Raw genomic sequence first — 193,233 nt, 5'->3', positions numbered from 1 at the left:
CACCACTTCGGGTCGTTAGCTCAGTTGGTAGAGCAGTTGACTTTTAATCAATTGGTCGCAGGTTCGAATCCTGCACGACCCACCAATGTAAAAAGGCGCCCTAAAGGCGCCTTTTTGCTATCTGCGATTTATAAGATTCGAACCTGCATCGCCTGATGCGCTACGCTTATCAGGCCTACAGACAATACCCCACACGTAAGCCGGATAAGACGTTAGTCGCCACCCGGCACAGACAACACTACACGCGTAGGCCGGATAAGACGTCAGTCGCCATCCGGCACAGACAACACAACACGCGTAGGCCGGATAAGACGTCAGTCGCCATCCGGCACAGACATCACATCGTCAATGCCGCTACCAGTTTCTCCAGCGCGGGTGTCGCCTGCAGTTGGTCATACACAATATACAAATCCGCCGGAATACGTTCCTCTAACGGTCGAAATACCACGCCAGGCCAATTCATCTGCGCATAGCTGTCAGCAATTAACGTAATACCAATCCCCATGCTGATCATCGCCAGCACCGTTTGCGGCTCCCTCACCTCACGAATAATCATCGGGGAAAATCCAGCACTCAGGCAAACTCGCTGCAAAAATGCCCAGTCAGTATGAATGGAAGGCATTGTGACAAAATATTCATTTCTCAACGCCTCCAGCGGTATGGACTCACAGGCAGTAAGAGGATGTTCTTCCGGCATGGCAACCAGAAAAGAGGACTCATGCAAACGCAAACTGGTAAACCCGGGAGAAAGCTCCGTAGCCATCCGCCAAATTCCCGCATCCAGTTCACGCCGTTCCAGCATCGTCATCTGCATCGCGGGCATGTTCTCGCGAAACAGCACCTCAACATTGGGATTATCCTTCATAAAACGCCGCATCACCGGACGCATTTTTCCCCACATCGCTGTACCGATAACGCCAAGCTCAATTCGCCCTGCCTCACCACGACCAATTTGCTCCACTCTCGCCAGCGCCTGATTAGCACTGGATAACAGTCGGCGCGACTCTTCCATCAATATCTTTCCCGCGTGAGTTAACGCCACGCTGCGGGAATGACGGATAAATAGCAAAGTGCCGAGCTGTTGCTCCAGCTCTTTAATATGGGTACTGAGCGGCGGTTGCGACATATTCAGGCGAGCAGCAGCACGTCCAAAATGCAGTTCTTCTGCGACAGCAAGAAAATAACGCAGTAACTTCAGATCGATGCGGTGCGTGCGTTCCATGGATAATGCGCTCCTGAAAAAAGGATAATGCGCAAAGTTACCACATTGCCTCGCAGAAAATGAAACGGCGGGTATCAGAACCCGCCGCCAATGGAGTGTTAATGTGCCGGTGATTTCTGTGCCAGTCGTTCAGGCTCATGCTTGTACTTAAAGAACAATGCAAAGATAACCGCCAGAGCCAGCGCATACGCGGCAAACACCAGCCAGATAGTTTGCCAATCCTTGACGCCATCGACAGAAAAATAGTCCACCGCCATACCACTCAGAATTGATCCCACCCACGCGCCAACGCCGTTTACCATCGTCATAAACAGCCCCTGCGCGCTGGCGCGAATGTTAGAGCTAACCTCCTGCTCGACAAATACCGATCCCGAGATATTGAAGAAATCAAACGCACAGCCGTAGACGATCATCGACATCAGCAGCAGCACAAAACCAAACGGCGACGGATCGCCAAAGGCAAAGAAGCCAAAGCGCAGCGTCCATGCCAGCATGCTCATCAGCATCACCGTTTTAATGCCAAAGCGTTTAAGGAAGTACGGGATAGTGAGAATAAAGCCCACCTCCGCCATCTGTGAAACGGAAAGCAATATGGAGGGGTACTTCACCACAAAGCTGTCGGCAAATTCCGGGTTACGGGCAAAATCATGCAGGAACGGATTGCCAAAGACGTTGGTGATTTGCAACACCGCCCCCAGCATCATCGCAAACAAAAAGAAGATTGCCATCTGCGGTTTTTTAAACAGGACAAAGGCGTCCAGACCGAACTTGCTGGCAAGCGTGGTGTTTGCTTTCTTCTCAGCAACCGGAATTTTCGGCAACGTAAGCGCATACAGAGCCAGCAGCAGCGATGCGCCTGAAGCGATATACAACTGCGCGCTGCTCAGTTCCAATCCCATCAAGCTGACAGTCCACATCGCCACAATAAACCCAATGGTGCCAAATACACGAATTGGCGGGAACGCGGTGACCGGATCCTGACCTGATTGCGCCAGGCACGAGTATGAGACGCTATTCGATAACGCAATCGTCGGCATATACGCCATTGCGTTAACCAGCATCACCCAAAACATGGTCTGCGGATCGGTAACGGTTGTGGCATATAGCAACACGCCCGCACACACCAGATGACAAAGCATATAGGCGCGCTCGGCGCGTAGCCATTTATCGGCAATGATGCCCATAATGCCCGGCATGATAATCGCCGCCAGCCCTTTCGAACTGTAAATCATACCGACGTTCGCACCGGTAAAATCCAGGGTATTAATCATGTAGGAACCCAGGGTTACCAACCAGCTTCCCCAGATGAAATATTGCAAAAACGACATGAGCTTTAAGCGAGATGCGATACCCATTTTTCCGTTCCTTGCCATAAAGTAAGACCCCGCAAGCGGGGTCATTTTTTAGTTATTCAGGCCAGTTTGCGCAAGAATCCGCAGATCAAATTGATGAAATTCTGCCGGGAGAGTTCCGCTGCAGCCAGCGTCTGCGCGTGAGATAATTTAACATCACCCAGACCTTCCGCCAGGTTGGTGATGGCCGCCACCGCAACCACTTTCAAACCGCAGTGGCGCGCAGAGATAACTTCAGGCACCACCGACATCCCCACCACGTCACCACCGATAATTTGCATCATGCGGATTTCTGCCGCGGTTTCAAAGTTCGGCCCCGGATAAGAGACAAAAACCCCTTCACTCAGCGGGAATCCTTCCTCAGCGGCAACAGTTTGCAGGATCGCGCGGTAGTCAGCATCATAGGCATTCGCCAGTGAAAAGAATCGCTCGCCAAAACGCTCATCGTTTGGCCCTACCATCGGCGTACCCGGCATCGTATTGATGTGATCGCTAAGCGCAACGAGGCTACCCGGTCCGACTTCGGGACGCAAAGAGCCTGCAGCATTGGTGCAAAACAGCAGCTCACAGCCCAGCAGCTTCAGCGTACGAATGGCATCCGTCATCACCGTCATACCGCGACCTTCATAGAAATGTCCACGTCCTTTCATACAGGCCACCGGAATTCCCGCCAGATTTCCCAACACCAGTTCACCAGCATGACCGTGTACGGTACTCACCGGGAACCCTGGTAGTTTCTCGTAAGAGATGGCAACCGCATCCTCAATTTGATCCGCCAACGCCCCCAGGCCTGAGCCGAGGATAAAGGCTACGCGCGGCGTAAAATCCGGTTTGTAACCACGAATGATATCAGCGCTATACCAGGGATTTTGCGAGAAAAGAGAGTGGCTCATGAGATGTCCTTAATACTGAGTAATCGAAATAACGTAGCGTACCGCATTGTTATAGCGAGACTACGCAATCGATTACCAATACCGTTTATCCCGATAACCGATAGTAAATCGGTATAGATGGCATGTGCTAAATCGGCCTGAACTCACATTTTTTTTCTGCCAGAAATGGCAAGGAGTACCAACACATCAGGAATTCGTCAGACGAGTGGGCAGACAAAGCCCGCCTTGCAAATGACTGACAAACATTTGTTGATTATTAATAAGCGAAAGCAGGTACAACAACACACTTTCGCTAATCAATAATTAAAACGGGGGTAACAGCTGTTTACTTCTTATAGAGTTCGCTGGTCACTACAGCCTGAGAACCATTGCCTATAGAAGAGAAGTTCTTAATAACAAAGAAATCAGCACCTTCTTTATCTGCCATTTTCGAAATTTTGTGCATACATTGATTCACCGTATTTTCCGTTACGGTGATTGACTTGACATGCTTTAAACTATTGGCTTCTTGTTGCGAGATTTCTGTAGCAGCAAAGGCAGACAGACTGAGAAAACACAAAGAAGCGGCCAATGATGTGACTAATGTCTTTTTCATAACTATCCTCATAACTTACATATTAATATTTGAGCATCAAGATATACTCTTCACATAATATTGCAAACAAAAACCCTCCTATTTATAAAATAGACGAATCGACAAACATTGAAGAGTAATGAACATCATATGTATTATTCAATAGGTTTATTATAGCGGGTTAAACACTTGCATAATAAACGCAGAAAAATAACACTAAATATCCACGAGGCATTTAGTGTTATTTGCAATTAATTACCGGCCACTTCGTTAAGAAGGGTTGTCAGGATGCTAACTGGAGCAACAATATTATGTGCAACATCATAGTCAAACTCCAGAACAGTACTTGCATCCTGATAATCTATATGGGTATCACCATTGTCATCCTGCCAAATAACCACCCGTAGGGGTAACTCTATTGCCGCATGAGGATTTGCTTGCATGGCAGGAGTACCACCCTTTGGGTTACCAAACAGAAATAACATCGTCGGTCGCAGAGCAAGACCTACTTCCGTTGCCGCTTGCTGTTGATCAACCTGCACAAAAATACGAATATTTTTAGCATTCAATACGCTGACGAGTCTGTTTACAGTATCATCAAAATTGAACTTACTAGGCAGCGTTTTTGTCCGCTCCGGCTTTCTCATCTGTCGTTCCTTTATTTATAGAATATTCATGAAAATACCCGCCAGCGAATGACGGGTATTGATAAATGCTAGCACAGTTATTTAGGCGTCACTTCGACAGAGCCCCAGCTGATACCATTTGGGTTGTTGTCTACCGGGAGCGTGTTCACTACCTTACGCTCATTAATGTCAATCATCGAAACAGAGTTTGCAAATGAGTTAGTTACGTAAGCATACTTGCCATTTTTATCGACAACCACGCCATGGGCCCCATCGCCAGTGGTGATGGTTTTCGCTACCGTAAGGCTTGCGATATCAATCATGTTTATTGTGTTACCCGGCTTGCTCTTCGAGCCCTGATTGGTTACCAGCATGCTTTTACCATCCGGAGTGCCAAACAGCTGGATTGGTACGGTACCGACATTAATTTTCTTCACAACTTTACGCGTTGCTGTATCAATCACCGCTACAGCATCTTCACCAGACAGGGAAACAAACACCCGTTTTCCGTCCGGTGAGAAACCTACCTGGGCTGGCATTTTACCTAATGGGATCTGCGCGACTTCTTTATTACTGGCTGTATCGACAACGGATACCGAGCCCCCTTTCATATTCGCGATATAAACTTCTTTACCGTCAGGACTCACTCTGAGGCCATGAGGGAATTTACCTACATTAATTGTCGTTAAATTTTTCAAATGTTCTGCATCAATCACGCTGATAGTGTTATCTGCACTATTTGAGATATACGCCATTTTCCCATCAGGGGTGACGACAACATGCGCAGGGTGTGCGCCAACCGGAAGTTTTGCAATAACCGTATCATTTTCGGCATTAATAACCAAAACTTCGCCATGTTCCTTTTTGCCTGCATGAGAATCTTTGCCCATATCCATTTTCTCAGAATGGGCATCTTTACTCATATCCATATGTTCAGAGCCTGATGAATGTGTCCCGTTAGCACCAAGGTTGGTTACCCAAACTGTTTTATTGTCTGGTGACACCTGAACGTTATGCGGCATTTTACCAACATGTACTTTATCTACAGTCTTTAAAGACGCAGCATCAAGTACATTAACTGAATCTGCACCTTCATTTGCTACATACACTCTGTCTGCTGCAAACGTATAACCAGACCATGCCAGCATACTAATTTGCATTGCAATTAAAATTTTATTTTTTCTTATCATCGCCGCCAATACCCCATTAGTTAAATATATTTACCGGATTAGTTTCAGCAACCAGCTATTGTAGGATTATTTAACATGTCACTAATATTACTCCATCGGGATCGTGTTAATTCTACCTATAACGAGTTACTGTATAAATTGCTTAGTCATTTCATTAATCAATCGCTATACATCATTGTATTAGATACTGCTATCCGTACTTGCGTATAAAGAGTATCAACCTTCCAGCAAGTGGAAGGTCAAGAAAAAAAGTAATAATTTAAAATAGCCTTACAAATCCGCAAGCTAAGCAATTGCCTAAGAATATCGCAGGAGAATTTATAAATATAAAGAGGTAGTCCGGTGCCGGGTAAAAATATAAAAGTTAACGATCAGTTCATCGATACTGAAAGCCAAACTTAACGACATGACAAACACCAGCCATATCGTTAAAGCTGGTACAAAGGATCCCGTGCCCGACCGGCGGTTAATTCACTGGCCTGCATCCGTACTACGTCCCACAGCGCCTGGGCCGCAGTCGATAAAGAACGATTTTTACGTCGTGCCAGCATCAATTGTCGTTCCACAACCGGCGTCAGGCGTTTAACCTGCAAATGGCTGCCCTGTGGCAGAGGAAGCGCCAGCGCAGGCAGCACGCTGATACCAATCCCCGCCTCAACCATCGGGAAAAGCGTGGCAGGGTGACCTATCTCCTGAACGATATTGGCCTCAATGGAAAAGTGAGCCAGCGCCGCATCGATCAACGGTCGACTGCCGGAAGCGTAATCCTGTAATACCAGGCGCTCATGATATAAATCCTGCCAATTTACCCATTCGCGTTGGGCTAGCGGATGATCCCCTCGACACAACAGCAGGAACGGTTCGGATAACACCGCTTCACACTGCAGATCGGTCACAGCACCTGGATCTATCACAATGCCAAAATCTACCTCGCCCTGACGAATACTCTCCAGCACCCACTGTTGCGGCCTGTCGTGCAGCACAAAATCGATTGCTGGATAAAGCTGATTACTCTGGGCAATACACTGTGGAATAAGGTGAGCAGATATTGTCTGGCTGGCGGCAACGCGCACCGTTCCGGTTAACTGCGTTCCCACCTGGCCTGCTTCACGCAGCGTGCTGTGCAGTTCATCCAGAATACGTTCCAGCCGCGCCGCCAACTGGTGCCCTGCTTCTGTCAGCACCACTTCCCGCGTTGTTCTATCTAACAACCGCACACCCGTCTGCCCTTCCAGCTCTTTAACGCTGTGGCTGACCGCAGACTGGCTTAAGCCAATGATATCCCCCGCCCGGCTAAAGCTTTTGGCCTGAGCGACGGTAACAAAGATACGGAGCTGACGCAGAGAGTAATTCATCTATTCGATTCATATATGGATGCAATAAATCAATTTTATTTCTCAAACAGAAAAACGCAAAATGTTCCTACCGAATTTCAGGAGCTTTTATGAAACTTTTTCGTATCCTTGATCCGTTCACGATAACGTTGATTACGGTCGTTTTACTGGCGTCCTTTTTCCCGGCCGAAGGTGGCTTTGTACCTTTCTTTGAAGGCTTAACCACCGCTGCCATTGCCCTACTGTTTTTTATGCACGGGGCGAAGCTTTCGCGTGAAGCCATTATTGCCGGCGGTAGTCACTGGCGTTTACATCTGTGGGTGATGTGCAGCACGTTTGTTGTTTTCCCGGTGCTGGGCGTACTGTTCGCCTGGTGGGCACCGGTAAATGTTGACCCGATGCTGTACACCGGTTTCCTGTACCTGTGTATTTTGCCAGCCACGGTGCAGTCGGCAATCGCTTTTACGTCGCTGGCGGGGGGTAACGTTGCTGCCGCCGTGTGTTCCGCTTCGGCCTCCAGCCTGCTGGGTATTTTTCTCTCGCCATTGCTGGTTGGCCTGGTAATGAATATGCACGGCGCAGAAGGCAGTCTGGAGCAGGTGGGGAAAATCATGCTGCAACTGTTGCTGCCGTTCGTACTGGGACATCTTTCACGTCCGTGGATTGGTAACTGGGTATCCCGACATAAAAAATGGATCGCCAAAACGGACCAATCCTCCATCTTGCTGGTGGTGTACTCCGCCTTCAGTGAAGCCGTGGTTAACGGGATCTGGCACAAAGTGGGGATTGGCTCACTGCTGTTTATCGTGGTGGTCAGCATCGTATTGCTGGCAATCGTGATTGGCATCAACGTCTTTGTTGCGCGGAAATGCGGCTTCAACAAAGCCGATGAGATCACCATTGTCTTTTGTGGATCGAAAAAGAGCCTGGCGAATGGGATCCCAATGGCAAATATTCTGTTCCCGACGTCAGTGATAGGAATGATGGTGCTGCCGTTGATGATCTTCCATCAAATTCAGCTGATGGTGTGTGCCGTGCTGGCACGTCGCTACAAGCAACAAACAGACGCATTGCAGGCGCAGCAGAAAAGCCGCGCCGCAAAGGCTTAGAGCGGGCGTTTCAGGGGCTGCACCAGTTGCGTCAGCCCTTCAGTTTTAATCAGCAGCGTGATTTGCATCAGCTCGCCCAGCTTTCCCGGCGGGAATTCATCTTTACGGGCAAACCACAGCAGATACTCTTCCGGTACATCAATCAGCCGACGCCCTTTATATTTGCCAAAGGGCATCACGGTATTGGCGATTTCAACCAGCTGCTCTTTTTCCATCTCAGGCACCCAGTAAGCGGATCATTTCAGCTTCATCGATCACGGCAATACCCAGTTCCTGCGCTTTTGCCAGCTTCGAACCCGCCGCTTCACCGGCAATCACCAGGTCGGTTTTCTTCGATACGCTGCCGGCTACTTTTGCACCCAACTCGGTCAGTCGCGCTTTGGCGTCGTCGCGTGACATCAGGCTCAGGCTCCCGGTCAGCACTACCGTTTTACCCGCGAAGGGGCTGTCGATTTCTTCAGCGTTGATGACCACCGGCGCCGGCCAGTGAATCCCCTGCGCCAGCAGTTGGACGATCACCTCGCGGTTGCTCTCTTCAGCAAAGAAATTAAACACGTGGGTCGCTACCACAATGCCGACATCCGGCACTTTTTGCAGCTCTTCAATGGAAGCCGCTTCCAGCGCTTCAAGCGTGCCGAAATACGCCGCCAGACCTGCGGCTGTGGCCTCGCCGACTTCACGAATGCCCAGCGCGTAGAGGAAACGGGCAAACGTCGTTTCTTTCGCTTTTTCCAGCGCATTCACCACGTTTTGCGCCGATTTCGGCCCCATACGATCGAGTCCGGTCAGCTTACCTGCCGTCAGGGTGAAGAGATCTGCTGGCGTATGGACATACTCTTTCTCGACCAGTTGATCGATAATTTTGTCGCCCATACCGTCAACATCGAGCGCGCGGCGAGAAACAAAGTGTTTCAACGACTCCTTACGCTGTGCCCCGCAGATCAGGCCGCCAGTACAGCGAGCGACCGCTTCGCCTTCCACACGTTCAACATCAGACCCGCACACCGGACAATGCTGTGGAAACACAATTTCACGCGTCTCTTCCGGGCGCTCGGAAAGCACCACGTTGACGACCTGCGGGATCACATCGCCCGCCCGGCGAATAACGACTTTATCGCCAATACGCAACCCCAGACGATCGATTTCATCGGCATTATGCAGAGTGGCGTTACTGACCAGAACCCCGGCAACCTGAACCGGCTCAAGACGAGCGACGGGCGTAATCGCCCCGGTACGTCCGACCTGAAACTCAACATCGCGAACAAAGGTCATCTGCTCTTGCGCCGGGAACTTAAAGGCCACCGCCCAGCGCGGCGCGCGGGCAACAAAACCCAGTTGCTCTTGCAATACCATGGAGTTGACTTTGATCACCACACCGTCGATATCGAATCCCAGCGTCGGTCGGTCTTCTTCAACCTTGTGATAGTAAGCAAGTACTTCCTCCGGAGAGTCGCAAAGCTTAACTCTGTCGCTCACCGGCAATCCCCACTCTTTAAATTGCAGCAGACGGCCCAGGTGGGTATCAGGCAACACACCACCTTCCAGCACACCAACGCCATAGCAGAAGAAAGTAAGCGGTCGCTTCGCTGTAATACGTGGATCGAGCTGGCGCAATGACCCGGCCGCTGCGTTACGTGGGTTAGCAAACACTTTGTTGCCAGTACGGCGGGCCTCTTCGTTAATTTTTTCAAATCCGGCCTGCGGCAGGAACACTTCACCACGCACTTCCAGACGCGTCGGAATGTTATCGCCTCGCAGTTTTAATGGGATCGCACGGATGGTGCGCACGTTCGAGGTAATGTCCTCCCCCGTGGTACCATCACCACGCGTTGCGGCACTGACCAGCACACCGTTTTCATACAGGATACTGACCGCCAGCCCGTCCAGCTTCAGTTCGCAGCACCAGGTTAGTTTGTCCGTACTCTTCAGTCTGTCCTGCACGCGCTTGTTGAAGGCGAGAAAACTCTCTTCATCAAACACGTTATCCAGCGACAGCATTGGCACTTCATGGCGAATCTGGCTGAACGCTGCTAACGGGGCGGCGCCAACACGCTGGGTTGGCGAGTCGGGAGTGATAAGGTCTGGATGCTGCGCTTCCAGCTCGCGCAGTTCACGCATCAGGCGATCATATTCCGCATCGGGAATTTCCGGCGCATCCATCACATGGTAGAGATACTCATGATGGCGAAGCGTGGTTCGCAGTTCTGTCAGTTGTTGTTCGATTGATTCCATATCGCACCATCAATGATAAAAAACCCCCGACAGGCGGGGGTTTAGCAAGGAGATGTCACGCCAGAGGAAAATCAGGCGCGAGATTCTTTAACTTCGCGGATGCGGTCCTGATACTCGCGCAGTTTCTGCGGCGTCATCATGCGACGTTGATCGTCGAGCACCACACCACCCACTTCATCGGCAATGTGCTGTGCGGACTGCAGCATCAGCTTAAAGTTTTGCAGCTCGTCACCGTAGGACGGAACCTGCATAAAAATAGTCACGCCAGGGGTGCTGAAATCACCCGTCATTTCGGGGTCAAACGTTCCTGGGTTAACCATATTGGCAAGGCTGAACAGCGAAGGACCGCTGCCATCCGGGCTCAAATGACGATGGAAAATATTCATATCGCCAAATTTAAAACCGGCTTGCTGAATGCTGTTGAGCAGCACTTCACCGTTGAGCTCACTACCGTGATGCGCCGCAACGTTCATAATAATGACCGCTTCTTTACGCTGCGGTTTTTCAGCAACAGGCGCTTCTTCAACTACCGGCTCAGGCTGAGGTTGATGTTCAACGGCAGGCTCTGCGGGCTGGAAAGCCTGCGGCGCAGGTTGCGGTACTTGCTGCACGGGCTGCTGAACCTGCGGAGCAACGGGCTGATGCTGCATCGGCTGCTGCACAGGTTGTTGCTGAACAGGCTGATGCTGCACCGGCTGCTGCGGTTGTACAGGCTGCGGCTGCTGCTGAGCATGCGGCGGCGGTACCGGCGCTTGTGCAGGCTGCGGCGCGGGTTGACGCGGCTGAGCAGACGCATAAGGCGGCTGGTACTGGTGTTGCGGCGACTGAGGAGGAACACCATGTTCCTGCGCGTTACCGGGAGCATGATTCACACGATGAACGCGAACTTCGCCCACGCCTTCGTCTTCCTCGACGTTGTCGTCGAACGAATCCTCGTCTTCACGTTTAGACTTCATGCGTTTCAGTGGGCGATCGCGGAATATAGAAGACCGCTCTTTACGGCTAGTCCAAAAACCATGTACCAGTAAAGCGATTATGGCGATCGCGCCAACAATGATTAATATCAGACGCAAATCCTGCATCATTATATTCTCTGTTGTTCTAACACCTTGCCACCACGGCAAACATTTACTCACTAAGAGTATTTGTCGATTACGCCAAGTGCAAGTGCACTCTTGGCTTTCACGGCATAAAGATGAACAAAATTGTGCTTTTTGCTGTTTTTTCGAACATTTCTGAACAGCTTAACGCTCAACAACCCGGTAAGATACGCAAAGTTTACCAGAGCTTATATAACAAGGAGTATGTCCTGACCATGGTTTCATCATCTGCAGTCGTACCTCGCAGCGGCCTTTATTACTTTTCACAGGGATGGAAGCTCATCACCCAACCGGGCATTCGTCGCTTTGTCATCCTGCCTTTGCTGGTGAATATCCTGCTGATGGGCGGCGCATTCTGGTGGCTATTCACACAACTCGATAGCTGGATCCCCGCGCTGATGAGTCACGTCCCTGACTGGCTTCAGTGGCTCAGCTACTTGCTGTGGCCGATTGTCACTATCTCCGTACTACTGGTGTTCGGCTACCTGTTTTCCACCATAGCCAACTGGATTGCCGCGCCGTTTAACGGTCTGCTGGCAGAACAGCTGGAAGCACGCTTAACGGGCGCAACACCGCCTGACACCGGCGTTCTCGGCATCATGAAAGATGTTCCCCGTATTATGAAACGTGAATGGCAAAAGCTGGCGTGGTATCTCCCGCGCGCCGTCGTGTTGCTGATCCTCTATTTCATTCCGGGTATTGGTCAGACCGTAGCCCCGGTGCTGTGGTTCCTGTTCAGCGCGTGGATGCTGGCCATTCAGTACTGCGATTATCCGTTTGATAACCATAAGGTGCCTTTTAAGGAGATGCGCGTCGCGCTGCGCACACGCAAGGTCACCAATATGCAATTTGGCGCATTGACCAGCCTGTTCACCATGATTCCGGTGCTCAATCTGTTCATCATGCCAGTCGCGGTTTGTGGTGCCACGGCGATGTGGGTAGACTGCTATCGTGCTAAGCACGCGTTATGGAAGTAATGCAAAATGTGTAAAAGCGGGCTGGCTTATGCCCGCTCTTATTCCATACTGCAACGCATTATTTCCTGGTGGCATATAGATATACGAATTCCTTACTTCCCCATACTTTCTCAACAGGTATGCTGAAGCGGTATCCCAATTTCATACAGTTAAGGACAGGCCATGAGTAAGATTTTTGAAGACAACTCGCTGACTATCGGTCATACGCCGCTGGTTCGACTGAACCGTATCGGTAACGGACGCATTCTGGCGAAGGTGGAATCACGCAACCCGAGCTTTAGCGTCAAATGCCGTATCGGTGCCAACATGATTTGGGATGCCGAAAAACGTGGTGTACTGAAACCGGGTGTAGAGCTGGTCGAACCAACCAGCGGCAACACAGGGATTGCGCTGGCCTACGTTGCCGCAGCTCGCGGCTACAAACTGACTCTGACCATGCCTGAAACCATGAGCATTGAGCGCCGCAAGCTCTTAAAAGCGCTGGGCGCAAACCTGGTGCTGACCGAAGGCGCAAAAGGTATGAAGGGCGCGATTCAGAAAGCGGAAGAAATTGTGGCCAGCGATCCGGAAAAATTCCTGCTGCTGCAGCAGTTCAGCAACCCGGCAAACCCGGAAATCCACGAAAAAACCACCGGCCCGGAAATCTGGGAAGATACCGATGGCCAGGTTGATGTCTTTATTTCCGGCGTCGGTACTGGCGGTACGTTGACTGGTGTGACCCGTTACATTAAAGGCACTAAAGGCAAAACCGATCTGATCACCGTCGCGGTTGAACCTACCGACTCCCCGGTTATCGCCCAGGCGCTGGCAGGTGAAGAACTCAAACCAGGCCCGCATAAAATTCAGGGCATTGGAGCAGGCTTCATTCCGGGTAACCTTGATCTGAAGCTTATCGATAAAGTCGTTGCCATCACTAATGATGAAGCTATTTCTACTGCGCGTCGTCTGATGGAAGAAGAAGGTATTCTGGCTGGGATCTCTTCCGGTGCTGCGGTTGCTGCCGCGCTTAAGCTCCAGGAAGATGAAACCTTTACCAATAAGAATATAGTGGTTATTCTACCGTCATCGGGTGAGCGTTATCTGAGCACTGCACTGTTTGCCGATCTCTTTACAGAGAAAGAACTGCAACAGTAGTGCCAGCATGTTAAAAACGCGTAAAAAAGCACCCTTTTGGGTGCTTTTTTGTGGCCTGCTTCAAAGTTTCAACTCGCCTGGCATTGATTCAGCCCGCCGGAACTGGTATTTAACCAAACTAATTATTTTGATGCGCGAAATTAATCGTTACAGGAAAAGCGCTAGCTGAATCGATTTTATGATTTGGTTCAACTCTTCCTTTCGCGGCATAATGTTTAATGACGAACGAAACGTCAGCGGCAAGAAGTTGCCAGCAACGGATTGCACCGAACTCCTTTTGTGTCGCGTCCAGTTTACGCCGATGCTAACAATACAGGCTAAAGTTGAGCCGCCAGGCTAGACTTTAGTTCCACAACACTAAACCTATAAGTTGGGGAAATATAATGTTCCAGCAAGAAGTTACCATTACCGCTCCGAACGGTCTGCATACTCGCCCTGCTGCTCAGTTTGTTAAAGAAGCAAAAGGCTTTACTTCTGAAATTACTGTGACTTCCAACGGCAAAAGCGCTAGCGCCAAAAGCCTGTTTAAACTGCAGACTCTGGGCCTGACTCAGGGTACCGTTGTCACCCTGTCCGCAGAAGGTGAAGACGAGCAGAAAGCAGTTGAGCATCTGGTTAAACTGATGGCTGAACTCGAGTAAGTTCAACGAGTTCTTTTAAATATCAGTCACAAGTAAGGTAGGGTTATGATTTCAGGCATTTTAGCATCCCCGGGTATCGCTTTCGGTAAAGCATTGCTGCTGAAAGAAGACGAGATCGTCATTGACCGGAAAAAAATTTCTGCCGACAAGGTTGATCAGGAAGTTGAACGTTTTCTGAGCGGTCGTGCCAAGGCATCTGCGCAACTGGAAGCGATCAAAACCAAAGCTGGTGAAACGTTCGGTGAAGAAAAAGAAGCCATCTTTGAAGGGCATATCATGCTGCTCGAAGATGAGGAGCTGGAGCAGGAAATCATAGCCCTGATTAAAGATAAGCACATGACGGCTGATGCAGCTGCGCATGAAGTTATCGAAGGTCAGGCCACAGCCCTGGAAGAGCTGGATGATGAATACCTGAAAGAACGTGCGGCTGACGTACGTGATATCGGTAAACGCCTGCTGCGTAACATTCTGGGTCTGGCAATTATTGATCTGAGCGCTATCCAGGACGAAGTTATCCTGGTTGCCGCAGACCTGACCCCGTCAGAAACCGCACAGCTGAACCTGAACAAGGTGCTGGGTTTCATCACTGACGCGGGCGGACGTACCTCTCATACCTCTATCATGGCGCGTTCTCTGGAACTGCCTGCCATCGTAGGTACGGGTAGCGTCACCTCTCAGGTGAAAAACGACGACTATCTGATTCTGGATGCCGTAAACAATCAGGTTTACGTCAATCCGACCAACGACGTTATTGAGCAACTGCGTGCCGTTCAGGAGCAGGTTGCAACCGAGAAAGCGGAACTCGCTAAGCTGAAAGATCTGCCGGCTATCACGCTGGACGGACATCAGGTTGAAGTTTGCGCCAACATCGGTACCGTTCGTGACGTTGAAGGCGCCGAGCGTAACGGCGCTGAAGGTGTGGGTCTGTACCGCACCGAATTCCTGTTCATGGACCGTGAATCGCTGCCAACTGAAGAAGAACAGTTTGCTGCGTATAAAGCCGTTGCTGAAGCCTGTGGCTCTCAGGCGGTCATCGTCCGTACCATGGACATCGGCGGCGATAAAGAACTGCCGTACATGAACTTCCCGAAAGAAGAGAACCCGTTCCTGGGCTGGCGTGCCGTGCGTATCGCCATGGATCGTAAAGAGATCCTGCGTGACCAGGTTCGCGCTATCCTGCGCGCCTCTGCTTTCGGCAAACTGCGTATCATGTTCCCAATGATCATCTCTGTTGAAGAAGTGCGTGCACTGCGCAAAGAGATCGAAATCTACAAACAGGAACTACGCGACGAAGGTAAAGCATTTGACGAGAGCATTGAGATTGGCGTGATGGTGGAAACACCAGCTGCGGCAACAATTGCGCGTCATTTAGCCAAAGAAGTTGATTTCTTTAGTATCGGCACCAATGATTTAACGCAGTACACCCTGGCAGTTGACCGTGGTAATGATATGATTTCACACCTTTACCAACCGATGTCGCCATCTGTGCTGACGCTGATCAAGCAAGTTATTGATGCTTCTCATGCTGAAGGCAAATGGACTGGCATGTGTGGTGAGCTTGCAGGCGACGAACGTGCTACACTTCTGTTGCTGGGGATGGGTCTGGACGAATTCTCTATGAGCGCCATTTCTATCCCGCGCATTAAGAAGATTATCCGTAACACGAACTTCGAAGATGCGAAGGTGTTAGCAGAGCAGGCTCTTGCTCAACCGACAACGGACGAGTTAATGACGCTGGTTAACAAGTTCATTGAAGAAAAAACAATCTGCTAATCCACGAGATGCGGCCCAATTTACTGCTTAGGAGAAGATCATGGGTTTGTTCGATAAACTGAAATCTCTGGTTTCTGATGATAAGAAAGACACCGGAACTATTGAGATCGTTGCTCCGCTCTCTGGCGAGATCGTCAACATCGAAGACGTGCCGGATGTAGTTTTTGCTGAAAAAATCGTTGGTGATGGCATTGCTATCAAACCAACCGGTAACAAAATGGTTGCCCCTGTTGATGGCACCATCGGCAAAATCTTTGAAACCAACCACGCTTTCTCTATCGAATCCGACAGCGGCATTGAGCTGTTTGTTCACTTCGGTATTGATACCGTTGAACTGAAAGGCGAAGGCTTCAAACGCATCGCTGAAGAAGGTCAGCGCGTGAAAGTGGGCGACCCGGTTATTGAATTCGATCTGCCGCTGCTGGAAGAAAAAGCCAAGTCTACCCTGACTCCGGTTGTTATCTCCAACATGGACGAAATCAAAGAGCTGATCAAACTGTCCGGTAGCGTGACAGTGGGTGAGACTCCGGTTATCCGCATCAAGAAGTAATTCTTTTTGCAGAGAAAGATGGCGCCAGCAGGCGCCATTTTTTTTATCTGATGGATATCAAAACCCTGCCGGATGGCGCTACGCTTATCCGGCCTACAGCAAACTCCGTAACGTAGGCCGGATAAGACGTTCTCGTCGCCATCCGGCATTAAATCTGTGAGGTGAACGGTCGGTAACACGCCTCGCGCATCAGAATCTTCATCCCTTCCGGCCCGCTTTCCAGCATCCGTCGCTCCGAGTCTGCCACTAACAATTCACAGTCGTAGCCACCCGCAATACCAAACATGGCCCGCGCTACACAGATATCTTCCAGCGCTGCTGCCCCGTTGGTGTCAAAATGTCCAACCATACGCCCATTCTGGCGAACTACCAGCCGGTAACTCTTCATCGCGCCTCCCCTGCCGGTGGCAGAATTAATTCATCGCAACCGCACTGGTGCGTCCACGTCATCACGTCCAGCACCCGCTGCGCGGCGTCGTGCGTCGCGGCCGTCAGCGTTTTCCCCAGTACAAGGCCGCTCACCAGCTCTGCACAAAACAGATCGCCAGTCCCCTTCAGATCCGTTTTCACTCGCGGATGGGCTAACACCTCAACCGTTTCAGCCGTCACCACCGCAACGTTAATAATCTCTTCGGTATCCCCCGGCGCGCTGGTTATTACCACCCATTTCAGGGTGTCAGTGAGCAGTGATTGTGCCGCCGTAATGGCTTCATCAAGCGTACGACACGGCTTTCCGCTTAGCATTTGCAGCTCGAACACGTTCGGCGTCAGCCCCTGTGCCAACGGCAGCAGGTGCTGACGATAAGCTTCCGGGATTTCGGCTTTCACATACATGCCGCTATCCGTATCGCCAATCACGGGGTCGACCAAAATGCATAGGTCCGGATGCGTCGCCCGAACGGTTTCCAGCCACTGTGCCAGCAAGGCGATTTGCTCCGCGCTGCCCATGTAACCTGTAGTCACCGCCTTTAGCTCACGCAAGGCATCACGCTCGCTTAAGGCGCGGAGATAGCCGCTAAACCAGTCAGACGGAATAACGCCGCCGTAAAAGGTTTCATAATGCGGGGTATTACTGAACAGCACCGTGGGTACTGCCGTCACGCGTAACCCCTGCGCTTTAATGGCCGGGACGGCGATGCTGTTACCTACGCTGCCATACACCACCTGTGACTGGACCGCGACGATATCGGTCTGTAACGCCCGATTCGTGTCGTCAAAGAGCACTGACTGGATATCACTCTCCTGCTCCATAAATTTCTCCTCTCGCTGGACAGCGGGCCTACGCCTCATTATTATCGTCATATGCTAAAATTCATTTTGTCATAGGTCAATAATGATCGACGGAAAAACCGCTAACGAAATTTTTGACAGTATCCGTCAACATGTCACTACAGGCACGCTGGCAGCAGGCGAAACGTTGCCACCAGTGCGGGAACTGGCAACGGAATTAAACGTGAACCGCAATACTGTCGCGGCGGCTTACAAACGCCTGATCACCTCCGGGTTGGCGCAGAGCCAGGGACGCAACGGCACGGTGATTAAGGGGATTACTGCCCCCGTTGCGCTGGAAGGTGGTAATCCGGATACCCCGCTTATCGATCTTTCCGGCGGTAATCCAGCGCCCTCGCGTCTTCCTGACCTGAGTAGTTATTTCGCGAAGATAAATAAGAATCCGCGGTTGTACGGCGATGCCGCTGTGTCACCAGGGCTTAAGGTATGGGCATCACAATGGATGCAAAATGCAATGCCCGGCAAAGGGGAAATTGATATCACCAGCGGCGCCATTGATGCTATCGAACGGCTACTGTGCGCCCATTTACTGCCTGGAGATAACGTTGTCGTAGAAGATCCATGCTTTTTGAGCAGCATCAACATGCTGCGTTATGCTGGTTTCTCCGCCAGTCCGGCCAATGTGGACCACGAAGGCATGCTGCCGGACCAACTGGAACTCGCGCTACAGAAAGGCGCGCGGGCAGTGATTCTGACACCGCGCGCGCATAACCCCACAGGATGCAGCCTGAGCGCCTCACGGGCGACGCAATTGCAGGAAATCCTGGCCCGCTATCCGCAGACTCTGGTGATCGTCGACGACCACTTTGCGCTGCTATCTGCTTGCCACTGGTATCCGGTGATTGCGAAGGAAACCACGCATTGGGCGATTGTCCGTTCGATGTCGAAAACCTTAGGCCCGGATTTACGCCTGGCCATCGTAGCCAGCGATCCCGTCACATCCGGGAAACTGCGTTTACGGCTCAACTCCGGTAGTCAGTGGGTCAGCCATCTGCTGCAGGATTTAGCCTGCGCGTGCCTGAGTGACGAGACATATCAACACACACTGGCACAAACGCAGCAGTTTTACGCCGTCCAGCAGCAAAAGCTGAATACGGCTCTGCGCCAACATGGCATTGAACTGCCCGTCGGTGACGGTCTGAATCTGTGGTTACCGCTGTCAGATCACAGTCAGGAGATCGCTTTTGCGCTGGCAAAGTCCGGCTGGCTGGTTCGGGAAGGCGAAGTGTTCGGCGTCAATACGCCTGCACACGGTTTACGCATTACGCTGTCAACATTAGAAGACAGCGACATTGATAAGCTGGCGGTTGATATTCATCAGGCGCTAAAGCGCTAACAGGAGAGAAAAAGTGCGAGTTCATTTTGTTATTCATGAGTCTTTCGAATCTGCTGGCGCGTATCTGCCGTGGGCCGAATCACGCGGCTATAGCGTCAGTTGGTCGCGCGTTTATGCCGGAGAAGCGGTCCCTGCGAACGCCGATGATTTCGATATGTTGGTGGTGTTTGGCGGTCCGCAGTCACCACGAACCACGCTGGCAGAGTGCCCGTACTTTGATTCTCAGGCCGAGCAGCATCTGATCAACCAGGCGATTGCGGCACGTAAAATTGTGGTGGGGATCTGCCTGGGTTCACAGTTAATCGGCGAAGCGCTGGGTGCGAAGGTGTGCCAGAGTCCGGAAAAAGAGATTGGTCACTACCCCATCGTTCTGACCGAAGCCGGTCAACAGCACCCGCTGTTCAGCCATTTCGGCTCACCGCTTACCGTCGGTCACTGGCACAACGACATGCCAGGATTAACCGACCAGGCGACCATTCTTGCTGCCAGCGAGGGCTGCCCACGACAAATCGTGCAATACGGTAATTTTGTTTATGGTTTTCAGTGCCATATGGAGTTTACGGCTGATGCTATAGAAGGGCTTATTCAACACTCCGAACAAGAACTGGCGGAAGCTAAAGGCAAGCGTTTCATCCGTTCCATTGAAGAGATGCGAGCATGGGATTATCAGCAGATGAATGAGAAACTGTGGCAATTCCTTGATAAGCTTGTGGAAAAACGTAACGATTGATTATGGCAGGCCGGATAAGACGCTTTACGTCGTCATCCGGCGCTCGTGCCGTACGTTTGCCTGATAGTGCTATGGTTATCAGGCTGAAAACTAAATCCCTAATCCCTGGTTAAAGTGCTCTTCGCCAAACACGCCGGTTGAAAGGTAGCGATCGCCGCGATCGCAGATGATCGCCACCACCACCGCTCCCGGGGTCGCGCGCGCCACACGTAACGCCCCCGCTACCGCGCCACCAGAACTGACACCACAGAAAATCCCTTCGCGCACGGCCAGTTCACGCATGGTGTTTTCCGCATCGTTCTGATGAATATCCAGCACTTCATCCACCAGCGAGGCGTTAAAAATGCCTGGCATATACTCCGCAGGCCAGCGGCGAATCCCCGGAATACTGCTGCCCTCTTCCGGCTGCAGGCCAACGATAGTGACCGCTTTTTCTTGCTCACGCAGAAAACGCGACACACCGGTAATGGTGCCTGTCGTTCCCATACTGGAGACAAAATGGGTAATACGACCTGACGTCTGCTGCCAGATTTCCGGTCCGGTGGTGGTGTAATGCGCGTACGGGTTATCCGGATTATTAAACTGATCCAGCAGCTTGCCTTCTCCACGCTGCGCCATTTCAAGGGCTAAATCGCGCGCGCCTTCCATCCCCTGCTCTTTGGTGACCAGAATCAGCTCGGCACCATAGGCGCGCATCGCCGCACGGCGCTCCTGACTCATGTTATCTGGCATCAGCAGCTTCATGCGGTAGCCCTTCAGCGCGGCGATCATTGCCAGCGCAATTCCGGTATTACCGCTGGTCGCCTCAATCAGCACGTCGCCTGGCTTAATTTCTCCGCGTTTTTCCGCTTCGACGATCATCGACAACGCGGCGCGGTCTTTCACCGAACCTGCGGGATTATTGCCTTCCAGCTTGACCCAAATTTCACTACCGTTATCCGGCGCCAGACGTTGTAATTTCACCAGAGGCGTATTGCCAATTGTTTGTTCTAATGTGTTCACGTTTTCAGCTCAATAAAAATGCCGGGTGGCGCTGTACTTACCCGGCCTACAGGTCATGCTGCACCTGGTAAGCCCGGTAAGCGCAGCGCCACCGGATGATAACTATACGAATTAACCTATCAGGCGCTTTGCGCCAGGGCAAGTTCCTCTTCCCGCGTTTCAATACGCTGGTCGCCGTTATACAGGCGCGCATTTTGCAGCCCGACAAACAGACGCTCGCCGCGGCCAGGGGAATCATCGCCCTGCATGACTACCGTCAACGGTTCGTTATACCACCCCAGGGGTTGCACAACTAATTGGGTGTAGTGTCCTTTCGGGCTGGCTTCCAGCACTTGTACCGGCAACGGCGAATCCAGACTGGTACGACGGCTCACGTCCACTTCCCACGGGCGCAGGAACAGATCCACCGGTCCCTGATAGCCAGGCGTATAACCCAGCGGCCAGCGGTGTGCGCCCACATGGAATTGGCCGCCACGAATCGTCCCCTGCAGGCGGTTAACCTCACCCATAAATTCCAGGACGAAACGAGTAGCCGGTTCGCGCCATACCTGATCCGGCGCATCAGCCTGTTCGATATGACCCTGACTCATCACCACTACGCGGTCTGCGACTTCCGTTGCTTCTTCCTGGTCGTGGGTAACAAACACGCTGGTAAATTTCAGCTCTTCATGCAACTGACGCAGCCAGCGACGTAGCTCTTTGCGCACCTGCGCATCAAGCGCGCCAAACGGTTCGTCGAGCAGCAGGATCTGCGGCTCTACCGCCAGCGCACGCGCCAACGCCACGCGCTGTTTTTGCCCGCCGGAGAGCTGTGCCGGGAAACGGTCCGCCAGATGAGCCAGTTGAACCATTTCCAGCAGTTTGGTCACTTTTGCTTTGATGGCCGCCGCATTCGGGCGCTCACGCCGTGGCAGGACCGTCAGACCAAACGCGATATTGTCGAAAACGGTCATATGACGAAACAGCGCATAGTGCTGGAACACGAACCCCACCTTACGGTCGCGGGCGTGCAATCGGCTGACGTCGGTACCGTGAAAACGGATATGCCCGCTGGACTGATGCTCCAGCCCGGCAATAATGCGCAGCAGCGTGGTTTTACCCGAGCCGGATGGCCCCAGCAGCGCGACCATCTGACCTGAAGGAATATCCAGCGAGATATCGTTCAGCACCTGGGTGCGACCAAAAGACTTCTTAATATTGGCAATCTCAATGCTCATGATTTTCCTCCTGCTGCGCGCGTTTTTCCTGGTTCTCCAGACGCCATTGCAACATGCTCTTCAAAAACAGGGTAATAATCGCCATCAGCGTTAATAGCGCCGCGGCGGTAAAGGAGCCGACCGTGTTGTAGTCCTGCTCCAGTAATTCAATCTGTAGCGGCAGCGATAAGGTTTCGCCGCGAATCGAGCCGGAAACCACTGACACCGCGCCAAACTCACCAATCGCACGGGCGTTGGTCAACACCACACCGTACAGCAATGCCCAACGGATATTCGGCAGCGTAACGCGGCGGAACATCTGCCAGCCGGACGCGCCCAACAGAACCGCGGCTTCATCTTCATTGCTGCCCTGGCTTAACATCACCGGCACCAGCTCACGCACCACAAACGGACAGGTCACGAACACTGTCACCAGCACCATCCCCGGCCAGGCAAACATAATTTGCAGGTTATGCTCATCCAGCCACCCACCAAGCGGGCCGTTAGAGCCGTAAAACAGCAGATAGACCAGACCGGCGACCACCGGCGAGACAGCAAATGGAATATCCAGTAACGTTAGTAGTAGTTGGCGTCCTGGGAAGTTAAAACGGGTCACCAGCCAGGCCAGCAACACACCAAACACCAGGTTCACCGGCACCGCAATCAGCGCAATCAGCACCGTCAGCCAGATGGCATGCAGCATGTCCGGATCCGCCAGGTTCTGTAATACCGGCATTAATCCCTTGCTGAACGCCTGCACGAAGATGTAAATCATCGGCACCAGCAAAATAAACGCGGAGACCAGCATGCCCGTGCCGATCAGAAACCATTTCCCCCAGTTGATGCGGGGTGCGCCATAGCGTTTCAATTGGGTAATGTCTGCCATCAGTGACCTACCACACGTCGACCAAAGCGACTTTGCAGAGTGTTAATTGAAAACAGCAGCAACAACGAAGCCCCGAGGATCACAGAAGCAATCGCGCTGGCGGCCGGGTAGTCAAACTCCTGCAAGCGAACAAAAATCATCAGCGAGGTCACTTCCGTTTTCCATGCGATGTTTCCAGCGATAAAAATAACCGCGCCAAACTCACCGAGGCTGCGGGTAAACGACAGCGCAACGCCCGCCACCAGCGCAGGAGACAGCTCCGGCAGCACTACTTTACGGAAACTTTGCCAGCGCGTAGCACCGAGCGTTTCAGCTGCTTCTTCATATTCCGGGCCTAACTCTTCCAGTACCGGTTGCACGGTACGCACCACAAACGGAATGCTGGTAAAGGCCATCGCTACCGCGATACCGAGCCAGGTGTAGGTCACCTTGATATCCAGCTTCGCCAGCCACTCGCCGTAGAAGCCATTAACCGAAAACAGTGACGCCAGCGTCAGACCTGCCACCGCCGTAGGCAGTGCGAACGGCAGGTCCATCAGCGCATCCAGCAGCGTACGGCCCGGAAAGCGATAGCGTGTTAAGATCCACGCCATCAGCAAACCGAACACGCCGTTAAAAATCGACGCCACAAACGCCGACAGCAGCGTCACTTTATAAGCCGCCACCACCTGCGGATTGGTAATCACATCCCAGTATTGCGCCCAGCTCATTTGCGCCAGTTGCATCACCAGCGCGCTCAGCGGCAGCAGCAATATCAGGCAGACAAACAGTAAGCTGGTGCCCAGGCTCAAAGTGAAGCCGGGCAGCACACGTCGGGAAGAAACAGCAAACATTTACTTACGCCCCGCCGCCAGCAGTTTGTCCAGCTCACCGCCGCTGACAAAGTGCGTTTTCATCACTTCAGGCCACGAGCCAAACTTATCTTCCACACGAAACAATTCGGTCTGCGGGAATTTATCTTTCAGCTTGTCCATTACCTGCGGGTTATTCACGCGGTAGTAGAAATCGGTAATGATGGTTTGCGCCTGCGGGCTGTACAGCCAGTTCAGGTAAGCTTTCGCCGCTTTTTCAGTACCGTTGGCCTGCACATTTTTATCTACCCAGGCCACCGGGAACTCCGCCAGAATGTTGACCTTCGGCACCACCACTTCGAAGCCCTGGTCTTCGTACTGTTTACGGATATTGTTCACTTCCGATTCAAAGGTAATCAGTACGTCGCCCAGACCGCGCTCCACGAAGGTGGTAGTTGCACCACGACCGCCGGTATCAAATACTTCCACGTTTTTCAGAAACTGGGTCATGAACTGTTCGGTTTTGGCTTTATCCCCACCGTCCGCTTTATCTGCCGCGCCCCACGCTGCCAGATAGGTATAGCGTGCGTTACCGGAGGTTTTCGGGTTCGGGAAAATCAGCTTCACGTCCGGGCGAACCAGATCGTTCCATTCGTGGATATTCTTCGGGTTGCCCTTACGCACCAAAAACGCCATGGTGGAATAGAATGGCGAACTGTTATTCGGCAGGCGGCTTTGCCAGTCGGCAGGGATCAGCTTGCCTTTGTCATGCAGGATCTGCACGTCGGTCACCTGGTTATAGGTCACGACGTCAGCTTTCAGCCCCTGCAAAATCGCCAACGCCTGTTTTGATGACCCGGCATGAGATTGTTTAATCGTCAGTTTGTCGCCGCCGTTATCCTTCGCCCATTGCTGTTCAAACGGCGGATTAAGGGCGGCAAACAGCTCGCGGGAAACATCGTATGAACTGTTCAGCAGTTCCGTTGCCTGCGCCTGCCCCACCAGCAACAGCATGGCTGCCAGCGTCAGTGTTCTTTTTTTCAGTAAGTTAACGGCCATTGCGCACCCTTATAAATTAAATGACTTTCTTATGGTCATCATATTTATAACCAGTGCTAAAGGAGTAACGGTTTTATATACCGTTTGATGATTTGAAAGTTGAAAAGAGAATAAGGGGTACCTCCTCCCCAGCACATGGGGAGGAGACCGGCATCAATCAGACGCCGACGCTTACGCTTTCAGGCAAAGTGCTGCCGCCATCAATCACGTTTTGCGTGCCAGTTAAATAACTGGACTCATCCGATGCCAGGAACGCCGCCAGTTCACCGACCTCAAGCGGGCAGGCCAGACGACGCATCGGGATCGCTTTCGCCATTTCGACTAAAACGGATTCAGGATCTTCCGGGTTAGACTGACGCGCAATGCTTTCCGCCATCGGCGTACGAACGTAGCCAGGGCAAATGGCATTCACGCGAATGCCGGACTGCGCATATTCTACCGCCAGGGATTTGGTCAAACCGATGATCGCGGCTTTCGACAGCGCGTAGGCCGTTTCGCCCGGGTCAGCAACCATATCGCCGGTCACCGATGACATCATCACGATGCGCCCATCTTTGCGCGCAATCATCTCCGGCAGAACGGCTTTCGTCACGTTCCAGACGCCTTTAATGTTGATATCAATGTGGAAATCGCGATCTTCATCGCTCATATCAAGGAAGTTGCCGAGGCGGCATACGCCGGCATTGTTCACCAGAATATCGATTTTGCCTTCAATCTGCTTCGCGCGCGTCACCGCTTCCTTGACCGACGCAAAATCTCTGACGTCAGCGTGAACAGCTGTGCAACGGTGCCCTCGCCCAGCCAACTCATCCGCCAGTTTTTCAATCTCATCGGAGATATCCAGCAGGATTAAGTTCGCACCATGGCGGGCAAACGTTCTGGCGATACCCTCGCCAATACCCTGAGATGCGCCCGTAATCAATGCTGTTTTGCCCGTGAGTTTTCCCATTTCAATATTCTCCTTTTGAATATGAAGCCTTCACTTCATTCACGCAGAAGATACAGCAATAACAAATTAGTGCTGAGGAATAGCTCACTAAATCAGGTTAATCTCAGGTAAAAAAAATCCCCGACGATGCGGGGATGTCTATTTCGTGGCCGATAACAGGCTCAGCTCACCATTACAGCGCCATTAAACGGTCCAGCGACGGAGCAAAGTAATAACCGCCAGTTACCGGTTTGGTGAAGCGCAGCATCGCATCACGCTTACCGTCGGTGTCACCAAACATGCTCAGCAATTGTTGTTCAATGTTGTGCAGACGAGCGCAGTAGGCGCAGAAATAGAGACCATGCGTGCCGCTGGCAGTACCGTATGGCAGGCTCTGGCGCACAATTTTCAGCCCTTTACCGTCTTCTTTTAGGTCAACACGGCTCAGGTGAGAGGTGACCGGACGGTCATCACCGTCGATCTCTTCGTTGGCTTCCTTGGTACGACCAATCATCATTTCCTGGTCATGGATGCTCATGCGATTAAGCTGCTTCAGGTTATGTTCCCAACGCTGCACAAACACATAGCTGCCACCGGCATCCACACCATCTTTGATAACGGCAACTTCACGGCGCGTTTCTTCGCCTGCCGGGTTTTCCGTACCGTCAACAAAGCCGCTGAGATCGCGCTCTTCGACCCAACGGAAACCATGGATTTCTTCTTTAACTTCAATACAGTCGCCAAATGCTTCCATTGCCGCCTGCGCAACAGAGAAATTCACGTCATGACGCAAAGAGAGAATGTGGATCAACACGTCATATTGGGTTGCTGGTGCCAGACCTTTACCGTAAGGGATAAAGTCTTTTAACTCTTCAGCACCGACGCCGCCGCTCAATGCACGCCAGGTGTTGTTGCCAAAAGCGACAACCGCGCCCAGATGCGCATCCGGGAACTTAGCTTCAAAGGTCGCCAGCTTATCGGCGAAGTTTTTGCTAGCCGCACGCAGGGCATCAACGTCGCCTTTAACATTGGCTTCAATCCAAATCGCCGCACGGCAATGTTCTGGCAAAATGCCACTCTGAACCTGAGACATTGTTCCTCCTGAAAAAAAGATGCCACGACATCGTGGCATTGATGGGCGCTATTCTACCTGTTTTTTTAACAAGCCGATTTGTTCAGACGCAAATTAACGCCGCCAGATAATTTTGCTTACTTTCCACGCTTTCAGCGTGTCGTCAGACGGCATTATATCCTCAGGCCCACTCCATTCGCCGGAAAAAATATAGCTAATATGTTGACTTCCCTCAGCTTTACACTCAACGCCCGCGCTGTCATCGCCGGTTGCTTTTTGGCAATTACCGAAAGCTTTAGTGTAAAGGTCGCTAAACGGTGTACCGATTTCGACACCCGCGGCTGACGAAATATCGTGATCTAATACATCAATACGACTGATGGTTCCCTGGCTGCCGTTGATGACTATCGCCAGCTTGTCGTCTTTCATCGCTTCATAGAAGCGCACCACATTACCGTTATCGGTCTTCATTCCGCTACGCAGGCGGTAATCACCGTCCAGCGCATCAGCAATGGCTTTTTCATCCAGCGGCGTAGCGCCCGTTAACGCTCCGACGCCCTGCTCTGTGACCTGCGTTGAAGAACCAAACCAGTTCCACGGATTGGCGGCAGACCAGTTCACCGAGGACAACGTTGAACACCCGGCCAGTAGCAGCGGCATCGCGCATAAAGTCAAACGCAGTGATTTCATTTCACTTCCTTCCTTATTTATCAACGGTGCTTGGAGTCCGGTTTCCCCAAAAAGTGCCGTTATTCTTTCTCAAGGGAAAAACAGGCACGCAGACGTTGATTGGTTAACAGCCAGATCAGCGCGACGATATCCGCCACCAGCAGCGCCAGCCCGACGCCATTGAGCGGATCGCCTGCCAGCCACATCACCGGCTGCCAGCACAGCAGCACCAGTTGAGCGAGAATCAATAATCCGCGCAGCCAGCGCCAGAGCACCGGAAACGCAAAGCGTCGCCCGCTGAGTAAAAACGCCAACACGGCGGGAACGCCGGGAAGCAACCCCAGCCAGAATGCGTCATGATCGGGATAAAACAGATTCAGCAAGGTGTTGCCCTGCTCACGGGAAGAACCGGCAATCACAAACAAAACCCAGGTGCGTGCCTGCAACAGCAGTACGCACCAGAAGAGAAAAGGCAGGCGCAGACGCCCATGACCGTCATAGTCGGCCGGATGAAACTCAGTACTCTTCATCTTCGATCAAACGCTTGCCCAGATTGAGTACATCCGCATGTTCATAGCCCAAACGTTCATACATGCCCTGTACGACGTCGTTATCGTCACGCACCATGATTTGAATCTTCGGACAACCGCGGGCAATGAGCTTTTTCTCCAACCGGTTGAGCAGCGCATTGGCAATACCGCGTCCGCGAAACTCAGGATGCACGCCCAGGTAATAGGCGGAACCGCGATGCCCGTCGTATCCGCCCATCACCGTGCCGACCACCTCGCCGTTCACTTCAGCAACGAGGAACAAGCTGACGTCATGATTGACTTTGCGTTCGATGTCCATTTCAGGGTCGTTCCATGGACGCAGCAAATCACAACGCTCCCAGAGGGTGATCACCTCTTCGAAATCTTCCTGGCGAAAAACGCGTATTTCCATGGTATTGGGTACCTTTTCAGGACGTTAAAAAGCGATTATGGCGCGAACGGCTGATTTAGCCAATATCTGACGCGAAGCGGCGGAAAAAATGGCATAATACGGAATTGTCACGTATTGAAATGAAAAGTAAAACAATTCTTATCTCGATCCGTCGCAACGGACTACGCGATACGATATAACGTTTAGAACCTTTTTTTTACAACTCAGGCCGTATGAGCACTTTTAAACCACTAAAAACACTCACATCGCGCCGCCAGGTGCTGAAAGCCGGGCTGGCCGCCCTGACGCTGTCAGGCATGTCACAAGCCATCGCTAAAGAAGAAGCGCTAAAGACCAGCAATGGACACAGCAAACCGAAAGCGAAAAAATCCGGTGCTAAGCGCGTTGTTGTCCTTGATCCGGGGCACGGAGGGATTGATACCGGCGCAATTGGTCGCAACGGCTCGAAAGAAAAGCACGTTGTGTTGGCTATTGCCAAAAACGTGCGCTCGATCCTACGTAACCAAGGGATTGATGCACGCCTGACCCGCTCCGGCGATACGTTTATTCCGCTCTACGATCGCGTCGAGATCGCCCACAAACATGGTGCCGATCTGTTCATGTCGATCCACGCCGACGGTTTTACCAATCCGAGCGCTGCGGGTGCTTCGGTCTTTGCCTTATCCAATCGCGGTGCCAGTAGCGCCATGGCGAAATATCTGTCCGATCGTGAAAACCGGGCCGATGAAGTCGCCGGAAAGAAGGCCACTGATAAAGATCATTTGTTGCAGCAGGTGCTGTTCGATCTGGTGCAAACTGACACCATAAAAAACAGCCTGACGTTAGGCTCGCATATTCTTAAGAAGATCAAGCCGGTACACCGTCTGCACAGTCGCAGCACGGAACAGGCCGCCTTCGTGGTGCTAAAATCACCTTCGATTCCGTCGGTCCTGGTCGAAACCTCGTTCATCACCAACCCGGAAGAAGAACGATTGCTGGGTACGGCGGCGTTTCGTCAGAAAATCGCCACCGCTATCGCCAATGGCATCATCAGCTATTTCCACTGGTTTGATAACCAGAAAGCACACTCGAAGAAACGTTAACCATGAAGCCCGATGCACAGCGCGTAAAACAGTTCCTGCTCAGCCTGCAGGATGAAATTTGTCAGCAGTTATCCACCGTAGACGGCAGCGAATTTGTTGAGGATAACTGGCAACGCGAAGCGGGCGGCGGCGGGCGCAGTCGGGTGTTGCGTAACGGCGGTATTTTCGAGCAAGCAGGCGTTAACTTCTCCCACGTCCACGGCGATGCAATGCCGGCCTCGGCTACCGCGCATCGCCCGGAGCTTGCCGGGCGCAGTTTTGAAGCCATGGGCGTCTCGTTGGTGGTGCACCCGCAGAATCCCTACATTCCAACCAGTCATGCCAACGTACGGTTTTTTATCGCGGAAAAACCGGGGGCCGATCCCGTGTGGTGGTTTGGCGGTGGCTTTGACTTAACGCCCTACTACGGCTTTGATGAGGATGCGGTTCACTGGCATCGCACGGCGCGGGACCTGTGCCAGCCGTTTGGCGATGACGTTTATCCACGTTACAAAAAGTGGTGCGATGACTACTTCTTCCTCAAGCACCGCAACGAGCAGCGCGGCATTGGCGGGCTGTTTTTCGATGATTTGAATACCCCTGATTTCGACCACTGCGTCGCTTTTATGCAGGCAGTAGGTCAAGGTTACACCGAGGCGTATCTGCCCATCGTCGAACGCCGCAAAATGATGAGCTGGGGCGAGCGCGAGCGTAATTTCCAGCTTTATCGTCGTGGGCGCTATGTGGAATTTAATCTGGTGTGGGATCGCGGCACGTTGTTCGGTTTGCAAACCGGCGGGCGCACGGAGTCGATTCTGATGTCGATGCCGCCGCTGGTACGCTGGGAGTATGACTGGCAGCCGGAAGCGAACAGCCCGGAAGCTGCCCTTAGCGAGTTTATTCAGGTCCGCGACTGGGTGTAATTGCCTGATGGCGCTACGCTTATCCGGCCTACAACAACAGCAAACCCGTAGGCCGGATAAGACGCGTTAGCGTCGCATCCGGCACAATAATCTCATCATGCCCACTGGCGCATACGCTGATGCAGCGTCAACGACGGTTTCTCCGCAAACAGCTGCTGGTAGTCGGTGGCAAACTGCCCTAAATGCCAGAATCCCCACTGCATGGCGGCGTCTTTCACCGTCGCACTCTGCGACCATGGGCTTATCAACTCACGGCGCACGGCATTCAGGCGAATACGTTTCAACCAGGCATTCGGGCCAATACCGAGGATCGCGTGAAAGGCGTTTTGCAACGTCCGGCGGCTAACGTGCAGCTGATTGCATAAGTCGAGCACGGTCAGCGGCTCTGACATATTTTCCAGCACATATTCGCGCGCACGTGACAGCAAGCGACGATAGCTCTGATGGCTGATGCTCTCCGCAGTCATAATCGGCTGCGCTTCTTCCAGCATGGTGCCCATCGCCAGCAGCAGGTTATCCCCCAACACTTTACGCACCGCGGGTTGGTGAAGGTTTTCAGGATTCTCACTAAACGTCGCCAGCGCCTGCTGCACAAAGCCCCATAGTGCGGCTTTGTGTTGTTCTTTAACTTCCAGCGCCGACTGATTGCGCAGCATATGTAGCACCCTTTCCGGGTTATGCAGGAAGTTGGCCTGACGAGCTATTGCCTCTTCCGAAATGACGACACCCAAAATGGTGTAATCATCCGGCGTACTCAGTTCAAACTCCGTCCCGCCTGGGCGGGTGGCAATTTCAGCGCTACCCAAACACTGGGTACCAATAAATCCCTGCTCGCCGCGCGTGGCCGGAATGCCAAACCAAAATGAGTTTGGCCAGACAAGGCACGACTGACGCAGCGCCAGTCCGGTGTATTCACGGAACACCTGAATATCATCGAGCAGGATTTCCGTGAACTCGCCATGAAATTTTCCCGGATGCAGCTGGTCGTAGATCTGCTGCCAGGCGGTAATCGTCAGCGCGTGCTCATACACATCCGTTGTTCGCCGTTGGTGAACGTTGTCCACTTCCACTTTCGGCGTCAGTTTAACGTCTTCGGGTAATACTTCATGATAAAGATGGTGCAAGTTTGCAGTACGGTTCTTTTTCATGATCTTTTAAGCCGGAAGCTTCAACGAAGCCCCCGGCCCTCCGACAGGTTAATTTTTTAAGCGGTAGCGACTACTGCGTTTACGCAACGCTCCATCAGAAAAGAGCTGTTCCAGCGCATTTCTGGCTTCATCAAGTGACCAGCCAAAGTGGGCCGCCACTTCCCCTGCCGTCATTCCTTGACGGACCGATGCTAACAGCGTCAGAAGTTGGGCAGAGGATTCAGACGTCACTGGGGCGTCCTGTGTCTTCTCTGGTTTCACTTCTGTTTTCGCTTCTGGCTTCTGTTCAGGTTTCTTCGGCTGGCGTTTAAAACCGCCGATCAGCCACTGGGTGTCATCGTCCGGCCGGCCTATTTCCTTACGGCTGATAACACGGCCCGTACGCGCTGCGGCTGCACTGCCAGCATCCAGCGCTGCGCGGCATGCCGCCAGATCGCCTTCCACCACCAGCGTCAGCCGACCAGGATCGAGCACTTCGTGGCTAAGCAGACGCACGTTCGCGGCTTTCAGCATGGCATCGGCCGCGTCCACGGCAGCCACCATGCCATCCACTTCCAGTAATCCCAGTGCATTGATCATCACTACCTCTCTTACGCGCGCTGGATTGGATTACGGGCAATATCCAGAACGGCATCGGCAAAGGCGTTACATGCGGCTTTACAAGCGGCCTGGCTACCGGTCAAAAACGCGGCTGAATAGTTAGTTTCTGACGGCGGTGGTACATAGGTCACCAGTTGTACATCGGCAGATTTCAGCGCGGCATCAATACCAAATGTCGCTTCCAGCGGCGGTGCTACCAGATACGCCATCGGATCGCCCAGTCGGCATCCCGCGGTTGCGGAGAGATACGAACCGGTACGCGAAACCACATGCGCCAGGAAGGCGGTATCTTCTGCGTCATTCGCCCACTGGAATGCCGCCCCGCTTTCAATATTGGCCACCATCGCGTCCAGACCCGCGCGAACTTCGGCCGGGTTTGGTCCACCGAGCATAATCAGCACTTCGCCCGATGTTGGAGAGGGACTGTGCGCCGCACCGGCATACAGCGAGCGGCCATAAACCACTTCGACCATTGCCTGTTTTGTCGCTTCGTCTGCGGCAATATACGCCACGTCATCAGAATCTGCTGTGATGAGTCCGAGGCTACGTATATGTGGCGGTAATTTAAGTTCGCGGGCAAAACCGTCATTTACCGAGGCAATCACACGCATTGCGGTGACTGAAGGTCTAATTAAATCTAATGCTGGCATGATGCCTCCTTAACGGGTCATATTGATGCCGGATGCTTTTTGCTCCAGCATGCGCTTGGCCAAATCCACAATCACCGCCGCCGCTTCAACCGGTGGCGTACCGCCCTGGTGAATGTTCGAGATACAGGTACGATCAGCCTCAACGGTGGTCGCCACACGCGGCGAATAGACGGCATAGCAAGAAAGACTTTCCGACTGGCCGAGGCCCGGACGTTCACCAACCAGCAGGATCACCGCTTTTGCACCCAGCAGTTCGCCGATCTGATCTTCGATTTTCACGCGCCCATAGCGAACAAAGAACGGCGTCCCGACCTTCAATCCGGCCTGTTTTAAGCCCGACAACAGCGGCGGCAGGATCTCTTCATAGTTAGCGGTAATCGCGTCGGTAGACAGGCCATCAGAAATAATCACCTGCACATCCGGATTCATTACACACTGTGATTTCAGTGCTTCAATGGCTTCCGCACTCAGACGACGCCCCATATCCGGACGCGTCAGATACAGGTTTTTGTCGCTGATTTCCGAGCGCACTTCCAGCAGCCCCTGGGCTTTTACCCACTCTTCCGGCACTTCTTTCAATACCGTATCTTTCGAACGCGAGTGGTCAGCCAGGAAACGCAGCAGCGCCTGGGTACGCGGACGAGGACCGGCACGACCGGTACATACACGCGCAGCGGTGCTACGGCGAAGTTCAGTCAACACCTCTGCACGGTGCGGATTCTCAACGCCAATCCATGCTTTGGCTTCGGCTGAGCCTAAGTCCATCGCGCAGCTTTCACCGGTCGGCGCGGCGCACTGCGTGGTGCTGCATTTTGCTGGAGCTGACGGTTCTTGAGCCTGCGGTTGAGACTCACCCATTGACGCCATTACGCTGCGTACAATTTCTTCAATCTGTTTTTGATCCATCGTGTGTCATCCCCGCGTCATCAGAAGAACAGTGACGGATCGCCCGCCCGTTTGGTCAGGCGACCGTTTGCCATAATGCCCATGGTTTCCAGCCAGCGTTCAAACTCCGGCGACGGACGCAGGTTCAGCAGCTGACGCACGGTCGCGGTGTCATGGAAGGCGGTGGTCTGATAGTTGAGCATGATGTCGTCACCGAGCGGCATGCCCATGATGTAGTTGCAGCCAGCGGTGGCGAGCAGAATCATCAGGTTTTCGTTAAGGTTCTGGTCAGCATCAGCATGGTTGGTGTAGCAGCAGTCGCAGCCCATCGAGATGCCGCTCAGCTTGCCCATAAAGTGATCTTCCAGACCCGCGCGAATAATCTGACGGTCGTTGTAGAGGTACTCCGGCCCGATAAAGCCCACCACGGTGTTCACCAGGAACGGATCGTAGTGGCGTGCCAGCCCGTAGTTACGCGCTTCCATTGTCACCTGATCGGCGCCGAAGTTCGCGCCCGCGGAAAGTGCAGACCCTTGCCCGGTTTCGAAGTACAGGCAGTTTTCCCCGGCGATACGGTTGAACTCAGCGCCCACTGCGCGCGCTTCATCCAGCATGGCCAGCTCAACGCCAAACTCTTTTAAGCCTTTTTCGCTACCGCAGATACTCTGGAAAATCAGCCCGCCCGGCGCGCCGCGACGAATCGCTTCGATCTGGGTAGTTACGTGTGCCAGTACGCAGCCCTGGGTCGGGATGTTGAATTTGTCGATAACGCCGTACACGGTATCCAGTACGCGGCTTAAGTTTTCCACGTCATCCGTTACCGGGTTTACGCCGATCACAGCATCGCCCGCCCCGAAGGACAGCCCTTCGTAGATTTGTGCGGCAATACTCTGCACGTCATCACGGGTGTCGTTCGGCTGCAAACGGCAGCTGAAGGTGCCCGGCAGACCGATGGTGGTATTGGCCTTTTTGATCACCGGCATTTTCTTACCGCCGTAGATCAGGTCCGCGTTAGAGCAGATTTTTGCTACCGCAGCGACCACTTCCGACGTTAACCCTTTGCGCGTAAACGCAATGTCATCAACGGAGGTTTCATCGCTCAGCACGTACTCGCGCAGCTCGCTGATACTCCAGTTTTTGATACGGTTATAGGCCGTCTCGTTGACGTCATCCTGAATCAGACGAGTAACACAGTCCTCTTCATAGGAAATCACCGGGTTATTGCGGATATCCGCCACCGTCATTTCCGACAGTACCTGCTTGGCCGCCACGCGCTCCTGCGAACTGGTTGCGGCCACTCCTGCCAGCACATCCCCCGAACGCAGTTCGTTGGCTTTTGCCAGCACCTCTTTAACATCCTTAAACTGATAAACATTGCCGAACAATGTGGTCTTTAGTTTCATAAGTCGTTCCCTCAGGAAGGAAATGCGAGTGATTTCACCGTCACCGGCACAACCGATCCGCCAAAAAGAGGCGTACCAATGTCGATATAGTCCCCCGCCCGGACAACCACCTCATCGATGACTGCCAGCGGGTGTTGCTGTAACTGTGGGCGTAACAGCATGCCCAGGGCCTTACCAAAATCCTGCTCGGCTACCACCAGCAGGGGATGCGGATTCGGATAGCGCGCGACAAAGGCCAGCAGCGCATCAATCACCGTTAACAGCGCGGCATAGCGCACCGGCAGCGAACCGGGCAGCGCCAGCACGTAGGCGTCCGTTTGCGGGTCCAGATCGAGCTGCATTAGCGCCTGTTGCCAGGCGGCCACCAAATCAGCCTCATCAACCGGAATCGCCACCGGCAGATTGCGCAGCGGAAGCGCCACGCCTTCCAGCCAGATGGTGCTGCCCGAAAGCGACAGCGTATGCGCACCGGCGCCAATCACCGTGGCGCGCACGGTTTGCGCCGGGAACTGCACGTTCATCTCACGCAGGCGCGGATGTTCATGCAGTGCCGTTGCTAACAGCGGGCCAATGTCGGAAAAACAGAACGGATCGGCTGGTTGGTTGCGGTAGCACTCGCCCACCCCGCCGGACAACGTAATCACTTCCGGTTTCACGCCCGCCGGTAACAGGCCGGTTTGCATCAGCGCCTGCGCCAGCGGTGATAACGTGCCGTCAATCACCTCCACAATGAGCGCCGCCATCCGTCGGGCTACCTGAACAAGCTGCGCCGCATTGAGGGTTCGGGCGTCGGTGCCCGGACCAAATACGTCATCAACAACCATCTGCCCCGGCTGATGCGCATGTACTACTCGCCCCTGGCCGTCCGTTTCCAGCAGTCGCCCGCCGACGTTGAGGCAAGCCGAACCGCTGACCTTTCCAGCATCAAACAGAACGTAGTTCGACGTACCGCCACCGATGTCGATATTCAGTACGCGGCACAACTTCTGCTCGGACAGGGTTTGTGCCCCCGCACCGTGACCGGCAATCACCGATTCCAGATGCGGTCCGGCGCTGGCCACCACAAAATCCCCCAGCGACTGAGAGAGCGCCATCACCGCCGGACGCGCATTACGGGTTTTGGCACTTTCTCCGGTGATGATGATCGCGCCGGAATCGACAGTCTCAGGTGCAATACCCGCCGCCTGATACTGGGCGAGGATCAGCGCCTTAAGTTCGGCCTCTTTCAACCCGCCCTGCTTATCAACGGGGGTAAAGAACACCGGGCTTTGCCAGCTAATTTCGCGTTTGATGAATTCGTAGCGCGGCACCTGCGACACTGCCGCACGGTTGACTAACTCAAGGCGCGAGAAAATCACCTGAGTGGTAGTGGTGCCGATATCGATACCGACGCTCAGTAGCTGGCGAGTATTCACGATTGCGCCTCCGGGTTGGTTTCTACTTCTGCTGGCACATCTTCATCTTTCGGTACCAACAGCATAGCCACACCAATCGCCGTCACGCCGCCAATCAACTTGCCGACAATCATCGGGAAGATCATCGCGTTCATGTTGGCAGCGGCGAAGCCTAAGTGGTCACCCAGTGCAAAGGCCGCGGAGACCGCGAAGGCGCAGTTGATCACTTTGCCGCGGGTATCCATATTCTTCATCATGCCGAACATTGGGATGTTGTTCGCCAGCGTCGCAACCATACCGGCAGCCGCAATATTATTGATTTTTAACAGGTTACCGACGCTCATCAGCGGTTTTTCAAACCAGCGGGTCAGCAGCAGTACCATTGGGTACGCACCGAGCAGTACGCAGGAAATAGAACCGATAACTTCGATGGCGCGCATCACTTCACCCGGCTTGTCGCCCGGAGCCATGAAGATAGGATCAAGACCTGGGATCAGCTCCCAGCCGAGCAGGAATTTGACCACCGCTGCTGCGAGGCCGATGGTGATCAGCGCCACCAAGAATTTCGCGAAGATCTGGAAGCCGTTGATCATTTTTTCCGGGATGAATTTCAGTCCCAGCGCCACCAGCACAGCCACGATCAGCACCGGGATCATATTCATCAGGATCAGCGCGAAGGTGAACTCCACCGGCTGCCCGTTGATTTCGACGCCGGAGTACATCGCAATCAAACCGCCCGCAATACAACCAATCGGAATGGTGACAATACCCGCCAGCACGCCCAGCGCCAGATAACGACGGTCAGACGGTTCAATAATCCCCAGCGCAACCGGAATGGAGAAGACCAGCGTCGGCCCCATCATCGCCCCGAGGATCAGGCCAGAGTACAGCCACGCCGCAACGTCGCCGCCCGCCAGTTCTTTCGCCAGGAAGAAGCCGCCCATATCGCACGCCAGCAGCGTTCCGGCAAACATCGACGGGTTCGCGCCCAGCATTTCATACAGCGGAATAATTACAGGCCCGAGCACATGCGCCAGAACCGGTGCCAGCGCGGTCATACCGACCATCGCCAGACCCAGCGCGCCCATCGCCATAAAACCTTCTTCAAACTGGCCGCCCGATCCCTCAATACTCTTACCGAACTTACCGAGGAAGCGTGCCGAACCGCCGAACTGCGACAGGATCCTGTCCACGGCGGCAATCAGCATAAAGAACATCATGATGTACATGATGATTTCGTTAATTCCCATAGCCCCTACTCCCTGTCATTTGTGATTTGTAGGCCGGATAAGACGTTTACGTCGCCTCCGGCATTAACGCCGTGTTATTGCCGGATGGTGGTGCGAGCACCTTATCCGGCCTACAGGCATTACCCGGCAGCCGCGTACAGGTCGATGATCTGTGCCTGCGTGGCGGTGCGTGGGTTACTGCGAATACAAATATCCTCCAGCGCGGCGTGAGCCCATGCGCTGTACTGCTCGGGCTTTGCCCCAACGTCAGAGAGTCGTTTGGTCTGGCCCACTTCGCTAATCAACTCGCTGACCGCGTTGATAGCATCACGATCGTCCGATTTCTTGTTGGTTAACGCGCGTCCGATATGGCTAAAGCGCTCACGACACACCATGCGGTTGAACCCCATTACCGTGGGAAGCAGCATGGCGTTAGCCTGTCCGTGTGGAATGTGCAACGTCGCCCCCGGCTGGTGCGCCATCGCATGGCACAGGCCAAGCCCAGCGCTGGAAAACGCCATCCCGGCCATACAGGAAGCCAGCAGCATACTTTCGCGCGCCGCCAGATCCTGACCGTAGCCGACGGCCTTCGGCAGCGATTTACCGATCATCGCTATCGCACCAATCGCCAGGCTGTCGGTAAACGGCGTCGCGTTCAGTGCGCTATACGCTTCAACGGCGTGCGTCAGTGCATCAATCCCGGTCATCGCCGTTACGTGCGCAGGCACACCTTCCGTCAATGCGGCGTCAAGGATCGCCACATCCGGCATCAGGGTTGCGTGGGCCAGTACTTTTTTGAGTCCGGTCGCGGCGTCGATAATCACCGTGACGTTCGTGGTTTCTGAGCCCGTTCCGGCGGTAGTCGGTACGGCAATCAGCGGCAGACGCGGGCGTAACACGCTACGCTCGTCCATGTCAGCCAGCGTCTGGGTAGGGTTGGTCACCAGCAACGCCACTGCCTTGGCGGCATCCAGCACGGAACCGCCACCGAAAGCCACGACGCCGTCGCACTTTGATTCACGCAGTTGCGCGACTGCCGCGCAGACGTCCGTAATGCACGGTTCACCTACCGGACATGGCCACAGCGTCATTGCCACACCTTTCATCGCCAGGCTGCGCTCCAGTGCGGCGGTCATCCCCGCCTGATGCAGAAAGCTGTCAACCATGACGAACATATGCGTCAGTCCGCGCGTTTGTGCTTCCTGTCCGCAGGTACTAAGCGCTCCCAGTCCACATAACGTAACCGGGGGAACGCTAAACGTTTTTACGCGTTGCAGATTCAGGGTATCGAATGCCTGAAAGAGCGCGGTCTGCAATTCAGCTTGCATAGATTCCTTCCGCTTTTTCTTTTCCGCTGTTTGCAATCGCCAGCGGAGTCATAAACAGGCTGTGCTGGGGTAAATGCACCTGCAGTTCCGGGAAACGCTTACGGAACAGTTCATCAACGCCTGGCTGCATACAGGAGCCACCCGCCAGCCACAAATCAGCGACATCCTGTCCGGCAATATGGTGCGCCACGATTTCCGCCATCTTTTCGTAGACAGGCTTCACCACCGGCCAGATTTCTTTGCCATTGCTGCGCTTGTACTGCTCGGCTTCTTCCAACTGGATACGACGGTTCCCGGCCAGCGTCAGAGAGATATGGTGCCCGCCAGTCGCTTCATCAGCGGAGTAAGTCACTTTGCCCTGTTTAACAATCGCAATCCCGGTAGTGCCACCACCAATATCCACCACGCCGGCGTTATCAAGCTGCAACAGATCCGCCACCGCGGTTGGTTCGTCGAGGACATGGCTCACTTCAAGCCCGGCAGACTCCAGCACGTTAATAGAGATGCGCGGGTCAGTTCCCGGTGGAAACGAGGTTGCCGCATGGGTAAAACGGCAACCCAGTTGTTGTTCGAGCGTATCGAGATGGCGACGAACGATGGTCACCGCACCAAAGAAATCCCAGACGATGCCATCGCGCACGACATCGGCCCAGTCCAGGCAAACCGCGACCGGCTGTCCGTCACTGTCCACAACCATCGACACCACATCACACGTTCCCAAATCAATGCCCAACCACAGCGGTGAATCGCTCTTTGCGGGCGTCTGGTTACATAGCGTTGCCGCTTTTAGCAGTCTGGGTGTCAACCAACGTTGTTCGTCGTGCGCCATCTCATTTACTCCTTATACGATTCTGAAGGCGTCTACCAACACACAGCGACGCAGACGCACAAACGTACGCGCACTGGTCACCCCTTCCCCGGTTGGTGTGGTAATGGTCATCGTGGTCCAGCCTTCACCGCCCAGTCCAAGACCGGCAATGCACGGTCCGTTCTTAACGAAGATGCTGGTATCAATGGCGTTTGCCATACGGTTCATATTTTCGATATTGCGTGAGTGCATCGCCGCCGTATGGTGGCAGCCGCCTTCCAGCTTGACCGCCAGTTCAATGGCTTCATCGACGTTGGCAACCCGCACGACCGGCAGCACCGGCATCATCAGTTCGGTAACGGCAAACGGATGCGTCGCGGAGGTTTCGACGAATAACAGACGGGTTTGCTCCGGTACGTTCAGACCAATCGCCGCAGCGATTTTTCCGGCATCGCGCCCGACCCAGTCACGACTGACCGTGCCTTTACCGCGCTCATCGATATTTTTCAGCAGCACCGGCTGCAGTTGTTCGGCCTGAGCCGCGGTCAGTTTCACCGCATGCTGGCTTTCCATCAGACGCATCAGTTCATCAGCGACGCTATCGACCACGATCAGCACTTTTTCGTCGGCGCAGATGATGTTGTTGTCAAACGATGCACCTTTGACTATCGACTGCGCCGCGCGTGCCAGGTCAGCCGTTTCATCAACCACCACTGGCGGATTACCCGCACCAGCGGCAATCAGACGTTTGTTGGTGTGCTTACGCGCGGCGTCCACCACGGCTTCACCACCGGTCACCACCAGCAGGCCGATACCTGGGTACTTGAACAGACGCTGGGCAGTCTCGATATCCGGGTTGGCAACCGTCACCAACAGGTTTGCCGGACCGCCTGCGGCAACTACCGCCTGGTTAAGCAGAGTGATAGCGCGCTGAGAGACTTTTTTCGCCGCCGGATGCGGTGCGAAGACCACGCTGTTACCAGCGGCAATCAGGCTGATGGCGTTGTTAATGACGGTCGCGGCCGGGTTGGTGGATGGAGTTACCGAGGCCACCACGCCCCACGGTGCGTTTTCAATCAGCGTCAGACCGTTATCGCCGGTCAGAACCTGTGGAGACAGGCATTCCACACCCGGCGTGCCGCGCGCCTGCGCCACGTTTTTGGCAAATTTATCTTCGACGCGTCCCATGCCGGTTTCAGTGACGGCAAGTTCCGCTAATTCTCTGGCGTGCTTTTCGCCCGCCTCACGTAGGGCCGTGATAGCCAGTTGGCGCATGGCGACGCTTTTCAACCCCTGCTGGGCAAGTTTTGCTGCCGCCACTGCGTCATCCAGGGAGGCAAAAACGCCCATTTCTTGAACGGCACTGACGGGTTGGCTGCTGTCTTTCATTTTCAGCAGTACCGCTTTCACGACCTGTTCAATATCCTGTTGATTCATGATTTTCTGCCTTATTTATGGAAGATCACCTGACCACCTGCCACCACTTCATCGACAATGCCAATCACGCACAGATCGACAGGCGATGATTCATTCCGGTGCGCCTGACGGGCGGAGCTTCCGCTGACCAGCAGCACCCACTCTCCGGTTCCCGCCCCGATGCTGTCGATAGCAACAGCACATTGCCCGTCGGGATTTCCCTGGGCGTCAATCATTTCCACCATCAGCAACTTGTCGTGCGCGAGCCCCTGATGGCGTACGGTACAAACAATTTGTCCTGTAACGATTGCCAGTTTCATACGCGCCTCCGTGGCATATTTCAGGTAAAACCTCCCCCTACCCTCCGCAGAAGGTAATGTGAAAAGGAGAGAGGGTGACGCCAGCAATGAAGTCTGTGGCGTCACATGGACGACTTACATGTCGTTGCTGTCGCCTTTAAAGCTGATCGGGAACACTTCTTCCAGATCGCCGTGCGGACGTGGGATCACGTGTACTGAAACCAGCTCGCCAATACGCTGTGCTGCCGCAGCACCTGCGTCCGTTGCAGCTTTACATGCCGCTACATCGCCACGGACCATGGCAGTGACCAGACCGCCACCGATCTGCTTCACGCCAACCAGTTTCACGCGTGCCGCTTTAACCATTGCGTCAGAAGCCTCAATCAGTGCAACCAGGCCCCGGGTTTCAATCATTCCTAATGCTTCCATTATGCTTTCCTCTTAAGTCAAAGGGGGTCCAGAACGGGACCTTATACAACCAGTGTGTGCGAGGCGTTTTCACGACTCATGTCAGTCTGGCGCGGCACTGCTGCCACCAACGCCAGTTCGATAATTTCCTGTACGCTACAGCCACGAGAGAGATCATGAAGCGGTGCGGCAAGCCCTTGAATCAACGGACCTACTGCGCGATACCCTCCCAGACGCTGAGCGATTTTGTAGCCAATATTGCCTGCCTCGAGCGATGGGAAGACCATCACATTGGCATTGCCCTTTAACGGACTGGCGGGCGCTTTTTGCGCAGCGACATCCGGAACAAAGGCGGCATCAAATTGCAGTTCTCCGTCCACGGTAAGCTGCGGGGCACGCTCACGAACGATCTCGGTCGCCTGCTGCACGTTAGCGACGTTAGGATGGCGAGCACTGCCATTACTTGAAAACGACAGCATGGCCACGCGCGGCTCTTCACCTGTGATCGCCTGCCATGTCTGTGCGCTGGCAATCGCAATATCCGCCAACTGTGCAGCGGTGGGCTGCGGCACGACGCTGCAATCGGCAAAGCCCAATGACGGCCCAAGGTACTGCGGCAGCATCAGGAAAATTGACGACAGCGTTTTACAGCCAGGCTGTAGCCCGATAATGCGTAATCCGGCACGCAGCACGTTCGCTGTTGATGAGAGATTGCCCGCAATACAGACGTCAGCTTTACCCGCGCTGACCATTGCAGCGGCGAACATCAGCGGATCGTTGAGTTTTTCCAGCGCATCCGCAGGCGTTTTATCTCCCGCGCGAGCCAGCCAGCGCAGCGCAAACTCTTCGCGCATTGGCTGATTGCTTTGCGGATCGATAACCTGAATGCCATCCATTGCCACCCGGTGACTGAGGGCAAACTGGCGCAGCGCAAACGGACTGGCAACGAGAATTGGATGTGCCAGACCGTGCTGGTGCAGGTAATTCGCCGCCTTCAGCACCCGGACATCCAGCGCATCCGGGAACACCACCCGTGCCGGTGAGCGTTGGGCGAGTTGACGAGCACGTTCAATGATCATTGCTTCTCCCCCAGTCGCTGTTGAATTTGGTTAACCGTCAGCGGATGCTTCGCAACGCTCAGAATCATCATCACGTAGACCGTACTGGAAAGGCGGTTGAGCGCCTGCATAATGTCCGGTCGCATAACCTCAAAACTGCGAGTGATGAACACCTGGGCCGCCACCGTCTCCGTTTCACGGACTTTGGTACGCAGTAGATTAAGCAGCGCGCAATCACGTCCGTGGCTGGCTTCAGGTACCAGATGGTCGTGGTCCAGATAGCGCAGCGGTTGATGCGAAAGACGGTGTAAATCTTCGTCACTTAAACCCACGACAGCTTGTGCTGCCAGCGGCTCATCCATGGCGTCAGCGCGCATAATATTGCCCAGGCGCGAGCGGATATCCGCCAGCCACGGCTGCCACGGTTCTGCCATCTCAATCTGCAACCACACAGCCAGGGCGATGGTGCTGTCCAGCGCGGCGCGAAATCCCAGCCGAGGGTCACTTTTGGCGACCATCTTGTCCGCCGTCAGATGCGTCAGGGTGTCCGGTTTCTTCGCCACCGGTTGATGGCACAGTTCGCAGCTGGCCTGTGGATGCGTATCGCTGCTGGTTAATCCATGCACCGGCTGCGGCTGCTGTTCTTCGTCATCAATAAACAGGCTGCCCTGCTCGTCGATAAACTTAATACGCAGATGTCGGCTTTCCAGTAATTCCCGGGCAGACGGCGTCAGGCGAGCGTCAGCGGGGAGATGAATTTCAGCCCCTTCGCTGAGCGTATGATTCGCTCTGAGCCATGCTTCGGTAATGAAATCCTTCATACATCCGCCTTAGCAGGACTGCCAGTTCGCAGGCCAGGCCACATACAGAAACTTCACCGTCGATGGCGTACCAAATTCGATGCTGGAACCTTTCGGGATAAACATGACGTCCCCGGCTTTTGCAATCATGGTTTCGCCTTCGTGGCGAACGTGCAGCTCGCCTTCCAGAATCATGTCGATTTCGTCGTAGTTCAGCGTCCATGGGAAAAAAGCGTTATCCCACTGCATGAACCCGGCGGCCATGCTGCTACCGTCCTGGTCGGTCACCAGATCGGTTAAGCCCACGCAGTGCGGCTGCGCGCCGTCAAAACGACCAAACTTCACGCTGCTGCCGTCGATGACTTTGACGCCGCCTTTGCCGGTTACCGAGTTAAAACTCGGCTGCATTCCGCCCTGCTCCAGCGACTGCTTCTCCTTCATAACTTTGTCCATCAGCTGGGCGACCAGGCTTTCGGTAAACTGCCCTTCCGGTAACTGCGCAATGATGGTTTCGCGAATGCGCTGGCTTTCCGTTTTGCCATCATCAACCGCCGCCGGTACAGCAGCAGTTGGCGCGGATTCATCGCATTCACTGATGGTAACGCCCAGCAGCTCCGCAACTTCGCGCGCCTCCGGGGTAATGATGCTGGCGCGCAGAACAACCGACATTTCCTGTTCGCCGCGTGCGTGGGCCGCACGAATATCGTTAGCTGTGATGAGTTTTTTCACCTGCCCTTTCCTCCTTTTGGCTGAGCTCAGTCAGATAATCCACCAGGTGCTGCACGCTGCGCGGGTCATGGCTATTGAGCTCAAAAATAGGCTCCTGAAACCCCATCCCGCGAAGTAGTTGTCGCGTTGCGGCGACGTCGGCATCCGGCATGTCCGTTTTACTGATAACGGCGATTTGTCGTTTACTGGCGCCGATATCCAACAGCCCGGCAGGTAAGCGACTTTCTTTATCATTTGCCGCGTGTATATAAATCAACGTATCGACATCCTGCAGCGTGGTAATTAAGGCGTGATACCAACGCGGATGGCTAAAATATTCCCCTGGCGTATCGATATCGCCATTTTCATTAAACTCCACGGCCTGTGTTTTTCTGGCGAGGGAATAATTCCCCTGTAGCGCATTAAAGAGCGTTGTTTTCCCCGCCCCCACCGTACCGACAAATGCAATACGTTTCATCGCCGCCTCTGATTAACTTTTTGTCAGGTTGCACAAAGTGAAATTTAATAATCGACCCAGACCGCTTACCGTCTGTAATAACGCTTCTTCTACTGCGCCTACCGAACCGTAGATCACCAGTGCGCCGCTGAATCTATCGAGAAAACCGATATGTACATCCGCCGCCTTCATGGCTAAGTCACCGGCAATCATCGCGGTTTCGCCTGGCGTCAGCGTCATGATGCCGATAGCGCCCGCTTCGGGAACGCCGATCTTTTTCGCTAATTCCTCGCCGGGGTGCGCAATGAGATGCGCCAGCGTGACCTGTTTCCCCGGCACAAATTCCTGAATAATGCGTTCTTTTTCCATTGCTCACCGCCTCCGCTAAAACTGCCCTCATCGTGGCAATTTTTTGTCAGAGTAAATAACAAAATTCGGCAACCAGGTTTAAAAGGTGAAGTAGATCACTAAGAAAGGGAAAATAAAAAGGCGCGGGAGAAACCCGCGCCGGAAATAAATTAAAGTGAAATTACAGCGGCTGCGTTTGGGCTTCTACAACCGCCAGCGCCACCATATTAACGATACGACGAACAGAGGCGATCGGCGTTAATACGTGAACCGGTTTCGCAACCCCCATCAGCACCGGGCCAACCGTTACGCCTTCAGAACTGGAAACGCGTAGTAAGTTGTAACTAATACGGGCAGCTTCCATATTCGGCATCACCAGAATATTCGCTGAGCCTTTCAACGGACTGTCCGGCATGCGGTCATTACGGATGCTTTCCACCAGCGCGGCGTCGCCGTGCATTTCGCCGTCAATCATCAACTCTGGCGCGCGCGCCTTAATCAGCTCCAGCGCGTCGCGCATTTTGCTGGCCGACGGACAGTTAGAGGAACCAAAGTTGGAGTGCGACAGCAACGCCACCTTCGGTTCGATACCAAAGCGACGCACGGTCTCTGCCGCCATCACGGCGATTTCCGCCAGTTGCTCAGGCGTAGGATCGTCGTTGACGTAGGTATCGGCGATAAAGGTGTTACCGCTTGGCAGCAGCAAGGCGTTCATCGCCCCGGCAGTATGCACGCCGTCGCGATGACCAAATACCTCTTTCACCACGCTGAAGTGCTCATGGTAGTCGCCAATCGTACCGCAGATCATCGCATCCGCTTCGCCGCGCTGTACCATGATTGCGCCGATCACCGTAGTGTTGGCAATCACCGCACGCTGCGCCTGCTCCTGGGTAATCCCACGACGCTTCATAATCTGGTAGTACTCACTCCAGTACTCTTTAAAGCGCGGATCGGACTCATTGTTGACGATTTCAAAATCGACGCCCGCTTTGATCTGCAGACCCAGTTTCTGGATGCGCATTTCAATAACGCTTGGACGACCGATCAGGATCGGTTTTGCCAGCCCTAACGTGATCAACTCCTGGGTAGCGTGCAGTACGCGCGCTTCTTCCCCTTCGGTCAGCACCACGCGCTTCGGCGCTTTGCGTGCCAGGGAGAAAATCGGCTTCATGAACAGGTTGGTTTTGTAGACGAATTCAGTCAGCTTATCGATGTAAGCGTCAAAGTCGGCAATCGGACGCGTTGCCACGCCGGAGTCCATCGCCGCTTTCGCCACAGCAGGGGCGATTTTGACGATCAGACGCGGGTCGAACGGTTTCGGAATGATGTATTCCGGGCCGAAGCTCAGGTCCTGATCGCCATAAGCAGAGGCCACCACTTCACTCTGCTCGGCATGCGCCAGCTCAGCAATGGCGTGCACCGCCGCCAGTTTCATCTCTTCGTTGATGGCCGTCGCACCAACGTCCAGCGCACCGCGGAAGATGAACGGGAAGCACAGGACGTTGTTAACCTGGTTCGGGTAGTCTGAACGACCGGTACAGATGATGGCGTCGGAACGCACCTCTTTTGCCAGCGGCGGCAGGATTTCCGGCTCCGGGTTGGCGAGTGCCAGAATCATTGGCGCACGCGCCATCTTCTTAACCATTTCCTGCGTCAGCACTTTCGGGCCCGAGCAGCCGAGGAAAATATCTGCGCCGTCAATGACATCATCCAGCGTACGCTTACCGTCATCCACCACCGCGTAAGCCGCTTTGGTTTCCGCCATGTTCGGTTCGCGGTCTTTGTAAATCACACCTTTGGAGTCACAGACCACAATATTGTGTTTCTGCATACCCAGCGCTACCAGCAGGTTCATACAGGCAATCGCCGCCGCACCTGCACCAGACACCACCATGCGCACGTCAGAGATATTTTTCTCAACCACCCGCAGACCGTTCAGAATAGCGGCAGTACTGATGATTGCCGTACCGTGCTGATCATCGTGGAAGACCGGAATATTCATGCGCTCGCGCAGTTTTTGCTCAATGTAGAAGCACTCCGGCGCTTTAATATCTTCGAGGTTGATACCGCCAAACGTGGGCTCCAGGGCCGCAACCACATTGATAAACTTATCCGGATCGAGTTCATCGACTTCAATGTCGAACACGTCTATCCCGGCGAATTTCTTAAACAGAACGCCTTTACCTTCCATCACCGGTTTGCCGGCCAACGCGCCAATGTTGCCGAGACCCAGCACCGCTGTGCCGTTGGAAATAACCGCAACCAGGTTGCCGCGCGCGGTGTATTTGTAGGCTGCCAGCGGATCCTTTTCAATTTCAAGACACGGTGCAGCCACGCCCGGCGAGTAGGCCAGCGCCAGGTCGCGCTGCGTTGCCAGAGGCTTGGTCGGAGAAACCTGGATTTTACCGGGTACCGGAAATTCGTGGAAATCGAGGGCGCTTTGTTTTAACTGGTCATCCATCTTGTTGTTCCTTTCACGTATCTATCAAAAAAGTGGCGCGGGTAACCATTCTACTGAGCCGCACATTATCACCTCAGTCAACGGTACAAACTTTGAAGGTCCCCAAACTCTCACCATTCAAAGAAAGAATTTGTTATCAATTTATAACAACCATGTTACCTGCTTAATCCAGCAATACCATGCCTGTCTGCTATGCTTTTTGCTGACAACGCCCGCAATTTTCCCAAAAGTGTGAATCACAACACGCATCTAACACTTTACTTTTCAAGGAGTATTTCCTATGACCCGTAAAGAGCTTGCCAATGCCATTCGTGCGCTAAGTATGGATGCCGTCCAAAAAGCTAACTCCGGCCACCCTGGAGCACCAATGGGGATGGCCGATATCGCCGAAGTTCTGTGGAACGATTTTCTACGCCATAACCCGACCGACCCCACCTGGTACGATCGAGACCGGTTTATTCTGTCCAACGGCCACGCCTCAATGCTGCTTTACAGCCTGTTGCATCTTTCCGGTTACGACCTGCCGATCGAAGAATTAAAGAACTTCCGTCAGCTCCATTCGAAGACGCCAGGGCACCCGGAAATTGGCTACACGCCGGGCGTGGAAACCACGACAGGACCGCTGGGTCAGGGTTTAGCCAACGCCGTCGGCATGGCCATTGCCGAGCGTACGCTGGCAGCGCAGTTTAACCAGCCGGACCATGAGATTGTTAACCACTTTACCTGGGTCTTTATGGGCGACGGCTGTCTGATGGAGGGTATTTCACACGAGGCTTGTTCGCTGGCGGGCACGCTGGGGCTTGGCAAACTCATTGGCTTCTACGATCACAACGGCATCTCGATTGATGGTGAAACCGACGGCTGGTTTACCGACGATACTGCAAAACGCTTTGAGGCTTATCACTGGCATGTGGTACACGACATTGACGGTCATGACCCAGAGGCGGTAAAAAAAGCCATTCAGGAAGCGCAGGCTGTTACCGATAAACCATCGCTGATTATCTGCCGCACGGTGATTGGTTTTGGCTCACCAAATAAAGCAGGGAAAGAGGAAGCGCACGGCGCTGCGCTGGGCGAAGAAGAGGTGGCACTGACCCGGCAGAAGCTGGGGTGGCATCATCCTGCTTTTGAGATCCCCAAAGAGATTTACCGGGCGTGGGACGCACGCGAGAAAGGCGAAAAAGCGCAACAGGGCTGGAAGGAGAAATTCGCAGCTTACCAACAAGCCTACCCGGAACTGGCGGCAGAGTTTTCTCGCCGGATGAGCGGTGGGCTGCCGAAAGAGTGGGAGGCAACAACCCAGAAATATATTACCGAGCTGCAGGCCAATCCGGCCAAAATCGCCACCCGTAAGGCCTCGCAAAATACCCTTAACGCCTACGGGCCTATACTGCCAGAGCTGCTTGGCGGATCGGCGGATTTGGCCCCCAGCAACCTGACCATCTGGAAAGGCTCCTCCTCTCTTAAAGAGGATCATGCAGGAAACTACATCCACTACGGCGTGCGTGAATTTGGTATGACGGCGATTGCCAACGGTATTGCCCATCACGGGGGCTTCGTACCGTACACCGCCACGTTCCTGATGTTTGTCGAATATGCCCGAAATGCCGCGCGTATGGCGGCGCTGATGAAGGCCCGACAAATCATGGTTTATACCCACGACTCAATTGGTCTGGGGGAAGATGGTCCTACGCACCAGGCCGTTGAACAGCTCGCCAGCCTGCGCCTGACGCCTAATTTCAGTACCTGGCGACCGTGCGATCAGGTGGAGGCGGCAGTAGGCTGGAAGCTGGCAGTCGAACGTCATGACGGGCCAACGGCGCTGATCCTCTCGCGGCAGAATCTGGCACAGGTTGAGCGCACGCCAGAGCAGGTGCAGCAAATTGCCCGCGGCGGCTATGTGCTGAAGGATGGCGGCGGTAAGCCGGATGTTATTTTGATTGCTACCGGTTCAGAAATGGAAATCACGCTGCTGGCAGCGGAAAAACTGACCGGCGAAGGTCGTAACGTGCGAGTGGTTTCTCTGCCCTCAACCGATATCTTTGACGCCCAGGATGAGGCGTACCGGGAATCGGTCCTGCCAGCAAACGTCAGCGCTCGCGTGGCGGTAGAAGCAGGAATTGCTGACTACTGGTACAAATATGTCGGGCTGAAAGGGGCAATTGTTGGGATGACGGGTTATGGAGAGTCGGCTCCAGCGGACAAACTGTTCCCGTTCTTCGGCTTTACGGTAGATAACATCGTCGACAAAGCGCACAAGGTGCTTAACGCGTGATCCACAGCGTGGGCCAGGCATCTGGCCCATGCCAGTTATCGCAGCTTGGCTCCTGGGCATAGCGCACCAGGCGAAAACGTTGACCGTCGTAGCGCCAGCGGGTCTGGATACCGCAATCTGCCAACCCTCGTCCTTTAGCGAGGGTGACCAGCTCCCGCGACTTCTCGTCAAACGTAGCGTTGGTCAGCTCCATATCGCGACTTTCTGCATCCGTTTTAAACGGCAGGCTTAACCGTACCGCGCGTGAAGTCAACGGAGTCGTACGTGAAACCACCCACGCCAGATCGATGGTGTTATACGCCCCGGCCTCACAGCCAATCATCAGCAGCGCTTTATCGTCTGTTAGGGCCGTGACGCGCATCTCGCGACGCAGCGGATCGATAGAGCAACGAATACCGTTGATCCGCCAGTTACCATAGTCCAGCAGTTCACTGCGCTCCTGCTGCGTGAGAGGCGTTGGCGTTGGATTAATGACCGCTACACCTTTCAGCGCGGGGGCCGGAGGTACGCTGAGCGGAGGCTCGTCACCTTTTTCAATCCATGCGGTTTCGCTCCCCACCCGTTTTTGCTGGGCGTCGATAAACAACAATGCGGCTTTTAGCCCGACCAGCGAAAGGTTTTGCGCACCTTTTTGCAGGGTAAGTGCCTTCGCGTCCTGTACGGTTTGTAAAAATGCGCTGATGGTGGCGGGATCATCGGTCGTCAGCTGCCAGGGAGTTATGCGCCAGTGCTCGCCGCTCAGCGAGAGTGGCGCACCATCCAACAGCAGACGCGGCGCAATATCGCTCTCTTTGACGCTGGACGATTCCAGCCCGCCCAGCTCAATACGCAACACGGCGTCGGTATGCGCCCCGGCGCTGCGGCTCAAGGTCATGACCAGGCCGTGGTGCTCTCCGGTATTGCGCGCCACACAAAAATTTTGGTTATTACACGTCACCTGCCAGTCAGAAAACGCCTGTTGCGCGGGCGCAGCCCACAGCAATCGGGCGGGTAGCAACCCGAGCAGGAAAAGGAGAATAACGCGATAGCGCATGGACGGTACAACCCCGAAGTCAAAACACACAGCCTAAGCGGTATCTTCCTTGCGCGACTGATGTGGCTCAATAAGAATCGTCGGATTGGCCGTAAATTTGTAAAGAAATATAAATCCCGCGCATTAGTCCATGAGATGCGATGACTGCAAATAGTTCAGCAATAGCACCGTTTTACCGTCACGGATCTCACCCGTTTTGATCATTTCCAGCGCCTGTGTGAACGGCAGTTCCAGAACTTCAATATCTTCATCTTCCACGCCGCCACCCGCGTTTGTCCGCTGACTGTCACGGTATTGCGCGATGAAGAAGTGGATTATTTCCGTCACACCGCCCGGCGACATGTATAGCTCAAACAGTTTACGTACTTCACCCACTTCAAAGCCGGTCTCTTCAATCACCTCTTTTCGAATACATGCTTCCGGTTCGTCGTTATCCAGCAGCCCGGCGCAGGTTTCAATCAGTTGACCGTCTTCGTTACCGTTGACCCATGTCGCAACGCGAAACTGGCGGATGAGCACCACCGTTTTCTTCTCCGGGTTATACAGCAGAATTGTGGCGCCGTTGCCACGATCGTAAACCTCACGTTTGTGACGGATCACCTCTCCATTCTTACGGGTCAGGTCATAAGTGATATTGCGCAGGACGAAGTAGTTATCGGAAAGGACTTTATCTTTGATGAGAGTAATTTTTTGCGACATACCGGCTCCACAGCAAGAAGTGAGAAATAATACTACGCCGTGAAACCGGGTTTGTCTTGGAACAATGTAGGCCTGATAAGCAAAGCGCCATCAGGCATTCATGCGGCACATTGCCGGATGGCAACGCTAACGCGTTTTATCCGGCCTACTCGCCGATTAATGAGATTTGACTGATTTTACGCCCAGCCAGTCGACGATCCCCTGGGCGGCGTGCCGCCCTTCCGCCATAGCCGTCACCACCAGGTCTGCACCGCGTACCGCGTCACCACCGGCAAAGATTTTCGGGTTACTGGTTTGATAACGGTATGCACTTTCAACATCGGCGGCAATGCGCCCCCAGTTATCGACCTTAACGCCATGCGACTCCAGCCACGGCATGCCGTGTGGGTGAAAACCAAACGCCATAATCACCGCATCTGCGGGCATCACAAACTCACTCCCGGCAATGGGAACCGGGCGACGACGGCCCTGTGCATCAGGTTCGCCAAGTTGAGTACGTAAGAAACGCACACCGCTGACTCGCCCATCGGCATGCAACACCAGCTCAACCGGCTGAACGTTAAACTCGAAATTTGCCCCCTCTTCCCGGGCGTTCTTCACCTCTTTTTTCGAGCCGGGCATGTTGGCTTCATCACGACGATAGGCGCAGGTCACCTGGCTTGCGCCATGACGCAGGGCGGTTCGCACACAGTCCATTGCCGTATCGCCTCCGCCCAGCACAACCACGTTTAGTCCGGCGGTATCGATAAACGGTTCTTCAGGCAGTTCCTCCAGCCCCATCACCTGCTTGGTGTTGGCAATCAGGAACGGCAGCGCATCATACACGCCTGGCGCGTCTTCATTTGGCAGGTCCGCCTTCATGGAACGATAGGTTCCTACGCCCACGAACACGGCATCGTAATCCTCCAGCAGCTTTTCAAGCGCGACATCCTTACCCACTTCACAGTTAAGTTCAAAATGAATGCCCATGGCGCTGAAGATTTCACGGCGACGCGCCAGCAGCGATTTGTCCAGCTTGAAGGCCGGAATACCGAACGTCAGCAAACCGCCAATTTCAGGATGGCGATCGTAAACGGTGGCGCTGACGCCGCTGCGCGCAAGCACATCCGCACAGGCCAGACCCGCCGGACCCGCACCGATGATGGCAACACGCTTGTCCACTTTCTGCACATGGCTTAAGTCCGGTCGCCATCCTTTACTCAGCGCCCGATCGGAGATGTAACGCTCAATATTACCGATGGTAACTGCGCCATGCTCGCTACGCACCGTACATGCCCCTTCGCAGAGTCGATCCTGCGGGCATACGCGTCCGGTCACCTCCGGCAGGCAGTTGGTCTGGTGAGAAAGCTCAACCGCCGCGTCGATATTCCCGGCTTTGACCAGTTCAATCCACTGCGGAATGTGGTTATGCAGTGGACAGGTCCATTCACAAATACTGTGGTCGCCGCATTTCAGGCAGCGAGAGGCTTCGCGCTCCGCCTGCGCCGTACGAAACGGCAGATAGATCTCTTCAAAGCTGGTTTTCCGGGCCTCAATCGCCAGTTTATCCGGCTCCCCGCGCGCAGGCGTCGCCTGCATTTGCTCACGTTTAGTGATGACATGTGGAACAAAATCGGTAGTGCTGGCATGCCATGGCTGGCTTTCCAAACTTGCGGTACGCAGCCTGCGCGCTTTTGACAGACCGGTAAGCGAATTTTCCGTCACCAGCTGTAACGCCTGCGCCGGACAGTTCTCTACGCAGGCGGGTCCCTGTTCACGCCCCTGGCACAGATCGCATTTGTGCGCGGTAGCTTTCACCTTCCCTTTGGCGACGGGAGTGAGTACGATCTGCATCGTGCCGAAAGGACAGGCTACAACGCACGATTTACAGCCAATACACTTTTGCGGGTTCACCTGAACGCTGTCGTTATCATGGCTAATTGCCCCGTTTGGGCAACTTCTGGCGCAGGGTGCATCTTCGCAGTGGTGGCAGGTCACCGCGCTGCGCTGCTGCTGATGCTTAATGACGGTAATTCGGGGCTGAAAATGCCGTTGGCTCAGGACATGCTGTTCGCCATTGTGAGCCATGACGCAGGCGACCTCACAGGCATGGCATCCCAGGCACTGCTGGCTATTGACCATAATAAAACGATTCATGGCTTCCTTCTTTTTTGGTTGCAAAAACCTTATTCTTTATAAGAGTGTTATTAACCGACACGGAAGGAAGCGGCAATGTTCATTTGCCCAGGAAGCACAACTATTTATCCAGAACCTGTGGCAGATCAATTTATTTCATCGCATATGAAATTGTGTTTCAGTTACCATCCAGTTTCATGGCGTTTTATTAACATTTATCAAATACACCGCATCGTTCACGCTGTTTTCAGGCGCGACGTGTATTGTGTGAGGATGCACAAGTGACGGTAAAGCGTCCGGTCTCGGCCAGTCTGGCTAAAGCTTTTTTCTACATAGTGATGCTGTCGATTCTCTCAACGGGTATTGCGCTGCTCACGCTGACCAGCAGCTTGCGAGATGCCGAAGCCATCAACGTTGCTGGCTCATTGCGCATGCAAAGCTACCGTCTGGGTTACGATCTACAAAGCCAGAGCCCGCAGCTTAACGCCCACCGCCAGCTTTTCCAGCAGGCGCTAAACTCGCCAGCATTACAGAATCTGAACGCGTGGTATGTGCCACAAGCGGTAAAAAGCCGCTATGGACGTCTGCATGCTAACTGGCTGGAAATGAACGCCCGCCTGATCGACGGCGATTTAAAATGGTACCAGGCCAACATCAACAACTACGTCGATCAGATCGATCTCTTCGTGCTGGCGTTGCAGCATTATGCCGAGCGTAAAGTAATGCTGGTATTTGGCATCTCGCTGGCGGGCGGGATCGGCATATTCACCCTCGTCTTCTTTACCCTGCGGCGCATTCGCCAGCAGGTGGTGCGTCCGCTGAATAAACTGGTGATGGCCAGTCAGCAAATTGAACACGGTCAATTTGATATCCCACAGCTGGATACCGGTTTGCCTAATGAACTGGGGTTGCTGGGCAAAACGTTTAGCCAGATGTCGAGTGAATTACACAAGCTGTATCGTTCGCTGGAAGCGTCTGTGGCCGAGAAAACTCACGATCTGCACGAAGCCAATCGCCGTCTGGAGGTGTTGTATCAGTGCTCCCAGGCGTTAAATACCAGCCAGATTGACGTGCACTGCTTCCGTCATATTTTACAGATCGTCCGCGAACATGACGCCGCGTATTTCCTTGAACTCACCGTCGGTGATAACTGGCGGATTAGCGAAGGGACTAAAAGCCTCGAGCTGCCGATGCAGATCCTGCCAGTCACCATGCAGGAAACCGTCTACGGCGAACTGCACTGGCAAAGTCCAAACGTCAATGCTTCTACTCCGCTGCTCAACAGCGTCTCCTCGATGCTGGGACGCGGGTTGTACTTCAACCAGGCACAAAAACATTTTCAGCAGCTGTTGTTAATGGAGGAGCGAGCGACGATTGCACGCGAGCTGCACGACTCGTTGGCGCAGGTGCTCTCTTATTTACGCATTCAGCTCACGTTGCTTAAACGTTCAATCCCGGAGGATAACGCCCCGGCGCAAAGCATTATGGCGGATTTCTCCCAGGCGCTGAACGATGCCTACCGTCAGCTACGCGAACTGCTCACCACCTTCCGTCTGACCTTACAGCAGGCAGACTTACCCTCCGCCCTGCATGAAATGCTGGAAACGCTGCAAAATCAAACCTCAGCTAAACTCACACTCGACTGTCGGTTACCCACGCTGGCGTTGGATGCGCAAATGCAGGTGCACCTGTTGCAGATCATCCGCGAAGCGGTGCTGAACGCCATTAAGCATGCCAGCGCGAGCGAAATTGCCGTCAGCTGCGTAACGGCTCCGGACGGCAACCACACGGTTTATATCCGCGATAACGGCATCGGCATTGGCGAGCCGCATGAGCCTGCAGGGCACTATGGACTCAATATTATGCGTGAGCGGGCGGAAAGACTGAGCGGCACGTTGACCTTCTCTCAACCTTCCGGAGGGGGAACGTTGGTGAGCATCAGTTTCCGTTCGGCTGAATCAGACAGTGAGCTAACGTAAAGAACCGCAAAGCGCCGTCGGGTCTGGATCCAGGCCTGACGGCGTTGGCACGAAAGGTATGCTGTAAACGGGCATGATAATTTACATTATCTTCTTTTTTTCTCCACGTTTGACCCGTACCTTGCCGCTAAAGTGAAGCAAGCCATACCCATAACGATACGCAGAAACACGAGGTCCTCTTTTAATGGCGAATTTTTTCATCGATCGCCCCATTTTTGCCTGGGTGTTAGCTATCCTGTTGTGCCTGACAGGAGCCCTGGCTATTTTTTCACTGCCCGTTGAGCAATATCCCGATCTGGCACCGCCAAACGTGCGGGTCACCGCCAACTATCCTGGCGCTTCGGCTCAGACTCTGGAAAACACCGTCACCCAGGTTATCGAGCAGAACATGACTGGTCTCGATAACCTGATGTACATGTCATCGCAGAGCAGTGGGACAGGTCAGGCGACGGTTACGTTGAGCTTCGTTGCCGGAACCGATCCTGACGAGGCCGTCCAGCAGGTGCAAAACCAGCTGCAATCGGCAATGCGTAAACTGCCGCAGGCGGTACAGGATCAGGGGGTCACGGTGCGTAAGACCGGAGACACCAATATTCTGACTATCGCCTTTGTCTCCACCGATGGCTCAATGGATAAGCAGGACATCGCCGACTATGTCGCCAGTAACATTCAGGATCCGCTCAGCCGTATTAACGGCGTGGGGGATATTGACGCTTACGGCTCACAGTACTCCATGCGTATCTGGCTTGACCCGGCCAAACTGAACAGTTTCCAGATGACCGCTAAAGATGTGACCGACGCTATCGAGTCACAGAATGCGCAGATTGCCGTCGGACAACTTGGCGGTACGCCTTCGGTGGATAAGCAGGCGCTGAACGCGACGATCAACGCCCAGTCGCTACTGCAGACTCCGGATGAATTCCGCGCCATTACGCTACGCGTCAACCAGGATGGCTCTGAAGTTAAACTGGGCGATGTGGCAACGGTCGAAATGGGCGCTGAAAAGTATGATTACCTCAGCCGCTTTAATGGAAATCCTGCCTCTGGCCTGGGCGTGAAGCTGGCTTCAGGCGCCAATGAAATGGCGACAGCAACGCTGGTCATTAACCGTCTGAACGAGCTGTCACAATATTTTCCGCACGGGCTGGAATATAAGGTGGCTTATGAAACCACCTCCTTTGTCAAAGCCTCAATCATCGACGTGGTAAAAACCCTGCTGGAAGCTATTGCACTGGTATTCCTCGTGATGTACCTGTTCCTGCAAAACTTCCGCGCCACGCTGATTCCCACCATCGCCGTTCCCGTCGTCCTGATGGGTACCTTCTCCGTGCTTTACGCCTTTGGCTATAGCGTTAATACCTTGACGATGTTTGCGATGGTGCTGGCGATCGGCCTGCTGGTCGATGACGCCATTGTGGTAGTGGAAAACGTCGAGCGTATTATGAGTGAGGAAGGACTCTCACCGCGGGAAGCGACTCGGAAATCGATGGGACAAATCCAGGGCGCGCTGGTCGGTATCGCCATGGTGCTGTCAGCGGTGTTTATCCCGATGGCCTTCTTCGGCGGCACTACCGGGGCCATTTACCGCCAGTTCTCGATTACTATCGTCTCCGCCATGGTGCTGTCTGTTCTGGTGGCGATGATCCTGACTCCCGCTCTGTGCGCGACCCTGCTCAAACCGCTGCATAAGGGCGAGCATCACGGACAAACCGGTTTCTTCGGCTGGTTTAACCGGATGTTTAATCGCAACGCTGAGCGCTACGAAAAAGGCGTTGCCAGGATCCTGCACCGCAGTCTGCGCTGGATACTGATCTACGTCCTGCTGCTCGGTGGAATGGTTTTCCTGTTCCTGCGCCTGCCAACCTCCTTCCTACCGCTGGAAGACCGCGGCATGTTTACCACCTCGGTACAGCTGCCCAGCGGCTCCACACAGCAGCAAACATTGAAAGTGGTTGAGGAAGTGGAGAAGTATTACTTCACCCATGAGAAAGACAACATTATGTCAGTCTTTTCCACGGTCGGTTCTGGCCCTGGCGGGAACGGTCAAAACGTGGCACGTATGTTTGTCCGCTTAAAAGACTGGGATGAGCGCGACACCACTACCGGAACCTCTTTCGCCATCATCGAACGTGCGACCAAAGCCTTTAATAAGATTAAAGAAGCCCGCGTCTTCGCCAGCAGCCCTCCGGCTATCAGCGGCCTCGGAAGCTCTGCCGGTTTCGATATGGAGCTGCAGGATCACGCCGGTGCGGGCCATGATGCGTTAATGGCCGCGCGCGACAAACTCATTGAGCTGGCAGGGAAAGACACGTCCCTGACCCGCGTTCGTCATAACGGTCTGGACGACAGCCCACAGTTGCAAATTGATATCGATCAGCGCAAAGCCCAGGCGCTGGGCGTTTCCATCGACGACATCAACGACACATTGCAAACGGCCTGGGGTTCCAGCTACGTCAATGACTTTATGGATCGGGGCCGCGTGAAGAAGGTTTACGTGCAGGCGGCAGCAAAATATCGCATGCTCCCGGACGACATTAACTTGTGGTACGTCCGCAATAACAACGGTGGCATGGTGCCTTTCTCGGCCTTTGCGACTTCACGCTGGGAAACCGGTTCACCACGTCTGGAGCGCTATAACGGCTACTCCGCGGTCGAGATTGTCGGCGAAGCCGCGCCTGGCGTCAGTACAGGTACGGCAATGGACATAATGGAATCGCTGGTGCGCCAGTTACCGACAGGGTTTGGCCTCGAATGGACTGCGATGTCTTATCAGGAACGGCTGTCGGGCTCTCAGGCCCCTGCCCTGTACGCCATTTCTTTGCTGGTCGTGTTCCTGTGTCTGGCGGCACTGTACGAAAGCTGGTCGGTACCCTTCTCCGTCATGCTGGTCGTGCCATTGGGGGTTATTGGCGCGCTACTGGCGACCTGGATGCGCGGCCTGGAAAACGATGTTTATTTCCAGGTCGGGTTACTTACCGTGATCGGGCTATCGGCGAAGAACGCAATATTGATTGTTGAATTCGCCAATGAGATGAACGAGAAAGGACACGATCTGCTCGACGCCACGCTCCATGCTTGTCGCCAACGTTTACGCCCAATTCTGATGACGTCACTGGCGTTTATCTTCGGGGTGCTGCCGATGACCATCAGCAGTGGCGCTGGTTCTGGCGGTCAACATGCGGTGGGGACTGGCGTAATGGGCGGGATGATTTCAGCCACTATCCTGGCGATTTACTTCGTTCCCCTGTTCTTTGTGCTGGTGCGCAGACGCTTCCCATTGAAGCCACGCCCAGAATAATCGGACACAAAAAAGGCGACTTACGTTGAGTCGCCTTTTTTTATCCTTTACAGGATATGAATTTCTTCCAGAAAATTATTTACGAAGCATCACTTCGATAAAGTCTTTCCAGTTCCCCAGTTCACGTTCAATCATAACAACCTCTCTTATTATTATGGGCATTCTACGAAATCATCATCATTAAAAGAAGGCAATTTAACCGATGGTTGCGATTGATTCCTCCAGTGTTTGGGGTTTATGTGATCACTATGCGCTATACCCATAAATTTTATGTGACTTACTGCAATATTTTGAAATATTCATACATCATCTACTACTTTCCCAATTCTGATGGAAAAACAGGCTGATGCAAACAGGCAGATTCTGATTTTTAGTTATACGGTATTTTTTGGAGCTTTCAGGAATCATTATTCACTGTTGTTCAACAATGTTATATTTTTCTATAACGATTGAATGACAATATGTATTATTCATTGCCACAGAATAAAAGAATAAATATTCAAGTTACGTCAATAAGGATTCAAATGATCACCCTTTACGGCATTAAGAATTGCGACACGATTAAAAAAGCCAGACGCTGGTTGGAGGCTCAAGGTATTGACTACCGCTTTCATGATTATCGCGTCGACGGTCTGGACAACACGCTCTTACAGTCCTTTATCAGCGAATTAGGTTGGGAGGCGCTGCTCAATACGCGTGGAACCACCTGGCGTAAACTCGATGAATCCACGCGCAGTCAAATCACCGATGCGGCTTCCGCCGCCGCGTTGATGATTGAAATGCCAGCAATTATCAAACGCCCATTGCTCTGCGCGCCGGGTAAGCCTATGCTGCTTGGTTTCAGTGAATCCAGTTATACTCTGTTTTTTAATGAGGTGTAGTCTATGTCGTGCCCGGTCATTGAGCTGACACAGCAGCTTATTCGCCGTCCTTCCCTGAGCCCGGATGATGCCGGGTGCCAGGCGTTAATGATTGAACGCCTGCGCGCGGTAGGTTTTACCGTTGAGCGAATGGACTTTGGTGACACACAGAATTTTTGGGCATGGCGCGGTAAAGGTGAGACCCTGGCATTTGCCGGTCACACCGACGTAGTGCCTGCCGGCGATGTCGATCGCTGGATCAATCCACCGTTCGAACCGACCATTCGCGATGGCATGTTGTTCGGGCGTGGCGCTGCCGATATGAAGGGTTCACTGGCGGCGATGGTCGTGGCCGCAGAACGTTTTGTCGCCCAGCATCCAAACCATCAGGGTCGTCTGGCCTTTTTGATAACGTCTGACGAAGAAGCCAGCGCCAAAAACGGCACCGTGAAGGTGGTTGAAGCGTTGATGGCGCGTAATGAACGACTGGATTATTGTCTGGTGGGTGAGCCATCCAGCACGGAAATCGTTGGCGACGTGGTGAAAAACGGACGTCGTGGTTCACTGACCTGCAACCTGACCATTCACGGCGTGCAGGGCCACGTGGCCTATCCGCATCTGGCCGATAACCCGGTACACCGCGCAGCCCCCATGCTCAATGAACTGGTGGCGATCGAGTGGGATCAGGGTAACGAATTCTTCCCGGCGACCAGCATGCAGATTGCCAATATCCAGGCTGGAACCGGCAGCAACAACGTTATCCCTGGAGAACTGTTTATCCAGTTCAACTTCCGTTTCAGCACTGAGCTGACCGATGAGATGATTAAAACACGGGTTCACGCGCTGCTGGAGAAACATCAGCTGCGTTATACCGTCGACTGGTGGCTTTCCGGTCAGCCGTTCCTGACCGAACGCGGTAAACTGGTGGATGCAGTGGTGAACGCCATTGAGCACTATAATGAGATTAAACCGCAGTTACTGACTACAGGCGGGACGTCCGACGGGCGTTTTATTGCCCGCATGGGGGCGCAGGTAGTAGAACTTGGGCCGGTCAACGCCACTATTCATAAAATTAATGAATGTGTTAATGCCGCCGACCTGCAGCTGCTTGCCCGTATGTATCAACGTATCATGGAGCAACTCGTCGCCTGATGAGTGTTCCTGTAAGAGGAAATGAGCATGGACTGGCTGGCAAAATATTGGTGGATTCTGGTGTTGGTGTTTCTGGTAGGCGTGCTGCTGAACGTGATTAAAGATCTCAAGCGCGTCGATCACAAGAAATTTCTTGCCAACAAGCCGGAGCTTCCCCCGCATCGTGACTTTAACGATAAATGGGATGACGACGACGATTGGCCGAATAAGGACCAACCGAAGAAATAATTAGTAGGCCGATAAGTCCCGTAGGCCCGGTAAGCGTTAGCGCCACCGGGCATTACGTGCCGGATGGTAACGCTTCGCGTTTTATCCGGCCTACGGTGATCAATCAGATCATGGCAATCACATCATCATCGTGAGGCTTACTGCCGCTCAGCGCTTCATCAAAGTAGTGCTTCGGTACGGTAAAACGCAGATGATCGAGCGCAAACTGCATGCTGCGTTCATCAATGGCGTGCCCCAGATTTTCGACGATATCCAGCGTCACATCCCCACCGGCGCGAATTAACGCTTCCTGCGCGGCAACGGCATGAGATAACTCAATTACCCGGTCTTCACCACCGTGAATCAAATGCACCGTCGTCGCGGTGGTTGCAGCCTCTGGCAAGGTGGCATAGCGGCCATTGAAGGCGATAACCCGCGACGCCAGCCCCGGCTCAGCTTTGATGCTCTCAAGTGACATAATCGCCCCCTGAGAAAAGCCAATCAGCGCGGTTGCCTGCGGCGAAACGCCGCTGTGCTTCTGCCAGTAGCGCACGGTTTCGATAAACACCGGCATAATGGCGTCAACACGAGCCTGACGATTCTCTTCTGTTACGCCCTGCACCGAAAACCACTGACGTCCGGAAGTCGTACCGTAAGGCTCTGCTCCACCAATGCTAACGATTAGCGCATCCGGAAACAGCGGCGCAAACCAGGTGCCAATTTCGCCCATAGCAACCGGGTTATCGCCGACGCCATGAAACAGCAGCAGTAGCTGTTGAGCGGGTTTATCGGGACTTTGAACAACAAAATGGTCATGTTTCATGGCGTTCTCCTTAGCTGATGAGAATCATTCTACGCCGCTTAACCGCAATGACCATGCCAGGAAATTGAAGAAGTTAGTGAAAAAATTGCCATTGCATAATGCGATTATGTAGCCGCTGTTCACGCTCTGCATCCAGCTGATTTAATGCCTGCGCCGCTTCGGCGCGCTGAATGACCAGCAACGCTTTACGACCAGAAATCTTGAGCTGTTGGCACAATTCGGCGTCGCTACGTTTAGCCTGGATGCGTCCGCGCAAGGCCGGAAGAGGTAACTCACTGTGCTCAAGCAGACGACTCAGACAGCCTAGCGACGTCAATAATGGCCGATGCGCGAAGGCAAACCCAGCCAGCTCAGCCCAGTCATCCTCATTAAGCGTAGTCTCTTTCAGCGGGACCAGCGGAATGCTCTCACCGTTCCATTGCGCAAGGATTTCCGCATCACGACGCAAATGCTGGTGCTCCCGCTCGGCAAGGCGTTTCCCCGCTTCGCTAATGGGAAGTAACGCCATGGCGGTATAACAGCCGCTGCTGGCTTCCCGATGATTTCCCATTCGCACCAGCACAAAACCGCAGCGTTGCCAGAAACGCCATAGTTCAGCCGTATAACCAAAGCTGACGGACAGATAATCACACTGCATGGAATAACGCAGGGCCTGCATAATCAACTGCTGTCCGATACCTTCTCGCTGGCGAGCAGGATGAACCGCAATTCGACTGACCCGTCTCCCGACGAGCGTCGCCGCCAACGGGTCACCACCGTGCGCCGCCAGCGACTGCGCAACCAGATTCCCTCTCGGTCGACGATATCCGGCCCAGACGGCCTGGCTTAATTCCGCGGATAGTCCCCCTTCATCGACCAACCAGACAGCCCCCGCCACTGAGTCAGCGGTTGATGCCTGAAGAAAATGCTGACCAGGCGCGTCCATCATCCGCCGCAGGTCCAATGGCGAGGTGCGATAATGCGCTCCAGAAAGCAGCAGGTATACCGCTAACGGCAGCGCCGGATTAGCATGCCAGGACTGTTGCTCAAATGCCGAGAAGTGAAGCTCCCCCAATGGGGCATGCGTGAACGTTTCATCATCAAACACCAGCGCATCGCTGACGATTTGCTCCAGCGGACATCCCTGCGCCCAGCGTACCGGTTGCTGCAACTCATAGCGTTGAAGATTGGGGAAGCGAGCACAGAATTTCAGCAGGAAGCCTCTCCCCGTTCCCTCGTAGCCTTGTACTGTAGTGGTTAACAGCGTACGAGGAAAACGCGCCACCAGTTGGTACAGCAGCGGCGCGGGGATCGCGGCGGCTTCATCCACAATTAGCCAGTCTGCGATTGCAGAACTGCTTAACAGCGCATCCGGGGCCATAAAACGGTAACGCTCTCCGGCAAATTGCGCCAGCACATCGGTTGCCGCTTTGGCAGGCGCTGTCACAATCGCAGTGCCGTTAATCCGCGCTATGAGTTGCCCTGCCAGAGCAGACTTGCCCCGACCCCGTGCGGCCGTCACCGCAACCACACCGAGAGGCATAGCCAGCAAATGATTTAATATCATCGCCTGTTCTGGCTGGGGTTCGCCGGTTGCCGCATGCCAGGCTGCGCGAGCAGGAAAATGCGGACAGGCAACCGGCTGATGCTGTTGCCAGTGCAGAGCCTGTCTATCGCGGGAAATCACCCGTTTGACGTGTTCAATAAAGTGCGGTGTAGGGATAGGTTCAGCACAATCGCTCCAGCGTAGTGAATCCGCGTCCGGATGCGTGTGCCAGGAATGCCAGGGTGGGGTCAGCAAAACCAGCCAACTGCCAGCAAGCAGTGTGCCGCTTAAGGCGGCAAACGCCGCAGCGTCAAAACCCTGCCCTGCGTCAAAAACCGCATGACGAAACTCGCGCCCTAATAATGTTTTTAGCGCCTGCGGCGTACAGCACGGCTCGGTAGGGGCTTGCTCCCCTACCCACAGCCAGTCGCCGGGTAACGTGCTACGTAGCGCTAATGCCTGTTCCTGACACCAGTTATCCTCGCCGCTGATAATCAGCAGACGACGGATCCCTTCGTGGGTCATTTGTTCGGTTAACGCGCTCAGCGCCGTGTTATCGGACATCCCTGCCACAGAGTCTTAAATACCTTTACCAAAAGTATTACATTGCCCCGGATCGCCGCTGTCAAAACCGCGTTTGAACCAGGTAAAACGCTGTTCAGAGGTTCCGTGAGTAAAGCTGTCCGGTACTACGCGTCCTTGTCCCTGCTGTTGCAGACGATCGTCACCAATGGCCTGTGCGGCGTTCAGTGCCTCTTCCAGGTCACCAGACTCCAGTACGCCCTGCTGCTGCATGCTGTGGCCCCAGACACCGGCAAAGCAGTCTGCCTGCAGTTCCATTCGAACGGAAAGACGGTTCACTTCTGCCTGTGAGGCATTCTGCTGCATCTGACGAACTTTAGGTTCAATGCCCAGCAGTTTCTGCACGTGATGACCCACTTCATGGGCGATAACATAGCCCTGAGCAAAATCACCATCAGCGCCCAGCTTGTTTTTCATGTCGTCATAGAATGAAAGGTCGATGTAAACCGTACCATCTGCCGGGCAATAAAACGGCCCCATCACGGACTGACCCGCACCGCAGCCGGTACGCGTCGCGCCCCGGTACATCACCAGCTTCGGCTGTTGGTAGGTGCGGCCCATTTTTTCAAACTGCTGTCCCCAGGTATCTTCTGTTGTAGCCAGAATCACCGAGGTAAATTTTGCCGCTTCATCATCGTTTGGGCTGATGGAGCGTGATGATTGCTGTTGGGAGACCGGCTGGCCAGTCATTAGCCCGGTGAGATCCACGCCATAATAACCCGCCACCAGCACCACAATCAGCAGGATGATGCCGCCTTTACCACTGGGCAGACGAAAACCGGGCCCACCCATAGAGGGGCCGCCGCCAGAGCTGTTTCGTCTGTCTTCCACATTGTCACTTTCACGACGCCCTTGCCAGCGCATAATCACCTCAACTTTTTATTCATTATGATGATGATCGTAGGCGGTTCGGAACAGGATTACCATAAGAAATAGTAATCAAATCAGGTGGGGTTAATGAGCCGGAGAGCGATCGCCGGCTCAGGGGAAGATTAGTCTAACTTCACACCCAGGCGATGCGCGACGGCTTCATAGGCTTCGATCAGGCCGCCCAGACTCTGGCGGAAGCGATCTTTGTCCATTTTATCCAGCGTTTCTTTGTCCCACAGGCGGCTACCGTCCGGTGAGAATTCATCACCCAGGACCACTTCACCTTTATACAAACCAAACTCAAGTTTGAAGTCGACCAGAATCAGACCAGCATCATCAAACATCTTTTTCAGCACGTCGTTAGCTTTGTAGGTCAGCTCTTTCATACGCGCCAGATTCTCTTTGCTCACCCAACCAAAAGTTTCGCAATAGGAATCGTTAATCATTGGATCGTGCATAGCATCGTTTTTCAGGAACAGATCAAACAGCGGCGGATTCAGTTCAATACCTTCCTCAACGCCTAAACGCTTAACCAGAGAGCCTGCCGCGCGGTTACGTACCACACATTCAACCGGTACCATCTCCAGTTTTTTCACCAGACATTCGGTATCAGAAAGCAGTCGCTCCATCTGGGTAGGAATACCCGCTTCTTGCAGTTTAGTCATAATGAAATGGTTGAATTTGTTGTTCACCATGCCTTTACGGTCAAACTGTTCAATGCGCGCGCCATCCCCTGCTGACGTATCATTGCGGAATTCGAGCACCAACAGGTCCGGGTTTTCCGTGCTGTATACGGTCTTCGCTTTACCACGATACAACTCAGCTTGCTTTTGCATCTTTATTACTCCTGGGTGTGAATTAACGATAAATATTGCGTTTTTCTGCCGACGCACACGTTTGCGTATCATATCAGAAAAAAAGGGCTGGAGTTATCCAGCCCTTTATTTTTACTTACTGAACGCTGCCTGGAAGACGGCGACCAGCGCGTCGTTCTGGCTTTGCGTCAGGGTATGCCCCTTCGGATCGATAAACTGCAAGCTGCTGCGGTTGTCTAAATCACCGACCTGTAGTTTATAGTCGCCGGATACCAGACCCGGATCGCTTGCGCCCAACTCCTGCCAGTTGCTATCGGACAGTGGTTTGTAGGTCACCGCGATGCTGCCCTGAGAACGGGTGCTGTCGGTTACCTTCATCCCCACTTTCTCAAGCGCTGCCGGCAGACGCTGCCACACCACGTTGAACGGCCCACGTACCACCAGCATTGGTAAACCGGTGTCATCGGCGGCGCTCTGAACATCCATGGTGGCTGCAGAGCGGTTCTGCGCGGCATTCGCGGCGTCGGTGGCGTTTTTATCCAGACCAGCAGAGATAACGTTCATCATCTCAGCGCTGTAGCGCTGCATTGATGCCGCATCGGCTACGGGTTTACCCGCCTGCTCGAGGTTAACCAGTTTCACCGTTACCGCTTGCTGATAGCCCTGCGGTTTAACCGAGATTTGATAACGTCCACGGTACTGCTCGTCTTCATCCAGACGGTTCCAGTCAACCCAGTCGGTGGTCAACGTCTGGCTGGCATCATCACGTTTGGTGATCGTGTAGTTTTTAGACTGAATGACGCTAACGACCTGCGGCCACAGTGTGTTGCCACGACCGTTTTCCACCAGTAATGTCGACGTATCACCCGCGATCTGTGTGCGAGCACCGGTGACTAATGCTAACGGCTGAGCCGGTGGACGAATATCCAGCGCTTTACCCACGGCACCACTGCCGTTGGTTACCGGGATATTATAGTCGCCCGACATAACCGGCAAAATCATCCCAGCTGGAGCATGAAGCTCAGCAAGCGGTGCGGCCTCCAGATAGGATTCATCACCGCTCACCTGGCGCTTATAGCGCGAGTCAGAGCTACAGGCCGCGAGCAACATAACAAGCGAAACACCCGCAACCTTGGCCAGGCGCGACTTTTGTACTGAGTAAGCCATCAAATCTCCCTAAACTTTACAGCAAACCGGCATGCTTAAGCGCCGCTTTGACGATTTCACGAGCATTGTCCGTGATTGGCGTCATCGGCAGACGTAGCGTATCGGTCGCCACAAGTCCCAACTCCTTACACGCCCATTTCACGGGGATAGGATTGGGTTCGACAAATAGTTTGTTGTGTAACGGCATCAGACGCTGGTTAATCACCCGCGCCTCGGCAAATTGCCCGGCTGCCGCCAGTTTGCACATTTCAGCCATATCACGTGCCGCAACGTTAGACGTTACGGAAATCACGCCATGACCACCGAGCTGCATAAAATCCAGTCCGGTCGCGTCATCACCGCTGAGCAGAATAAAGTCGTCCGAAACCAGCTCTTTGATCTGGTGAACGCGACTTAAGTTCCCCGTGGCTTCTTTAATAGCGATAATATTTTTAACTTTCGCCAGACGACCAACGGTTTCCGGCAGCATATCGCAGCCAGTACGGGACGGCACATTATACAGAATTTGCGGCAGGTCAGTATGCTCAGCGATGGCTTTGAAATGCTGGAACAAACCTTCCTGGGTTGGGCGGTTGTAGTAAGGCGTCACCGTCAGGCAGCCGACAACACCGCTGTCGTTGAAACGCTGCGTCAGACTAATGGCTTCCGCGGTCGCATTGGCGCCGGTTCCGGCAATCACCGGAATACGCCCGTCAGCCAGTTCCAGCGTCATCATCACCACATCGCCATGTTCATCATGACTCAGGGTGGCGGACTCACCGGTGGTGCCAACAGAAACGATCGCCGAGGTGCCGCTGGCGACATGATAATCAATCAGTTTTTTCAGGCTCGACCGGCAGACTTTACCTTTCTCATCCATCGGCGTAACAAGCGCGACAATACTTCCCGTGAACATGGGCCATCCTCTGTGCAAACAAGTGTCTCAATGGTACGTTTGGTACGACAATAAAAGCAAGCGACCAGAGCCGTTCTGATTGTTGTATGCATGTTTTTTTTATGCTTTCCTTATGATTACCTCACCGCTCAAAGGAAGAACAGGTTTGACATCGTCATCGCAACACTATCTGGTCATTACTGCGCTGGGTGCCGATCGCCCAGGAATTGTGAACACCATCACGCGTCATGTCAGCAGTTGCGGCTGTAATATCGAAGACAGCCGACTGGCCATGCTGGGTGATGAGTTCACGTTTATCATGTTGCTGTCGGGAACCTGGAATGCCATCACCCTGATTGAATCAACCCTGCCCTTAAAAGGCGCAGAGCTGGATTTACTCATTGTGATGAAGCGCACGACCGCGCGCCCCCGTCCGGCAATGCCTGCTACGGTATGGGTGCAGGTCGATGTCCCTGATTCTCCCCATTTGATTGAACGCTTCACCGCTCTGTTTGACAGCCACCAAATGAATATTGCGGAACTGGTTTCACGCACGCAACCGGCTGAGAATGGAAAGGCGGCGCAGCTGTTTATTCAAATTACCGCACATAGTCCTGCGTCACATGATTCGGCAAATATTGAAGATGCGTTTAAAGCACTCTGTACAGAACTCAATGCGCAAGGCAGTATTAACGTCGTCAATTACTCACAGCATGATGAACAGGATGGAGTTAAGTAATGAACCCACTGAAAGCCGGTGATATCGCACCGAAATTTAGCTTGCCGGATCAAGACGGAGAACAAGTAAATTTAACCGACTTCCAGGGACAGCGTGTTCTGGTTTATTTTTACCCGAAAGCCATGACACCCGGCTGTACCGTACAGGCCTGCGGCCTGCGCGATAACATGGATGAGTTAAAAAAAGCGGGTGTTGAAGTGCTGGGGATCAGCACTGACAAACCAGAGAAGCTTTCCCGATTCGCGGAGAAAGAAGTCCTGAATTTCACGCTCCTGTCCGATGAAGATCATCAGGTTTGCGAGCAGTTCGGCGTCTGGGGTGAGAAGTCATTTATGGGCAAAACCTACGATGGCATCCACCGCATCAGCTTCCTGATTGATGCCGAAGGGAAAATTGAGCATGTGTTTGATGACTTCAAAACCAGCAACCACCACGACGTGGTAATGAATTGGCTGAAAGAGAACGCCTGACCGTGAAATGCCGGATGGCGGCGTGAACGCCTTATCCGGCCTACAAATGCACGCGCGTAGGCCGGATAAGACGCGTTAGCGTCGCCATCCGGCAGATGACCGCCCGGTTACTCAAACGTCCCTTTCACGCACGCTTTCTGCTCCCTGACTACGGCTTTTCCCTTCGCCCACAGGTGATGAACTTCCAGCGCGTCGTTGAGCACCAGAATGTCCGCATCGCATCCCACCGCCAGACGCCCTTTATGCTCCAGTGCCAAAAATTCTGCGACCGTACGCGTCAGCGGACACAGCGCCTGTTCCAGCGGTATGGCATGAATCTTCACCAACTGGCGCACCGTCTCAGCCAGTGATTCAAACCCCGCGACACCGATGCCGGTGAGATTGCCAAGCTCATCAAATTCCGGCTGGCTGCCGTTGCCATCCGAGCTAAGGGTAATGCGCGACAGCGGCACGTTCTGGCGCAGCGCCGTGGCGATAGCCGTGGCCGGGTCGACGGGCTCATCAATACTGCTGGTAATGTCGATATAACCGCCTTTACGGGCATACTCCAGCGCCGCCTGGAACAACGGTTCCGCACGGTTAACGTGTGTCGGCAACATTTTAGTAATCGGCACATCGCAGCAGTCGAGGATCTGGTACAACGGTTCCAGCATGCGCGGGCTATCGCCCATATGGAAAACGCTGATCCCTGGTTTGCGCCCCAACAACCCGCCGACGCGCGACTGCGCCGCCATATTTGCCAGCGCCGAGGTATCCGGGGCTGAAGAACGATGGTCCGAAACCGCACATTTCACACCAATAACTTTATCAATCAGCGCCACATCGCGATCGATACTGCCGGTGATAGTCGGGGAAGGCAGAGAATACGCCCCGGTCAGCATCCATGCGCTGATGCCTTCAAACTCCAGCGCGCGGGTTTTTGCCAGCAGCGATTCCGGGTGACGGGTAATGCCATCGGTACCCAGCAAACCCACCACCGACGTGACACCAGCTTCAACCAGCCGTGACAAGCGCACTTCCGGCGTGCGGGTATGCGGCCCCGCTTCCCCACCGCCGCCAATAAGATGGACGTGTTGATCGATAAATCCTGGGCACACAATCGCGCCGTCAAGATTGATACACTCGCAACCGGGAAAGTCTTCAGGAGAAATTGACGGGGCGATGGCAACAATTTTGCTGCCGGAGACCAGTATATCCTGTCGCCCTAAATCTTCAGGCGCATACACGTGTCCCTGCTGGAACAACGTCAAATCAAGAATTGAACAGTTCATAACCTTCCTTGTCAGGCAATAACCTGCATAACCCAAATAGAGAGCAGCGCATTAATGACGCATACCGCAATAATTAGCGGGTAATAACGAGGATGAACCCCCGCAGTCCCCAGACAACGGCCCACATTTTGCACCGGATTTCCCATCAGGTAGATAGCCGGTAACAACACCGTGGCATCATGTCCCGAAAGCGTTCCGGCGACAACCAGGCTGGCGCACACGCCGACGCCGCCTCCCATACTCATCACTGCTGCCAGCAGCACAGTGGCAGATTCCCCCGGCAGCCCCCACAGCGCCATTACCGGCTCGCATACCCGCCCGACAACCTCGAGCAGCCCTGTCACCTTCAGCGCCTGTATAATCACAAACGCCATCACCACGTTAGGCAACAGACTGGTTGTTGCAATGGTAAACCCGCGCCGTGCGCCATCGATAAACATATCCATGACGTTTTTACGTACCTGTGTTGTCATCTCACGCCTCCTGCTGCATACGGCGATTTTCCAGCTGCGCGATCCACACACGCAACAGGTTCGCACCCACAAATTTGAAGACAAGGATCACCGCCAGCGGCGTAATCACCGGAACGGTCACCATCGTAAACAGCGCTGCGCCAGAAGAAAAATAGTTGGTAATGCACGCGCTACCGCTGGTTTGCCAGCAGGCAAAAATAGCGCGTTCCTGCTCTGTGATAATGCCCTCTTCCGCCATTTCTTTGGTCATCCCGGCCGCGGCATCGGTATTTTGCAAATTTGCAATCAACGCCAGCGAACAAATACCCGGAATGCCCAGTAACGGACGCAGGACCGGCGTCATCAGCTGTTGTGCCGCGCGCAATCCACCCAACCCTTCGGTGACGGAAATAATCCCGAGCGAAAGAATGACGGAAGGCGCCAGTTCAAGCGCGAATAAGAAGCCGTCTTTTGCCCCCATCCCCCCTGTGCCACGAAAAGAGACCGCCGTGTCGCCCGCAGCATTAATCTGCCCAAACGCACCGTTGAGGACAGTGAAGTCAAAGACCCGCCACCATTCGGTACTTTTCGCAAACATGCCGGAAAAAAGAATAATCGTAATAAAAAAAGCGAGATAACCGCCCCATCCCACCTTTTGCTGCGTGTGTGTGCTGTGACCCATTTTGTTCTCCTGTTGGCCTTAATCCTTGTGTGACTAAAAGACATCACGATGGTCAAGTTAAAGACAAACGCGGAGAAAAACGACAGCAGAAGAGATTATTCAGAAAGTGTGGATAGAGGTCAGACAAGTTCAGATCCGGCGACATGATATCGCCGGATCTTGCAGATTAGGGTTCGTCAACGACCTGACCATCCGGCCAGGCATGCATTACCGCTTTGATTAACGTCGCCAGAGGAATCGCAAAGAATACGCCCCAGAATCCCCACAAACCGCCGAAAATCACCACGGAGAGAATAATCACCAGTGGATGCAGATTGACCGCCTCGGAGAACAGCACGGGAACCAGCAAATTGCCGTCCAGTGCCTGGATTATCAGGTACACGGCAAAACAGCTCCAGAACTCGGTGCCAAGCCCGAACTGGAACAGCGCCACGCCAACCACCGGAATCGTCACCACAAAAGCGCCGATATACGGGATCAGCACAGAGAACCCGACCAGCACCGCCAGCAACAGCGAATAGTTGAGACCAAACAGCAGGAAGCCGAGCCAGGTCGCTACGCCGACCACCACCATTTCCAGCACCTTCCCGCGGATATAGTTGGTGATTTGCTGGTTCATCTCTTTCCATACCTGTCCCGCCAGCCCGCGATTACGCGGTAGCACCCGGCGCACGGCGTTCAGCATCTGGCCTTTATCTTTGATCAGGAAGAACACCATCAACGGGACAAGCACCAGATAAACCGCCAGCGTGAGTAATCCGACCAGGGAGGCTAACGAATATTTCACCACCGAATCCCCCATGGTGAGCATTCGCGAGCGCATATTTTCCGCCATCGCATCAATGATGCCCGCATCCATCAGCGCCGGGTAACGTCGTGGCAAGGTGGCGGCAAAATCAGACAATTTATTGAGCATGCCGGGCATGTCGCGGATCAGGTAAATTCCCTGCTGCCACGCAACGGGCATCACCACAAAGGCCATCAGCAGTAAAATACCGACAAACACCACCAGTACAATCGATGTCGCCCAACGCCGTGAACACCCAATATGTTCCAGCCGCACTGTCGGCCATTCAAGCAGGTACGCCAGCACAATGGCGACCAGCAGCGGCGCCAAAAGACCGCTAAAGAAAAACAGGATGCCAAAACCGGCAACAAGAATAATCAGCAGGGCGATGGCTTCGGGGTCGCTAAAGCGGCGACGATACCATTGCATCAACATTTCGAGCATAAAACCCTTCCATGAACCCAATAGCGGGATTGCGATCCCGAATTGTATCGAAATGTCACAAAAAAGACTTCGCTTTTTATGGCTGATTACGCAAAGTGAAAAGACATTTTTCCTGGGTGTTCATCGTCAGGTTTCGCAGTTACACTCCGTAAGCTTGCGGAGTGTGAACGATACTTCACAGCATCGGTCAAATGGCTATCTCAAAAAAGAATACAGGACAGAGGTTATGTTCAGGCAGTTGAAAAAAAACCTGGTTGCTACCCTCATTGCCGCACTGACTATCGGTCAGGTTGCGCCCGCATTTGCTGATACTGCGGACACCCTGCCTGATATGGGAACGTCGGCAGGCAGTACGCTTTCCATAGGACAGGAAATGCAGATGGGCGATTATTACGTACGCCAACTGCGCGGTAGTGCGCCATTAATTAACGATCCATTGCTCACCCAATACATTAATGCGCTGGGGATGCGTCTGGTCTCGCACGCCGACTCGGTAAAAACGCCCTTCACCTTCTTTTTGATTAACAACGATGAAATCAACGCCTTTGCTTTCTTTGGCGGCAACGTTGTCCTGCACTCCGCACTATTCCGCTATTCCGACAACGAAAGCCAGCTGGCATCGGTTATGGCGCACGAAATTTCACACGTCACGCAACGCCACCTGGCGCGTGCCATGGAAGATCAGAAACGCAGCGCACCGCTAACGTGGGTTGGCGCATTAGGTTCAATTTTATTAGCAATGGCCAGCCCGCAGGCGGGTATGGCGGCGCTGACCGGTACGCTGGCGGGTACACGTCAGGGAATGATCAGCTTTACGCAGCAAAACGAACAGGAAGCAGATCGCATTGGTATTCAGGTACTGCAACGCTCGGGATTCGATCCCCAGGCCATGCCAACGTTCCTGGAAAAACTGCTCGACCAGGCTCGTTACTCTTCGCGTCCGCCGGAAATTTTGCTGACTCACCCCCTGCCGGAAAGCCGTCTGTCTGATGCCCGTAACCGCGCCAACCAGATGCGCCCGGTGGTCGTCCAGTCGTCAGAAGATTTTTATCTGGCTAAGGCACGAACCTTAGGCATGTACAACTCTGGTCGTAACCAGTTGACCGATGACCTGCTGAGTAGCTGGTCGAAAGGCAACGTACGTGAGCAACGTGCGGCCCAGTATGGCCGGGCATTGCAGGCGATGGAAGCCAGTAAATACGACGAGGCGCGTAAAGCGCTGCAACCGCTGCTGGCGGCAGATCCTAACAATGCCTGGTATCTCGACCTGGCAACGGATATCGATCTCGGCCAGAAGAAAACCAGTGATGCCATTAACCGCCTGAAAAACGCCCGCGACCTGCGCACTAACCCGGTTCTGCAGCTCAACCTGGCGAATGCCTATTTACAGGGTGGACAAGCCAAAGAGGCGGCGACCATCCTGAATCGCTATACGTTTAACCATAAAGATGACCCTAACGGCTGGGATCTGTTAGCGCAAACGGAAGCCAACCTGAGCAACCGCGATCAGGAGCTGGCGGCGCGCGCGGAGGGGTATGCCCTCGCGGGACGTCTGGATCAGGCTATTTCGATGCTCAGCAGCGCAAGCTCTCAGGTGAAACTGGGTAGCCAGCAGCAGGCCAGATACGATGCCCGTATTGACCAGCTACGCCAGCTGCAAGAACGCTTTAAACCGTACACGAAAATGTAATTATCGAACCTTTGCCGGATGGCGACGCTGTCGCGTCTTATCCGGCCTACGTCAGACGCAATATGTAGGCCGGATAAGGTCTTTTGGCCGCCATCCGGCAGTATTGTTATGCAAGGAGAAGTCATGTCAGACGCGATTAAAATCTACCATAACCCACGCTGCTCCAAGAGCCGTGAAACGCTGGAATTACTGAAGTCCAACGGCGTGGACCCGGAAGTGGTGTTGTATCTGGAAACGCCGGCTGACGCAGCAACCCTGCGCGAACTGCTGCAAATGCTCGGTATGTCCAGCGCGCGTGAACTGATGCGCCAGAAAGAGGATCTCTATAAATCGCTTAACCTGGCGGACAAAAATCTGAGTGAAGATGCGCTGATTCAGGCAATGGTGGAAAACCCGAAACTGATGGAGCGCCCGATTGTGGTTGCCAAAGGTCAGGCTCGAATTGGACGCCCGCCTGAGCAGGTACTGGAAATCGTCGGTTAACCTGCAACCTGCCGCAGTCTTCTCGGCTGCGGCGCTTACAGCTTCAGAATTTCTTTTACGAACGGAATGGTCAGCTTACGCTGGGCGGTGATCGACGCATGATCTAACTGATCCAACGTCATAAACAGCGTTCGCATTTCACGATCCAGACGCTTTAGCAGAAAACGTCCCACATCTTCCGGCAGTTCAAATCCACGAAGTCTGGCGCGTAATTGCAACGCCTGCAGCTTATCTTCATCGGAAAGCGGTTGCAGCTTGTAGATTTGCCCCCAGTCCAGGCGTGAGGCGAGATCCGGCAACCCCAGATTCAGCTGTCTTGGCGGACGATCGCCGGTGATCAGCAAGCGCGTTTTCCCCGACTCCAGGATACGGTTGTAGAGATCAAAGATCGCCATTTCCCACAGCGAATCACCGGCCACACATTCGATGTTATCAATGCAAACCAGCGATAAATGCTCCATCCCGTCGAGCACCTCGGGGACGAACCAGGTGCGTTTATCGAGCGGCACGTAGCCTACCGCATCGCCGCGCGCGGAGAGTTCCGCACAGGCTGCATGCAGCAAATGACTACGGCCAGCGCCTTCACGCGACCAGAGATAAATATACCCGCTATGTTCCTGACGCAGCACGTTTTGCAGTGCAGCCAGTAAAGAGGAGTTATCCCCCGGCCAGAAACTTGCGAAAGTTTCGTCGTCAGGAAGATAAAGTGGCAAAGAGAGCTGTGCCGGTGTGTTCAGAGATACCTCAACCCAGGATTTCATAAAATCGCGTTGAGTTTAACACAGAAATACGTCGCGATAGAACCGGGCAGCGCTGCCGCCCGGTCAGAGATTTACTGTTGCGGACTGTCTGCATCTTTCGCGTCAAGCACGACTTCTTCCGGACGCAGCAGGCTGATAACTTTGAAAATCAGGCTCAGACAGACACCAACAATGGTCGCCAGCGCCATGCCTTTCAGCTCTGCGGCACCGATGTGAACTTTCGCGCCACTTACGCCGATGATCAAAATAACCGAGGTCAGGATCAGGTTCTGCGCCTTGTTATAGTCAACCTTCGACTCGATCAGTACGCGAATACCAGAAGCGCCAATCACGCCGTACAGCAGCAGCGATACGCCACCCATAACCGGCAGTGGAATGATTTGGATCGCCGCCGCCAGTTTACCCACGCAAGAGAGAAGAATGGCGAAAATTGCCGCACCGCCGATAACCCAGGTACTGTAAACGCGGGTGATCGCCATTACGCCGATATTTTCGCCGTACGTGGTGTTCGGCGTAGAGCCGAAGAAACCAGAGATTACCGTAGACAGACCGTTGGCAAACATAGAACGATGCAGGCCAGGATCGCGAATCAAATCTTTTTTCACGATATTCGCCGTTACCACCAGGTGCCCGACGTGTTCAGCGATGACCACCAGCGCCGCTGGCAGGATGGTCAGAATGGCAACCCATTCAAAACGCGGCGTGTAGAACGTCGGCAGCGCGAACCAGTGGGCCTGCGCAATCGGCGTAGTGTCCACAACGCCCATCACGAAGGAGAGCGCATAACCGGCCAGCACCCCGATCAGAATCGGGATAATCGCCATAAACCCGCGGAACAATACGGAACCAAAGACCGTTACCGCCAGCGTCACCATAGAAATGATGATGGTTTTTGAATCCGGTAATTGCCCCTCAGCAGGCAGTAACCCCGCCATACCCGCAGCAACGCCAGCCAGCTCCAGACCGATGACGGCAACGATTGCGCCCATCGCCGCAGGCGGGAACATGACATCCAGCCAGCCGGTTCCTGCCTTCTTAACAATGAAAGAAACCAGGCAGAACAGGACGCCACACATAATGAAACCGCCCAGCGCCACTTCATACCCTAACGGCAGCAGCAGCAGTACCGGGGAAATAAATGCAAAGCTGGAACCCAGATATGCGGGAATTTTACCCTTACAAATAAAGAGATACAGCAACGTACCAATGCCGTTAAACAGCAGAACGGTAGCCGGGTTGATGTGGAACAGGACTGGCACCAGTACCGTTGCGCCAAACATGGCGAATAGGTGCTGCAAACTAAGCGGGATTGTCTGTAAAAGCGGCGGTCTTTCACTCACCCCGATAGCACGGCGCGTCATAGTGTTTTCCTCTGAGTGTTGTTTGTTATTAGCCATTGGGTTGTTTTATTCAAAAAAAAGCCGACTCTTAAAGTCGGCTTCTTTTCACTTATTCGTTTACTTAGTACCAAAAATCTTATCGCCGGCATCGCCGAGCCCCGGAATAATGTATCCGTGCTCGTTCAGTCCCTGATCGATGGAGGCGGTGTACAGCTCCACATCCGGGTGCGCTTTTTCCAGTGCCGCGATACCTTCCGGTGCCGCAACCAGGACCAGCACTTTAATGCTGGTGCAGCCTGCATTTTTCAGCAGATCGATAGTGGCGATAACAGAGCCGCCGGTTGCCAGCATTGGGTCAACGATCAGCGCCATACGCTCATCGATGTTAGAAACCAGCTTCTGGAAATACGGAACCGGCTCCAGCGTCTCTTCGTTACGGTACATACCAACAACGCTGATACGCGCGCTCGGAACGTTTTCCAGAACGCCTTCCATCATGCCCAGACCCGCACGCAGGATAGGCACAACGGTGATTTTTTTGCCTTTGATTTGGTCAACTTCAACTGGACCGTTCCAGCCTTCAATGGTCACCTTTTCGGTTTCCAGACCAGCGGTTGCTTCATAAGTCAGCAGACTGCCAACTTCCGAGGCGAGTTCACGAAAGCGTTTAGTGCTGATGTCGTTTTCACGCATCAGTCCCAGCTTGTGTTTGACGAGTGGGTGTTTGACTTCCACGATCTTCATACTCTTCTCCTTTCCTCAGACGAATGGCAACCACAAAAAAAATCGCCGGATTATACCGCTTTTCCTCTCTGGCGCAACACTGCATACGCTTGATATGGATCAACCAAAGTCATTTGCGTCTGAATGATGAGTATAAAACAAGCCCCGCACTGATGGCGGGGCTTGCTGTCAATGCTATGAATTTTAAAGATATTCAGCATTGGTCTGGATGACTTTTTGATACCACGAAAAAGATTTTTTAGGTGAGCGCGTTAATGTCCCGCTACCGTCATTATTTTTATCGACATAGATAAACCCGTAGCGTTTTTTCATCTCCCCTGTCCCGGCAGAGACTAAATCAATGCAGCCCCACGGGGTATATCCCATCAGATCCACGCCATCTTCCACCACCGCTTTTTTCATCTCACGTATGTGGGCGGCAAGGTAGTCGATACGGTACTGGTCGTTAACTGTACCATCGTCCTCGCGCACATCAATGGCGCCAAATCCATTCTCCACAATAAATAGTGGCAGTTGATAATGATCCCAGAACCAGTTCAGTGAATAACGTAGGCCAACCGGATCAATCTGCCAGCCCCAGTCCGATTTCTGCACGTACGGGTTGGAAACCAGGCTTTTCGACTCGTCGTAATCCAGCTGTGGGTTGTCCGCCGTTGCCTGGGTTGCGAAAGACATATAATAGCTAAAGCCGATGTAATCAACGCAGCCCTTGGCCAGCGCCTGACGGTCTTCCTCGGTGATATCCAGTTCAAAGCCACGACGGGCAAAGTAGTTGAGAAGATGCCGCGGGTATTTGCCGCGCACATGGACGTCAGTAAACCAGTAACGCCGGTGCATGGCATTCATCGCCATCATCATATCGTCTGGCGCGCAGGTCAGCGGATAGATTGGACACATGGCAATCATGCACCCTATTTGTAATTCCGGGTTAATCTCACGCGCGACCTTTACCGCCAGCGCGCTTGCCACCAGCTCATAGTGCGCCGCCTGGTACATGACCGGCTCGCGGTCTTCGCCAGGGTGGTATTTCAGACCTGAGTTAGTAAAGGGCGCGAAATCTTCGTGATAATTTGCCTGGTTGTTAATCTCATTAAACGTCATCCAGTACTTCACTTTGTGCTGGTAACGAGTGAATACCACCCTGGCAAAACGGACAAAGAAATCGATAAGCTTGCGGTTGCGCCAGCCGCCGTACTCCGTCACCAGATGGTAAGGCATCTCAAAATGCGACAGCGTAATCACCGGCTCAATGCCGTATTTCAGGCATTCGTCAAACAGGTCATCATAGAACTGTAGGCCAGCTTCATTGGGTTGTTCTTCATCGCCTAAGGGGAAAATACGTGTCCAGGCAATAGAGGTGCGAAAACATTTAAACCCCATTTCGGCAAACAGCTTTATGTCGTCTTTATAGCGATGATAAAAATCGATGGCCTCATGGTTAGGGTAATTTTTACCGGAAATCACACCGTCGGTAATTTCACGCGCCACACCATGCGCTCCCGCGGTCATGACATCGGCAACGCTGACGCCTTTTCCGCCCTCCTGCCAGCCACCTTCCAGTTGATGAGCAGCGACAGCACCACCCCACATGAAATCTGCTTTAAATCCTGACATACCCTTCCCCTATCGTGATGACTCTGCGCAAAACGCTGTTGATGAGGTCCGCAACAGAAAACAGAAACCGGTTTCAGTACGATACTGTGCATTCGGCTAACAGGATTCAAGCACAAGACTGTACCCGGTTTCATTTTCGTGGCGCAGCTCAAACAAATAGATAAATGATTGTAAAATGCTGAAAAAACCAGCAGATAAAACTTGATGCAGAGCAGGCTCGCAAACGTTTGCTTTCCCTGTTAGAATTGCGCCGAATTTAACTTTTACTGCAAGTAAACATGTGGGGAAGCAGGCAGTGACCGATAAAACCTCTCTTAGCTACAAAGATGCCGGTGTTGATATTGATGCAGGTAATGCTCTGGTTGATCGAATCAAAGGCGTAGTAAAGAAAACTCGTCGTCCGGAAGTTATGGGTGGTCTGGGTGGCTTCGGTGCGCTGTGCGCATTGCCGCAAAAATATCGTGAACCGGTACTGGTTTCCGGCACTGATGGCGTTGGTACAAAACTGCGTCTGGCGATGGATCTGAAACGCCACGACACTATCGGCATTGACCTCGTCGCAATGTGCGTCAACGACCTCGTGGTTCAGGGCGCTGAGCCGCTGTTCTTCCTCGACTACTATGCAACCGGCAAACTGGATGTGGACACCGCAGCCAGCGTCATTAACGGGATTGCCGAAGGCTGCCTGCAGTCTGGCTGTGCGCTGGTCGGTGGGGAAACTGCTGAAATGCCGGGGATGTACCACGGCGAAGATTACGACGTGGCAGGTTTCTGCGTTGGCGTCGTCGAAAAATCAGAGATTATCGACGGTTCAAAAGTGGCTGACGGTGACGTACTGATTGCGCTCGGCTCCAGCGGCCCGCACTCCAACGGCTACTCTCTGGTGCGTAAAATTGTAGAAGTCAGCGGTTGTGACCCAGAAACCACCGAGCTTGAAGGCAAGCCGCTGGCCGATCACTTACTGGCCCCTACCCGCATTTACGTGAAATCCATTCTGGAACTGATCGAGAAGGTTGATGTGCACGCCATTGCCCACCTGACCGGCGGCGGCTTCTGGGAAAATATTCCACGCGTTCTGCCAGACAACACGCAGGCAGTGATCGACGAATCTTCATGGCAGTGGCCAGCCGTCTTCAACTGGCTGCAAACGGCGGGTAACGTCAGCCAGCATGAGATGTATCGCACCTTTAACTGCGGTGTAGGTATGGTTATCGCCCTGCCAGCTCCGGAAGTGGACAAAGCCCTTGCTTTGCTCAATGAGAAAGGTGAAAACGCATGGAAAATCGGTATCATCAAAGCTTCTGATTCCGAACAGCGTGTGGTCATTGAATGAAAAACATTGTGGTGCTCATTTCCGGCAACGGAAGCAATTTGCAGGCGATAATCGACGCCTGCGAACAGAAAAAAATCAATGGCACCATACGTGCAGTATTCAGTAACAAGGCCGATGCGTTCGGCCTTGAGCGCGCACGCGAAGCGAATATTCCGGCACACTCGCTGGAAGCCGCCCAGTTTGCCAGTCGCGAAGCATTCGACCGCCAACTGATACAAGAGATTGACGCCTATGCACCCGATGTCGTGGTGCTGGCCGGTTATATGCGTATCCTCAGCCCGGCGTTTGTCGCTCACTATGCTGAACGATTGCTGAATATCCACCCGTCTTTATTGCCGAAGTATCCCGGCCTGCATACGCACCGCCAGGTACTGGAAAACGGCGATGAAGAACATGGTACCTCAGTCCATTTCGTGACGGATGAGTTGGACGGCGGACCGGTCATTCTCCAGGCCAAAGTCCCAGTATTTGAAGGCGACAGCGAAGATGACGTCACGGCACGGGTTCAAGCTCAGGAACATACCATTTACCCGCTGGTGGTAAGCTGGTTTATCGACGGTCGCCTGAAGATGCGTGATAACGCTGCATGGCTGGATGGCGTTCGTTTGCCTCCACAAGGCTACGCCGCCGACGAATAATAAAAAAACCAACCTGTAAGCCGAATGTCACCATCCGGCTTACAGGCATAACTACCTTTTCCGGTTAATACCACCGGTATTCATCTACGCTCCCCCTTTCTCTTTGCTATCAGACGGTTTATTGTCATATTTTTCTGGCACAGTTGGACATCTGAGAGCAATGCTCGCCATAATAAATCGGTAGTGTCCCGTGAATGAAACGGAGTAAAAGTGGTAATGGGTCAGGAAAAGCTATACATCGAGAAAGAACTCAGCTGGTTAGCGTTCAACGAACGTGTACTCCAGGAAGCTGCTGATAAGTCAAACCCGTTGATCGAACGGATGCGTTTCTTAGGCATCTATTCCAATAACCTCGACGAGTTTTATAAGGTTCGTTTTGCCGAACTGAAGCGCCGAATCATTATTAGCGAAGAACAGGGTTCAAACTCTCACTCCCGCCATTTGTTAGGCAAAATCCAGGCCCGCGTATTAAAAGCCGATCAGGAATTTGACGGCCTGTACAACGAGTTGCTGTTGGAAATGGCGCGCAATCAGATTTTCTTAATCAATGAACGCCAGTTGTCTGTTAATCAGCAAAGCTGGTTGCGTCATTACTTCAAGCAATATCTTCGCCAGCACATCACGCCGATCCTGATTAACCGCGAGACGGATTTAGTCCAGTTTTTGAAAGATGACTACACCTATCTGGCGGTAGAAATTATCCGTGGTGATACGATCCGCTACGCGCTGCTGGAAATCCCTTCCGACAAGGTTCCCCGTTTTGTGAATCTGCCGCCGGAAACCCCGCGCCGTCGCAAACCGATGATCCTGCTGGACAACATCTTACGTTACTGCCTTGACGACATTTTCAAAGGGTTCTTTGACTACGACGCACTGAACGCCTATTCGATGAAAATGACCCGTGACGCCGAATACGATTTGGTGCACGAGATGGAATCGAGCCTGATGGAGCTGATGTCATCCAGCCTGAAACAGCGTCTGACCGCAGAACCTGTACGTTTTGTCTATCAGCGTGACATGCCCAATGCACTGGTCGAAGTACTGCGTGAAAAACTGACGATTTCTCGCTACGACTCGATTGTTCCCGGCGGGCGTTACCATAACTTCAAAGACTTTATTAACTTCCCTAACGTTGGCAAAGCTAACCTGGTGAACAAACCGCTGCCGCGTCTGCGCCATATCTGGTTCGACAACGAGAAGTTTCGTAACGGCTTTGACGCCGTTCGCGAACGCGACGTGCTGCTGTATTACCCCTATCACACCTTTGAGCACGTTCTTGAACTGCTGCGCCAGGCCTCTTTCGACCCGAGCGTGCTGGCTATAAAGATCAACATCTACCGTGTGGCAAAAGATTCACGCATCATAGATTCAATGATCCATGCCGCGCACAACGGTAAGAAAGTCACCGTGGTGGTGGAATTGCAGGCCCGCTTCGATGAAGAAGCCAACATCCATTGGGCCAAGCGTCTTACCGAAGCAGGCGTTCACGTCATCTTCTCCGCGCCAGGCCTGAAAATTCACGCCAAACTGTTCCTTATCTCGCGTAAAGAAGGTGATGAAGTCGTGCGCTATGCGCATATCGGGACGGGGAACTTCAACGAAAAAACGGCACGCCTGTATACCGACTACTCGTTGCTGACCGCCGATTCGCGCATTACCAACGAAGTGCGTCGGGTGTTTAACTTCATCGAGAACCCGTATCGCCCGGTGACGTTCGATTATCTGCTGGTTTCCCCGCAGAACTCACGCCGTCTGCTGTACGCGATGATCGACAAAGAAATCGCCAACGCGCAGCAAGGACTGCCTTCCGGCATTACGCTAAAACTGAATAACCTGGTCGATAAAGGTCTGGTTGACCGCCTCTATGCGGCCTCAAGCTCTGGTGTGCCGGTCAATTTGTTGATTCGTGGTATGTGTTCTTTGATTCCGAATCTGGAAGGTATCAGCGACAATATTCGCGTTATCAGCATCGTTGATCGCTATCTTGAACATGACCGGGTCTATATCTTCGAGAACGGAGGTGACAAGCAGGTGTATCTCTCCTCCGCTGACTGGATGACAAGAAACATCGACTATCGTATCGAAGTTGCCACACCGCTTCTTGACCCGCGCCTTAAGCAACGCGTGCTGGATATTATCGATATCCTGTTCAGCGACACGGTGAAAGCCCGCTTTATTGATAAAGAACTGAGTAATCGCTACGTACCGCGCGGAAACCGCCGTAAGGTTCAGTCACAATTGGCGATTTACGATTACATCAAATCACTCGAGCAACCTGACTAAAGATATGCCAATACACGACAAGACTCCACGACCGCAGGAATTTGCTGCGGTCGACCTTGGTTCAAACAGTTTCCATATGGTCATTGCCCGCGTGGTTGATGGCGCAATGCAAATTATTGGGCGACTGAAACAACGCGTACATCTGGCGGATGGCCTCGGCGAAGATAACAAGCTGAGCGAAGAGGCCATGGAGCGCGGGCTAAGCTGTTTATCACTGTTCGCCGAACGTTTGCAGGGGTTTCCTCCATCAAGCGTATGTATCGTGGGAACCCATACTTTGCGTCAGGCACTGAATGCGACTGATTTTCTCAAGCGAGCGGAAAAAGTCATCCCCTACCCAATTGAGATTATTTCCGGCAACGAAGAAGCCCGATTGATCTTTATGGGCGTTGAACATACGCAGCCGGAAAAAGGTCGCAAGCTGGTTATCGATATCGGCGGCGGCTCAACAGAACTGGTGATCGGAGAAGATTTCGAGCCTAAACTGGTCGAAAGCCGCCGTATGGGCTGCGTCAGCTTTGCCCAGATGTACTTCCCGCGCGGTGTAATTAACCGTGAAAATTTCCAGCGTGCCCGCATGGCGGCTGCGCAAAAGCTCGAAACCTTAACCTGGCAGTTTCGCATTCAGGGCTGGAACGTTGCGCTGGGCGCATCGGGCACCATTAAAGCAGCCCATGAAGTGCTGCTGGAGATGGGTGAAAAAGACGGTTTTATCACCCCCGAACGTCTGGACAAGCTGACATCTGAAGTGTTGAAGCACGCGTCATTTGATGCGCTCAGCTTGCCGGGGTTGTCAGAAGAAAGAAAAGCAGTGTTTGTACCCGGACTCGCGATTCTGTGCGGCGTTTTTGACGCGTTAGCTATTCGCGAACTTCGCCTTTCTGATGGTGCGTTACGTGAAGGCGTGCTGTACGAGATGGAAGGCCGATTTCGCCACCAGGACGTTCGCAGCCGTACCGCCAGCAGCCTGGCGAACCAGTACAACATTGACAGCGAACAGGCCCGGCGCGTACTAGAAACGACGATGCAAATGTACGACCAGTGGCATACGCAGCAGCCAAAGCTGGCCAATCCCCAACTGGAAGCGTTACTGCGTTGGGCAGCAATGCTGCATGAGGTTGGGCTGAACATTAACCACAGCGGTTTGCATCGCCACTCTGCGTATATCTTACAAAACAGCGATCTGCCTGGTTTCAATCAGGAACAACAGCTGATGATGGCAACATTAGTTCGTTATCATCGCAAAGCGATTAAGCTCGACGACTTGCCCCGCTTTACGCTGTTTAAGAAGAAACAGTTTCTGCCGTTAATTCAGCTGCTGCGCCTGGGCGTGCTGTTGAATAATCAGCGTCAGGCGACCACCACACCGCCGACTTTGACCCTGATTACCGACGACAGCCACTGGACCTTACGCTTCCCGCATGACTGGTTTAGCCAAAATGCGCTGGTGCTGCTCGATCTGGAGAAAGAGCAGCAATACTGGGAAGCCGTAACAGGCTGGCGACTCAAAATTGAAGAAGAGAGCTCACCCGATATCGCCGCATAAGATCTCAGCAGGTGTCAGTTCATCTGGCACCTGCTTTTCCAGAGTTTCATTCAACGGCAGTGGCTCACCAATCAGATACCCCTGCATGTAATCAATCCCCAGTGAAATCACCGCACTGCGTATTTCTTCGCTTTCGACGTACTCCGCAACCACCAGCATTCTTTTCATCCGCGCCAGATGGCAAATAGAGGCCACGATTTGGTAGTCGAGGCTGTTCGAAACAATATTGCGAATAAAGCTACCGTCAATTTTCAGGATATCGGCATTCACATTTTTCAGCCGCGCATAGCTGGCATACCCAGTACCAAAATCATCAATCGCAATCTGACAGCCCAGTGATTGCAGCTGCAGCAACGTTGCCTGTGCCTGTTCCGCATTGGTCAAGGCATTGCTTTCCGTCACTTCAAAGATAAGTTGCCATGCTTCAACCTTGTACTTATTCAGTAACTGATTGATGTCATTAGGAAGTCGCGCGCGACATACTGAGGTAGGTGATAAGTTGATAGCAAACCGGTGGGCGGGCATTTTTTCCCGATTCTGCGCCATAAATTTCAACGTATTTTCAATCACCCACAGATCGATACGGGATGACAAACCAAACTCATGGGCTACCGGCAAGAAGTTATCAGGGGCAATAGTTTCACCGTCATCCCCCTCAAGCCGCAGGAGGATTTCGTGATAAACGTCGCCACGCACACCAAAAATCGGCTGCGCCTTCAGGAAAAAATGATTGTTCTCCAGCGCCTGCTGAATACGGTTCATCATCGCAACTTTATCTTTCAGGTCGCGTTGCAGGTGCATCACACCACGCCGCTGCAAATTCTCTGGTGAATTGGTTGCCAGCGATAATTCGGCAATGGTACTTAACTCTCCCAGCAACAAATAGATATGGTTAACAGGAGAACGGACATAGCAAAAGCTGATCCCAACCTGCGGTTGCAAAGGCATTCCGTCCCAGACAAAACGAAACTGCTTGATATGCCTGTCCAGTGCTTCAATGCGTTCCTGGTGTAGCTCAGTGTTAAAACGCAGGATTAAATCATTACCTGACAATTGATAGACATGCTCATCCTGTTCAAGCAACGGTGTTATCCACTGAGCCAGTTTTTGCTTGTACTGGATACGCAGCATAATGCCGTAATTTTTCACCAGCAGCTCCATGCCCGGAACACCCAAAAAGCAAAGCACTGACCATGGCGCGTTTTTCAAATCCCGGTTCAAAGCGCGCAAATTCGGAATATGCACCATAGGGTCAAAGAAGGCCAGGCGATGGTTGCGCCGGGTAACAAAACGTTGACGCGTTGCCAGGACAGCAATGAAATTCACGATGAAGGAAAAAACCAGATAACTTGATGAGGTAATGGCAAGCTGCGTATCATAACCCGAATACCAGGGCATATAGCGCTGATAATAATGAATTGCGGTAATAAGTACAACCGCCCATATCAACGAAATAAATTTATAACCGTAACGCATTGCCCCCCACAGCATGACAGGCAGTAACAGTGACAGTGTATAATTCGTGCTGAATATTGAGCTTTGTTCATTGAGCGGCATACACAACATTGCCATTAGCACAGTCAATATAATCAACCAGACCGCAAACTCTGTTTTAGTCACTTTGGTATCAAACTGCTGCTTTAACTGAGAAAAATAGCCTCTCAGATGCAAGGGGTTGCGAATTGTTCGAATGATGAAATAACACAGCGGCACACCTACAAGATTCCCCGCGAGTATGGACTGATAGTTGATCAATGTGCCTGTATTGAAGGGCATAACGCCCACCATGCCGGATTTGCTTTCATAAACACCCACAAATGCAGCAAACTGGAAGAGTATCAGAAACAGCGTTGCCGGGCAGAAGACTTGCCAGAACATACGCTGAAACAACAGATGAGAGTCGCCGTGGGAAACGTTGTTTCGTCGGGGAGAAAATACTTTATATCCTCCCCAGCTAAGCACGATTGTAACTATAAAGTGCGAAATTATTGAAAGTGTTTCAAATAACCCGACCTGCGGATATTTGTACCAGATAATGGAAATGATAATACCTGGCAATGCCGCCCAGCCAAAAAAAAGCATCAGGCTAATCATCAGCGCTAACGGCAGGTAGAAAAGAATTACGGTCCCCGTACTAATATGGGCATAGGTGGTGGCAGTGCTCAATATAGGCAACAACAAAGAAGGTAAGATGAGAGGTAATGCCCACCATCTATCTCTAATACCAATATAATTTTTATTGAGTTTCATAGATGCTCAGTAGAATCCCATACATCCTGTAGGGGGTATTCAGACAGGCATCCCACCTGACCTTAAAACGATAAAGTAAAATACATCACAATGATTCATCGATTTTAGTTGTCAGCAAAGTGTGATGCTTGATACATATCAAAAAACATGCCCCTCATTCATCAATTATTACTCTTTTCATTATTTTTTATCGTTAATACATTATTCATGCAAATAATAATATTAATTTCCATAACATAAGAAGATAAAACAACTGAAGCAATTTTACATAAGGAAGAATTGACCATTCCCTCTCAGTGTGCCTTAATGTGAGTATCGCCCTCAGTTGGGTACACTACAAGGAACCTTTTGTGAGCCAGGTTACCAGCCTACGCAAACGACACCGATTTAACAGTCGCATGATCCGGATCGTACTGCTTATCAGCTTTCTCTTCTTCTTCGGACGCTTCGTCTACTCCGCCATTGGTGCGTGGCATCACCACCAGGACAAAAAAGAATCTCAGCAGACCACTCAGCCGCAACAGACAGCTCCTGCACAAACCGACGAACATTGATCGCTCGCGCCTGTGATACCCCCAGCATTAAGATTCCTTACCGGATGGCTAATCGCCTGACATTTAACCATCCGGTAAGGGATTTGAGTGACGAAACTTTACACATATCCCCCCTCTCCCGCTTAATTATCAGATAATCGGCCGTATTTTTCGCACAAATGCACAATCTTTTCATCCCACTTCACCGCACCATTCGCGCTGATTTTTACGTTCCGGTTTAGCGGACATAAAAAGACAAACAGTGCTCAAATAAACGCTAATTAATATCACCAGCAAATATCACTGACGCAAGCATTTATATTTCGCATGAAAATTAAATAGTTATTTGAATTGTTATCATTTTTAAATTCTACAGGGTAATACCATGAGTGGTTTTTTATTATTCCCGAAAATAAGAAGCGGCCTTGAGTGGATCGCCGGGCACAGCGATGCTGTCATTCAATTCGGCTGGAATATCGTTGCCGCCGTGATCTTATTGTTTATCGGTAAATTTATCGCTCGTCTGCTCTCTCGTGGGCTGGAAAAGTTACTGCTTAAACGTAAAGTCGACAGAACGATCATTCAGTTCTTCACCGCGCTGGTACGTTACATTACCCTCGCCTTTTCCGTCGTCGCCGCATTAGGTCGCATCGGTATTGAAACATCCTCCATTATTGCCGTCATCGGTGCCGCCGGACTAGCCATTGGCCTCGCGTTACAAAGCTCGCTTTCCAACTTTGCCGCTGGCGTGCTGTTGGTTTCCCTGCGGCCTTTTCGCGCCGGAGAAGTAGTGCAGATTGGTGCAGTCACCGGAACAGTAGAAAAGGTGCACATCTTCTCCACCACCCTGCTAACCGCGGACAGCAAAGAAGTGGTGATTCCAAACGGTAAGATCATCGCTGACAACATCATTAACTATTCCCGTCACCCTTTTCGTCGTATCGATCTGGTGATTGGTGTGGGTTATCAGAGTCGGATTGCAGAGGTTAAGCAAGTTATTAATCACATTATCGAGCAGGACAGCCGCATCGATAAGCAACGTGGGGTAACCGTTCGTCTGGGCGAACTGGGCGCTTCAGCGTTGAATTTTTACGTGCGCGTATGGGTGCCCAATATCGAATACTGGAACACCTATTACGATCTGCTGGAAAACATTAAAGAGGCGCTGGACGCCAACCACATCGACCTACCCTATCCACAGATGGATGTGCGTATTCAGAATGTCACACCTCAGCAGCAGCCCCAGCTGCAACTGGTCGATTAGCGTACTTTCCTACAGAACATGCGCCTGAAGTATTTGCTGAAGTATTTTCTGAAATGCGTGCAATAAAAAACCCTCTATAAACAGAGGGTTTTTTGCATATTACCGGTTCAAAAAACCGCTAACGGAAAGGGATATTATTCCCACTCAATGGTAGCTGGCGGCTTACCGCTGATGTCATACACCACGCGGGAAATACCGTTCACTTCGTTGATAATGCGGTTAGAGACGCGGCCTAAGAAGTCATACGGCAGGTGTGCCCAATGCGCGGTCATAAAGTCGATGGTTTCGACCGCACGCAGGGAAACAACCCAGTCGTACTTGCGGCCATCGCCCATCACACCAACGGAACGAACCGGCAGGAACACGGTGAACGCCTGGCTTACCTTGTTGTACAGGTCAGCTTTGTGCAGCTCTTCAATGAAGATAGCATCCGCGCGACGCAGCAGGTCGCAGTACTCTTTCTTCACTTCGCCAAGCACACGTACGCCCAGACCCGGTCCCGGGAACGGGTGACGGTACAGCATGTCGTACGGCAGGCCCAGCTCCAGACCAATCTTACGCACTTCGTCTTTGAACAGCTCACGCAGCGGCTCAACCAGACCCATCTTCATCTCTTTCGGCAAACCGCCCACGTTGTGGTGAGATTTGATAACGTGCGCTTTACCGGTGGCAGATGCCGCGGATTCGATCACGTCCGGGTAGATGGTGCCCTGCGCCAGCCACTTAACGTCTTCCAGCTTCAGCGCTTCTTCATCGAATACTTCCACGAAGACGCGGCCAATGATTTTACGTTTAGCTTCTGGATCGCTCTCGCCTTTCAGCGCGTCCAGGAAACGCTTTTCGCCTTCCACGTGAACGATGTTCAGGCCAAAGTGGTCGCCGAACATATCCATCACCTGCTGAGCTTCGTTGAGACGCAGCAGACCGTTGTCAACGAACACGCAGGTCAGGTTTTTGCCGATAGCACGGTGCAGCAGCATCGCGGTCACGGAGGAGTCAACGCCGCCGGACAGACCGAGGATAACTTTATCATTGCCAACCTGCTCACGAATGCGGGCAACGGCGTCATCGATAATTTTTGCCGGCGTCCACAGCGCTTCACACTGGCAGATGTCGCGCACAAAACGCTCCAGCATGCGCATGCCCTGACGGGTGTGGGTAACTTCCGGGTGGAACTGCACGCCGTAGAAGCGTTTTTCTTCGTGCGCCATGATAGCGAACGGGCAGCTGTCGGTGCTGGCAACGGTCACGAAACCTTCCGGAATGGCGGTCACTTTGTCGCCGTGGCTCATCCACACGTCCAGCAGCGGTTTGCCGTCTGCGGTCAGGGAGTCTTCAATACCGCGGACAAGCGCGCTGTCGGTCTGAACTTCAACCTGCGCATAGCCGAATTCACGTTCGTTAGAACCTTCAACATGGCCACCGAGCTGCATTGCCATGGTCTGCATGCCGTAGCACACGCCGAACACCGGCACGCCCGCATTGAAAACGTATTCCGGCGCACGCGGGCTGTTTTCTTCGGTGGTACTTTCCGGACCACCGGAAAGAATGATACCGCTTGGGTTGAATTCGCGAATTTGTGCTTCCGTAACATCCCATGCCCACAGTTCACAGTAGACGCCCAGTTCACGTACGCGACGTGCAACCAGCTGAGTGTACTGCGAGCCGAAATCGAGGATGAGAATGCGATGTTTATGAATATTGTCTGTCATTGACGCTAATTCCGAGGCAAGTGAAACAAATTCGCCCGGCATATAGCCGGGCGCGGAAACTTATCAGGAGCCCATGCGGTAGTTAGGGGACTCTTTGGTGATGGTCACATCGTGAACGTGACTTTCCTGAATACCCGCACCGCTGATGCGTACAAACTCTGCTTTCGTTCGCAGCGCGTCGATAGTACCACAGCCGGTCAGACCCATACAGGAGCGCAGGCCGCCCATCTGCTGGTGAATGATCTCTTTCAGGCGACCTTTATAGGCAACGCGACCTTCGATACCTTCCGGGACCAGTTTGTCAGCAGCGTTATCGCTCTGGAAGTAACGGTCAGAAGACCCTTTGGACATCGCGCCCAGAGAACCCATACCGCGGTAAGATTTGTAAGAACGGCCCTGGTACAGTTCGATTTCGCCCGGGGATTCTTCAGTACCCGCCAGCATGGAGCCAACCATCACTGCGGCAGCACCAGCAGCAATCGCTTTAGCGATGTCGCCGGAGAAACGAATACCGCCGTCGGCGATAACCGGAATACCGGTGCCTTCCAGCGCTTCAACGGCATCAGAAACGGCAGTGATCTGCGGAACACCGACGCCGGTCACGATACGGGTAGTACAGATGGAGCCAGGGCCGATACCCACTTTAACAGCGCTGCAGCCAGCTTCAGCAAGCGCGCGAGCACCTGCGCCCGTAGCAACGTTACCGCCGATGATCTGCAGGTCAGGATATTTAGCGCGAGTTTCACGGATACGCTGCAGAACGCCTTCAGAGTGGCCGTGAGAGGAGTCAATCAGCAGAACGTCTACGCCAGCGGCAACCAGCGCGTCTACACGCTCTTCGTTACCTGCGCCAGCACCTACCGCTGCACCAACGCGCAGACGACCATGCTCGTCTTTACAGGCGTTAGGTTTACGTTCTGCTTTCTGGAAATCTTTTACGGTGATCATGCCGAGCAGGTGGAAGCTGTCATCAACAACCAGCGCTTTCTCAACGCGTTTTTCGTGCATTTTGGCAAAAACGACATCGCGCGCTTCGCCTTCACGAACGGTCACCAGACGCTCTTTTGGCGTCATATATACGCTAACCGGCTGGTTCAGGTCTGTCACAAAACGCACGTCACGGCCGGTGATGATGCCGACCAGTTCGTTATCTTCAGTCACTACCGGGTAGCCAGCAAAGCCGTTACGCTCGGTCAGTTCTTTCACTTCGCGCAGAGTAGTGGTTGGCAGTACGGTCTGTGGGTCAGTTACCACGCCAGATTCATGTTTCTTCACGCGGCGAACTTCTTCAGCCTGGCGCTCGATGGACATGTTTTTGTGGATAAAACCGATACCGCCTTCCTGGGCCAGGGCAATTGCCAGGCGCGCTTCCGTCACGGTGTCCATTGCTGCGGAGAGCATAGGAATGTTCAGGCGAATGGTTTTCGTCAACTGGGTGCTGAGGTCAGCAGTATTCGGCAGAACGGTAGAATGAGCGGGAACGAGGAGGACGTCGTCAAACGTCAGGGCTTCTTTTGCGATACGTAGCATGGGCAATATCTCACCTGGGAGGTTATTAAATATTGCCGCGGCATTATACAGAGCGTAACCGATTGCATCCACACTTTTTTGCAAAAAAACCTTGCACTCCTCTGTGAGCATGTTACTTTCGACTGAATAACTTGCTGATTTAGAATTTGATCCCGCTCACATGTTATCCTCTCAGACCACCTCAATTTTTACCGTAAGCCGCCTAAATCAGACGGTTCGTTTGCTGCTTGAGCAGGAAATGGGACAAGTTTGGATCAGCGGTGAAATCTCGAATTTCACTCAGCCGTCCTCCGGTCACTGGTATTTCACGCTCAAAGATGACACCGCCCAGGTACGCTGCGCGATGTTTCGCAACAGCAATCGACGGGTAACGTTCCGCCCGCAGCACGGTCAGCAGGTCCTGGTACGCGCCAACATTACGTTGTACGAACCGCGTGGCGACTATCAGATAATTGTTGAGAGCATGCAGCCAGCTGGTGAAGGCTTGTTGCAGCAAAAATATGAGCAACTCAAGGCCAAACTGCAGGCTGAAGGGCTATTCGATCAGCAGTTCAAAAAATCACTACCCTCTCCGGCTCACTGCGTTGGGGTCATTACCTCGAAAACCGGGGCTGCGCTGCACGACATTCTCCACGTGCTGAAGCGCCGTGACCCATCCTTGCCCGTTATTATCTACCCGACCGCGGTCCAGGGCGACGATGCGCCAGGACAGATCGTTCGCGCCATTGAGCTGGCGAACGCGCGGGGCGAGTGCGATGTGCTTATCGTCGGGCGCGGCGGCGGTTCTCTGGAAGATTTGTGGAGTTTTAACGACGAACGTGTAGCGCGGGCAATCTTTGCCAGCCGCATTCCGGTAGTAAGCGCCGTCGGCCACGAAACAGATGTCACTATTGCCGATTTTATTGCAGATTTACGGGCGCCTACGCCATCAGCAGCGGCGGAAATTGTTAGCCGCAATCAACTGGAACTGCTGCGTCAAATTCAGCATGGCCAGCAGCGTCTGGAGATGGCGATGGACTACTACATCGCCAACCGTACTCGTCGCTTTACCCAGCTTCATCACCGTTTGCAACAGCAACATCCGCAACTGCGTCTGGCCCGTCAGCAGACCGTGTTGGAGCGGCTGCGTCAGAGGATGAATTTCGCCCTTGAGAATAAGATTAAGCAGGCCAATCAGCGCCAACAGCGCGTAAGTCAACGCCTGAGCCAGCAAAACCCACAGCCGCGCATTTATCGGGCGCAAACCCGTATTCAGCAACTGGAGTACCGTCTGGCAGAGAATATCCGCGCGCGTTTAAGTGCACAGCGAGAACGCTTCGGTAATGTGGTGACGCATCTTGAAGCGGTGAGTCCTCTCTCGACGCTCGCTCGCGGCTATAGCGTCACTACCGCGACCGACGGCAAAGTGCTGAAGCAGACCAAACAGGTAAAAACCGGTGATGTGCTCACTACCCGCCTGTCAGACGGCTGGGTAGAGAGCGAAGTGAAAGGCGTAACGACGGCAAAGAAAACGCGTAAGAAAAAGCCAGATTAAACCGGCACAAACTCCACACGTTTCTTCGAGATCAGACCATGGCCATTCTGACAGAAGTAGTCCACCGCCCCGCAGGCTTTTAACACCTGGAGTGGCTGATGGCACTCCGGGCAGCGCGCTTCTAACGGAATATCTTTTTTACAGTTTTCACAGTGTGCCACACCGTTTTGTGGTTCCAGTTCTGCATGACAATCCGGGCAGGTCATCGACATGGTGACTCCTTTAAATGGTGTTCAATTCTGCGCTAATTTTACCATGATACGCTTAGTGTGAACCACGCAACTGTTGCTGTAGGATCAGTAATCGTTCTACCTCCTCCATCCTGCGCTGCGTCGTGCGGCTCACCTCCTGCGGGCTGCGTTCAAACAGACTTTGCGTCCCCAGAATATGTTCCGCCAGACAATGGGCATAAATCGTACCAGGCAGACACCAGCGTTGCACAACATCACCGTCAATCAATTCGAGCACATCGGCGGCACCCCGTCGGTCGTAGCTGATGATACGCCCATCACGCAGATAAAGGCGCAGACCTTTTTGTCCGCCAGCAGGCCCCGCGTATTTATTCAGCCAGATATCCAACGGTACACCGCTAATCAGCCCTTGCAGATGCGCCTCTCCTTCAGCCGTGGTCAGGTCACCCTGGATGATGTTACGTCCCAGACGGTCTTTAGCGCTTTTCACCTGCAGGGTCATGCTGTCATTACCGCCCAGGTAACGCACTGTTTCACGCAGCATGGCCAGTACGTGTGTGCCAATGTCCAGAATCACACCGTCCGGGTGACGAAGCTCACGCGTATCTGGCTCACCAGTGGCAAAGTTGAGCGCGATCGGCTCTCCTGTAGCGTTATATCCGCTCGGCTCCTGCAAAAAACCGTCAATTTTAACAACGTCTGAAAAGTGAGAGACAAGTGCCTGTTGTGGGTTATCGCCCTGCCACTGCGCACCGAGTTTTCCCAATGCCAGCTGCATTGCGCCATTGCGCGCCATCCAGTGGTCGAGCGCCAGCACGCGGTCGGCAGCGTCGGGTTGCTCCAGCAGTGTTTTCAGTTTTTCAATTTGGGAAAGTGTGGCAACAATCGGTTTTTCAACCACAATTCGTGCGATGGGAGCGGCCAGCGCCTGTTCAAGCACATCGAGATGATGCAGAGATGCGGTGGTGATAAACAGGGTATCAAGCGGTGTTGCAAGAAGTTCAGCGAGCGATGCACAGCGTGTCACACCAGCGGGCTGTTTTGCGGGTTGCACGTCAAATCCCACACAGCCCAGGGAATCACCGTAAAGTTTACGCAATGCGGGCAAGTATGCCGTTTCAACGACTGCGCCAAGCCCAACAAACCCTAACAGCATGTTCTCACCTCGTAAATGAATTGGCCGGGACATCACGTCTGCCCCGGCACAATCGAGGTGTTATCAGGCGCTAGTAGCCGGTTTAGTTTGCGTATTCTCCAGCATGCGACGGATCGGCACAATGAGGACGATCAGTACCGCAGCGCAGATAAGCAACGCAATCGAGCAGCGAGCGAAGAGATCCGGCAGCATATCCAGTTGGTCGGCCTTCACATGACCACCAATCAGACCTGCGGCCAGGTTACCCAGTGCACTGGCGCAGAACCACAGGCCCATCATCTGCCCGCGCATTCTTTCCGGGGCCAGCAGCGTCATGGTCGCCAGACCGATCGGGCTCAGGCACAACTCACCAAGCGTCAGCATCAGGATACTGCCCACCAGCCAGAATGGGGAGACGCCTGCGCCACCGTTACTGAGAACGTTTTGCGCTGCCAGCATCATCAGACCAAAGCCTGCAGCGGCACAGAGAATACCGATAACGAACTTGGTGATGCTGCTTGGGCGAATGTTCATGCTCGCCAGTTTCGGCCACGCCCAGCTGAAGACCGGTGCCAGCAGAATGATAAACAGTGCGTTTATCGACTGGAACCAGACCGCCGGGATTTCAAAATCGCCGATCATACGGTTAGTGTAGTCGTTAGCGAACAGGTTGAACGAGGTTGGCTTCTGCTCAAACGCAGACCAGAAGAACGCGGCGGAAACCAGCAGGATAAAGCAGACCAGCAGTCTGGCGCGCTCTTTGCGGTTCAGACCAGCAAAGACAAACAGGTAGATAAAATAAAGCGCGACGGAGGCGGCAATCACATACACCAGCATACTGGCAACCGCGACCGGATTTATCACAATCACGCCCTGCGCAATCAGCGTAACGATAACAGCTACGCCGACGGCCAGCGCCAGCAGCCACGCGCCCACACCGTTACGTTTCACTACCGGGCTGTTCCAGGTTGAGTCCAGACCCACTTCGCTGTCATAACGTTTCATCGATGGAACGGCAAACACGCGGAAGATGATCAACGCCACCAGCATCCCGATACCACCGATGCCAAAGCCCCAGTGCCAACCGTGGGATTTAATCAGCCAGCCGGAGATCAGCGGCGCGATAAACGATCCCATATTGATGCCCATATAGAACAGCGAGAAACCGCCGTCGCGACGCGCATCGCCTTTTTTATACAGCGTGCCAACCATCACTGAGATACAGGTTTTAAACAGACCGGAACCGAGCACGATAAACATCAGGCCGATAAAGAACAGGTTGTTCCCCATAATGGCCGAGAGCGCGATCGACAAGTGACCGAGCGCAATCAAAATGGAACCGTACCACACCGCTTTCTGTTGGCCGAGCCAGTTATCCGCCAGCCAGCCACCAGGCAACGCGGCGAGATACATCGTACCGGCAAAGATACCCACAATCGCCGAGGCATTTTCACGCGCCAGCCCCATGCCGCCGTCATAAACGGTAGCAGCCATAAACAGGATCAGTAACGGGCGAATGCCGTAAAACGAGAAGCGCTCCCACATCTCTGTGAAGAACAGCGAGCCGAGCGGGTAAGGATGACCGAAGAAAGTTCGGCTTTCTTTTTGATTAACAGAGGATTGCATAATTCTCCCGAAAGTTATGTCGTCGTGCGTGTAAACACCGCGATGTACGCCAGCCAGTTACGTATCTGACCGATTTTTTACATGCGGCGAAAAGTTATTTAACCATTTGATAACCTAAGGCTAGTTTTGTCTAGTACCAGCCCCCGGACTTTAAGATGAAAACTCGACAAATGTCTACTTTCTTAGATTTAAACTTGGCAAAAAACGAATAGTGATTGACTTTACACAGGGGGAGATCAGCAATGGGCAGACGAAAAAAAACCCGCGACAAGCGCGGGTTTTTATCTGCATCAGCAACAGTTACTTGCTTTTTTTGATGTGCTTAATCAAACGCTTACGCTTACGCATCTGAGTCGGCGTTAATGTATTACGTTTGTTCGCAAACGGGTTCTCCCCTTCTTTGAACTGAATACGGATCGGCGTCCCCATTACGTCCAAAGACTTGCGGAAATAGTTCATCAGATAGCGCTTGTAGGAATCCGGCAGGTCTTTGACCTGGTTGCCGTGAATCACCACGATTGGCGGGTTATAACCACCGGCATGGGCATATTTCAGCTTCACACGACGACCACGCACCAGAGGCGGCTGATGATCTTCTACTGCCATGGTCATGATGCGCGTCAGCATCGCGGTGCTCACGCGACGTGTAGAGCTATCGTATGCTTCACGGACCGATTCAAACAGGTTACCCACGCCGCTACCGTGCAGAGCTGAGATAAAGTGTACGCGGGCAAAATCAATAAAGCCCAGACGGAAGTCCAGCGTCTCTTTGACCTGCTCTTTTACTTCCTGCGTCAGGCCATCCCACTTGTTCACAACGATAACAAGTGAGCGCCCACTATTGAGGATAAAGCCCAGCAGCGACAGGTCCTGATCGGAAATCCCTTCACGCGCGTCAATCACCAGCATCACAACGTTGGCATCTTCAATTGCCTGCAGCGTTTTGATTACTGAGAATTTTTCTACCGCTTCGGTAATTTTGCCGCGCTTACGCACGCCCGCGGTATCGATGAGCACATATTCGCGTTCATCGCGCTGCATCGGAATATAAATACTGTCACGCGTGGTTCCCGGCATGTCGTAAACCACCACGCGGTCTTCGCCGAGAATACGGTTAGTAAGCGTGGACTTACCTACGTTCGGACGGCCGACGATTGCCAGTTTAATCGGCAAATCCTGCGGGTTGAAATCGTCCTCAGGCTCTTCTTCGCCGTTTTCTTTGGCTTCAAGCTGCGCCCAGTATTCTGCGTCTTCATCCACTTCTTCCTGAGGAGCAACGTCATCCATCCACGGCAGCAGAACATGCTCCAGCAGGCTGAGAACACCACGACCATGGGACGCCGCAATCGGATAAATTTCACCCAGACCCAATGAGTAGAAATCAACAACCGCCTGGTCAGGATCGAGTCCGTCAGTTTTGTTGGCGACCAGGAACGTCGGTTTCTGGCGCGAACGCAGGTGTTTAGCAATAGCTTCATCCGCTGGCATCAGGCCAGCACGCGCATCCACCATGAACAGCACAACGTCTGCTTCTTCGATAGCCAACAGCGACTGTTCCGCCATACGGGTTTCAACACCGTCTTCGGTGCCATCAATACCGCCGGTATCAATGCAGATAAACTCACGGCCTTCAATTTCCGCACGACCGTACTTACGGTCACGAGTCAGACCCGGGAAATCCGCAACCAGCGCATCTCGGGTGCGAGTTAGACGGTTAAATAACGTGGATTTGCCAACGTTAGGGCGCCCGACAAGCGCGACCACAGGTACCATGTTTAAAGCCTCATTTAAAAAATCATCAGACAACGGGCACATTTTTTGCCCCGTTGTTAAAAACAGTAAAACGGCCCCTGCACCAGGAGCCGTTTTTCAAAGCGAGCGGCCGGGACGATTAACGCGTAATAGAGTACAGCGTACCGTCTTTCGCCTGGATCAGCAGTTTACCATCAGCAGAGACCGGCTCGGTCAGGAAACCTGAGCTGTCGACTTTCTGCTGGGCAACAAAACGACCATCGTCAACGTTAATCCAGTGCAGGTAGCCTTCGCTATCACCGACGACCAGATTGCCATTATACAATACCGGGGACGTCAGCAGACGGTGCAGCAGATCGCTTTGCGTCCACAGCGTCACGCCGCCATCGGTGGTCAGCGCCAGTACGCGGTCATTCTGGTCAACCAGGTAGATACGGTTACCGTCGACGATGAAATCATTCACCGAGCCCAGTTCGCGTTTCCACATAATCTGACCGCTGCGCAGATCCAGCGCCGTCAGGTTACCATTATAAGCCAGCGCGTAAACAACGCCATTGACGATAACCGGCGTGGTATCAACGTCGCTCAGACGATCGATTTCCGTTGGGCCTGTCGCCTGTGAGATACGCTGCTGCCAAATCATCTGGCCTTGCTGCATCAGCACGGCGCTCACGCGACCGTTATCACCGCCGACAATAGCTGCGCCAAAGGCGGTTGCCGGAGCGGATTCACCACGCAGAGACAGGGAAGGCATGTCGAGGTTAACTGTCCATTTGATGGCGCCATCAGCTTCGTTTAATGCCTGCAACTGGCCGTTGCTGGTGTGGATCAAAACTACGCCATCGCTCACAACAGGACGAGACAGCGCTTCACCGGCGACTTTCGTCTGCCATGCGGTGGTACCGTCGCTGGTATTCAACGCATAAACCTGTGCTTTTTCGCTGCCAATGTAAACATGTCCGCCGGACACGGTTACACCGCCAGAAAGCTGTGCAGATGCACGGGAGAACCAGCCGTCTTTCTCACCCAGATTCACAGACCAGACTTCTTTACCGTCGCCTGCGTTCAATGCTTTCACTACACCAGCGCGATCGGCTGCATAGACAACGTTATCCGCCAGCGCAGGGTGAAGATTGGAATAGAAATCACCAATACCGTTACCTACGGAGGTGCTCCATTCCGTAGACGGAGTAAACTGGTTTTCAACCACCGGTAATGGGGACATCTTAACGACATCTTCTTCGCCACTAAACAGTGAACAGCCGCTCAATAGGGTAACGGAAAGCAGCCCTGGCAGAAGTAATTTACGCAATTGCATCGGGTCCCTCTCAGATGGACAAATTATTGATTTTCATCTGCATCATTTCGCTCAGAGCAGGAGAGGCATCGCTTTTCACACCCGCTTCCCATGCGCTACGCGCACCTTGTTTGTCGCCTTTGCTCAGCAACGCTTCACCGCGCAGATCGGCAACAATGGCCGTCCACCCTTCACCTTTAATGGTGTCGAGTGTTTTCAGCGCGGTATCAGCCTGTTTAAGCTGAACCTGAACACGAGCCAGACGCAGGTTAATCACCGCTTTGAGATTTTCATCGCTGGTCGCAGCCAAGCCCTGTTGCAGCTGACTTGCGGCTTTCTCAAGTTCATTTTGGTCAACAAACTGCTGCGCAAGTTCCAGTGAAGCTAGCGCGCCGTAGGTATTTTTATTCTCTGCAGCAAATTTCTCAGCGGCAGGAATGCTGTCCGGTTTACCCGCGCTAACCGCAGTCACCGTATTTTGATATGCCAGAGAAGCAGAGCGTGCGGACTCCGTTTGATGGCTGGTCCAGTAACGCCAACCAACCAGCGCGCCAACCCCTAAAATGATCCCAACAGCCAGCGCCTTGCCGTTTTCAGCAAAGAAGCGTTTTACCGCATCAACCTGGTCGTGTTCGTTCTCGTAAATTTCCACGCTGTCCTTCTCCTTAGCCCAGTAAAGTGCGCAAATGCGCGGCAACGCTATCCTGCGCTACTGCCGTTTGCTCACCAGAGCGCAAATCCTTCACTACAACAGTACCGTCAGCCACTTCGGACTCGCCCAGTACCAGTGCAACGCGGGCGCCCCACTTATCGGCACGGGCAAACTGTTTCTTAAAGTTGCCGCCACCGTGGTTTGTCATCAGTTTCACACCAGGAACTTCATCGCGCAGACGTTCTGCAAGCGTCATTGCCGCCGACTGCGTGTCCGCCCCTGAAGCGACCAGGTATATATCGACAACAGGATCTGCGTTAAATTCCGGATTAACTGCCTGAACTAACAAAACAAGTCGTTCCAGCCCCATAGCAAAGCCCACGGCTGGCGTTGCACGACCGCCAAGTTGCTCTACCAGACCGTCGTAACGACCACCGGCACACACGGTGCCCTGAGAGCCCAGGCTGCTGGTGACCCACTCAAATACGGTGCGGTTGTAGTAATCAAGACCACGAACCAGACGCTGATTGACGGTGTAGGCAATGCCTGCGGATTCCAGCAGTTTGCACAAGCCCGCGAAGTGCTCGCGAGAGTCGTCATCAAGATAGTCGCCCAGTGCAGGCGCGTCGTTGAGCAGCGCCTGTACTTCCGGGTTTTTGGAGTCGAGAACGCGCAGCGGATTGGTGTACATACGACGCTTGCAGTCTTCGTCCAGTTTCTCTTTATGCAGTTCCAGGTAGGCGACCAACGCATCACGGTAGTTAGCGCGGGCTTCAAGCGAACCGATTGAGTTCAGCTCAAGGCTAACATGCTGAGAAATACCCAGCGCGCGCCACCAGCGAGCGGTCAGCATAATCAGCTCCGCATCGATGTCCGGGCCTTGCAGGCCAAATACTTCGACACCCAACTGATGGAATTGACGATAGCGTCCTTTCTGCGGACGTTCGTGGCGGAACATCGGCCCGATATACCACAGACGCTGTTCCTGATTGTACAGGAGACCATGTTCGATGCCGGCGCGTACGCAGCCCGCAGTCCCTTCAGGACGCAACGTCAGGCTGTCGCCATTACGGTCCTCAAAGGTATACATCTCTTTTTCAACCACGTCGGTGACTTCACCGATCGCGCGTTTGAATAACGGGGTCTGCTCTACAATCGGCAAGCGGATTTCACTGTAACCGTAGCTACCGAGCACGTTTTTGAGAGTGCCTTCAATGCGCTGCCAGATGGCGGTTTCGCCAGGCAGATAATCGTTCATGCCGCGAATGGCTTGAATGTTTTTTGCCACGTTTATTCTCTTTATGAATATAAAAATGAACCCTCAGCGCTAACCCGAACAATGCGGGCGCCATGCGGGTTCAATCATACACGGGAAGCACGCCGCTTCCCATCACGTTGTTATTTTTCAAGCTGCTGCACGTCGATACGACGCGCTTCGTCCAGAATACTCGCTTTAGCACGGATGCGGGCTTCAAGCTGCGTAATCATATCGTCGTTATCGAGTCTGTCCTTACGCACGCCGTCTTCATACAGGCCGCTTTTCTTGTTACCGCCCGTCACGCCCAGCGTAGAAACCAGCGCTTCACCAGGACCGTTTACCACGCAACCGATGATCGAAACGTCCATTGGCGTAATGATATCTTCCAGGCGTTGCTCCAGCGCGTTAACCGTACCAATAACGTCAAACTCCTGACGCGAACAGGTTGGGCAAGCGATGAAGTTGATCCCGCGCGCGCGAATGCGCAGCGATTTCAGGATATCGAAACCTACTTTGATCTCTTCCACCGGATCGGCTGCCAGAGAAACACGCAGCGTATCGCCGATCCCTTCAGATAACAGCAGGCCAAGGCCGATCGCGGACTTCACCGAACCACTACGCAGGCCACCGGCTTCGGTGATCCCCAGATGCAGCGGTTGATCGATCTGTTTCGCCAGCAGGCGATAGGATTCTACGGCGAGGAAAACGTCAGACGCTTTAACACTGACTTTGAATTGATCGAAGTTCAGACGATCGAGGTGATCCACGTGGCGCATAGCGGATTCCAGCAGCGCCTGCGGCGTCGGTTCACCGTATTTTTCCTGCAGATCTTTTTCCAGCGATCCGGCGTTGACGCCGATACGGATAGGAATATTTTTATCACGAGCGCAATCCACCACCATGCGAATACGCTCTTCACTGCCGATATTACCTGGGTTAATACGCAGGCAATCAACACCGTATTCCGCTACCTTCAGCGCGATACGATAGTCGAAGTGAATATCGGCAACCAGCGGGACGTTAACCTGCTGTTTGATAAGCTTGAACGCTTCTGCGGCATCCATTGTCGGTACAGAGACACGAACAATGTCTGCGCCTACGCGTTCCAGCGCTTTAATCTGATTAACCGTCGCTTCCACATCCGTGGTACGCGTATTAGTCATAGACTGTACGGCGATGGGCGCACCATCGCCGATCGGCACGTTCCCAACGTAAATGCGTGTCGATTTTCTACGTTGAATTGGAGCCTGGTTATGCATTAAAAAATCTCCCGCATTGCCGTCTGTTACTGAGCCGGTGATTGTTCGGCATTAACGGTCAGACGCGCAACCTGGTTAGTTCTGATAAAACGACTCAGATCGACAGGTTTACCCTGGAACTGAATCTGCACTGCCGCCGGGGCGCCAATTTTCAGTTTGTACGGCGCTTGACCGGTCAGGTTTAGATTGCCGTCTTTACGCTGCATCCCGCTGAACAGTTTTTTACCGGTCGCATCGGTTACTTCCAGCCAGCAATCGGCGGTAAAGTTCATCACCAGCGCGTTAGGATCGGCTGCAGGTGTAGTCACACCTGCCTGATCGGTCGGCAGAGGAGCCGCTGTAGCTGGCGCTGTTGGCGCTGCGGTTGCGGTTGCGGTATCGACGTTAGCCTGAGATGGGGCAACAACGGCGTTCTGTTGCGCATCAGCGGCGGGTGCCGGGGTCGCAGCAACGTCTGGCGTTGGCGCTGCGTCCGCTACCGCACCATCGTCAGGAGCCGGAGGGGTATCCTGCCCTGCTGCTGCGCTGGTATCTAACGGTACGTTCTGCGCACCCTCTTTACCGGCATTCAGCTCAGCAGAGGATTGATCGGCCATAGTGGTGATCTCTTCCTGCTGCGCTTTATGGTTCTGCCACCACCAGGCACCAGTCAGTCCGACAACGACAAACAGTACCAGCCAGGTAAAGGTCATTAACCAGCCGTCACGTTTCTTACGACGTTTGCCGAGCGAGAAGCTCTGCATCGGTGCGACTTTAGCTGGTCGAATCGGAGCCTGTTTTTCCAGCCCTGGCAACAGTTCTTCTTCAGGAATATGCACCAGACGCGCATAAGAACGGATATACCCGCGCAGGAATGTTGAAGCAAGATCGGCTGGCGCCTTATCCTCTTCAATATCGCGTACCGTGGAGACCTTCAGGCAAAGTCGCTCCGCGACTGCCTGCTGGCTGAATCCGAGTTGTTCACGGGCATTGCGCAGACGAACGCCGGTGGATAGTGTTTCATTTTTGTCGTGCGTGGCTTCAGTATTCATTCGCTACAGCTGCGTAAATTTGGGTTCTGATGCCGGCGAGCCACAATGCTCACCCACACCGCGAAACATCTGGTCAGTTAACCTTCGTCAGACAGTATAAAACGGTCAGACTATCAATGACAAAACGGCGTAAACCTGAGGGCTAAACACTTGTTACGCCGTTACATACTGCCTTAAAGTCGACAAAAACGCACCGTTATTATTGACCTGACGACGACAACAAAAAACCTCATATGGCTTACGTTGCACTACGGTACAGGAATTATACCGTAGTGCGCCAACATCAAACGGTCTTAATCTCGATAGCGTCGCCCTGCATACGCTTACGCAGAGTACGCTTGGTACGGTCGATAACGTCGCCCGCCAGTTGACCACAGGCTGCATCGATGTCATCGCCACGTGTTTTACGCACAATGGTGGTGAAACCATAGCTCATCAACACTTTGGAGAAACGATCGATACGGCTGTTAGAACTACGGCCATACGGCGCGCCCGGGAACGGGTTCCACGGGATCAGGTTGATCTTACACGGCGTATCTTTCAGCAGTTCTGCCAGCTGATGCGCGTGTTCAGTGCCATCATTGATGTGATCTAACATCACATACTCAATGGTTACACGACCCTGGTTAGCGTTGGACTTCTCCAGATAACGACGAACCGCGCCAAGGAATGTTTCGATATTGTACTTTTTGTTGATAGGTACAATTTCGTCACGAATTTCATCGTTCGGCGCATGCAGAGAAATCGCCAGCGCGACGTCAATCATATCACCCAGCTTATCCAGCGCAGGGACAACGCCTGAGGTGGAGAGCGTGACGCGGCGCTTGGACAGCCCAAAACCGAAGTCATCGAGCATGATTTCCATCGCCGGAACCACGTTGGTCAGGTTGAGCAGCGGCTCACCCATCCCCATCATCACCACGTTGGTAATAGGACGCACGCCCGTAGCCTTTACCGCACCGACGATCTTCGCCGCGCGCCAGACCTGACCAATGATCTCCGATACCCGCAGGTTACGGTTAAAGCCCTGTTGCGCCGTAGAGCAGAATTTACACTCTAATGCGCACCCGACCTGTGAAGAAACACACAGGGTCGCACGATCGTCTTCCGGGATATACACCGTTTCAACGCGCTGATCGCCAACTGCGATAGCCCATTTGATCGTACCGTCAGAAGAACGCTGCTCTTCCACCACTTCCGGGGCGCGAATTTCAGCCACTTCTTTCAGCTTGTTACGCAGCACCTTGTTGATGTCAGTCATGTCATCAAAGTTGTCGCTGCAATAGTGGTACATCCACTTCATGACCTGATCGGCACGAAACGGTTTTTCGCCCATCTCTTTGAAGAATTCGCGCATTTGCTGACGGTTCAGATCCAGCAGGTTAATTTTTCCATTTTTATTTGGAACCGCAGGAATGACGACTTCAGAGGTGTTAACTAATTCAGACATAATTTTTTCCGGCCTCGTTGTTACACGTTGTGGCCCGTGGAGGGTTAAAAAGAAACGCCCCGGCAAGCGATCTGCTCTTCCGGGGCGTTGCATTGTACAAAGTCTGGCGCAGGGATGCCACGTTTGCACGAAGCATTAGCGAAAATAATATGTAAAGGAAGATCGTAGGCCTGATAAGACGCATCAGCGTCGCCATCAGGCAAAACAGTGCCGGATGCGCAAATGCTTATCCGGCCTACCCCACGAGCTTATCAGCGAGTGCGCGGGCAAACCTCACCTTCACCAAAGAAATAGGCGATTTCGCGCGCCGCTGACTCAACGGAGTCGGAACCGTGAGTACCGTTCTCGGTGAAGCTGTCAGCATAGTCTGCACGCAGAGTACCGGCCAGCGCATTCGCCGGGTTGGTTGCGCCCAGCAGATCGCGATGACGCTGTACGGCATTTTCGCTTTCCAGAACAGAAACAACGATCGGACCGGAAGTCATGAATTCAACCAGACCGTCAAAGAACGGTTTGCCATCGTGCTCAGCATAGAAGCCACGTGCCTGCTCAACGGTCAGGTGCAGCATTTTAGTGCCGACAATTTTGAACCCTGCTGCTTCAAAGCGCGCAAAGATGCTCCCAATAACGTTTTTTGCCACCGCGTTTGGTTTGATGATGGAAAAAGTACGTTCAATAGCCATGATAACCTCTGTAATGTGTTCTGTTGTTGTCTATATAGATGTACGACCTGGCGCGGATTATAAAGAGCATCCCGGCAATTGACTATTGATGAAGGTAACATTTCTTTAAAATAAGATGAATTTTAGCAACAAACAGTCACCAACTGGTCTACTGCATCGAAAATCTCACCGTCGCTACCTGACCAGCGTCATCCATCACCAGCAGTTGATAATCCCCTTTAGTCGCCAGCCGTAGCGTAAGACGACGTCCACGTTCTTCCAGCCTTTCACCGTTAAGAAACCACCAACGTTCAGCGCTCCCACCACTGGTTTGCACCGGCAATGAGGCTTGAGCAGAACCGGGTAAACGCTTCACAATCGCGCCATCACGAATGCCTGTCAACTGCAATGGCTGCGAAGCGTCTTGTCCCAGCGGCGGACACGTGGCAGAAACTGGCGGTAATCTCGCCCCACGGCGTTCTGATTCAGGTAGCCATGGCTCCAGCGGCAACGGCCAGACGATTAACGTTTGCTCGTGCGCCTGCGGGCAATCCGCCGCCACACGTTTGCCTTCATCATCCAGCCAGACAGGAAAACGAATGCCATTAACCCCTTCCTGCTCGGGCAATAATAACGTTGGCGGCTGACTGCCATCCAGTAACCAGGTTGCCAGACGGCGACGGCAGTTGCTGTCTCCTGGGGCAAGGGATTGCCCGCCCGGCCAGCACACCACGCCGCGACTCACGGAATCAGGACGTGGATCTTCCGGCTGATTGGTCCCGCGAGAGAGCAAAAGATTGTTGACCTGATTGAGCAGCGGCACGGCGCTGGCAAATCCAAACTGGCCCACCACCGGCGTTCCGTCTGGTCTGCCAGTCCAGATACCGATCACATAACGGGCGTTAACGCCAATCGCCCAGGCATCGCGATAGCCATAGCTGGTGCCCGTTTTCCACGCCAGCGGAACCACTCTGCTCAGTGCGTTATCCGGCAGCGGTTGCGCTTCGTCGGCCATAATACGGCGAATAATCCACGCCGCGCCCGCCGACATCAACGGACGTTCAAGCAGTGGGTCACCCGGCTGCAGACGCAGTTTTCCCGCTTTTCCCTTACGGGCAAAGGCGCTGTACGCTGCGGCCATATCTTCCAGCCTTGCCCCCGCGCCACCTAAAATCAGCGACAGATTCGGCGCAGCCCCTGCGGGCAGATACAGCGGTAAGCCGACGTTACGTAACGATGCGGCAAAGCGCTTCGGACCATAGGCTTCGAGCACCTGCACGGCGGGTAAATTCAACGACCTTACCAGCGCTTCGCTCATGCTCACCGGGCCATGAAAACCGCTGTCAAAATTCCCCGGTCGATAATCTCCGGTTCGCCGCGGGACATCCTGCAACAACGAAGCGGGATGAATGAGTCCGTCATCCAGCGCCAGACCGTAAACAAACGGCTTCAGCACCGAGCCTGGCGAACGGATCGCATTCACCATATCCACATGACCAAAGCGGGAGTCGTCATTCATATCTACCGACCCCACCCAACCACGCACGCTCATATCGGTGTGATCGACCACAATCATTGCCAGCGAACTGCGTGCAGGTAAGCGCCCCTTCCAGTTCTGCGCCAGCTCTTCCAGTTGACGCTGCAATCCGGCATCAAGGGTAGTCACGATTTTATCGCTCCGGCTTTTTCCCAGCATCATGCGCGAGAATAACGGCGCTAACTGCGGCATTTGCCGGGGCGACAGCCAGACTGGCTCTTCACGCGACTCCTGTACCTGTCTGGCAGGCCAAATACCCTGGCTCGCCATACGTTCGAGCACTTTATTACGCGCAGCTTCAGCACGGTCCGGCCAGCGATCCGGACGCAGGCGACTCGGTGCCTGTGGCAAAACAGCCAGCAGCGCGGCATCGGAGTAACTCAAATGCGCGGGTGATTTACCAAGATAGGCCCAACTTGCCGCCCCGACGCCCTGCAGCGTACCGCCAAACGGCGCACGGTTGAGATACAGTGTCAGGATGTCGCGTTTGGAGAGATGCCATTCCAGCTGCAATGCGCGCCAGAGCTGGCGAAACTTGCCGCCGAAGGTTCGCGGATGGGGATCGAGTAATCGTGCGACCTGCATGGTGAGCGTACTACCGCCCGAAACCACACGCCCAGAGGAGAGGTCCTGCCATGCTGCGCGCAGTACTGAAAACGGATTGACGCCGGGATGCTTCCAGAACCAGCGGTCTTCATAGTTAATTAACGCCTCAAGGTAGCGGGGCGACACCTCATCAATCGTTACCGGATACCGCCAGATACCTTCGGCATCGGCAAAGCGCCAGAGTGGCGTACCATCATGTGCCACCACGACCCGTGCCGGATCGACTTCGTGCAAGGGCAGCGGCCAGATTTTATCTGTCGCCCAAACTGCCGCCACAATCAATAGCGCAACGGCTGCCAGCCAGAGCCAGCAGCCGCGTTTACCCAACCCGCGCATCATTTACGGTCTGACAATCAAAAGTCCCTCTGTCGCACCGGTCGCGCGCCACTGCGGAACATACATTGATTCCACCTGTGGGACGGGAACCTGGTAGGTCCCCGGCGTTACCGCTCGCGCCAGATACACCAGCGTAACCGGTTGTCCTTCATTGACCGCCACCGCAGCGACAAAGCGATCGTCACGGAACTCAACGTGCTGGATATCTGCCTGCTGCATCTGATTAAGCAGATTCGCCACTTCGCTACCGCTATCCTGCAGGCTGGCGCTGCCGTTGGCCAGATTCTGGTTTTCCAGTTCCAGTCCTGCTGGCAGTAAGTCAACCACCAGCGCATCCGGCACGTTCTGGCTGGCTTTCACCTCCAGCCAGACCAGCACCAGCTCGCCGCTACGCAGAGAATCCAGTGATTTACTGTTTCCGTCGAGCCCCAGGATTTGACGCTCAATATGCAGAACGTTGCTGGCAGGTGTCGGTGAGGTTTGCGGATAACCGCTCACATCCAGACGCAGCCACAGCGGTTGATTACCGGTATTGGTGACGCTCAGCGTAGACAGCGCATCGGCATCCAGATTACGCGTCTGTGATTTCTCCCCGGCTAACGGTTGCTCCGAGAGTGACGTTTGCGCCTGCCATGTGCCTGGCAAGTCCTGTAACGTACGCGCGGCAAGGAACAACGCATTATTTTCCTGAGTCGAGAGCCAGCGCTGCCCAAAGGCCTGTTCTGACAACGTGTTCAGCAGCGTATTCTGCACGTCAGGTTTGAGCTTGTTCTCTTCGAGCAAGGCCATCATCAACGCGTTATCCCGTAACGCACTGCCGTAATCCGCCATCCACTGTTGCGTATCGCGGCGCGGCGTATTCAGCGCCAGCGTCAACGCCTGTTCACTGCGGTTAGCATCGCCCATATTTTTCAGCGCGATCCCCAATTGCAACAGCGGTAAACCAGAAGCCGCCTGAGCGCGTCGCTCCCAGATTTCACGCAGTGCGCCAAGCGGGGCTTTTTGCTGACGCGCCAGAACCAACGCGGCGTAGGCTTGTACGGCAAACCGGCTTGCTGAAGAGTCGTCGGTATAGCGAATCGACAACATTCCAGGATCCTGCAAATAGCGCAGCAGCCGCTCGTTGCCACGGTTAATGACCTCTACCGGGACGCTGTAGCCCTGTTCATTTGCCCTAACAAGGAAATCCATGACATACGCAGTCAGCCAGTACTCTTCCGACCCGTTTTTATCCCACAGCGCGAAACCGCCGTTATCACGCTGCATCTGCACTAAACGAGAAATCCCAATATCGACTGCAGCACGGCGTTTTTCATCGCTGTCACCCACAATACCTAACGCCTTCAATTGCGCAGCGTTGGTGTATAAGGATGGGAACAATCCGCTCGCCGTTTGCTCCAGGCAGCCGTAAGGGTAAGCCTTCAGTTCGCGGATATAACGCGCCAGATTCAGCGGCGGCTTACCGCTGAACAGCAGTTGTCCCTGCATCGTTGCAGGGGAGAAATTGGTCAGTTCTTCGCCCGGAAGCTGCCAGGTTGCGCCCGGTTGAAGTGCGACACCGTTATTAACGGTTTGCGCCGGGAACGCCGGACGCACGCCAATCTTCCACTGTTTATGCTGAACTGGCAGCGTTTCACCCGGTAAAGTCAGACCGCTAATTTCTGCCTGAATTTCGCCATCGCCAACCCCCTCCCGCGCACGCACCGGAATAAACAACGTAGTCCGTACGCCTGGTGCCAGATTCAATGGAGCAGGATCTTGTCCCATCAGCTCCAGTAAACCGCTGGCCGCGAGCTTAATATTCAGCGTTTGCGGTTTGTCAGTCAGGTTAGTCACGTCCAGCGTCAGTCGCGAGGTATCGCCTCCCGCCAGAAAACGCGGCATATTCAGTTCAGCAATTACCGGCGCGGCAACAATCACCTTGCTTTCACTGCTGCCAAAGTCATCCGCCGTCCAGGCCTGTGCCATTACCCGTAGCTCGCCGTTGAAATCACCAATCGGTAGCGTCACCGTACCTTCGCCCTGCTCGTTGAGCGTGACCGGCAGCGCCTGTTGCGCCACGATATTGACGTGATTGACCGGTGGCTTACCGCCGCGCTTTAATTCATCGCCATCACCACCAAAGCGCAGCGCCGCCAGCCGACCTTGCCCTTCGATCACCTGGCCGTAAATATCATAAATATCCGCGCCATAGCGTTTTTGTCCGAAAAATGCCTGCCACGGATCTGGCGTGGCGTAATCGGTAATGTTCAACACCCCGCTATCAACGGCAGAGACCAGCACGTTGACCTGTTTTGGTATGTCGCCATTTTTGACGCTGGCTTTAATCTTGACGGTCAAAGACTGGTTTGGACGTATTTTCGCCGGGTTTTCCAGCGCCAGCGCCAGACGACGGTTTTCATCACCTAACGGCAAATGCAGTAAACCAACCGCCCGTTTTGGCGTGGCCGAACGGGACTTGTCGCCAGGACGAACCACCAGCGCACTGAGATACAAATCGTGGCGATTCCAGGTTTTATCAATCGGGATGGAGATATCGAGACCATCCGCCGGTACGTCTATTTCTTGCCACCACAGCGGGCCTTCGCTGGACTCCACCATCGCATAACCTTTGCCAGCAGCAGGAGCGGCAACGTGCAGCTTCATGGTATCGCCAGGACGATAGCTGGGTTTGTCCAGTTTCAGAGTCACGCGATCGGGACGCACGGCCCCACTGCCGTCGCTGTTATCCTGCCAGCTATAACCTGCCCAGAAGCGTACGCTGCTCACCGCATCATTCGGGGCTTTCACTTCCAGACGATAGGCACCCCACTCAACCGGGAAGCTGACTTTACCGGTTTCATCGGCCTTAAGATCCAGAGTCTGCTCACCTTCAACCAGATCCTTTTGATCGAACTGTGATTGCCAGCCCTCGCCTTCAGACCAGTTCCAGTAATAATCCCGGCGCTCGCGGATCAAACGCACCTGCAAACCGGACACCGCTTTTTTCTCGCCCTGCGCATCGGCATAAACAATGTCGAAAGCGGCGTTGCTGTTTTCATCAACGATAGGCTGATTCACAGTGGTATCAGTGCGGTAGTCATAGACGGCTTTTGCCGCAAACTGCGGACGAATACCCGGCAGCGTGTCCGCAGGCCAGATGGCTTGTTCAGCCCGACGCGTCACCGGGCGGCCACCTGACTCCAGCAGGCTGGCTTGCAGGATCACCTGTAACGGGGAATGCGTCTCCTGCCATTGGCTGTTGGTGGTCACTTCGCCGCGACCGTGTTCATCCAGCGTAAGCTGAACTTCATCGAGGCTGCGGGACAGGTTTTCTTCGGCAATATTACCAAACTGGAACCCCGGCAATGCCTGCACCGCTTCGCGCAGCGGGCGCAGGAAAAGCTGCCCTTGCAGAGCATTGCCATTAGCGGGCGCGCCGTACAGGTAGTAGCCCACTACCGAGAACTTCACTTCATCAGCCGGAGCCACGGGAATCTTATTAGCGGAGAGATTGAGCGCCATCCGCTCAGGCATAAAATCTTCGACGTGGAAATCCCACATCCGTGACTGGTTGTCGCCCGTATTAGCACGAATATGCCACATACCGGTTGGTGCGTTGGTGTCCAGCGGCCAGCTAAAGCGGTACAGACCGTTCTCCGGCTGGCTAACCACCGAACGTAACACTTGCCCGTCGGGCTTCACGACCTCCAGCTTCACCGGCTGGTCGGGCAACGTTTTGCCGTCGCTGTCACGCAGTAATCCGTTGAGGATCACCGTTTCGCCAGGACGATAGAGGTCACGGGGACCAAACATAAAGAACTGTTTGCTGTATCCCGGTGCACCGGCAATATCAAATTCAGCCAGATCCAACGCCGGGAGTTTCAAATCCAGCAGCGTGGTTTGCCCGTCTTTGCGGGCCAGCAATAAAGCCGCGTCTTTATCAGTCTCCAGTTTGACATGACCCTGCGCGTCGCTGGTAGCCTGCGCCAACGTCTGTCCTTTTTCGTTGAGTAAGGTGACCTCTATACCCTGCTGCGCAGCGCCGTTTTCCAGACTCTGCGTAAAGACATCAAGTTGATTATGGTAACGGTGCGCAGACACACCAATATCGCTGAGCGTGAACAGCGTAGCGGCATTACTGTAGTTGTATTGTCCAGCCTGATTCATCACCGCGATGTAAACACCTGCTTGCTGCAACGGCTTGATATCGCTCAGCGGCAGCAGCAGCTTCTCACGGGTGTTACGCGCAGGATTGAGGTCAAAGCGTCCGGTATACACCAGTTCCGCCATTTTCAGTAAATTGTCAGATTCCCAGTTCGTCAACGAATTGCGGTATTCCCACTGGCTGACAAATGCGCCGAGCGATTCAGGCTTCACACGAAAGAAGTTCACATCCACGCTGTTAACGTTGAGGGCCATTACCGGCAGGCCTTCAATTACTTTTCCCGGCAACAGCGAGCCGCGACTGGCAAACCCAACGCTTGGCTGTACATCGCGGGTGGTAATGTTTTTTTCATAATCAATAGCGAACGTCGCTTTATTCAGCGCCAGCAAATCACGCTCAATGGTCACCACCAGTTCCCGGTTAGGTTCCAGATGGCGTAAGCGCAGCTCTTTCAGATTTGGCGCCAGCTCCCAGGCACCATCCACTTTGCCGCTTTTTTTATCAACAACGTGCACGACGCGGGAAAAATCTTGTTCTGGATCGAGGGGAATGGAGAAGGTCAAAACGAGCGTTGCCGCACCGTCGAGCTGGACCTCTGAGGCATCCAGCAGCGTCAGCGACTTGCCCTGGCTTTGTTGCACCAGCTTTTGTAATTGAGCTTTATCTTTTGCTGGCGCAGTCTGTGCCGCAGGCGCATCAGGTTTCGCAGCCGTCGGTGATTTTTCGTTATTATTATCGCACCCGACCAGTGCCAGCATCAGCATGCAGGCCGCTACGCGTAAATGTTTCATTTTTCATCCCTGGCCGTAGTGGCCCGTTAGCTACGTAGAACAACTATTATGCGTCAGATTTCCGGCTGTGGAAGTCAGTAACTGAACAACGTTGTCTTAATTTAAGTGATTAATGTGGATTCACCTGACAAATCAGCCTGTTTTACTTGTCGCTTTACGGTAAACATCCGACAATTTGCCAAAACCTGGTAAAAATGGAGATGCCTATGACCACCGCCTTCTTTGTCGCTGCCGACTGGCTTGCCGAACACATTGACGACCCGGAAATACAAATTCTTGATGCCCGGATGGCACCTCCAGGACAGGAAGATCGCGATGTTGGCGAGGAGTATCGTGCGGGCCATATTCCTGGCGCAGTATTTTTTGATATTGAAGCGCTTTCCGATCATACCTCACCGCTACCGCATATGATGCCACGCCCCGAAGCCTTTGCCGTTGCGATGCGCGAGCTGGGCGTTAATCAGGATAAGCATCTGGTTATCTACGATGACGGTAATCTGTTTTCCGCGCCACGCGCATGGTGGATGCTGCGGACATTTGGCGTCGAAAATGTCTCCATTCTGGCAGGCGGTCTGGCAGGCTGGAAGCGCGATGAGTTAATGCTCAAGGAAGGCGATGAGGATTTACCTGAAGGTGAATTTAACGTGGCCTTTACGCCTGACGCAGTTGTGCGCGTTACCGATGTACTGCTGGCCAGTCATGAAAAAACGGCGCAGATCGTCGATGCCCGTCCGGCTGCGCGTTTTAATGGCGAAGTTGACGAGCCGCGTCCTGGTCTGAAACGTGGTCATGTGCCGGGTGCGCTTAACGTACCGTGGACAGAACTGGTTCGTGACGGCGAACTGAAAACCACCGATGAGCTGGATGCTATTTTCTTCAGCCACGGCGTGAGCTTTGACCGCCCTATTATCGCCAGCTGCGGCTCCGGCGTAACAGCTGCCGTCGTCGTGCTGGCACTTGCCACGCTGGGCGTTTCTGACGTCGCATTGTATGACGGCGCATGGAGCGAATGGGGAGCGCGCAACGATTTACCGGTAGAACCGCAATTATAAAGCTGGAAAAGCCGGATAGCGCTACGCTTATCCGGCCTACAATTTAGATAATCCGGTTCTGTTTAAAGTCGCGCAGGAAACCGCCCCAGCGGCGTTCGTAGAACGGTGCGATATGCTCAGTGATAAAGTGGCTCACGCCCTTCTCACCCTTCTTCACCTGGCAGATATCAATAGGTTCATCGCCCGGCAGCGTATCGGTCGCGACGCTGCCAGCAGCGTGGATGATCTCTTCAATATCCCCTTCCGCTTCAATACCAATCAGCAGATTCGGCTGGGCTTCCGCGCTTTCTTTGATTGAGCAGAGAAACGCGCGTTTTACCGGCTTAATGGTTTTAAACAGCGTAGTCAGCGAGTCAATCATCTGCGCCGGAGGTTCAGCGACTTCAGAGAGGATCAGCGATTCACCGCCTTCCAGTACTTCCTGGGTGCTGAGCGGATTCCCCTCTTCCCCCATCAGCAGGCTGATTTCACGCGGCATAAATTCTTTGCCGGTCGGCAGTTTCGCGTTGAGAAAGAGCGTTTCGCCGAGCGTCATTTCAAACAACGTACGCACCGGCATAACGACAAATGCTTGCTCATCTTCCACCGCCTGCTGCAGGGCTTCCAGAGAAGTGAAGAACGGGATCACGGTCGTGCCGTCTTCTTTTTCCCAGTGCTGCAGGTCGAGAGCGCTGTCTTCAACCACCGCCTCGCCTTCTGCGGCAGTACCCGGCACCCAGACTGTGGATTCCAGTAAAGTACGAAAAAATGCCGGACGATGCGCAGGCTCTGTTGCCGCTTGTTCCAGCAATGTTTCTAATTCGTTTTTTGTTTCGGACATAAGTATCACAAATTGGATGAATACATGTAGGCCGGATAAGCGTAGCGCCATCCGGCAATACAGTAATAAATTATGCGGTCAGCAGATTCGCAATCGTGCGCACACCCAGACCGGTTGCGCCCGCAGACCACTGCTCAACCGGCGCTTTGCGATAGGTTGCAGAGCAGTCGATATGCAGCCAGCCCTGCTGGTAGTTTTCCACGAAATGGGACAGGAAGCCCGCCGCGGTGCTTGCGCCAGCCGGGTAAGCCGCGCTACCGGTGTTATTCAGTTCGGCAAAGTTCGACGGCAACTGGCTACGGTGAAACTCTGCCAGCGGCAGACGCCAGAACGGTTCGTTTTCTTGCGCCGCACTTGCCAGCAGGCGAGCAGCCAGCTGATCATCAAAGCTAAACAGCGCGTGGTAATCGTTGCCCAGCGCGGTTTTCGCCGCGCCGGTCAGCGTGGCAGCATCAATGATCAGTTCCGGTTTCTGCGCACTGGCATCGATCAGGCCATCGGCCAGCACCAGACGTCCTTCGGCATCGGTATTCATCACTTCAACTTTTTTACCGTTGCGATAGTGAATAATGTCGCCGAGCTTAAAGGCGTTGCCGCTAATCAGGTTATCCGCGCAGCACAGATACAGCTTCACGCGCTTGTTCAGACCACGGGTGATGGCAAATGCCAACGCACCGGTGACCGTTGCCGCACCGCCCATGTCGGACTTCATTGAGTCCATAAATGCGCTTTGCTTGATGCTGTAACCACCGGAATCAAAAGTAATTCCCTTACCAACCAGGCACGCATAAACCGGGGCTTCTTTGTCGCCTGTTGGGTTGTAGTCCAGCGCCAGCAGCACTGGAGGACGTTCAGATCCGCGACCCACGGTATGCAGGCCCATGTAGTTCTGCTCGCGCAGATCTTCACCTTTGGTGATGCGGTAAGAGACGTTATCGCACGCGACGGAGCACAGCAGATCAACAGCGCGCTGCGCCAGCTGTTCCGGGCCCAGCTCTTCTGCCGGGGCGTTAATGGTATCGCGCACCCAGTCAATAATCTTCAGACGGCTATCCAGCTCTTTGCGCTGCGCTTCGTCCAGAGCGGCCCACTCAACTTTGCGGGTGCCTTTTGGTCCCTTGTAGCCCTGCCAGAACGCCCAGCTACGTTCGGTATCCCAGCCTTCACCGTCCAGTTGCACGTGTTTAATACCCAGGCCGTCGATTTTACGCGCGGCACGCTGGATAAGGCCGAGGTCATCTTTTCCGTTCAGGTGCAGGGTAATGCCGTCATTATTAATGCTGTATGTCGCCTTTTCACCCCAGCGGGCATCGGCGGGTTGCGTGGAAAGCGTAATTTTCATGGCTTCTGTCATTTTATTTATCCTTATTTTCGCGCATACAGGAAAACGGGCCACCCGTGGGCAGCCCGTTGACTTATTCGGCTTCGTCCAGCCAGACCAGCAAAATGGCCTCAAGGATTTTTTCGTTCGATGCCTGAGGATCATCATCGAACTCTTCCAGGTCACAGATCCACTGGTGCAGATCGGTGAAACGAACGGTCTTGGGATCGAGATCGGGGAAAGCGTCATACAGCGCCTCGCCGATTTCGCGGCTATCGGTCCACTTCAGTCCCATACTACCCTCTGTTAATGCTCACGCGCATGATTGATTGTGTAACGTGGGATTTCGACCACTAAATCGTCCTCGGTTACCCGCGCCTGACAGCTTAAACGGCTCTCCGGCTCCAGTCCCCAGGCTTTATCCAGCATGTCGTCTTCTTCTTCTGTGCTTTCCGGCAAAGAATCAAAACCTTCACGCACGATGCAGTGGCAGGTAGTGCAGGCACAGGATTTTTCACAGGCGTGTTCAATCTCGATCCCGTTACGCAGGGCAACGTCGAGAATGGTTTCGCCGGTCTCAGCTTCCAGAACTGCGCCATCGGGACAGAGATCCTGATGAGGCAAAATAACAATCTTTGGCATATTAAACCTCGTCCACGGAATGGCCTTTCAGCGCGCTACGGACGGATTTGTCCATGCGGCGAGCGGCGAATTCCTGGGTTTGTTTGTCTACGTTTTTAATGGCTTGTTCTATCGCGTCAACATCGTCACCCTGTGCAACCTCGCTCAAGTGCGCGGCGGCGGTGTCGATAGCCTGACGTTCTGCGGCGCTTAACAGCGCGGCATCAGCGTTCAGCGCACCGGATAAACTCTCCAGTACGCGTGCCGCTTCGACTTTCTGTTCTGCCAGCATACGCGCTTTAACGTCCTGCTCGGCAAAACTCATCGAATCCTGAATCATGGAGGCGATTTCACTGTCGGTCAGACCGTAGGACGGTTTAACCTGGATTGAGGACTCAACGCCTGTGGATTTCTCCATGGCGGTGACGCTCAGCAGCCCATCGGCATCCACCTGGAAGGTCACGCGGATGTGCGCACCGCCTGCTGGCAATGCCGGGATGCCGCGCAGCGCAAAACGCGCCAGTGAACGGCAGTCCTGCACCAGCTCACGCTCGCCCTGCATCACGTGAATGGACATCGCGGTTTGGCCATCTTTAAAGGTGGTAAAGTCCTGCGCGCGCGCCACTGGGATAGTGGTGTTACGCGGGATCACTTTCTCCACCAGACCGCCCATGGTTTCCAGTCCCAGAGACAGCGGGATAACGTCCAGCAGCAGCATTTCGCTGTCCGGTTTATTTCCGACGAGAATATCCGCCTGGATTGCCGCACCGATAGCGACCACTTTGTCCGGGTCAATAGAGGTCAGCGGCGTACGGCCAAAAAATTCACCGACGCGTTCACGTACCAGAGGTACGCGCGTTGAACCGCCAACCATCACCACTTCCAGCACATCTTGCGGCTCCACGCCCGCATCTTTCAGCGCGCGACGGCAGGCCAGCAGCGTACGCTTGACCAGTGCGGAAATGAGTTCATTAAAGGTTTCACGGGTGATTTCACCCTGCCATCCAGCCACGTTAACCGTTACAGAATCAGCGTCGCTAAGCGCGATTTTCGCTGCAATCGCGGCATCCAGCAGTTCACGCTGTACGCGGTTATCGCTGCGATCGGCCACGCCCGCCTGCTCGCGAATGTAATCGGCCAGCAGATGGTCAAAATCGTCGCCGCCGAGCGCGGAATCACCGCCGGTCGCCAGCACTTCAAACACGCCACGGCTCAGGCGCAGAATAGAAATATCAAAAGTACCGCCGCCAAGATCGTAGACTGCGATCACGCCTTCCTGACCGGAGTCCAGACCATACGCGATCGCCGCTGCGGTCGGTTCGTTCAGCAGACGCAATACGTGCAGGCCCGCCAGACGCGCGGCGTCTTTGGTCCCCTGACGCTGTGCATCGTCAAAGTAAGCCGGAACGGTGATTACCACGCCGTCCAGTTCGCCGGACAGCGATTCGGTAGCCCGCGCGGCCAGCGCTTTCAGAATATCAGCGGAGACGCGCACCGGATTAAGCAAACCGGCAGCGGTTTCAATCATCGGCAGACCGTTTTCGCTCGCCTGGAACGTATATGGCAGATGCGGGTAACGCGCCTGGATATCCGCCAGAGAGCGGCCCATCATGCGTTTTACCGAGCTAACGGTGTTTGCCGTATCCAACGCTGCATTGGCGCGGGCATCGTAACCGACAGAGTAGCCCTGCTGCTGATAGTGAACCACTGACGGCAACAGGTGGCGACCTTCATGGTCTGCCAGCGTTTCGGCCTGGCCACTGCGTACGGTCGCAACCAGGGAGTTGGTAGTGCCTAAATCGATACCTACCGCCAGACGACGCTGGTGCGGCGCGGCGCTCAGACCAGGCTCACTAATTTGTAATAAGGCCATTTTCGCTTCCGGAAATTAAAAATCGAGCAGTTTTTCTTCGAGTTGTTCTGCACTGCTTCGCAGTTTATCGAGAAAACGCAGCTTACGCACGGTATCTGCCGCTGCGTCCCACGTCTCGCTATCCAGCTGTTCCACCATCAGTTGATGGCGAACGTTATACATTTCGCTGACGCGTTTCATAAACGCATCTAAACGTTGACTGTCTTTTGCCTGTTCAATCTCGTCCAGCTCTTCACGCAGCTCCAGTTGCTCCATCAGGAACGCGGTATCGCGCACCGTGTGCTGCTCGCTGCGGATATCAAAACCGTGTAAAGACAATAAGTATTCGGCGCGCATCAAAGGATGACGCAGCGTTTGCCAGGCCTGGTTGATAGTGGCGGACTGCGAAACCGCAGCAAGTTGTTCCGCCTGGGAACCGCTGGCGAATTTATCAGGATGATACTGACGTTGTAGATCCTGAAAACGTAGGCTCAGCGCCTGAGTATCGAGCTGATAACGCGCCGGTAAGCCAAAGAGGGTGAAGTAGTCCATAACATTCTCAGGGCATCGATTCTCTGTTGTTCGATGAGGCAAAACCAGAGAGTCAGGTAAAACAAACCCCACGCGCAGGCGACCACGGTGGGGTTATCAGTAAGCGCGTTACACGTGGAAGCTTTCGCCGCATCCACATTCGTCTTTCACGTTCGGGTTAGTGAACTTAAACCCTTCGTTCAGACCTTCTTTGACGAAGTCTAACTGCGTACCGTCGAGGAATTGCAGGCTCTTACCGTCGATCACGACTTTTACGCCTTTGTCTTCAAACACGGTATCTTCAGCCGCCGGCTCGTCAACAAATTCCAGTACATAGGCCATACCTGAGCAGCCGGAGGTTCTCACGCCCAGACGCAGACCAAACCCTTTACCGCGGTTTGCCAGGAAGGTATTTACACGCGCTGCTGCACTGTCGCTTAAGGTAATCGACATAATAAAACCTCAACTCTTAATTATTTTGCTTCACGTTTGCTTTTGTAATCCGCAATCGCGGCTTTAATCGCGTCTTCAGCCAGAATAGAGCAGTGAATTTTCACCGGTGGCAGTTCAAGCTCGTCGGCGATATCGGTGTTTTTAATCGCCTGTGCTTCGTCCAGAGATTTCCCTTTTACCCATTCGGTAACCAGAGAGCTGGAAGCAATAGCGGAACCGCAGCCGTAAGTCTTGAAACGCGCGTCTTCAATGATACCCTCATTGTTGACTTTGATCTGCAACTTCATCACGTCGCCACAGGCCGGTGCACCCACCATGCCGCTGCCCACGTTCTCGTCGCTGTTGTCAAAAGAGCCCACGTTACGTGGATTCTCGTAATGATCGATTACTTTTTCGCTGTAAGCCATGCTGAATTCTCCTTATCGGTACCGATTAGTGATGTGACCATTCAATGCTGTTCAGATCCACGCCCTGTTTGAACATTTCCCACAGCGGAGAAAGGTCGCGCAGGCGGCCGATGGAGTTGCGAACCAGATTGATGGCGTAGTCAATCTCTTCTTCGGTAGTGAAACGACCTAAAGAGAAACGAATTGAGCTGTGCGCCAGCTCGTCGGTCATCCCCAGCGCGCGCAGCACGTAGGATGGCTCCAGGCTTGCAGAAGTACATGCAGAACCGGAGGATACAGCCAGGTCTTTCAGCGCCATAATCAGCGACTCGCCTTCAACAAAGTTGAAGCTGACGTTGAGAATGTTCGGTGCGCCCTGCTCGAGGTCACCGTTGAGGTACACCTCTTCCATATCTTTCACGCCGTTCCACAGACGGTTACGCAGACTGCGCAGGCGCGCCATCTCGGTTTCCATCTCTTCTTTAGCGATACGGTATGCTTCACCCATGCCGACGATCTGGTGCACAGGCAGCGTACCGGAACGCATACCGCGCTCGTGACCGCCGCCGTGCATCTGCGCTTCAATACGAATACGCGGTTTACGACGAACGTACAGCGCGCCGATACCTTTCGGACCATAGATTTTGTGGCCGGAGAAGGACATCAGGTCAACTTTCAGTTGGCTCAGATCGATAGGCAGTTTGCCCACGCTCTGGGTCGCATCAACGTGATAGATGATGCCGCGAGCACGGCACATTTCGCCGATAGTCGCGATATCCTGCACCACGCCGATTTCGTTGTTCACATGCATGATGGACACGAGGATGGTGTCGTCACGCATTGCCGCTTCAAGTTCTTTCAGGTCGATAATGCCGTTACGCTGCGGGGCGAGGTAGGTAACTTCAAACCCTTCACGCTCCAGCTGACGACAGGTATCCAGCACGGCTTTGTGTTCGGTTTTGCTGGTGATGATGTGCTTGCCTTTTTTCTGATAAAAGTTGGCTGCACCTTTAATCGCCAGGTTATCGGATTCAGTCGCACCGGAAGTAAATACGATTTCACGCGGGTCAGCGCCCACGAGGTCGGCAATCTGGTTACGGGCGATATCTACCGCCTCTTCAGCCTGCCAGCCGAAACGGTGTGAACGAGACGCTGGGTTACCAAAGTTTCCGTCCAGGGTCAGACACTGCATCATTTTCTCGGCAACACGCGGGTCCACCGGCGTGGTTGCGGAGTAGTCGAGATAGATCGGTAATTTCATTGCTCTATAAACTCCGTACATCGCTTCAATGCAAGGAATCAGGCAACCGGCTGGATGTACGACCGAGTTAACGGGGTGTGTAGCACCCCGGCCTGATTCTAAAATACTTTTATTATGCGCGTAACTTAACGTCGATCGCGTCTTGAGCACGATTAGTGCGTGGAGCGTCATGGGTATGCTGGCGACCAGACACATCCAGGACTTCCTGATTATTTACCAGTTCGCCCAACGTAATGTTGTTGAGGAAACCGGTCAGACGATCGCTCAGATCGCGCCACAGCGCGTGGGTCAGGCATTTATCGCCGCCCTGACAACCGCCTTTGCCCTGGCAACGGGTCGCATCTACAGACTCGTCAACAGCGCTAATCACTTCACCTACTGCGATGCTGCCGGCATCTTTACCCAGCAGATACCCGCCGCCTGGTCCACGTACGCTGGAAACCAGACCGTTTTTACGCAAACGGGAAAACAGCTGCTCCAGATATGACAGGGAAATTCCCTGACGTTCAGAAATATCAGCCAACGGTACCGGGCCCGTTTCGGAGTTGAGCGCAACGTCCAACATTGCGGTCACGGCATAACGCCCTTTTGATGTCAGTCTCATGTCTTACTTAGCCTCAAACTCGCCCCTGCCCGGGGTTTTTTATTGTAAAATGGGGGTATTGCATAGCAGGGGCAAGTCTGACATTCCCGACTAAATCAGTCAACTATTTACTTGACTAATTTAGTCAGGTATTTAACCTTCAGTGCCATTTTCACTTGCCGGATGCGCTCCGTTTATCCGGCCTGCAAATCGTGCGGCCTGTAGGCCGGATAAACGGAGCGCATCCGGCATTAGTACAGTTACTTGCTTTTATTCTGCTGCTCGATTGAAGCTAAAATCCCGCGCAGGATGTTCAACTCCTGGCTCTCTGGACGCGCACGGGTAAACAGACGGCGCAGCTTATTCATCACCTGCCCCGGGTGCCCTTCACGGATAAACCCGGTCGACAGCAGCGTTTGCTCCAGATGACCGTAAAAACGCTCTAAATCATCGACCAGCGGATACTCTGCTTCTTCGTAATCTACGGTCTTGTCGCTTTCCTGCGTCGCCAGCCAGGCCATGCGCACTTCATAAGAGATGACCTGCACTGCCATCGCCAGGTTGAGCGAACTGTATTCCGGGTTCGCGGCAATGGCGACGTGATAATGGCACTTCTGTAGCTCTTCGTTGGTCAGACCAACACGTTCACGACCAAAGACCAGCGCCACCGGCGAGTTCGTCGCTTCAGAGACACTTTTTAAACCGCATTCACGCGGATCCAGCATCGGCCACGGCAGCGTGCGGGAACGCGCACTGGTGCCTACCACCAGGCTACAGCCCGCCAGCGCTTCATCGAGCGTATCGACGATCTGCGCGCTGCCGATCACATCACTGGCACCCGCTGCCAGGGCGATGGCCTGGGAGTCCGGTTTAACCAGTGGATTTACCAGCCACAGATTGGTTAAACCCATGGTTTTCATTGCGCGGGCTACAGAGCCCATGTTGCCAGTGTGAGAGGTTTCCACCAGCACGATTCGAATATTTTGCAGCATTGTATTTCTTCGGCTAAAGATTATTCGGGCATATTATCATAAAACGAAGACATATTCCGAACTCGCTGCTATACTCTGCGCCGTTTTCCCGTTCTTTAACATCCAGTGAGAGAGACCGATGCATCCGATGCTGACCATCGCCGTGCGCGCAGCGCGCAAGGCGGGTAATGTAATTGCCAAACACTACGAAACCCCAGACTCTGTAGAAACCAGCCAGAAAGGCAGCAATGATTTCGTGACTAACGTCGATAAAGCCGCCGAAGCGATTATTATCGAAACGATTCGCAAATCTTACCCACAGCACACCATCATCACCGAAGAAAGCGGTGAACATGTTGGTGAAGATTTGGATGTTCAATGGGTTATCGATCCACTGGATGGCACCACCAACTTCGTAAAACGTCTGCCGCACTTCGCGGTATCCATCGCAGTACGCATCAAAGGCCGTACTGAAGTCGCCGTTGTTTACGATCCAATGCGTAACGAACTGTTCACCGCAACCCGTGGCCAGGGCGCACAGCTGAACGGCTACCGCCTGCGTGGCAGCACCGCCCGCGATCTGGATGGCACCATCATCGCCACCGGTTTCCCGTTCAAAGCCAAACAGCACGCCGCTTCTTACATGAAAATTCTGGGCAACATGTTTACCGAATGCGCGGACTTCCGCCGCACCGGTTCTGCTGCGCTGGATCTGGCCTACGTTGCCGCAGCCCGCGTTGACGGTTATTTCGAAATTGGCCTGCGCCCGTGGGATTTCGCCGCAGGTGAGCTGATTGCCCGTGAAGCTGGCGCACTGGTTTGCGACTTTACCGGTGGTCATAACTACATGGCGACCGGCAACATCGTTGCAGGTAACCCGCGCGTAGTGAAAGCCATGCTGGCTAACATGCGTGACGAACTGAGCGATGCGCTGAAGCGTTAATCGTTGATGCCGGATGGCGGCTAGCGCCTTATCCGGCCTACCAGGGAAGTTCCCCGTAGGCCTGATAAGCGAAGCGCCATCAGGCATTCATCCTACAACAGTGCTAAAACGGTCTTATCCCTCGCCCTACCGGCACCGCACTCATCCACATCACTACCGCAGCAGCGATCAGCACCGCACCACCGGCTAACGCCAGCGTCGTCCAGCCAATCTGTCGCCACAATACCGGCGCTTTATGCCCGCTAAGTTTCACCGCCAGCGAGCGGAAACTGTGTACCAGCAGAGCCAGTGACGTAATCGTCAAAGAGGTTCCTGCCGCCATCGCCAGCGCCGACGCCATACCCCAGCTAAACACGCCAACCACTTTGCTGAACAGTAAAACCATGATGGCCCCCGAGCACGGGCGCATCCCCATAGACAGCACGATCATCAACCGGGCACGCCAGTCATCACCATTTTGCAGTTGTTCAGGATCGGGCAAATGCTGATGCCCGCAGCCGCAACCCTCGTGATGCACATGATGCGGCGTGAAGGCAGTGAATTTTGGGCGGCGCAGCAGCTGGCGCAATTTCTTCAGCGCACGGACGCACAATAAAACACCCAACACGCCAACCAGAGCATAACTCCCTTTCTCCAGCCAGAAACTACTCATATGTAGCTGTCGTGCGGGCAACTGCAAGATGGTAAGCACCACAACCACCAGTCCGATGGCGACCAGCCCCTGTAATAAAGATGAGGCCAGCGTCAGGCCAATACTCGACTTCAGCTTCGAGGGGTGCGTTGCCAGCCAGGTGGTAATGACGACTTTTCCATGTCCCGGCCCCAGCGCGTGCAGAACGCCGTAGAGAAAACTAAACAGCAGCAGCGATCCCCCGGCCTGGGCCGGCCTGGCAGCAACCGCTTTCAGCAACCCGCTCATCTGTTGGTTAACGTCGCGCTGCCAGACGACACTTTTCATCATCACCTGCGGCCAGGCCTGCCATAGCCACAGTATGCCGCCTGCCGCCAACAGCAAAAAGACAGCCAGCGGCCATAGCGTCAGCCAGCGACGTCTGGCTGCACGTTGTTGATAAACTACTGACATTGCAGCGTTACCGTCTGTGCAAACTGTTTACCCAACTCCATATCCTCCGGCGGTGCGTCTTCTTTATCCAGCGACTGCGCAAAGCTCAGCGTTTGTTCATTGGGCGTCGGCGTATGTACTGAAATCCGGCATTTCTGGCTTATGGCCTGCCCCAGCCTGGCGTCGCTGTCTTTGTCATAGCTCATATCAACGTAGTAGGTCGGGTCGAAGGTTGAAATGGTATATTTTTGACCACTCAGCGGCTGAGCTTCGGCCAGCGGCAAAACGAACGTCAGCACTGCCTGGTGTTCCTCCCGCGCCATGCCATATTCCGTCGGCCTGTTTTTAAACTTTACCTTTTTCCCGTCGTGCCACACTTCGGTGAAATAGTGCTGCCCGAGAACGTTGGCCATCACTTCCGCCGCCAGTTTCTTCCAGATCTCATCACCAGGTTTGGCATTTCCCGCATCGTAAAGCAGATCCGCCGAGGTAATTTCATCCATCGTCCAGCGCATTTTCAGCGCGACGAACTGGTCATTCTCGCTCACTATCTCAGTTTTCAGATGGATAAAGCTGTGGGGATGCGCGCCTGCGCCAAAGGACAGGACAGCGAGAAACAACGTGATAATGATACGTTTAACGCCTTGCATGAGTTCTCCACGATGAAAATCTACACCGCCACAAATAATGATGCCGGGTTTGGCGAAAGTGTGCTGAGGATACCATTGAACGAAAAAATATTGAGCACCCTTTTCCGGTATCGATTCAGTTCTCAATTTCGATAATTTCTTCTTCGGGAAATTCCCCCCAAACACCTTTTAGGCGTCAAAACTTAAGTCAAATGATAACAAAATGTTAATTAATGGTTTCATTTTAATATTTAATTAACACATAATTTGAAAATTTGAATGTAAAACCATGCAAATTTAACTAATTGTTAACCATTTTATTTCTATAAATTCACAATAATGGGCGTATATCACATTTACCAAACTTATGATTCATTCCCTCTTCCATTCATTGTTAACTTCACGCCGTGACATGTCCTGCCCCCTACGAAAGGTACAACTATGAAATTCAAACTCGCATTACTCAGTGCAACCCTGGTTTCTGCATGCATGTTGTCCGGCACGTCCTTTGCGGCGGAAAAATATGAAATTGCTGTGGTTGCCAAAGTCACCGGGATCCCATGGTTTAACCGGATGGAAACCGGCGTAAATGAAGCAGCAAAAAAACTGGATGTGAATGCTTACCAGACCGGACCTTCAACGCCGGACCCGGCGCAGCAGGTGAAAGTGATTGAGGATCTGATCGCCAAAAACGTTAATGCGATCATCGTGGTGCCGAATGATGCCAAGGTCCTTGAGCCGGTACTGAAAAAAGCGCGCGATAAAGGCATCGTGGTGCTGACGCACGAATCCCCGGATGAGCAAATTGGCCAGTGGGATATCGAAACCATCGATAGTGAAAAATACGCACAGGCTAACGTCGATGAGTTAGCGAAAAATATGGGCGGCAAAGGCGGATATGCCATCTATGTTGGTTCGCTGACGGTCCCACTGCATAACGCGTGGGCGGATTATGCGATTAAGTACCAGAAAGAAAAATATCCGGAAATGTTCGAAGTCACTTCACGTCTGCCGGTCGCGGAAAGTATCGATAAATCCTACGCCACAACGCTGGATCTGATGAAAACCTACCCGCAGATGAAGGGCATTATCGGCTTCGGCTCACTGGGTCCAATCGGTGCGGGTCAGGCTGTGCAGAAAAAACGCGCCAAAGATAAGATCGCCGTCGTCGGGATCGCTATGCCAGCGCAGGCAGCACCTTACCTGATGCGCGGTGATATCAAAAAAGCGCTGCTGTGGGATCCAAAAGACGCGGGCTACGCGCTGGTCACCGTTGCCGATCAGCTGTTGCAGGGCAAAGAAGTGAACGCCGATCTGAGTATCGATGGTTTAGGGAAAGCCGATATCGACACGGAGAAGAAAGTGATCCGCTTTAACAAGATCCTCGAAGTCACCAAAGACAACGCACAATCACTTGGTTTCTAAGGCTTTAGCCAACACCAGGGAACCTTAACGCCGACCGTCTGGTCGGCGCTATCAACCAAACTAACACTCAGCGTCCCCCCGGACGCGCGCAGGGGTATTGTCCATGGCAGACACCACCGCATTTATCACTCTTGAGAATATCAGCAAACAATTCCCGGGCGTGCTGGCGCTGGATAACGTGAATCTGACGCTGAGAAAAGGCGAAGTTCACTGTCTGGCGGGTCAAAACGGCTGTGGTAAAAGTACCATTATTAAAGTGATCTCCGGGGTTTATCATCCGGAAAAAGGCGCGCAGATTTTACTCGACGGAAAATTGTTCCATCATCTGACGCCGCAGCTCTCTTCCCATTATGGCATTCAGGTTATTTATCAGGACCTGTCGTTGTTCCCCAACTTTAGCGTCGCAGAAAATATCGCGGTCAACCGCTATCTGCCGGGTGGCGATATCTGGGTGCGTCGCGGCACCATGAAGCAGCAGGCGCTGGCAGCCATGAAACGTATTGGGGTGAATATCGATCCCGATAAAAAAGTTGAAAAACTCTCAATTGCTGATCGACAGCTGGTCGCCATTTGCCGGGCGATTGCCGCCGATGCGCGTCTGGTGATTATGGACGAGCCCACCGCCTCGCTAACCCGCCAGGAGGTTAATGGCCTGATGCGAGTAGTTAATGAACTGAAAGCGGCCGGAATTTGCGTCGTGTTTGTCAGCCATCGTCTGGATGAGGTGATGGAAGTGGCTGACCGCATCAGCGTAATGCGCGACGGCAAACTGGTGGGTACATACCCTGCCAGCGAACTCGACAGCCACGAGCTGGCCTTCCTGATGACCGGACAACGCTTCCACTACAGCCCGTTGCCGGAAAGGCCCGCGATTGAGCAAGAGCCGCTGCTTGAGCTGCGCAATCTGAGCCGCAGAGGCAAATACCAAAACATTAATCTGTCGCTGCACGGCGGCGAGATCGTCTCCATTGTTGGTCTGCTGGGTGCCGGGCGCACTGAGCTTTGTCTGAGCCTGTTTGGCATGACGCACCCGGAAAGCGGCGAGATTCGCATTAACGGTCAGCCGGTTACTCTGCGCAATAACCATGATGCCATCCAACACGGGATCGGCTATGTCTCAGAAGATCGCCTGACGCAGGGGCTGATCATGGAGCAGTCGATCTACGACAACACCATCGTCACGGTGTTTGATCAACTGCACACCGGTAGCGGCCTGCTCGATCACCGTAAAGCGCAAAAGTTGGTCGCCGATTTAATCCGCGAACTGAATATCAAAGTGTCCGATCCGCACCTGCCGGTCAAAACCCTTTCCGGCGGTAATGCCCAGCGTATCGCCATTGCCAAATGGGTGGCGACCAATCCCCGCATCCTGATCCTCGACTCGCCTACCGTCGGCGTGGATATCGCCAACAAAGAAGGTATTTACCAGATAGCCCGCGATTTGGCTGAACAGGGTATGGCGGTGCTGATGATTTGCGATGAAATCCCGGAAGCGTATTACAACAGCCACCGTGTGCTGGTAATGCGTCGCGGCAAGCTGGTGGCGGAATTTAATCCTCATCAATGCCGTGAAGAGGAGATTGCTGAAGTGGTCGAGGTAATCAATGAATAAGATGCATCTCTCCCGTTTAATCGGGCAACATGAGTTCTGGCTGGGCCTGCTGGTTGTAGCCCTTGCCGTTGGGCTGAGCATCAGCACCGACGAGTTCTTGTCTTTGGGGAACCTGACGGATGTGGCCACCAGCTACGCGATTCTCGGCATCCTGGCCTGTGGGCTGTTTGTAGTGCTGATTTCCGGCGGGATCGACATCTCATTTCCGGCGATGACCGCGATAGCCCAGTATGCAATGGCCAGTTGGGTTATCGGTCACGGCGGCAACTTCGCGCTGGCGTTAATCATCGCCATTGCGGTGGGCCTGCTGCTTGGGCTGATCAACGGTTTTCTGGTCTATTGGCTACGCGTTCCGGCAATCATCATTACCATCGCCACGTTGAACGTCTACTACGGTCTGCTGGTTTACGCCACCAAAGGCACCTGGCTGTACGGCTTCCCGGACTGGTTTATGAACGGCATTAACTGGTTCTCGTTCACCGCGGCGGATGGCTACGACTACGGTTTGACCCTGCCCCTGCTGTGCCTGGCGGCGGTGATCATCTTTACCGCCGTGCTGATGAACTATACCCGTCTTGGCCGTCAGGTTTACGCCATGGGCGGCAACCGCGACGCGGCCTCGCGCCTGGGGCTGAATCTGCTGAAGCTGCATTTCTACGTCTATGGCTACATGGGCATTCTGGCAGGCGTTGCCGCCGTGGTTCAGGCGCAAATCACCCAGTCAGTTGCGCCCAATTCGCTGCTCGGCTTTGAGCTGACGGTGCTGGCGGCGGTAGTACTCGGCGGAACCAGCATGAGCGGCGGGCGCGGTACGTTGACCGGAACCCTGCTCGGCGTGGTTCTGCTGGCCTTCTTACAAAATGGCCTGACGCTGCTCAGCGTCTCCTCTTACTGGCACACCGTGTTCAGCGGCGCCATTATCCTGGTCAGCATTAGCGCCACGGCCTGGAACGAAAAACGCAAACTGGCAAGGGAGCTTTGAGATGAAAACAATCGCCAGATTTTTACCCGGTGATGCCATCATTCGTCTGCAATGCGTGATTATTGTGGTCGTCGCCCTGGTCTTCTCGGCCCTGCTCGGCAGCCGTTTCTTCAGCGTCGCTAACTTCCAGTCGATTGGCTCACAGCTACCAATCCTCGGCATGCTGGCTCTCGGGATGGGCATGACCATGCTGACCGGCGGTATTAACTTGTCGATTATTGCCGGGGCAAACGCCTGCTCGCTGGTGATGGCGGCGATTATCGTCACCCATCCGGATAACCCGCTGTTTCTGGTGCTGGCGCTGCTGGCAGGCGCTGCCGTGGCGGTGGCTATCGGCACGCTCAACGGTGCGCTGATTGCCTGGGTCGGGGTTTCGCCTATTCTCGCCACGCTCGGCACGATGACGCTTATCTCCGGGCTGAATATTCTGCTTTCCAACGGGACGGTGATTTCCGGTTTTCCGACCGCCATTCAGTACCTTGGTAACGCCACGATTGCCGGTATTCCGGTGGCGCTACTGCTCTTTTTCCTGGTGGCAATCCTGCTGTGGGTACTGCTGGAACACACCACGCTTGGGCGCAGCCTGTATCTCGTTGGTTCCAATGAACAGGCTACCCGCTACAGCGGCGTGAATACCGTACGGGTACAAATTTCGGTGTACGTGATTTCTGCCCTGCTAGGCTGGGTCGCCGCCATTTTGATGATGGCGAAATTCAACTCAGCTAAAGCCGGATACGGTGAATCCTACCTGCTGGTCACCATCCTTGCCTCCGTCCTCGGCGGTATCAACCCGGATGGCGGCTTCGGGCGCATTATCGGCCTGGTGCTGGCACTGATTGTGCTGCAAATGCTGGAAAGCGGCCTTAACTTGCTGGGGGTCAGCAGCTATCTGACGATGGCGCTGTGGGGCGCGGTGCTGATCCTCTTTATCGCATTACAGAATCGTAAAGCCTGATTTCAGGAGAAAAAATTATGGCAAGTTACTTTATTGGTGTGGATGTCGGAACCGGAAGCGCCCGTGCTGGCGTGTTTGATCTCAACGGCAGAATGGTCGGTCAGGCCAGTCGGGCCATCGAGATTTACCGCCCGCAGGCCGATTTTGTTGAGCAGTCTTCCGATAACATCTGGCAGGCGGTGTGTAACGCGGTTCGCGATGCGATTAACCAGTCGGATATCAACCCTATCCAGGTGAAAGGTCTGGGCTTTGACGCGACCTGTTCACTGGTGGTGCTGGACAAAGAAGGTAAACCGCTGACCATCAGCCCGTCCGGGCGCAGCGAACAGAACATCATTGTGTGGATGGATCACCGCGCCATTACTCAGGCCGAGCGCATCAACGCCCTGCATCATCGGGTGCTGGACTACGTTGGCGGCATTATCTCCCCGGAAATGCAGACGCCAAAACTGCTATGGCTGAAGCAACATATGCCCAACACCTGGGCCAATGCGGGATACTACTTTGACCTGCCCGATTTCCTGACCTGGCGCGCAACGGGCGATGACACGCGCTCATTGTGTTCGACGGTGTGTAAATGGACCTATATGGGCCATGAAGACAAATGGGATGCCAGCTATTTCCGCCAGATTGGGCTGGAAGATTTACTGGAGCATGATGCCGCCAAAATTGGTCGCTACGTGAAAACCATGGGCGAACCGCTCGGTCACGGGCTATCCGCGCGCGCCGCCAGCGAAATGGGGCTGATTCCGGGGACCGCTGTCAGCGTCTCGATCATCGATGCCCACGCCGGCACCCTCGGCACGCTCGGGGCAAGCGGTGTTTCCGGCGAGGTGGCGGATTTTGACCGTCGTATCGCGCTGATTGGCGGCACTTCCACTGGACACATGGCGATTTCCAAAGAGCCGCGTTTTATCGGTGGCGTCTGGGGTCCTTACTACTCAGCCGTGCTGCCAGAATACTGGCTCAACGAAGGTGGACAGTCGGCAACAGGGGCGTTAATCGACCACGTTATTCAGTCGCATCCTTTCTACGAAACCCTGCTGGCGCAAGCTAAATCTCAGGGGCAGACCATTTACGAAGTGCTGAATGCGCTGTTGCGTAAAATGGCCGGTGAGCCGGAAGATATCGCATTTTTAACCCGCGATATGCACATCCTGCCCTATTTCCACGGCAACCGCTCGCCGCGCGCTAACCCAACGCTCACGGGCGCAATCACCGGACTGAAACTGTCACGTACGCCGGAGGATATGGCGCTACAGTACCTTGCGACCATCCAGGCCATTGCGCTGGGAACCCGCCATATCATTGAAACGATGAATCAAAGCGGCTACACCATCGATACGATAATGGCCAGCGGCGGCGGGACGAAAAACCCAATCTTCGTTCAGGAACATGCCAACGCCACCGGCTGCGCGATGCTGCTGCCTGAAGAGAGCGAAGCCATGCTGCTGGGTGGCGCCATGATGGGAACTATCGCCGCGGGCGTTTTCGAAACCTTCCCGGAAGCGATGTCGGCGATGAGCCGGATTGGTAAAACGGTTACCCCGCAGACTAATCGCATTAAGCAGTACTACGATCGCAAATATCGGGTATTCCACGAGATGTATCAGGATCATATGAAATACCGCCAGTTGATGCAGGAGGACGCATGAGCGACTCCTGGTCTCAGGCCACCGGCGTATTTCAGCTCTATAGCGATGCCCTGGCGGGTCTGGGACAGCATCTGACTGAACCGCTCTGGCAGTCGCTGATGGCGGAGCTGCGCGGCTGTCAGGGGAAAATCGTCGTCACCGGCGTCGGCACCTCCGGCATTGCGGCGCGTAAAGTGGCGCATATGCTTGCGTGCGTGGAACGTCCGGCGATTTACCTCAACGCGACGGACGCGGCGCATGGCGATCTCGGTTTTTTACGCGCCAACGACCTGGTGATTATGCTGTCGCGTGGGGGGAATTCGGACGAACTCACCCGGCTGCTGCCCGGGCTGAATGCGCGAAATGTGCCGATTCTGAGCGTGACTGAAAACGCCGATTCTGCCATTGCTAAAGCGTCGAGACTGGTGATTTCCACCGGCGTCCAGCGTGAGGCCGACCCGCTGAACATGTTGGCCACCACATCAATTTTACTGGTGCTGGCTATCTTTGACGCCGCCTGCGCCTGCCTGATGAGCGAAAGCGGTTACTCAAAAGAGACGCTGTTGTCTGTGCATCCAGGTGGTGATGTTGGATTAACGCTGAGCCGCGGTAAGTAACGCCAGACAGCTGTTTCGGAGGTAATGAATCTGTTGCCTCCGGTATATTGCTACGTTCACCTTATGTTTTTCACTTCTCTGAAACGATACTGCCTGTGAACGTGTTAAGGGTACTATCGCCGTACCCTTAACAATCCCGGCTCCCCGCGGGAAAATTGTTGCTACGCAATACCCTCCGCTTATTCCTCCAGGCTACCGGGCCGGGCGCGAGGTAGCGTCCTTGCAAAGCGCGCCCTGAGCCAGCATCCATGCTGGCTCTCCCGGCCTTACGGAAACACGTCGGCAATTTTCAGCCGGACCAGCCCACACCTGACCATCTGCGTTTTTTGTTTAAACAGCAAAACGGGTTTCACTGGAAGTCAGAGCGTTGAAGCGATGACCCCGGTCCGGCTGAAAATCGATGAGTCGTTGACGGCTGACCGGGTCTGCCCGCATGGATGCGGGCAGAGTGGACGGCCTGCAGGGACGCAGGCTCGTCCCCGTCCCGACAGGCAGACGGCATAAGACGAATGAATCGCATCGCGACGATTTTCCCGCCGGGAGCCTGGGATGCAAGGGAGGCGGCGGTGAGCCTCCCTTGCACGTTCACGGGTATCTATGATTCAGAGAAGTGATAACTCTGGGGTGAACGGAACCCCATAGCGGAATAAAATATTCTCCATCATGTTTAACATGACATGCAGTACATCTCTGGCATATCTAAACAAAAGATAAAACAGTGAAAAAGCGGATTAACGCGCTGCGTTCCACTACCGCTATCTGTTCCGCACGTTAAAAATTCTGTGACGCTCTCCAGCATTCCTGGTGGAAAGCATTCCATTCTCAAAATCTATGAGCAAACTTTAGCTATTCTTATCAAACATACTCACGGGAGAATCTACAGATGATGTCAACGCTTGCCCCACCATCTGTACTTTCCGCTCCCCAGCGCCGTTGCCAGGTGCTGCTGACGCTTTTCCTGCCGGGGCAAATCGCTACTACACAAACCTTCAGCACCCTCAACGGTGTCGATGATGCCACGGTTCAGGAAGATATTATTGGCGCAGGACTCGAAATCCAGCGCTATCACCGGCTCGCGATAGCCACCGCGCAGAATGGTGGCTATACGATCGAAGGAACCCCGCTAAATCAACGTCTGTGTCTGTTACAGTGGCTGCGCCGTGGCCTGCGGATTTGCCCTGCCTTTATCGCCCAGCAGTTTACCCCGGCGTTAAAAGCAGAACTTAAACAACGGGGGATCGCACGTACGCTGTATGACGACACCAATCTGCACGCGCTCATTAATCTGTGTTCCCGGCGCTTGCAGAAACCGTTTGAGTGTCGTGACATCCAGTTCCTGCGCCTGTATTTACAGTACTGCCTGCTACAGCACCACGCGGGGATCACCCCGGAATTTAACCCACTCCAGCAACGCTGGGCGCAATCCTGCGCGGAATATCCGCTCGCCGAGGAAATTGGCCGTCACTGGCAGCGCCACGTCATGCAGAGTGCGCCGCTGGGCGAATCGCTGTTTATGGCGTTGCTGTTCTCAATGCTTCGTATCCCCGACCCGATTCGCGATAATCACCAGCAGGATCGCCGCCTGCGCCTTGCTATTGCGCGGCTGGTGCTGCGTTTTCGCGAGTATGGCAATGTGCGCTTCAGCGATGAGCAAGGGCTGAATGACCAGTTGTATATCCACCTGGCTCAGGCACTGAACCGCAGCGTGTTTGCCATCGGCATTGATAACACGCTGCCGGAGGAGTTCAGCCGCCTTTATCCCCGGCTGGTTCGTACTACCCGCGAGGCGATTCACGGCTTCGAGGCCGAATACGATGTGCAATTTTCCGAAGAAGAGATCGGGCTGGTGGCCGTTATTTTCGGCGCCTGGCTGATGCAGGAGAAGGATTTACACGAAAAGCAGATTATCCTGCTGACCGGTAGTAACGAACAACTTGAAGTACATATAGAGCAACAGCTGCGCGAACTGACGCTGCTGCCGCTCAACGTAAAACATATGCCGATGCAGGACTTTCAAAAAGAGGGTGCCCCGCGCGGCGTAACGCTGATTATTACGCCGTACACCACGCCGTTACCGCTATTTTCACCCCCGTTGATTCATGCGGATCTGGCGCTTACGTCGCATCAGCAGCAGCAGATCCGCAAAATCCTCGAATCATAACGTTGCAGGCTGCGCGACCACCTTCGGGCGCAGAACGATTGCCGGGAGCGCCACCAGCGCCATCACCCAGAACACGCCGCTGCCCAGATTCTGGTACAGATAGCCCGCGAATACGGTCATGATGGCGATACTGCCGCCCATCGCTATCGCGGAATACACCGCCTGCAAACGAATAACTTCGCTCCCCTGGCGTGCCGCGATATAACGCATTGCCGCCAGGTGGCAGACGGTAAAGGTTCCGCAATGGAGGATTTGCACCACGATCAGCCACGGCAGCTCGGTGCTCCAGCCCATCAATCCCCAACGCACCACCCCGCAAACGGCGGAAAGCAGCAGCAGATCGCGGGCGCTGAAGCGACGGAACAGCTTGTGGCTAAGTGCGAAAATAATCACCTCCGCCACCACACCTAGTGACCATAAATAGCCCACCGCCGAAGCGGAATATCCGGCAGACTGCCAATAGATGGCGCTGAAACCATAATACGCAGCATGTGCCCCCTGTAGCAGACTCACGCAAGCAAGAAAACGCCAGCTCTGGGTTATCAGCGCGCGCCAGGCGGGCCATCCCGCACTCTCCTGCTGACGGTTTTCACCCGCTGGCTGCACGCTCGGGCGAATCATCATGCCCAGCAGCATCGAGGCGACGCCAAGCGATAGCAGGACCAGGATCACCCGATAGTCAAACAGGCTCACCAGTTTGCCGGTTAGCGCGGAGCCGATCACAAAAGCCACGGATCCCCACAGTCGCACCCGACCGTAATCCATGGTTATCTGTTTCTGCCAGGTGTTGGCCAGCGCATCGGTCAGCGGTACCAGCGGTGAGAAAAACAGGTTGAAACCGACCATCACCACCATCAGCCACGCCACGTTGGTTCCCGCCCAGAAGGCCAGCGCAAACACCAGCGTCAACAGGGCCAGAATACGTAACGCTGAGATCAGCCGAGAGGGATCGCTCACACGCGGCGCAATCAGCAAACTACCGAGAAAACGGGCAATCAGCCCCGCGCCCAGCAGTAAACCGATGGTTTCCGGCGTCAGCCCTAGCCCTTCGAGCCAGACGCTCCAGAAAGGCAGAAAGATACCGTAGCTAAAGAAATAGGTGAAATAACCGAGCGCCAGCCAGCGCGTGGAATGCAAAGCCATGAATCCCTCCCGTTTGGAGGCGATAGTCTGGCGACAAACGCAGGCTGGCGCAAGAGAGCATTAACAGGCAGATAACATGATTTTTGCCCTATTCGACGCTAATTTGCATCGCAAAATGGCAGCGTTCTCCCTGCGCTAAAACCTGCAATCCCGGCTGCCCCTGCATGTTGTGGGCATTCACCGGATGCGTTTGCGGCTCCAGACACAGGAACTCCTCACCCGACATTCTGAACAGCATCAACCACGGAGTTTGCGCTAAAATCGTGACTTTCATCACATCACGCTGAATAACGGCCCGCCCGCTCCAGCCAGAATATCCGACATTCAGCCAGCTATCCTCACCGTATTGCGCATGCATGAAATCAGCCGCTGAAGGGATATCACGTTGCCATTCCAGCGGCAGATGCTGCTCCCCCTCCGGCCAGTAGCCGCTGGCGGTGAACTGCGCAGTACTGCGCTTATCAAAGGCGAAAAACGGATGGAACCCGCAGCCGTAAATCATTGGCTGCTCACCGCAATGAGTGAGCGTCAACGAGGCGTGCAGGCTCGAGGTTTCCAGTTGATAGCAAAGCTGCGCCGTATAGTCGTAGCCACAGGGATGCCAACTGCGCAACTGCAGCAAACAACCGCTTTGGGTGACAGTGATAACCTGCCAGCGTTGCAGCCAGCCGTCACCGTGCAGGAAAAAGGTGTCATCTGCGCCATGTTGAGGTAAAACCACCTCTTCACCGCGCAGCATAAAACGATTTCCCGCCACCCGATTCGCGACCGGCAGCATCGGGAACAGGCCGCAATCACCGGGTTGCTGACCATGACCTTCGCGTAAAATGGCCTGTTGATGTTGTAACGAAATCAGACTTAATAGCGAGCCGCCCTGCGAGTCTACGCACATCCGCAGATGTGCGTTTTGTAGCGTCAGCAGACCATCCATTATCGGGCGCTTCGTTGCTGGGCTGATGCGCCAGCTTTTGTATGTTGCGCCGCAAGCTGTTCTTCCAGCGCTTCCAGCGTCACGCCTTTGGTTTCCGGCACATTACGCAGAACATATATGAAGCCCATCGCGCAAATCACACCGTACAGCAGGAAGCTTCCCGACGCGCCCAGACTCGCATTCAGCAGTGGGAAGGTATAGGTCAGCAGGAAGCAGGCAATCCACAGCGCCAGCGTCCCCAGCGACATCGCCAACCCGCGAACGCGATTAGGGAAAATTTCAGACAGCAGTACCCAGGTCACCGGAGCCAGCGTCAGGGCGTAAATGGCAATCGCCGCCAGCACCAGAACCAAAACCGGCCAGCCCAGAATGCCCAACCCGTATGCCCCGGCAATGAGTACGTAGATAACCGTCAGCCCTGATGCACCAAACAGCATCAGTTTACGACGCCCAATTTTGTCCACCAGCGGCAGAGCGGCAAGGGTAAAGACCAGATTGATGATCCCGGTCGCTACGATCGATTTTAACGTACCGTTGATGTCGAATCCGGCAGAGGCGAAGATCTCCTGCGCATAGTTGAAAATAACGTTGATCCCACACCACTGCTGGAAGACTGCCAGCACCATGCCAATAATCACGATCGGTTTGATCTGTGGTTGTAACAGCGTTGACCACGCGACCTTGTGATTATCTTTTTGCAGCGTATGTTCAATCTCTTTCAGCGTTTGCCCGGCATATTCCGCCGAACCAATGCGCTGCAGCATGGCACGCGCACGATCGGCTTTTCCCGCTTTCACCAGCCAGCGCGGCGATTCAGGAACAAAGAACATCAGCACCAGGAAAATTACCGCGGGCACTAATTCTGCGCCAAACATCCAGCGCCAGCCCGTCTGACCGTTCCAGCTTTCAACAATTGCCTGCTGCGTAGCGCCTGTGGCAACAGGTTCGGCAATCATCAGGTTGATAAGCTGCGCCGCCAGCACGCCAATGACGATGGTGAGCTGGTTGACGGCCACAAAGCGACCACGCTTTTCAGCGGGGCTAACCTCGGCGATATACAGTGGGCTTAGCGCAGACGCCAGACCAATCCCCACGCCGCCAACGATGCGATAAACAATAAACATATCGAAGTTACTGGCGACGGCGGTTCCCCAGGCGGAAGCGCTAAAGAGGATCGCTGAGAGAATCAGCGGCATTTTTCGGCCAAATTTATCGGCGCACCAGCCGGAAATCAGCGCGCCAAAGATACAACCAACCAGCGCGGAACTCATCGCCCAGCCGGATTGTGCCGGATCGGTAATCGAGAAATATGCTTCATAGAAGGGTTTTGCCCCGCCGATCACCACCCAGTCATAGCCAAACAGTAAACCTCCGCAGGCCGCAACCAGGCAGATAGTCCAGACGTAACCAATCTTTAAATGTGTCTGCGCGTTATTCATTATGATTCCTCTTTCAGGGAAACGCAGGGTACAGTAGGTTTCGGGTGAGGTTACCCCCACCCGTTTCGGGTGTTACTGGAAAAGCCTTACGTTAATGGCGTGACGCAGCAGTAATGCCTTGTCATGTGCCGGATTGAGTTGCAGGAGTTCATCAAGTTCACGCTGACAGGCGGCGCTATTTCCCAGCCCCAGATGCCCGAGCGCATTGATAAACAGGCAGTGTTGCTGGTGTTTTGCTTGTGCTGAGGTATCCAGCACCACCAGGTCGGGTAGCGATACGGCAAAGAAATCGACATCCGGCACGTTGTCGTGATGCGACTCGCTCCATTGCAGGAAGCTATTGAACAGAGCGTCCGCCTCTGCGTCATCGCCAAGTTTTCTCTGCGCCATACCCTGCCAGAAGAGATAGTCCACTGGCTGGTCGTTGTAGTAACGTCCGGCATCCAGTGAGCTGCCGCCACGCGTCGCACGGGAGAAGTAGCGCTGAGATTCTTCGAAATGGCCTTGCAGCTGAGCGCAATGCCCCAGCAAATACCAGATGTCGTTATCCGTTTGCCCTGGCAAGCGTCCTTCCCCGAGGTTTTGTGGGTAGTGCAACGCCTGTTGCAGCTGCGCGATGGCGGTTTGCAGGTCGCCGGAATGAACGGCAGCCAGGGCACGATGCATCTGATTCAGCATATATTGCCCGGTGGCTTTACCTTCACCACCTTCCCACGGATGGAACACGCGTTCACGTAACACCGCGGCGGCATCGTCGTAGCGCCCCACCCCATTCCACAAGCTGAGCAGTTCCACCGTCAGATCGTCTCGATGGAAGACAATCTCTTTACTGGCTTCCAGTCGCTGCAGACGCTGCTCAGCGGGTTGTGCCATTAACTTCTTGAGATAGTCGAGTTCAAACAGGAAGCGAGCATTCTGTGGTTCCAGCGCCACGGCCTGCGACAAATACTGCATCGCCTGCTGTGCATCGTGCAGTTTGTTCCAGGCATAGATTCCCAGTAAACGGTGTACCGGTGCGAAATCCGCTTCCTGCGCAAGCGTGAACTGCCAGCAGGAAACCGCCTCGGCATAACGCCGTTTGCTGTACCAGAAGCAGCCGAGGAAATAGCGGGCAAAAGCACTTTGCTCAAGAGTTTGCAGCATCTGCACTTCATCCAGCGTATTGGGGAAGCGCACGCGGTTTTGCAGACACTCACGAGCACGTTCAATGAACGGTTGTGGATTATCGCTCAGCGAAGCGCGCCACAGCATCGGCAGCGTTTCCTGGCTGTCGAGCAGTTCCAGCACGCTACGGGCAGCATCCTTTTGCCCCAAAGAAGTCAGCCAGCCTGCCAGTTCACACGCGTTGGTCCCGCGACGCCCGGTAATTGAGATCAGCGCTTTCGCCGTCGCCTCGTCCTGGCAAATAGCCCAGCGCGCATAGTGCAGGGTGTAACTCAGCGGATAATCAACCAGTTGTTGGCGAATGTAGTCCAGCGCTTGCGCATTGCGATCAAGCTTTGCCAGCGCCAGCGCTTTCAGTCCCATCGCCAGGTTATTACTGCCGTTAAAGCGCAGGCTCTGCTCGACCTTTTCCAAGGCGCCAGCGTAGTCCTGACGCTTCATCGCCAAACGCGCTAACGACCAGAAAGCTGCATCCCGGCAGTTGCCGCTCCAGCTGGCCTTATAATAATTATCCCACGCGCTGTCATCATCGCCCTGACGTTCCTGTGCGGCGGCCAGCAGCATACTTGCCTCACCATCACGCGGATTTTTATTGAGCTTATGCGCCCGCTCCAGCGCCTTGCCAGCACATTGTGCCGCCAGCGCCCAGTCGGCGCGGTTTAGCGCCAGCGTCCCCAGGGCCACATTATTGCGGTAGTCCAGCGGATCAACGTCCAGCGCGCGGCGATAATAATCTTCGGCATAGCGGCTGGCGTGGTTGTACTGCTCCAGATGCTGACCAATAAAATAGAGTTCATCGGTATTAGAAAGCGCTTCTGGCAGCGCTGGCGCAATGGCCGCCGAAGGCAGCGGTAATTCTTTCGCGATGTGCTCTTCGTACTGCAAAAGCGTAGTGCCATCGACGCTTGTGACGGTCATCGTCACCCGGGCATGGCCATTGTCAGACACATCGGCCAGCCAGCTCTGTCCTGGCTCAAGGGTGAGGGTATTTTCATAGAACGGCTGCCCGTGCGCAGCAAGCGTAACCTGAACATCGCGTAGCGGCGCAATCGCATAAACGCCCACAGAAAGCTGGCTACGCTCACGCACCAGACGAAGCGCCAACTGCGTGCTGGCGTTTTGCACCATTCCCAGTTCGCTGTAGGGCAAGAAGTTTTGCACGAAGACTTTCTCTTCGTACGGCGCAAGCCAGGTGAAATCCGGCTGATTATCGGTAAAGACCCCGGTCATCAGTTCAATATACGGACCGTTGTCATCGGTGAGATTACGATCCCAGGCAACACCAAAGTCGCCGTATCCCCATGTCCACTGTTTTTTCCCCGGCGAAACATGGTGATCGGCCACATGCAGCAACCCACCACGCTCGCCGTGATGCCACGCGCCAACAAAATCATAATCTGATTTTTCAGCCATATAGGAGGTCGGTACGGGTACGTTCTTGTAGCGTGAGATATCCACACCGGCCGAATAGTCCACTTTGTAGTATGTGCCGGTGGCGATGGGAAACGCTGAGACATCGCGCTTACCATGGTCAAATACCGCCGTCACATCCGGAGGGAACACGCTCTGATGATCGTCGCCGCCCTTCACCGCCGGATTCGCCCACCATAAGAAGTGGCGCGGGGTAGCGTTACCGTTAAACACCTTCCCGGTTATCTCGATCAACGCGAGATCCGGATACAGCGTGAATCCGGTCATTACCTGTAAACCGCGCATAGGCTCAACCTCACCCATCCACACGGTGTATTCACCCTGCTCACCCTGCTGCTGAGTAAAATCCACCGGCATAAAGGTGGTCGGGCGATGATGTTGCGGCCAGTTAAACTCGATACCGCCGGAGATCCACGGCCCAAGCAGACCGACCAGCGCGGGTTTCACCACTTCGTTGTAGTAGACGAAGTCGCGCTGCTGCACTTTGTCATACGCTCGATGAATACGCCCGCCTAACTCCGGCAGCAGCATGATGCGAATGAAGTCATTCTCCATCCACACCGCCTGATAGTCGCGCATTTCACGTTTGCCGGTCAGCGTATCAATCACGCCGTAAGGGTAAACCGCTCCAGAAGATCCCTGATACACCCGTTTTTCCAGAAACATTGGGTTGGCATCTTCTTCACCCGCCGCCCACGTTGGGAGGGTGATCGTTTCCTGCCAGACTTTAACTGAACCGTACATGCCGCTCTCCACTCAATAAACAAAAGTAAAAATTCAACTTGATGCTATTCTGCGGCAGTTAGGTGGCGTTAAAATGCGCAATGCTCACGCAATATAGTTAAGGGAGTTAAGTGAATGCAGCGTTCGGGGTTCAACAACGTCAGGGTCCGTCAGGCGAATAAACAGATCTTTTTGTCTCACCTGTGGCGGGAAAAACAGCTCAGCAAGTCACAGCTGGCGCAGCTCACCAGCCTGTCGATCCCGGCGGTCAGCAATATCCTCGAAGAACTGATGGATGAAGGGAGAATCAGCCATTCGCGAGAAACCTTAAGCCAGCGCGGTTTGAGCAGCGGCAGCTATCATTTGCCAGAAAAAGGCGCCTGGACGCTATGCATCAACGTCACCCCCACCAGCATCACCAGTCAACTGGCGGACGCGCGACTGGTGGCCGTAGGCGACTGGCAGCATGAAGTCATCAACCCCGAATCGCCAAAAGCGCTGCTGTCAGCCCTGGCGGCACACTGGCGGGAGTATCGTCGGGAATTTCCCGATGTGACGATTAATCTGGCGCTTGGCGTTCATGGTCAAGTTGATCCGATAACCGGTGCATCAAAAACCATGCCCCAGGCCCCGTGGAAAACGCCGGTGGAAATAAAATATCTGCTGGAGGAGAAGCTCGGCGTGCAGGTCCGGCTGGACAATGACTGCGTGATGCTGGCGCTGGCGGAAAAATGGCAAAACCCGGCGGCAAACGGTGATTTCTGCGTGATTAACGTTGATTACGGTATTGGCTCATCGTTTGTGATTAACGATAACATCTGGCGCGGTAGCCTGTATGGCAGCGGTCAGATTGGGCATACCATCATTCATCCCGATGGTGTCGCCTGTGACTGTGGTCGCTATGGCTGTCTGGAAACCGTAGCGTCATTAAGCGCATTGAAAAAGCAGGCCCGGGTGTGGATGAAATCGCAGCCGACATCCCTTTACGATCCGGAAACGCTCACCACTGACCAGCTAATTGCGGCCTGGCAGCACGGAGATGTCCGCATTCAGGCCTGGGCCGAAAATGCCGCCAGCGCCATCGGGCTGAGTCTTTATAACTTTCTGAATATACTGAATATTAACCAAATATGGTTGTATGGGCGTAGCTGCGCATTTGGCGACAGCTGGCTCAATACGCTGGTGCAGCAAACTGGGTTTAACCCATTCGATCACGGCGATAACCCGCGAGCCAGAGCCACGCAGATAAGCTTCGGTAAGCTTAATCGCACCCAGCAACTTATGGGCATTGGCTATCTGTATGTCGAGTCACAGCTTAGCGAGTTATAGCCATTACTCCGTCAGGCTCACCGCTAAACGTTCATGTACCGTGGCGATAAAATCGGTCAACGCCGGTTTGATTGGCCCTTTTTTCCACGCCATCAACAGCGCAATGGTCGGAACATCGCCAACAATAGGGCGGAAAACCACCTGTCCGGTATTAAAATTATTCATATAACCGGGTATCAAAGTCACCCCCAGCCCCATGCCGACCAGGTTCATGGTCACCAGAATGTTGGTTGCCACCTGCACAATGTTGGGCTGGCTTTTTTGCTGCTGAAACCAGTTTTTGACAATCATCGCTAACGCGCCGGAGTAGGCCGGATCGGTGCTGACAAAATTCACGCCGTGTAGTTGTTCTGCGGAGATTGCTTGCTCATTAGCTAACGGATGATTCACCGGTAAAACCACTACTAACGGCTCATGAATCAGCTCCAGATAATCGAGATCCGGGCTGTACACCGGGTGGCGCATTAAGCCCACATCCAGCTCTCCACTCAGGATCTTCTCTTCCTGTTCGGTGGTGATCAGACTCACCAGCTCAATGTGCGTATCTGGCTGTTTTAAACGAAACAAAGGCAGCACCTTCGGCAGCAGATTTACCTCTGCGGAAGGGACAAAACCGATGGCGAAATGATTATCTTCCTGCACCGTTTTACGGGCACGAACTTTGGCGTTTTCCGCCTGTTCGAGGATCGCCAGCGCATCTTGCAAAAAGCACTCTCCCGCCGCCGTCAGCGCAACTTTTCGTTTATCCCGCACCAGCAACGGAACGCCCACGCACGTTTCCAGATCGCGGATCTGGCTGCTTAACGACGGCTGAGAGGTATGCAGCTTCTCTGCCGCTCGGGTGAAATTCAGCGCCTGCGCCACCGCTACGAAATAGCGTAAGTGCCTCAGTTCCATGCCCTTCTCCTTGTTATCGAAAAAATGTCTCAACTGGTAGAAATTTACTATTTCACAGATTGATAACTAACCAGCAACATCCTTAAGGTACAAAAAAAGAAGGTCAATACATCTTAGCTTTCAGGATTAAAAAATATGACCACACCCTCAAATTTAGACATCTACCAACTGATCGACACACAAAACGGTCGCGTAACCCCACGAATTTATACCGACCCTGAAATTTACCAACTGGAGCTGGAACGCATCTTCGGACGCTGCTGGTTATTTCTCGCCCACGAAAGCCAAATCCCCAAACCCGGTGATTTTTTTAACACCTACATGGGCGAGGATGCAGTTGTGGTGGTTCGCCAGAAAGACGGCAGCATCAAAGCGTTTCTCAACCAGTGTCGCCACCGCGCAATGCGCGTCAGCTACGCCGACTGCGGCAATACCCGCGCCTTCACCTGCCCGTATCACGGCTGGTCGTACGGCATTAACGGCGAGCTGATCGACGTCCCGCTGGAACCGCGCGCCTACCCTCAAGGGCTGTGCAAATCGCACTGGGGGCTGAACGAAGTTCCTGGCGTAGAGAGCTACAAGGGACTGATTTTCGGCAACTGGGATACCTCCGCGCCTGCGCTGCGCGATTATCTCGGCGACATCGCCTGGTATCTCGACGGTGTGCTGGATCGTCGTGAAGGCGGCACCGAAATCGTCGGTGGCGTACAAAAGTGGACCATCGATTGTAACTGGAAATTCCCCGCCGAACAGTTTGCCAGCGACCAGTATCACGCGCTGTTCAGCCATGCCTCGGCCGTGCAGGTGCTGGGGGCAAAAGACGACGGCAGCGATAAACGCCTGGGCGACGGACAAACCGCCCGCCCGGTGTGGGAAACCGCCAAAGACGCACTACAGTTCGGTCAGGATGGGCACGGTAGCGGATTTTTCTTTACCGAAAATCCTGATGCCAACGTCTGGGTCGACGGCGAAGTCTCCAGCTATTACCGCGACACCTACGTGGAAGCCGAGCAGCGTCTGGGTAAAGTTCGCGCCCTGCGTCTGGCCGGCCACAACAACATTTTCCCAACGCTTTCCTGGCTCAACGGCACTGCCACCTTAAGGGTCTGGCATCCGCGCGGGCCGGATCAAGTTGAAGTGTGGGCATTCTGTATTACCGATAAAGCCGCCTCTGATGAAGTGAAAGCTGCGTTTGAAAACAGCGCCACGCGCGCCTTTGGCCCCGCCGGATTCCTGGAGCAGGACGACTCGGAAAACTGGTGTGAAATTCAAAAACTGCTGAAGGGTCATCGCGCACGCAACACCAAATTGTGTCTGGAAATGGGGCTGGGCCAGGAGAAACGTCGTGAAGACGGCATTCCGGGGATCACCAACTACATCTTTTCGGAAACCGCCGCGCGCGGCATGTATCAGCGCTGGGCCGATTTACTCAGCAGCGAAAGCTGGCAGGAAGTGCAGGAAAAAACCGCCGCTTACCAGCAGGAGGTGATGAAATGAGCACCTTAGTTTCTCAGGAACTACACCACCGCATTACACAGTTTCTCTACCATGAAGCCAGCTTGCTGGATGACTGGAAGTTTCGTGACTGGCTGGCACAACTGGATGAAGACATTCGCTACACCATGCGTACGACGGTCAATGCCCAGACGCGCGATCGTCGCAAAGGCGTGCAGCCGCCGACCACCTGGATTTTCAACGACAACAAAGACCAGCTCGAACGTCGTATCGCGCGGCTGGAAACCGGCATGGCCTGGGCGGAAGAGCCACCGTCGCGTACCCGGCACCTGATCAGCAACTGCCAGGTCAGTGAAACTGGAGTTCCCGACGTCTTTGCCGTTCGCCTTAATTATCTGCTGTATCGCGCGCAAAAAGAGCGCGATGAAACCTTTTACGTCGGCATGCGCATAGACAAAGTGCGCCGTTTGCCGGGCGATGAGTGGCGCTTACTGGAGCGTGAGATCGTGCTGGATCAAGCGGTGATCACCTCCCATAACCTGAGTGTACTGTTCTGATGAGTCGTGTTTATGCTTGCCCCGTAGGGGATTTGCCGGAGGGTGAAGCGCTCCGGCTTGATACCTCGCCCGTCATCGCGCTGTTCAACGTTGGCGGCGAGTTCTATGCCATTAACGATCGCTGTAGCCACGGTAACGCCTCGATGTCGGAAGGCTATCTGGAAGACGACGCTACGGTGGAATGCCCGCTGCATGCCGCCAGTTTTTGCCTGAAAACCGGCAAGGCGTTGTGTCTACCCGCCACCGACGCGCTCACCACCTACGCGGTATATGTAGACGGTAGCGATGTGTTTGTTGATATTCCAGAGGACGCTAGATGAGCGATTTACGCGATAACGTGGTCTTTATCACCGGCGGCGGCTCCGGTCTTGGCCTGGCGCTGGTCGAGCGTTTCATCGAAGAAGGTGCGCGGGTCGCCACACTGGAGCTGTCGCCAGCTAAAGTTGCCAGCCTGCGTCAGCGCTTTGGCGAACATGTGCTGGCAATCGAAGGCAACGTCACCTGCTACGCCGACTATCAGCGCGCGGTAGCTCAAATCCTGACGCATTACGGTACGCTGGACTGTTTTATCGGAAATGCGGGGATATGGGATCACAACGCCTCGTTGGTCAATACGCCTGCGGATGCGCTGGAGAGCGGCTTTCATGAGCTGTTTAACGTCAACGTGCTGGGCTATCTGCTGGGCGCGAAAGCCTGTGCCCCTGCACTTATCGCCAGCGAAGGCAGCATCATCTTTACCCTGTCCAATGCGTCGTGGTATCCAGGCGGCGGCGGCCCGCTGTATACCGCCAGCAAACATGCGGCTACCGGGCTGATTCGCCAGCTGGCATACGAGCTGGCACCAAAGGTTCGTGTTAACGGTGTCGGTCCATGCGGTATGGCGACAGATCTACGCGGCCCGCAGGCGCTGGGACAAAACGATACATCGATTATGCAGTCGCTGACGCCGGAAAAAATCGCCGCTATTTTGCCACTACAGTTTTTCCCGGAGCCTGCGGATTTTACCGGCCCGTATGTGATGCTGGCGTCAAAGCGCAACAACCGCACATTGAGCGGCGTGATGATCAATGCCGACGCCGGTCTGGGTATTCGCGGTATTCGTCACGTCGCCGCCGGACTGGATCTCTGAGGAGATGTTATGAACCCAAAAACTATCGCTATCGTCGGCGGCGGTCAGGCGGCGGCTATGGCTGCCGCTGCACTGCGCCAACAAGGTTTTGACGGCGAATTACACCTGTTTTCCGATGAGCATCATCTGCCCTATGAACGCCCACCGCTCTCCAAAGCGATGCTACTGGACGACAATCCGCAACTTCAGCCGATACTCCCCGCTGACTGGTGGCAGGAACACAACGTACAGCTGCATCTGGGGGTTACTGTGCAGACGCTCGGCCGCCAAACGCATCAGTTGGTGCTGGCTAATGGGCAGAGTTATCCATGGGATCGGCTACTGATTGCGACGGGCGCTGCGGCACGCCCCCTTACGCAACTGGATAAGCTGGGCGATCGTTGCTTCACCCTGCGCCACGCGGGCGATGCCGAGCGCCTGCGCGACAATTTATTGCCGGGCAAGTCGATTGTCATTGTCGGTGCGGGCACCATTGGTCTGGAACTGGCGGCCAGCGCGACTCAACGCGGCTGTCAGGTGACGGTGGTGGAGCTGGCGCCAACGGTCATGGGCCGCAACGCGCCTGCTCCGGTGCGCGACTACCTGCTAACCCGCCACCAACTTGCGGGCGTGCGGGTATTGCTTAACAGCGCTATAGAGCATGTCGAAGCAGGAGAGTCTCTCTCGCTCACGCTACAAAACGGCGAAACTCTCACCGCTGATGCGGTGATCTATGGCATCGGTATCGTGGCGAACGATATGCTGGCCCGCGAAGCGGGGCTGGAGACGGCGAACGGCATTATCGTTGATACCGCCTGCACCACCTCCGATCCCGCGATTTTCGCCGCCGGTGACGTAGCGATAACACGCCAGGCTGACGGTTCGTTAGTACGCGTGGAAAGCTGGGAAAACGCCAATTTTCAGGCACTGGTTGCCGCCGCCGCGATGCTCAATCAACCGCAGCCAGCAGCAACGCCGGGCTGGTTCTGGACCGATCAGTACCGTGATAATCTACAGTTTGTCGGCGAAATGCAGGGTGAGAACTGGCTCCTACGCGGCGATCCTGATGCGCAGAAAGCAATATGGTTTAACCTACAGGATGGCGTGATTGTCGGCGCAGTAACGTTGAATCAGGGCCGAGAAATACGTTTATTGAGAAAATGGATTCAGGCAAAGAAAAAGCCGCCAGTGGCGACTTTAATCAATGAAACAATCTTGCTTAAGTCAATATAACTGCCGGATGGCACTTCGTTTATCTGGCCTACATGTGAGTTACCTGTAGGCCGGAAAAGGTGTTTACACCACCATCTGGCAATCCGTATTACTTACGCGTAAACCGGGAAACGTGCGCAGATATCCAGCACTTTACCTTTGACGCGCTCGATAACAGCTTCGTCATTGATGTTGTCCAGAACGTCACACATCCAGCCAGCCAGCTCTTTCACTTCAGCTTCTTTAAAGCCACGGCGAGTCACAGCCGGAGAACCGATACGGATACCGGAAGTCACAAACGGGCTCTTCGGATCGTTCGGTACGCTGTTTTTGTTAACGGTGATGTTAGCACGGCCCAGCGCGGCGTCAGCTTCTTTACCGGTCAGGTTTTTATCAACCAGATCCAGCAGGAACAGGTGGTTTTCAGTACCGCCAGAAACCACTTTGTAGCCACGGTTCAGGAACACTTCCACCATCGCTTTGGCGTTTTTGGCAACCTGCTGTTGGTAAACCTTGAACTCAGGCTCCATCGCTTCTTTCAGCGCCACAGCTTTCGCCGCGATCACGTGCATCAGCGGGCCGCCCTGCGCGCTTGGGAACACAGCGGAGTTCAGTTTTTTGTACAGCTCTTCGTCACCGCCTTTCGCCAGGATCAGGCCACCGCGTGGACCCGCCAGGGTTTTGTGGGTGGTGGTGGTCACAACGTGTGCGTGTGGAACCGGGTTCGGATAAACGCCTGCGGCAATCAGACCTGCAACGTGCGCCATATCGACGAACAGATATGCACCGATGCTGTCGGCGATTTCGCGCATTTTTGCCCAGTCAACAACGCCGGAGTAAGCAGAGAAGCCACCGATGATCATCTTCGGTTTGTGCTCTTTGGCCTGCTTCGCCATGTCTTCGTAGTCAATTTTGCCGGACTCATCAATACCGTAAGGGATGATGTTGTACAGTTTGCCGGAGAAGTTAACCGGGGAGCCGTGAGTCAGGTGGCCGCCTTGTGCCAGGTTCATACCCAGAACGGTATCGCCCGGTTGCAGCAGAGCGGTGTAAACAGCAAAGTTAGCCTGAGAACCGGAGTGCGGTTGTACGTTAGCGTAGTCAGCGCCAAACAGCTCTTTTGCGCGATCGATAGCCAGTTGCTCAACGATATCAACGTACTCGCAACCGCCGTAGTAGCGCTTGCCCGGATAACCTTCAGCATATTTGTTGGTCAGCTGAGAACCCTGCGCCTGCATAACACGCGGGCTGGTGTAGTTTTCGGAGGCGATCAGTTCGATGTGCTCTTCCTGACGTACTTTTTCCTGCTCCATAGCCTGCCACAGTTCGGCATCATAATCGGCAATGTTCATTTCACGCTTTAACATCCGCATCTCCTGACTCAGCTAACAATAAAATTTTCGGCCTTAAAAGGCGGTCCGTAGGACAACGGCGAACAGTATAACCGAATCATTCTTCGATAACAGGTCTTGACAAAGGATTTTACGCAAACGATTACCTTCAAGGTACGCAAGGCTTTGGAGAACAAAGGTCTGCTGAATTTCAACGGATTTCTTTTCAGGTTTGTGATGCAGATTTTTCACGATGTAACCTTTACAACGCAAAGTTACAAAGAACCATTTACAATGCAGGGGTATTTTTTATAAGATGTATTTGACATACATCATTAAAGTCTCAGATAAAGGAAGACCGTATGCTTGACGCACAAACCATCGCTACAGTGAAAGCCACCATTCCCCTGCTGGTTGAAACAGGCCCGAAGCTGACCGCCCATTTCTACGACCGCATGTTTACGCATAACCCAGAGCTGAAAGAAATCTTCAACATGAGTAATCAGCGTAATGGCGATCAGCGTGAAGCGCTGTTTAATGCTATTGCCGCGTATGCCAGCAATATCGAAAATCTGGCGGCACTGTTGCCGGCTGTTGAGAAAATCGCACAGAAGCATACCAGCTTCCAGATTAAACCCGAGCAGTACAACATCGTGGGTGGCCATTTACTGGCAACGCTGGACGAAATGTTCAGCCCAGGCCAGGAAGTTCTGGATGCGTGGGGCAAAGCATACGGCGTGCTGGCGAACGTTTTCATCAACCGTGAAGCGCAAATCTACAGCGAAAATGCCAATAAAAATGGCGGCTGGGAAGGTACCCGTCCTTTCCGCATCGTGGCAAAAACCCCACGCAGTGCACTTATCACCAGCTTTGAGTTTGAACCTGTCGACGGTGGCGCAGTGGCTGAATATCATCCGGGGCAATATCTGGGCGTCTGGTTAAAGCCGGAAGGTTTCCCGCATCAGGAAATTCGTCAGTACTCACTGACCCGTAAACCCGATGGCAAAGGCTACCGTATTGCGGTTAAGCGTGAAGACGGTGGTCAGGTTTCAACCTGGCTGCACAACCATGCGAATGTTGGCGACGTTGTTCACCTGGCCGCACCTGCGGGCGATTTCTTTATGGACGTTGCGACCGACACCCCGGTATCTCTGATCTCCGCGGGAGTGGGACAAACCCCAATGCTGGCGATGCTGGATACGCTGGCAAAAGCGCAGCATACGGCGCAGGTTAACTGGTTCCATGCGGCAGAAAATGGTGACGTGCATGCCTTCGCTGATGAAGTTAATGAACTCGGCAAAACGCTGCCACGCTTTAGCGCACACACCTGGTATCGTGAGCCAACCGAAGCCGATCGTGCGAAAGGTGCCTTTGATAGCGTAGGTCTGATGGATTTGAACAAACTGGAAAGCGCAATCAGCGATCCGGCGATGCAGTTTTATCTGTGCGGTCCGGTTGGTTTCATGCAGTTCGCCGCGAAGCAGCTGGTCGGTCTGGGCGTGAAAAACGAGAACATTCATTACGAATGCTTCGGTCCGCACAAAGTCTTGTAATGTGTTACGCGAGTAGGCCGGATAAGGCGTTTACGCCGCCATCCGGCAATCACTCTGCCTGATGCGCTACGCTTATCAGGCCTACAAATTAACGGCGCGGCTTAGATTGCCGCGTCGTCTTCTTCACCGGTACGAATACGAATAACGCGTGCCACGTCGAAGACAAAAATCTTACCGTCACCGATCTTGCCGGTCTGGGCAGTACGGATAATGGTGTCGACGCAGGTATCGACGATGTCGTCGGTAACCACAATTTCAATTTTTACCTTCGGCAGAAAATCCACCATATATTCCGCGCCACGGTACAACTCGGTATGGCCTTTCTGACGGCCAAAACCTTTCACTTCTGTCACAGTCATACCGGTAATGCCGACTTCTGCCAGCGCTTCGCGGACGTCGTCCAGCTTGAAGGGTTTAATAATCGCATCAATCTTTTTCATGCTATTCCTTGAAAAGGTCGCCTGTCTTTTGATCGAATAAAGCTAACATAATCCGCAGATTTATTCTTTGAAATCGTTTGCATCCAGCTCGTGCCGAGAAAGCAATTTATAGAATTCGGTGCGGTTGCGCCCCGCCATTCTTGCCGCGTGGGTCACATTGCCCTTGGTGATTTGCAGCAGCTTACGCAGATAGTTGAGCTCAAACTGGTTACGCGCCTCAACAAAGGTCGGCAGCGCGGTGTTTTCCCCTTCCAGCGCCTGCTCCACCAGCGCGTCGCTGATCACCGGCGAAGAGGTCAACGCCACGCACTGCTCAATTACGTTGACCAGCTGACGCACGTTGCCCGGCCAACTGGCGGTCATTAACCGCTTCATGGCATCGGTTGAAAAGGCGCGTACGAACGGTTTGTGCCGTTCAGCAGACTGGCGCAGCAGATGGTTCGCCAGCAGCGGAATATCTTCCGTACGCTCGGCCAGCGCAGGGATCTTCAGGCTCACCACATTGAGGCGATAGTACAAATCCTCGCGAAATTCGCCCCGTGCCATCGCTTTGGGTAAATCGCGGTGGGTCGCAGAAACGATCCGCACATCAATGTCGATATCGCGGTTACTGCCCAACGGTCTGACTTTTCGTTCCTGCAATACGCGCAGCAGTTTCACCTGTAACGGCGCAGGCATATCGCCAATCTCATCGAGAAACAGCGTGCCGCCTTCTGCGGCCTGAAACAGCCCTTCACGATTGCTCACCGCACCGGTAAAAGCACCGCGCGCATGACCAAACAGTTCTGATTCCAGCAGTTGTTCCGGCAACGCGCCGCAGTTAATGGCAATGAAAGGTTTTTGGCTGCGTGGGCTGGCGTTGTGAATAGCCTGAGCGAAAACTTCTTTCCCGGTTCCGCTTTGGCCGTTAATCAAGACGCTAACGTCCGATTGCGCCACCATCCGCGCCTGTTCCAGCAGGCGTAGCATCAGCGGGCTGCGGGTAACGATAGATTCGCGCCAGCTGTCATCGGTGGCGGGCGCAGACTGTTCCAGTGCCCCGTCAATCGCGTGATATAACGCGTCCTTGTCGACTGGTTTAGTGAGGAAGCTGAACACCCCTTGCTGGGTCGCCGCAACGGCGTCAGGGATGGAGCCGTGAGCGGTCAGGATAATCACCGGCATCCCAGGCTGTACTTTCTGGATTTCAGTAAACAGCTGCATACCATCCATTTCATCCATGCGCAGATCGCTAATAACCAGATCCACTTTTTCACGGTTCAGCACCCGTAACCCTTCCTGCCCACTTTCCGCGGTCACGACGCTGTAGCCTTCGCTGGTCAGTCGCATTCCAAGTAATTTCAACAGGCCCGGATCGTCATCCACCAGCAGCAGATGCGCGGGCTTACGGCTTATCATGGCGTAACCTCATCGGCAGACGGCGCTGCGCCTTCTTCGTTATCAGGCGTAGTGAGTTTATCGTTCCCGTGCAGCGCATCAGGATTGTAGTTACCGCCAGGTTTGCGCGTGGAAAGCTGGCGCTCAATATCGGTCAGATTCTCCAGCTTGCGGGTCGTGAGATCGAGCTGGGACTGCAAATGCTGCTGCTGTTGACGCAGCGTATCGAGATCGCTGTCGGACGCCTGCTGGAGTTTACTGTAGCGCATACGCTCTTCGGCAAGCTGCAACTGCAATGTTTGGCTGCTGCGCCAGACCTGATACAGCGGGCGTACCTGCGGCGGAATTTGCGGGCTTAACGCATCGAGGCGCGTAACAACCTCCCGCCTTTCAGGCGGCGTAATGTTGGCGTTCTCGAGCAGGATCCCACGCCTGAAAGCGCCCTGCCAGGTATCTGTCATCAGGGTGCTGGCTTCACTACGCGCCTGCACCGGCATCAGGCGATTGGCACAATCCATCGCCCGCAGCCAGTACAACGGATTGGTTTCTGTAGGCTGGCCAGACAGCGACCAGATATCCGCACAGTCGGTTGCAAGGTAGTCCGCCAGTTGATTAGGCGGAATTTTCTCCTGCGAGGGATCGCCGATAATATGATTCACCGCGTTCGGGACACAACCAACCAGCGCCAGGCACGGCAGGCTTGCGAGGATGACGCGACGAAGAAAATGTCGTTTAAGCATTCGGACAACAACGTATGGCATACTCACCAGACTTAGGTTTATTTTAGTGATTTTTCGCAGCAGCTAGCGGCAGTTCTATGCGAAAACAAACGTTTTGCGCATGGTCATCAACCAGATACAGCTTGCCCCGCATACGGCGGATGCAATCTCTGGCAATGCTTAGCCCCAACCCGCTTCCTTTTACCGCCCCTTTTCGCTGATGACTCCCCTGGAAAAAAGGCTCGAAGATCATGGTCTGTTCTGCTTCTGGAATCGGTGTGCCGGTATTCATTACATCGATGTATACCGTTGAGCCATGCAAACTGCTGCGGATCCAAATGTTACCGGATTCAGCACCATAGTGCACCGCATTGGAATAAAGATTGTCCAGCACGCTCATCAACAGCATCGGTTCTGCCAGGCAGGTGTTCACCGCAAGCGCAACATCAGTATGTATCATTTTGGCGCGAGCGGGCAGGCTATGCGCAGAAACAACGCTTTCCACCAGCGGCGCGATTTCCACACTTTCAAGTTCTACCTCGTCATCAGCCAGCTTGCGGTTGTAATCGAGGAGTTGTTCAATCAGCTTTTGCAGGTTACGGCTGCTGTCATCCAGAATACCGACCACCTCTTTTTGCTCCGGTGTTAACGGGCCAACCACCTGATCGGCCAACAATTCGGTACCTTCGCGCATGCTCGCCAGCGGCGTTTTCAGCTCATGGGAAAGATGGCGTAAAAACTGATGCCGTTGCGACTCAAGCCAGGAGAGGCGTTCGCTTAACCAGATGATACGCTGCCCCACGGATCTTAATTCCCGTGGCCCGGTAAATAATACGCTATCCCCCAGCGAGCGCCCTTCTCCCAGACAGTTGATCATCCGTTCAATGCCCTTCACCGGACCGATAATCATGCGGGTAAACAGCAAGACCATCGCCAGGCTGACGAGAAACAGCACCAGTGCCTGCCAGCCAAAAAACTGCCCGCGTTCGGCTATTTCCTGCTGTAACTGCTGCCCACGAGAAAAGACCACGGTACGCGTCGCTTGCACCATCTCGGTATTGGCATTGGCGAACGCTTCCAGCCGTGCAGCCGACACACTGTCAGGACCACTGTTTTTACACTGCAACTGCGCGAGATCGTTAAGATCCTGACGCAACGCCTGGTAGAGCTTGGTATCCGGCAACACCCCCGCATGCGCATCCAGCATGTCGCTGTAGCGTTTACGCTGGCTTTGGTAGACCCTGGCCAATGTTGGGTCATCAAGCACGCAGTATTGCCGATAGCTGCGCTCCATCTCCAGCGCGACGTTGGTCATCGCCTCGCTGCGTCTGGCATCAATCAGCGTGGTGCGGTTTGTCAGCGCAGCCTGCGCGCTCAGGGCATTCAGACTTTGCCATGCCTGCCAGGCCAGAACTAACAACGGCAGCAGGATAAGCAAGAAGGCCAACGTCACCAATTGACGTAAAGATCGGGGAAAAACTGACCAGCGCTTCAAGGCGTTACTCTCAATGGACAGGAATAGATTGATGCTAACTGAGGGGAACGCCAGATACAACAAAGCCGGGATTAACCCGGCTTTGTTGTGGAATAAGGCGGTGCCTAACTCGACGTTTCGCCCGGAGGTTGATATGAGCAATGCTAATATCAGATGTTGGACGGCAGGCACCTTGTTGTGCGTCATTCGAAGTTTATGTAGCACGTCCCGAAGGGGCTGACATAAGAAGGTGAATGAGCCACTGATTAATATTATGCAGCATCTGTGCCAATATTCAAAACACTTTATTAACACAATGATAAGTATGAAAAATATTATTATTTTCACAAATAACAATTCTGGTTGTTTTTTGTTCTCCCTGTCGCCAATCAGCAACACTTGCAGCACTTAAAAACAAATCACTATTAAATCAAATAATTAAACGTCTCTTTTTGACGACACCGCAACCCTGCTCATGTCGGCATTTCCCGACACTTTACTTTTAGGTGCAAGCGCTGAGTTTATTGCCGGATGGCGGTGTGAACGCCTTATCCGGCCTACAACCGCATTTTCCCTGTAGGCCTGATAAGCGTAGCGTCATCAGGCGGGTTTCATCCGGCAGACAAAAAAAGCCCCTCGCGAAGAGGGGCTTGATGACTATTGAGCGAATTAACCGAGCTGTTTACGCGCGTTGCGGAAAATACGCATCCACGGGCTATCCTCGCCCCAGTTTTCCGGGTGCCAGGAGTTGCTCACGGTACGGAACACACGTTCCGGGTGCGGCATCATAATGGTGACGCGACCATTTTCAGTGGTCACTGCAGTAATACCGTTCGGCGAACCGTTCGGGTTAGCCGGATAGGTCTCGGTCACCTTACCGAAGTTATCAACGTAGCGCAGCGCCACCAGACCTTTGCTCTCAAGCTGAGCCAGATGCGCACCGTCACGCACTTCCACACGACCTTCACCGTGAGAAACGGCAATCGGCATCATCGAACCCACCATATCAGCAAGCAGTAAGGATGGGCTTTGCGTCACTTCGACCAGACTGAAGCGGGCTTCAAAGCGGTCGGAATGGTTACGCACAAAGCGCGGCCACAGGTCGCTTCCTGGGATCAGCTCACGCAGGTTAGACATCATCTGACAACCGTTACACACGCCGAGTGCCAGCGTCTGCGGGCGATGGAAAAAGGTTTCGAACTCATCACGGACGCGGTTGTTGAACAGAATCGACTTCGCCCAACCTTCACCAGCGCCGAGCACATCGCCATAAGAGAAGCCGCCGCAGGCCACCAGTGCCTGGAAGTTACCCAGGCCGATACGTCCGCCCAGCAGGTCGCTCATGTGCACATCGATGGCGTCGAAACCCGCACGGTGGAAGGCTGCTGCCATTTCAACGTGGGAGTTCACACCCTGCTCGCGCAGTACGGCCACTTTGGGACGTGCACCGGTGGCGATGTACGGAGCGGCAACATCTTCGTTGATATCAAACGACAGTTTAACGTTGAGACCAGGGTCCGCATCGTTGGTTTTAGCGTCGTGTTCCTGATCGGCGCATTCCGGGTTGTCACGCAGGCGCTGCATCTGCCAGGTAGTTTCCGCCCACCACATACGCAGGGTAGTACGGCTTTCGCTAAACACCGGCTGGCCGTTAGCGGTCAGGGTGAAGCGGTCACCTTCAACGGCTTTACCGAGGAAGTGTACGCAGTCTGCCAGGCCGTGGGTAGCCAGAATCGCTTCCACCGCCTCACGCTCAGCAGCACGAACCTGAATCACCGCACCCAGTTCTTCGTTAAACAGCGCCGCCAGACGATCTTCACCCAGAGAGTGGATATCAGCGTCAATACCGCAGTGACCGGCGAAGGCCATTTCCGCCAGCGTAACCAGCAGACCGCCGTCAGAACGGTCATGGTAGGCCAGCAGCTTACGCGCAGCGACCAGCGCCTGAATCGCATCGTAGAAGCCTTTCAGTTGCTCAACGTTACGCACGTCGGCAGGCTTATCGCCCAGTTGACGGTAAACCTGCGCCAGCGACGTAGCGCCCAGCGCATTGTGACCAAGACCGAGGTCAATTAGCAGCAGGGCGTTGTCTTCAGTAGACAGCTGCGGGGTAATGGTGTGGCGCACATCTTCCACGCGGGCAAAGGCGGTGATCACCAGCGACAGCGGCGAGGTCATTTCACGCTGCTCGTTACCTTCCTGCCAGCGGGTTTTCATCGACATAGAGTCTTTGCCCACTGGAATGGTCAGGCCGAGCGCCGGGCATAGCTCTTCCCCGACGGCTTTTACTGCTTCGTACAGGCCAGCATCTTCACCAGGGTGACCCGCAGCCGCCATCCAGTTTGCCGACAGCTTAATACGTTTGATGTCACCAATCTGCGTTGCCGCAATGTTTGTCAACGCTTCACCGACCGCCAGACGCGCAGAGGCAGAGAAGTCCAGTAGTGCAACCGGCGCGCGTTCGCCGATAGACATCGCTTCGCCGTAGTAGCTATCGAGGCTGGCGGTAGTGACCGCGCAGTTAGCGACCGGGATCTGCCATGGACCAACCATCTGGTCACGCGCAACCATGCCGGTAACGGTACGGTCACCGATGGTCACGAGGAACGTTTTCTCCGCGACAGTCGGCAGATGCAGCACGCGGTTAACCGCATCTGCAATCGAGATTTCACCACGATTCAGGGCATCGCCTTTGGCTTTCAGCGCCTGCACATCGCGGGTCATTTTCGGTGTTTTACCCAGCAGCACATCAAGCGGCATGTCGATCGGCTGGTTGTCGAAGTGGCTGTCGCTCAAGGTCAGATGCTGTTCTTCGGTAGCTTCACCAATCACCGCATACGGCGCGCGCTCGCGCTTACACAGTTCGTCAAACAGCGGCAATTGATCGGCAGCAACCGCCAGCACGTAGCGTTCCTGGGATTCGTTACACCAGATTTCCAGCGGGCTCATACCCGGCTCATCGCTGAGGATATCGCGCAGCTGGAACTTACCGCCGCGACCACCATCGCTTACCAGCTCCGGCATAGCGTTAGACAGTCCACCCGCGCCAACGTCATGGATAAACAGAATCGGGTTCGCATCACCCATCTGCCAGCAACGGTCGATAACTTCCTGGCAACGACGTTCCATTTCCGGGTTGTCACGCTGTACGGAAGCAAAATCCAGATCGGCATCAGACTGGCCGGAAGCCATAGAGGAAGCAGCCCCGCCGCCAAGACCGATGTTCATTGCCGGGCCGCCGAGGACGATAAGCTTAGCGCCAACGACGATCTCGCCCTTCTGCACGTGATCGGCACGGATGTTACCGATCCCGCCTGCCAGCATGATCGGTTTATGGTAACCGCGCAGCTCTTCGCCGTTATGGCTGTTGACCTTTTCTTCATAGGTACGGAAGTAGCCGGTCAGCGCCGGACGACCAAATTCGTTGTTAAACGCCGCACCGCCCAACGGGCCTTCGGTCATGATATCAAGCGCGGTAACAATACGGTCCGGCTTACCGAAGTCTTCTTCCCACGGCTGTTCAAAGCCAGGAATACGCAGGTTGGAAACGGAGAAACCCACCAGCCCGGCTTTGGGTTTTGCACCGCGACCTGTTGCGCCCTCGTCGCGGATTTCGCCGCCGGAGCCGGTTGCAGCACCTGGCCACGGAGAGATGGCCGTCGGGTGGTTGTGAGTTTCAACCTTCATCAGAATGTGGGCTGGTTCCTGATGGAAATCGTAGCGGCCAGTTTTGTGATCGGCAAAATAGCGGCCCACTTCAGAGCCTTCCATTACCGCAGCGTTGTCTTTATAGGCAGACAGCACGTGGTCCGGCGTGGTTTCGAAGGTATTCTTGATCATCTTGAACAGCGACTTCGGCTGCTGTTTACCATCGATAACCCAGTCGGCGTTAAAAATCTTGTGGCGGCAGTGCTCAGAGTTGGCCTGCGCAAACATGTATAGTTCAATATCGTTCGGGTTACGTCCCAGTTTGGTGAACGCATCCTGCAGATAGTCAATTTCGTCTTCCGCCAGCGCCAGACCCAGACGCAGGTTAGCGTCGATCAGCGCCTGACGCCCCTCACCCAGTAGATCAACGCTGGAGACCGGCGCCGGTTGGTGATGGGCAAACAGTTTTTCGGCATCGTTCAGCGAAGAGAAAACCGTTTCCATCATGCGATCGTGCAGTTCGTCGGCCACCATCTGCCATTGCTCAGCGGTCAGCGTGGAGGCTTCTACATACCAGGCAATGCCACGTTCCAGGCGGCTAATCTGGTGCAGACCGCAGTTGTGGGCAATATCAGTCGCTTTAGAAGACCACGGGGAGATGGTGCCAGGGCGAGGCGTAACCAGCAGCAGTTTGCCTTCCGGGGCGTGGCTTTGCAGAGCAGGACCATATTTCAGCAAGCGTGCAAGCTGCGCGTGCTCATCTTCATTTAACGGTGCATTCAGATCGGCGAAATGGACGTACTCGGCGTAAATGTTGTGGACCTGGAGGTTGGCAGCCTGAAAACGTGCCAGCAGTTTGTTAATACGGAATGCAGACAGTGCAGGTGAACCACGCAGAATTTCCATCATAAGTCTCTCGTCTTCTAAGCTTTCGGTGTGCCCAAGTGGGGGAAACGGGCGTCATTATAAAGAATCTACCGCGCCGACGAAACCGTTTGCGTCGAAATAAAATCACGACCGTCACTTATCATCAAATGCGGTCAGATTTCTGAATAAGTTGCCAACTGACGCAAGTTTAAGCAAAATGCCGTTCATTAATGACGACTTCACTTCTTAATCAACACCACAGCAGACAGAGACAACGTACGGTTCAGAGAATTAACTAATTGAAAAAATTAAAGATTAATTATCTGTTCATCGGCATATTGACGCTGTTGTTGGCAGCGGCCCTTTGGCCATCTATCCCCTGGTTCGGTAAAGCCGAAAATCGTATCGCCGCCATTCAGTCGCGGGGAGAGCTGCGCGTCAGTACCATTGATTCGCCATTAACTTACGCGACCCTCAACGGCAAAAAATTCGGTCTGGATTATGAACTGGCCCAGGAATTTGCCGACTACTTAGGCGTGAAGTTAAAAGTTACCGTACGCCAGAACATCAGCCAGCTTTTTGACGACCTGGATAACGGCAATGCCGACCTGCTAGCCGCAGGCCTGGTCTATAACAGCGAGCGGGTTAAAAATTACCAGCCCGGCCCGACCTATTATTCGGTTTCACAACAGCTGGTGTACCGGGTTGGGCAATACCGTCCGCGCACGCTTGCCACGGTGAACGAAAACCAACTGACTATCGCCCCGGGGCACGTGGTGGTTAATGACCTCCAGCAGCTAAAAGAGAAAAAATTTCCCGATCTGAGCTGGAAAGTCGATGACAAAAAGGGCACCACCGAACTGCTTGATGATGTAATCGCCGGAAAGCTGGATTACACCATTGCCGATTCTGTTGCCATCAGCTTATATCAACGCGTGCATCCTGAGCTGGCCGTAGCGCTCGACGTCTCTGACGAACAACCGGTGACATGGTTTAGTCGGCTGGACGATGACAACACGCTGTCTGCCGCCCTACTGGATTTCTTCAACACCATGAATGAAGACGGTTCTCTGGCACGGCTGGAAGAGAAATATCTCGGGCATGGCGATGATTTTGACTATGTTGATACCCGCTCCTTTTTACGCGCCGTAGACAGCGTGTTGCCGGACCTCAAGCCGCTGTTTGAGAAATATGCGCAAGAGATAGACTGGCGACTGCTGGCCGCTATCTCGTATCAGGAATCACACTGGGACGCGCAGGCCACCTCTCCAACCGGCGTACGTGGGCTGATGATGTTGACCAAAAATACTGCCCAGAGTCTCGGGCTGACCGACCGTACCGATGCCGAACAGAGTATCAGCGGCGGCGCGCGATACTTGCAGGATATGATGAGTAAAGTACCGGATACCGTCCCCGAAGGAGAACGCATCTGGTTTGCCCTTGCAGCCTATAACATGGGTTATGCACACATGCTGGATGCGCGGGCGCTGACGGTGAAAACCAAAGGCAATCCGAACAGTTGGTCTGACGTAAAACAGCGATTACCGCTGCTCAGCCAAAAGCCGTATTACAACAAGCTGACCTATGGCTATGCGCGTGGCCACGAAGCTTACGCCTATGTGGAAAATATCCGTAAGTATCAGATTAGCCTGGTGGGATATCTGCAAGAGAAAGAAAAACAGGCGATAGAAACGCAGCAACTGGCGCAGGATTACCCGACGGTGGCGCCCGCAGAACTATTAGGTAAAGAGAAATTCCCGCTTTCGGCGTTTCTGTCTCAAACGTCGTCAAACTACCTGACGCACTCCCCTTCCCTGCTGTTTTCACCGCATAAAAAAGAGGAGAAGTAGTCTTGTACGCCTGATAAGCGCACTGCCATCAGGCTGAGAGTTACTGATTAGCAGATTTTTTCAGGGCTTTGATTTCCTGCCGGCGCATGCGGAAGAAATCACTGAGCAACGTGGCACATTCATCCCGCAGTACCCCCTCTGTCACTTCAACCCGATGATTCATTCCAGGGTGATGCAGTACATCCATTAATGACCCGGCAGCGCCCGTTTTCGCATCGCGCGCGCCAAAAACGACCCGACCGATACGGCTGTGCACCATCGCGCCCGCGCACATCACGCACGGTTCCAGAGTGACGTACAGGGTGGCATCTAACAGGCGGTAGTTTTGCAGCACCAGGCCGCCCTGACGCAACGCCATAATCTCAGCGTGGGCAGTCGGATCATGATGTCCAATCGGGCGGTTCCAGCCTTCGCCAATCACTCGGTTGTTATGTACCAATACCGCACCCACCGGGACTTCACGCTCATCCCAGGCGCGCTTAGCCAGCGTTAAAGCATGACGCATCCAGTATTCGTGGCTAAATTCAACATCTGACAAAGGGGTAACTCCAGTAATCAAAGCGGGCGCATTATACACGTCATACTTCAAATTGCATGTGCGTTAGCTATTCGAGTTGCTGAAGCTCTCCGCGCGGCGTGACGCGCCAGCGATGCTGGCAAAAAGAGAGCAGCGGATTGTCCTGATTACTGTCACTATAGCCACTGTAAAGCTGTAGCGGCGCGCCAATGTGGCGTTCCAGTTGTGTCACTTTCTCATGGCCCAGACAGCGCAAAGTCAGTACCCAACCGCCGTATCCCCGCGCCATTTTGCTGGCGATCAGATTGACTCGCGGTAGCCATGGAGTATCAAAGTAAACCTGCTCGACCAGTGACTGCGGAGAGCCGGTAATAAGCCAGATATCAGCGTCAGAGCTTAACAGGTAGGTTGTCAGCCGCTGCTGCACGAGCGGAAACGCCGTCACGTTACTGCGAAACCAGCGCACAAAGTCGGCCTGATGCGCTTTCAGACGCGCCTCACTGCGGCCAAAAGTGCATCCCCATAACAGCAGGCTCATTGGCCAGCGGGCGGCACGTCCTTTTATCAGCAACGCCAGCGCAATCACCGGTAATAGAGGCAGCACAAGCAACGCATTCAGCGGCTGGCGACGCAGCAGATAACGAATAAAACTACCGAACATATCCTGCTGGTGTAACGTGCCATCCAAATCAAAAAAGACAACGCGGCGCTGGTGATTGGTCAAACCTTATTCCTCTGGATCAGTGAATCCCAATAGCCAGGTAAACAGGAACCCGGCGATAACTGCTACCAGATAGCCTAACAGATAGAACATCACTTTTCCGGCAACAATCGTCAGTGCCAGCGGTAACCCGGAGATGCCAAAGGTGATGACCGTCGCCACCTTCCAGTAGCTAATCAGCGCCCCACCTACCGCGCCGCCAAGACAGGCACCGATAAACGGCTTACCCAACGGCAGCGTTACGCCAAAAATCAGCGGCTCGCCAATCCCCAGCAGTCCGACCGGTAGCGCCCCTTTGATCACTTTCTTTAGCCGCGCATTACGAGTTTTCATCAGAACCGCGATCGCAGCACCTATTTGCCCAACGCCCGCCATCGCCAGGATCGGAAAAAGCGCGTTATAACCGTGTGCCTGAACCAGCTCAACGTGGATGGGCACCAATCCCTGATGAAGTCCGGTGAGCACCAACGGCAGAAAGGTACCTGCCAGCACGGCACCGACCAGAAAACCGCCGCGATCGATAGCCCAGGATGCGCCGTGAGCGATAGATTCAGAAATCCATCCGCCAAGCGGTTGCAGCGCCACAATCGCGATTACGCCGGTAATGATGGTGGTTAGCAGCGGGTTAAGGATAAGCTCCAGTGATTCCGGCAACAGCGTGCGGAATTTACGTTCGATCCAGCACATCAGCGCAACCACCAGCAATACCGCAATAACCCCACCGCGCCCCGGCTGCAACGCTTCGCCAAACAGGGTAATTTGCGCCAGCTGAGGGCTGGAAAGGATCCCCGCCATCACCCCGCCCATTGCCAGGGAGCCACCGAAAACTTTGGCGGTATTCACCCCGACCAGAATATTCATAATGGCAAACACGGCGCTGCCAAATATGCCCATCAACCCCAGCATATTTGGATAGTGGGTCGCAAAATCCCCCACGATATCCGGGCGCTTAAGGATGTTAATAATCCCGGTAATCAAACCGGAGGCGATAAACGCCGGAATAAGAGGGATAAAGACGTTCGCCAGCTTGCGCAGCGCATCGCTCATCGGCGCTTTGTACTTCGCTTTGGCCTCTGACTTGGTGCGCTCAATATCATTGGCACCTGCTCGCTCGCCGCCATCGGCAATCAGGGAACGCATGGCATCCACCACTTTGGCAGCTTTACCGGGGCCGACAATAATCTGGTGCTGTGCGCCCTGCTTCACGTAGCCGCTAACGCCGGGCAGTTGCCTGAGGCGGGGAATATCGATCTGCCCGTCATCCTGAACTTCCACCCTGACACGGGTCATACAGTTTTCCAGACGCAGAATATTGTTCTCTCCGCCAACGCCCAGCAGGATGTCGCTGGCCAGCAACGCCGTCTTATCCATATACACCTCTTAGTGTTCTAACGCCGCGCGTAAAAAACCCTGGTGAGCGGCAAGCTTTTCGCGGGCGGCAGCGGCATCCAGACCGGTGAGCGCCATTAAAATAGCTGGCTTAACATCATAATCCGTCTGCTTCAGCAGCGTTTCAGCTTGAGCCCGCGCAATACCGGTGGCTTCAACTACCATACGGCACGCCCGATCGACCAGTTTGACGTTGGTTGCCTGCATATCCACCATCAGGTTCTGGTACACCTTGCCAAATTTCACCATCGCGCCGGTGGAGATCATATTGAGCACCAGCTTTTGCGCGGTGCCGGATTTCAGTCGTGTTGACCCGGTCAGCGCCTCAGGCCCCACTACCGGAGAAATGGCAATATCCGCTTCATGCGCGATAGGGGAATCCGGATTGCAAGAAATAGCCGCCGTTGTACAGCCCACCGAACGCGCATATTTCAACCCGCCAATTACATACGGCGTACGACCAGAAGCTGCCAGCCCCACCACCAGATCCTGTGCGGTAAGATTGAGCGCGCGCAGATCGTCTTCGCCTAGCTGCGGGTTATCTTCTGCGCCTTCTACTGCCTTCAGCAAAGCGCCCGGTCCCCCGGCAATCAGCCCAACCACCAGACCGTGTGGGACGCCGAAGGTCGGTGGGCATTCAGACGCGTCCAGCACCCCAAGACGCCCGCTGGTACCTGCTCCCATGTAAATAATGCGTCCACCGGCTTTTAGCGCGTCAGCTGCCGCATCAACCGCGCGTGCAACTTCAGGAAGAGTTGCTTTTACTGCTTCAGCTACCAGCGTATCCTGTTGATTAAAACGATGAACCAACTCCAGAGTGGAGAGCGCATCCAGATCCATGGTCTGAGGATTACGGGTTTCTGAAACTAACGCACCGAGATTCATTTTTTGTTCCTTAGGAATTTTTAATTCATAATAATCTGTCATAATGGAATATTATATTCACTAAGGCGAGTGATATTTTGTTTTGTAATCGCCATCACATTTTCGCCAGGAGAAAGCATGAACTGTTTAATTCGCATTCGTCAGCGTTATCCGGATCTCGCGCAAAGCGATAAAAAACTTGCGGATTATCTTCTTGCTCAGCCGGATACTGCGCGTCATCTCAGTTCACAACAGCTGGCCTTTGAAGCGGGCGTCAGCCAGTCCAGCGTGGTGAAATTCGCGCAAAAGATGGGCTTTAAAGGATTCCCGGCACTCAAACTGGCGATTAGCGAAGCATTGGCCAGCAATCCTAATCCCCATTCCATTCCGGTACATAATCAGATTCGCGGTGACGACCCGATGCGAATGGTAGGCGAGAAACTGATTAAAGAGAACGTGGCGGCGATGCATGCAACGCTGGACGTCAACAGCGAAGAGAAACTGATGGAGAGCGTCACGATGCTGCGTTCAGCCCGCCGCATTATCGTGACCGGGATTGGCGCATCGGGTCTGGTGGCACAAAATTTTGCCTGGAAGCTGCTGAAGATTGGTTTTAACGCGGTGGTGGAACGCGATATGCACGCCCTACTGGCGACGGTGCAGGCGCTTTCGCCTAACGATCTACTGCTGGCCATTTCGTATACCGGAGAGCGTCGCGAACTCAACCTGGCTGCGGATGAAACGTTGCGCACCGGCGCGAAAATCCTCGCCATCACCGGATTTACACCGAACGCCCTGCAGCAACGGGCAAGTCATTGTCTGTACACCATTGCCGAAGAGCAGGCCACGCGCAGCGCAGCGATTTCCTCCACCCATGCGCAAATGATGCTCACTGATTTACTGTTTATGGCGCTGGTACAGCAGGATCTGGAGCATGCCCCGGAACGTATTCGCCACAGTGAGGCACTGGTAAAAAAACTGGTCTGAGCAAAGAATGCGCGTATAATGCCCGCCCGATTTGTGATGTTTTGAGAGTTTCCTGATGGCCCTGTTAATCACTAAAAAGTGTATCAATTGCGATATGTGCGAGCCCGAATGCCCGAATGAGGCGATTTCGATGGGTGATAGCATTTACGAGATTAACAGCGACAAGTGTACGGAATGCGTAGGCCATTACGACACGCCAACCTGCCAGAAGGTGTGCCCGATCCCCAATACTATTTTGAAAGATCCGGCGCATGTCGAAACAGAAGAGCAGCTGTGGGATAAGTTTGTGCTGATGCACCACGCCGATAAACTTTAGCCGCGTCGCCATCTGGCGATGAAACCCCTACCCTGCCCCTGCAACAAACGCATAACCCGTAGGCCGGATAAGACGCTACGCGTCGCCATCCGGCATCGTCCTGAATCTAACTTTCGATAATCACCGTGGCGCAGGCGTAGTGACGCTCATCGGCCAGCGTCACATGCATGTGCGCAACGCCGAGTTTTTCCGCCAGTTTTAACGCCTCTCCCCATAATCGCAAACGCGGCTTACCAAGTTCGTCGTTAAAGACTTCAAACTGATTAAATGCCAGCCCATTGCGAATACCCGTGCCAAAGGCTTTTGCTGCCGCCTCTTTGACTGCAAAACGCTTCGCCAGAAAACGCACCGGCTGCTGATGCGTTTCCCAGATTGCCCATTCGTTGTCGCTGAGCACACGTCTTGCCAGGCGGTCGCCGGAACGGGAGATCACCGCTTCGATGCGGGCAATCTCCACGATATCCGTACCTAATCCCAGAATCGCCATTAGCCACGCGCTTCCAGCATCAGGCGCTTCATTTCGACTACGGCCTCTTTCAGGCCGCTCATCACCGCACGTCCAATAATGGCATGGCCAATGTTCAGCTCGTGCATTTCCGGGATCCGCGCGATAGCTTTAACGTTGTGATACGTCAGACCGTGACCCGCATTCACCTTCAGGCCAAGACTTGCAGCATAGGTTGCCGCTTTGGCGATACGCGCCAGTTCGCTGGCCTGTTCTGCGTCGGTTTTCGCATCGGCGTAACAGCCGGTGTGAATCTCAATAAACGGTGCGCCAACTTCCGCAGCGGCCTTAATCTGTTCTTCATCGGCATCGATAAACAGCGAAACCAGAATGCCTGCGTCCGCCAGCCGTTTGCAGGCATCGCGCATCTTGTCACGCTGACCGGCGACGTCCAGCCCACCTTCAGTGGTAACTTCCTGACGTTTTTCCGGCACCAGGCAGCAAAAATGCGGCTTAGTCTCAACGGCAATCGACAGCATCTCTTCGGTGACTGCCATTTCCAGATTCATGCGCGTATCCAGCGTCTGGCGCAAAATACGTACGTCACGGTCGGTGATATGACGACGGTCTTCACGCAGGTGTACGGTAATACCGTCCGCGCCCGCCTGTTCAACGATAAACGCTGCCTGAACCGGGTCCGGATATGCGGTACCGCGTGCATTACGTAAAGTGGCAATGTGGTCAATGTTGACGCCTAACAGTAATTCGGCCATGACAATCCTCGTTTTTTATTTTCGCTTCGGCATAAACTGCCGGAATAATTCGCGGCTCTTTAAGGGCTTACCACCAAGATACGGCTTTAACGCCATGCGGGTAAAGCGTTTCGCGACGCGAAGCGTATCAGCATCCGGAAATTCCCGCGATTCGAGTGCTTTCAGATGGCGTCCGGTAAAGGTGGCGTTATCAATCACTACGCTTGCGATAAACCCTTTTTCTTCCCTGTAGCGATAGGTCATGGTGTCGTCTACCGGCTCGCCGCTGCCCGCACAGTGGGCAAAATCGACGCCATACCCCAGATGACCAAGTAAGGCTAGCTCAAAGCGACGCAACGCAGGTTCTGGCGAACCCGTCGCGCCAGCCAGCGCCTGAATGCAGTTCAGGTAATCGAAAAAGAGTGCAGAAAAACGGGTTTCGTATTCGAGTACGCGCGATATAAGCTCGTTAATATACAAGCCGCTGTACAGCGTGATTCCGCTAAGGGGGAGTGCCAGAGAAACGGCTTCGGCGCTGCGCAAGGTTTTGACCTCGCCACGTCCACCAAAGCGAAGCAACAACGGGGTAAAAGGCTGGAGTGCGCCTTTAAGATTGGAGCGTTTGGAACGTGCGCCTTTAGCCACAAGGCGCACGCGACCCGACTCTTCCGTGAAGACGTCCAGCACGAGACTGGTTTCGCTCCAGGGGCGACTATGCAGGACAAAAGCGCGTTGCCATCCTTCCATATACTCGCCGTGTTTCAGAGGATGTGTTTAGACGTCGTCGCCGTAACCGAGGCTACGCAGCGCGCGTTCGTCATCGGCCCAGCCGGATTTCACTTTCACCCACAGTTCGAGGTGAACGGGCGCTTCGAACATCTCCTGCATGTCTTTACGCGCTTCGATGCCGATGGTTTTAATCTTGGCCCCTTTGTTGCCAATAACCATCTTCTTCTGCCCTTCACGTTCAACGAGGATCAGACCGTTGATATCGTAGCCACCGCGCTCGTTAGAGATAAAACGCTCAATCTCCACGGTAACGGAGTACGGCAGTTCAGCACCCAGAAAACGCATCAGCTTTTCACGGATGATTTCAGAGGCCATAAAGCGCTGAGAACGGTCGGTGATGTAATCTTCCGGGAAGTGATGAATAGCTTCAGGCAAATGCTTACGCACGATGCCCGCAACGGTATCGACATTCAAGCCGGTTTCGGCAGAAATCGGTACGATATCAAGGAAGTTCATCTGGCTTGCCAGGAACTGCAGGTGCGGCAGCAGATCGGCTTTTTCCTGAACGTTGTCGACTTTGTTGACGGCCAGAATAACCGGGGCTTTGCCATCACGCAGCTTGTTGAGCACCATTTCGTCGTCCGGCGTCCAGCGGGTGCCTTCGACAACGAAAATAACCAGTTCAACATCACCGATCGAGCTGCTCGCCGCTTTGTTCATCAGGCGGTTAATAGCCCGTTTTTCTTCCATATGCAGACCCGGGGTATCAACATAAATCGCCTGATACGCGCCTTCGGTATGGATGCCAACAATACGGTGACGTGTTGTCTGAGCCTTACGTGAGGTAATAGAAATCTTCTGCCCAAGCAGATTATTCAACAGGGTGGATTTGCCGACGTTCGGGCGACCGACGATAGCAATAAATCCGCAGTAAGTTTTCTCTTCGCTCATTCCAGCTCCAGTTTTTTCAACGCCTGTTCGGCGGCAGCCTGCTCAGCCTTACGACGGCTCGAACCTGTGCCAACCACCGGTTCACTCAGGCCGCTGACCTGGCAGTGGATAGTAAATTCTTGATCGTGTGCTTCACCACGGACCTGTACAACCAAATAAGACGGCAGAGGCAGGTGGCGGCCCTGCAAATATTCCTGCAGGCGCGTTTTCGGATCTTTTTGTTTGTCGCCTGGGCTAATTTCATCCAGACGAGTTTGATACCAGTTCAGGATCAATTGCTCAACGGTTTGAATATCGCTGTCGAGGAAGACGCCGCCGATCAAAGCTTCAACGGTATCCGCCAGGATTGATTCACGACGGAAGCCGCCGCTTTTCAGCTCACCTGGCCCCAAACGTAAACATTCACCGAGGTCAAACTCACGGGCTAATTCAGCCAGCGTATTGCCGCGAACCAGCGTCGCGCGCATGCGGCTCATATCGCCTTCATCCACACGCGGGAAACGGTGATACAGCGCATTAGCGATAACAAAGCTCAAAATAGAGTCGCCTAAAAATTCTAAACGCTCGTTATGTTTGCTGCTGGCGCTCCGGTGAGTTAATGCCTGCTGCAACAGCTCCTGATGATTAAAAGTGTAGCCCAGCTTCCGTTGAAGCCGATTAATTACGATGGGGTTCATGCGATACCAATAAATGAATGCGTCAACAATTCAGCACACGAAACAGACCTGATATACGCATTTCGCTGAGCCATCCGGCTTCGCCTGCATGCTTTTGTATACAAACCAACGCTGTTTCGTGTGCCGTGGCAACCTGTCGGTGCCAACCTAAAACTTCGGGGGAATATTCTATACACAACGACAAGGGATGTCGTTAGTCTGCGGGAATTTATCCGAGAAATAATTCACGCTGCCGCCGTAATGACGACAACGTGAACGATTATCGGTGATTAGTGAATGCCACCAATACGGCTTAAACGCACACCGGTCGGCCATTCACCTTCTTGCTTATCGAAACTCATCCAGATAGCGGTCGCTTTACCAACCAGATTCGCTTCCGGTACAAATCCCCAGTAACGGCTGTCCGCGCTGTTATCACGGTTATCACCCATCATGAAGTAGTGTCCCGGCGGAACGATCCAGGTTGCCAACGGCTGACCAGGTTGACGGTAATACATCCCCACCTGATCCTGCGCAATCGGCACGGTCAGAATGCGGTGCGTAACCTCACCCAGCGTTTCTTTACGCTCAGAAAGGCGAATACCGTTCTCTTTCGTTTCGTTCAGCGGAACTTCAAAGAAGCCGCTGGTCGCTTCACCGCCGTTACGACGAGCAAAGGTCTGTACAAAATCACTTGGCTGAACATCAGAGTACGTTACCGGCAGCGCGTTTTCACACGCCTGACCGGAACGGCATCCTGGCTGAATAGTCACCTCTTTCGCCACTGGATCGTACGTTACTTTGTCTCCCGGTAAACCGACAGCACGTTTAATGTAGTCCAGACGCGGATCTTCCGGGTATTTAAACACCACGATATCACCGCGTTTCGGATGACCGGTTTCGATCAACGTTTTCTGGTAAATCGGATCTTTAATCCCGTAGGCGAATTTCTCCACCAGGATAAAGTCACCGATAAGCAGCGTCGGCATCATCGAACCTGACGGGATCTGGAATGGTTCATAGATAAATGAACGCACCACCAGCACAATCGCCAGTACCGGGAAAACGGACGCCCCGGTTTCCAGCCAGCCTGGCTTAGGTGCCACTTTTTTCAGCGTAGCTTTATCCAGTGAATCACCTGCAGCAGCTTGCGCTGCTGCCTGACGCTCCCGGCGCTTTGGCGCGAAGATGAATTTATCTACGCACCATAAAATGCCCGTCACCAGTGTGGCAATCACCAGAATCAGGGCAAACATGTTCGCCATGCCAACTCCTTAAGATTATTTGCTGTCTTTACCGACATGCAGAATGGCGAGGAACGCTTCCTGCGGCAGTTCGACGTTACCGATCTGCTTCATGCGCTTTTTACCCTCTTTCTGTTTTTGCAGCAGCTTTTTCTTACGGCTGATATCGCCACCGTAGCATTTCGCCAGAACGTTTTTACGCAGCTGCTTAACCGTTGAACGCGCGATGATGTGCGTACCAATGGCCGCCTGGATCGCGATATCAAACTGCTGGCGAGGGATCAGATCTTTCATCTTCTCAACCAGTTCACGGCCACGGCTCTGGGAGTTGTCGCGGTGGGTAATCAGCGCCAGCGCATCGACACGTTCGTTGTTGATAAGGACATCAACACGCACCATGTCAGACGCCTGGAAGCGTTTGAAGTTATAGTCCAGCGACGCGTAGCCGCGAGAGGTCGACTTCAGACGGTCGAAGAAATCGAGTACGACTTCCGCCATTGGAATCTCATACGTCAGCGCCACCTGGTTACCGTGGTAAACCATGTTGGTCTGGACGCCACGCTTCTCGATACACAGGGTGATGACGTTGCCAAGGTAAGCCTGCGGCAGCAGCATGTGACACTCAGCGATCGGCTCACGCAGTTCGTAGATGTTGTTCAGCGGCGGCAGCTTGGACGGGCTATCGACGTAGATAGTCGCCTTCGCCGTGGTTTCGACTTCGTAGACTACGGTCGGCGCGGTGGTGATCAGATCCAGATCGTATTCACGCTCCAGACGTTCCTGAATGATCTCCATGTGCAGCAGACCAAGGAAGCCACAACGGAAGCCGAAGCCCAGCGCGGTAGAGCTTTCCGGTTCGTAGAACAGGGAGGCGTCGTTCAGGCTCAGCTTGCCAAGCGCGTCACGGAAGTTTTCGTAGTCGTCAGAGCTCACCGGGAACAGACCGGCGTAAACCTGCGGCTTCACTTTTTTAAAGCCAGGCAGCGGTTTGTCTGCCGGGTTACGCGCCTGTGTCAGGGTATCACCAACCGGTGCGCCGAGGATGTCTTTAATCGCACAAACCAACCAACCTACCTCGCCGCATTTCAGCTCGGTACGGTCAACCTGTTTTGGCGTGAAGATGCCCAGACGGTCAGCGTTATAGACCTGACCGGTGCTCATTACTTTAATTTTGTCGCCTTTACGCATGGTGCCGTTTTTAATACGCACCAGTGACACCACGCCAAGGTAGTTATCGAACCAGGAGTCGATGATCAGCGCCTGCAATGGGCCTTCCGGATCGCCTTCCGGCGGCGGAATGTCGCGTACCAGACGTTCAAGAACGTCAGTGACGCCAACGCCGGTTTTCGCCGAGCAGCGAACGGCATCTGTCGCATCGATACCGACGATATCTTCGATCTCTTCCGCTACGCGTTCAGGATCGGCGGCTGGCAGGTCAATTTTATTCAGTACCGGTACTACCTCCAGATCCATTTCCATGGCGGTATAGCAGTTAGCCAGGGTCTGCGCTTCTACGCCCTGTCCGGCATCAACCACCAGCAATGCGCCTTCACAGGCAGCAAGCGAGCGGGAAACTTCATACGAGAAGTCAACGTGGCCCGGGGTGTCGATAAAGTTAAGCTGATAGGTTTCACCATCAGATGCTTTGAAATCGAGCGTCACGCTCTGCGCTTTGATAGTAATACCGCGCTCACGCTCAAGATCCATCGAGTCGAGAACCTGCGCTTCCATTTCACGGTCAGACAGGCCACCGCAGATCTGGATAATACGGTCAGACAGCGTCGATTTACCGTGGTCGATGTGAGCTATGATTGAAAAGTTACGTATGTTCTTCATATAGTGTAATTATTGTGCCTTACGCCCGCCGGAGCAGGCTCTGAGAAGTCGCTGATCTGAGCTTAACGTCTGTTTAAGTGAAACGCCGCATTCTACACTACAACGCTGAGGCGAGGAAACGTTCATAGAGCAAGGATAGCGGGAACTGGAAACAACCTTGCAAAGTCGGTGAAACTTTTGCCGGATGGCGGCATAAACGCCTTATCCGGCCTACGCCTGCATCTGAGCACGCTGTAGACCTGATAAGCGCAACGCCATCAGGCAAAGATATCACTGCTGGGTTTCGACGCGAATAAGATCGGGTGGGAGAGCAACGTTCAGAATGACCGGCTGCCAGGCTTCGCGCTCAGCAAGCTTACGAGAGTATCCACGAGCAATCAGGAATCCGCCCACGCCCCCCAGCACTGCGCCGCTTAATGCCGCAAGATCGGAACCAAACAGCACCTGGAACAGCGCCGCGAAAAGAAACAGTCCCGCCAACGGAGACATGTAGACCAGCATCGCCGATCCCAACAGGCTACCTTCGGCAATGCCCAGTTCAACTTTTTGACCAGGGGTCAAGGGTTCGTCGCAGGGCACCACGATAGTGTGTGTGGTCTGTGGTCCCAGTTTGTTCAGCACGCGGCTCCCGCATCCGGCCCGGGAAGCACAGCTGCTACATGATGCTTTAACATCGCAGCTGACCGTCGCCAGACCATTATGCCAGGAGACGACCGTCGCCCATTCTTTAATCATTGTGCTGCCCTGAACTTGATATTGTCCGCGATACGCTTCGCCGTTTGTGGTGGAAGCTCGCCCACAATCGTAATTTCCGCGTTATCACGCACGCTGGTGCTGACCGTTCTGCGGCCAGTACGCAGCAGTTGATCGGCGCTGTTCTGCGTCGCACGGTTTACGTTCACGGAGAAACTAAACAGGCCATCAGAATAAAGGCGTGATTCAATCGGCATGTTATCCATCGTCGGCAGCGGACGTCGACTGCTTGAGACCTCACTGAAACCTTGTGGCAACCACGACGGACTCCAGTTGAAGTTGGTTTTCTCGCCTGCAGGAACCGACAGCAACGGTGGTAAATTCGCTTTTGCTAACGTCTGCATGCTGTCGCTAACACCGTTATTCACGGTAAAGGAGATCACACGGAACTGTTCCAGCGTTTCGCCATCACGATCGAGGAGATCGACACGCATTGGCAGTTTGGTCTCCGTGTCCATCCAAACGATATAGCTGTAACGGGTGCCGTCACGCGCCACAACGCGGATCACTTCACAGAGCCGATCGGCAATACGGGTGCGGCCTACTGAGATAAAATCATAGTAGGGAGCAAGGCGTTTGAAATCGGTGTAAATCAGGGATGGCAGAGAGTCAACGATATAATCGCCGTTCAGCGTGAACGGTTCGAGACCAGGCTCAAAATAGCTAATTTCGTTGCCGCGTTGCACCACTTCCCGGCGCGGTCCATCCATTTGTAATAGTTGCGCGAGTGGACGGTTATCCTGGCGGGCATGACGATAACGTAGGGATTCAACACCCTGCTTATTGATGCTGACAAATGACAGCTCATAGGTTAGCGACTGGCTGGCCAGATTCATCTGCTGCAACAACGCCCCGGACGCAGGATTGGCCGAGGCGTTTACAGAGAAGAACAGGCTACCAGCCACAAGTGACATGGCAAACCAAAGTTGCTTCATTACTGCGATTGCGTTCCTAAAGTTTGAATTCCTGGCACCTGCACAGCGGCTTGCTGTGTTTGGGCCTGCTCAAACTGAAGCTGTTCAGAGTGCAGTCGACGTTGCAATTCGTAATCCTGCAACATGGCATTAATACGACGACGCTGCTCCTGTACCTGCTGTTGTTGACCGCCGCTGGCCGTCGCGTCAGAAGGTACACCCAAGCTAACCGGACTGGCTTTACCCATCATCGGTAATGTATTAAATACCGGTGTTTCGGGCTGCTGGGACGTTTCAGATTGCCCATTATAGTGCTGGACGCCAACGATAACTGCAAGTGATACGCACGCGGCCACACCCATTTGGGTAAGCTGCGCGGCCCACGGACGCATTTTCTTCCAGAATGGCATTTTCTGCCACTGGTGCGGTGCTGGCTGGGCCTCAGGAATCAATGGCGCCGTCTGGCGTACTGGCTCATCCTGGATGGCGGCCATTACGCGGGCGGAAATATCGAAATGGAGAACGTCGGCGGTATCACCTCGCATGGAATCGCGAATCAGGTGATAACTCTCCCAGGTTTTTTGCATTTCCGGGTCGTGAGTTAGCTCTTTGAGTAACTCAGTATCCAGCGTTTCGCCATCCATTAAAGCGGAAAGTTTCTCTTTCTGCATGCCTAATACCTTTTCCAGTATCCCGCTATCGTCAACGCCTGATAAGCGGTTGAACTTTATTATCAATAGCTTCCCTCGCTCGGAAGATACGTGAACGCACCGTACCTACCGGACAATCCATGATAGCGGCTATCTCTTCATAGCTCAGGCCATCCAGCTCCCGCAAGGTTATTGCCATGCGTAAATCTTCCGGGAGGGACTCAATAGTTCGGAAAACTATCTGTCTCAGTTCTTCTGACAACATTAAGTTCTCAGGGTTCGAAATTTCTTTCAGTGCTCCGCCACTTTCGTAATTTTCTGCTTCAATCGCATCAATATCACTGGAAGGTGGACGACGCCCCTGAGCGACCAGGTAATTCTTCGCTGTATTGACTGCAATACGATACAGCCAGGTATAAAAAGCGCTATCTCCCCGGAACGAGTCCAGCGCACGATAGGCTTTGATAAATGCTTCTTGTACTACATCGGGTACATCACCCGACGGTACATAGCGAGAAACCAGACTCGCCACCTTATGCTGATAGCGCACTACCAGTAGGTTGAAGGCTTTCTGATCTCCCTTCTGGACCCGTTCTACCAGGACCTGGTCCGTTAACTGCTCGCTCATCCGAGGTAAAGTCTCCCCAAACCAAATTTCCACGCGCTTTCGAAACGCCACTCCATCAGCTTCACTATGAGCAAGCAAATGCTTAGAGTGCTCAAGTTTCGTAAAGTTCCGTTACGCATTGTTTTTTGTTTGTCATGTTGTAGACAGGTCTTATCTCTCATTATAAGTCTACATAACCCGATCAACGCACTATCTGTACCGAAATGCCCATTTCACCGCTTGCAGAGTAACCCAACGGGCACTTTATTTCATCACATAATCTGATGCTAACGGCCTGCTTCACAAAATATTTTTGCCTATTTCGCCCTCATCATGCTTTTCCTTCATGTTTAGTCATTGCAACACATTTAAAAATAAAACGTGCAGTATCGCGCAATGTGGTGCTATGGTGACCAAACACTGTTTAGTAAATTAAACAAACATCATGAATACGACTCCTGAATTATCCTGTGACGTGCTGATCATTGGCAGCGGGGCTGCCGGACTCTCACTGGCGCTGCGCCTGGCTGAAAAACATCAGGTTATTGTCCTGAGCAAAGGGCCGGTCAGCGAAGGCTCGACATTTTATGCCCAGGGGGGTATTGCCGCGGTTTTCGATGAAACCGACAGTATCGACTCCCACGTTGAAGATACGCTGATTGCCGGGGCCGGGCTGTGCGATCGCCATGCGGTTGAATTTGTCGCCAGCAATGCCCGCACCTGCGTTCAATGGCTTATCGATCAGGGCGTCTTATTTGATACACAGGTTCAGCCTAACGGCGAAGAGAGCTATCACCTGACCCGTGAAGGCGGTCACAGCCATCGACGCATCCTGCACGCTGCGGATGCTACCGGCAAAGAAGTCGAAACCACCCTCGTCAGCCAGGCACAAAATCACCCCAATATCCGGGTTCTTGAGCGTAGCAACGCCGTCGACCTGATTGTCTCCGATAAAATCGGTCTGCCGGGAACGCGTCGGGTAGTCGGCGCATGGATCTGGAATCGTAATAAAGAAGCCGTCGAAACCTGCCATGCGAAGTCGGTAGTGTTGGCCACCGGCGGCGCATCAAAGGTGTATCAATACACCACCAATCCGGATATTTCCTCGGGTGACGGGATTGCAATGGCCTGGCGCGCAGGATGCCGCGTCGCCAACCTGGAGTTTAACCAGTTTCACCCGACAGCGCTGTATCATCCGCAGGCGCGCAATTTTCTGCTGACCGAAGCGCTGCGCGGCGAAGGCGCGCACCTGAAGCGCCCGGACGGTTCACGCTTTATGCCCGATTTTGACGAACGTGGCGAACTGGCTCCCCGCGATATTGTCGCCCGCGCCATTGATCATGAAATGAAGCGCCTTGGTGCAGATTGCATGTTCCTCGATATCAGCCATAAGCCGGAAGAATTTGTTCGTCAGCATTTCCCGATGATTTATGAAAAGTTGCTGGGACTGGGCATTGATTTAACCAAAGAGCCAGTTCCCATCGTACCTGCCGCGCACTATACCTGCGGCGGTGTGATGGTGGATGACTTTGGCCGTACCGATGTCGACGGGCTGTATGCGATCGGTGAAGTGAGTTACACCGGCCTGCATGGCGCCAACCGGATGGCATCGAACTCATTGCTGGAGTGTCTGGTTTATGGTTGGTCCGCGGCTGAAGATATCGACAGGCGCATGCCTTATGCTCGCGGCGTTAGCACGCTCCCGGGCTGGGATGAAAGCCGGGTAGAAAACCCGGATGAGTTGGTTGTTATCCAGCATAACTGGCATGAGCTGCGGCTGTTTATGTGGGATTACGTAGGTATTGTGCGTACGACCAAGCGCCTGGAGCGCGCTCTGCGCCGTATCACCATGCTGCAACAGGAAATCGACGAGTATTACGCCCATTTCCGCGTGTCGAACAATTTGCTGGAACTGCGCAATCTGGTGCAGGTTGCCGAGCTGATTGTCCGCTGCGCAATGATGCGCAAAGAGAGTCGGGGCCTGCACTACACGCTGGATTACCCAGAGCAGCTTCCAGAAGCCGGCCCGTCCATTCTCTCGCCGCTAAGTCATCACATAAACAGGTAAAACGCCTGGGTCAGCGCCGTATAACCTTCAGAGTAACGTTGGTCTGGCCCACGAATCACCAGCCTGTCGCTAAAGCACTCCCCGGCCTGCGGGGAGAATGCCAGCAATACCCGATGCGGTAGTCGGGCTTCCGTTTCTGCTACATCCGTACGTAATCGCAGATGCCAGCCCATACTTAATGCCTGCTGGGTAAACGCGTTCCCAATCTGTTCCGGCAGCACGACACAAAAAAAACCTTCTTCCGTAATGCTGTCCGCCGCCAGCGTAAGCAACGCCTGGTGATCGAGCGTGGTGGTATAGCGCGCCTGCTCGCGCTGCGGTGTAGCACATTCCACGCCCTGTTCATAATAGGGAGGGTTGCTGATTATCAAATCAAAACGCACGGTCTGACGCGGTATCCACTGCTGTGCATCTTCTGTATGAACACTCACGCGATGCATCCACGGAGATTGCGCGATGTTCTCCTGCGCCTGCTGCGCGGCATCGACATCAAGCTCCACGGCGTCAATGATGACGTTTTCATCAGTGCGCTGGGCCAACATCAGCGCCAACAGGCCACTCCCGGTACCAATATCCAGGATCCGCTTTACGCCCGCAACGGGGGCCCAGGCCCCCAATAAAATGCCGTCTGTTCCGACTTTCATTGCACAGCGATCGTGTGCCACAAAAAACTGCTTAAAAGTAAATCCATTACGTCTCAGTACGGATGTAGACTGGGGCATGAAGAACAACCTTCCTGGAAAAAAAACGATAACATAGGACAAAAACAATACCTGAGAAGGTATATCCATACAAACAGATGAAGATTGCAGCCGTAACGTCTATAATCAGCGCCCCACTCAGAGGTAGAACATGACTGTAACGACTTTTTCCGAACTTGAACTCGATGAAAGCCTTCTGGATGCCCTCCAGGAAAAAGGTTTCACTCGCCCGACCGCCATTCAGGCTGCCGCCATTCCGCCTGCGCTCGATGGCCGTGATGTACTCGGTTCTGCGCCGACAGGCACCGGTAAAACGGCGGCATATTTGCTGCCAGCGTTGCAGCACCTGCTCGACTTCCCGCGCAAGAAATCTGGTCCGCCGCGCATTTTAATCCTGACGCCAACGCGCGAACTGGCGATGCAGGTTGCCGAACACGCTCGTGAACTGGCGAAGAATACGCATCTGGATATCGCTACGATTACCGGCGGCGTGGCTTACATGAACCACATGGAAGTCTTTAGCGAAAACCAGGACATCGTGGTCGCCACCACGGGTCGTCTGCTGCAATACATTAAAGAAGAAAACTTCGACTGCCATGCGGTTGAAACGCTAATTCTCGATGAAGCAGACCGTATGCTGGACATGGGCTTTGCCCAGGACATCGAGCATATCGCCGGTGAAACACGCTGGCGTAAGCAAACCATGCTGTTTTCCGCCACGCTGGAAGGCGATGCGATTAAAGATTTTGCCGAGCGTCTGTTGGAAGACCCGGTCGAAGTCTCAGCGGATCCGTCCACCCGTGAACGCAAGAAGATCCATCAGTTTTACTACCGTGCCGATGACATCGAGCACAAAACTGCCATGCTGATCCACCTGTTAAAACAGCCGGAAGCGACTCGCTCGATTGTCTTCGTACGCAAACGTGAGCGTGTGCACGAACTGGCAGGCTGGCTGCGCCAGGCAGGCATTAATAACTGCTATCTCGAAGGCGAGATGGTGCAGAACAAACGTAACGAAGCGATCAAACGCCTGACCGATGGTCGTGTGAACGTGCTGGTAGCAACCGACGTCGCCGCTCGCGGGATCGATATTCCTGACGTCAGCCACGTGTTTAACTTCGACATGCCGCGCAGTGGCGATGCCTATTTGCACCGTATTGGCCGTACCGGTCGTGCTGGCCGTAAAGGCACTGCGATCTCTTTGGTTGAAGCGCACGACCACCTGCTGCTCGGCAAAGCGAGCCGCTATATTGACGAACCGTTGAAAGCTCGCGTCATTGACGAACTGCGTCCAACCACGCGCGCGCCAAGTGAGAAATCTAACGGTAAGCCATCCAAGAAAGTGCTGGCGAAGCGCGCTGAGAAAAAGGCGAAAGAGAAAGAGAAGCCGCGGGTGAAAAAACGTCACCGCGACGCCAAAAATATCGGCAAACGTCGTAAGCCGAGCGGCGCTGCTACCCAGCAGTCCGACAAAGAGTAAACCGAATGCCGGGCCATTTAGCCCGGCATTTTTTCACGTGATGCAAAACTCTCTTCAATGCACTCAAGAAACACCCGCATCGCCGGGCTAACGACTTTTCCGGCATGATAACCACACAATGCCGTAATTAACTCAGGTTGTTCACTGAACGGTAATTCAATCAACTCCCCTGAACGTAACTCCTTCTCGACGGCAAAATGCGGCAAAAAGCTGATCCCAAGATTTGCCGATACGCACTGCTTAATACTTTCAATGCTCCATAACTCAATGGTATTTTCCAGCGTAATCTGTCGTTTACGCAGTAGCCCCTCGAAGCGTTGTCTGAAAATACATTGCGGCTCATTAATGATAAAACTGCAGGGAATGTGCTGGTTATGCTGAGTAAAATCAACGTGCTGAAGCAGTGGCGAAGCAACTAATGCCAGTGACTGATCGCCAAGCGGCATCAACTCCAGGGCATCGTCATTACCCACCCGATAAAAGACCCCCAGATCAACATCATCACTGAGCAATGCATCGCGAATGACATAACAATTCAGCGACTGTAAAGACAGCCGCACATGGGGCGCACGTTGTTTAAATCGCTGTAAAACCTGCGGCATTTTATACGCCAGCAGCGTTTCACCTGTTGCGACACGTAGATCGCCGCTCGGCTGCGCATCCTGATGTGCCGACTGTCGAATCGATGCCATCACGCGCGTCAGGTCATGGATATGCGGCATCAGCCGTTTTCCCTCACTGGTGAGACACATCCGGCGACCAATTTTTTCAAACAACTGCACCGAAAGCTCTTGCTCAAGCTGTTGAATATGAAAGGTAACCGTTGATTGCGTACAGCACAGTTTTTGTGATGCCCGCAGAAATGAACCCTCTTCCACCACCGTTTTTAGCGTAATAAACCGACGTAAATCCATCCGCACCAACCCATCGAAAATATCGAACTCAGAATGCAAAAACATTCATTTTTTTTAATGTTTTGCCTCGGGTACTGTCTACCAAAACAGAGGAGATAACAAGTGACCCCCACGCTTTTAAGTGCATTCTGGACCTATACATTGATTACCGCGCTAACCCCCGGACCAAACAACATCCTTGCGCTCAGCGCCGCGACGTCACACGGTTTTCGTCAGAGTACACGCGTACTGGCCGGAATGAGTCTGGGCTTTTTAATCGTCATGATGATGTGCGCCGGGATTTCATTTTCACTGGCGGTCATGGATCCAGCCATCATCCATTGGCTTAGTTGGGCTGGGGCCGCTTATATCCTGTGGCTGGCGCTGAAGATCGCCACCAGCCCGACCTCGAACGATAGATTGCAGTCAGAGCCGATTAGCTTCTGGGCAAGTTTTGGCTTGCAGTTTGTTAACGTGAAAATCATTTTGTACGGCATTACCGCGTTATCCACGTTCGTATTACCGTACACTCAGGACGCCCACTGGCTGATTGGGGTGAGTATTCTGTTAGCGCTGATCGGCACCTTCGGGAATGCCTGCTGGGCGCTGGCGGGCCATCTTTTTCAGCGCGTTTTTCACCGTTACGGTCGACAGTTGAATATCATTCTGGCGCTGCTGTTGGTGTATTGCGCGGTGAGGATCTTTTACTAACAGATGCAAAAAAGCGGAAGACGCACTGGCATCTTCCGCTTTTTGATTCTCTACTAAACGGGGTTATTCCCCGTGAGCCTTACAGGCTCTCAGTAAAGGTACGAGCAATAACGTCGCGCTGCTGTTCTGGGGTCAGAGAGTTGAAACGCACTGCATAACCAGAAACACGGATGGTCAGCTGCGGATATTTTTCCGGATGCTTAACTGCATCTTCCAGCGTTTCGCGACGCAGAACGTTCACGTTCAGGTGCTGACCACCTTCCACGCGGACTTCCGGCTGTACGTCTACCGGTACTTCACGGTATTCGATTTCGCCCAGTTTGCTGACTGCAACGACTTCATCAGCATTGAAACCTGCTTTCGCAACGATGCAGCGTGCTTCGCCTTTTTCGCTGTCCAGCAGCCAGAAAGAGTTCAGCAGGTCGTCGTTTGCAGCTTTAGTAATCTGGATACCTGTAATCATTTGATGCCTCCCCGGCAAAATTATTTGATCTCGGTTGGCCGTCATCCGGCCAATTGGTAAAACCATTGTTGCTTGAGTGTATATATACCCCTCACACACCCTTGAATCTTTGATTTAAATCAACAAAAACCACACACGGAAAGTGGTGATAGGTGGATTTTATTGTTTTACATCAACTTACGCCATGTGCGCAGCTAAACTTTTTACATAAATTTTCAACTATCTTTAAGGGGTAGACCATTGAGTAACGTACAGAATTTTGCGACGTCGAAAGAAGCAGTTAAGCTAGGGGGATTGAAAATTCGCAGGAGAGCGAGATGGCCACCGAATTAACCTGGCACGATGTGCTGGCTGAAGAGAAACAGCAGCCTTATTTTGTTAACACGCTGCATACTGTTGCCGGCGAGCGTCAATCGGGAATGACAATTTATCCGCCGCAAAAAGATGTGTTTAACGCTTTTCGCTTTACCGAGGTTGGTGACGTGAAAGTCGTCATCCTGGGTCAGGATCCTTACCACGGTCCAGGCCAGGCACACGGTCTCGCGTTCTCTGTTCGCCCCGGCATTGCCACTCCACCCTCGTTGCTGAATATGTACAAAGAGCTGGAGGCAACGATTCCAAGCTTCACGCGCCCAACGCACGGATATCTGGAAAGCTGGGCACGCCAGGGGGTACTGTTACTCAACACCGTACTCACCGTCCGCGCCGGCCAGGCACATTCTCACGCCAGCCTTGGGTGGGAAACATTTACCGATAAAGTCATCAGTCTGATTAACCAACATCGGGAAGGTGTGGTTTTCCTGCTCTGGGGTTCTCACGCACAGAAGAAAGGCGCGATTATTGATACGCAGCGTCACCATGTGTTGAAAGCGCCCCACCCATCACCGCTCTCTGCGCATCGCGGTTTCTTTGGCTGCAATCACTTTGTACTGGCGAATGAATGGCTGGAACAACGAGGTGAAAAGCCAATTGACTGGATGCCGGTATTACCCGCAGAAAGCGAGTAAAAAAATGCCAGCGATTCGCTGGCATTTTTATTATCAGGCTTTGTTCTGACGCCACCACTCCGCGAGCAGCACGCCTGTTGCCACAGAAACGTTGAGCGTTTCTACCTTGCCAGTGCCGTCAATTGCAACGCACAGATCGTCGGCTGAGCATGCTGCTTCTGGCAGAGCTTCACGCTCACGCCCTAATACCAGCACCATTTTTTCCGGCAGCGTGGTAGTAAACAGCGGTTTGCCTTTCGCGCTTGAGGTCATCACAACCGTGTAACCCGCCTGGCGGAAGTCGTCCAGCACATCAACAATGCTGTCGCCGGTAATCGGCTGAACGTGCTCAGCTCCGCCTTCAGCGGTACGGATGGCCGCACCTGATTCCAGCAGCGCCGCATCCTGAACCACTACGCCTTTCACACCGAAGTGCGCGCAGCTACGCATCATGCCGCCCAGGTTATGCGGGTTAGCGATATCTTCCAGTGCCAGCACGCAATCCTGCGCCCCTGCCTGACCGACCCACTGCTTAACGGTAGTACCGTTACGTTTTTTGATCAGGAAACAGACGCCACCATGGTGTTCAGTGCCAGAGGCTTTCGCCAGCTCGGCTTCGTCAACCACGTGATAGGCTTTGCGGTTTGCCGCCATCCAGCGTAATGCTTCTTTAAAGCGCGGGGTTACGCTCTGAACAAACCAGGCGCGGACGATGGCGTCCGGACGACTCTGGAACAGAGCCTGACAGGCATTCTCACCGTAAACGCGGGTTTCTTCCGCACGCTGACGGCGTAATACTTCAGGATCGATAAAGCTCTTACCGCTAATACCGCCGTGATCGGCTTTATCCGCTGCGTCATCATTCGGTGCGCGGGACACGGTACGCCACGGTGAATCTTCACGTCTGCGGTCACGTTCTACATCGCGGTCACGACCACGTTCACGACCGCGTTCGCTGTTCGGACCCTTTCGGTCATCACGGGCAGGGCGACGACCGCCTTCGGCTCGGGAAGTACCGGGGCGACCGCCGCCTTTTCCGGTACGTGGATTTTGGGTGCGTTTATCCGAGTCATCGTCACTGCGGACGTACATCACTTTGACCTTGCCGTTTTTGTTCTTCAGTTCGTCGCTCATGTTTTTCTCCACCTGCTCTGCGCGAAGCGCGCAGATTACCCGATGTGCACGTCGTTAGCCATTATTTCATTTAAAAGCTAAGGACTATTGTACTCATTGAATAAAACGCATTGTTGTTTAGAACAGACTCCCCGATAATATGTAACATAATAGAAACATACTGGCGTTCCTGCCGTGAAGTCCACTCCACTCATCCAGAGGTTAGTTATGAATACCGTTTGTACCAGCTGCCAGGCTATCAACCGCATCCCCGACGATCGTGTCCAGGAAGCGGCTAAATGCGGACGCTGTGGTCACGACCTGTTTGATGGGGAGGTGATCAATGCGACCGGTGAGACACTGGATAAACTGTTAAAAGACGATCTCCCGGTGGTCGTTGACTTTTGGGCCCCCTGGTGTGGTCCATGTCGTAACTTCGCCCCGATTTTTGAAGATGTCGCGGAAGAGCGTAGCGGTAAAGTGCGTTTTGTTAAAGTGAATACGGAAGCCGAGCGTGAACTCAGCGCCCGTTTCGGTATCCGCAGCATTCCGACCATTATGATTTTCAAAAAAGGGGAAATCGTCGACATGCTTAACGGCGCTGTACCAAAAGCCCCATTTGATAGCTGGCTTAACGAATCATTATAATCTCTACGGGGCGCATCTTGTGCCCCGTTTTCACCTCTGCGACAATAGCGTTTTTCAACGTGTTTCCCCATGACCGATAACGCTGTTCTTCAGTTACGCGCTGAGCGCCTCGCGCGCGCCACGCGTCCTTTCCTTGCCCGAGGTAATCGCGTTCGCCGCTGTCAGCGCTGCCTGCTGCCGCAGAAACTCTGCTTGTGCGCAACGCTGGCACCCTCTGCGGCAAAAAGTCGCTTTTGTCTGGTGATGTTTGATACCGAGCCGATGAAGCCCAGCAACACGGGGCGTTTGATTGCTGATATTCTGCCCGATACCACGGCTTTTCAGTGGTCACGCACCGAGCCGCCGCAGGCGCTGCTGGAACTGGTGAAAAATCCGGATTACCAGCCGATGGTTGTATTCCCGGCCTCCTATGCGGGTGAAGAGCGTGAAGTGATTTTCACGCCACCAGCCGGTAAGCCACCATTGTTTATCATGCTCGACGGTACCTGGCCTGAGGCGCGTAAAATGTTCCGCAAAAGCCCGTACCTCGATAACCTACCGGTGATCTCCGTTGATTTATCACGCCTTTCTGCTTACCACCTGCGTGGCGTTCACGCTGAAGGGCAATATTGCACTGCCGAAGTGGCCATCGCCTTGTTGGATCTGGCGGGAGATACGCAAGCCGCAGAAGGGTTAAGCGATCATTTCACTCGCTTTAAAACCCGCTACCTGGCAGGAAAAACTCAACATCAGGGAAGCGTCACAGCAGATTCATCAGAAAACGTTTAAAATCATTCGGTCACTGGTGTCATTAAGGAAGCCGATATGAGTCAGCGTGGTCTGGAAGCACTACTGCGACCGAAATCCATTGCGGTGATTGGGGCGTCAATGAAGCCTAATCGCGCGGGTTACCTGATGATGCGTAACCTGCTTGCCGGCGGTTTCAATGGACCTGTTTTACCGGTGACGCCCGCATGGAAAGCGGTGCTGGGCGTACTGGCATGGCCCAATATCAACAGCCTGCCCTTTAGCCCGGATCTCGCCGTGTTGTGCACCAATGCCAGCCGTAACCTGGCGTTACTCGAAGCGCTTGGCGAGAAAGGCTGTAAAACCTGCATTATTCTCTCAGCTCCCGCGGCGCAGCACGCAGAGCTGCTGGCCTGCGCATCACGCTACAACATACGTTTGCTGGGCCCCAACAGCCTGGGACTTCTCGCGCCCTGGCAAGGGCTTAACGCCAGCTTTTCCCCCGTCCCGATTAAGCGCGGCAAGCTGGCTTTTATCTCTCAATCCGCTGCCGTATCCAACACCATACTCGACTGGGCACAGCAGAGAGAAATGGGCTTTTCTTACTTTATCGCGCTGGGTGATAGCCTGGATATCGACGTTGATGAGCTGCTGGATTACCTGGCGCGCGACAGCAAAACCAGCGCGATATTGCTGTATCTCGAGCATTTAAGTGATGCCCGACGCTTTGTTTCCGCCGCCCGCAGCGCCTCGCGCAATAAACCTATTTTGGTGATTAAGAGCGGTCGTAGTCCAGCGGCGCAGCGTTTACTGCATACCAGCGCCGGGATGGACCCTGCGTGGGATGCCGCTATTCAGCGTGCCGGTTTATTACGCGTGCAAGACACTCACGAGCTGTTTTCGGCGGTCGAAACCCTGAGCCACATGCGTCCACTACGTGGCGACAGGCTGATGATCATCAGCAATGGGGCCGCGCCTGCCGCACTGGCATTAGATGAACTGTGGTCAAAAAATGGCAAGTTGGCGATGTTGAATGAAGACACCTGCCAGAAATTACGCGATGCATTGCCTGAACATGTTGATATCGCCAACCCGCTGGATCTGCGTGATGACGCCAGCAGCGAACACTACGTTAAGACGCTGGATATTTTGCTCGCCAGCCAGGATTTCGACGCGCTGATGGTGATTCATTCACCCAGCGCAGCCGCTCCCGGAACCGAAAGCGCACTGGCATTGATTGAAGCGGTAAAGCATCACCCCCGAGGAAAATTCGTCTCGTTGCTGACCAACTGGTGCGGAGAGTTTTCCTCTCAGGAAGCCCGCAGACTGTTTAGCGAAGCCGGACTGCCCACCTACCGCACGCCGGAAGGTACCATCACCGCATTTATGCATATGGTGGAGTATCGGCGAAACCAGAAGCAGCTGCGGGAAACGCCAGCGCTGCCTGACAGCCTGACCTCCAACACCGCCGAAGCGCATAATCTGTTACAGCGAGCGATTGCTGAAGGAGCGACATCGCTTGATACCCATGAAGTGCAGCCGATTTTACAGGCTTATGGCTTACACACGCTGCCAACGTGGATCGCCAGCGACAGCGCGGAAGCCGTACACATCGCGGAGCAAATCGGCTACCCGGTGGCGCTCAAGCTGCGTTCTCCTGATATTCCGCATAAATCAGAAGTTCAGGGGGTGATGCTCTACCTGCGTACAGCCACTGAAGTGCAACAGGCCGCCAATGCAATTTTCGATCGGGTAAAAATGGCCTGGCCGCAGGCACGCATTCACGGCTTATTAGTGCAAAGTATGGCGAATCGCGCCGGCGCTCAGGAGCTTCGAGTCGTCGTTGAACACGACCCGGTATTTGGCCCGTTGATTATGCTGGGTGAAGGTGGTGTTGAGTGGCGACCGGAAGAGCAAGCCGTGGTGGCATTGCCGCCATTGAACATGAATCTGGCGCGTTATCTGGTGATCCAGGGGATCAAAAATAAAAAGATCCGCGCGCGCAGCGCACTGCGCCCTTTGGATATCGCCGGGTTGAGCCAACTTCTGGTGCAGGTCTCCAACCTGATCGTCGATTGCCCGGAAATTCAGCGTCTGGATATTCATCCGCTGCTGGCCTCGGCCGGAGAATTTACCGCGCTGGACGTTACGCTGGATATTGCCCCTTTCACGGGAGATAACGAAAGCAGACTGGCTGTACGTCCCTACCCTCATCAGCTTGAAGAGTGGGTGGAGTTGAAGAACGGCGAGCGCTGTCTGTTCCGCCCCATTTTGCCGGAGGATGAACCTCATCTTCAGCAGTTCATTTCTCAGGTGACAAAAGAAGATCTTTATTATCGCTATTTCAGTGAGATCAACGAATTTACCCACGAAGATTTAGCTAATATGACGCAGATCGACTACGATCGGGAAATGGCCTTTGTTGCGGTGCGTTGTAAAGATAATCACGAAGAGATCCTCGGCGTAACGCGAGCAATCTCGGATCCTGATAACGTAGACGCTGAGTTTGCCGTACTGGTTCGTTCCGATCTCAAAGGGCTTGGACTGGGTCGCCGATTGATGGAAAAATTAATTGCCTATACTCGAGATCACGGACTTATACGTTTGAATGGTATTACGATGCCGAACAATCGTGGGATGGTCGCCCTGGCCCGAAAACTCGGGTTTGTTGTTGACGTCCAGCTCGAAGAGGGAATTGTTGGGCTAACGCTTAATCTGGCCCAATGTGAGGAATCGTGAGTAAGGTACTGGAAATGTTGACCACATTAATGGGTACTGGTGGTATCATTGCCCGCTTATGTCGTCTGCATAGCACAGAGGACCCTTCAATGAACAGAGAAGAAATGCACTGTGATGTTGTCAAAATTTAAGCGTAATAAACATCAACAACACCTTGCCCAACTACCCAAGATTTCTCAGTCAGTTGATGATGTAGATTTCTTTTATGCTCCCGCTAATTTCAGGGAGACTCTGCTGGAAAAAATAGCCAGCGCGACGCGACGGATCTGCATTATTGCGCTGTACCTGGAACAGGATGACGGTGGTAAAGGCATACTTGACGCTCTCTATGCGGCAAAACGGCAGCGTCCTGAACTGGATGTCCGGGTGCTTGTCGACTGGCACCGAGCCCAGCGCGGTCGTATTGGTGCTGCGGCATCCAATACCAATGCTGACTGGTATTGCCGAATGGCGCAAGAAAACCCTGGTATCGATATTCCTGTCTATGGCGTTCCGATTAACACCCGCGAAGCGCTTGGCGTCCTGCATTTCAAAGGCTTTATCATTGATGACAGCGTCCTGTACAGCGGGGCCAGTCTGAACGATGTTTACCTGCATCAGCATGACAAATATCGCTATGACCGTTATCAGTTGATTCGCAACGCGCAAATGGCCGATATCATGTTCGATTGGGTGACGCAAAACCTGATGAACGGTCGCGGCGTTAACCGTCTTGATGATATCAACCGCCCTAAAAGCCCAGAAATTAAAAACGACATCCGCCTGTACCGTCAGGAACTGCGCGATGCGTCATTCCATTTTCAGGGTGATGCTGATAACGAACAGCTTTCGGTTACGCCTCTGGTGGGCCTTGGGAAATCCAGTCTGTTAAATAAGACCATTTTCCATCTTATGCCCTGCGCGGAGCACAAGCTTACAATCTGTACCCCTTATTTCAACCTTCCCGCCATACTGGTGCGCAATATCATTCAACTGCTGCGTGAAGGGAAAAAGGTTGAAATCATTGTCGGTGATAAAACCGCCAACGACTTTTTCATCCCGGAAGATGAGCCATTCAAGATCATCGGTGCGCTGCCTTATCTGTATGAAATAAATCTGCGCCGTTTCTTGAGCAGATTGCAGTATTACGTGAATACCGACCAGTTGGTCGTGCGCTTATGGAAAGATGATGACAATACCTATCATCTGAAAGGTATGTGGGTTGATGATAAATGGATGCTGCTCACCGGCAACAACCTTAACCCTCGCGCCTGGCGTCTGGATCTGGAAAACGCCATCCTTATCCACGATCCTAAGCAAGAGCTCACCCCTCAGCGCGATAAAGAGCTGGAGCTTATCCGTACGCATACTACCGTCGTTAAGCACTATCGCGACCTGCAAAGCATTGCTGACTATCCGGTCAAAGTGCGTAAGCTCATCCGTCGACTACGCCGTATTCGTATCGACAGATTAATTAGCCGTATTCTGTAATCAAGACCCCGTCCAGTGACGGGGTTTTTCATATGGAGGTAACGGTGCGCCTGTTCATTCTTACCAGTATCCTTGCCATTTCGGGCTGCAGCCATATGGCTAACGACCAGTGGAGCGGGCAAGACAAAGCTCAACACTTCATCGCCTCCGCCATGCTTGCCGCAGCCGGCAATGAATATGCCCAACATCAGGGCAACAGCCGCGATCGCAGTGCGGCTATCGGCCTGATGTTCTCAGTCAGCCTAGGTGCGTCAAAAGAGCTATGGGACAGCCGTCCCGCAGGGAGCGGCTGGAGCTGGAAGGACTTCGCCTGGGATGTTGCAGGCGCATCTACCGGCTATGCGGTCTGGCAACTGGCACATTACTAGAGGCGCAGACCTTTCCCTTTCCCATGCAGCATTAGCGATACTAAAAACGCAACTACTGCCAGCGCAGTGACGTACCAGAAGAATGTCGTTTCCATACCGACAGACTTCAGGGACAACGCGACATATTCGGCTGAACCGCCAAACAGCGCATTGGCCACCGCATAAGATAAGCCGACCCCCAGAGCGCGCACCTGTGCCGGGAACATTTCGGCCTTCAGAATACCGCTAATTGACGTATAGAAACTGACGATTAACAGAGCACACATCACCAGAGCAAACGCCATATACGGGGATGTTACGCTTTGCAATGCTGTCAGAATGGGAACGGTGAAAATCGCGGCCAACGCGCCAAAACACAGCATTGAAGTACGTCGGCCAATTTTATCAGACAAGGCGCCAAACAACGGTTGTACCAGCATGAACACACACAGTGCCGCCGTCATAATCCCGCTGGCTACGTTGGCATGCATACCGGCTGTGTTAACCAGGTACTTCTGCATATAGGTTGTGAACGTGTAAAAACACAACGAACCCGCGGCGGTAAAACCAAGCACCATGACAAAAGCTTTGCGATTACGCCACAGACCTTTCAGGGAACCCGCTTCTTTCAGCGCGCGAACATCCTGTTTCGAGGTTTCATCCAGTTGGCGACGCAGCCATAGCGCAACAATAGCCAGCACGGCGCCCAACGCAAATGGAATACGCCAACCCCACTCTCTGAGCGCAGAGTCTTCTAACGTGTGCTGTAATATGACCACAACCAGTAATGCCAGTAACTGTCCGCCGATTAACGTTACGTACTGGAATGAAGCATAAAAACCTTTCTTACCTTCAACGGCGACTTCACTCATATAGGTCGCGCTGGTTCCGTATTCACCACCGACAGATAACCCCTGGAATAGCCTTGCCAGCAGTAATAGCGCTGGGGCCCAGGTACCGATAGTTTCATATCCCGGTAGACAAGCGATCACCAACGATCCCATGCACATCATACAAACGGACAGCAACATGGACTTTTTACGCCCGTGCTTATCCGCGATACGGCCAAACAGCCAGCCTCCAATTGGTCGCATCAAGAAGCCAGCGGCAAAAACGCCAGCGGTTTGTAAGAGTTGTGTGGTGGTATTTCCTGATGGAAAAAAGATATGAGCAAAATAAAGAGAGCAGAATGAATAGATATAGAAATCAAACCATTCGACCAGATTCCCTGATGATGCTCCGACAATCGCCCATATACGACGACGGGTATCGCCGTCTGCCAGCGCCCCGTTCTCAGTTACACTACTATCAGCCATTAGAATTGTACCCCTGCCAACGATCGCGTGAATTTATCAATGATGGTTGTGTGTTTTTTAGTAAATAGAATGTTATATAATTGTTATATCTTATTGTGCGGTAAAGATCACGATTTTAATTAGCAGAGAAAGGATTCAGATATGTTCGAGGGAGAGATCCGTGTAGTAGATCGAGACAGTGTGATTTTGCTGGTCGATTAAGGCTGTTACGCCGCATCCGGCAATGTACCACCGTGTTGCCTGATGCGCTGCGCTTGTCAGGCCTACAAAATACGTTCAGCCCAGCCCCTGTAGGCCGGATAAGGCGGTACGCCGCATCCGGCAATGTACCGCCGCGTTGCCTGATGCGCTGCGCTTATCAGGCCTACAAAATACGTTCAGCCCGGCCCCTGTAGGCCGGATAAGGCGGCACGCCGCATCCGGCGGTTTTCATCCCGCACAGACGCAAAAAAGCCCATCCGTCAGGATGGGCTTCTTCACTAAATTAATGCCTGGCAGTTCCCTACTCTCGCATGGGGAGACCCCACACTACCATCGGCGCTACGGCGTTTCACTTCTGAGTTCGGCATGGGGTCAGGTGGGACCACCGCGCTACAGCCGCCAGGCAAATTCTGTTTATCAACAC

174 protein-coding genes, 1 tRNA gene and 1 rRNA gene are annotated in these 193,233 nt (G+C 53.7%); 56 read left to right on the top strand and 120 right to left on the bottom strand.

What is annotated here, in order from left to right; genetic code table 11:
- The first annotated feature begins 9 nt into the window (after positions 1-9).
- Positions 10-85 (top strand) — tRNA-Lys (locus SK38_RS00875).
- A gap of 252 nt (positions 86-337) precedes the next feature.
- On the opposite strand, the gene SK38_RS00870 is transcribed toward SK38_RS00875, so the two are convergent.
- The 7 genes from SK38_RS00870 to SK38_RS00840 all read right to left on the bottom strand — a co-directional run bounded on the left by SK38_RS00870 (position 338) and on the right by SK38_RS00840 (position 7,212).
- Entirely contained in the window at positions 338-1,222 is an 885-nt protein-coding gene (locus SK38_RS00870) for a LysR family transcriptional regulator (RefSeq protein WP_048234780.1), read from the bottom strand.
- A 98-nt stretch (positions 1,223-1,320) separates the two neighbouring features.
- Entirely contained in the window at positions 1,321-2,577 is a 1,257-nt protein-coding gene (locus SK38_RS00865) for a nucleoside permease (RefSeq protein ID WP_048234778.1), read from the bottom strand.
- A gap of 56 nt (positions 2,578-2,633) precedes the next feature.
- Positions 2,634-3,467 carry a xanthosine phosphorylase gene (gene xapA / locus SK38_RS00860; RefSeq protein WP_008785395.1) on the bottom strand — a complete coding sequence of 278 codons (834 nt, stop codon included), beginning with the start codon at positions 3,465-3,467 and terminating at the stop codon, positions 2,634-2,636.
- 325 nt (positions 3,468-3,792) lie between these two features.
- The gene (locus SK38_RS00855) at positions 3,793-4,062 is read right to left on the bottom strand and encodes a YdgH/BhsA/McbA-like domain containing protein (RefSeq protein WP_008785396.1); all 270 of its coding nucleotides are present in this window, start codon (positions 4,060-4,062) and stop codon (positions 3,793-3,795) included.
- A 230-nt stretch (positions 4,063-4,292) separates the two neighbouring features.
- Complete coding sequence (locus tag SK38_RS00850) at positions 4,293-4,688, bottom strand: DUF302 domain-containing protein (protein WP_048234776.1); 396 nt, start codon at positions 4,686-4,688, stop codon at positions 4,293-4,295.
- 77 nt (positions 4,689-4,765) lie between these two features.
- Positions 4,766-5,857, bottom strand: a complete 1,092-nt coding sequence (locus SK38_RS00845; RefSeq protein WP_048234775.1) for a YVTN family beta-propeller repeat protein — start codon at positions 5,855-5,857, stop codon at positions 4,766-4,768.
- Positions 5,858-6,285: 428 nt separating this feature from the next.
- Positions 6,286-7,212, bottom strand: a complete 927-nt coding sequence (locus SK38_RS00840; protein WP_032944140.1) for a LysR family transcriptional regulator — start codon at positions 7,210-7,212, stop codon at positions 6,286-6,288.
- Between the two features lie 89 nt (positions 7,213-7,301).
- On the opposite strand from SK38_RS00840, the gene SK38_RS00835 reads away from it, so the two are divergent.
- Entirely contained in the window at positions 7,302-8,300 is a 999-nt protein-coding gene (locus SK38_RS00835; RefSeq protein ID WP_003038103.1) for a bile acid:sodium symporter family protein, read from the top strand.
- Here SK38_RS00835 and SK38_RS00830 read toward each other — a convergent pair.
- The 3 genes from SK38_RS00830 to zipA all read right to left on the bottom strand — a co-directional run bounded on the left by SK38_RS00830 (position 8,297) and on the right by zipA (position 11,617).
- Positions 8,297-8,515, bottom strand: coding sequence for a DUF3820 family protein (locus tag SK38_RS00830; RefSeq protein WP_003038102.1), 219 nt, complete (start codon positions 8,513-8,515; stop codon positions 8,297-8,299). The two genes, SK38_RS00835 and SK38_RS00830, sit on opposite strands and share 4 nt — an antisense overlap.
- 1 nt (position 8,516) lies before the next feature.
- The gene (gene ligA / locus SK38_RS00825) at positions 8,517-10,532 is read right to left on the bottom strand and encodes an NAD-dependent DNA ligase LigA (protein WP_048234773.1); all 2,016 of its coding nucleotides are present in this window, start codon (positions 10,530-10,532) and stop codon (positions 8,517-8,519) included.
- A gap of 71 nt (positions 10,533-10,603) precedes the next feature.
- Positions 10,604-11,617 carry a cell division protein ZipA gene (gene zipA, locus SK38_RS00820; RefSeq protein ID WP_048234771.1) on the bottom strand — a complete coding sequence of 338 codons (1,014 nt, stop codon included), beginning with the start codon at positions 11,615-11,617 and terminating at the stop codon, positions 10,604-10,606.
- A gap of 230 nt (positions 11,618-11,847) precedes the next feature.
- Between zipA and cysZ the strand changes: the two genes are divergently transcribed.
- From cysZ to crr, 5 genes are all read left to right on the top strand, one after another.
- Positions 11,848-12,609, top strand: a complete 762-nt coding sequence (gene cysZ, locus SK38_RS00815) for a sulfate transporter CysZ (protein ID WP_057066948.1) — start codon at positions 11,848-11,850, stop codon at positions 12,607-12,609.
- 162 nt (positions 12,610-12,771) lie between these two features.
- Positions 12,772-13,743 carry a cysteine synthase A gene (gene cysK, locus SK38_RS00810; RefSeq protein ID WP_003038091.1) on the top strand — a complete coding sequence of 324 codons (972 nt, stop codon included), beginning with the start codon at positions 12,772-12,774 and terminating at the stop codon, positions 13,741-13,743.
- 383 nt (positions 13,744-14,126) lie between these two features.
- Positions 14,127-14,384 (top strand): phosphocarrier protein Hpr, encoded by a 258-nt coding sequence (ptsH, locus tag SK38_RS00805; RefSeq protein ID WP_002913505.1) that lies wholly within the window; start codon positions 14,127-14,129, stop codon positions 14,382-14,384.
- A gap of 45 nt (positions 14,385-14,429) precedes the next feature.
- Entirely contained in the window at positions 14,430-16,157 is a 1,728-nt protein-coding gene (gene ptsI, locus SK38_RS00800; protein WP_008785405.1) for a phosphoenolpyruvate-protein phosphotransferase PtsI, read from the top strand.
- A gap of 40 nt (positions 16,158-16,197) precedes the next feature.
- Positions 16,198-16,707 carry a PTS glucose transporter subunit IIA gene (crr, locus tag SK38_RS00795; protein WP_000522253.1) on the top strand — a complete coding sequence of 170 codons (510 nt, stop codon included), beginning with the start codon at positions 16,198-16,200 and terminating at the stop codon, positions 16,705-16,707.
- Positions 16,708-16,855: 148 nt separating this feature from the next.
- Here crr and SK38_RS00790 read toward each other — a convergent pair whose 3' ends face one another.
- Both SK38_RS00790 and pdxK read right to left on the bottom strand, forming a co-directional pair.
- Positions 16,856-17,095 carry a hypothetical protein gene (locus SK38_RS00790; RefSeq protein ID WP_048234769.1) on the bottom strand — a complete coding sequence of 80 codons (240 nt, stop codon included), beginning with the start codon at positions 17,093-17,095 and terminating at the stop codon, positions 16,856-16,858.
- Complete coding sequence (pdxK, locus tag SK38_RS00785) at positions 17,092-17,958, bottom strand: pyridoxine/pyridoxal/pyridoxamine kinase (protein ID WP_048234767.1); 867 nt, start codon at positions 17,956-17,958, stop codon at positions 17,092-17,094. The genes SK38_RS00790 and pdxK overlap by 4 nt, the downstream gene beginning before the upstream one ends.
- Before the next feature lie 82 nt (positions 17,959-18,040).
- Between pdxK and ptsJ the strand changes: the two genes are divergently transcribed.
- Both ptsJ and SK38_RS00775 read left to right on the top strand, forming a co-directional pair.
- Positions 18,041-19,333 carry a MocR-like B6 salvage transcription factor PtsJ gene (gene ptsJ, locus SK38_RS00780; protein ID WP_048234765.1) on the top strand — a complete coding sequence of 431 codons (1,293 nt, stop codon included), beginning with the start codon at positions 18,041-18,043 and terminating at the stop codon, positions 19,331-19,333.
- 13 nt (positions 19,334-19,346) lie between these two features.
- Positions 19,347-20,063: a type 1 glutamine amidotransferase gene (locus SK38_RS00775; protein ID WP_048234763.1), complete on the top strand. Its 717-nt coding sequence runs from the start codon at positions 19,347-19,349 to the stop codon at positions 20,061-20,063.
- Positions 20,064-20,153: 90 nt separating this feature from the next.
- On the opposite strand, the gene cysM is transcribed toward SK38_RS00775, so the two are convergent.
- From cysM to SK38_RS00725, 10 genes are all read right to left on the bottom strand, one after another.
- Positions 20,154-21,065, bottom strand: a complete 912-nt coding sequence (gene cysM / locus SK38_RS00770) for a cysteine synthase CysM (RefSeq protein WP_003835014.1) — start codon at positions 21,063-21,065, stop codon at positions 20,154-20,156.
- A gap of 119 nt (positions 21,066-21,184) precedes the next feature.
- The gene (cysA, locus tag SK38_RS00765) at positions 21,185-22,282 is read right to left on the bottom strand and encodes a sulfate/thiosulfate ABC transporter ATP-binding protein CysA (RefSeq protein ID WP_048234762.1); all 1,098 of its coding nucleotides are present in this window, start codon (positions 22,280-22,282) and stop codon (positions 21,185-21,187) included.
- Positions 22,272-23,147 (bottom strand): sulfate/thiosulfate ABC transporter permease CysW, encoded by an 876-nt coding sequence (cysW, locus tag SK38_RS00760; RefSeq protein ID WP_003038064.1) that lies wholly within the window; start codon positions 23,145-23,147, stop codon positions 22,272-22,274. Before cysW ends, cysA begins: the two co-directional genes overlap by 11 nt.
- Positions 23,147-23,980 (bottom strand): sulfate/thiosulfate ABC transporter permease CysT, encoded by an 834-nt coding sequence (gene cysT, locus SK38_RS00755; RefSeq protein WP_003038061.1) that lies wholly within the window; start codon positions 23,978-23,980, stop codon positions 23,147-23,149. Before cysT ends, cysW begins: the two co-directional genes overlap by 1 nt.
- The gene (gene cysP, locus SK38_RS00750) at positions 23,981-24,997 is read right to left on the bottom strand and encodes a thiosulfate/sulfate ABC transporter substrate-binding protein CysP (RefSeq protein ID WP_003835019.1); all 1,017 of its coding nucleotides are present in this window, start codon (positions 24,995-24,997) and stop codon (positions 23,981-23,983) included.
- Positions 24,998-25,154: 157 nt separating this feature from the next.
- Positions 25,155-25,946: an SDR family oxidoreductase UcpA gene (gene ucpA, locus SK38_RS00745; RefSeq protein ID WP_003835020.1), complete on the bottom strand. Its 792-nt coding sequence runs from the start codon at positions 25,944-25,946 to the stop codon at positions 25,155-25,157.
- Between the two features lie 172 nt (positions 25,947-26,118).
- Entirely contained in the window at positions 26,119-27,018 is a 900-nt protein-coding gene (yfeX, locus tag SK38_RS00740; RefSeq protein ID WP_048234761.1) for a porphyrinogen peroxidase, read from the bottom strand.
- Positions 27,019-27,111: 93 nt separating this feature from the next.
- Positions 27,112-27,687 carry an RpoE-regulated lipoprotein gene (locus SK38_RS00735; protein ID WP_048215807.1) on the bottom strand — a complete coding sequence of 192 codons (576 nt, stop codon included), beginning with the start codon at positions 27,685-27,687 and terminating at the stop codon, positions 27,112-27,114.
- A 59-nt stretch (positions 27,688-27,746) separates the two neighbouring features.
- The gene (locus SK38_RS00730; protein WP_008785415.1) at positions 27,747-28,196 is read right to left on the bottom strand and encodes a DUF2919 domain-containing protein; all 450 of its coding nucleotides are present in this window, start codon (positions 28,194-28,196) and stop codon (positions 27,747-27,749) included.
- A complete protein-coding gene (locus tag SK38_RS00725) occupies positions 28,183-28,608 on the bottom strand; it encodes a GNAT family acetyltransferase (RefSeq protein ID WP_003038048.1) in 426 nt (141 codons plus the stop codon). Before SK38_RS00725 ends, SK38_RS00730 begins: the two co-directional genes overlap by 14 nt.
- Before the next feature lie 212 nt (positions 28,609-28,820).
- Here SK38_RS00725 and amiA point away from each other — a divergent pair, with 212 nt between their 5' ends.
- Together amiA and hemF are read left to right on the top strand one after the other, a co-directional pair.
- Positions 28,821-29,690, top strand: coding sequence for an N-acetylmuramoyl-L-alanine amidase AmiA (amiA, locus tag SK38_RS00720; RefSeq protein WP_003038046.1), 870 nt, complete (start codon positions 28,821-28,823; stop codon positions 29,688-29,690).
- Positions 29,691-29,692: 2 nt separating this feature from the next.
- Positions 29,693-30,592, top strand: coding sequence for an oxygen-dependent coproporphyrinogen oxidase (hemF, locus tag SK38_RS00715; protein ID WP_048234760.1), 900 nt, complete (start codon positions 29,693-29,695; stop codon positions 30,590-30,592).
- A 95-nt stretch (positions 30,593-30,687) separates the two neighbouring features.
- On the opposite strand, the gene eutR is transcribed toward hemF, so the two are convergent.
- The 18 genes from eutR to maeB form a co-directional block, all read right to left on the bottom strand.
- Positions 30,688-31,740 (bottom strand): HTH-type transcriptional regulator EutR, encoded by a 1,053-nt coding sequence (gene eutR, locus SK38_RS00710; protein WP_003835032.1) that lies wholly within the window; start codon positions 31,738-31,740, stop codon positions 30,688-30,690.
- A gap of 48 nt (positions 31,741-31,788) precedes the next feature.
- Complete coding sequence (gene eutK, locus SK38_RS00705; protein ID WP_003835033.1) at positions 31,789-32,319, bottom strand: ethanolamine utilization microcompartment protein EutK; 531 nt, start codon at positions 32,317-32,319, stop codon at positions 31,789-31,791.
- Positions 32,320-32,330: 11 nt separating this feature from the next.
- Positions 32,331-32,990 carry an ethanolamine utilization microcompartment protein EutL gene (gene eutL, locus SK38_RS00700; RefSeq protein ID WP_003838537.1) on the bottom strand — a complete coding sequence of 220 codons (660 nt, stop codon included), beginning with the start codon at positions 32,988-32,990 and terminating at the stop codon, positions 32,331-32,333.
- 9 nt (positions 32,991-32,999) lie between these two features.
- Positions 33,000-33,896, bottom strand: a complete 897-nt coding sequence (eutC, locus tag SK38_RS00695) for an ethanolamine ammonia-lyase subunit EutC (RefSeq protein ID WP_008785418.1) — start codon at positions 33,894-33,896, stop codon at positions 33,000-33,002.
- A gap of 20 nt (positions 33,897-33,916) precedes the next feature.
- Positions 33,917-35,278 carry an ethanolamine ammonia-lyase subunit alpha gene (eutB, locus tag SK38_RS00690; RefSeq protein ID WP_003038029.1) on the bottom strand — a complete coding sequence of 454 codons (1,362 nt, stop codon included), beginning with the start codon at positions 35,276-35,278 and terminating at the stop codon, positions 33,917-33,919.
- Between the two features lie 11 nt (positions 35,279-35,289).
- Entirely contained in the window at positions 35,290-36,693 is a 1,404-nt protein-coding gene (gene eutA, locus SK38_RS00685) for an ethanolamine ammonia-lyase reactivating factor EutA (protein WP_048234758.1), read from the bottom strand.
- Complete coding sequence (gene eutH, locus SK38_RS00680) at positions 36,690-37,922, bottom strand: ethanolamine utilization protein EutH (RefSeq protein ID WP_003835043.1); 1,233 nt, start codon at positions 37,920-37,922, stop codon at positions 36,690-36,692. Before eutH ends, eutA begins: the two co-directional genes overlap by 4 nt.
- A 119-nt stretch (positions 37,923-38,041) precedes the next feature.
- Entirely contained in the window at positions 38,042-39,229 is a 1,188-nt protein-coding gene (gene eutG, locus SK38_RS00675) for an ethanolamine utilization ethanol dehydrogenase EutG (protein ID WP_008785420.1), read from the bottom strand.
- A complete protein-coding gene (eutJ, locus tag SK38_RS00670) occupies positions 39,219-40,058 on the bottom strand; it encodes an ethanolamine utilization protein EutJ (protein WP_048234757.1) in 840 nt (279 codons plus the stop codon). Before eutJ ends, eutG begins: the two co-directional genes overlap by 11 nt.
- A gap of 12 nt (positions 40,059-40,070) precedes the next feature.
- Positions 40,071-41,474, bottom strand: a complete 1,404-nt coding sequence (locus SK38_RS00665) for an aldehyde dehydrogenase family protein (protein WP_003835050.1) — start codon at positions 41,472-41,474, stop codon at positions 40,071-40,073.
- Positions 41,475-41,485: 11 nt separating this feature from the next.
- Positions 41,486-41,773, bottom strand: coding sequence for an ethanolamine utilization microcompartment protein EutN (gene eutN, locus SK38_RS00660; protein ID WP_003038011.1), 288 nt, complete (start codon positions 41,771-41,773; stop codon positions 41,486-41,488).
- 114 nt (positions 41,774-41,887) lie between these two features.
- The gene (gene eutM / locus SK38_RS00655; RefSeq protein ID WP_003835054.1) at positions 41,888-42,181 is read right to left on the bottom strand and encodes an ethanolamine utilization microcompartment protein EutM; all 294 of its coding nucleotides are present in this window, start codon (positions 42,179-42,181) and stop codon (positions 41,888-41,890) included.
- Between the two features lie 41 nt (positions 42,182-42,222).
- On the bottom strand, positions 42,223-43,239 hold the full coding sequence (gene pta, locus SK38_RS00650) for a phosphate acetyltransferase (RefSeq protein WP_048224970.1): 1,017 nt from the start codon (positions 43,237-43,239) through the stop codon (positions 42,223-42,225).
- Entirely contained in the window at positions 43,236-44,039 is an 804-nt protein-coding gene (eutT, locus tag SK38_RS00645; protein WP_003835057.1) for an ethanolamine utilization cob(I)yrinic acid a,c-diamide adenosyltransferase EutT, read from the bottom strand. Before eutT ends, pta begins: the two co-directional genes overlap by 4 nt.
- 9 nt (positions 44,040-44,048) lie before the next feature.
- Entirely contained in the window at positions 44,049-44,747 is a 699-nt protein-coding gene (gene eutQ / locus SK38_RS00640; protein ID WP_032944171.1) for an ethanolamine utilization acetate kinase EutQ, read from the bottom strand.
- Positions 44,725-45,204: an ethanolamine utilization acetate kinase EutP gene (gene eutP / locus SK38_RS00635; RefSeq protein WP_003037998.1), complete on the bottom strand. Its 480-nt coding sequence runs from the start codon at positions 45,202-45,204 to the stop codon at positions 44,725-44,727. The genes eutQ and eutP overlap by 23 nt, the downstream gene beginning before the upstream one ends.
- A gap of 12 nt (positions 45,205-45,216) precedes the next feature.
- Positions 45,217-45,552, bottom strand: a complete 336-nt coding sequence (gene eutS / locus SK38_RS00630) for an ethanolamine utilization microcompartment protein EutS (protein WP_003037995.1) — start codon at positions 45,550-45,552, stop codon at positions 45,217-45,219.
- A 160-nt stretch (positions 45,553-45,712) separates the two neighbouring features.
- A complete protein-coding gene (gene maeB, locus SK38_RS00625; protein WP_003835063.1) occupies positions 45,713-47,992 on the bottom strand; it encodes an NADP-dependent oxaloacetate-decarboxylating malate dehydrogenase in 2,280 nt (759 codons plus the stop codon).
- Positions 47,993-48,272: 280 nt separating this feature from the next.
- Here maeB and tkt point away from each other — a divergent pair, with 280 nt between their 5' ends.
- Positions 48,273-50,267, top strand: a complete 1,995-nt coding sequence (gene tkt, locus SK38_RS00620) for a transketolase (RefSeq protein WP_003835065.1) — start codon at positions 48,273-48,275, stop codon at positions 50,265-50,267.
- Here the strand turns inward: tkt and SK38_RS00615 are convergent.
- The 3 genes from SK38_RS00615 to aegA all read right to left on the bottom strand — a co-directional run bounded on the left by SK38_RS00615 (position 50,257) and on the right by aegA (position 54,135).
- Positions 50,257-51,300: a DUF1176 domain-containing protein gene (locus SK38_RS00615; protein WP_048236382.1), complete on the bottom strand. Its 1,044-nt coding sequence runs from the start codon at positions 51,298-51,300 to the stop codon at positions 50,257-50,259. The genes tkt and SK38_RS00615 overlap by 11 nt on opposite strands.
- Positions 51,301-51,423: 123 nt before the next feature.
- Positions 51,424-51,999, bottom strand: a complete 576-nt coding sequence (nudK, locus tag SK38_RS00610; RefSeq protein ID WP_048234755.1) for a GDP-mannose pyrophosphatase NudK — start codon at positions 51,997-51,999, stop codon at positions 51,424-51,426.
- A 156-nt stretch (positions 52,000-52,155) separates the two neighbouring features.
- The gene (gene aegA, locus SK38_RS00605; protein WP_008785428.1) at positions 52,156-54,135 is read right to left on the bottom strand and encodes a formate-dependent uric acid utilization protein AegA; all 1,980 of its coding nucleotides are present in this window, start codon (positions 54,133-54,135) and stop codon (positions 52,156-52,158) included.
- 260 nt (positions 54,136-54,395) lie between these two features.
- Here aegA and narQ point away from each other — a divergent pair, with 260 nt between their 5' ends.
- Together narQ and acrD are read left to right on the top strand one after the other, a co-directional pair.
- Entirely contained in the window at positions 54,396-56,093 is a 1,698-nt protein-coding gene (gene narQ, locus SK38_RS00600; RefSeq protein WP_048234754.1) for a nitrate/nitrite two-component system sensor histidine kinase NarQ, read from the top strand.
- Between the two features lie 184 nt (positions 56,094-56,277).
- Positions 56,278-59,391: a multidrug efflux RND transporter permease AcrD gene (gene acrD / locus SK38_RS00595; protein WP_032944180.1), complete on the top strand. Its 3,114-nt coding sequence runs from the start codon at positions 56,278-56,280 to the stop codon at positions 59,389-59,391.
- A 75-nt stretch (positions 59,392-59,466) separates the two neighbouring features.
- On the opposite strand, the gene ypfM is transcribed toward acrD, so the two are convergent.
- Positions 59,467-59,526 carry a protein YpfM gene (gene ypfM, locus SK38_RS24850; protein ID WP_001386977.1) on the bottom strand — a complete coding sequence of 20 codons (60 nt, stop codon included), beginning with the start codon at positions 59,524-59,526 and terminating at the stop codon, positions 59,467-59,469.
- A gap of 389 nt (positions 59,527-59,915) precedes the next feature.
- Between ypfM and SK38_RS00590 the strand changes: the two genes are divergently transcribed.
- From SK38_RS00590 to SK38_RS00580, 3 genes are read left to right on the top strand one after another with little or no spacing between them, the layout of a single operon-like run.
- The gene (locus SK38_RS00590; RefSeq protein ID WP_003835078.1) at positions 59,916-60,272 is read left to right on the top strand and encodes an ArsC family reductase; all 357 of its coding nucleotides are present in this window, start codon (positions 59,916-59,918) and stop codon (positions 60,270-60,272) included.
- A gap of 3 nt (positions 60,273-60,275) precedes the next feature.
- Complete coding sequence (gene dapE, locus SK38_RS00585; protein ID WP_048234752.1) at positions 60,276-61,403, top strand: succinyl-diaminopimelate desuccinylase; 1,128 nt, start codon at positions 60,276-60,278, stop codon at positions 61,401-61,403.
- A gap of 27 nt (positions 61,404-61,430) precedes the next feature.
- Positions 61,431-61,631: a YpfN family protein gene (locus SK38_RS00580; RefSeq protein WP_003835080.1), complete on the top strand. Its 201-nt coding sequence runs from the start codon at positions 61,431-61,433 to the stop codon at positions 61,629-61,631.
- Positions 61,632-61,734: 103 nt separating this feature from the next.
- Here the strand turns inward: SK38_RS00580 and ypfH are convergent, their stop codons facing one another.
- From ypfH to dapA, 6 genes are all read right to left on the bottom strand, one after another.
- Entirely contained in the window at positions 61,735-62,433 is a 699-nt protein-coding gene (ypfH, locus tag SK38_RS00575) for an esterase (protein WP_048234750.1), read from the bottom strand.
- 73 nt (positions 62,434-62,506) lie between these two features.
- A complete protein-coding gene (locus tag SK38_RS00570) occupies positions 62,507-64,522 on the bottom strand; it encodes a tRNA(Met) cytidine acetyltransferase TmcA (protein ID WP_048234748.1) in 2,016 nt (671 codons plus the stop codon).
- Between the two features lie 15 nt (positions 64,523-64,537).
- Positions 64,538-65,404: a KPN_02809 family neutral zinc metallopeptidase gene (ypfJ, locus tag SK38_RS00565; protein ID WP_003037967.1), complete on the bottom strand. Its 867-nt coding sequence runs from the start codon at positions 65,402-65,404 to the stop codon at positions 64,538-64,540.
- 128 nt (positions 65,405-65,532) lie between these two features.
- Positions 65,533-66,246, bottom strand: coding sequence for a phosphoribosylaminoimidazolesuccinocarboxamide synthase (purC, locus tag SK38_RS00560; protein ID WP_003835086.1), 714 nt, complete (start codon positions 66,244-66,246; stop codon positions 65,533-65,535).
- A 111-nt stretch (positions 66,247-66,357) separates the two neighbouring features.
- Positions 66,358-67,392, bottom strand: a complete 1,035-nt coding sequence (gene bamC / locus SK38_RS00555; RefSeq protein WP_003835088.1) for an outer membrane protein assembly factor BamC — start codon at positions 67,390-67,392, stop codon at positions 66,358-66,360.
- Between the two features lie 16 nt (positions 67,393-67,408).
- Entirely contained in the window at positions 67,409-68,287 is an 879-nt protein-coding gene (gene dapA / locus SK38_RS00550; protein ID WP_003037957.1) for a 4-hydroxy-tetrahydrodipicolinate synthase, read from the bottom strand.
- Between the two features lie 145 nt (positions 68,288-68,432).
- Here dapA and SK38_RS00545 point away from each other — a divergent pair, with 145 nt between their 5' ends.
- Entirely contained in the window at positions 68,433-69,005 is a 573-nt protein-coding gene (locus SK38_RS00545) for a glycine cleavage system transcriptional repressor (protein ID WP_003037954.1), read from the top strand.
- The gene (gene bcp / locus SK38_RS00540; RefSeq protein ID WP_003835095.1) at positions 69,005-69,475 is read left to right on the top strand and encodes a thioredoxin-dependent thiol peroxidase; all 471 of its coding nucleotides are present in this window, start codon (positions 69,005-69,007) and stop codon (positions 69,473-69,475) included. The genes SK38_RS00545 and bcp overlap by 1 nt, the downstream gene beginning before the upstream one ends.
- 107 nt (positions 69,476-69,582) lie before the next feature.
- Here the strand turns inward: bcp and iadA are convergent, their stop codons facing one another.
- The 4 genes from iadA to SK38_RS00520 all read right to left on the bottom strand — a co-directional run bounded on the left by iadA (position 69,583) and on the right by SK38_RS00520 (position 73,111).
- On the bottom strand, positions 69,583-70,746 hold the full coding sequence (gene iadA, locus SK38_RS00535; RefSeq protein ID WP_048234746.1) for a beta-aspartyl-peptidase: 1,164 nt from the start codon (positions 70,744-70,746) through the stop codon (positions 69,583-69,585).
- Positions 70,747-70,757: 11 nt separating this feature from the next.
- Entirely contained in the window at positions 70,758-71,219 is a 462-nt protein-coding gene (locus tag SK38_RS00530; RefSeq protein WP_003835099.1) for a YjiG family protein, read from the bottom strand.
- Position 71,220: 1 nt separating this feature from the next.
- Positions 71,221-71,880, bottom strand: a complete 660-nt coding sequence (locus SK38_RS00525; RefSeq protein ID WP_032944189.1) for a nucleoside recognition domain-containing protein — start codon at positions 71,878-71,880, stop codon at positions 71,221-71,223.
- 166 nt (positions 71,881-72,046) lie between these two features.
- Positions 72,047-73,111, bottom strand: coding sequence for an AI-2E family transporter (locus SK38_RS00520; RefSeq protein ID WP_003037941.1), 1,065 nt, complete (start codon positions 73,109-73,111; stop codon positions 72,047-72,049).
- Positions 73,112-73,337: 226 nt separating this feature from the next.
- On the opposite strand from SK38_RS00520, the gene bepA reads away from it, so the two are divergent.
- Both bepA and arsC read left to right on the top strand, forming a co-directional pair.
- Positions 73,338-74,801, top strand: coding sequence for a beta-barrel assembly-enhancing protease (gene bepA, locus SK38_RS00515; protein WP_008785438.1), 1,464 nt, complete (start codon positions 73,338-73,340; stop codon positions 74,799-74,801).
- Between the two features lie 123 nt (positions 74,802-74,924).
- Complete coding sequence (arsC, locus tag SK38_RS00510) at positions 74,925-75,284, top strand: arsenate reductase (glutaredoxin) (protein WP_003037937.1); 360 nt, start codon at positions 74,925-74,927, stop codon at positions 75,282-75,284.
- A gap of 35 nt (positions 75,285-75,319) precedes the next feature.
- On the opposite strand, the gene SK38_RS00505 is transcribed toward arsC, so the two are convergent.
- From SK38_RS00505 to SK38_RS00490, 4 genes are all read right to left on the bottom strand, one after another.
- Complete coding sequence (locus SK38_RS00505; RefSeq protein ID WP_211924219.1) at positions 75,320-76,021, bottom strand: DnaA inactivator Hda; 702 nt, start codon at positions 76,019-76,021, stop codon at positions 75,320-75,322.
- Positions 76,022-76,116: 95 nt separating this feature from the next.
- Entirely contained in the window at positions 76,117-77,406 is a 1,290-nt protein-coding gene (gene uraA, locus SK38_RS00500) for a uracil permease (protein ID WP_003835107.1), read from the bottom strand.
- 96 nt (positions 77,407-77,502) lie between these two features.
- Positions 77,503-78,129 carry a uracil phosphoribosyltransferase gene (gene upp / locus SK38_RS00495; protein WP_003835110.1) on the bottom strand — a complete coding sequence of 209 codons (627 nt, stop codon included), beginning with the start codon at positions 78,127-78,129 and terminating at the stop codon, positions 77,503-77,505.
- Positions 78,130-78,312: 183 nt separating this feature from the next.
- Positions 78,313-79,743 (bottom strand): 6-phospho-beta-glucosidase, encoded by a 1,431-nt coding sequence (locus SK38_RS00490; protein WP_048234744.1) that lies wholly within the window; start codon positions 79,741-79,743, stop codon positions 78,313-78,315.
- A gap of 295 nt (positions 79,744-80,038) precedes the next feature.
- On the opposite strand from SK38_RS00490, the gene purM reads away from it, so the two are divergent.
- From purM to ppx, 4 genes are all read left to right on the top strand, one after another.
- On the top strand, positions 80,039-81,076 hold the full coding sequence (gene purM, locus SK38_RS00485) for a phosphoribosylformylglycinamidine cyclo-ligase (RefSeq protein WP_020996702.1): 1,038 nt from the start codon (positions 80,039-80,041) through the stop codon (positions 81,074-81,076).
- The gene (gene purN, locus SK38_RS00480; protein ID WP_008785442.1) at positions 81,073-81,714 is read left to right on the top strand and encodes a phosphoribosylglycinamide formyltransferase; all 642 of its coding nucleotides are present in this window, start codon (positions 81,073-81,075) and stop codon (positions 81,712-81,714) included. Before purM ends, purN begins: the two co-directional genes overlap by 4 nt.
- 216 nt (positions 81,715-81,930) lie before the next feature.
- On the top strand, positions 81,931-83,997 hold the full coding sequence (ppk1, locus tag SK38_RS00475; RefSeq protein ID WP_032944192.1) for a polyphosphate kinase 1: 2,067 nt from the start codon (positions 81,931-81,933) through the stop codon (positions 83,995-83,997).
- Positions 83,998-84,001: 4 nt separating this feature from the next.
- Positions 84,002-85,543 (top strand): exopolyphosphatase, encoded by a 1,542-nt coding sequence (gene ppx / locus SK38_RS00470; RefSeq protein WP_032944195.1) that lies wholly within the window; start codon positions 84,002-84,004, stop codon positions 85,541-85,543.
- On the opposite strand, the gene SK38_RS00465 is transcribed toward ppx, so the two are convergent.
- A complete protein-coding gene (locus SK38_RS00465; protein WP_048234742.1) occupies positions 85,523-87,793 on the bottom strand; it encodes a bifunctional diguanylate cyclase/phosphodiesterase in 2,271 nt (756 codons plus the stop codon). The two genes, ppx and SK38_RS00465, sit on opposite strands and share 21 nt — an antisense overlap.
- Positions 87,794-88,143: 350 nt before the next feature.
- On the opposite strand from SK38_RS00465, the gene SK38_RS23435 reads away from it, so the two are divergent.
- Positions 88,144-88,347 carry a YfgG family protein gene (locus tag SK38_RS23435; RefSeq protein WP_008785446.1) on the top strand — a complete coding sequence of 68 codons (204 nt, stop codon included), beginning with the start codon at positions 88,144-88,146 and terminating at the stop codon, positions 88,345-88,347.
- 364 nt (positions 88,348-88,711) lie between these two features.
- Complete coding sequence (gene mscS / locus SK38_RS00455) at positions 88,712-89,590, top strand: small-conductance mechanosensitive channel MscS (protein WP_048234740.1); 879 nt, start codon at positions 88,712-88,714, stop codon at positions 89,588-89,590.
- 134 nt (positions 89,591-89,724) lie between these two features.
- Here mscS and guaA read toward each other — a convergent pair whose 3' ends face one another.
- Together guaA and guaB are read right to left on the bottom strand one after the other, a co-directional pair.
- The gene (gene guaA, locus SK38_RS00450; protein ID WP_048236381.1) at positions 89,725-91,302 is read right to left on the bottom strand and encodes a glutamine-hydrolyzing GMP synthase; all 1,578 of its coding nucleotides are present in this window, start codon (positions 91,300-91,302) and stop codon (positions 89,725-89,727) included.
- A 63-nt stretch (positions 91,303-91,365) separates the two neighbouring features.
- Positions 91,366-92,832 carry an IMP dehydrogenase gene (guaB, locus tag SK38_RS00445; RefSeq protein WP_003037756.1) on the bottom strand — a complete coding sequence of 489 codons (1,467 nt, stop codon included), beginning with the start codon at positions 92,830-92,832 and terminating at the stop codon, positions 91,366-91,368.
- Positions 92,833-92,992: 160 nt separating this feature from the next.
- Between guaB and xseA the strand changes: the two genes are divergently transcribed.
- Positions 92,993-94,366 carry an exodeoxyribonuclease VII large subunit gene (gene xseA, locus SK38_RS00440; protein ID WP_032944201.1) on the top strand — a complete coding sequence of 458 codons (1,374 nt, stop codon included), beginning with the start codon at positions 92,993-92,995 and terminating at the stop codon, positions 94,364-94,366.
- Here the strand turns inward: xseA and SK38_RS00435 are convergent.
- From SK38_RS00435 to SK38_RS00375, 13 genes are all read right to left on the bottom strand, one after another.
- Positions 94,363-94,578: a zinc ribbon domain-containing protein gene (locus SK38_RS00435; RefSeq protein ID WP_003835160.1), complete on the bottom strand. Its 216-nt coding sequence runs from the start codon at positions 94,576-94,578 to the stop codon at positions 94,363-94,365. The two genes, xseA and SK38_RS00435, sit on opposite strands and share 4 nt — an antisense overlap.
- A gap of 52 nt (positions 94,579-94,630) precedes the next feature.
- Complete coding sequence (locus tag SK38_RS00430; protein ID WP_048234738.1) at positions 94,631-95,713, bottom strand: Gfo/Idh/MocA family oxidoreductase; 1,083 nt, start codon at positions 95,711-95,713, stop codon at positions 94,631-94,633.
- A gap of 63 nt (positions 95,714-95,776) precedes the next feature.
- A complete protein-coding gene (locus SK38_RS00425; RefSeq protein WP_003835166.1) occupies positions 95,777-97,318 on the bottom strand; it encodes a peptide MFS transporter in 1,542 nt (513 codons plus the stop codon).
- Positions 97,319-97,618: 300 nt separating this feature from the next.
- Positions 97,619-99,091 (bottom strand): ribosome biogenesis GTPase Der, encoded by a 1,473-nt coding sequence (gene der, locus SK38_RS00420; protein ID WP_003835168.1) that lies wholly within the window; start codon positions 99,089-99,091, stop codon positions 97,619-97,621.
- 118 nt (positions 99,092-99,209) lie between these two features.
- Positions 99,210-100,388: an outer membrane protein assembly factor BamB gene (gene bamB, locus SK38_RS00415; RefSeq protein ID WP_008785453.1), complete on the bottom strand. Its 1,179-nt coding sequence runs from the start codon at positions 100,386-100,388 to the stop codon at positions 99,210-99,212.
- Positions 100,389-100,398: 10 nt separating this feature from the next.
- A complete protein-coding gene (locus SK38_RS00410; RefSeq protein ID WP_003835172.1) occupies positions 100,399-101,019 on the bottom strand; it encodes a YfgM family protein in 621 nt (206 codons plus the stop codon).
- Positions 101,020-101,032: 13 nt separating this feature from the next.
- Positions 101,033-102,307 (bottom strand): histidine--tRNA ligase, encoded by a 1,275-nt coding sequence (gene hisS, locus SK38_RS00405; protein ID WP_003835173.1) that lies wholly within the window; start codon positions 102,305-102,307, stop codon positions 101,033-101,035.
- 110 nt (positions 102,308-102,417) lie between these two features.
- A complete protein-coding gene (ispG, locus tag SK38_RS00400) occupies positions 102,418-103,536 on the bottom strand; it encodes a flavodoxin-dependent (E)-4-hydroxy-3-methylbut-2-enyl-diphosphate synthase (RefSeq protein WP_003037720.1) in 1,119 nt (372 codons plus the stop codon).
- 26 nt (positions 103,537-103,562) lie between these two features.
- Positions 103,563-104,567 carry a cytoskeleton protein RodZ gene (rodZ, locus tag SK38_RS00395; RefSeq protein ID WP_048234736.1) on the bottom strand — a complete coding sequence of 335 codons (1,005 nt, stop codon included), beginning with the start codon at positions 104,565-104,567 and terminating at the stop codon, positions 103,563-103,565.
- A gap of 283 nt (positions 104,568-104,850) precedes the next feature.
- Positions 104,851-106,017 (bottom strand): dual-specificity RNA methyltransferase RlmN, encoded by a 1,167-nt coding sequence (locus SK38_RS00390; protein ID WP_008785455.1) that lies wholly within the window; start codon positions 106,015-106,017, stop codon positions 104,851-104,853.
- 251 nt (positions 106,018-106,268) lie between these two features.
- Positions 106,269-106,700, bottom strand: a complete 432-nt coding sequence (gene ndk / locus SK38_RS00385) for a nucleoside-diphosphate kinase (RefSeq protein WP_003037710.1) — start codon at positions 106,698-106,700, stop codon at positions 106,269-106,271.
- A gap of 148 nt (positions 106,701-106,848) precedes the next feature.
- Positions 106,849-109,161 carry a peptidoglycan glycosyltransferase PbpC gene (pbpC, locus tag SK38_RS00380; RefSeq protein WP_048234734.1) on the bottom strand — a complete coding sequence of 771 codons (2,313 nt, stop codon included), beginning with the start codon at positions 109,159-109,161 and terminating at the stop codon, positions 106,849-106,851.
- Positions 109,162-114,096: an alpha-2-macroglobulin family protein gene (locus SK38_RS00375; protein ID WP_048234732.1), complete on the bottom strand. Its 4,935-nt coding sequence runs from the start codon at positions 114,094-114,096 to the stop codon at positions 109,162-109,164.
- Between the two features lie 206 nt (positions 114,097-114,302).
- Here SK38_RS00375 and sseA point away from each other — a divergent pair, with 206 nt between their 5' ends.
- Positions 114,303-115,148 (top strand): 3-mercaptopyruvate sulfurtransferase, encoded by an 846-nt coding sequence (sseA, locus tag SK38_RS00370; RefSeq protein ID WP_048234730.1) that lies wholly within the window; start codon positions 114,303-114,305, stop codon positions 115,146-115,148.
- Positions 115,149-115,191: 43 nt separating this feature from the next.
- Here the strand turns inward: sseA and sseB are convergent, their stop codons facing one another.
- The 11 genes from sseB to trmJ form a co-directional block, all read right to left on the bottom strand.
- Positions 115,192-115,968 (bottom strand): enhanced serine sensitivity protein SseB, encoded by a 777-nt coding sequence (gene sseB / locus SK38_RS00365; RefSeq protein ID WP_016157136.1) that lies wholly within the window; start codon positions 115,966-115,968, stop codon positions 115,192-115,194.
- 70 nt (positions 115,969-116,038) lie between these two features.
- A complete protein-coding gene (gene pepB, locus SK38_RS00360) occupies positions 116,039-117,322 on the bottom strand; it encodes an aminopeptidase PepB (RefSeq protein ID WP_008785461.1) in 1,284 nt (427 codons plus the stop codon).
- 61 nt (positions 117,323-117,383) lie between these two features.
- A complete protein-coding gene (iscX, locus tag SK38_RS00355) occupies positions 117,384-117,584 on the bottom strand; it encodes a Fe-S cluster assembly protein IscX (protein WP_003037694.1) in 201 nt (66 codons plus the stop codon).
- Between the two features lie 11 nt (positions 117,585-117,595).
- Complete coding sequence (fdx, locus tag SK38_RS00350; RefSeq protein ID WP_003037690.1) at positions 117,596-117,931, bottom strand: ISC system 2Fe-2S type ferredoxin; 336 nt, start codon at positions 117,929-117,931, stop codon at positions 117,596-117,598.
- A gap of 1 nt (position 117,932) precedes the next feature.
- On the bottom strand, positions 117,933-119,783 hold the full coding sequence (hscA, locus tag SK38_RS00345) for a Fe-S protein assembly chaperone HscA (protein WP_003838439.1): 1,851 nt from the start codon (positions 119,781-119,783) through the stop codon (positions 117,933-117,935).
- A gap of 15 nt (positions 119,784-119,798) precedes the next feature.
- Entirely contained in the window at positions 119,799-120,314 is a 516-nt protein-coding gene (gene hscB / locus SK38_RS00340) for a co-chaperone HscB (RefSeq protein ID WP_003835201.1), read from the bottom strand.
- A gap of 108 nt (positions 120,315-120,422) precedes the next feature.
- Positions 120,423-120,746, bottom strand: coding sequence for an iron-sulfur cluster assembly protein IscA (iscA, locus tag SK38_RS00335; RefSeq protein WP_003835203.1), 324 nt, complete (start codon positions 120,744-120,746; stop codon positions 120,423-120,425).
- Between the two features lie 20 nt (positions 120,747-120,766).
- On the bottom strand, positions 120,767-121,153 hold the full coding sequence (gene iscU, locus SK38_RS00330; protein ID WP_002913991.1) for a Fe-S cluster assembly scaffold IscU: 387 nt from the start codon (positions 121,151-121,153) through the stop codon (positions 120,767-120,769).
- Between the two features lie 25 nt (positions 121,154-121,178).
- Positions 121,179-122,393 carry a cysteine desulfurase gene (gene iscS / locus SK38_RS00325; RefSeq protein WP_003835233.1) on the bottom strand — a complete coding sequence of 405 codons (1,215 nt, stop codon included), beginning with the start codon at positions 122,391-122,393 and terminating at the stop codon, positions 121,179-121,181.
- Between the two features lie 112 nt (positions 122,394-122,505).
- Positions 122,506-122,997 carry a Fe-S cluster assembly transcriptional regulator IscR gene (iscR, locus tag SK38_RS00320; RefSeq protein ID WP_003037674.1) on the bottom strand — a complete coding sequence of 164 codons (492 nt, stop codon included), beginning with the start codon at positions 122,995-122,997 and terminating at the stop codon, positions 122,506-122,508.
- Between the two features lie 239 nt (positions 122,998-123,236).
- A complete protein-coding gene (trmJ, locus tag SK38_RS00315; protein WP_003835235.1) occupies positions 123,237-123,968 on the bottom strand; it encodes a tRNA (cytosine(32)/uridine(32)-2'-O)-methyltransferase TrmJ in 732 nt (243 codons plus the stop codon).
- A 118-nt stretch (positions 123,969-124,086) separates the two neighbouring features.
- On the opposite strand from trmJ, the gene suhB reads away from it, so the two are divergent.
- Positions 124,087-124,890, top strand: a complete 804-nt coding sequence (gene suhB / locus SK38_RS00310) for an inositol-1-monophosphatase (protein ID WP_003835237.1) — start codon at positions 124,087-124,089, stop codon at positions 124,888-124,890.
- 103 nt (positions 124,891-124,993) lie between these two features.
- Here the strand turns inward: suhB and SK38_RS00305 are convergent, their stop codons facing one another.
- Together SK38_RS00305 and SK38_RS00300 are read right to left on the bottom strand one after the other, a co-directional pair.
- On the bottom strand, positions 124,994-125,974 hold the full coding sequence (locus SK38_RS00305) for a nickel/cobalt transporter (protein ID WP_048234728.1): 981 nt from the start codon (positions 125,972-125,974) through the stop codon (positions 124,994-124,996).
- On the bottom strand, positions 125,965-126,603 hold the full coding sequence (locus tag SK38_RS00300) for a DUF1007 family protein (protein WP_032944224.1): 639 nt from the start codon (positions 126,601-126,603) through the stop codon (positions 125,965-125,967). Before SK38_RS00300 ends, SK38_RS00305 begins: the two co-directional genes overlap by 10 nt.
- 420 nt (positions 126,604-127,023) lie before the next feature.
- On the opposite strand from SK38_RS00300, the gene SK38_RS00295 reads away from it, so the two are divergent.
- The 7 genes from SK38_RS00295 (at position 127,024) to csiE (ending at position 135,968) form a co-directional block, all read left to right on the top strand.
- The gene (locus SK38_RS00295) at positions 127,024-128,007 is read left to right on the top strand and encodes an autoinducer 2 ABC transporter substrate-binding protein (RefSeq protein WP_003037665.1); all 984 of its coding nucleotides are present in this window, start codon (positions 127,024-127,026) and stop codon (positions 128,005-128,007) included.
- 103 nt (positions 128,008-128,110) lie between these two features.
- A complete protein-coding gene (locus SK38_RS00290) occupies positions 128,111-129,619 on the top strand; it encodes a sugar ABC transporter ATP-binding protein (RefSeq protein WP_048234725.1) in 1,509 nt (502 codons plus the stop codon).
- Positions 129,612-130,601, top strand: a complete 990-nt coding sequence (locus SK38_RS00285) for an ABC transporter permease (protein WP_008785467.1) — start codon at positions 129,612-129,614, stop codon at positions 130,599-130,601. Before SK38_RS00290 ends, SK38_RS00285 begins: the two co-directional genes overlap by 8 nt.
- Before the next feature lies 1 nt (position 130,602).
- Positions 130,603-131,556, top strand: coding sequence for an ABC transporter permease (locus tag SK38_RS00280; protein WP_003037658.1), 954 nt, complete (start codon positions 130,603-130,605; stop codon positions 131,554-131,556).
- Positions 131,557-131,573: 17 nt separating this feature from the next.
- Positions 131,574-133,211, top strand: coding sequence for an FGGY-family carbohydrate kinase (locus SK38_RS00275; RefSeq protein WP_048234723.1), 1,638 nt, complete (start codon positions 131,574-131,576; stop codon positions 133,209-133,211).
- Positions 133,208-133,807 (top strand): KpsF/GutQ family sugar-phosphate isomerase, encoded by a 600-nt coding sequence (locus SK38_RS00270; protein ID WP_008785470.1) that lies wholly within the window; start codon positions 133,208-133,210, stop codon positions 133,805-133,807. The genes SK38_RS00275 and SK38_RS00270 overlap by 4 nt, the downstream gene beginning before the upstream one ends.
- Positions 133,808-134,690: 883 nt before the next feature.
- Positions 134,691-135,968 (top strand): stationary phase inducible protein CsiE, encoded by a 1,278-nt coding sequence (gene csiE / locus SK38_RS00265; RefSeq protein WP_048234721.1) that lies wholly within the window; start codon positions 134,691-134,693, stop codon positions 135,966-135,968.
- On the opposite strand, the gene SK38_RS00260 is transcribed toward csiE, so the two are convergent.
- The 4 genes from SK38_RS00260 to SK38_RS00245 form a co-directional block, all read right to left on the bottom strand.
- Positions 135,963-137,111 (bottom strand): 3-phenylpropionate MFS transporter, encoded by a 1,149-nt coding sequence (locus SK38_RS00260; RefSeq protein ID WP_008785472.1) that lies wholly within the window; start codon positions 137,109-137,111, stop codon positions 135,963-135,965. The two genes, csiE and SK38_RS00260, sit on opposite strands and share 6 nt — an antisense overlap.
- A gap of 88 nt (positions 137,112-137,199) precedes the next feature.
- The gene (locus SK38_RS00255) at positions 137,200-138,042 is read right to left on the bottom strand and encodes an aldose 1-epimerase (RefSeq protein WP_048234719.1); all 843 of its coding nucleotides are present in this window, start codon (positions 138,040-138,042) and stop codon (positions 137,200-137,202) included.
- On the bottom strand, positions 138,042-139,481 hold the full coding sequence (locus SK38_RS00250; protein ID WP_048234717.1) for a sugar porter family MFS transporter: 1,440 nt from the start codon (positions 139,479-139,481) through the stop codon (positions 138,042-138,044). Before SK38_RS00250 ends, SK38_RS00255 begins: the two co-directional genes overlap by 1 nt.
- Before the next feature lie 72 nt (positions 139,482-139,553).
- On the bottom strand, positions 139,554-142,820 hold the full coding sequence (locus SK38_RS00245; RefSeq protein WP_048234715.1) for a DUF5107 domain-containing protein: 3,267 nt from the start codon (positions 142,818-142,820) through the stop codon (positions 139,554-139,556).
- A gap of 114 nt (positions 142,821-142,934) precedes the next feature.
- Between SK38_RS00245 and SK38_RS00240 the strand changes: the two genes are divergently transcribed.
- Positions 142,935-144,128, top strand: a complete 1,194-nt coding sequence (locus tag SK38_RS00240) for an ROK family transcriptional regulator (protein ID WP_048215773.1) — start codon at positions 142,935-142,937, stop codon at positions 144,126-144,128.
- Between the two features lie 3 nt (positions 144,129-144,131).
- Here SK38_RS00240 and hcaR read toward each other — a convergent pair whose 3' ends face one another.
- The gene (gene hcaR / locus SK38_RS00235; RefSeq protein ID WP_048234713.1) at positions 144,132-145,025 is read right to left on the bottom strand and encodes a DNA-binding transcriptional regulator HcaR; all 894 of its coding nucleotides are present in this window, start codon (positions 145,023-145,025) and stop codon (positions 144,132-144,134) included.
- A gap of 135 nt (positions 145,026-145,160) precedes the next feature.
- On the opposite strand from hcaR, the gene hcaE reads away from it, so the two are divergent.
- The 5 genes from hcaE to hcaD are packed head-to-tail and all read left to right on the top strand — an operon-like array spanning position 145,161 to position 149,378.
- On the top strand, positions 145,161-146,522 hold the full coding sequence (gene hcaE / locus SK38_RS00230) for a 3-phenylpropionate/cinnamic acid dioxygenase subunit alpha (protein ID WP_008785478.1): 1,362 nt from the start codon (positions 145,161-145,163) through the stop codon (positions 146,520-146,522).
- Positions 146,519-147,037: a 3-phenylpropionate/cinnamic acid dioxygenase subunit beta gene (gene hcaF / locus SK38_RS00225; protein ID WP_032944241.1), complete on the top strand. Its 519-nt coding sequence runs from the start codon at positions 146,519-146,521 to the stop codon at positions 147,035-147,037. Before hcaE ends, hcaF begins: the two co-directional genes overlap by 4 nt.
- On the top strand, positions 147,037-147,357 hold the full coding sequence (gene hcaC / locus SK38_RS00220; RefSeq protein ID WP_032944244.1) for a 3-phenylpropionate/cinnamic acid dioxygenase ferredoxin subunit: 321 nt from the start codon (positions 147,037-147,039) through the stop codon (positions 147,355-147,357). The genes hcaF and hcaC overlap by 1 nt, the downstream gene beginning before the upstream one ends.
- A complete protein-coding gene (gene hcaB / locus SK38_RS00215) occupies positions 147,354-148,166 on the top strand; it encodes a 3-phenylpropionate-dihydrodiol/cinnamic acid-dihydrodiol dehydrogenase (protein ID WP_032944246.1) in 813 nt (270 codons plus the stop codon). The genes hcaC and hcaB overlap by 4 nt, the downstream gene beginning before the upstream one ends.
- A 9-nt stretch (positions 148,167-148,175) precedes the next feature.
- Positions 148,176-149,378 carry a phenylpropionate dioxygenase ferredoxin reductase subunit gene (gene hcaD / locus SK38_RS00210; protein ID WP_048234710.1) on the top strand — a complete coding sequence of 401 codons (1,203 nt, stop codon included), beginning with the start codon at positions 148,176-148,178 and terminating at the stop codon, positions 149,376-149,378.
- A 92-nt stretch (positions 149,379-149,470) separates the two neighbouring features.
- Here the strand turns inward: hcaD and glyA are convergent, their stop codons facing one another.
- Positions 149,471-150,724 (bottom strand): serine hydroxymethyltransferase, encoded by a 1,254-nt coding sequence (gene glyA / locus SK38_RS00205; protein ID WP_003835277.1) that lies wholly within the window; start codon positions 150,722-150,724, stop codon positions 149,471-149,473.
- Between the two features lie 326 nt (positions 150,725-151,050).
- Between glyA and hmpA the strand changes: the two genes are divergently transcribed.
- Entirely contained in the window at positions 151,051-152,241 is a 1,191-nt protein-coding gene (hmpA, locus tag SK38_RS00195; protein WP_008785485.1) for an NO-inducible flavohemoprotein, read from the top strand.
- A 101-nt stretch (positions 152,242-152,342) separates the two neighbouring features.
- Here the strand turns inward: hmpA and glnB are convergent, their stop codons facing one another.
- The 5 genes from glnB to purL all read right to left on the bottom strand — a co-directional run bounded on the left by glnB (position 152,343) and on the right by purL (position 160,808).
- The gene (gene glnB, locus SK38_RS00190) at positions 152,343-152,681 is read right to left on the bottom strand and encodes a nitrogen regulatory protein P-II (protein ID WP_002914032.1); all 339 of its coding nucleotides are present in this window, start codon (positions 152,679-152,681) and stop codon (positions 152,343-152,345) included.
- A gap of 60 nt (positions 152,682-152,741) precedes the next feature.
- Positions 152,742-154,076 carry a two-component system response regulator GlrR gene (glrR, locus tag SK38_RS00185; RefSeq protein ID WP_304502732.1) on the bottom strand — a complete coding sequence of 445 codons (1,335 nt, stop codon included), beginning with the start codon at positions 154,074-154,076 and terminating at the stop codon, positions 152,742-152,744.
- Positions 154,076-154,819: a two-component system QseEF-associated lipoprotein QseG gene (gene qseG, locus SK38_RS00180; protein WP_048234706.1), complete on the bottom strand. Its 744-nt coding sequence runs from the start codon at positions 154,817-154,819 to the stop codon at positions 154,076-154,078. Before qseG ends, glrR begins: the two co-directional genes overlap by 1 nt.
- 22 nt (positions 154,820-154,841) lie before the next feature.
- A complete protein-coding gene (gene qseE, locus SK38_RS00175; protein ID WP_103286014.1) occupies positions 154,842-156,272 on the bottom strand; it encodes a two component system sensor histidine kinase QseE/GlrK in 1,431 nt (476 codons plus the stop codon).
- A 648-nt stretch (positions 156,273-156,920) separates the two neighbouring features.
- A complete protein-coding gene (gene purL, locus SK38_RS00170) occupies positions 156,921-160,808 on the bottom strand; it encodes a phosphoribosylformylglycinamidine synthase (RefSeq protein ID WP_048234704.1) in 3,888 nt (1,295 codons plus the stop codon).
- Between the two features lie 257 nt (positions 160,809-161,065).
- Between purL and mltF the strand changes: the two genes are divergently transcribed.
- Complete coding sequence (mltF, locus tag SK38_RS00165) at positions 161,066-162,616, top strand: membrane-bound lytic murein transglycosylase MltF (protein ID WP_048234702.1); 1,551 nt, start codon at positions 161,066-161,068, stop codon at positions 162,614-162,616.
- Positions 162,617-162,656: 40 nt separating this feature from the next.
- Here the strand turns inward: mltF and tadA are convergent, their stop codons facing one another.
- The 4 genes from tadA to murQ are packed head-to-tail and all read right to left on the bottom strand — an operon-like array spanning position 162,657 to position 166,128.
- Entirely contained in the window at positions 162,657-163,193 is a 537-nt protein-coding gene (tadA, locus tag SK38_RS00160; protein ID WP_071845284.1) for a tRNA adenosine(34) deaminase TadA, read from the bottom strand.
- 28 nt (positions 163,194-163,221) lie between these two features.
- The gene (gene yfhb / locus SK38_RS00155; RefSeq protein WP_048234700.1) at positions 163,222-163,857 is read right to left on the bottom strand and encodes a phosphatidylglycerophosphatase C; all 636 of its coding nucleotides are present in this window, start codon (positions 163,855-163,857) and stop codon (positions 163,222-163,224) included.
- Positions 163,858-163,860: 3 nt separating this feature from the next.
- The gene (locus SK38_RS00150) at positions 163,861-165,225 is read right to left on the bottom strand and encodes a PTS transporter subunit EIIC (RefSeq protein ID WP_008785492.1); all 1,365 of its coding nucleotides are present in this window, start codon (positions 165,223-165,225) and stop codon (positions 163,861-163,863) included.
- Between the two features lie 9 nt (positions 165,226-165,234).
- The gene (gene murQ / locus SK38_RS00145) at positions 165,235-166,128 is read right to left on the bottom strand and encodes an N-acetylmuramic acid 6-phosphate etherase (RefSeq protein ID WP_048234699.1); all 894 of its coding nucleotides are present in this window, start codon (positions 166,126-166,128) and stop codon (positions 165,235-165,237) included.
- A 117-nt stretch (positions 166,129-166,245) separates the two neighbouring features.
- Between murQ and SK38_RS00140 the strand changes: the two genes are divergently transcribed.
- Together SK38_RS00140 and SK38_RS00135 are read left to right on the top strand one after the other, a co-directional pair.
- A complete protein-coding gene (locus SK38_RS00140) occupies positions 166,246-167,094 on the top strand; it encodes a MurR/RpiR family transcriptional regulator (RefSeq protein WP_032944256.1) in 849 nt (282 codons plus the stop codon).
- A 55-nt stretch (positions 167,095-167,149) separates the two neighbouring features.
- On the top strand, positions 167,150-167,410 hold the full coding sequence (locus tag SK38_RS00135; RefSeq protein ID WP_003037590.1) for a YfhL family 4Fe-4S dicluster ferredoxin: 261 nt from the start codon (positions 167,150-167,152) through the stop codon (positions 167,408-167,410).
- A gap of 106 nt (positions 167,411-167,516) precedes the next feature.
- Here the strand turns inward: SK38_RS00135 and acpS are convergent, their stop codons facing one another.
- The 12 genes from acpS to rseD all read right to left on the bottom strand — a co-directional run bounded on the left by acpS (position 167,517) and on the right by rseD (position 177,129).
- Positions 167,517-167,897 carry a holo-ACP synthase gene (acpS, locus tag SK38_RS00130; RefSeq protein WP_003037588.1) on the bottom strand — a complete coding sequence of 127 codons (381 nt, stop codon included), beginning with the start codon at positions 167,895-167,897 and terminating at the stop codon, positions 167,517-167,519.
- Entirely contained in the window at positions 167,897-168,628 is a 732-nt protein-coding gene (pdxJ, locus tag SK38_RS00125) for a pyridoxine 5'-phosphate synthase (RefSeq protein ID WP_008785494.1), read from the bottom strand. Before pdxJ ends, acpS begins: the two co-directional genes overlap by 1 nt.
- 15 nt (positions 168,629-168,643) lie before the next feature.
- Complete coding sequence (gene recO / locus SK38_RS00120; RefSeq protein ID WP_048234697.1) at positions 168,644-169,354, bottom strand: DNA repair protein RecO; 711 nt, start codon at positions 169,352-169,354, stop codon at positions 168,644-168,646.
- 27 nt (positions 169,355-169,381) lie between these two features.
- Positions 169,382-170,287, bottom strand: a complete 906-nt coding sequence (gene era / locus SK38_RS00115; RefSeq protein ID WP_003037581.1) for a GTPase Era — start codon at positions 170,285-170,287, stop codon at positions 169,382-169,384.
- Positions 170,284-170,964, bottom strand: coding sequence for a ribonuclease III (gene rnc, locus SK38_RS00110; RefSeq protein ID WP_003037579.1), 681 nt, complete (start codon positions 170,962-170,964; stop codon positions 170,284-170,286). Before rnc ends, era begins: the two co-directional genes overlap by 4 nt.
- 269 nt (positions 170,965-171,233) lie before the next feature.
- Complete coding sequence (gene lepB / locus SK38_RS00105; RefSeq protein ID WP_003835329.1) at positions 171,234-172,208, bottom strand: signal peptidase I; 975 nt, start codon at positions 172,206-172,208, stop codon at positions 171,234-171,236.
- A 15-nt stretch (positions 172,209-172,223) separates the two neighbouring features.
- Positions 172,224-174,023 (bottom strand): translation elongation factor 4, encoded by a 1,800-nt coding sequence (lepA, locus tag SK38_RS00100; RefSeq protein ID WP_048234695.1) that lies wholly within the window; start codon positions 174,021-174,023, stop codon positions 172,224-172,226.
- A gap of 270 nt (positions 174,024-174,293) precedes the next feature.
- Positions 174,294-174,758, bottom strand: coding sequence for a SoxR-reducing system protein RseC (gene rseC, locus SK38_RS00095; RefSeq protein ID WP_048225094.1), 465 nt, complete (start codon positions 174,756-174,758; stop codon positions 174,294-174,296).
- On the bottom strand, positions 174,755-175,711 hold the full coding sequence (gene rseB, locus SK38_RS00090) for a sigma-E factor regulatory protein RseB (protein ID WP_003835334.1): 957 nt from the start codon (positions 175,709-175,711) through the stop codon (positions 174,755-174,757). The genes rseC and rseB overlap by 4 nt, the downstream gene beginning before the upstream one ends.
- Positions 175,711-176,361, bottom strand: a complete 651-nt coding sequence (rseA, locus tag SK38_RS00085; protein ID WP_008785497.1) for an anti-sigma-E factor RseA — start codon at positions 176,359-176,361, stop codon at positions 175,711-175,713. Before rseA ends, rseB begins: the two co-directional genes overlap by 1 nt.
- Positions 176,362-176,392: 31 nt before the next feature.
- Positions 176,393-176,968 (bottom strand): RNA polymerase sigma factor RpoE, encoded by a 576-nt coding sequence (rpoE, locus tag SK38_RS00080; RefSeq protein ID WP_003037573.1) that lies wholly within the window; start codon positions 176,966-176,968, stop codon positions 176,393-176,395.
- The gene (gene rseD / locus SK38_RS24845; protein ID WP_122973798.1) at positions 176,965-177,129 is read right to left on the bottom strand and encodes a rpoE leader peptide RseD; all 165 of its coding nucleotides are present in this window, start codon (positions 177,127-177,129) and stop codon (positions 176,965-176,967) included. The genes rpoE and rseD overlap by 4 nt, the downstream gene beginning before the upstream one ends.
- A 263-nt stretch (positions 177,130-177,392) precedes the next feature.
- Here rseD and nadB point away from each other — a divergent pair, with 263 nt between their 5' ends.
- Complete coding sequence (gene nadB / locus SK38_RS00075; RefSeq protein WP_003037572.1) at positions 177,393-179,015, top strand: L-aspartate oxidase; 1,623 nt, start codon at positions 177,393-177,395, stop codon at positions 179,013-179,015.
- Here the strand turns inward: nadB and trmN are convergent.
- Positions 179,000-179,737 (bottom strand): tRNA(1)(Val) (adenine(37)-N(6))-methyltransferase TrmN, encoded by a 738-nt coding sequence (gene trmN / locus SK38_RS00070; protein ID WP_048215761.1) that lies wholly within the window; start codon positions 179,735-179,737, stop codon positions 179,000-179,002. The two genes, nadB and trmN, sit on opposite strands and share 16 nt — an antisense overlap.
- Before the next feature lie 130 nt (positions 179,738-179,867).
- Between trmN and srmB the strand changes: the two genes are divergently transcribed.
- Positions 179,868-181,196: an ATP-dependent RNA helicase SrmB gene (srmB, locus tag SK38_RS00065; protein ID WP_003835340.1), complete on the top strand. Its 1,329-nt coding sequence runs from the start codon at positions 179,868-179,870 to the stop codon at positions 181,194-181,196.
- Between the two features lie 17 nt (positions 181,197-181,213).
- On the opposite strand, the gene SK38_RS00060 is transcribed toward srmB, so the two are convergent.
- Positions 181,214-182,110: a LysR family transcriptional regulator gene (locus SK38_RS00060; RefSeq protein WP_100247265.1), complete on the bottom strand. Its 897-nt coding sequence runs from the start codon at positions 182,108-182,110 to the stop codon at positions 181,214-181,216.
- 102 nt (positions 182,111-182,212) lie between these two features.
- Here SK38_RS00060 and eamB point away from each other — a divergent pair, with 102 nt between their 5' ends.
- Positions 182,213-182,800, top strand: coding sequence for a cysteine/O-acetylserine transporter (gene eamB, locus SK38_RS00055; protein WP_032944265.1), 588 nt, complete (start codon positions 182,213-182,215; stop codon positions 182,798-182,800).
- A 79-nt stretch (positions 182,801-182,879) separates the two neighbouring features.
- Here eamB and grcA read toward each other — a convergent pair whose 3' ends face one another.
- Positions 182,880-183,263 carry an autonomous glycyl radical cofactor GrcA gene (gene grcA, locus SK38_RS00050; RefSeq protein ID WP_003037563.1) on the bottom strand — a complete coding sequence of 128 codons (384 nt, stop codon included), beginning with the start codon at positions 183,261-183,263 and terminating at the stop codon, positions 182,880-182,882.
- Between the two features lie 317 nt (positions 183,264-183,580).
- On the opposite strand from grcA, the gene ung reads away from it, so the two are divergent.
- Positions 183,581-184,270, top strand: coding sequence for a uracil-DNA glycosylase (ung, locus tag SK38_RS00045; RefSeq protein WP_048234693.1), 690 nt, complete (start codon positions 183,581-183,583; stop codon positions 184,268-184,270).
- 33 nt (positions 184,271-184,303) lie between these two features.
- Here the strand turns inward: ung and SK38_RS00040 are convergent, their stop codons facing one another.
- Positions 184,304-185,383: a tRNA/rRNA methyltransferase gene (locus SK38_RS00040; protein ID WP_048234691.1), complete on the bottom strand. Its 1,080-nt coding sequence runs from the start codon at positions 185,381-185,383 to the stop codon at positions 184,304-184,306.
- 207 nt (positions 185,384-185,590) lie between these two features.
- Here SK38_RS00040 and trxC point away from each other — a divergent pair, with 207 nt between their 5' ends.
- From trxC to SK38_RS00015, 5 genes are all read left to right on the top strand, one after another.
- A complete protein-coding gene (gene trxC, locus SK38_RS00035; protein WP_008785506.1) occupies positions 185,591-186,010 on the top strand; it encodes a thioredoxin TrxC in 420 nt (139 codons plus the stop codon).
- A gap of 69 nt (positions 186,011-186,079) precedes the next feature.
- Positions 186,080-186,778 (top strand): tRNA-uridine aminocarboxypropyltransferase, encoded by a 699-nt coding sequence (gene tapT, locus SK38_RS00030; protein WP_048234689.1) that lies wholly within the window; start codon positions 186,080-186,082, stop codon positions 186,776-186,778.
- 36 nt (positions 186,779-186,814) lie between these two features.
- Positions 186,815-189,475 (top strand): bifunctional acetate--CoA ligase family protein/GNAT family N-acetyltransferase, encoded by a 2,661-nt coding sequence (locus SK38_RS00025; RefSeq protein WP_048234687.1) that lies wholly within the window; start codon positions 186,815-186,817, stop codon positions 189,473-189,475.
- A gap of 114 nt (positions 189,476-189,589) precedes the next feature.
- Positions 189,590-190,945, top strand: a complete 1,356-nt coding sequence (gene pssA, locus SK38_RS00020; protein ID WP_003835350.1) for a CDP-diacylglycerol--serine O-phosphatidyltransferase — start codon at positions 189,590-189,592, stop codon at positions 190,943-190,945.
- A 32-nt stretch (positions 190,946-190,977) separates the two neighbouring features.
- Positions 190,978-191,313: a YfiM family lipoprotein gene (locus SK38_RS00015; protein WP_431732356.1), complete on the top strand. Its 336-nt coding sequence runs from the start codon at positions 190,978-190,980 to the stop codon at positions 191,311-191,313.
- Here SK38_RS00015 and SK38_RS00010 read toward each other — a convergent pair.
- Entirely contained in the window at positions 191,310-192,608 is a 1,299-nt protein-coding gene (locus tag SK38_RS00010) for an MFS transporter (protein ID WP_008785510.1), read from the bottom strand. The two genes, SK38_RS00015 and SK38_RS00010, sit on opposite strands and share 4 nt — an antisense overlap.
- A gap of 489 nt (positions 192,609-193,097) precedes the next feature.
- A 5S ribosomal RNA gene (gene rrf / locus SK38_RS00005) occupies positions 193,098-193,213 on the bottom strand.
- Positions 193,214-193,233 lie beyond the last annotated feature (20 nt).

Origin of the sequence: Citrobacter sp. MGH110 (genome assembly GCF_001037515.1) — a bacterium.
In the GTDB taxonomy this organism is placed as follows: Bacteria; Pseudomonadota; Gammaproteobacteria; order Enterobacterales; family Enterobacteriaceae; genus Citrobacter; species Citrobacter portucalensis.
This window is presented reverse-complemented; position numbering and strand designations above follow the sequence as displayed.

Coding starts and splice junctions, on each gene's coding strand:
- mscS (WP_048234740.1), top strand. CDS start 88,712: ATGAGTGGTTTTTTATTATTCCCGAAAATAAGAAGCGGCCTTGAGTGG.
- nudK (WP_048234755.1), bottom strand. CDS start 51,999: ATGTCGCAAAAAATTACTCTCATCAAAGATAAAGTCCTTTCCGATAAC.
- SK38_RS00135 (WP_003037590.1), top strand. CDS start 167,150: ATGGCCCTGTTAATCACTAAAAAGTGTATCAATTGCGATATGTGCGAG.
- rseB (WP_003835334.1), bottom strand. CDS start 175,711: ATGAAGCAACTTTGGTTTGCCATGTCACTTGTGGCTGGTAGCCTGTTC.
- ypfH (WP_048234750.1), bottom strand. CDS start 62,433: ATGAAACATGACCATTTTGTTGTTCAAAGTCCCGATAAACCCGCTCAA.
- hscA (WP_003838439.1), bottom strand. CDS start 119,783: ATGGCCTTATTACAAATTAGTGAGCCTGGTCTGAGCGCCGCGCCGCAC.
- SK38_RS00615 (WP_048236382.1), bottom strand. CDS start 51,300: ATGCGCTATCGCGTTATTCTCCTTTTCCTGCTCGGGTTGCTACCCGCC.
- SK38_RS00290 (WP_048234725.1), top strand. CDS start 128,111: ATGGCAGACACCACCGCATTTATCACTCTTGAGAATATCAGCAAACAA.
- rseC (WP_048225094.1), bottom strand. CDS start 174,758: ATGATTAAAGAATGGGCGACGGTCGTCTCCTGGCATAATGGTCTGGCG.
- SK38_RS00270 (WP_008785470.1), top strand. CDS start 133,208: ATGAGCGACTCCTGGTCTCAGGCCACCGGCGTATTTCAGCTCTATAGC.
- eutP (WP_003037998.1), bottom strand. CDS start 45,204: ATGAAACGTATTGCATTTGTCGGTACGGTGGGGGCGGGGAAAACAACG.
- dapE (WP_048234752.1), top strand. CDS start 60,276: ATGTCGTGCCCGGTCATTGAGCTGACACAGCAGCTTATTCGCCGTCCT.
- trmJ (WP_003835235.1), bottom strand. CDS start 123,968: ATGCTGCAAAATATTCGAATCGTGCTGGTGGAAACCTCTCACACTGGC.
- eutJ (WP_048234757.1), bottom strand. CDS start 40,058: ATGGCGCACGACGAACAACGTTGGTTGACACCCAGACTGCTAAAAGCG.
- bamB (WP_008785453.1), bottom strand. CDS start 100,388: ATGCAATTGCGTAAATTACTTCTGCCAGGGCTGCTTTCCGTTACCCTA.
- ppx (WP_032944195.1), top strand. CDS start 84,002: ATGCCAATACACGACAAGACTCCACGACCGCAGGAATTTGCTGCGGTC.
- eutL (WP_003838537.1), bottom strand. CDS start 32,990: ATGCCAGCATTAGATTTAATTAGACCTTCAGTCACCGCAATGCGTGTG.
- SK38_RS00730 (WP_008785415.1), bottom strand. CDS start 28,196: ATGAAGAGTACTGAGTTTCATCCGGCCGACTATGACGGTCATGGGCGT.
- zipA (WP_048234771.1), bottom strand. CDS start 11,617: ATGATGCAGGATTTGCGTCTGATATTAATCATTGTTGGCGCGATCGCC.
- SK38_RS00735 (WP_048215807.1), bottom strand. CDS start 27,687: ATGAAATCACTGCGTTTGACTTTATGCGCGATGCCGCTGCTACTGGCC.
- tkt (WP_003835065.1), top strand. CDS start 48,273: ATGACCCGTAAAGAGCTTGCCAATGCCATTCGTGCGCTAAGTATGGAT.
- ypfJ (WP_003037967.1), bottom strand. CDS start 65,404: ATGCGCTGGCAAGGGCGTCGTGAAAGTGACAATGTGGAAGACAGACGA.
- trmN (WP_048215761.1), bottom strand. CDS start 179,737: ATGCCCCAGTCTACATCCGTACTGAGACGTAATGGATTTACTTTTAAG.
- SK38_RS00790 (WP_048234769.1), bottom strand. CDS start 17,095: ATGAAGAGTTACCGGCTGGTAGTTCGCCAGAATGGGCGTATGGTTGGA.
- SK38_RS00040 (WP_048234691.1), bottom strand. CDS start 185,383: ATGAGCGACGAACTGAAGAACAAAAACGGCAAGGTCAAAGTGATGTAC.
- SK38_RS00245 (WP_048234715.1), bottom strand. CDS start 142,820: ATGTACGGTTCAGTTAAAGTCTGGCAGGAAACGATCACCCTCCCAACG.
- acpS (WP_003037588.1), bottom strand. CDS start 167,897: ATGGCGATTCTGGGATTAGGTACGGATATCGTGGAGATTGCCCGCATC.
- hcaF (WP_032944241.1), top strand. CDS start 146,519: ATGAGCACCTTAGTTTCTCAGGAACTACACCACCGCATTACACAGTTT.
- iscX (WP_003037694.1), bottom strand. CDS start 117,584: ATGGGACTGAAGTGGACCGATAGCCGCGAAATCGGCGAGGCGCTGTAT.
- pdxJ (WP_008785494.1), bottom strand. CDS start 168,628: ATGGCCGAATTACTGTTAGGCGTCAACATTGACCACATTGCCACTTTA.
- eutB (WP_003038029.1), bottom strand. CDS start 35,278: ATGAAACTAAAGACCACATTGTTCGGCAATGTTTATCAGTTTAAGGAT.
- eutT (WP_003835057.1), bottom strand. CDS start 44,039: ATGAAGGATTTCATTACCGAAGCATGGCTCAGAGCGAATCATACGCTC.
- SK38_RS00580 (WP_003835080.1), top strand. CDS start 61,431: ATGGACTGGCTGGCAAAATATTGGTGGATTCTGGTGTTGGTGTTTCTG.
- qseG (WP_048234706.1), bottom strand. CDS start 154,819: ATGCCATACGTTGTTGTCCGAATGCTTAAACGACATTTTCTTCGTCGC.
- nadB (WP_003037572.1), top strand. CDS start 177,393: ATGAATACGACTCCTGAATTATCCTGTGACGTGCTGATCATTGGCAGC.
- tapT (WP_048234689.1), top strand. CDS start 186,080: ATGACCGATAACGCTGTTCTTCAGTTACGCGCTGAGCGCCTCGCGCGC.
- SK38_RS00530 (WP_003835099.1), bottom strand. CDS start 71,219: ATGACAACACAGGTACGTAAAAACGTCATGGATATGTTTATCGATGGC.
- guaB (WP_003037756.1), bottom strand. CDS start 92,832: ATGCTACGTATCGCAAAAGAAGCCCTGACGTTTGACGACGTCCTCCTC.
- hemF (WP_048234760.1), top strand. CDS start 29,693: ATGAAGCCCGATGCACAGCGCGTAAAACAGTTCCTGCTCAGCCTGCAG.
- bcp (WP_003835095.1), top strand. CDS start 69,005: ATGAACCCACTGAAAGCCGGTGATATCGCACCGAAATTTAGCTTGCCG.
- SK38_RS00845 (WP_048234775.1), bottom strand. CDS start 5,857: ATGATAAGAAAAAATAAAATTTTAATTGCAATGCAAATTAGTATGCTG.
- SK38_RS00015 (WP_431732356.1), top strand. CDS start 190,978: ATGGAGGTAACGGTGCGCCTGTTCATTCTTACCAGTATCCTTGCCATT.
- bepA (WP_008785438.1), top strand. CDS start 73,338: ATGTTCAGGCAGTTGAAAAAAAACCTGGTTGCTACCCTCATTGCCGCA.
- SK38_RS00855 (WP_008785396.1), bottom strand. CDS start 4,062: ATGAAAAAGACATTAGTCACATCATTGGCCGCTTCTTTGTGTTTTCTC.
- eutM (WP_003835054.1), bottom strand. CDS start 42,181: ATGGAAGCATTAGGAATGATTGAAACCCGGGGCCTGGTTGCACTGATT.
- rseA (WP_008785497.1), bottom strand. CDS start 176,361: ATGCAGAAAGAGAAACTTTCCGCTTTAATGGATGGCGAAACGCTGGAT.
- SK38_RS00665 (WP_003835050.1), bottom strand. CDS start 41,474: ATGAATCAACAGGATATTGAACAGGTCGTGAAAGCGGTACTGCTGAAA.
- SK38_RS00150 (WP_008785492.1), bottom strand. CDS start 165,225: ATGGATAAGACGGCGTTGCTGGCCAGCGACATCCTGCTGGGCGTTGGC.
- ispG (WP_003037720.1), bottom strand. CDS start 103,536: ATGCATAACCAGGCTCCAATTCAACGTAGAAAATCGACACGCATTTAC.
- pdxK (WP_048234767.1), bottom strand. CDS start 17,958: ATGGAGCAGGAGAGTGATATCCAGTCAGTGCTCTTTGACGACACGAAT.
- SK38_RS00250 (WP_048234717.1), bottom strand. CDS start 139,481: ATGAATAACGCGCAGACACATTTAAAGATTGGTTACGTCTGGACTATC.
- iadA (WP_048234746.1), bottom strand. CDS start 70,746: ATGAACTGTTCAATTCTTGATTTGACGTTGTTCCAGCAGGGACACGTG.
- hmpA (WP_008785485.1), top strand. CDS start 151,051: ATGCTTGACGCACAAACCATCGCTACAGTGAAAGCCACCATTCCCCTG.
- rpoE (WP_003037573.1), bottom strand. CDS start 176,968: ATGAGCGAGCAGTTAACGGACCAGGTCCTGGTAGAACGGGTCCAGAAG.
- SK38_RS00435 (WP_003835160.1), bottom strand. CDS start 94,578: ATGTCGATGACCTGCCCGGATTGTCATGCAGAACTGGAACCACAAAAC.
- SK38_RS00285 (WP_008785467.1), top strand. CDS start 129,612: ATGAATAAGATGCATCTCTCCCGTTTAATCGGGCAACATGAGTTCTGG.
- hcaD (WP_048234710.1), top strand. CDS start 148,176: ATGAACCCAAAAACTATCGCTATCGTCGGCGGCGGTCAGGCGGCGGCT.
- era (WP_003037581.1), bottom strand. CDS start 170,287: ATGAGCGAAGAGAAAACTTACTGCGGATTTATTGCTATCGTCGGTCGC.
- rodZ (WP_048234736.1), bottom strand. CDS start 104,567: ATGAATACTGAAGCCACGCACGACAAAAATGAAACACTATCCACCGGC.
- pepB (WP_008785461.1), bottom strand. CDS start 117,322: ATGACAGAAGCCATGAAAATTACGCTTTCCACGCAACCCGCCGATGCC.
- purN (WP_008785442.1), top strand. CDS start 81,073: ATGAAAAACATTGTGGTGCTCATTTCCGGCAACGGAAGCAATTTGCAG.
- SK38_RS00870 (WP_048234780.1), bottom strand. CDS start 1,222: ATGGAACGCACGCACCGCATCGATCTGAAGTTACTGCGTTATTTTCTT.
- rnc (WP_003037579.1), bottom strand. CDS start 170,964: ATGAACCCCATCGTAATTAATCGGCTTCAACGGAAGCTGGGCTACACT.
- eutS (WP_003037995.1), bottom strand. CDS start 45,552: ATGGAAAAAGAACGCATTATTCAGGAATTTGTGCCGGGGAAACAGGTC.
- aegA (WP_008785428.1), bottom strand. CDS start 54,135: ATGAATCGTTTTATTATGGTCAATAGCCAGCAGTGCCTGGGATGCCAT.
- iscA (WP_003835203.1), bottom strand. CDS start 120,746: ATGTCGATTACCTTAAGCGACAGTGCAGCAGCGCGTGTAAATACCTTC.
- xseA (WP_032944201.1), top strand. CDS start 92,993: ATGTTATCCTCTCAGACCACCTCAATTTTTACCGTAAGCCGCCTAAAT.
- iscU (WP_002913991.1), bottom strand. CDS start 121,153: ATGGCTTACAGCGAAAAAGTAATCGATCATTACGAGAATCCACGTAAC.
- eutH (WP_003835043.1), bottom strand. CDS start 37,922: ATGGGAATTAACGAAATCATCATGTACATCATGATGTTCTTTATGCTG.
- SK38_RS00260 (WP_008785472.1), bottom strand. CDS start 137,111: ATGGCTTTGCATTCCACGCGCTGGCTGGCGCTCGGTTATTTCACCTAT.
- murQ (WP_048234699.1), bottom strand. CDS start 166,128: ATGAATCTCGGTGCGTTAGTTTCAGAAACCCGTAATCCTCAGACCATG.
- recO (WP_048234697.1), bottom strand. CDS start 169,354: ATGGAAGGATGGCAACGCGCTTTTGTCCTGCATAGTCGCCCCTGGAGC.
- glyA (WP_003835277.1), bottom strand. CDS start 150,724: ATGTTAAAGCGTGAAATGAACATTGCCGATTATGATGCCGAACTGTGG.
- ligA (WP_048234773.1), bottom strand. CDS start 10,532: ATGGAATCAATCGAACAACAACTGACAGAACTGCGAACCACGCTTCGC.
- der (WP_003835168.1), bottom strand. CDS start 99,091: ATGGTACCTGTGGTCGCGCTTGTCGGGCGCCCTAACGTTGGCAAATCC.
- SK38_RS00725 (WP_003038048.1), bottom strand. CDS start 28,608: ATGGAAATACGCGTTTTTCGCCAGGAAGATTTCGAAGAGGTGATCACC.
- guaA (WP_048236381.1), bottom strand. CDS start 91,302: ATGACAGACAATATTCATAAACATCGCATTCTCATCCTCGATTTCGGC.
- SK38_RS00295 (WP_003037665.1), top strand. CDS start 127,024: ATGAAATTCAAACTCGCATTACTCAGTGCAACCCTGGTTTCTGCATGC.
- SK38_RS00525 (WP_032944189.1), bottom strand. CDS start 71,880: ATGGGTCACAGCACACACACGCAGCAAAAGGTGGGATGGGGCGGTTAT.
- purL (WP_048234704.1), bottom strand. CDS start 160,808: ATGATGGAAATTCTGCGTGGTTCACCTGCACTGTCTGCATTCCGTATT.
- pta (WP_048224970.1), bottom strand. CDS start 43,239: ATGATCATTGAACGTGCTCGTCAACTCGCCCAACGCTCACCGGCACGG.
- SK38_RS00850 (WP_048234776.1), bottom strand. CDS start 4,688: ATGAGAAAGCCGGAGCGGACAAAAACGCTGCCTAGTAAGTTCAATTTT.
- cysT (WP_003038061.1), bottom strand. CDS start 23,980: ATGTTTGCTGTTTCTTCCCGACGTGTGCTGCCCGGCTTCACTTTGAGC.
- suhB (WP_003835237.1), top strand. CDS start 124,087: ATGCATCCGATGCTGACCATCGCCGTGCGCGCAGCGCGCAAGGCGGGT.
- SK38_RS00140 (WP_032944256.1), top strand. CDS start 166,246: ATGAACTGTTTAATTCGCATTCGTCAGCGTTATCCGGATCTCGCGCAA.
- SK38_RS00255 (WP_048234719.1), bottom strand. CDS start 138,042: ATGGATGGTCTGCTGACGCTACAAAACGCACATCTGCGGATGTGCGTA.
- lepA (WP_048234695.1), bottom strand. CDS start 174,023: ATGAAGAACATACGTAACTTTTCAATCATAGCTCACATCGACCACGGT.
- acrD (WP_032944180.1), top strand. CDS start 56,278: ATGGCGAATTTTTTCATCGATCGCCCCATTTTTGCCTGGGTGTTAGCT.
- ung (WP_048234693.1), top strand. CDS start 183,581: ATGGCCACCGAATTAACCTGGCACGATGTGCTGGCTGAAGAGAAACAG.
- bamC (WP_003835088.1), bottom strand. CDS start 67,392: ATGGCTTACTCAGTACAAAAGTCGCGCCTGGCCAAGGTTGCGGGTGTT.
- SK38_RS00840 (WP_032944140.1), bottom strand. CDS start 7,212: ATGAATTACTCTCTGCGTCAGCTCCGTATCTTTGTTACCGTCGCTCAG.
- pssA (WP_003835350.1), top strand. CDS start 189,590: ATGTTGTCAAAATTTAAGCGTAATAAACATCAACAACACCTTGCCCAA.
- crr (WP_000522253.1), top strand. CDS start 16,198: ATGGGTTTGTTCGATAAACTGAAATCTCTGGTTTCTGATGATAAGAAA.
- ptsH (WP_002913505.1), top strand. CDS start 14,127: ATGTTCCAGCAAGAAGTTACCATTACCGCTCCGAACGGTCTGCATACT.
- eutG (WP_008785420.1), bottom strand. CDS start 39,229: ATGCAAGCTGAATTGCAGACCGCGCTCTTTCAGGCATTCGATACCCTG.
- SK38_RS00865 (WP_048234778.1), bottom strand. CDS start 2,577: ATGGGTATCGCATCTCGCTTAAAGCTCATGTCGTTTTTGCAATATTTC.
- iscR (WP_003037674.1), bottom strand. CDS start 122,997: ATGAGACTGACATCAAAAGGGCGTTATGCCGTGACCGCAATGTTGGAC.
- hcaB (WP_032944246.1), top strand. CDS start 147,354: ATGAGCGATTTACGCGATAACGTGGTCTTTATCACCGGCGGCGGCTCC.
- SK38_RS00305 (WP_048234728.1), bottom strand. CDS start 125,974: ATGTCAGTAGTTTATCAACAACGTGCAGCCAGACGTCGCTGGCTGACG.
- grcA (WP_003037563.1), bottom strand. CDS start 183,263: ATGATTACAGGTATCCAGATTACTAAAGCTGCAAACGACGACCTGCTG.
- eutK (WP_003835033.1), bottom strand. CDS start 32,319: ATGATCAATGCACTGGGATTACTGGAAGTGGATGGCATGGTGGCTGCC.
- hcaC (WP_032944244.1), top strand. CDS start 147,037: ATGAGTCGTGTTTATGCTTGCCCCGTAGGGGATTTGCCGGAGGGTGAA.
- iscS (WP_003835233.1), bottom strand. CDS start 122,393: ATGAAATTACCGATCTATCTCGACTACTCCGCAACCACGCCGGTGGAC.
- hcaR (WP_048234713.1), bottom strand. CDS start 145,025: ATGGAACTGAGGCACTTACGCTATTTCGTAGCGGTGGCGCAGGCGCTG.
- ucpA (WP_003835020.1), bottom strand. CDS start 25,946: ATGGGAAAACTCACGGGCAAAACAGCATTGATTACGGGCGCATCTCAG.
- upp (WP_003835110.1), bottom strand. CDS start 78,129: ATGAAGATCGTGGAAGTCAAACACCCACTCGTCAAACACAAGCTGGGA.
- xapA (WP_008785395.1), bottom strand. CDS start 3,467: ATGAGCCACTCTCTTTTCTCGCAAAATCCCTGGTATAGCGCTGATATC.
- SK38_RS00390 (WP_008785455.1), bottom strand. CDS start 106,017: ATGTCTGAATTAGTTAACACCTCTGAAGTCGTCATTCCTGCGGTTCCA.
- sseA (WP_048234730.1), top strand. CDS start 114,303: ATGACCACCGCCTTCTTTGTCGCTGCCGACTGGCTTGCCGAACACATT.
- cysK (WP_003038091.1), top strand. CDS start 12,772: ATGAGTAAGATTTTTGAAGACAACTCGCTGACTATCGGTCATACGCCG.
- SK38_RS00430 (WP_048234738.1), bottom strand. CDS start 95,713: ATGCTGTTAGGGTTTGTTGGGCTTGGCGCAGTCGTTGAAACGGCATAC.
- hcaE (WP_008785478.1), top strand. CDS start 145,161: ATGACCACACCCTCAAATTTAGACATCTACCAACTGATCGACACACAA.
- SK38_RS00425 (WP_003835166.1), bottom strand. CDS start 97,318: ATGCAATCCTCTGTTAATCAAAAAGAAAGCCGAACTTTCTTCGGTCAT.
- SK38_RS00590 (WP_003835078.1), top strand. CDS start 59,916: ATGATCACCCTTTACGGCATTAAGAATTGCGACACGATTAAAAAAGCC.
- eutC (WP_008785418.1), bottom strand. CDS start 33,896: ATGGATCAAAAACAGATTGAAGAAATTGTACGCAGCGTAATGGCGTCA.
- eutR (WP_003835032.1), bottom strand. CDS start 31,740: ATGAAAAAGAACCGTACTGCAAACTTGCACCATCTTTATCATGAAGTA.
- fdx (WP_003037690.1), bottom strand. CDS start 117,931: ATGCCAAAGATTGTTATTTTGCCTCATCAGGATCTCTGTCCCGATGGC.
- uraA (WP_003835107.1), bottom strand. CDS start 77,406: ATGACGCGCCGTGCTATCGGGGTGAGTGAAAGACCGCCGCTTTTACAG.
- pbpC (WP_048234734.1), bottom strand. CDS start 109,161: ATGATGCGCGGGTTGGGTAAACGCGGCTGCTGGCTCTGGCTGGCAGCC.
- hscB (WP_003835201.1), bottom strand. CDS start 120,314: ATGGACTACTTCACCCTCTTTGGCTTACCGGCGCGTTATCAGCTCGAT.
- rseD (WP_122973798.1), bottom strand. CDS start 177,129: ATGAGAGATAAGACCTGTCTACAACATGACAAACAAAAAACAATGCGT.
- SK38_RS00240 (WP_048215773.1), top strand. CDS start 142,935: ATGCAGCGTTCGGGGTTCAACAACGTCAGGGTCCGTCAGGCGAATAAA.
- SK38_RS00570 (WP_048234748.1), bottom strand. CDS start 64,522: ATGTCCGATAACACGGCGCTGAGCGCGTTAACCGAACAAATGACCCAC.
- SK38_RS00490 (WP_048234744.1), bottom strand. CDS start 79,743: ATGTCAGGATTTAAAGCAGATTTCATGTGGGGTGGTGCTGTCGCTGCT.
- SK38_RS00520 (WP_003037941.1), bottom strand. CDS start 73,111: ATGCTCGAAATGTTGATGCAATGGTATCGTCGCCGCTTTAGCGACCCC.
- ppk1 (WP_032944192.1), top strand. CDS start 81,931: ATGGGTCAGGAAAAGCTATACATCGAGAAAGAACTCAGCTGGTTAGCG.
- maeB (WP_003835063.1), bottom strand. CDS start 47,992: ATGGATGACCAGTTAAAACAAAGCGCCCTCGATTTCCACGAATTTCCG.
- cysZ (WP_057066948.1), top strand. CDS start 11,848: ATGGTTTCATCATCTGCAGTCGTACCTCGCAGCGGCCTTTATTACTTT.
- SK38_RS00375 (WP_048234732.1), bottom strand. CDS start 114,096: ATGAAACATTTACGCGTAGCGGCCTGCATGCTGATGCTGGCACTGGTC.
- srmB (WP_003835340.1), top strand. CDS start 179,868: ATGACTGTAACGACTTTTTCCGAACTTGAACTCGATGAAAGCCTTCTG.
- sseB (WP_016157136.1), bottom strand. CDS start 115,968: ATGTCCGAAACAAAAAACGAATTAGAAACATTGCTGGAACAAGCGGCA.
- ndk (WP_003037710.1), bottom strand. CDS start 106,700: ATGGCTATTGAACGTACTTTTTCCATCATCAAACCAAACGCGGTGGCA.
- cysW (WP_003038064.1), bottom strand. CDS start 23,147: ATGGCAGACATTACCCAATTGAAACGCTATGGCGCACCCCGCATCAAC.
- yfeX (WP_048234761.1), bottom strand. CDS start 27,018: ATGTCTCAGGTTCAGAGTGGCATTTTGCCAGAACATTGCCGTGCGGCG.
- amiA (WP_003038046.1), top strand. CDS start 28,821: ATGAGCACTTTTAAACCACTAAAAACACTCACATCGCGCCGCCAGGTG.
- eutN (WP_003038011.1), bottom strand. CDS start 41,773: ATGAAACTGGCAATCGTTACAGGACAAATTGTTTGTACCGTACGCCAT.
- SK38_RS00835 (WP_003038103.1), top strand. CDS start 7,302: ATGAAACTTTTTCGTATCCTTGATCCGTTCACGATAACGTTGATTACG.
- SK38_RS00275 (WP_048234723.1), top strand. CDS start 131,574: ATGGCAAGTTACTTTATTGGTGTGGATGTCGGAACCGGAAGCGCCCGT.
- ptsI (WP_008785405.1), top strand. CDS start 14,430: ATGATTTCAGGCATTTTAGCATCCCCGGGTATCGCTTTCGGTAAAGCA.
- glnB (WP_002914032.1), bottom strand. CDS start 152,681: ATGAAAAAGATTGATGCGATTATTAAACCCTTCAAGCTGGACGACGTC.
- cysP (WP_003835019.1), bottom strand. CDS start 24,997: ATGGCCGTTAACTTACTGAAAAAAAGAACACTGACGCTGGCAGCCATG.
- SK38_RS00830 (WP_003038102.1), bottom strand. CDS start 8,515: ATGGAAAAAGAGCAGCTGGTTGAAATCGCCAATACCGTGATGCCCTTT.
- cysA (WP_048234762.1), bottom strand. CDS start 22,282: ATGAGCATTGAGATTGCCAATATTAAGAAGTCTTTTGGTCGCACCCAG.
- ptsJ (WP_048234765.1), top strand. CDS start 18,041: ATGATCGACGGAAAAACCGCTAACGAAATTTTTGACAGTATCCGTCAA.
- SK38_RS00010 (WP_008785510.1), bottom strand. CDS start 192,608: ATGGCTGATAGTAGTGTAACTGAGAACGGGGCGCTGGCAGACGGCGAT.
- csiE (WP_048234721.1), top strand. CDS start 134,691: ATGATGTCAACGCTTGCCCCACCATCTGTACTTTCCGCTCCCCAGCGC.
- lepB (WP_003835329.1), bottom strand. CDS start 172,208: ATGGCGAACATGTTTGCCCTGATTCTGGTGATTGCCACACTGGTGACG.
- SK38_RS00300 (WP_032944224.1), bottom strand. CDS start 126,603: ATGCAAGGCGTTAAACGTATCATTATCACGTTGTTTCTCGCTGTCCTG.
- SK38_RS00280 (WP_003037658.1), top strand. CDS start 130,603: ATGAAAACAATCGCCAGATTTTTACCCGGTGATGCCATCATTCGTCTG.
- dapA (WP_003037957.1), bottom strand. CDS start 68,287: ATGTTCACGGGAAGTATTGTCGCGCTTGTTACGCCGATGGATGAGAAA.
- SK38_RS00465 (WP_048234742.1), bottom strand. CDS start 87,793: ATGAAACTCAATAAAAATTATATTGGTATTAGAGATAGATGGTGGGCA.
- SK38_RS00025 (WP_048234687.1), top strand. CDS start 186,815: ATGAGTCAGCGTGGTCTGGAAGCACTACTGCGACCGAAATCCATTGCG.
- trxC (WP_008785506.1), top strand. CDS start 185,591: ATGAATACCGTTTGTACCAGCTGCCAGGCTATCAACCGCATCCCCGAC.
- arsC (WP_003037937.1), top strand. CDS start 74,925: ATGTCAGACGCGATTAAAATCTACCATAACCCACGCTGCTCCAAGAGC.
- purC (WP_003835086.1), bottom strand. CDS start 66,246: ATGCAAAAGCAAGCTGAGTTGTATCGTGGTAAAGCGAAGACCGTATAC.
- SK38_RS00060 (WP_100247265.1), bottom strand. CDS start 182,110: ATGGATTTACGTCGGTTTATTACGCTAAAAACGGTGGTGGAAGAGGGT.